The organism is Olivibacter sp. CPCC 100613 (genome assembly GCF_036959255.1).
Taxonomy (GTDB): domain Bacteria; phylum Bacteroidota; class Bacteroidia; order Sphingobacteriales; family Sphingobacteriaceae; genus Olivibacter.
On record NZ_JAWMTI010000004.1, the window covers coordinates 115344 to 346029 of the forward strand.

A 230686-nucleotide genomic window follows, 5' to 3' on the forward strand; every position below is an offset into this window, starting at 1 on the left:
AAAATTTTGTGCTCACCTTGTACGGTGGTGGGATGAACCAAGTGACCGACGATTTATACGCCGAATTTGAGGAGGGGGATCCAAGAAGAGAACAAACCGTATCATTGGGGTACACGAATAAAGAAGGAACATTTATTCCCATTAAATTTCAGAATAAATGGGTTGATAAAGAGGCTCCTGCTCCCTCAGGTGAAGAATTGAGTAATAATAATTTTATGGTTTTACGCTATGCCGATGTGTTACTCATGTTGACGGAGGCAACCGATGACCCGCGCTATTTAAACGAAGTACGGGCCAGAGTCAATCTGCCGAGTTATGGCAGTGATGGCTATCCAGCTGATTACAACAGCTTAGCTTTGGCTATTGAGCATGAAAGAAGGGTGGAGTTTGCCTTGGAATTTCATCGATTCTTTGATTTAAAACGTACAAATAGAGCGGTAACAGTTGTGAGTAAGACGAAACCCATTAAGAACGAAAACCAAACGGTATTTCCAATTCCGCAAATAGTTATTCAGCAAAATCCGGCGATTACACAAAATCCCGCTTATCAGGGATTGTAAAAAAAATAGTTATGAAATATATAGGATTCGTGTTGTGTTTTTTTTGTATCTCCTTGTGTGTGCCTTCTTGGGCAAGTATGCCGGCAACAAAAAAAGAGCTGGTTGTTGTTATACCGAAAAAATCATCACCACGTTTTAGATACGGGGTAGACAGTCTGACGAGAACCTTGCGTTTAGCGGGTTATAAGGTGGATGTAGATTCCAGCGGTTTTGACAAGAAGCATAAACACCGATCTCTATTGATCGGAAAATCCACTGATTTTCCTAATCAGCGACGACCAGTCAGTGTTGAAGTCAAAGAAGGGTTTCATATTGACCTGAATGGAACTACCGGATCTATCCAAGCGTTAGATGACAGTGGCATTTTATACGGGACCTTGAAATTAATAGAGGTTATTCAAGAAAATGACGGAACACTGCCAACAACATTCCAGTTGGAAGACCAACCGGAAATGGTTTTACGAGGTACCGCCATTGGTATTCAGAAAACACATTACCTACCTGGAAGAACGGTCTATGAATACCCTTATACACCCCAAGAATTTCCGTGGTTATATGATAAAAAGCAATGGATCCGGTATTTGGATATGCTGTTGGAAAATCGGTACAATTCACTTTACTTGTGGAATGGGCACCCATTTGCTTCTTTGGTGCGTTTATCCGACTATCCCTATGCCGTAGAAGTAGACGATGAAACCTTTAAGAAAAACGAAGCTATTTTCAGGTTCATTACAGAAGAAGCCGATAAAAGAGGAATCTGGATTATTCAAATGTTTTATAACATTATTATACCAAAACCCTTTGCTGAAAAGCATCAGTTAAAAACACAAGACCGAAATAGACCCATTATACCGATTATTGCGGATTATACCCGCAAGTCGATTGCCGCTTTCGTAAAAAAATATCCGAATGTAGGCTTGCTGGTTACCTTAGGAGAGGCCATGGAAGGTGTTGGACAAGATGATGTCGACTGGTTCACCAAGACAATTATCCCCGGTGTGCAGGATGGCCTGAAGCATTTAGGCTTGTATGAAGAGCCTCCCATTGTCTTAAGAGCACACGATACGGATGCGCCGCGGGTGATGGCAGCGGCTCTTCCGCTTTACAAGAATCTCTATACAATGGCCAAATATAACGGTGAGGCCTTAACAACCTATACGCCGAGAGGGAAGTGGGCGGACTTGCATCGCACGCTGAGCAAGGCTGCACCAGTACACATAGAAAATGTACACATCCTTGCCAATTTAGAACCGTTTCGTTATGGTTCACCGGATTTTATCCAGAAGAGTGTACAGGCGATGCACAAGGTTTACCATGCGAATGGATTACACCTATATCCGCAGGCTTCTTATTGGGATTGGCCCTACACTGCTGATAAGATCGATAGTACCGGAACGCAGCGCCTACGGCAGATTGACCGCGACGGGCTGTGGTATAAAGCGTGGGCGCGTTATGCTTGGAAAGCGGATCGGGAGAAAGGAATCGAGAACGATTACTGGTCAGGTATATTTGCTCAACAATTCGGCCTCAGCAAAGAAGCCGGGCTCGCCGTGCTGAAGAGTTATGAAGAAATGGGAGAAATTGCTCCCAAGCTTTTACGACGCTATGGTATAACAGACGGTAATCGACAAACGCTCAGCCTCGGTATGTTTATGACACAATTAATTAACCCCTACCGTTACGGGCTTTTTACTTTACTCTATGAATCAGAAGCACCTGAAGGGGAGATGATCATAGATTACGCCAGGAAAGAATGGAACAAAGAATCGCATAAGGGAGAAACACCGGTACAGGTGGCAAATGAAGTAGAAGAACACGGTCGCAAGGCCGTACAGTGGATCGATGCAATAGCAGCTAAGGTGCAGAACCATCGAGAAGAATTTGAACGGATCCGCAATGATATGCATTGTTATCAAGCATTAGCCAATTTTTATGCCGCGAAAGCACGAGCTGCCATTTCAGTATTGCGTTATAAATACTCGAATGACATCGCAGACCTGCAGCAAGCTTTGCCCCATCTAGAAGAGAGTGTAGAACATTATCGTAAATTGGCCGATCGCACGCGTAATAGCTATTGGTATGCGAACAGTATGCAGACTACGCAGCGAAAGATCCCAATTCGCGGTGTCGATGGAAAATACAAAAGTTGGGACGAGTTATTGCCACTTTATGAAGCAGAATTATTTCATTTCAGACAACAACTTGATTCATTGAAACAGGCACCCAGAAGAACGGACGGGATGCATAATCAACTTCATGCCGTGGAGGTGAAACTCGAAAACAACGATTTAACGTATTACCCGCTCGAGAAAGAAGCGTTACCTTATAGCGATGAAGGCGATGCGATCCTCGATTTAGCACCTGATTTAATAGGCCTAAAAGGTATTCGCACGAATCGAAATCAACAGCGTGATACCCTGACAACGCTTCATTTTAGTACAAAAAGACCTGTTAAATTGTTGGTTGGTTATTTCAAGCAAAAAGACCTTGCTTTTGGGACCGAACGGAAAAAAAATGGGTATGCCCCTGCACCGGATTTGGAACACGATGCTTCCGCTAATGATTATGGACAGTCCGAAGTGTTTATAGCGAATGCGATGGAAATACAGCACCACCCAGCTGTTGATATTCATAGCTACTCCTTTGATGCAGGTACACATAGCCTGAGTTTGCCTAAAGGCCTTCTCTTGTTGTTGGGATTTATTGACGGGAACGAAGAGTTGAAAAACTACGATGCTAATGTCGGCGTGTCGTTGGATGAACGAAATATCGACTGGTTATTTGAGTAATATGAAGCATATTGTTTATGGGCTTGTATGGATACTTTTATCATCGGCCTGCACGCCTTTTAAAACGCATGACAAGTCGAGCAATCAACTGGTACAGCTCGTGGTCGATGATGAAGATGACTTATCTGCTGATCTATTAGCCGATATTCGGAAAACCTCTGAAGGCGAAACCAACCTTTATCAGTGGAAGAACCGTCTACTATTTTATGGAGCAAAAAAGGAAGCCGATAGGTTCTATCAGCGATGTAAAACACAGTTTCCAAAGGGAACGATAACAAGGACCTCTACGCCTTTTTATGCGTTTGACCGAGCACGATGCGCTGACGGAGAAAAAATGGAACAAGCAAGTGATCATATCGTGCTATCGGCCAATTTGGTTGCCGATAGCGCTATGCAAAAAGCATATTTAAGCTATCATCATCGGCAATTTGAGGAATGGCCGGAAGTATCCGAGGGCTTTTGCAGGGCGGAATTTCAGCAAGTGCTGCTGTATAAAATAGGTCGACAATTGCTATTGGTGATCGATATTCCAAAAGGCGCGGATTTCGAAGCACTAAATAAACGAACAGTAGAAAACAATCCACGGGTAGATAAATGGAACCATTTAATGGCCGCTTATCAAGAAGGCCTGCCCGATACGAAAGCAGGTGAGGTGTGGGTGCGGTTTGAAGTGATGAATGTTGAGTGATGAATGATGAACATTGAATGATGAGTGAATGTTGAATGATCAATGAGCTGAGAGTTGTGCGGTTTGAGAAAAGCTTTAGGCTCTAAGGTTTAAGGAATACGAAGCAGCATCCAATATCGATTTGCCGTTTTCTACCAACGAATAGTTAATAACTAACAACAAACAACGAACAACCAATAACAAACAACCAATAACGAATATGTTAAAACTAGGAATTTTAGGTTTAGGTGAAGGCCGCAGTACAATTTCTGCGGCCTTGAACAGTTCAAAAATTGAACTTATAAAAATGTGTGATCTTAACGAAACCCTATGTAAACAACGGGCGAAAGAATTTGATTTTCATGCTTACACGACAAAATATGGTGATTTGCTAGCAGATCAATCCATCGATGCCATCGCTATTTATACACCGGATAAGTTCCATGCAGAACACGTTCGATTAGCACTGACGCACGGGAAGCATGTAATTTGTACAAAGCCCTTTATCGATAATCTAGCAGATGCAAGGCCTTTGTTAGACTTGGCGCGATCGAGCGGGAAAAAAATTTTTATCGGACAGAGTTCTCGATTTTTTGAACCGATGAAAAGACAACGTGCCGACTTTGAGGCAGGGTTTCTAGGGGAATTGATTACAATAGAAGCATACTACCACGCAGATCACCGGTGGTTTTTGGAAAAACCCTGGTCCTTAGAAAGTAATTTCAAATGGTTATACGGAGGCTTAAGTCATCCGGTAGATTTTATCCGTTGGTACTTGCCTAATATAGAAGAAGTGATGGGCTATGGTATGCTGAGTAGTAATGGTAAACAAGGTGGATTAAAGAACGAAGATACCATGCACTTTATTTTTAAAGCTACGGATGGTCGGATTGCTCGTGTAAGCGGCGCCTATACGGGGCCCATTCAGCCGGTAACACGCGACAGCGAAATGAGTTGTATTCTACGTGGCACTACCGGTTGCAGTCAAGCTGATTATATGGATTTACGTTATGCGATTACGACCTCCGATGGAGAAGAAAAGATAATTACCTGGGAACATAAATTAAAGCATTATTTTCGATTTGAAGGTAAGAGTCATCATGCTGGTGAGTACCAGAATTACCTGGAATATTTTGCCGATAATTTAGCGGCCGGGACAACTGCGTTCCCGAATATAGCCGAAGGAATAGGAACAGTCATCCTATTACAGGCGATGGATCGCTCCTTACGTCAGGGAACTCCTATCAAGCTACAGCAGTTATATGATGAATTTGGTTTAGAAAACCCAATTAGCCTATAAGGATTTATGGAAAGTATTGCCTCAAAGCTGACCTTGATTGATTATGCAATTATTATTGGATACATCGCATTATTATTGATTATCGGACTTCGATCCAGCTTATTGAGTAAAGCAAAGCAAGACGAGTCCTTATTCCTCGCAAATAAGTCGCTCGGCTGGGCCAGCATTGGTTTTAATATGTGGGCGACTAATGTGGGGCCTTCCATGTTGTTAGCTTTTGCCAGTATTGGTTATACCACCGGTATTGTAGCCGTGAATTTCGATTGGTACGCCTTTGTTTTTTTATGGTTATTGGCATTAGTTTTTGCTCCCCGCTACTTGGCAGCCAATGTGATGACCTTACCTGAGTTTATGGGGAAAAAATATGGCGATACGACACGCAATATATTAGCTTGGTACTCCCTTGTTAAAATGTTGATCTCTTGGTTATCATTGGGATTATTTGCAGGTGGTTTTCTCATTCGTCAGGTATTGGGTATTCCCATGTGGATGTCCGTTATTGTACTCGTTTTTTTTGCTGCTTTTTTTACGTATATCGGTGGATTGAAAACCATTGCCCGTATTAATATCTTTCAGATGTTATTGCTCATTGCCGTATCCTGCTTGCTAACGATACTTGGCTTGCATCAAGTGGGTGGCTTTTCTGCATTATATCAAGGTGTACCCAGTGGATTCTGGAACCTTATACGACCTACTTCTGATCCTGACTATCCTTGGCATGCCATTCTCTTAGGATATCCCGTTGCAGCGATTGCCTTTTTTTGCACAGATCAAGCAATGGTGCAATCTGTCTTAGGAGCGAAGAGCTTGGAACAAGGGCAATTAGGTGTCAATTTCATTGCTTGGTTAAAGATATTGTCTTTGCCTCTTTTTATCCTTACGGGCGTACTATGTGCTGTATTATACCCCAATTTGACCGATCCAACACAGGCCTACATGACCATGGTGACCAACCTTTTTCCAACAGGGCTCAACGGGTTGGTCATTGTGGTATTGATCGCTGTGTTAGTGGGTACCATCGGTTCTTCCTTAAATTCATTGAGTACCGTGTTTACGATGGATATTTATGTTAAACGGTTAAATCCGACGGCTAGGAAAGAGCAGATTGTCCAAGTTGGGCGATTAACGATTCTTGTTGGTTGTTTTTTTGCTATTATGATGGCCCTGGCAATCGATCAGATCAAAGGACTCAATCTCTTCGATGTTTTTCAATCGGTACTCGGCTTTATTGCGCCCCCCTTATCCGTTGTGTTCCTTTTAACCGTATTTTGGAAAAGAGCGAGCCGTTTAGCAGTTAATTTCGTACTTTCTTTAGGCTCTGCGTTTAGCCTTGGTGTCGGTGCCTGTTATCTATGGGTATTTACGCCGGATAAATATGCCTTTTGGCCGCATTATCTGTTGCTGTCATTTTACATTTTTGTTATCCTGATGGTAGCGGCGATATTGCTTTCGTTGGCTGGCAGAAAAGAGGAATTACCGGCTATACCTTATTTGGCCGTAAAAACAACGAAAACCGTGAAATGGGCATGGGGGAGTTTAATTATGATGATGTTGTTGCTTTATGTCCTTTTCAGTGGGCATTAACATATCACCTGTTTCATGTGTCGAAAGCATTACGAGTAAGCGCCTTTACTGTGGAATAATGCTTATATTAAAAGAACGTTTCTTTTAATCAACTTTTCTTGATAAAAGTTGAGCAAAATCAAGGCTGGTGTAGGCTACCTTGCAACTGATTGCAAAGCATCATTGGCGCGTATTGGAGCCGTTTCACTTCTTCAATCCGCTTGGGTACTGCAATATGGGCAAACGTGCAAATGCTTTGTTGCTCGTTGCTTCGGTATCCTCCAAGGCCGTTTAAGCACTTCGGAACGGCTTTGCAAGAGGACTTCTGTGTGTAGGGAAGAACGGCCTCACAGCGTGAGCGTTAAGAAGATTTAGGATAGCCAAGGCAAAAAAATCATGTGATAAGCGGTACAGATAGCTAATATACTACAAAAGCTGGTTAACATCTTACAGTCGTAGAAGCTTGGATAATTTTATCTTTGAAGCTACTAACGCTTATAAATCATGTCCATATATCGTCCGAAAAACAGCGTCCAAGTACTTGGTTGGCTCATTCCTGTACTTCTTTTGATCCATGTTACTTCATTTGCGCAGAACAAAGCCACCTGGATCTGGTATCCGGGAGATTTTGAAATCGGCTTAAGTAATCAAATGCAGAATAGGCGAACGGAACGAGCCACTTTCTTTCCACCCTTTTGGCGAATGGATAACCCTTATGTGTTGGTCGATTTTCATAAAGTTTTTGATTTAAAAGAACCGGAAGATGTGCAGTTGTATGCCGAAGGACAATATAACGTCAAACTGGATGGTAAGATGCTGGAAGGTTACCCCACCACTATTCATGTACCTGCCGGTAAACATAAAATCAATTTAAAAGTATATGCGCGAGATAAGGTGCCATCAATCTACGTTCAGGGGCGGACGATTGTTTCGGATAGCAGTTGGTTGGTTACCAATGAAGATAAAGAGTGGATTGATGAAACAGGAAAAGCTTCAGATCAATCCGGCACCACATGGCTACCTGCTGGTTCCTGGAATTTCGATCGTCCGGAAAACCGCCCTTCGGAATTTCGTTTAGCCACCAGGCCTAAGCAGGCAGTATCACAGGCAACCAAGGCAAAAGGTTTTTTAGTCGACTTTGGACAGGAAACATTTGGTTTTGTTAAACTTCATGGACTCAAAGGGCAAGGCACGGTATCACTTTACTATGGCGAATCCGAAGAGGAGGCCTTGTCAACCGAAAGCTGTGAGACCCTGGATCGGGTACAGGTGAATAGCACGCAATCCACTGACTCTGTTTTGCCTTTGTCAAAAGCATTTCGCTATGTATATGTCGAACCAGCGGCAGAAACAAAAGTTGATTCGATTTCCATGCATTATGAATATTTACCACTTGAAGTGAAGGGAAGTTTTCGCTCCTCCGATGAGGAATTGAATCGTATCTGGGATATCGGTAAATACACCATGGAATTAACCACCCGGGAATTTTTTATTGATGGTATTAAACGCGATCGATGGATTTGGTCGGGCGATGCTTATCAGAGCTACCTCATGAACTATTACCTCTTCTTTGATAATTCTTCCGTTCGGCGAACCACGCTTGCACTTCGCGGTAAAGAACCTGTTAGTAGCCATATTAACACCATTATGGACTATACTTTCTATTGGTTTTTAGGTATTTATGATTATTACCTATATACAGGTGACAAGGAATTTATCCAGTTAGTTTATCCCAGAATGCAAAGCATGATGGATTTTTGCTTGAATCGAAGAAATAAGGAAGGGTTTATGGAGGGAATGGCGGGCGATTGGGTTTTTATTGATTGGGCAGAAAATCTGAGTAAAAAAGGGGCGCTTAGCTTTGAACAGCTTTTGTTCTGTCGTAGTTTAGAAACCATGGCCTTATGTGCGGACATATTGGGTGATAATGGTGCTTCCAAGTACCGGACAGAAGCAGAACAGCTAAAAACTAAAATTTTCGCACAATATTGGAATTCAAACAAGAACGCTTTTGTGCATAGTAGCATAGACGGTATAGCGGGTGATCATGTTACGCGTTATACCAATATGTTTGCTATATTCTTCGACTACCTTACACCAGAACAAAAAGAAGGTGTTAAAACACATGTACTATTAAATCGATCCGTACCGAAGATCACGACCCCTTATATGCGTTTTTATGAATTGGAGGCACTCTGTGCTATGGGCGAACAAGATTATGTGCTAAAGGAGATGAAGAATTATTGGGGCGGAATGTTGCGTTTAGGGGCCACCTCCTTTTGGGAAGAATTCAATCCCGAAAAGAAAGGAGCGGAGCATTATGCCATGTATGGTCGTCCTTTTGGAAAAAGCCTTTGCCACGCTTGGGGAGCCAGTCCAATTTATCTACTTGGGAAATACTATTTAGGTGTGAAACCAACGGCGCCCGGCTATGCAAGTTTTCTGATTGAACCCAATTTAGGAGGCTTGGATTGGATGGAGGGAAAAGTACCAACGCCAAACGGTCATATCGCCCTTTATTGTAGTAAAAAGGAAATAAAAGTAAAAGCGGCTACAGGAAAGGGTATCTTAAGAATAAGAAGCAAGATAATGCCTTCCGGGAAGGGAGTAAAAGCGGTTGAGAAAAATAAAGGCCTATATGAAATTGAAATTCTAACGAATACGGATTATACCATAAGTTATCAGATGCAATAAAGACCGCTTTAGGCCGTAAGTCGATAAATACAGATTATGGCTTCGTTCAGTTAAAGGCACGAACCGTTGATTTTTGAAAATGTCGCCTCCAAAATTTATAGCTAGCACTGGGAAGCACTGCCGTTCCTATAAATTTTGAAGCGACGAGCTTTTTTTTTCTTTTTTGCGGGAAAAAAGAAAATATCAGATGATAATATCCTATAATAGCTAGCCAATTTCTTATAGGAAAAGTAAGCTCCCTACTTTTATTTTTGATATTCACTAGCCAGTAAACTAGAACTAACAGTGATTATAAGCAATCGTCATTTAAAAAGGAGTTTAGGAATTTTGATCTGGGGGATGCTTTCGACAAGCCTAAATGCCCAAACCGTGGACGGTCTACCAGCCAGTATACCACCTGTTCCGACTGTATATCAAGCTGAACCTTGGGAAGATCCATTGGTTACCAGTATCAATCGGGAGCCTGCACGTGCAACAGCCTATTCTTATGCCAGTGAAGCAGAGGCCTTAAAGGACGATCGGGAAAAATCGGGTAGAATGTTATCATTGAACGGCAAATGGGACTTTGCCTTTGCGATGAAACCATCAGATGCTCCGGAGACCTTTTATCAGTCAAAAGTCAGCGGATGGGACACCATTCCGGTGCCTTCGAATTGGGAAATGAAGGGCTATGATATTCCTATTTACAAAAGTGCGGTTTATCCTTTTCGCCCCGTGGACCCACCAAGGATTCCAAAAGACTATAACGCGATTGGTTCTTATCAACGGACTTTTACAATCCCCCATGATTGGAATAATTTAAATGTAACCCTTCATTTTGGTGGTGTGAGCTCCGCGTTTAACGTTTGGCTGAACGGGAAGTTTTTAGGCTACGGGGAGGACAGTTGTTTACCCTCTGAATTCAATATAACGCCTTACCTTCAAGCGGGTGAGAACGTATTGTCGGTTCAGGTAATCCGCTGGAGTGACGGCTCTTATTTAGAAGATCAGGACCATTGGCGGATGAGTGGTATTCAGCGGGAAGTGATGCTTTTGGCTGAACCAAACGTGCGTATAGCCGATTTTCATTGGCAAGCCAAACTCGATAAGCACTATCAAGACGCGGTATTGAGTATCCGACCGCGTATAGAGAATTTAACGGGTGACTCGATCAATGGATATAGCCTACGCGCACAACTTTATGACGCAGAAGGGAACCCTGTATTTGAAAAGGCATTGCAGCGTTCCGCAAACGAAATTGTTAACGAAATTTATCCAAGACTCGATAATGTAAAATTTGGTTTATTGGAGACCACCGTTCGTCAACCTAAGAAATGGTCAGATGAAGAACCTAATCTATATCGCTTATTATTGACTTTATTAGATGATAAGGGAAATATACTCGAAGTGAAAACGTGTCGTGTAGGCTTCAGAAGCATTGAATTTGATCAGGATAGTGGAAAATTACGGATCAATGGTAAAGTTACTTACCTGTATGGCGTCAACCGTCATGATGCACATCCTGAAAAAGGGAAGGCCTTATCAAGAGCGGATATTAAAAAGGATCTTCAATTAATTAAACAATTTAATTTTAATGCGATCCGAACCAGCCATTATCCCAATGATCCCTATCTATATGATCTCTGCGATGAATATGGCATCTTCGTGATGGACGAAGCAAATTATGAAACCCACGGCCTTGGTGGGAAGTTAAGCAATGATCCACAATGGACACACGCATTTATGGAACGTACCAGCCGCATGGTCATGCGTGATAAAAATCATCCTTCCATTATTATTTGGAGCTTAGGGAATGAGGCAGGCCGAGGGCCAAATAATGCCGCAATGGCCGCATGGATTCATGATTTCGATATCACCCGTCCAATACATTACGAACCCGCCATGGGGAGTCCGAAAGAGGAAGGATATATCGATCCATCAGATCCGAGGTATTTAAAACCAAATGACCATGCACATCGCATCGGTAATCCAAAGGATCAATATTATGTCGATATCATCAGTCGATTTTATCCGGGGATTTTTACGCCCGAACTATTGTTAAATCAGCAGAATGGCGATAAAAGACCCATTCTATTTGTCGAATACGCCCATTCAATGGGTAATTCGACGGGTAATATGAAAGAGTTTTGGGATATTTTTAGAAGTCATCCTCGATTGATAGGTGGATTTATCTGGGAATTTAAAGACCACGGGTTAATCAAAAGAGATGAACTAGGGAAGCCTTACTTTGCTTATGGAGGGGATTTTGGCGAAAAAAGGCACGATGGTAACTTTTGCATAGATGGTATCGTTGCCTCCGATGGCCGACCGAAAGCGGCTATGTACGAATGTAAGCATGTATACCAAGGCCTTGAGACAAGGCTTATCGATACCAACAACGTGCGTATACAAATTACCAATCGCCATGCGGTACGTAATTTGAATGCGTATGATATTGTCCTCACTTTGTTAGGTGATGGTGAGACGCTCCTGACAAAAAAATTAGGGCGGTACTCATTGATAGCTGGAGCCGATACGATAGTCTCCCTTCAACCTTTTTTACCGAAGTTAAAAAGCAATGTAGAATATCTGCTCAATATCAGCTATCAATTACCGGAGGAGAGGCCATGGGCAGCCAAAGGTTATGAGCTAGCAGCTGATCAATTACCGCTGACAGGTTTAAATAAGACGCCGACAACTTCTAGGCAGTTTGAACAAGTAAAAAGTCGATTAGATGAGGAACAGCTTGTCCTGCAAAATAAGCAGGGTATCGAGGTCCGGATCAGCAAGAAAAACGGGGCGCTTATTTCTTATAAAAACAAGGGGAAAGAACAGATCGCTCAAGCTTTTTTACCCCATTTCACCCGGCCGCAAACTGACAACGACCGAAAAGGCTGGAAGCCTTCCAAACTTCTAAAGGTGTGGTACGAGGCAAAGCCCACTTTAACAGCATTATCAATAGATAGCACGCAAAAAGGACAGGTTGCGGTTACGAGCACCTATCAATTGGTTAAGGATAGCGCTTCGGTACAGGTTAGCTATGTATTTAATGGAGATGGGGTATTAAAGGTAAATTATCAATTACAGGCATCGGATCAGCTTCCCAATTTACCCAAGATAGGAATGCAGGGCGGGATAAAACGAAACCTTGATCAGTTGACTTGGTACGGGAGAGGACCTCTTGAAAATTACGTAGATCGGCGATCCGGTTTTGCCGTCGGTCTTTACCATGCGCCGCTCGAAACCTTTATGGAACCTTACGTATATCCACAGGAAAACGCGAATCGTAGCGACGTTCGTTGGATGCGTCTGGCAAATGTGCAAAATGAAGGCTTGCTGGTGGTTGCAGATAGTTTACTCAGCATGAGCGCGTGGCCCTATACGGAAGAAGAAATAATCACCGCCAAGCACCATCATTTATTAAAAGATGCAGGTTATATTACGCTGAATATCGACCTGATACAAATGGGCGTTGGCGGTAACGACTCCTGGTCGACCGTTTCACAACCTCTACCACAATATCAAGTACCTGCAAAAAATTACCGTTACAGTTTTTATCTCCTGCCAATCAACGAGGATATAACCAAAAAGGCAGATGCGATCAAAGCGATTAGATTCTAGCTTAATACAAAGGGGCGTTTAAATTAAATTAAGAATGAAACAAATCGAACTGAAAGGAATCACGTGGAACCACAGTAGAGGAATCACACCCATGGCTGCTACAGCACAGCGATTTAGCGAAATGCATCCGGGTATCGAAATAAAATGGGAAAAACGCTCCCTACAGGCCTTTGCCGACTTCTCGGTTCAGGAGCTGGCAGAACGATACGATCTACTGGTCATTGATCACCCTTGGGCAGGTTTCGCCGCCAAAACGAAGAGTATTTTACCTTTGGACGACTATTTGCCCGCTCCATTCCTGAAAGATCTGGAAGAAAATAGTGTGGGCCATTCCCATAGAAGTTATCAATTTGATGGTCACCAATGGGCTTTAGCCATTGATGCGGCGACACCCGTTGCATCCAGTCGACCCGATTTATTAAGAAAACATAATTTCCTGCTCCCGTCTACCTACGCGCAATTATTGGATATTGCCGATCGTGGCCTGGTAGCTTTTGCCCTGATACCGATTGACACGCTCATGAGTTTTTACATGTTTTGCTGTTCTTTGGGAGAAGCACCCTGTCAGACGGAAGAACATGTCGTTAGTGAGGCCGTAGGGATCCACGCCTTGCAACTTTTTAAACAGTTGGTAAATAAAGTACACGAACGGTTTCATCATTTCAATCCCATTCAGGTATATGAGTACATGACGAATACGGATGAGATCGCCTATTGCCCCTTTGCCTATGGATACTCCAACTATGCCCGTCACGGCTACGCTCACCGTGTATTAGATTTTCACGACCTGGTTAGCTTGGACGGAACGGAAAACATGCAGAGCACCCTAGGTGGTACAGGCTTGGCAATATCTGCTAAGTGTGCCCACTTAGAAGAGGCCATGAGTTATGCGCGTTATGTGGCATCTCCGGCCTGTCAACTGGGTTTGTACTTCGATAATGGCGGACAACCCGGACATTTAAAAGCATGGCAAGCGGTGCATACCAACAAGTTGAGCGGCAACTACTTTTATAACACACTACCGGCACTGCAACGAGCCTTTCTCCGTCCGCGTTACCACGGACATATGTTCTTTCAAGATCACGCAGGGGATGTAGTGCGGGATTTCATGATAAAAGGTGGAAGAGAACAGGTCGTATTGCAAAAACTGAATGAACTTTATCAAGCGTCTAAAGAATTGGTATAAATGAAACCATTAGAAGGAATACTCGTATTGGAGTTCGCCCAATTTATGGCAGGGCCAACTGCTGGATTAAAATTAGCGGATTTAGGCGCACGCGTTATTAAGATTGAAAGACCTGATAAAGGGGAAGCAGGGCGACAGATAGCGATCAAGAATTTATTTATTGACGGAGATAGTTTGGTTTTTCATACGATAAATCGAAACAAGGAATCATATGCTGCTGATTTAAAAAAAACGGAGGATCTTCAAAAGGTAAAACAGCTGATTGCTAAAGCAGATGTCATGACGCATAATTTTCGGCCAGGCGTAATGGAGAAAATAGGACTAACTTATGAAGATGTCTGTAAGATTAACCCCCGAATTGTTTATGGCCTAGTAACGGGCTATGGAAACAAGGGCCCTTGGGCCCATAAACCCGGTCAGGATTTGCTGATACAGGCTATTTCGGGCCTCAGTTGGTTATCTGGCACAAAAAATGATGGTCCGGTGCCTTTTGGCTTAGCGGTGGCAGACATGGCCTGCGGAGCTCATTTAACACAAGGTATCTTGGCGGCCTTATTAAAACGCAATAAAACAGGGAAGAGTGTGTTGGTAGAAGTAAGCCTATTAGAATCGATTTTGGACTTGCAGTTTGAATTATTGACTACTTTCCTGAATGATGGGAAGCAGTTACCGAAGCGTAGTACGGTACGTGGTAGCGGACATGCCTATTTAAGCGCTCCCTATGGTATTTACCAAACAAGTGATGGCTACCTGACACTCGCCATGGGAGATTTAATGAAAATAGGAAAGAGTATCGGTTGCGACTTAACGCTGTATCAAGATAAAGCTACCTGGTTTGAAAAACGAGACGAAATAATCAAGAAACTAGGTGCATATTTTCTCCAAAATAGTACAGCATATTGGTGTGTCCGTCTCGAAAAGGAAGGGATTTGGTGTTCCTCAGTTCTGAATTACCGTCAGGCATTAGATCACGAGGCTTTCCGCGTTTTAAAGATGACCCAAGCAGTCACATTGTCCAATGGAAGACAGCTGATCACGACAAGGAGCCCTATAGAGATCAATAAGCAAAAATTATATGCGACGAAAGCCGCACCGAAAGTTGGAGAGGATACACATCGAATTGAATACGAATTTAACATAACACGATGATGAAACCGCTGACAGATTATTTAGTGCTTGATTTCAGTCAATTTTTATCGGGTCCATCGGCGAGTTTGCGTTTAGCCGATTTGGGTGCGCGTGTTATCAAGGTTGAAAAGCCGGTAAGCGGTGATATTTGCAGAAGCCTTTATACATCGGACCTGATAATGAATGGCGAATCTTCAGTTTTTCATGCGATTAATCGCAATAAGGAGAGTTTGTCTGCTGATTTAAAAAATCCGAACGACGTCAGCCTATTAAAAAAAATACTAAAGAAAGCGGATGTTATGATTCACAACTTCCGTCCAGGTGTGATGGAACGATTAGGTTTTGGTTTTGACGAAGTTATCAAGATCAATCCACAAATTGTATATGGAGAAATATCAGGTTACGGAAATGAAGGACCTTGGAAAGACAGACCAGGACAAGATTTACTGTTACAGTCGCTCACCGGATTAACGTGGTTAAATGGAAATGCCGATGATGGCCCTGTACCCATGGGTTTGTCTATTGTTGATATGCTAGCTGGAGCGAATTTGGTTCAGGGCTTGCTGGCCTGTTTAATTCAGCGATCACGGACAAGACAAGCAGCTCTTGTGCAGGTCAGCATGATCGATTCCGCCTATGATTTTCAGTTTGAGGCCATCACCACTTTTTACCGAGATGGGGGTGCATTACCGCAGCGGACCAACGTGAATAATGCACATGCTTATTTGGGGGCACCCTATGGGGTTTATCAAACCGCTGACGGTTATATAGCCTTGGCGATGGGCTTAATACCTACTTTGGGCAAGTTGTTAAAATGCCCTAATCTGGAAAACTATCCGCTGGTATCTGACGCATTCGATAAACGCGACGAAATAAAGCAGGTGATTGCTGAACATCTAAAAAAAGGTACCACCCAACAATGGTTGGATATATTGGAACCTGCGGATATATGGTGTGCCGATGTATTGACCTGGGATCGGCTTGTAGCGCACGCCGGTTTTCAGGCCTTAAATATGATACAAAATGTCACGATGCGTGACGGCTATACCTATCAAACCACGCGGTGTCCGATCCGAATTGACGGTGAATATTTGACTGCTTCTAGTGGCTCACCTATGCTTGGTCAGGATAATGAGGCCATTTGGAAAGAATTTGAAAAGGAGACAGGCGATGAAGAATAGAACCTTACGCATAGCCGTCAGAAAGTTCGAACCTTTTGAAAAAGCAATGAAACATGCTTGGGAGGTCTTCTGTAAAAGTATGAATTGCCCCATAACCGTCGAACTGGTGGCAATGGATTTGCATGAGCTTTACGAAGAAACCATTCGTAAACAAGGCTTGAAAAAAGGGATTTGGGATATTGCGCATATCAATACAGATTGGATATGTGAGGCTTACGAACGTGAAGCTTTATATGATTTGACTCCATGGCTTGAGGAAAATCCACCTGAAGATTATCCTAAAGGATGGAGCCCGTCCCTTCTTGCGATGCAAAATTTTGATCATCGGATAATGGGGTTACCTTTTCACGACGGACCTGAATGCCTAATTTATCGGAAAGACCTATTTGAATTGGAAGCAAATAAATTGGCTTTCTATAGTCAGTTTAGAAGAGAATTGACCGTCCCGCAGACATGGGATGAATATGTCGAGGTCGCTCGGTTTTTTCATCGACCGGCTGAGAAATTATTTGGAACCGTGATGGGGATATATGCTGATGGACATAATGCCGTGTTTGATTTTTGCCTACAATTGTGGAGTAGGCAGGGGAATTTAGTGGATGAAGATGGAAGAATCCAATTAAATACATCCGAGGCGAAAGACGCCTTACATTTTTATAAAACACTGGTCAAACAGTCGGGATGTATTCATCCCAATTCCTTCCAATACGAATCGGTACAAGCCGGTGAAGCCTTTGCACGTGGGGAAGCGGCCATGATGGTTAATTGGTTTGGTTTTGCCACAGTTTGTGAAGTAGAAGAAGCGAGTAAGTTAAAAGGGAAAATTGACATCGCACCCGTACCCGCAGGAAATAATGGGCAGGGGACTTCCTTGAATGTTTACTGGCTCTATACCGTTGGGTCGGGTAGTCAGCACGCATCCCTGGCCTATGATTTTATTCGTTTTGCGATGAGTAAGGAAATGGATAAGCAGCTTACACTAACAGGTGGGATAGGATGCCGTTTATCAACCTGGAACGATCCCCTTATTAATCACCTCATTCCCTATTACCATAAGCTTGAGAAATTGCATGAACGCTCCCATACCTTGCCCCGGAAAAAGAACTGGGCCACTATTGCAACCAGAATTGATCAGTTGATACAGGACGTTCTTGCGGAAAAAGGCACGATCACGGAATTATTGATGCAAGCGCAAGTGGATATTAATCAATTAGATAATGAATAAAAAGATAAACATACCTTATCAACCCGTTTTACCAAAACGTTCTTTACCGATTATTGTGATAGGGGCTGGGGGCATTGTAGGAGATGCCCATTTACCTGCCTATAAAAAGGCCGGATTTGACGTGCTCGGGATTACGAATCGAACCAAAGAAAAGGCGCGTAAATTAGCCAGCCAATTTGCGATACCCCATGTATACAATTCGGTGGAAGCTGCAGTGGCCCAAGCTACTCCCAATGCCGTCTATGATATCACCATCATGCCTGATCAGTTTGTGGAGACCTTAAAAAAATTACCGGATGAGAGTGCTGTGCTTATTCAAAAGCCAATGGGCGATTATTTTAAGCAAAGTCAGGAAATTTTAACTGTTTGCAGAGACAAAAATTTATCAGCGGCTATTAATTGTCAACTACGCGTAGCACCTTATATAAATGCTGCCCGCTATTTAATTGAAGAGGGATTCATCGGTGAGGTATATGACATGGAAGTTAAAGTCACTGTACAAACTCCCTGGGAGCTTTTTCCGCTGGTGAAAGTTCATCCACGTTTGGAGATACAGTATCATAGTATCCATTATATCGATTTAATTCGTTCCTTCCTTGGTGATCCGATAAGTGTTTTAGCGAAAACGTCAAAACATCCGACAAAAAGCTTATCCTCTTCCCGATCTACTATTATGTTGGATTACGGAGATACGTTGCGTGCCGTTATTAATACAAACCATGATCACGATTTTGGGCCACAGCATCAAGAAAGCTATATTAAATGGGAGGGAACGAAAGGAGCCATAAAAGTGAAAATGGGTTTGCTGATGAATTATCCATGCGGTGTGCCGGATGCTTTTGAGTATTGCTTACTTGCCGAGGGCCGAGCCCCCCAATGGGAGTCCCTAGCTATTGAAGGGTCTTGGTTTCCTGACGCGTTTATCGGAAGTATGGCCGCCTTAATGCGCTATAAAAACGGAGAAAGCAAGGCGTTAAGTGCCCATGTTGAAGATGTGATTAAGACAATGGCGGTGGTAGAGGCCGCTTATGAAAGTAGCGACCGAGGAGGGATTCCTGTGCAAAAGAATTTTTAACATAAACCGATCATCTTATGTACTTTAGATCTATTTTCTTTGAAGACTATCAGTTAGCCGATAAACGTATTACCTTGGGCAGAACATTGACGGAGACGGACTTTGTTGTTCACGCAGGGCATACGGGTGACTTTTTCCCCCATCATTTGGATGCCGAATGGTGTAAAACGCAGGCTTTCGGTCAACGCATTGCCCATGGAACCATGGTATTTAGTATCGGTATTGGTTTAACGGCCTCTGAAATAAATCCCGAAGCTTTCTCGAAAGGATATGATCGTTTGCGATTTATTAAACCTGTTTTTATTGGGGATACCATCCACGCGGAAGTTACCATTAGCGACAAAAGCGACGCGAAAAATCCGGCATACGGTACGATAACCGAGCATGTGGAGATCATCAATCAGCAGGGAGAGGTGGTTTTAGTTGCCGATCATATTTTATTGGCGAAAAAGAAATCTTAAAATCAAATCAACCGATGGAAATAGCCGTAACAAAATCTCAATCAGTAGCAAGCCGGGCAACAAAGACACACGTATTACCATTTGTACTGGTAACGGGTCTGTTTTTTCTTTGGGGAATGGCCCATAATTTGGATTCTATTCTGATCCCCCATCTAAAAAAGGCCTGTAATTTAACCAATAGTCAATCTGCACTGGTAGATACGTCGGTGTTCTTCGCTTATTTTATCATGGCGATTCCAGCTGGCTTGCTTCTTAAACGCTTGGGGTATAAACGCTGTATTATCATTGGTTTGCTTGTTTTCGCCTGCGGAGCCTATCTGTTTGTACCGGCAGCAAATAACCTGAGCTATGTGATTTTTTTAGTAGCACTCTTTATTATTGGCTGTGGTTTGGCTATTTTGGAGACCACGGCCAACCCTTATGCCGCTGTTTTGGGAAGCTCCGAAACAGCCGGCAGTCGGTTAAATTTGGCAGCCTCCTTTAACGGCTTGGCTGCTATGGTAGCCCCTATCGTAGGTGCTAATTTTATTTTATCAGGAAAAGAATATAGCAAAGAAACGCTGGCAGCGATGCAGGAGACCACGCGTTTACGCTATTTTATGGAAGAGGCAGCTTCTGTAAAATTACCCTATATTATCTTGGGGACTGTCTTGCTTTTAATTGCTGTCGTATTCATTTTTATAAAATTTCCGGAGTTTAAGCAGCAAGAGCATGTTGAAAAAGATAGCTTTTTTTCGGTTTTGAAGTATAAAAACCTAAGTTTCGGTGTCGTAGCTCAATTTTTTTATGTAGGAGCCCAAGTCTGTATCACGAGTTTTTTTATCCGAATGGCCCAGCAGGGAGCCAGTGTAGATGAAAAAACTGCCGGCTATTATTTAGGCATATATGGTTTTTTATTTATGGTAGGCCGATTCGTGGGGACCTTCTTACTCCGTTTTCTATCGTCACGGAAGCTGTTGATCGTTTTCGCTTCATTTGCCGTTTTTCTCTGTTTGGTAGCTATTTTAGGAGAAGGAATGGTGGTTATATATGCCCTGGGATCTATTGGTTTTTTTATGTCTATTATGTTTCCTACCATTTTTGCCCTTGGGATTGAGGGTTTAGGAGCGCAGACAAAGGTAGCTTCATCTTGGCTTATTATGTCCGTAGTAGGTGGTGCCATTTTGCCTTACGCTATGGGGAGCCTGATCGATTATACCGGAGATCGTACGCAGATTGGTTATATCGTACCTTTCACTTGCTTTTTAGTGGTATTGGTATATGGATGGAGGGGCGGGAGTGAGTGATGAGTGATGAGTGATGAGTGATGAGTGATGAGTGATGAATGATGAATGATGAGTGATGAGTGATGAATGATGAGTGATGAGTGATGAGTGATGAGTGATGAGTGATGAGTGATGAGTGATGAGTGATGAGTGATGAATGATGAGTGATGAATGATGAGTGATGAATGATGAGTGATGAGTGATGAGTGATGAGTGATGAATGATGAGTGATGAGTGATGAATGATGAGTGATGAATGATGAATGATGAATGATGAATGATGAGTGATGAATGATGAATGATGAATGATGAATGATGAATGATGAGTGATGAATGATGAGTGCGTCCTGTGTCATGATACTTATGTCTTAATAAGTTTTGAGTAGCAGCGGCACCAATTAAAGCCGAAGGCTGTTAGCTGAAAGTTGATATTAAACAAAGATTAAATGAAAAAAATAGGGAGCTGTTTTTTGTTTTTATTCATGCTGTGTTTGCAAGTTGTTTTTGCGCAGTATGAAAAGCTGTCCTCCCATATGGAATATGTAAACGGGCAGGGGCTTGAACAAGCGAAGCCTTGGGTCTTTTGGTATTGGATGCATTCTGCTTATTCCAAAGAAGGGATTACAGCTGATTTGGAAGCGATGAAAGAAATTGGGATTTCGGGCGCTTATTTAGCACCTATTAAAGGTAAAACAAACCCACCTTTGTATGAGCCCGTAATAGAGACGATGACACCTGCTTGGTGGGATTTAATTCGCTTTACATTAGAAGAAGCCCGTCGTATCGGAATAAAAATTGCGCTATTACCGGGAGATGGCTTTGCGACCGCTGGAGGCAATTGGATAAGTCCGGACCTATCAATGCAGAAGGTTGTGTGGGCGGATACGCTTATTAATGGCGGAAAAGGCAATACGATTAAATTACCTCAACCAGAAGCCTATGGCGGCTATTATCGTGATATCGCTACTTTTGCGATGCCTGTTAAAGCAGATCATAAAGATAATACACCTACCGTAAGTACCAGTACCGGTGCCGAAGCCCAATTCTTAACAAATAAGGAAAATAAGAAAAACTTTAGTAGTAAAGAACCCTGCTGGATTCAATATGTTTATAAAGAGCCTTTTACTTGTCGTGCTATCCAGGTAAACGTCGACGGTTTTAACTACCAGTCCGGAAGGCTTATTATTCAGACAAGTGATGACGGAGTTCATTTTCGCAAAGTTAGTCGTCTGAAAGCACCACGTGCAGGTTGGCTCGATTGGGATATAGGGCTTACGCACGCGATAGAACCGATTACAGCGAAATACTTCCGTTTTGTGTACGATCCAATAGGCAGCGAGCCGGGTGGTGAAGATCTGGATGCAGCCAAGTGGAAACCAAGCTTGAAATTATCGGGTATCCATTTATTGTCAGCACCTCGTATTCATCAATACGAAGGTAAATCCGGTATGGTTTGGCGAATTAGTGAGCCGAGTACTTCAATGCAAATAGCCGATACCGATTGCCTAAAAAAAGACCAGCTAATCAATGTGTCCTCTTTTGTACAGGCTGACGGTATGTTAAACTGGAAAGCACCAGCGGGATCATGGAAGATTTTACGCATGGGGCATACATCAACGGGACATATGAACGAAACCGCGGGAAATGGAAAGGGGTTAGAATGCGATAAAATGAATCGGAAAGCTGTTGAAGTACAATTGAACAATTGGTTGCAAAAGGCGATTGATGTGGCGGGAGACAGTTTAGCCCATGAGGTGCTCAAGATTTTTCATGTGGATAGTTGGGAATGTGGTAGCCAAAACTGGTCGCCCGTTTTTCGTGATGAATTTAAAAGAAGGCGTGGTTACGATCCTGTGGATTATTTACCTGCTATGGCGGGTTATCCGATTGAAAGCGCTGATTTTTCAGAACGCTATCTGTACGACATTCGTAAAACAATCGCTGAGCTGATAAATATCAATTTCTTTGAGCCGATAAGAACGTTTACACACAAGCACGAAGCCGTGTTCAGTGCGGAAACAACCGCTCCTGTTATGCTGACCGATGGCTTGGCCCATTTTAAAGAGGTGGATATCCCCATGGGCGAATTTTGGTTAAGGAGTCCCTCACATGACAAATTTAATGATGTCCTAGATGCGGTATCAGGGGCACACATCTATGATAAACGATTGGTTCAGGCCGAAGCCTTTACCCAGATACGAATGCAATGGGATGAACATCCGGGCAATCTTAAAACGTTGCAAGATCGAAATTATGCCCTTGGGATCAACCGACTGGTATATCATATTTACGTACATAATCCATGGGTGAATAGAAAACCGGGAATGACACTTGATGGTATTGGATTATATTTTCAACGCGATCAGACTTGGTGGAAACAGGGAAGAGCTTGGGTCGACTATGCAACACGTGTACAAGCGTTATTACAAGAAGGAGCGCCGGTTACAGATTTGGCTGTTTTTACCGGTGAAGAGCTACCTCGAAGAGCCATTTTACCGGATCGCATTGTGCCAACGCTCCCCGGTATTTTTGGAGAAAAGCGTGTGCAAGACGAGCAAATTCGATTGATGAATAAAGACCTGCCTATACAGAAAATAGCCGGGGTGAGTACGGGTGCTAATATGGTACAACCCGAGAATTGGGTAAATGCACTGCACGGCTATGCTTATGATTCTTTTAATCCAGAGGTTCTACTACAAGCAGTAGTGAAAGAGGGGCGTATTATACTTCCCAATGGAGCAAGCTATGGCGTATTGGTGTTGCCAGGCAAGCATGTGATGCAACCGAATTACCGTGCCATGAGTTTGGAAGTGGCGGATAAGCTGAAACAGCTCATTACAGCGGGGGCTACCATTGTTGTGAGCGATAAACCGGTATACACACTCGGTTTATCAAATTATCCTATCGCAGATACCGCGTTGACTGGAATTACACAATTTATCTGGGAGGGGCCTTTTGAAAGAATGGAGGAAGAAGGCAAACGGGTGTTCTTTAAGAAATTGGGAAAGGGGCGGGTAATCAAGGCCCCTTATATGCTTTCAACGTTTGATCAATTTGGAATCCAACAAGATGTGCGATTTAGCGAATTGAATGGTGCTGAGGCTACAGGTTTAGGGTTTAATCATCGACGCGACCAAGAAAAGGATATTTATTTTTTAACCAATCAACAGGATGAAGATCGGAAGTTGTTGGTTTCATTCCGTGTGACTGGAAGAGTACCTTACTTATATGATGCCGTAACGAATGTAACACAGCGCATAGGGGAATGGCGTATGATTGGCGAACGAACAGAAATCCCGCTTCGTTTAGCTCCGAATGCTTCCGTATTTATTCTTTTCAAAGAAGAAACAAGTTTAAAGGAAGCCAAATTGACAGTCAACTGGCCTTTATTACAAGAAAAAAAAATATTGGCAGGGACGTGGAAGGTTCAATTCAATCCCGATTACGGTGGCCCTAAAGAGGTTATTACCATGGAGACACTGCAAAGTTGGAGCGAATTTGAGGATCCGGCCATACGCCATTATTCCGGTACAGCATCTTATCAAACAACATTTCACTGGGATGATGGACCTAAGCAATCGAAAATATGGTTACAATTGGAAGAATTGGCTAACATAGCTACGATAAAAGTAAATGGAATAGATTGTGCAACATTATGGACCGCCCCCTATCGCGTTGATATCGGCAAAGCTCTAAGGAAAGGAGAAAACAAATTAGAGATAGCGGTGACCAATACCTGGGCGAATCGGCTTATCGGTGATCAAGCGTTGCCAAGGGCGAAACGTATAACCCAAACAACAGCTCCCTTCCGTTTAGAAGGACAGCCTTTGTTGAAGGCCGGCCTTATTGGGACGGTGCGTTTGATGGAAGAAGAAGTTAATGGGCCAATTACTCAATTAGCTGATTAGCTAATGTGATAATGAAATAATGAACGATGAGCTATAAGTGATGAATGATAGGTGATGATGAATGAGAAGCAGGTGTCTTACAACGAGAGTCTAGCAGCCTACCTAGGTAAGCTGAGGGATTTCGCTTTTAACAGACAGATGAAGGTGTTTATATTAAAAGAACGTTTTTCCTAATCAGATTTTTTAATTTGTGTTACTTTCTTCCGCAGAAAGTAACCAAAGACTCATCGCTTGGAACTTTGCTACGATGGTAGTGCTTCAACCTGCAAGCCGCAAACTTCCTAGGCGATATTTCAGCTGAACGAAGAGCTTTTGCGGGCAGCCATAAGGCCCCGAGCGTCGGATAAACGGCCTTGGAGGATACCGATGCAACGGGCAGCAAAGCATTTGCACGTCTGCTCATATTGCACTATCCAAGCGGATTGAGGAAGTGAAACGGCTCCAATACGCGCCAGCGATGCTTTGCAATCAGGTGCAAGGTAGCCTACACCAGCCTTGATTTTGCTCAACTTTTATCAAGAAAAGTTGAATAAAAAAAAACGTTCTTTTTTTAAAAGCGAAACCGACCAACGGGAATTCACCGAAGGTAATCCAGGCAGGTGAGATGAGGAGCTGCCTTTGATCAATTAATTATGTATGATGATATATAAAAACGCTATAAAAAGTCTTATTTTGTTAGGAGTATGTGCTACTCTTAATTTAAAAGCGCAGGAAGCCGGCTTGGTAAACACTTCCTTCAGCCCCTATGCGAAGTTAAAACCGGTAGGCATGAACCAAGTACATTGGACGGAAGGTTTCTGGGCAAATCGATTTGAGGTATGCAAGGAACATATGGTACCGCAATTGTGGAATATTTATAACGATGAACATATTAGTCATGCTTATAAGAATTTTGAAATAGCGGCAGGTTTGGACACGGGTAGTCATAGTGGACCTTCTTTTCATGACGGCGATTACTACAAAATGATAGAGGCGGTTGCGAGTATGTATGCCGTTACAAAAGACCCCAAGCTTGATAAAAAAATGGACGAAGTGATCAAGACAATCGCTTTATCACAACGAGAAGATGGTTACATCTATACCCTATCGATGATTGAACAACGCAAAACAGGTGTCAAAAATCAGTTTGAAGATCGCTTAAGCTTTGAGGCTTATAATATAGGGCATTTGATGACAGCCGCTTGCGTACACTATCGGGCGACTGGAAAGCGCAACCTGTTGGATGTTGCCGTGAAGGCTACCGACTATCTGTATCGTTTTTATAAATCAGCCTCACCAACTTTGGCGCGAAATGCGATTTGTCCTTCTCATTACATGGGCGTCGTGGAAATGTATCGTACATTAGGCGACAAGCGGTATCTTGACCTGGCGAAGCATTTAATCGATATAAAAGGTCAGATTGAAGACGGAACAGACGATAATCAAGATCGAGTTCCTTTCCGTCAACAGCAGAAAGTAATGGGACACGCTGTGCGTGCGAACTACCTTTATGCAGGTGTTGCCGATGTTTATGCAGAAACAGGGGATACGAGTCTGTTCAACCAGCTCGATAAAATGTGGCAAGACGTTGTATCGCACAAAATGTATATAACCGGCGGTTGTGGCTCATTGTACGATGGTGTGTCTCCTGACGGTACATCGTATGATCCGAAAGAAGTACAGAAAATACATCAGGCTTATGGTCGCGATTATCAATTGCCAAATTTTACTGCGCACAACGAAACTTGTGCGAATATCGGGAATATGCTTTGGAACTGGCGGATGCTGCTTCTGACCGGCGATGCCAAATTTGCGGATATTTTAGAGTTGGCACTTTACAACAGTGTGTTGTCCGGTATTAGTTTGGATGGCGAAAGATTTCTATATACGAATCCATTAGCATACTCGGATAAATTACCTTTCAAACAACGGTGGTCCAAAGATAGAGTGCCTTATATTGCGCTTTCCAATTGCTGTCCCCCCAATGTGGTGCGGACCTTGGCTGAAGTACACAATTATTTTTACAATATCTCCGAGGAGGGGATTTGGGTTAACCTATATGGTGGAAGTGAGTTAAATACATCATTGCCAAATGGGAACAAAGTGAAGTTAAGACAGGAAACGGCTTATCCTTGGGATGGGGCGATTAAAATTGTGGTGGAAGAAACGGATAAAGACGGCTTTTCTTTGTTTTTACGTATTCCGTCCTGGACAGACAAGGTCGTTCTTCAGGTGAACGGAAAGGAGATCAAGGAAGTGCCGAAATCCGGTACTTATACTAAAATCCACCGAAAGTGGAAAAAGGGAGACGTTGTATCGCTGGCTATGCCTATGGAAACCCATCTCATGCAAGCGAACCCACTTGTTGAAGAAAATAGAAATCAAGTTGCTATAAAACGAGGACCACTTGTTTATTGTTTGGAGTCTTTAGATCTACCGAAAGATAAAAGTATTTTTGATGTAGCGATTCCTTTAAATACAAATTTTCAAACCGAGCATAAAGTAATTGATGGTTGTCCTTCGATCTGTTTAACAGCAGAGGCTAAACTGGTTGACCAGCAACAAAATTGGGAAGAAGTTCTTTACAAAAAAATAGACAAAAGCGACAAGGAAACGATTCGCCTTCGCTTTGTCCCTTATTTCGCTTGGGGTAATAGAGGACATACCGATATGGCTGTTTGGATGCCGGTTAGTTATTAGTTGTTGGTAGCTGGTTATTAGTTGTTGGTTGGAATTATAAACAATAAGGTTAATGAAACGATTCGTTTTTATATTCTTTTTCTGGTGTTCTAACATGGTGCCTTTGCCGAAATTAAATTGGAGGCAATTTTTACCGATGAGATGGTCTTACAACAGCATTCAACTGTTTCTATCTGGGGATGGGCGGCTGCAGGCGTATGGGTGAATGTAGTGTAGATACGTTCATAAATTATCGAGGGAATAAAAATTATTAAATGAAGCAAATATATTCCATCATATTACTTGTTTTTCTTTGGAAGTTTTCCGCTGCTCAGGAAGTAGATCTAAGTTCATATAATGTTATATGGAACGGTCAAAGTAACAATTCGAGTGAATCCATGCCTTGCGGGGGAGGGGATGTGGGATTGAATGTATGGACAGAGAAGGACGACGTACTGTTTTATATGGCGCGCAGCGGAACCTTTGACGAAAACAATACGTTATTGAAATTAGGGCGCGTTAGGTTGCGCTTATCACCTAATCCATTTCATGGTGGTGCGTTTAAACAGGAGTTAAAGCTTCAGGAGGGAGCCGTATACATTGAAGCGAAGAATGAAGCGGTTTCGGCAAAGATCAAACTGTGGGTGGACGTGTTTGCACCGGTCGTGCACGTAGACATTGCGGCGAATAAACCTTTACAGATAACAGCTACCTATGAAAACTGGCGATATCGAGATCGGATTACCAAGGGAAAGGAGAATAATGCGAATGCCTATAAATGGGCTCCGCCAGGTGATGTTGTTACCAAAAAGGATATCGTTGACTATGAAACTCCAAACGGGATCTTGTTTTATCATCAAAATGGGGACAGCACCGTTTTTGATGTGACTGTAAAACAGCAGGGTTTAGATGGGGTTAAAAAACAGTTATTTAATCCTTTATCCCATCTAACTTTTGGTGGATTGATGACGGGCGAGCACATGAAACCATCAGGAGAAACCTCTGGGAGCTATTTGGATACGGACTATAAAGGATGGGGGTTAACGACCGAAAAAGCAACAAAAAATCAGTCCATCAAGATTTATCTCTATACCAAACAGGAGAAATCCATCGATATTTGGAAGGAAGAATTATTTCGCACGGTAGAAAAGAAGGATAAGGAAGCTGCCGAAAAAAGTAGAGAATGGTGGGCGAACTTTTGGAAGCGGAGCTATGTCTGCATAAAACCAACCAATCAGGATACCAGTGATCTTGATTGGCAGATGGGTAGAAATTATCAGTTATTCAGGTATATGCTTGCTTGCAATGCTTTCGGGGAATATCCGACGAAATTTAATGGTGGCCTTTTTACCTTTGATCCTTCTAGGATCGATGAGACGATGTCTTATACGCCGGATTTTAGGAATTGGGGAGGAGGTACCCACACGGCTCAAAATCAACGGTTGGTATATTGGCCTCTGTTAAAGAGCGGAGATGGAGATTTAATGAAGCCTGCATTTGATTTTTATCAACGGATATTAAGGAATGCGGAGTTAAGAACACAGGTCTATTGGTGCCATCGTGGCGCGAGCTTTACCGAACAGATTGAGAACTTTGGTTTGCCAAATCCTGCAGAATATGGATGGAAGCGGCCGACTGACTTTGATAAAGGAATGGAGTACAATGCCTGGCTGGAATATCAATGGGATACGGTATTGGAATTCTGCGAAATGATCTTGGCAAGCCATCGATATCATGATAGAAATATTCGTCAATATCTACCTTTAGTAGAAAGCTGTTTGCAATTTTTCGATGAACATTATCAGTATTTGGCAAAAAAAAGAGGACGGAAAGCGTTGGACGAAAACGGGCATCTTGTACTTTATCCTGGTTCCGCTGCTGAAACGTATAAAATGGCTTACAATGCCAACTCCACTGTAGCGGCGTTGAAGATTGTTACAGAAGGGTTGTTAGCGCTTCCTGACACCCTTCTACCTCCTTCCAAAAAAATCGAATGGCGCGAAATGCATTCTCGTATTCCTCCTTTAAACTTTAGAACGATAGAAAACCATACGCTGTTGGCGCCTGCCAAGCTCTGGGAACGTATAAACAATGTCGAATCGCCGCAGCTTTATCCTGTATTCCCTTGGGGAATCTATGGGATTGGAAAACCTGGCTTAGACACTGCTCGTAATACTTATTGGTTTGACCCTGATGCACGGAAATTCAGAAGTCATGTTGGATGGAAGCAGGATAATATATTTGCCGCTCGTTTAGGTTTGACCGATGAGGCTTTGCAATTAAATAGGCTAAAGTTGAAAAACGCGCCGCGTAGATTTCCCACTTTTTGGGGACCTGGTTTTGATTGGGTTCCTGATCATAATTGGGGTGGTACCGGTATGATTGGCTTGCAGGAAATGCTCTTGCAGACGGTTGGTGATAAGATTTATGTATTACCGGCCTGGCCAATGGATGTCGATGTGGAATTCAAACTACACGCACCGGATCAAACCAGCGTACACGTGAAAGTGGCCGGCGGGAAAATTAAAAAACTCATCGTTAGCCCGCAAAACCGAATGAATGATATTGTACTGCCGACAGAATAACCAGGTGAATTTTAGTGTCAATCAATCTCGATTTTTAGGGTGTTAGTAGTGAATTTCGGAATTTTTGGTGTTAAAAAAATGCTCAAAAAAAAGAGCCCCGCTTCATGCAGGGCTCTTTTTTTTTATTTTACAGAAAATGTTATTCTGCCACAACTGCAAAAGGAACTTGAACTTTAACTTCCTTGTGTAAATTTAAGTTAGCAGTATATTCACCAAGTTCTTTTGGCTCTACTTCAAATGTGATGCGACGACGGTCAACTTCAAAGCCTTCTTTTTTCAAAGCATCAGCAATTTGAATAGTATTTACCGAACCGAATATCTTACCGCTTTCTCCAGCCTTAGCGCCTATTGTCAATTTAACAGACTCTAACTTAGCGGCTAGATCAGTAGCATCCTTTTTAATTTTTTCTTGCTTGAATTGTGCTTGCTTAATGTTTTCTGCAAGTACTTTCTTGGCTGAAGGAGTAGCTAAAATTGCCAAACCTTGAGGAATTAAGTAATTACGACCATAACCGTTTTTTACCGTTACGATATCATCTTTCTCGCCAAGTTTCTTAATATCTTGTTTTAAAATAATTTCCATGTCGTTCTTACCTCCAGATTATTTTAATGAATCAGTTACATAAGGTAATAAACCAATATGGCGTGCGCGTTTCACAGCCTGTGCCACTTTACGTTGGAATTTTAAAGAAGTTCCTGTTAGGCGGCGAGGTAAGATCTTACCTTGATCATTTACAAACTTCAACAAAAAGTTTGCATCTTTATAATCGATATACTTAATACCATTCTTTTTGAAGCGGCAGTACTTTTTACGGTTATCCTCTACTTTAGGGGCAGTAACGTATTGAATTTGCTCTTTTGCCATTATTTTGCTACCTCCTCAGTTTTAGTTTCAGGTTTCTTGTTGAAAGCACCGCTGCGTTTTTTCTCGTTGTAAGCAATTGCGTGCTTATCCAAAGAAATGGTAAGGAACCGCATTATACGTTCGTCACGTTTGTATTCAAGTTCCAGCTTGCTGATTATTTCACCTGGAGCCTTAAATTCTGTTAGGTGATAGAACCCTGTTGTTTTTTTCTCAATAGGGTACGCTAATTTTTTCAAACCCCAATTATCCTCTTGGATAATTTCGGCTCCGTTTTCAGTAAGGATGTTTTTGAATTTGGTAATCACCTCTTTCGCAACTTCTTCTGATAACAACGGGGTAAGAATTACTACGGTTTCGTATTGTTGCATTTCGTTAAAAAATTATTATTTTGTATTGTCCGCACAAAGCGGAGCGCAAAGATAGGTATATGTTTTTATAATTGCAAACGTCTATTAATTAGCCAATATGTCAATTAGCCAATTAGCTAATCACCACATTGGCTAATTAATTCAAAAATACGTACCTTCGTGCCGATGGATAATTTTATTGTTTCTGCGCGTAAGTATCGGCCTTCAACCTTTGAAACGGTCGTTGGGCAGCAACACATTACCGGAACGCTTAAGAACGCCATTAAGAATAGTCAATTAGCACAAGCCTTTCTTTTTTGCGGTCCAAGGGGGGTGGGGAAAACTACCTGTGCCCGCATTTTAGCAAAAACAATTAATTGCCAGCAATTAAGTCCTGAGGTAGAAGCTTGCGGAAACTGCGATTCCTGTAAATCATTCCAGCATGGTAATTCTTTTAGTATTCACGAATTGGACGCTGCCTCTAACAACTCTGTTGATGATATCAGAAGTCTTATTGAGCAGGTGCGGATCCCTCCCCAGACAGGTAAGTATAAAATTTACATCATTGATGAGGTGCACATGCTTTCGACACAAGCCTTCAACGCGTTTCTGAAAACATTGGAGGAGCCACCGTCGTATGCTATTTTTATTTTGGCGACCACCGAGAAACATAAGATATTACCAACGATTTTATCGCGGTGTCAGATTTTTGATTTCAATCGGATCAAAGTTGAGCATATTGCCGGTCATTTAGCGAACATAGCCAATAAAGAAGAGGTTACTTACGATCAGGATGGTTTGCACTTGATCGCGCAGAAAGCAGATGGGGGGCTTCGAGATGCTTTATCCATGTTCGATCAGATTGTAAGTTTTTCCAATAAAAATGTTAGTTATCAGGCTGTTATCGATAATTTAAATATTTTAGATTACGATTATTACTTTAAGCTAACGGATGCTATTCTTGCTGAAGATGCAGTGAACGCATTATTGGTATTTGATGAAGTGCTTTCCAATGGCTTTGATGGTAGTCATTTCATTTCGGGATTAGCATCACACTTTAGAAATTTATTGGTAGGTAAAGATAGCGCAACACTTAAGCTGTTGGAGGTGAGTGAAAATATTCGCCAGCGTTACATAGAGCAAGCGCAGCAAACTGAAGTAGGTCTTTTACTCTCTACCCTAAATATAGCTAATCAATGCGAAATTAACTATCGAACAAGTAAAAATCAGCGCCTTCAGGTAGAGCTTGCCTTATTAAAAATGTGCCACGTCCGATCAGCCATTCAGGTTAACAAACAGCCGATAGAAATGAATAACCGACCCGAGTCGGTAAAAAAAAAACCTGATACATTCGTAGCGAACGCTTTGGAAAATGCTTCTTCAGTGGCCGAAACGAAACCGAAGGAGACGATAAAGCAAGCACAAGTACAAACAGTAGTGGAGTCGAATATCCCTCCTGAGTCGCAGGAAACTCGTACGTCGGGGAAATTGAAAATCCCGAGCTTTAAAGATATGAAGCTCTCTTCGTCAGTCCCCAGTTTGAGTGATGTCTTCAAAGATAAAAAGGAGGTTGACCCCGATGCCGATCCTGAATATATTATGGGATCAGATCAGCAGCACTTCACCTATGAAGATTTTCTAAAGATTTGGCATGCCCTTGCAGATAAAGCAAAGGCCGAAAGCAAAATTACCCTTTTCACCTTAATGACTGCGAATCCGCCAAAACTCCGCGACGATTTTAAAGTGGAGATCATGGTGGAGAATGCTATTCAGGAAAATTTATTATCAATATCTAAAATTGATATTCTGAACGAATTGCGTGTCAAATTGAAAAACTTTGCAATCGATCTTATTCCTGTACAAGCGGAATCTAATGTGATTCGTAAACCCTATACCAATCAAGAGAAGTACCAGGCGATGCTTGCGAAAAATCCGCTGGTAGATAAACTGAGACAAGAGTTTAATTTAGGGTTCGATTAAGCTTATCGAGTAGCAATTTTAGAAGCCAGCCATTCTATTGTCAATAGTCAAATCAAGAACTAATCCCGCTTCGGATAACCCTCCTCGTCTAGATCGTCTCTTTCATCTTCCGGTGTTTCCGCTAATTTTTTATCTTTTTTATTTAAGCGGGTGATCTTTCCATTGTCGATATGCATTCCTAGATTTTCAGCATCGGTTTCCAGCGATTTATTCGGATCGTATTCATCCCCTACATATTGATTCGCTTCATCCCAATCTGAATTATCGTCTTCACCTTGTCGTGCTGCTGTGTCATAGGGGTCTTCATGCTGATAGGCTCTTTCTTCATCAGGATAATCCTTTGTATCGGGATCGATATCATATTCAAAACTATCTTCCTTTTCGTTATAACGCAGATTCGCAATATTCCCCCTATCGGCTTGATCATTTTGAATCTTTTCGTTTTTCTTCATGTTCGGTTTGTCCCTGTTCATAACTGTTTTCTAAATTACTACATATTACAACAGTCGATTGAACAATAGGTTTGTTAAACGGTGTTTAAGAGCCTGTTTAAAATTTATCTAATTATTTTCTTATGCCTCTTTTTGGCTGCACCTGCGTTAAATTTATCGGGATCAGCTTCCTGCTGTCCCTGCGAAATTTGCCCTGGTTCACTCAAAAATAGCCTACAACAAATTTTATAATACAAATTTAAACAGGTTCTAAGAAGTTCTATCTTTGTTTATGTTTAATCGATCGGCGTTTTTTGTCAACCTGATTCTTTTTATAGGCTTCCTCCTTGATTCATCTGTTATGCAGGCACAGCAAACCGTCATGCTGAAGGATAGTTTGCGCGAACATATGTTCACTTTCGCAGAGCTGGGATCCTTGATAGATACAACGGGGCGGTTAACATTCAATCAAATTCGCCGTTTAGATAGATCCTCGTCTTTTTCAACGAATCGGGCCAGTACACCACAGAATACACAGATTAATCAATATTATTGGTATAAATTACGAATCGATCACCAGGATACACAGCGGAAGTTATTCGTTTTGGAGTTTTTTGATCAAACTATCGATCATATTGACGCGTATATACCGACCAAGAATGGCGAATATGCACAGATCATATTGGGCGATCAATCGAATTTCTCCGCTCGCCCCTTTAAACACAAGAATTTTGTTGTCCCCTTGTACGATGAATTACAAGGAACCCACGCCTATTATTTCCGTATCAAATCGTCCCAATTAGCGGATATTATCATCGTTCTCCGTTCCATTGACTATTTTGTCGGTTATGCCTTGGGTGAGTATTTCAGCTTTGGCATTTTCTATGGCATGATCGTCATATTTTGTTTTTACAACATGGTGATGCTTTTTGCCGTCAAACAACGAGCCTATCTATACTATGTCTGTTACCTAATATGTGTTGGGCTCTTTGAAATGTGCACAGATGGTATTGCTTACCATTATTTATGGCCAAATTCGTCTAGTTGGAATCAGTTCGCCTTTGGCGTTGTTTTATGCTTGATGAGTATATTTGCCCTGTTGTTTACACAGCGCTTGTTGTTACTACATAGAAAAGCGCCTCGTTTACATTTTTTTATCTCCATTATAATCGCCCTTCGATTACTGTTTTTTGCCTATTGTTTACTCTTGGATAAAAGTCTTTTCAATTATAAATTCCTGGAAGCAATCCCGCTTTTTGTGGCATTTGGCTCAGGAATCTATATATGGTTAACAGGTTATCGGCCCGCTCGCTATTTTGTCATAGGTTATGGTTTCCTATTCTTTGGTTACCTCGTAAAGTTTCTCATTATGTTAGGATTTACTTGGTTGAATTTCGGAATCCTCTCCTATTATATCTTAAGTTTCTGTTTTATCATGGAAATGACCTTCCTCTCTTTAGCAATCGGTGATCGTGTACGTGTGCTTAAATACAGTCGCGATCGGGCACAACAGCGTACCATCAAGCAAATGAAGATTAATCAGGAACTGAAAGACAATATCAATCGAGCGCTTGAAGCGAAAGTAAAAGTGCGCACCAAAGAGCTCGTCGAAAAATCTACCATTATTGCGCAACAAAATGAGGCACTCTTCACGGCGAATCGAACACTTCAAGAGCAGCGAGATGAGATAGCCCGCATCAATGCCCTGCTTAATAAAGATAATGAAGAATTAAAAGAAAATGTTCAACAGGTTACCCGTGCTCGCGTATTGTCTACCGATGTTCGTTTTGATGAATTCAGCAAGCTATACCCCGATCAGGAAAGCTGTTTGAAATTTTTGGCCGAGCTCAAATGGAAAGAAGGGTATCAATGTAAGAAATGTAATAGCAACAGCTACTATCCAGGACATTTACCTTACAGTAGACGTTGCTCAAGTTGTGGATATGAGGAATCTGCTACCGCCCATACTTTATTGCAGAACGTACGTATACCCATTAACAAATCTTTCTATCTTATTTATCTCATCTATTCCACCAAAGGAAAAATATCTTCACATAAGTTATCCGACATCTTATCGATAAGGCAGAGTACTTGTTGGGCATATAGTAAAAAGATCAAGCAACAAATAGAAGATAAGAAGTTCTCTTTCCGGAAATCGAACGAGAAAGGGTGGAGTGAATTACTCTTCTAAACTGAATTTGATTATTATTTTCTGCCCAGAACATCTTGTAGTGGTCAGGCTCCATCGTATAAAAATAATCGAATTCGGGTTTCGGGTATGGTGGATATTATTGTAATAAAATCAAAAAAAGATAACGGTACTCAAGCGTATCATAGTGTATATGTTACACATATATGTATTTAATCATCAAGGTGCTGAAACACAGCTTTTGCTAATCAATTTATATTTCGGTATTGAAACGTATCAATTGTTTTGTAATAATCTAATTATCAACATATTACGTAATAAAACATTTGTTTTTTCACTATTTTCCTATCTATATTTGTCTCGGCATAGATCGCCAGCTAACAATAAACAATTTTAATTATACCAATCTTATTAAACTATGTTGAGGAAGTTTTTACTAATGATTTCCCTGTTTTTTGCCTACATCTCCAGCTATGCGCAGGAAGCCACATTACAAGGTGTTGTGAGGGATGTGTCAGGGAATGCCCTGCCAGGTGTTTCGGTTAGGGTTAAGGGTGGAACGAGTGGTACCACCACGGATGGAAATGGGCAATTCAGCCTTACAACTACCGGTAATGCGATATTAACCTTCTCTTACATCGGCTATCAGCTGAAAGAAGAGCCCGTTGCGGGGCAGCGCACACTGGAAGTTACCTTGCTACCTTCAAACCAAGAACTGGATGAAGTGGTTGTAGTCGGTTACGGAACACAACGTAAAGGCGATATTACGGGCGCGGTAGGCGTTGTTTCACAAGAAGCTTTCGAGTCGAGACCCAATACGCAGTTTGGAAACATACTGCAAGGTAAAACAGCGGGGGTGCAGGTATCTTCACCGGGAGGTAAACCGAATGCAGGGCTAAATATTCGAATCAGGGGAACGAGTTCCATTACCTCGAGCAGTGAGCCCTTATATGTAGTGGACGGAGTACCTATTGCAGATACCCGCTCGATTAATCCGGCAGATATCGAGAGCCTGTCTATCTTGAAAGATGCTGCTTCTGCGGCTATTTATGGCGCGCAAGGAGCAAATGGTGTCGTGTTGATTACCACGAAACAGGGAAAGGAAGGAAAAACGCGTGTTGACTTAAATGCTTATGTAGGTTTTTCTTCCGTATGGCGTAAATTGGATGTGTTAAACGCAGGCCAATATCGTGAATTGATGACCGAATTGGGAAGGAATACCGATTGGGATCGATATACAGCCAACACCAATTGGCAAGATGAAGTTTTTCAACAAGGAGCATCGCAGAATTATCAACTGGCATTTTCGGGAAAAAGTAATAATACAACTTATTACATTTCCGGAGGCTGGATGAAGCAAAAAGGTGCCGTTCGAAGTTCCGAAATGGATCGTTACAATTTTAAGGTAAACCTACAACAAGAGGTGAATAGCTGGTTGACTTTAGGAACGAACCTCGGCTACACCCGTTACCATGACGTTGATGTGGCCGACAACCAAGCAGTCAATCAAGGTGGCGTTATCATGGGGATTCTATCTACTCCACCCAATATTGGAATCTATAATCCGAACGGCACATTTACCAGCAACCCCTTCCAAGATTGGGAAAATCCAATTGCTTTTACCGATGGTTCCGAGCGGGGTTATAGAAATCAGCGTGTGATCGGGAATGCCTATGCTGAAATTACCTTTCTGCCAGGGCTGAAATTTCGGAGTAATTTTGGTATCGATGCGGGCAATGGCGTTTACGAGTATTTCCTAGATCCGATTCGTACGAGTTATGGCCGTGCCCAAGAAGGGATTGGTCGTTATAACACAGATCAGCGGAACTATTGGATTGCAGACAATACCTTGACCTACAACAAACAGATCGAAAAGCATAACTTTGGCGCCTTGTTTGGCATGGTGGCACAGAAAACCCAATGGGAAAATAGCGAAACCGAGCGCACGGGTTTTTCCGGTACTTCGATCACCACACCTAATGCGGGGTCGGTGATACGAATCGCCAATGTAGCAAAACGGGAAAAAGCGAACGTTTCCATTATTGGTCGTGTAAACTACGATTTCGACGGTAAATATTTATTTACAGCCAATTTCCGGGCAGATAACAGTTCCAATTTTGGCTCAGAAAATAAATGGGGATATTTTCCATCCTTCTCGGCCGGATGGCGCTTATCAAAAGAAAATTTTCTGAGCGAAGTTGCGTGGTTAGATGATCTGAAGTTACGTGCCGGTTGGGGAATTGTTGGGAACGATAATGTAGGCGAGTATGCTTACTGGGGTCGTGTGGTCAGTGATGCCAATTATCCTTTCGGAGGTATTATATCTCCAGGAACCAGGCCATCAACTTTGCAAAATGATAATCTAAAATGGGAGGAGACAAAGCAAACCAATATTGGTCTTGATTTAAGTGTCTTTCATGCTCGTCTGAATTTTAGTGTGGATGCCTACCTAAAAAAGACAAGCGATCTATTGCTCAATGTTCCGGTACCTCGTGCAACAGGTTTTGATTATGTTTTGCAAAATGCAGGTGCATTAGAAAACAAAGGGTTGGAATTTCAGGTGAATTCGCGGAACTTGACAGGTGAATTTAAATGGGAAACGGACTTAAATATCTCTTTCAATCGTAATAAAGTCACCGATTTGGCGGGTACTACTATTTTTGGTGCCAACATTTCAGGTAGGGGTGATTTAAGTTATACGACGGTGGGTAATCCCATCGGGATGTTTTATGGCTATGTCTTCACCGGTGTAGATTCACAGACAGGTGACGCGTTGTACCTAAGAAATGACGGAACGAGTTCTAACGAGCCATCACCGGATGATCGCCGAATCATTGGGAACCCCAATCCTGATTTTATTTATGGACTCACAAATAGCTTTAATTATAAAGACGTTGGTTTAAGCATTTTTCTACAAGGAAGCCAGGGCAATGATATTTATAATGGTACCCGGGTAGAAACTGAAGGAATGATTGATGCAAAGAACCAGACCGCGGCTGTGCTCGATCGCTGGACCAGTCCAGGTCAAATTACCGACGTGCCCCGAGCCGTACCGGATAATACCAACAATTCACGAAATTCTACCCGTTTTGTTGAAAATGGTTCCTATTTGCGTGTTAAATCTGCCACATTAAGTTATAAGCTGCCGGAGACATTGTTGAGTAAGTTAAAACTCAGTAATGTAAAAGTTTATGTAACCGGTGAAAACTTATTTACAATTACAAATTATAAAGGCTTTGATCCTGAGGTGAACGCGTTCACCAATACCAATGACGCTACGCAAAATAAAAACACGTTCGTTGGAATTGATTACGGTACTTATCCGCAAACGCGGAACGTAATCTTTGGATTGAATGTTTCATTTTAAAAATAATTCAAATGACAGCACGATATATAATAACAGGGATGGCAATAGTCCTTTTTGCCACAACCATGGTTTCCTGCAATAAATTTACCGATTTGACACCGATTTCCGAGGCTACCAATGAAAACGCTTATACTACAGCAAAGGAAGCGGAAGCCGCATTGACAGGAGCATACGATGCTTTACAACAGGAATATTATGTTTGGGATAATGTGATATTCAGTGATGTGCTATCCGATAATTATTATGCAGGAGGAGATAACCCGGAGATTTTTGCAGTTGATAAATTGCAGATTGTCCCTACTAATGCTCGTTTGTTTACTAATTGGGGGCAAATATATGGTGGGATCGCAAGAGCAAACACCGTATTGGAAAAGGTGCCCGCTATTGCAGATCCGCAACTGGATGAAAATGGAAGAAGAAACGAAATTTTGGGAGAGGCCTATTTTCTAAGAGCCTTTCATTATTTTAATTTAGTGAAACTTTTTGGAGGTGTACCCTTGATCTTAGTACCCGTGGAGGCAAGTAAAACAGAAGAGTATATTATCCCCAAGTCGACCGAAGTTCAAGTATATGATCAAATCATAGCCGATCTAGAGCAAGCGGAATCTCTATTGCCGGATTCTTTTTCAGAGGAAAGCGGCATTAATAAATCACGCGCTACCAAAGGGGCTGCTAATGCATTACTTGCAAAAGTACATGCGCAAAGACCAGATCGCGATTATAATCGGGTATTATCGTATTGCGATGCTGTCATTAATAGCCCCGCTAATTATCGTTTGTTGGAAAATTTTTCAGAATTATTCGATGGTGCGCATTACAATAATGCAGAGTCTATTATGGAGGTGCAATATGTTGGAGCACCTGAAGGTAATTTTGGTCCGCAAATGCTATTACCCCCATCATTAAGTGGAGATACGTGGCGGAAGTTTGTAACACCTTCGCACGATTTAGTGAACGCGTTCGATAGTGAAGCAGATGTGATCCGGAAAAACAGTAGTATCCTGTTCGAAAAAGTTAGTTGGTTGGACGAGTTCTGGGGAAATCAATCGGGCAGCGAGGTTCCCTTTGCATACAAATGGAAAAATGCCAGTGGTTGGGCCAGCTCTAATAGACAATATATAATCCGGTTAGGTGATATCATACTGCTTAAAGCGGAGGCATTAAATGAATTAGGTAGAATAGCCGAAGCGAGGGAGTCTTTAAATCAAATTCGGCAAAGAGCGAAGATCAGCCCGTCCCAAGCTGCTAATCAGACCGATCTCCGGGCTGCCATTCTGAAAGAAAGAAGATTGGAGCTTTGCCAAGAAGCGCAAAGATGGGATGATTTAAAACGTGTAGGTACCACGGTAGCGGTTATGAATGAACTAAACGAAGTGGATTTGCGTACGAATCAACGTGTAGATTATAATATGACAGCTGATAAATTGGTGTTGCCGATTCCTCAACAGGAATTGGATCGAAATGCACAGTTGACACAAAACCCGGGATATTAATATGAAGAAAATGCAGTTTAGAAAATTATATACAGGACTATTGATTTTGGCTGTCTTCTGTTCATGTAAGCAGCATGCATCCAACGATACGAATCAAAAAAATAGCGACGAAAACAAAGCGAATGATGAAATCGCCTATTATTTAACCAAAGGAGATCGTTCTGCTTTATTGCAAAAATCATCTTTCTCTTTTAAAGGGAGTAAAGCCGCACAAAATATCACTGTAAATCCCTCCAAATCATTCCAGGAGATCGATGGGTTTGGATATACGCTAACGGGAGGGAGTGCTGATCTCATTGCTGCTTTGCCAACTGCAAAGCAAGATAGCTTGTTGGAGGAGCTATTTGCTGATAAAGAACAGTCGATTCGATTAAATTACTTACGTATCAGTATTGGAGCTTCTGATTTAAGCGCCGGAACCTTTACTTATGACGAAATGCCTTCAGGTCAAACCGATCCTAATTTGGAACATTTCTCGATCGCCCAAGAAAAGAAAACCCTTATTCCGATTCTGAAGAAGATACTGGCTATCAATCCAGATCTTAAGATCTTGGGATCGCCCTGGACGGCGCCCACTTGGATGAAGACAAATGGGGTATTTAAGGGAGGTAGCTTGAAAAAAGAATATTATTCGAATTATGCACGGTACTTTGTTAAGTATATCGAGGCGATGAAAGATGAAGGCATTACCCTGGATGCAATTACCATTCAAAATGAGCCTTTGCACCCAGGTAATACACCCAGTATGTATATGGAGGCGAAAGACCAAGCCTTTTTCATTAAAACAGCTTTGGGACCTGCATTTAAAGCTGCCGGAATAAAAACCAAAATAATCGTTTATGATCATAATGCAGATCGACCAGACTATCCGATGGAGATTTATGCAGATAAAGAAGCGTCAAAATACGTAGATGGTGCCGCATTTCATTTGTACGGTGGTCAAATCGAGGCTTTATCAAAAGTGCATGATGCCTTCCCTGATAAAAACCTTTACTTCACCGAACAATGGGTAGGGGGACCCGGCAACTTTTCTGAAGATTTAAAATGGCATGTGTCTACCCTTATTATTGGCGCTACTCGAAATTGGAGTCGAAATGTTCTTGAATGGAACTTGGCTGCAGACGCGTCCTATAATCCACATACACCGGACGGAGGTTGTACAAGTTGTTTAGGGGCTTTAACAATCGATGGAAATAGGGTGACCCGGAATGTTGCTTATTATATTATAGGACATGCTTCTAAATTTGTTCCCACCGGCTCTAAACGCATTGCTTCTGCATTGATTGATGGTTTACCCAACGTAGCCTTCCTCACACCACAAGGCAATAAGGTTTTAATTGTTGTAAATACCGAATCCGGAGCGCAAACTTTTACGATCGAAGAGGCCGGGCGATATGCGCCAGTTAATTTACCGGGGGGATCTGCAGCAACTTTTGTTTGGTAATTCGATATTTGGTTTAGTTTTATTGAAAAGTTTGTTTTTCATGCTTCTTTTGAGTTATTTTACCGTTTGTTAGACTGGAATTGAAACGACTCGACGCGATCGCGTTTAGAAAGCTTCGTCAAACAAAGAGTAAATAATTAGAGAGGTATTGGCGCGAGCTGTTAAGCCTTATACTTCTGTTTAGTCATCATTGCTAAAACAACTAAATATCGATGAAAATTAACAAAATTGCTTTTATTATCACATTGGGTGCAGCTACATTTTTCGTAAGTTGCAAAAGTAAGAAGCTGATTGTGAACGATGGTGCCGAGGTAGTTAATACGGAGGCCACGGATCATATTGAAGGCGGTACCGTTTCTAGGACAGACCAGGGAGTGGTTCTTACTTTTGAATCAGATGTATTGTTTGCTACAAACTCTTCCTACCTGTCGGAGAAGGCGAAAGTAACGATGAAGAACATGGTGGCTTACGTTAATAAGAATTATCCGAACGCTCAGATTCAGATCAACGGCCATACAGATTCAACTGGTGAGGCAGATTATAATCAATGGTTGTCAGAAAAAAGAGCAACCTCCGTTATGAATTATGCAGTCTCTTTAGGACTTAACGAAAGCAATATTAAAACAAAAGGTTACGGTAAAAGCAAACCGATTGCTACCAATAGTACTGCGGAAGGAAGGCAGAAGAATAGACGAGTAGAAGTGATTATATTGAAGTAGCTTTTTAGCTTTTGGCGATAGCTATTAGTCTTTGAAATGAAATACTAATAGCTATTGCTGACAGCTTATAGTCCGTTCGCTCTGGCAGTTATTTCTGCTATATCCAATACTTGCACTTCCTGTTCCTTATCGTAATTTTTTACACCATCTTTAAGCATTGTCATACAGAAGGGACATGCTGCGGCTATGATCGCTGGATTCATTTGCAAGGCTTCATCTATCCGCTCCATATTAATATCCTTCTTCCCTTTTTCAGGTTCTTTGAACATTTGTGCGCCGCCGGCCCCGCAACATAAGCCATTGCTCTTGCATCTTTTCATTTCTATAAGCTGCGCGTCCAATACTTCCAAAGCCCGTCGAGGTGCTTCATATACTTTATTTCCTCGTCCTAAATAGCAAGGATCGTGAAAAGTGATGCGTTTACCTTTAAAAGGTGCTCCATCTGTTTGTTTGAGCTTTCCTTCATCAATGAGCTGTTGAATTAACTGGCTGTGATGAATAACCTCATACTGTCCCCCTAATATAGGGTATTCATTTTTTAAGGTGTTGAAGCAATGCGGGCAAGCAGTAACAATTTTTTTTATTTCGTAGGTATTTAATGTCTGAATATTCATTTGTGCTTGCATCTGAAAGAGAAATTCATTTCCGGCGCGTTTAGCGGGATCTCCCGTACAGCCCTCTTCGGGGCCTAGTATGGCAAATGTTAAACCAACATGATGTAAGATTTTGCAGATATCGCGCGTGACCCTTTGCGCGCGCTCATCAAAACTGCCCGCACAACCTACCCAAAACAATATTTCAGGATGCTCACTTTTTGCTGACATTTCGGCCATTGTGGGGATATATAATGTTTTTCCGTTCATTTTCTCGGTTTTTGTATTAAAAAATAGTTCCTCATTGTCATTGTTTTGCCGAAGGCAACGCATGATCAACGACTAAATCCCTTCCCTCCAATTCGCGCGGTCTGCTTGTGCATATTTCCAAGGGGCTCCGTTATTCTCTACATTGCCAAACATCATATTTAGGCTTGATGGAGCTTGTGATTCTTCCATGACAATATATCGTCTCATATCAACAATAATTTCCAATGGATTGATGTTAACAGGGCATGCTTCTGTACAGGCATTGCAGCTGGTACAGGCCCAGAGTTCCTCTCTCGTAATGTAATTGTCTAACAAGGAGTTCCCGTCGTCTGTAAAGGTTCCGTTTTTATCGATTAAATTTCCAACCTCTACCATACGATCGCGGGTATCCATCATGATTTTTCTAGGTGAGAGTAATTTTCCCGTTATGTTTGCGGGACATACGGCAGTGCAGCGGCCGCATTCTGTACAGGTATATGCGTCTAGTAAATTTTTCCAGTTTAAATCCATGATGTCTTTCACGCCAAATCGAATGGGTTGATCACTAACCGGTGGTGTATAAGATGGGTCAAGCATTGCCTTGACTTCTTGTGTTACAGTGTCCATATTGGTGAATTGGCCTTTCGGTTTCAGATTAGAAAAATAGGTGTTAGGAAAGGCCATGATGATATGCAGATGTTTGGAATAAGGAAGATAATTCAAGAAAATCAAAACACCTACAATATGAAACCACCAACAAAAGCGTTCAATGATATGTAATGAATCCGCATCTTGCGGCAATAAGGGGAACAATAGACTGCTGATTGGAAAAGAACCGATGACAGCAGCGGTTTGATGTTGTATTTGCGATTTATAATCTGCAGCATTCATCAATAGAAAGGCCGTCATCAATGCTATTTCCGCTAGTAAAATCAAATTGGCATCCGTTTTTGGCCAGGTCGTCATCTCCACACCAAAGAAACGTTTAACGTGTATAATATTTCTTCGAATAAGGAATATCACGCAGCCAATCAATACAGAAAGGGCTAGCCATTCGAAGCTGGCAATAAGGAAATTATAAAAACCACCTAATGTAGCAAATACGCGATGGGTGCCTGCCAAGCCATCGATAACAATCTCCAACATCTCGATATTAATAATAACGAAGCCTAGGTAAACAAATAGATGTAGGATAAAGGCTACAGGACGTTTTGTCATTTTGCTTTGACCAAAGGCGACGCGAAGCATGGTTCTTAACCGAATGCTTAGTTGATCACTTCTGTCTATAGGCTTCCCCAGCTTTATATTTCGAATAATCTTGCGTCCGTTATAGGCTACCAAAGTTATTGCCGATAATAAAATGAGCGCAAAGATGATTTGGCTTATCATAATAATATGGGTTTTTTACGAAGTTACGTAAAACTATTTATTATGCTTGCATAATAAAATAAATTTAGAAAAGATTTAAATTATCAATAGGCGGATGAAAAAATCAACTTCAAATTTGTAAAAAACAAGGTACATGTCTGTGTTTTTTATCTTTTTTGTTTACTTTCCTGATATAATTGATTCTTTTTATGATAAAAAAAGTACTTTTCTTCAAGATTTCGGTTTTTATTTGCTTTACGACTCTTGCCCAAGAACGGAGTGCAAGTATTCAAGTAACAGATATGCTTCAAATACAGCGTATTAATCAGCTTGATATTTCACTGGATAAAAAGCGTATTTTATTTAATGTCCAAAAAATTAAGGTAAGAGATGACGATGCCAGTGATTACACGTATGATAATCAGTTATGGATAGCTAGTAAAGAGCAGCAATACGCATTAAAACAACTTACTTATAGCGAAGAGAATCCCAGCCATCCTTCTTTTAGTCCGGACGGTAAAGATATTCTCTTTGTAAGGGCTGTAAAAGGCAAGCCGCAATTATTCGTGATGTCTTTGTCTGGAGGCGAGCCGATGCAACTTACCGATTTTAAATATGGAGTTAGCGGCCCGAAATGGAGCCCAAGCGGTAATAAGATCGTTTTTAGTGCAACGATAAAAATGGATGAATTGATACAGGACTCCTTATTAAACCCGACCAAGCAGTTACCTTTATGGCTGAGTGAAAAACCTGGTTTCACCGATAATACATACCTCGGAAAGCCAGAGGAGAAAGGGAATCCAAACGGAAATCTTGCCGAAATCAGAGCCTATTTAGCACAAAATGAGCGAGTGCATAAAGCGAAGGTAATTAACAAAGTGCAATTTCAAGGGGAGGCTTCCGCGTCAGGAGAAATGCATTTCACGCATCTATTTGTGGTTGATGTTTTGGACAGTGTTCTATCAGCAAAGCCGAAACCGATAACCACCGGCTTCAATAGCTATAGTGATCCGTATTTTTATAATGATAACGAAGTAGTCGCAAACGCTAAGCTTAGCGATACCATATTTCCGGATCGTGTATTGGAAAGTGCGATCTATAAAATAAACCTACTTGATCAGGCCAAACAAAAACTACTGGGAGAAAAAGAGCATTCTTATAGAATTGGCTCGGTATCTCCTTCGGGAAAATACTTGATATACAGTGAATCGAATATTGCTAGCCCTAAAGTGCCCAAAATACGTTTAATGGATCTCCTGAAGATTGAAGATTTGCATTCAATCGATTTGGATAGAAATATGGATAATTTTAAATGGGTATCGAGCGAAGATCAGGTTTATTTTACTGCCCAGTGTAATGGAGGTGTCCCTCTTTTTCGGTTTTCTTTGCGTGGTGCGAAGTTAGAAAAGTTGTCGACAGAAAATATGGGTGTCGAGGATTACGTGATTGGTGAAAAAAACTTGATTTACGCTAAGACGAGCGTAGAGAATCCCAGTGAATTAGAGATGGCCGATATGGATATGAAGCAAGCCAAAGTTATCAGTATTTTCAATAGCAGTTGGCTACAGGGAAAAGAACTAAGTTTGCCTGAAAAACATGTTTTCAAAAACGAGGAAGGCATGGATATAGAATATTGGGTGATGAAGCCCTTAGGTTTTCAAAAGGGTAAAAAGTACCCTTTATTGTTGGAAATACACGGTGGGCCCAGTGCAATGTGGGGACCTGGTGAAAGTAGCATGTGGCATGAATATCAATTTTTCTGTGCAAGGGGTTATGGTGTTGTTTACTGTAATCCTAGAGGATCGGGAGGTTATGGGGAAAATTTTCTACGCGCAAATATGGATAACTGGGGAAAGGGGCCTGCAAGCGACGTTTTGGAGGCACTCGATAGAACGGTGGCGGAAGGATGGGCTGATACCAGTCGACTGGTCCTTACGGGCGGATCATATGCCGGTTATTTAGTGAGCTGGATTATTGGGCATGACCAACGCTTTAAAGCTGCATGTAGTCAGCGCGGTGTCTATGACCTTAAGACGTTTTTTGGTGAAGGGAATGCCTGGCGATTGGTACCTAATTATTTTGGTGGATATCCTTGGGAAGAGAAAACATTGGCGATTATTGAACGGGAATCCCCTATTAATTATGTGTCAAATATAAAAACACCTTATATTATTTTTCATGGCGAGAATGACTTACGTACTGGCGTCATACAGAGCGAAATGTTATATAAGAGTCTGAAAGTATTGGGGAGGCCTGTGGAATATGTGAGGCATCCCGGCGCTACACACGAAATTACACGCAGCGGTGATAATCGGCAACGGATCGATCAAATGCTGCGGACATACGAATTTTTTGAACGTTTTATTCATTAACCTTAGATCAACCTTAATATGAACCTGACAAAGAATGTGTGGAAGGTCTTTCTCGTTGCTTCACTATTTACATGGAGCATATCCCTTGGAAAGGCCAAACAAGAGAAGCCTATTGATAGCCTCGCACAGGAAAAGTATGTTAAAGAAATCGCTAAATTAGTAGATAATAAAAAAGTTAAACAAGCTTTTGAGTGCATTAACTCCTTAGAGCCTGAGACGAAATCGAACCATATTTTATTAACGGAAATACCAGCGCCTCCATTTAAGGAAAAATTAAGAGGCGAGAAATTTGCAAAAATGTTGAAGGCCGCAGGGGCCGACTCTGTTTGGGTAGATGCAGAAGGCAATGTTATTGCCAAACGGAATGGAACCAACGGAAAGAGAACGATTCTGATAGAAGGTCATTTGGATACGGTTTTTCCTGAAGGAACGGATGTAAAAGTTGTGACACGTGGAGATACTTTAGCTGCACCTGGAATCGGAGATGATACAAGAGCTTTAGCCGTATTGTTGACGCTGCTGAAAGCCATGAATAAAGCGAACATTCAAACGAGTGCTGATGTGCTTATCGCGGGGACGGTTGGAGAGGAAGGACAAGGAGACTTGCGTGGAATGAAGCGATTATTTGGAAAAGATGGGTTAAAGATCGACACACATATAGCACTTGACGGTACATCTACAGATCGCATTGTAAATAGGGGCGTTGGCTCCCATCGATACCATATTCGTTATAAAAGTGACGGTGGACATTCCTACGGCAGCTTTGGCATGGTGAATACCCATGTAGCTCTTGGTAAGGCCATTGCCTATTGGAGTGAGGATGCGGATGCCTATATTGCCCAACCAGGACCGAAAACTACTTACAGTGTGAGTGTGATTGGTGGAGGGACGTCCGTTAATTCTATTCCTTTCGAAGCTTGGATGGAAGTAGATATGCGTTCGGAAAGTGATGAACGTTTACAAAAAGTAGATGATTATCTTCAAACGGCTTTACAAAAGGCATTGAAAGAAGTAAATAGCACAAAAAAGTTCGGGAAGGACCTAACGTTAGAAGTCAAGATGATGGGGGATCGACCATCGGGCACAAGTGAATTAACGCAGCCGCTTACACAGCGTATGATGTCCATTATTCAACGAAGCGGGCAAAAGCCAAAACTTGGTGCCAGTTCAACCAATGCCAATGTGCCGCTGTCTTTAAAGATTCCCTCTATTACTATTGGCAGTGGGGGTGCGGCTGGCGGCGCGCACTCGCTGGGAGAATGGTTCGTGAACAGCAATGGGCAAGTGGGTATCCAAAATGCATTGCTTATCTTGTTGGCGGAGGCTGGCCTGGAGTAGCATATAGGTTAACACCTTCGACTCCTCAGCCTTACCGCCCCCGGACGACATAGTAAAAAAGAGGGCGGTGTGCTAAGGATTTTTTTTACGTAGGCCCTAAACTTGGGTTTACGGAATGTCTTTTTAAAAGGAGTAGGGTCTGTGGTTTTTCTATAGCAGCGAATAAAATCAAATTATCAACAAAAATACGCTTAAAAATTATGATAGAAAATCCCGGATTTCCGGGACTTTCCAAAAGTATAGTCAGGTTGTATATTCCTTTCCTTTTTTATTTCAATATTCGGGTATTAGGACTAAACAGAAAAAAATATTCGACCAAGTAGCTGTTTCATACGATGAAATTAATAAGATAGAAGATTTGGAACTTGATATTGTTCTTAGGTATAATGAAAAAAGGCCCTAGGTAAATCCGGGCCTTTTCGTGGTACCAACTGGATTCGAACCAGTGACACAAGGATTTTCAGGCATCCTCAATGATAAATATATGATGAAAAAACAGCCTTCTAAGGAACTACAAGCCCAAATTTATGCAAAAATACTCAGACCCACAACTGTCACTGTGCTATAAGTGTGGATTTTTTTGAGTGAAGTTTGACAGGTTTTGTTGTTAAACCCACAGCCATTTATTGAAACCATCCTAGTTTTTATGATTAAGAAATCTACCTCCATGCGACCTATACTGATGGAGATAAAAAACATCGCTCGGTTGGTTTCCTGCTGCATCATTTCGCGGATCGTCTCAAACTTGTCGCCTACGCTACTTTAGCTGTCACCTGCCGCGGTATCGCTTGCAGAAGCTATGGCCTGCCGGGCACGGACTATCCCTTGGCTTAGATATAGTCGGCAAGCGTCAAATAGGGACTCTTTGCGTCAATCATAAGTAAGTGCCAAAGGTACGTGTTATGAGATACCCCGGCGTACGGTTTTATGCCTTGGGCTGCGTATAATGCAGCAAGACCACCCCACTGGGGAATGCCCTGCATTGCTGGAGATCCAGCTTCAGATAGCGTTGCAGGTCTTGCTGTATCCGTTGCCCCCGGCCCATCATCAGGGGATGCACGAGCAGGTAGTAGTTGTCGACGAGCCGGTTGCGGATCAGGGCGGAGACAAACGAATAGCCGCCATAGACGATCATATCCCCTCCGGCCTCGTTTTTCAGCTGCTCTATTTCCGTCACAATGTCTCTAGCCACCACGGTGGTTTTGCTCCAACTCTTGTCCGGTGACCTGGTGGAAAAGACGGTCTTAGGGATATCCGCCAGCGGCCGTCCAAGCGAGTATTCCTTGCGCCCCGGGTCTTCGGCCACCTTCATCCAATAGGGGATGAAATCATCCGCCGTTTTGCGGCCCAGCACAATGCGATCCACGTTTTTGAGGTTTTCCACAGAAAATACCTCCATTTCATCGTCTCAGACAAAGGCTTGTCCGTCTCTGTCGGGAGGTTCGATGCCGAATCTGTCAAGCGTGATCAACATTTGCAGTTTCAATGTTCCCATGTCTTTTAATTTTGATATATAACAAAGTTAGGGGCATGAGTGCTCCGGCAAGCTGTACAATAATGACATTATTGCAGGGTATTTGCGACACGACGCTACAAGCCTAAAACACATAGGTTTTGCCCGCCCGGAAACATCAGCCGAAAAGAAATAATAGTCCTTGAAAAAGAAGGATTGTTGTTAAAATATTTTGGGTATAACAATATAGGATATATCCTCAGAATTGGCTTGCTAGAGTTATGAGCTTGACCCTAAAACGGGGGTTCATCGTTTTTATCCCTCTCTTCATTGATTGTCATAAGATCATTGTACAGTTGTTCAACCTGCCGTCCTATGAACCCCGGTTCCTCGCGTATATCGCGTTGCTGTGTCGGAAATATTTCTTCCACGGGTTTGAATTGAAGGTTGATTGATCCGTCGGTTAATTCCCATCCGCCATATAGGTATTTAACGCCGGCTTTGATCACGACATCTTGTTTAAGCACAAATGTGCCGGAATACTCAGGCTGCTTGGGCTTGGTTTTGTTGGTATTTCGGGCCAATGAAAACTTAAGGGTAGTTGAAGGAGGTATCTGGTTTAACCCTTTTTGTTGAAGCTGCTGCTTGGTCTCCCGCTGTCGGAGTCCACGATTCCTTGCTTCCACTTGGTCCAACCATTTTTGTCGCTCTAGCTCCCGGCATTCTTCACACTGTGATTTTTTTTTCAACGAGTTGAAGCTGGTACGATTGGAAGCAGTTTGCCATATTTCCTCCTGACAGATAGAACAGACACCAACGAATTTGCTGCAGGTGGCATTGCGTTGGACTATTCCGGTGAGGGCCATATGGCTCACCCCATATTTTTGGGCAATCTCAACTATCGTGTGGACGAAACGGCTTTCTTCTATTTTCCAATAATCAATAGCGATTAAACGATAATTTTCTTCAATACCTTCTTTAAAATTAATACGAAATTTATACATGGGTGCATTGTTGATTTTACAATCTATGAATTTTTTGGAAAATGTCAAACTTTCTACCTTGGTCAGACTCGTTTCTGAAATAACTAAGCCCGACAATTTTGTGCGTAGATCATTGGGTAATTATTAGAAATGAATGCTTGGTTTTGTCCAATTTGATAATAACTGCTGACTGACACCTTATTACAAGTTTGATTTTCCCCTGCCACCGTTATGCTAAATTTCGGCGTATCTCCGCTAGTAAGCATGTTTCAGGACTAGTGTCATTTTTTTTGCAGAACATAGAGTTCCTGCTGTAGAAATAGATGGTATGATTAAAGTTAACATTTTTGTATTCACTAATTTGATTAAATATATCCATTCATATGAAAATGAAAAAACTTCAAGAAAATAATGAAGAATCAGGCATTCGTGTACGGTAATGGCCATTTCGTGTAGGGAATAAGCCTTTATGTGTAAACATTTCGAAAAATTAAATTCACATAATATATTTGGGAATCATTAATACTTAAATCTTTATCACATGAAAACAGAAGTGAAAAAAAAGGAATCATCAAGATTATCATTGGATGATTTTAAAGCAAAGAAAATGGATTCGCAAAATGACATCGATTCTTTTCTAGGTGGTATTAAAATGTATCAAGCTAACTGTCATTCAGTCACTGTAGAAGGTCTTGACTGGGTAATCAATAAAGCTGAATTTGACTAGTTTTATTTAGTTAGGAGCTTTATTTGTCATTAAAAACTGAATAAATTCTTATTCAGTTTTTCTAATTTAAAGACTATGGTACTTCTGGTAACAGAATCGGGTGATGATTCAACTAATTCTGTAATAGATTGGCTTTCATATTATAGGAAGGAATTTAAACGGCTTAATTTGGATTTATTCCTATCCAATGAAATTGAAAATATGTCGATTGAATTCGGAAATTCCACAGACGATAGTGCGGCAAGTTTTGATAACAGAAATGTAAGCATGGAGCAAATTGATTCAGTTTGGTTCAGACGTTCTGTAAGGCCATTTCTAGAAGAATCGTTTTTAAACGTGTATGAACAGGATTTTTATCGTAAAGTAAAGAATAATTTCTATTATGAGTATTCTCACAGTATTCTTTTTCTCTTATCAAAATTAAGCCACGATAAAAAAAAACTTGGTAATTATAACATCCTCAGATTTAATAAACTGGAAATGCTATCCCAGGTTAAGGAAGTGGGAATCGAAATTCCCCCTACCTTAGTGACGAATGATAAGACGTGTCTGGTTGCTTTCAAACAAAAGCACCGTTCAATTATCACCAAGGCGATTAGCGAGGTGTTTGATTTAAAGATTGACAGCTCGAGCGGGAAGAAGGTTTTTTTAAATTATACAGAAGAAGTCACTGACAAAACAGTCGAATCGTTACCCGTTAAATTTGGAATGTCGCTTTTTCAGAAAAATTTAGAAAAAGAGATTGAGATAAGAGTTTTCTACCTGAATGGGGAGCTTTATTCAATGGCAATATTCTCTCAGTTGGATACGCAAACAAGTACAGACTATAGAAAATACACTAACAACAGAAATGTTCCCTATAAATTACCGCATGAACTGGAGAATAAGATCAGGCAACTCATGGCAAAAATAAATTTAGATACCGCATCTATTGACTTCGTTAAAACGAAGGATAGAAGATTCGTGTTACTTGATATCAACCCAAGAGGACAATATGGAATGACTTCTTATCCTTGCAATTATCACTTAGATAAGAAAATTGCAGATTATCTGACCAACCATGAGTGAGAACAGTTCGAATTTTGAAAATCAGCCTATTTCAGACAGTTTCAGGGATACATTGCCCGTGAATTATTTTTTATTCTCCGTTGTTAGAACAAAATTCGAGGATGCGGTCGTGTTGAACCTAACCACTAGAAGCGAGTTCCATAATTCGGACTATTATGCTACCCCATTTCATAAAGAAATATCAAATATCTTTTAATGCGCGTATCTTCTAATTTATGGTTTAAAATGTTCGCCTGCTGCGTGCTGGTTCGTGGATATGCAAGCAGTTTGATTTACGATGTTCAAAGAAAACTTTTTTATACAATTTCAAATGAAGCATTTAATCTTTTAAAATCAGCAGAAGATCAGGATATGGAAGCATTGAGAAGTAATATACGTTATGATCATAGCTTCCTTGATTCGTTTTACAAACAATTTGTTGATGCTGAACTGGGATTTTATACTGACGAACCCTGGTCATATCCTTCCATTGATTTCACCTGGCATTCGCCTCACACGATTACAAATTCCATAATCGAAATCAGTAAACAGAGCGATTTCAGTTTCGGTGACATCATTGATCAACTTAATGAATTGTCATGTAAGGCTGTTCAAGTGAGGTTTCTTGATAATTTGTCGAGTTCTGAACTGAATAAATATTTAGATGCTTTTAGGTTATCCCGGATTAAACATCTCGAAATATATTTACCGTATCAAACCATTCAACCTCACAAAATTTTATATAAAAAATTAGAAGAAGAACCCAGATTGTTCAGAATTATCATTTATGGATGTCTAGAGGATAAATTAATTTTTAGCCAGGCGACTTTAGGGAAAGCGATAATTGAAGTTAAAAGAAATATACAAATAAACAATAAAGAAACTATAAAACCGGAACGGTTTTCGACCAACATAGAATCCTTTACCGAAGCACAGCATTATAATTTAGGACTTAACAGAAAAGTTTGCATAGATAGATATGGAAACATTAAAAATTACATACGTCACGAAAAATCGTTCGGAAGCATTAAAAACATAAAGATCAAAGATGTTATTCTGACTTCAGGTTTTAGTGAAAAATGGGATGTATCAAATGACAAGATAGAAAAATGTAGAGATTGCCAGTATAGGTATACCTGTGTCAGCAATTCGGATGTCGTGGAGAAAAATGGAAAGTATTACAAAACAGAAACCTGCGATTTTGATCCGTATAACAATAAATGGAACAATGTTAAATAGAACTATATGGGGCTGTTCAATTTGAAGAAATTTCCGACGTATTTACAGATTGATCAATTTGATTGTGGGCCTGCATGCCTGAAGATATTATCAAAGTTTTATGGTAAAAACCTGAGTATGGAACATCTTAGGGATGTTTGCCATATAACTCCAGATGGAATCACAATAAAAACACTGATAGCCGGTTCAGAAAAGATAGGATATCATTGCGTACCTGCCTCAATAGATTTCCCAACATTAAGCGAGCATGCTCCTTTACCTTGTATTTCTTATTGGCGTAATAGACATTTTCTGATTATATACAAAATTAAAGGCGATGTTATTTACGTGTCTGATCCAGCTCATGGGCTGTTAAAATATAATAAGTCTGAATTTTTAGAGGCTTGGATAGGATCTGGAAATGTAACTGAAAAAGATAAAGGGATTGTATTATTGTTAGAACCGACTAACGAATTTTACTCCATGGATAATACAGATAAGACTTCCGGGTTGAAGGGAGCTTTACCTTATCTTAAAAATTATTCCCAATATCTCGTACAAATCTTTATCGGGTTAATAGTTGGAGGATTCATCCAGCTTGTTCTGCCATTTCTCACTCAAAAACTTGTTGATAAAGGAATAAATCTTGGTAATCTCAATTTCGTTTATGTGTTATTGGCCGCACAATTAATGCTGTTTTTTAGCGCGTCCTTTATCTCGGTTATACGGAGTTGGCTGCTGTTGTATATCGGCGCAAGGGTTAATATGCTTATAGCATCAGACTACCTAAAAAAGCTTTTGGGCAAAACGCTGTCGTTTTTTGACTCCAAAACTTCCGGAGATATTACCCAGCGTATCAATGAATCGGCCAGGTTGGAGACTTTTTTGGTAAATGCGCCGGACACAATTTTTTCATTGATTAACTCATTCATTTTCCTGCTGATTCTTATTTACTACAGTCTTGAGATTTTTCTCATATTCACCACCGGTATTGTCCTGTATGTGGTATGGGTTTGGGTCTTCATGAAAAAGAGAGCGGATTTGGATTTCAAGCGGTTTGATTCTTCTTCTGCAATGAACTCGAGAATCATTCAATTGGTAGGTGGAATCCAGGAAGTAAAGGTTAATAATTCGGAAAGGAAACACATCAGAAGTTGGGAAAGGGTGAGAGTTCAATATTTCAACACATCTGTTGCAAATTTGAGGCTGTCACAATTTCAGTCAATCGGTGGCAATATTATAAATGAGATAAAGAACATTTTAATCACTTTCACATCGGCCATACTGGTGATGAACGGTGAAATTACGCTGGGCGCCATGCTTGCCATACAGTATATTGTTGGTCAGGTTAATGGACCGTTATTGGGTGTCGTAGGCTTGTTAAGATCCATACAGGATGCTAAATTGAGTATGGAAAGATTTCAGGATATAGACCATGAAACAGAAGACCAAAAGCTTTTAAACGACAACACCCTTATTCAATTGCCGAAACAGAACTGGGATATTGAAATCAGAAATTTGAGCTTTTCTTATACGGGAGACGTAACAGATTTAGTATTAAGGAATATAAGTCTGTTGATTCCCAAAGGAAAGGTTACGGCAATAGTTGGAAACAGCGGTAGCGGTAAAACAACCTTAATGAAGCTGCTTTTGAAATTATACCTGCCAACTCAGGGTGATATTTTCATTGATGGTTATAATTTGAAGCATATCAACACCTCAGAGTGGAGAGACCAGTGCGGAACCGTAATGCAGGATGGTTTCATTTTTTCTGCCAGCATAGCGGAAAATATAACCGAATCATTAAGTGAAACTGCGGTCAAGGTACCAAAATTGCTTGAAGCGGTAAAACTTTCAAATTTGGAGGAATTGGTTAATTCATTGCCCGGCGGATTCAATTCAGTTATCGGCGCAGCCGGTTCAACAGGAAGAACCTTAAGCGGCGGGCAACGGCAAAGAGTTTTAATTGCCCGTGCAATTTATAAAGATCCTACAGTGTTACTTTTTGATGAAGCTACCAGCGCGCTTGATGCAAACAATGAGCGGGAAATTGTTGATAATCTCCAGGAATTTTTTGTGGATAAAACGGTTATCATCATAGCACATAGACTCAGTACAGTAAAAAATGCTGATCAAATCGTTGTTATGGACAATGGAGAGATTAAAGAAATCGGTTGCCATAATGATTTGGTCGAAAAGAAAGGATATTATTTTAAACTTGTAAAAAACCAGTTGGAACTTGCCAGTTGATAAGAAGAAAATAGAACAGATTTCTGATCGAAGTGAATTTTTCGAGGATATTTTAGACAGAGTGCCGCCTCAACTTGTTACATGGGGAAGCAGCGGCATACTTGTCATTTTCCTGATAGTCGGATTGGGATTAAGAATGATAAAATATCCTGAAGTTATCACTTCTGAAACTATTATTACAAATGATAGCCCTCCTATTGAAGTTTATAGCAGAAGTAATGGGAGGATATCTCATTTGCTAAAAAAAGATAAAGAAACGGTAAAGAAGGGCGACTGGATAATGATAATAAATAACAACAGTAACCATGAGGATGTTCTCGAAGTAATGGGGCTTGTCGATAGTTTAAAAGGTAGGGATTTCTGGGCATATTGGAAGGATGCCGAATTAACACGTCCCTATGTACTCGGGGATGTACAAAGTAGTTTTTCGGAATTTTCAAGAAGCTTGATAGAATTTTATGCATACAATAATACGAGATTCAAGGAATCGTTATACAAGATTAATAGAAAAAGGCAGGAGGAATTGCTTTCAAAAAAAGCGTTCCTTGAGAATCAACTCCAACTTGCAAATAAAGAGCTGGAAATAAAGAAGAGGGACTTTGACCGGACTAATCTGCTCTATGAAAGAAAAGTAATTTCTCTAGCTGAACTTGAAGAAAAACAACTATTACTCATCAACTCGCAAAGTAGGGTAGATGGCGTTAAAGAAAGTTTGGTCAATATCAGTCTGGAAGATCAGGTATTAGAAAAAGAAATACACTCCTCTGATCTGGAAAATGATGACAGATATCTCAAACTTAGAAATGATATTTTACAGAACTTTGCCAATTTGGAATTCAGTCTATCGGAATGGAAGAATAAGTATGTCATCACAGCTCCCGTAAACGGTAGAATAGATCTAAGCGATTTTAGAAACGAAAATAAATATGTGACAGGTGAAAAAAGAGTATTAACCATCACCCCTGTTAATGCAACGAAGTATTTTAGCCTGGTTAAATTACCAACAGAGAATTCCGGAAAAGTGAGAAAAGGGCAGGACTGTGTAATAAAGTTAAAAAATTATCCATATGAACAATTCGGTATGCTTAAAGGCCGGGTTACTTCTATTTCCTTGAACGCCAATGATGGCTTCTATACAGCGGTTGTAGATTTGCCTAGACAGCTATTAACGACCCAGAAAAAAAATTTATCAATTGGGGGAGATGTCTCCGGGACAGCCGAAATTATTATAGAAGATCTGTCTCTTTTTGACAGACTGTTTTATTCTCTGATTCGAAGAAATTATTGATATGAACTATTTTGAAAATTTCACCGGTTTACAACAAAATCTTATAGATTCCATAAAAAAGGTCCTATTTAGAAGAGTTGGAAATATTTTTGATCGTTTGGATTTTTATGACGACGAAATTTACATGGAACCGCTGTTGTATGCATTTTTAGCTCAACCCGATGATAAATGGCTTGATTCCATCATAATTGGTTATGAGAGTGATAAAAAGAAAGAAATTGATGTATTCTCCAATTCTTCCGGTATTATATACATTCCTAATGTTGGATATTTTAAAACGGATCTTATGGAGTCATCTTTTAAGTTTCACTATTCCTCTGGGTCTGAACATGGATTATTCCAGGATGGGCTGCCCGTTAATTACGAGTTTGAGCCGATTTATAAACTAAAGAATGGTGTCGAAGTACAGATACATCCTCATCCTTTACTGGAACCTTTGTTTCCCTTTAAAATTGACAAAAAGGTTCAAAACGATCTTAAGGATGCCCACATGGACCATCTCGAAAACAGTTTTTTATTTCTTCAGTTGGGACGTCCAGAATTTTATGATACGCTATTAAGTACTTTAAAGAGAGTTATGTTATTCAATGGTACGGAACCTAATAGTTTTGCTGTTTTTGGCGCGCATAATATGGTATTTCTAAATGTTAATCATTGGGATAATGAGATGTTTTTCATTGATCATCTTTCTCACGAAGGGTCGCACGTAATATTTAATACGCTCACTTATTACTCTAAGCAATCTGAACTCTTCAACGTATCTTATGACACCAGCTTTGCCGAAATTACGGGAAGAAAAGAAGAGCATAGTGATCTTTATTCCAGATTTCACGGGCTATTTACGTTTGTTGAAATCTTAAAAAGCTTGAAATCAACATTGACAATGCAGCAGATAGATCATAAGCTGGTTCATGAAACATATGGGCGGATAGCTTTTCAGCTCAATCGGTTTGATAATTCACTGAAAAGTTTTAAGGGGCTTGGTATATTCAAAGAAGAAGGATTATTATGGTTCAGGTATTTTGAGAATGAATTTGAAGAGCTGAATAATGAATTTGGACATTTAAGAACTAAATATAAGTTGTCCAGTCCGACGTACGACTTTAACGGTCAAGTTTTTTTAGAGCGAAACCCCATTAGTAACTAACTTTTAACAAATAATTTAAATACTTACATGCCTCTTGCCATGAATTTCTCCGAGATACGCTATTTACTTCTTTTGATCTCTCTATTTTTTTGTTCATGCGGTGAGTCCGTAACTGAAAAAAAATCGAGCAGAACTGTACTGACCGAAGAATCGAAACAGGAACTAATTAAAGAGCTGGAGCAGATTTTCGATGATGACCAAAATGACAGAGTAAAGGTTATGTCCATTATTAACGATGAAGGAATGGAATCTCCGCGCGTAAAAGAATTGGGACAAAAAATTGCTAAAACAGATTCCGTAAACATTCTGAGGGTAAAAGAAATTATTAAACAATACGGCTGGTTGGGGCAAAACACTGTAGGAGAAAAGGCTAGCGATGCTCTTTTTCTGGTCATACAGCACTCTGACGTGAAAACTCGAACAAAATTTCTGCCTGAATTGAGAAAGGCCGTAAAAGAAAAGAATGCAAACCCGATGAATTTGGCAAAGTTGGAGGACAGGGTCGCACTTGAGGGGGGTGGAAAACAGAAATATGGAACTCAGTTAGGTCGAAATGACGACAATGGATATTATTTACTTCCGCTTGAAGATCCGGATAGTGTTGACATATACAGAAGTGAAATTGGATTGGAGCCTATTTCCCAATACCTCATAAATTGGCAAATCAATTGGGAAAAAGAGAAAGTGAGATTAAAACAAACAAGTGGATCTTCCAACTAAAACTATACTGGCAAATGATTGAATTGAACGAACTTAGCAAGGTGGGTTTCGGTGGATATCGGATCAGCTCAACATCAAAAGAAAATTTTGACGCCCTGAATGCTGCTATTCAAAGCGGTTGTAATCTGATCGATACAGCTTCCAATTACACAGATGGTGAATCTGAGAAGTTAGTCGGAGAAATTTTTAACTCATTTCCAAGGGAGAAAATTTTCGTCATTACGAAAGCAGGGTACATTTCAGGAAAAAATTTAGCACATTTTAAAAGTTTAAATAAAAAGGGGGCCGCTTTAAATGATGTGGTTAAGATTTCGGAATCTTTTGAGCACTCCATTCATCCGGATTATCTTAAAATTCAGATTGAGATTTCTCTCAAAAGACTAAACACAAGTTTTTTAGATGGGTTCCTACTGCATTCTCCGGAATATTTTTTTGACGATCAGTTTCAAAAAGAGCCGCATGAGGAATATTACAGGCGGATAAAAAAAGCCTTTGAATTTCTGGAGGAAATGGTAGAAATCGGAAAAATCCGCTGTTATGGTGTCAGTTCAAACACTTTTACGATAGACAGTTCGTCAAAAAAAGCAACAGATTTAAGAAAAGTTATAGCTATTTCGAACCTGGTGAGGGCAAACTCTAATTTTAAGCTGATCCAACTTCCGTATAATTTGATTGAAAATAAACCAAGCTCATATTACGTTGACAACCAGAACCTGATTAACGTTGCAAAAACATCTGATTTAACAATAATTAGTAATCGACCTTTAAATGCTATGACAGACAGTGGGTTACTGAGGTTGGGATCATACAGGGTATTGGAGAAGGGCTATGATACAGAAAATGATGATGCGTATTCTGACTTTGTTAAATCAATAGAAGGTACAATCACTGAAAAGTACGGGGATATAACCCTGGAAGAAATAGAGATTTTATCGTATACCAAAAGGAACTGGAAAAGTATTGACAACCTGGATGTATTTAATGCCGTATTCGATGGGATTTTATGGCAATTTTTAACAACCATTTTTGACGAGGAGATACCAAAACAAACGTCTCACTTATTTACAAAGTTAAAATCTTCTGCATGGGATCATTATTTGCAGACCGTTTCATCCCAAATAACTCCTTATCTTGAATCTCAGGGGATATCTTTACCGAAATCAAATGAATCTTTACCGCAAATTTTAATGCGGCGGTATCTTGATAACGGCATAGATCATGTTTTATGCGGTATAACGAAACCAAAATACGTTCAGGATTATGTGGGTTTTTTTTAAGTTAACCGCAATTTGTGTTAACGCAATAGGTTCGCAAATTTTACTGAAGATGAATGCACTTAATGCCTCTTTAATCTGAAAATTGCTTCATCTATATCCTTTTCATAAATTCTCCAGGGCATTTCTACATACGGGTCATTTATAGAATATCCCTCGTTCTTTAATAGACTTTTTGCTCTTAAAAGCCAAGTTAGTGCCTCATTTTTTCTGCTCATATTTATTAAGGTTTTAGCCCTATAATAATAGGCATCTATCAGGTTCGGAGATAGTTTAAGCTGGTTGTCAAAATCTTTCAGCGCGTCATTAAATTTTCCAAGCGCAATATTGATGTTGCCTCTATAAAAAAAATCATACATACCTACCCATTCTGTCCCATGTTCCGTTATAGCGGAATTGATGCTTTTTTCAATATACATTAATGCGGTTTCCATTTCGCCAAGGCCAGCTTTGCACAGAGCCATCCAAGAATAGATATTATTATCAGCCACTATGATGGTCGAATTCCGGTTGATGCTTTCTAATTTTTTAAAATCATCAAATGAGTTATTGTAATCATGTAAAAATTTAACCCTGCACCAGGCACGTATCCCAAGGAACCTCTCAGGTTCTTTCTCAATAGCTTTGTTGAGATATACCAACCATGTAAAGTAGTCCCCCCTTTTAAGATAGGGGACACTGATTTCATGGTATGCATCTGTCATGTCCGGGCACAGATTGATCGCGCTGTCTAATAATACCTGCGATTCATGAGTACCTTGAATTCCACTGTTTTCATATATTTCTTTTGCTATATCGCATTTTGATACGCCACTGTTGTCATTAATATTATCATCAGATGACCAACATGCCGAAATCAAAGCGCTAAGGTAAAATATCAACAATCTTTTTGTCACGGATTACAAATGTTAAATATTGATAATAATCGGTCTTTACACCCTTTAATTCAGCGACCTTCCAACATTTCAGTTGTTTTGTGAAGCTGAGAAGTCTCTCGACAAGAAAAAAATTGAATAGATGTTGATTGTAATTCGAACCTATTTCAAACACTCGGAGCCTTCCGGTTTTCCCATCTTTATTTACGATGAATCTTATTGTAATAAATCCATCACTGTCTGCCGGGATTTGTTTTCCAATTAACCTGTTGAACTCGGTTAAAATCTGCGTCCGGCCGCCCTTGTATCCACCGTCGACCTGATAATATTGAGGTAAACTGCTTTTATTATAAACTTTGAATAACGGATCGTCGAGAAATGGTATATAAAAAATATCCCCGACATTCACGTTGGGTAAAGCCGTTTTAATATTTCTAATTTGGGAAGATGCCGAAAAGCACCCTAAAATAAGGCCTAAACCAATAAGATGTTTTTTTAAACCCATTAATAACGAACAATCATGTATAAAAAGCAACTACATTAATCTTGTTTTTATCACAAAAACATAAATATGCTAAATACGCCAATTGAGAATATAAGTCGACTAACCTTATAAATGATTGTCGATCTAAAGTGATTACATCGACAGACGTATTTGGCTTGAAACAAAATAATTCTAGCTCGATTCCTTCTTTTTTAAATTTGCTTTCCAAAGCGGACAATTTAAAACTATTGTGAGTGACGACATTACGACACAATCTTAGGTTGTTCATAATAGTTATCATCGGCGTTTTGATCTGTTTTAACGAATCAATATTCTCAATCTCCTGCTTAAACGTTTCCCCAAATAATTTAATGACGGCCTCGCTCGTACCATTTTGTTTTTTGTTTAGCACCTTTAAAAATTCAATCAAATTCTCAAAAATCGCCACACTTAGGAGACTGTAAATTTTTGACGCGACTTCGATTGCTATCTCTTCCTTATTATCAGCGGTTATATCCACAATGCTTGTCGAATCAATTTTTTTTACCCATTGAATTGATTTTGAGGATGTGCCAAATAGCTTATTAAAATATTCGACTTGCTGTTCATCAGTTTGGAGTTCGACATTTATAGGGTCGGTAAAAATATGTCTATGTATGCTTCTTATTATGTCTTTGGCCCAATTGTCGTTTATTGCCTTCACGGACTGCGCTATAAGTACTGTTTTAAAGAAAAATTCTTTAATTGCGCTCGTTTCGATATTCTCTGATTTCATATATACTTACAGTAGTGTCCCATTAAAATTGGGACATTGTTAAAAATATCATAAAATCCTGATAGGAACAAAAGTTTTACGCCCAATGCAGTGACCTTTGTTCACTTTGTCCATTCCAAGAATGTGATCACAGCAACCCCCTTTAAAAGATTCTTGTTGACGGACACTACCCAGACTTTCGAGCGCCCGTCTTCGTGAAAAACTTTTCCCTGATCGCCTCCAACTCGATCTTCAGGTCTACCTTATCTTTCTCCAGTGAACTGACATATTTCTTCAGTACTTCGATGGTCTCATCTTTTGCCCCGACAATCTGGTCGCGGTGCACCAGTTCCGTTTCCAATTCGGCTACCTTTTTGGTCAGGACTTCCAATTCATTTTCCAGTTCGGAAATACGCTCGGATTTCAATACCGTGGATGCTTTGTCTTTCGATTTGAACTTTGCCGCTTTAGCCACCGCCTCTTCTTCGGCCTTCTCCTCCCAGCCAAATTTCCGGCATATCTGCTCCATTCCCTTGGCAAGTGCATGATCAAGGTTCTCAAACGTTGAATAGCGATCCCTCAGGACGTTCAGGTATTTATCAAGGAGGGGTTTGACTTCATCCACGATCTTTATACTGATAAAGGCATCGTCATCGCGCCTTCCCGTTGTTTTGCTCCGGTTGTATTCAACCCTTCCATTGATGATATCCTCATCCCGCAGATCATGGATATCCTTTGCATTCATACCGCACATGTAGAAGCTGAGCTTGAAGAGGTCCCGTGACAGTTCCATCCGGCTGCCGGGAGAGGCCAGACAGCTGATGATTGCCAGTAACTGTCCGCGGTCAAGCTTCTTTTTCTTGCGTGCGCTCTTCTTAGGTTTGACGATTATGTCCTGGTGATGCCGAGACTTTTGTTATTGTATTTTTTGGCCGCGAGGTTGAACAGAGCACGCAGGTCACGCATGTGATTGTGCAGGCCGATGTCGGTCATACCCTTGACCTTCCTTGTTTTGGGGATGCCGAACTGGTCGGGTCTCGTGATTGTCCTTTCGGTACGGAGGTACGCTTCATATTCCCGCAGCATGTCCGAATGGATTTCCATCACGGAAACGCTTTCCCTGCCGAAATAATCTATGAGGCTGAATCGAACGCTCCTGAACGTTCTGGCACTCCCTTTCTGTTTGTTGGCCATGCGGAAGTCGATGACCTCCTTACAAAAAGCCGCGAAATCGATGGGTTTGTCCTTGTCGCGGAGGTAATCGCGCAGGCGCTCCGCCGAGTACAGCTCAATCCGGTCACCGAGCCGGCTGATCGTTTCGCGGTAGTCATCGAGCTGGTGGTTGAGCAGCGAAAGGATGAATGTGTCCTTGATTGTACCATCGGGGCGGAGCTGCCTGTCTGTAATGTAATGCTCCGTTTCGATGTACTTTTTCTCGTGGTGGAAAACCCTGATCTTAACGTTGTAGCTACCATCGGATTTCCTGTGGTGCCGGTGCACCAATGCGTTTACGGTTGCCATAAACCTTTACTTTCTATGGCGCGGGATTTCTGTGACATATTTGTGCCACTCCACGCACCGAGTTCAACAAAAAAACCTGTAGAACCTCTCTAGAAGCGTTTTTTCAGATTTTAGGATTTTAGGTGATTTTTACGCGTAAGTGCATAAAAAAAGCCCTTTTTGATAAAAAAAAGGGCTTTTTTTATGTGGTACCAACTGGATTCGAACCAGTGACACAAGGATTTTCAGTCCTTTGCTCTACCAACTGAGCTATGGTACCTTTTCCAAACATCGGTTTTTTAAATTTCCGTTCGTTTGTTTTGGGACTGCAAATGTAGTGTCTTTTTTGAATTCACCAAAGTTTTCTTAAAAAAAATATGGCTTTTTTTTAAGAACATATTGCATGGGCTTGATTCACAGTCATAAAATTTTTGATGTCGTCTGGGCTATCTTAATAATCCTTTTTCTTTCAGATCATCAAATATAAGCTTGTCAACTTCAGAAACCCTCGGTTTATCATTATATGCAAGCCAGGCAATCTCTTCAATTTCAGCGGCGGCTTGCAAAGAACCTCGAAAAGTGGCTGTGTAGCAACGCATATTGACGATAACACCTTCAGGATGGCCATGAGCTTGCGCTGAAAATTCACCGTAAAATTTAATGGTGTCGGGATCTATATTGATGGTCAGCTCTTCAGTTATTTCTCTAATTAATGCCTCCATATCGGATTCTCCTAACTCGCGTTTTCCACCCGGGAGATAATAAATGTCTTAACCTCTACTTCTTGTGGATAAGACTTTATGATTTTTAATTTCAATGAGTGCTAGCTTGTCTATCATGTTGTTGAGCTGCCTTTAATCTTACTGTTAAGAATATTATCTTTTAGTTTTTGTGCTTTATTCAATTTCAGCTAATGTTAATTCTGCCCTCCTTTGAATCCAAAAACCAATGATTATCAAAACCATTCCTGTCATAATCGACACATCGGCCATATTGAAAATACCCGTCTTGATAAAAAGATAATCAATGTGCATAAAATCGGTTACTGATCCATATAATATCCTGTCATAGAGATTACCAATTCCGCCACCTAGCGCAAAGGCAATACCGATGGATAACCACGGCGAAGTTTTGCGTTGCTGTATCAGGTAATAAAGACCGAATAATAGGATACATGCAGGAAGCACAGAAAGAAATATAATTTTTACAAATCCAGGTAAGTTGTTTCCAAGACTTAAAAAAGCACCGCTATTTTCTACTTTAGTTAGCACAAAGTATTGGTCGATAATTTTAATCTCTTCATAATAATCGATCTTTTCACGTACAATGTGTTTTGATACCTGGTCGCAGCTCACATTGATTAACACTAAAAGTAGTAATAATATCGTTCTCATTTTTCCGAATAATATGCACAACGCATTTTTTAGAATGATCGCGCGATATCGATTCGCAAGATAATGTTAAAACTTTCATTTAGCAAGCCCATGAAGCCGGAAGAAGGGGGGGATGAAATCCGGCAGCTTTGGCTGCCGGATGTGTTACACGTTGTTTAGGCATTTAAACCACCGTCGATGGTAAGTGAAGTGCCGGTAATATATTTGCCTTCATCGCTCGCTAGGAATGCTACTAAACCGGCAATATCGTCTCCGGTACCGTAATCTGACAAGGCCATTCTGCTTCGTAAAAAATCGGCTAGTTCTGTATTGGCCGGGTTCATATCCGTGTCAATCGGCCCAGGTTGCACGACATTTACCGTGATTTTTCTTTGTCCCAGATCTCGCGCTAAGCCTCTCGTGAAGCCGGTTAATGCAGATTTACTCATTGTGTAAAGGGTCGTCTGAGCGCTTAACGCATTTTCTGCCATGTTACTGCCGATATTAATGATACGGCCACCATTTGGCATATTTTTTACAACTTCCAACGAAGCTACATAAAGCGCTCGGACATTAACATTCATAATTTGCTCGTAATCTTCCAAGGTATGTTCTTCGAAAGGTCGACCTATATAAATACCGGCATTATTAACGAGAATATCAATACGACCAAAGGAGGATATGACCTGTTGAACAGCTTTTGTTACTGCTTGCGGATCAGCACTGTCTGCATGAATGGCATTCACTTGTTTGCCTGCTTCTTGAAGCGTATCGCTGAGCAGCGCTGCTTTTTCCGGTGATTTTGCATAGGTAAATGAAACATGGGCTCCTTCTGAAGCCAATTTCTTTACAATGGCGGCACCAATTCCTCTGCTACCACCTGTAACTAGGGCTATTTTATTTTTTAATTTTTCCATTGATACTTTTTTTATCAAAAATAGGTTCTTAGTTTTATATTTGTAAGTACAGATATAATTGTTAGGTACTAACAAAAATGTAAGAAATGAGAAAAGAAACATCTACAAACGCTTTGAACGAGAAGCAAATTAATGATACCTGTGGGATGGCTTATTCATTGTCTATTTTAGGAGGCCGGTGGAAACCCGCTATACTTTGTCGACTCGCTTATGGGAAGATGCGTTACAGCGACCTGAAGAAATCGATCGACGGCATTTCAGAACGAATGTTGGTTGCCCAGCTTAGGGAGTTAGAAAAAGATCTTATCATCAGGCGGATAGTCTATGCGGTGGTGCCGCCCCGTGTTGAATACGAATTGACCGAACTAGGCATAACCATGAGACCCGTGCTACAAGCAATGTCAGATTGGGGGAATATGCATCGGAAGACGACGGTTAAAATGCAGGAAGAGGAAAGCATCGGCTAACGTATGGAAATTTATTGGATGAATGTGTAACTTACTGCGCAATAAAAACCGGGATGTTTACACGATGCCTGAGCTTATTGACGGTTTCTCCGTAAATGAAATCTTTTAGACCCCTGTGTCCGTGGCTACCTACAATTAAGAGGTCGGCTTGATAATAATTGCATATCTTGGCAATAAATTTCACTCGGTTTTTATGCCCTACTTCAAAGCTGGTTTCAAATCCTTGTTCCTTGAAAAGTCGAATATATCGAGACATTCTTTCTTCGTCGTGACGTTTCTCGTAATCATCCGTATCTTCTTCCATCATTCTCGAAGATGCACTTTCTGTTACATGGATCAGGATAAATTGTGTGCCGGGCTTGGCTAATTTGAGCGCATAAGATACAACCAACGGGTCGGATGAAGAGTAATCTAAAGCGAGTGCGATGCGACTGAAAGAGGGGGGCTCCAACAGTGAGTCCTGAAAGGGTGCATGGACTTCCATATTTACTTTTTTTCTCAGTTTGGTAATGGGGTAAAGCACCGTAAGGAGCAGAAGTACAAATAATCCTACCCCACCTGCAATTAATAGCATAGTTAACCAAGGATTGTTGAAGATCTTAATCCAATTTGTTATTTCCTCATATACAAGTTGAAAGTTTAGAAAAGAGATGATAGCAGCGATTGTCCAGGCAATTATTTTAAGCCGTAGAGAGATTGTGAAAACGCCCATTCGCTTGCGATCACTGACAAAGTGGATGAGCGGAATTACAGCAAAGGCTAATTGCATGCTCAGTAGAACCTGACTGAAGACAAGCAACGGCCCCACTTCATCATCACCTGCAATATAAATTACTAGAATAGCAGGAACAATGGCTAATAAGCGTGTTAACATGCGTCTTAATGCCGGACTGATGCGCAAACGAAGGTAACCTTCCATCACGATTTGACCGGCAAGCGTTCCAGTAACTGTTGAACTCTGCCCTGCTAAAATCAATGCAACGGCAAATAATCGTGGTGCCCATTCACTGCCTAAAGTAGGTGCCAGTAATTTATGTGCATCTTGGAGTTCGGCCACATTGTTCATTCCATTTTTATGAAAGACAGCAGCGGCTAGGATTAAGATTGCAGCATTGACGAAAAAGGCTAGATTTAGCGCAATTGCGCTATCCCAGAAATTATACTTTAGTGCTTTCCGAATAGAGGACTCGTCTCTGTTGATCTTACGCGTTTGAACGAGGGCCGAGTGAAGGTAAAGATTGTGAGGCATAACCGTTGCACCTATAATACCTATACTAATATAAAGAGCTGCAGTATTCGGTATGGAGGGAATGAAACCAGTAGCGAGTGCGGCCATATCAGGTTGTGCTAAGGCCATTTCCACTAGAAAACACATCCCAATCATAAAGATAAGCCCGATAATAAACATTTCCATTTTGCGCATCCCTAAACGCTGAAGATAGAGCAATAGAAAGGTATCTAGAAAGCTGATACCAACCCCCCATAAGAGATCAAGACCAAACAAGAGGTTAAGTCCTATCGCCATACCCAATACTTCTGCCAAATCGCAGGCGGCAATAGCTATTTCAGCAAGAATATACAAGATGAAATTCATCTTTTTTGGATAGGTTTCTCGATTGCATTGTGCTAAATCTTTCCCCCAAACGATACCGAGCCTAGCCGCTAGACTTTGTAATACCAAAGCCATCATATTACTCATTAATAAGACCCAGATAAGCGTGTAACCAAATTGACTTCCCCCTGCCAGGTCGGTAGCCCAGTTTCCTGGGTCCATATATCCAACGCTTATTAAATACGCTGGCCCGAAGAAACTCAATATTTTTTTAAACCTCGACCCTTTTATATCGGTCTCAACGCTTTGATGTACTTCTTCTAATGACTTGTGTTGGTTGTTCAATGCTTTTGTCTAATAAAAATATAACCCTTATCCTGAAACACGCAACGTGTTTGGAATGTTTTTTTAGTGCTGTCTTTGTTTTAAAGTTTTGCTCGGCTAACTTATGAATTTTGTAGTAAAAAATCAATAGCTATGGTGACATGGTATATATTTTAGAGGTCATTGTAACTATAACCTGTTCCAATTAAAATTTAAATTATTGCAATCAATTTATGCTAGTTGCTGTTTCATTAGATAAAGAAAGGAGTTTTTCTATGACTATTACTGTGAGAGAACCAGGTACCAAGGCTTTTATTAATATTAATGCCTACCCGGAAGAATATAAGAATTCCCCTGCTTGGCGGATACAGTATCCGGGGATTCAACCCATCCTGATGATAAAGCAGGGCGGTAAGTGGATAGTAACAGATAACACAACGATTAATATTGAGGTGGCAGAAGCTGTAGTGGAGGCAATGAAACAACTAGAAGACTAATTGCGCTGATTTGGTATTGCTTTTGCTGAATAGAATTAAAAAATCTTGCTATGATTAAAAAAATATTGATTGGCACATTTGTGTGCGGCCTAGTTTGGAGTTGTAACAACGGGACAAAGAGTTCAGCGGATGGAAATGTCACTGATACGACGGAAGAATATGTTCCCATTGATGCTACCTCTGACGATCCCGATATGCATAATGCGCAAAATTCATTAGATATTATCGGCACCTATAAGGGGGTATTACCCTGTGCGGATTGTGAAGGAATCCGCACGGAATTAACCTTGAAGACAGATAGCACCTACACGCTAAAAAATAATTATTTAGGTAAAGGAGATGGTAAAGAATTTGAAGAAGAGGGGCGTTACGTTTGGCTTGATGGAAGCACCATTGAGTTAAAGGGAACCGAAGAAGAATCGTATAAATATTTCGTGGGCGAAAATACGCTAACGCAGTTGGATATGAGTGGCGAGAAAATAACGGGAGAATTGGCGGACAAATATATCTTAAGAAAGTAAAAGTTTTACATATAAATGAAAGCAAGGTCTCGTCCTTGCTTTTTTTGTTTCCGTTTTTTACGCAAACGATTGATCGATTTTTTCGCTTCCTATCTTCTTTTATTTCACGTAGCTTGCTGTCAAAATTCATTATGATATGCGATTAAAACGTGTAATAATTTTTTTAGGCGCACTGTTAATAACTACTTATCAAAGTAAAGGTCAAATAGAAACGAGCACTGAGGGTATCGTAAAAGTGCCGATAGGAGGGAACTCCTGGCAAATAGGCAATGTTTCAGAAGGGGATGACCTGATATCGAAAACGGGAATTGACCGATGGAATGACGCCAATAAATGGTTCAAAACCTTTATTCGTGTAGGAAGGGCCGGTACATTATCTGTTTGGTTGAACGCGAAGGTTAATAAGCCAAGCGTTTTACAGGTTACGGTTGCGGGAAAAACTAAAATCGTAGAATGTAAGGTTCAACCCAAAGCAATGTCTTACTTAGGTAGTTGGAATATCCGTGATACAGGCTATGTGGCGATCTCTATAAAAGGGCAATCAATTGATTTGAGTAATATAGATTATTTGGGGATCAGTGGAACGGTGGTCGATGAACATATTCATTTTGTGAAAAAAGATGAGGGGAATTTTTTCTACTGGGGTAGACGGGGGGCCTCGACTCATTTGAACTACCAAACACCCGAAGAAAAGGATATCATGTATTATTATAATGAAGTAATGGTGCCGGAGGGAAATGATGTTGTTGGATCGTATTTTATGGCCAACGGATTTAGCGGAGGCTATTTTGGTATACAAGTTAATTCGCAAAGCGAGCGGCGAGTTCTTTTTTCCGTATGGAGCCCCTTTCAAACAGATGATCCGAAAGCCATTCCGCCGGACCATCAAATAAAACTACTAAAAAAGGGAGACGGTGTACATACGGGTGAATTTGGAAATGAAGGGGCGGGAGGTCAGAGTTATTTTAAATTTAACTGGAAAGCTGGAAATACGTATAAATTTTTATTGAAGGGAGAGCCTGTTGCTGGAAATTATACGACGTATACTGCTTGGTTCTTTGCGCCCGAGGTAGGTCAATGGAAATTGATTGCCAGCTTCAGTCGACCACAAACCTCAAGTTGGTTAAAAGGATTCCATTCCTTTCTGGAAAATTTTTCACCCATACAAGGAATTTACGAAAGGAAGGTGTACTTTGGAAATCAGTGGGTAGTAGATCGAGAAGAAAATTGGTTTGAAATTAATCATGCTAAATTTTCTGCCGACAATACTGCTCGGGTAGGGTACCGGTTGGATTATAGTGGTGGAAGTGAAAGGGGACAGTTTTTTCTACGAAACTTCGGTTTTTTTAACCGTTATACGCCCATAGGGACTCTGCTGAATAGGCCGATGAAAAATCGGCAGCCTAACATTAGTTTGAATGAACTGCCTTAGTTACAGTGGGGTTTATTCAAATAATACCCCACTGTTGACTTTAATACCCTGGATTTTGCGTTAACTCACCGTTTAGCACAATTTGGCTACTTGGTATCGGGTAAAGATAGTAATTAGGATCTTTTTTGACGAGCATTCGATCCAACGCAAGACCTGTTCTACAGAAATCAAACCAGGCTTCACCTTCAAACATCAGCTCTCGTTCTTTTTCTTCTTGAACAGCTATGATAAAATTTTCAACACTTCCGAAGCTGTTTATGGGCGCAGATGTCAAGCCAGCACGGCCTTGTACCGCTTTATAAGAATTATAGGCAGCGTCGCTAATCATTCCATCAGTCCTAGCTTGTGCTTCGGCATGTATCAGGTAAATTTCAGCAATTCTAATAACGGGTAAATTTTGTGTAGGAGGACTCGCTTTAGGAAACTTGCCGATATAAAAGCGATCTCGTGATCCGGATTTTACCGTGAAGTCTCTTCTTTTGTCTTCTGCAGTATATTTTTCATAAACCGTATTTCCCCTTGCATAAAATAGCATACTTGGATTGTCGTTGCTAACCGAAGCTAAGGGATTGGTCGCTTGATTATCGAACTGTAATTCAAAAATAGATTCCTGCGTGTTTTCTGTAGTCCAAATGGAGGCGAAATCGGAAATTAATACGAAGCGTTGGCTATTGATGATTTCTTGCGACAGGCTTGCCGCTTGCGAATAATCTCCTGTAATCTGGCCATCGTATAATTGCACTTTCGCTAATAAAGCTTTAGCGGCAAAACTGGTTGCTCTGCCTTTTGACGTGGCATCATCGCCGTAATTATCTGGAAGTGTTGATGCATCTTGTAAATCCGTAATAATCTGCTGATAAACTTGATCAACAGGACTGCGCGGAATCGCTATGTTTTCTTCCTCTGTGGTGGCGGTTGTTTTTAAGGGAATGGCACCAAAAGCGCGTACGAGAAAAAAGTAATTGAGTGCACGGACAAATTTGGCTTCACCTACAAACTGCTGTTTCTTTTCAGGGGAGATGGTGCTTTCCGGCATTTCAGGAACCCTGGTTATGATATTGTTAGCTGCATTGATTGTAGCGTAGGTGGCCTGCCACATATTATTAGTCCAAGGGTTGTTAACTTGAATATTATTTGTTCTAAAATTCTCATATTCAGGGTATACGGAAGCATGGCTTACGTGGCCAGCGGAAAATTCGGGAACAATAATGATGGATTGCCCGAAAGAGAAAGAATTTAGCATGCTTCTGTACATGCCGATGACGGCTGAATTAGCGTTTGTTTCCGAGTTGAAATATTCATCAGGAGTGATCTGGCTAATTGGTTCTTTATCTAGAAAATCATTACAGGCAGATAAAGATGAGATCATGAACGCTACGATAACGATATAAAAGGGAGTCTTCATTGTTTTCATCCATTTAATGCTATTAAAAAGTTAAGTTTACACCCGCTGTAAAAATGCGTGGTTGTGGATAGCTGCCATAATCGTAGCCGTAAATGAGACCCGTATTTGCGCCACCGTGACTTGAACCTACTTCTGGGTCATAGCCTCTGTAATTGGTAAAGACATAGGCATTCTGAACCGTTACATAAACTCGAAGACGATTCAGATTGATGTTCTCTATCATTTTTGAAGGGAACGTATAGCCAAGAGTGATGTTTCTTAACCGGAAGAAAGATCCATTTTGCACGAAACGATCTGAAATCGCGCCATTATTGAGATCGCCCGGACTCGGTCTCGGAACATCTGTAATATCTCCCGGATTTCTCCATCGACGTGTCCAGTCGATAAAGCCATTGCTACTTGCATTATACCCTTCTAATCCCGTTGCCAAATTATAATTGAACACATCGTTTCCGTAGGAGAATTGTCCCATGATGCTCAAATCAAAATTCTTATACTGGAAAGTATTGGTTATACCACCAAAAAAATCGGGGTTGGGATCACCAATGATTTGCCGATCATCTGGATTAGTGGGGGTAGTAGGGTTCCCGTTTTGATCTTCAAAATCAATTAACCCGGTTTCCGGGTTAACGCCGATCATTTTCCATCCATAAAATGTTCCCAAAGGAAGTCCCGGTTGGGCAATATTTAATTCACCGACTCCGCCAAGAATGCGGTCAACGGGCAAAGAAACTACCTTATTCCGGTTGAATGTCATGTTAAGTGTAGTGTTCCACTTAAATTCACCTATTAAATTTTGTGTTGTGAGTTCAAATTCAAAACCTTTGTTCTGAATTTCTCCGAAATTGGTGAATCTGTTTTGAAAACCTGAATTTGTAAGAATAGGTATTCCGATTAGCAAGTCAGACGTGTTCTTTAGATAGTAGTCGGCCAATAGTGAAATCCTGTTACTAAAGAGACCTAAATCCAAACCGATATCCCATTGTTTAGTTGTTTCCCATTTTAAGTTTTTATCTCCCAAAACATTGGGGATGAATCCAGGGAGACCTAAATAGTTCTGTCCGCCAGTATAGAGCGAATAACTGGCGTAATTGCCAATATTTTGGTTCCCTGTAATCCCCCAGCTAGCTCTCAATTTTAAATTGCTAATTGCTTTGATTTCTTTGACGAAATCTTCATCCGATAACCGCCAAGCAGCAGCAAAAGAGGGAAAGTATCCCCATCGATTATTTTCTCCGAACCGGGAGGAACCATCAGCCCTGAAATTTGCGGTAAATAAATACTTTCCTTTAAAACCATAATTTACCCGGGCAAATCCGGAGGCAATCGCCCATTCTTCAGGATACGAATTTGCGCCGGTGATTACACCACCAGAGGAGATGTATTCAATGTCGTTAGAGGGGAAATTCGATCGTTGTGCATCAACAAACTCTAACCGGGATTCCTGAACAGAAAATCCGGCGAGTGCATTAATACTATGGTCGCCAAAAGACTTGTCAAAACTCAGTGTCGTTTCATTGATCCATAATTGATCACGTGTATTACGTCTGGCTCCGATTCCTCCCTGGCTAGCAAAAGAACGAAGACCTTGTGGCGGCATAAAGAAGGTTTCGTCAATAAAGCTCAAATCCGTGCCGAAACTAGTTTTAAGTGCCAATTCAGGGATGAAACGATATTCGGCTGATGCATTTGCCAATACTCTAAATGTCTGGGCGTTATTGGTTGGAAGTTCTAGCATGGCCACGGGGTTCTCCCGTGAGGTACTTACCTCATCAAAAGCAAAGCTGCCATCTGGGTTGTAAACCGGAACATTAGGAGGTGCAACGATACCGTTTTTTGTCGCGCCTTCTTTCGAGTTTTCTTCCTGAACCCGATCATTAATAGCTCTGGTTAAATTAATAGATGTGGAAAAGCGTAATTTTTCACTGTGTTGATGATCAAGATTAAGACGAGCACTTAAACGATTGAAATTGGAATTTAATAGTACGCCACCCTGTTTCATATAACCAATGGAAGTATAATACTGCGTTTTTTCGCTTCCTCCACTAGCCGACAACTCATAATTACGTGTAGCTGCCGTTCGAAAAATAGCATCTTGCCAGTCGGTGTTAATATTGGGATTGGCTAGAATTTGATCCGGGATCGCGGTGATAGTAGAATCCATTTCCATCCGGTACTTGTAATAATCTCGCATGTAATCTTGATATTGCGCTGTGTTCATCATATCATACCAACGTTCCTTTGGAACTTCGGAGAAGCCTTCGTACATGTTAAAGTTGAAGGTGCTGGTACCAGGTTGGCCTTTTTTGGTCGTTATCAATACAACTCCATTCGCTGCACGCGCACCGTATATTGATGAGGATGCAGCATCTTTAAGTACCTCTACAGATTGTACATCCGAAGGGTTAATGGAAGAAAGAATGTTGATGCCCTGTGTACCACCGCCAAAGTTGAAGTTTGTACCTCCTGTAAAGTTGGTTGTGCTATTTACGGGTATTCCATCCACGACATACAGCGGATCGGAGCTTGCGTTTATGGATGTAGTTCCACGCACGCGAATGTTGAGTCCACCTCCCGGAGATCCAGACTTTTGTGTAACCTGCACACCACCAGCCTTTCCCTGAATCGCTTGTGTAACGCTTGGCAGAACATCATTCTCGATTTGATCACTTCCAATACTTGATACGGAGCTCGTTAGCTTTGAACGGTCCATGGTACCATAGCCGACCGCAACAACCTCCACTTCTTTTAAAGCTTGTGCCTCTTGGTTGAGGGTCGTGTTGATTACCGTTCTATTATTGACAAATTCTTCTTTAGCATCATAACCTAGCGAACTAAATACGAGTACGACATTCCCTGGCGCAGCTATACTGAATTTGCCCTGTTCGTCGGTAATTACACCTTCCTTTTTACCTTTAATTGTTACGCTGACACCTGGGATTGGGCCGTTCGCATCGCTTACAAGACCAGTGATTTTTCCTTGTGCGCTGTCTGTTTCAGTGGTATCGGATTTCATTTGTACACTGTCGCGGTCGAGCGAATCATTGACGGTATCGGATTTGGCATCATTAGCGACTCGAGGTACATTTGATATGATTTTTTCTGCGGGCCGCATCTCCATATTAATCTCCTGCCTCTCATTTATTGGTTCTTCTTTTGTTTGATAACCCGGAAAAGTGAAAATTAACACACCTATTGTTGGACTGTTGACCACGTATTTTCCATCCTGACCAGTGAATACACTGTCAGCTGAACCCTTTGGTTTTACGGAAACCTTTGATAAGGGTTTGCCTGACGAATCCGTCACGAGACCTTGTATCTGGACGGTGTCGGCAATTGCTGGTTTTGTTGTGTCTTGCAAAGAAGTGAGTAGGTCTGATTTACTGCTAGCATTTGCAATTTTAGCGGTAACATCTTGCACATAACCGCTTAGCATAAGGCTTAAGATAAATACAATTTGGGAGTAACGACTTCGTTTCATTTTTTACTTTTTTACTATAATTGATTATCTTATCAGTAGATGAAGGCCCATCATAACCGACAATCAAAAAGCTTAACAATAAATTGTTTAATAAAGTTTGCGTAGTTGTGCTATAGGTTTTGTAACTATTGTATTGATAATCAGGTGATTGGTGTGTCAAAAATCCACTTTTTGTGGATATTGATACACAGATTGTTGAATAAATTAAAAAAGTAAGGCTGTTCGATGGGCGAACAGCCTTCACTTAACCAATTATAAACCTAAATTATGAGAAGGATCTTTATATAAAAACCAAGCCGATTGGTCTGTCTATTTTCTGTTTACAAAGATAACTAAGTGTCCAAAATTTTGCTAAAATACAACGTTAAATTTATGTTAATATAACGTCAAAATTAATGTAATTGTACTATATACCACTTGGGTATATAGTTAAAACGCGATAAGGATAAAAATATTGTCTACTACTGATTTTTATTTATTTTGGCCCAGATGAAAACACCTTCTGCAACGTGGTTCATAACTTTCTTTTTCTCCAATCAGCACTTTCGTTTCGGTTACCGAGGTTCGGTAAGAATAGTTGGCTGGAGCTCCGCAGCACACGCATACAGCGTGAACTTTGGTAACATGTTCTGCTATGGCCATTAAATTTGGAATAGGACCGAAGGGCCTCCCTTTAAAGTCCATGTCCAATCCCGCAACAATAACCCTGATGCCTTTATTTGCTAATATATTACATACATCAGGTAAGTTATCGTCAAAGAACTGTGCTTCATCAATGCCCACTACCTGCGTCTGCATTCCGAGTAGCAAGATTGCCGAGGACATTTCGACAGCAGTTGATTGTATACTATTTTTATCGTGTGAAACAAGTTCGGTTACGGCATAACGGGTATCAACTACTGGTTTAAAAATCTCAACCTCTAACTTGGCTATTTGGGCTCGTCTCAGTCTTCTAATCAATTCCTCCGTTTTTCCAGAGAACATAGACCCACATATTACTTCTATACTGCCTGTTGGGTCTGTTTTGTTAATAAAATTATGTTCGCTGAACAGCATTTGTTATTGTTTTTATTCTGTATTATTTGACCGTCACCTAAGAAAAAGGGATGCTAATATCGGCATTTATTTTTGGTTTCGTAACTATTCTTTCATACAAGGACGGTTAATAATCAATAGCAAAAGATAGCTCTTGTCAATCCATGCTATTTTATCTAAGTTTGGCTAATATTCTTCAACATTTAGGGAAAATAAGCGTTAATATATTATGGTAACACAGAAAAGCATTTTTGAAAAGATTGGAGGGCTGTTACAGGATTTAACTGAACAGTATGAATTTCTACAAGAAAATCCGAACGAACAACAAGGGATTCATTTGGAACTTTTTGAAGCGAATATGACTTATCTAATGGGGCATGTAACAATATTAAAAAAAATGACCTCATTGGATCGTGCAGAAAGTTATGTTGGTAACAAAGAACAAGAGGCGCGTGTAGAGAGAGAAAAAAGCGAAGGATCGTCAGAAAATTCGGAATCTGCAACAAATTTCGAGCAAAAAGAAGATAAAAAGGCTCCCTTAAAAGAGGAAGATGAGGGATCCGCATTAAATTATGTGGATCAGCAAGAGGTAAAAGAAACTTATTTTACACCAGCTACTGTAAGTGAAGAGGACAAAGCAGAAGAATTCAAACTGGAGGATAAACGGGATAAAAAAGAAGCAGCGGTGGAAGAAAGAGAGCAGGAAGAAGTAGAAGACAGTGCTGATTATCCTGTAATTGATGGGGAACAAGAAGAAGAGGACGTTGAGAGCGAAAAGGTAGAAACGACAGAGCCAGAAAAAGACGAGGATAGAGTAGCCGTTGATAAGGCTAATTTTTCGGACCATGAAGCGGAAAAAGAGGAGGAAGATAATAAGGAGCTACATACCTTGAAAGAAAATGAGAAGGAAGAAGATGAAATCTCAGAAGAAGTAACGGCGATCAAGGGAGAAGAGCCGGTGTCCAAGCAAATAGTAGAAGAAGCGAAATCAATCGTCATACCTGCCGACGAAGAAAAGGAAGTACCAAAGCAAGAGGAACCGAAGCGCCCTATGACCTTAAACGAACTATTTTCTGCACAACGAAAGCAAGAACAAAACGCATTCAATGAGCAAAAAAAATTAACCTCCGATTTAAATAAGCAAGACCCTTCTGTTGGAACTAAACGAATTACTGATATAAAATCGGCCGTTAGTTTAAATGATAAATTGTTGTTTATCAAAGATTTGTTCAATGGCTATAGTCTAGCATACACCGAGGCTATCGAGCTGTTGAGTCGATATGATAATTTTGCTGATGCAGATGCTTTCTTGCAAAGCAATTATGCCCAAAAGAACAATTGGGCAAATAAACAGGCCACTGTGGATAAACTCTATGCGATTTTGCGACAGCGATTTGCCTAACAGTTTTGACAGCTGTATAGTTTAACACGGAAATCCGAGTGTGTTTTTCTTTAAGAAAACGGCTCGGATTTTTTTAGACTACTCCTTTTCTGTTCGAGTCGAACTTGAGTAAGATAAATAATAATAAAGTAAAACTCAGGAGGGAAGAACCCCCGTAGCTAAGAAAAGGTAATGGAATACCTATAACGGGTACTATGCCGATGGTCATCCCAATGTTAATAAAAAAATGGAAAAAGAAAATAGAAGCAACACCGTAACCATATATTCGAGCAAATGCAGATCGCTGTCGTTCTGCTAGTTGCGTTATTCTTAATAGCAATGCAACATAAAATAGCACTACGATTATTGATCCTACAAAACCCCATTCTTCCCCTACCGTGCAGAAAATAAAATCTGTGCTTTGTTCAGGCACAAAGTTGTACTTTGTTTGCGTGCCCTGCAGGTATCCCTTTCCAAATAATTGTCCAGATCCAATGGCAATTTTGGATTGATTTAAATTGTAACCCTGTCCTCTGGGATCATCCACTTTTCCGAGAATTACATCAATCCGGTTACGTTGGTGTGATTGCAAAACATGTTCATAAACAAAGTCAACCAGCAACACGAAAATACCGGATGCGATAAAGGCTATAGCAATAGATTGGATCACCCTCCGACTCCTTTTGAACATATAAATTCCTAGTGCTGCGAGGGCCGCTAGTACCCCAATAATGTACCATTGGGAAAAAAGAAGTGTGAGAATAAAGAGAATAATACAGATAAATGCGAATGCGAGAAATTGACCGGAAACATAACCTTCTCTATAGAAAACAAGCGTTAGTGCAAAAAAGGTAAGCGCGGAACCTGTATCTGGTTGAAGCATGATGAGAATGATGGGAACAAAAAGGATCAATGCTCCAAATAACAAGGTTTTAAGGTTCGGCATTTTGTTGCTGTGCGAGCTTAAATACTTTGCTAACAATAAGCAGGAGCCTAATTTAGCAAACTCAGACGGCTGCAATCTAAAGGTACCGATTGGAATCCATGCCTGGTTACCACCGACGTTACGACCAACGATCAAAACGATGACTAACAGGAGAAGTGTAATACCATATAGAATCGGGGATATATAGTTGTAAAATTTACCGTCAATAATCATGACTGCGCAGGCAACGAGCAAACATACTACAATGTAAATGAATTGTTTCCCATAGTTAGTGCTCAGGCTTACCAAGCTTGCATGCTGTGGATCAAAAACGGCAGCACGGATATTAAACCAACCAATAACACAAAGGGCCAGCCAGATGAATACCGTTATCCAGTCAATCGAGCCACCGTATATTTTTTTTGTTTGATTCATGTGCGCTATCTTTCCGCTATGTTTTTGTGTTCAACCTGTTTTCTTGATTCGTTTACAATCGCAATCTCGTTATGCCTAATATAAGTGATACGTTTTTTCGGTTGTGGTTTGTCGCTATTCGTTTTGCCGATGATGGGGTCAACGGCTTTTTTAGGTGGTTCAGGAACGATCAAGTTACTTTCCTTCAATACCCTTTCTTGTACAGCCTTAGACATGCTGATGGTGTCTTTTAGGTATTTTTCGACCATCATACTCGCTATTGGTGCTGCATAGGTTGCTCCATAGCCAACATTTTCAACAAAAACTGCAATTGCTATTTTTGGATTTACACGTGGAGCAAAAGCAAAGAAAACAGAATGGTGTTTACCATGAGGGTTTTGTGCTGTACCCGTTTTTCCGCACATTTCTATACCGGGAATGCGGATATTGGCATTGTATTTAACGACACGACTCATTCCTTCGATCACCGGTTCAAAGTATTGCTGATCAATACCAACGGGTATTTTTTCAATAAATTCTTTTTTTACTACTTTCTTTTCTCCAATGGATTTTATTAAATGAGGACGGAAATAGTAACCTCGATTGGCCACAATAGCCATAATATTAGCCATTTGCAAAGTAGTAATTTCAACCTCACCTTGTCCGATTGAATTGGAAATATTATAGCCAGAGCCCCATTTATCATTTCCATAACGTTTGGAATAGAAATCAGCCGTAGGAAGAAGTCCCCTTTTCTCATTTGGAAGATCGACCCCTAATTCCTGAGCGATCCCAAATTTCATGATCGCGTCTCGCCAAAGCGAATAGGCATTGGTCGATTTCATTTTTCGTTGATCAATCATCCTTGCGTATACGTGACCGAAATACGTATTGCAAGATCCTTGGATAGCTGCAGGAAGATCGATTGTGCCATGGACGTGTGTACAGCGCATAAACCCTCGACCTCCCCCGTAACTATAACCACCGGGACAATTCCATCTCGTATGTTCATCGATCATGCCTGCCTGTTGAGCAACAAGTGCACTCACTACTTTAAACACTGACCCGGGAGGATATTGAGCTTGGATAGGGCGAATAAACATGGGTTTATTAGGATCGTTTAATAACTTCATATAATTATTGCCACGTTCTCTACCAACCATCATATTTGGATCGTAACTAGGTGTGCTGGCGAAGGCCAAGATTTCGCCTGTTGAAGGTTCGATGGCGACCACCGAGCCACGTTTATTCTTCATGAACTTTTCGGCAAGCTTTTGCAGTTCTAAATCAAGAGATGATACAAGCCCATCTCCTGCAACAGCTAAAGTGTCATATTTCCCATCCATAAAGTGTCCTTTCGGACGATTGAAGGCATCAACCATCAAGTTCTGCACACCGCGTTGGCCCCGCAAGAGCTCTTCATAAGCGCGTTCTACTCCGCTTACGCCAATATAATCTCCCGGGCGATAAAAATTATTAGATCGTTCAATATCTTTATCGGTAACTTCGTTGATATAGCCTAAAAATTGGGCCGCAACAGAATCCGGATAACTTCGCACGGTTCTGTTTTGGACATAAAACCCCCTAAATTGAAATAATTTTTCCTGTAATCCGGCATAAGTTTGCGCTGAAAGCTGCTTTTCAAATATGGATGCGCGATAAGGCGAAAAGTTCACCGCTTTTTGATAACGTTTATCAAAGCCTTCTTTATCAATGCCGATTAATTCGCATAAAGCCAAGGTATCAAAAGGCTTAACCTCCCGAGGAGTAACCATTAAATCGTAAACGGGCTCATTTTGGACAAGTATCTTACCTTTTCGATCTAAAATGACACCCCGAGCAGGGTAGACAACAACCTTTCTCAGGACATTGTTGTTAGCGGAGAGTATATAGGAATCGTCAATGATTTGCAGGTAAAAAAGTCGACAAGCCAATAAAAAGGCAGCTATTATAAAGATTCCTTGAACGACGTACTTTCTTTCAAAAAAGCTATTATTCATGTGCTAATCGGATGTTGGCTTTTCAATGAAATATAACACTCTTGTTGTTTAGCGTCTATTCCTTTGATAGAAAAGTAAAGAAAAAAGTAAAATTAATAGTACCGTAAATATACAACTTAAAACCGTACGAATAATCGTATAATGGAAGTTGCTGAAAGTGAAGGCTTCCAATAAGGATAAAACAAAATGATGTGAAAGGGACAATACAAGGCTATATATAAAAAACCATCTAAAGGACATTTCGCTAATACTTGGCGTAGCAAATGTTTCGTGATTTTCTAATTGCACAGTAAGACTGATAAAGGTTGTACGTAAGAAAGCGAGCGTAACGCAAGCTGCCGCATTTACACCTAAGGTGTCATAAAAGCCATCAACTATAAGTCCTGTAAAAAAGCAGATAACAAATAATAACCATTTCGGCATACCTAAAGGAAGCATGAGCAGGAAGAGGATATAAGGATAAGGCGTAGCGAGATTATAATATCCCATATTTTTAAAAAGGAATACCTGCATAGTTATGAGAACTATAAAACGGATGATGTTCAATAATAAAATCCTACTCATTTGTTACTATGGTGTCTCGCTCCAATTGTTGTTTTTCACTTGCAAACTGATCGTTAATAACGTAAACGTATTGAAGTGTATTGAAGTCATTATTTAGCTTTACCTCGATATCCAGAAAACTATCGCCGCTTTTACCGGTCTTTATCACCCTTCCGATAGAAATACCCGGAGGAAACAACGAATAGCCGGAAGTTACTACTTCTTCGCCAGTACGTACTTTTACGTGATTTGGGATATCTTTTAATATAGCTTTGCGGGAATCGGCATTTTCTGTGCCCCAAACCAAAGAACCGAATGCATTACTATTCGTTAAACTTGCACTTACTCTTGTATCTGCATGTAATAAGGATTGGATCGTAGCAAAATGTTGGGAAACATTCAGAACAATGCCAACAATGCCATGAGAAGAAATTACACCCATTCCTTTGGATATCCCTTCTTCGCTACCCCGATTGATCGTTAAATAATTGTTCTTCTGATGAATGCTATTATTGATAACTCTCGCCACAATATACGTGTATTGCGTCTGACCTAGGGTATCCAGCACAGAGTCCTGTTCGATCAGTTTGCTATATACCGAGCTTTTTAGCTGACTCCGTAAGTAAGCATTTTCTTCAGAAAGATCCTTATTGGTCTGTTTTAAGTTTAAATATTGCGTAAAATTATCGATTTTCTGATAAATTCCACCGATAACGGTGTTAGAGGAGTTTAACGCACTAGCTTGTTGAAAACCATTGTTTTTTACAATAAGCGCAACAGAAGTGCTAAAAAAAAGGATAAACAAAAAGAAGTTGTTATACTTACTAATGAATATCCAAAGGTTACGCATATGTTTTTTTGGAATTTATGGTAGGATGGCATACCGATAAATGGATGTACGCCATCTCTGATTGATGCTTTTATTGCATTAAAAATTTATATCCACCGATATTTTTAAGCGCAATGCCTGTGCCCCGTACGACTGCTCTAAGTGGATCTTCTGCTACGTGTACCGGTAATTTGGTTTTGGCCTGTACCCGTTTGTCTAAACCTCGTAGCAAGGCACCGCCACCTGTTAAATAAATACCGGTTTGGTAAATATCCGCAGATAACTCCGGTGGAGTAATCTCGAGTGCCTTTAAAATAGCCTCTTCGATTTTAGAAATAGATTTGTCTAAACAGTGAGCAATTTCCGTGTATGATACTGTTATTTGCTTCGGGACACCTGTCATCAAATCGCGACCTTGAACCGCAAAATCGGGTGGGGGGTCCTGTAATTCAGGGAGTGCTGCGCCTACCTCAATTTTGATTTTTTCGGCGGTTCGTTCACCAATCATAATATTATGTTGCCTACGGATATATTGCACAATATCCGAGTCAAAGTTATCACCTGCAACCCGGATGGATTGATCGCAAACGATTCCTGAAAGGGCTATCACGGCTATTTCTGTTGTACCACCACCTATATCAATAATCATATTTCCCATTGGTTCTTCCACATCGATACCAATGCCAACGGCTGCGGCCATCGGTTCATGTATCAGATACACCTCTTTGGCTCCGGCAATCTCAGCAGAGTCTCTTACCGCTCGTTTCTCCACTTCCGTAATCCCTGAAGGAATACAAATTACCATTCTCAACGATGGAAAAAACCATCCCTTTCCATTGTTGATCATTTTAATCATGCCCCTGATCATATATTCAGCAGCATTGAAGTCGGCTATTACACCATCTTTTAATGGTCTTACCGTTCTTATATTATCGTGGGTTTTACCCTCCATTTGCATGGCTTGTCTGCCAATAGCAATCACCTTGTTTGTGGTACGGTCAAAAGCCACAATACTAGGCTCATCCACCACTACCTTATCATTGTGTATTATTAGGGTGTTTGCTGTACCTAAATCTATAGCAACTTCTTGAGTAAACCAATTAAATAGCCCCATTCGCTAATCTTTTAAATGTTCTTTGAATATAGTCCGCAAAATTAAAACAAAAATATCACAATATGAACCCGATATGCTACAATAGGAAGAAAAAAAAACAAGGATACGGAAAGCCTTATTGAGGGTCGGAGAAGGAACAATGGGGGAATACAGTAATGGGTTATTGTAAGCCCTTACAACTTTTTTGTTATTTTGCTATATTTACTTCATTAACGATCTAAACCCTATTTCATGACCAGATTTTTTTTGATGATCTGCCTTTTGTTTCAGATTTTTTCAGTAGCAGCAGCGGATTTTTCATTTGGACTAATAAGCGATACAGAAATGGCTGTAAAGAAATATCAGCTTGATAGTGTATCGAATGCGGTTGTTCTTAACGAATATGGAACAGCTCGGTTTGTGTTTGACGATCAGCGGGGTGAGTTGAATATCGCTTTCACATACCATGTTAGGTTAAAAATATTTAATAAAGAGGATCCTCGTCAGGCAAATATCCAGATTCCCTTACGTATAAGTGATGAAAAAGTAGAATATCTGGAAAATCTTAAAGCGGTAACCTATAATTTTCGCGATGGTAGAAAAACAGAAACTTGGTTGGATCCTAAAAATACCTATCAAGAAGCATTAAGCAAATATGTCAAATTAACCAAGTTTAGCATGCCCGATATTCAAGATGGTAGCATTATTGAATACAGTTACCAGATTACGTCTCCTTTGATTTATAACTTTAGAACCTGGCGATTTCAAGCGGACATTCCTAAAATCCGAAGTGAATTTGAAGCGATTATACCAGCTACATATACATATAACGTTATCATGAGAGGGCCCTATAAACTGAAAGAACAAAAGTCCTCCATACTTAGGGAAGGTTTCCGCCTTCCCGGTTGGCCGATTGACTGTTCGCGGATGATCTATATCATGGAGAATATCCCCGCTTTTATTGAAGAAGATTATATGACGGCAGCGTCTAATTTTAAATCGGCCATTTATTTTGAACTGGCCACTGTTTATTTACGAAATGGTTCTAAACATCATTACACTAAGGAGTGGAAAAATGTGGATAGGGAGCTGTTGACCGATAGAAGTTTGGGGGGGCAGATAAAGCAAGAAGGGATATTCGAAAAAATGCTGGCAAATATAATAACAGCCGACCTAAATGATCTTGAAAAAGCAAGAGCTATTTATACGTACATAAAAAATCAAATTAAATGGAATGCCTACTATGGTGTTTTCAGTGAATTTGGAATTAAAAAGGCTTTAGAGCGACATGAGGGAAATATAGCAGATGTAAATCTTGCTCTGGTTGCTGCCCTGTCGGCTGCTAGGTTGGACGCCAATGCAGTTATCCTTTCTACCAGAGAACATGGAATAGTGAATAAGTTAAACCCGGTGATTTCTGAATTCAATTATGTTATTTGTCAATTGAACATCGGGGGAGAAAGCTATTTGTTAGATGCTTCAGATCCCTTTTTACCTTTCGGTATGCTACCTCTACGCTGCCTAAACGATCAAGGGCGAGTGTTACCCATAGGTAAACCCTCATACTGGATCGATATTAAGTCGAGTATGAAACATCATACAAATTATGTGCTAACTGGCGAGCTATCAAATGACGGAATTTTGAGAGGAAAAATAAAAATAACAAGTTTCAATTATGCAGCCTATCTCAAAAGAAAAGAGATCGCTAGCTATCCAAATATCGATCAGTTTATTGAGAAGAAAAAAGAAGAAAGTGTAGGAACGGAAATCGTTGAAGCAAACGTAGTAGGAGTTGATTCTGTGGATGTTGGAGTGATAGAAAATTACCAAGTAACCATTAAATTGTTTGATAGTTTGCCATCTGAAGACGCTTACTTCAATCCTTTCATTTTAAATAAGATAGGCAAAAACCCGTTTACTCTTTCTGAAAGGACTTATCCCGTGGATTTTGGAAATTTATCAGAAGAGAGTTTTGAAATGGATATCACCTTGCCTTCAGGTTATGATTTGGTCTCGAAGCCTGCAGATGTCAATATGGTGCTTGCTGAAAGAGGGGGACAGTTTATTAATCGCATTAAATTGGAAAATAATCATTTGCGATGCGACCAAGTACTGAGATTTAACAAAATGATTTTCGCACCTGATGAATATCTTAGCTTAAAGGAGTTTTTCAGCCGGATTATTCAACTAGAAAAGGCAGATATCGTTCTGAGAAAGCACATTTAATAACAATATCTTTAAGAAGCCTCATTTATGTTAAATAGATATCACGTCTGCATACTGTTTTTTCTTTCAGTTGTAGAAGGCATTGCGCAGGATCGTTTTCCGGTTGATAAGATTCCTCAAAAGTTGAAGGAACGGGCAAATGCCGTTGTAAGGGATCAACAATGGACGATCAATATTCGATCGTCCGATGATGTAATTTTACATGTCAAGCAGGTAGTAACGATCTTCAATAGAGCTGGTTTGGAACACGCAAGGCTAGTTCTACTATACGATAAAAGCACACAGATTAAATCGATTAGTGGCATACTTCAGGATCACAGCGGTGAAATACTAAAAAAAATTAGCGTAAAAGACTTCGTAGATGAGAGCGCGGTCAGTCATTTCTCCTTATTTGAAGATAATCGTATTAAACATTTTCTTCCAAATGTAATGCAGTATCCTTTTACAGTGAGCTATGAGTATGAACTGAAATTAAAACAAAACCTTGTTATTCCCGATTGGGTCCCTAAACCTAGCAGGGATTTATCCGTTGAGCTGAGTAGTTACACATTACGCTGTGGGCTAGCGGATAGAATCAATATAAAGGAAATCAATTTCGAAGGACAGAAACTGGAAGCGAAGAATGATAAGCAAAGAATCTATACATGGACAGTTCGAGATATTTTAGCAAGTAAAAATGAGCCTTTCTCACCACCGAAAGAAAAGTACCAAATACGAGTAAAGGTTGCGCCTGAACAATTCTATTATTATGGTAAGAAAGGTACATATAATAATTGGGGAGAGTTGGGGAGATGGGTTTTTACCGATCTGTTAGCTGAACGGCAAAAACCTACAGCCCAGATGGTTGGAAAAGTTCATGCGCTAACAACGAATATTCACGATGATGTTGACAAGGTGAGGGTGTTATATCAGTATCTTCAAGAAAAGATGAGGTATGTAAGTGTCCAGATCGGTATAGGAGGATTTCAACCGATGGCAGCCAGTCAGGTGGAACAGCTTGGGTATGGCGATTGTAAGGCACTGGTCAATTATATGCAATCTCTTTTATCCATTGTTAATATACCGTCTTACTATTGCGTTGTTAATGCGGGCGATATAAAGCGCGATATGGATGAAAATTTTGCCAGCATGGATCAGGGGAATCATGTGGTTTTAGCAGTGCCTTTAAAAAAGGACACAATATGGTTGGAATGTACAAGCCAAAAAGCGCCCTTTGGTTTTCTCGGTAGTTTTACAGACGATAGGGTCGTTTTCGCCTGCGCCAAAGAGGGTGGGAAACTGCTGCATACACCAAAAGTGCCTGCGGAAGAAAGTTTGCAAAAAAGACAGGGTCGGTTTCGTTTAAGCGAAAGTGGGGATGTCGACGGTTTATTGTCTACCTCTTTCTATGGTAATCAATTCGATAATCAGCTAGCTATGTTAGGGCTTCCCTTGCCGGAGCAGGACAAAAGACTGAAGGAAATGTATACAGTGGATAATATTGTTTTTAAAAATATAAGCTATGATGAAGACGATGGGCCTAGTCCGACGCTAACCGAACAGCTAAGTATTGTAATCCAAAAGTATGCCCCTAAAAGTGGAACGAGAATATACTTAATTCCAAATGTTTTTAACCGTAAGCCACCTGTTCCGATAACTCATGAACGAAAGATGCCATTTTTTATAAATCGCGGGTATAGAGATATCGATTCGTTGGTCTTTACTCTGCCTGAAAATTATGTCATTGATCTAAAGCCAGCCGATGTGCAACTTGAGACAGAATTTGGTTCGTTTACAATGAAACTACAGTTAAAGGAAAACAACTTGGTGTTCTATAGGCAGCTAATACTAAGGGAGGGGCTATTTGCACCTGAAAAGTATGCTACATTTGTACAATTCGTAAATAGCATCTACCAGACGGATTTAGGCAAAGTGGTATTTCTGGAGCGTTATAAAAAAGACTAGCAATTATTAAGTGCTAGTCTTTTTATTTTTAGCGTATTAATGCTTTAATGTTTAAAGTGTCGGATACCGGTTGTCACCATTGATATGCCTTTTTTATTGGCCATATCAACTGAGTCTTTATCCTTAATGGAGCCTCCTGGTTGAAGTACCGTTACGATACCTGCATCAGCGGCAATTTCTACACAATCAGGGAATGGAAAAAAGGCATCAGATGCCATGGCTGCCCCATGCAAATCAAATCCAAAGGATTTGGCTTTTTCGATCGCCTGTTTTAAGGCGTCTACACGAGATGTTTGCCCAACACCGCTTGCCAAAAGTTGATTGTTTTTTGCAAATACAATGGTGTTCGATTTGGTATGCTTTACGATTTTATTGGCAAAAAATAAATTTGCATAATCTTCCTCCGTAGGTATCCGATCGGTTACTGTTGTCATCCCCTCTTTGTTTTCAATAACCAAGTCTTTGTCTTGTTCAATAATACCATTTAAAAGACTTTTGAATTGATTTTTTGGCAATGTAATGTCATTTCTCTGGAGTAGAATCCTATTCTTGCGGCTTACTAACACGCGAAGAGCTTCTTCCGTGAAGGAAGGTGCAATCAATACTTCAAAAAATAACTTATTGATTTCTTCGGCAGCATCCTGTTCAATTGGACGATTACAAATCAGCACCCCACCGAAAGCGGAAATTGGATCGCATGCTAAAGCATCTTTCCAAGCCGCCAGTATATTGTTTCTACTTGCTACACCGCAAGCATTTGTATGCTTTAAAATGGCAAAAGTTGGCTCTTCAAATTCATCTATCAAAGATACGGCGGCATCGATGTCTACCAAATTGTTATACGAAAGCTCTTTCCCGTTTAATTTCTTGAACAGTGCATCGATGTCTCCGTAGAAGGCACCTTTCTGATGTGGATTTTCTCCGTAGCGTAGTGCTGTCTTTTTTTGCTCACTATATTTGAATACTTCTAAAGGTTCTTCTTCATTGAAATAGTTAAAAATTGCTGTGTCATAATGAGAAGAGACATTGAAAGCCTTTTTAGCAAATGATCTTCTTTGGGCCAATGAAGTATAACCCTCATTTTCTTTCAGTATTTCGGCCAGCTCTTGGTAATCATCTTTCGATGATATAATGACAACATCATTGTAGTTTTTTGCAGCAGCACGAATTAAGGAGATACCACCAATATCTATTTTTTCTATGATTTCTTCTTCCGATGCACCGGAAGCAACGGTTTCTTCAAAAGGATATAAATCAACAATTACCAAATCAATTTCAGGAATCTCATAAGTTTCAAGTGCTTCCTTGTCGTCTTTTAGCGATCTCCGACTTAAGATTCCCCCGAAAACCTTGGGATGAAGGGTTTTTACACGTCCACCCAGGATTGAAGGGTATCCGGTCAAATCTTCTACCGGTGTGACTGGAATTTGAAGGTCACGAATAAATTTTTCAGTCCCTCCGGTTGAGTAAAAATGTACTCCGTAATCATGTAATAATTTAACTAGTGGCGCTAGGTTGTCCTTGTAATATACAGAAATTAATGCGTTTTTTATTTTAACGGGATGACTCATTATTGATGCTTTAAAAAATGCAAAGTTAGCATTTTATATTGTTAGTTGCCACTGTCGCTGCGGATCGTTGTGAACAAATGTAAGGAAGACTTGGTACTATAAATTTAACGCCTGAATGATTTCCTCGACCTTTTTTTCACCATCCCAATATTTTTTAAGTTTTTTGTCGCCACCATAAACGAAAGTGGCGGGATATTGGGTTGGTTTAAATCTACCAATAAATTCATAATTCTTGTCGTGCAAAAGTGTTACATTCTTTTTATTTCGCAACTGCCCTCCATACATTGACATAAAAGCATTGATTAGATTTTTCTCCTGCATAGCTACCATATATAGATTGATATTCTTCACATTGTTATAATTCTTACCAAGTGCTAAAACTTCTTGCTGACAATGGCTACAACCAGGATCAAAAAAGAGAATAACGATATTTTTACCATTTGAAGCAAGATGATTGCGCGTAAATGGAGCATCCTTATCGACCGTATAGAAGGTGAATTCAGGAATTTCATTGGGTACCTGGTTTGTTTTTTGAGCACAGGCACTTGTTGCACAAAAAATGAAAGCTGCGATCGCGTTAACGGTGTAAGAGTATATATTGCTTTTCATATATAAAAATTGTTCTTAACAAATCTGGTAAAACGGCTCTGATTATTTGCATTCGTATAACATTGCCCTTTTTGAATCCCCTTGATGCTGCTTATCTATATGACTTGATATAGTCCACTCATAGCTAACCGTGATGGATTCGATGGTAAAAATAGGTATTATCACGGGAATCAATCGAATATCGAACCAATTTTACGTTGAGATGTTAACAGGCGATGAATAAATGCTGTATAATAATTAACTTTGCGCCAAAGTTATTTTATAGCATTTAGTGATCTTTAGGACAACGAAATAAAATCGGTGAGGCCATTCGATAAGACTCATTGTATAAAAATGAATACTGTATGAAAAAACGCATAGCTATTTTTGCGTCTGGCTCAGGCTCAAATGCTCAAAAAATTATGGAGCACTTTAAGTATAGCCCAGACGCAGAAGTTTCATTAATACTGACTAATAACCCGGAAGCTTACGTACTACAACGAGCTGATAATTTTGAAGTTCCTTCTCATGTGTTTGATCGTCATGAATTCTATCATACTGATCATATCGTTGAATTGTTAAATCGGATGCAAATAGATTTAATTGTTCTCGCTGGTTTTCTATGGCTAGTACCTGAAAACCTACTTAAAGCGTTTCCCAATAAGATCGTTAATATACATCCAGCCTTATTGCCGTCCTATGGGGGGAAGGGAATGTACGGAGATCGTGTACACAGAGCGATTTTGGAAAACAAAGAAGAGGAATCGGGTATCACCATTCATTATGTAAATGAACACTTTGATGAAGGTGAGATTATTTATCAGGCGCGTTTTAAAATCGAGACAGGTGATAATTTGGAAATGGTGAAATTTAAAGGACAGCAACTAGAGCATCAATATTTTCCAAAAGTTATCGAAAACCTTTTAAAAAAAGTTGAAGGATCTAAGGTTGACTAATCTTTTTAATGTGTTCTAGATGGCTCGTCAGCGATTTGCTATCAAGTTATTTATTATAGAAAAACCAATGCTGTCTACAGATTTTGCAGCATTCGCTAATACAACGACGGCTAATTTTTTGCTCGGGACGAATGCTAAAAAGCTGCTACTGCCAAAAGTCCCGCCATTATGCCAGAAAATTTCTTGAAAATTTTCTATATTGATATTCCATGCAAGACCTAAATCTTGAGTTTCCGAAACCAGCCATGAAGGCTTATGAGTTAGCGCAATCGCTTTGCCTAAAACGGTATTTGGGATATTTATATTGTTTTCCGCAAATTTAAGCAAGTCTCGTATGGTCGATTTTAACGATGCTGCTCCACTTAACGCTAAAAAATGCCAATGCGGAGTGAGCTCCCCTTTTGTATTATAGGTCGGAATAAATTTAGGTAACTTATCGCCACTAGGAAATTCAGTGGTATTTTTTAACTCCAGCGGAACACAGATTGTTTTTTCTACCAATTCATTGTACGAAGAGTTCTTTTTATAGGCTAACAAATCAGCAATGACGCCATATCCGAGATTGCTATATTCGTAAGTAGAATCAGGTTTATGGGTCTGTTTATAATTTTTCAGATAAGAAAATAATGCGTTACGATCATAATCTTTATAAGGGTCTAATGCCTCGCTGGAAACGATGTTACTTGGCAAACGAGGTAAGCCCGATGTATGGGTGGCTAGATTTTGAAACGTGATGTTGACTAGCTCATTATTATGAGCTACGCTATCAGGTAAATATTTGATAATGGGATCAGTTAGATTGATACTGTCGGTTAACGTTGTATTGGCAAGAAGAATTGCAGTAAAAGTTTTACTTATCGAGCCTATTTCAAATAAAGTTTCCTGATCTGGAAGTGTTTTATTTCCCCGTGTAGTTTCTCCGTAATAATAATACCCGGCCTGACCATTGTGAATAATACCGATTGCGAGGCCGCACGTGTTGGGGTCGTTTGTATATTGAAGAGCAAGAGAATCAACTAGGTTATCTATATCCTTTTCCATCGTTTTTGATTCCTCTATCTTTGCGTGATCTGTCGTATCCTTGATCACCTTATTTTTTTTTACGGATTCGTTTATTGTATCCGCTTCGTGGGTCGATTCTTCAAATGGTTGAAAAAGGAAGGTTTCTATTTTTTTATTTGAATCGACGTTTAAGACGAGTTTTAGAGTCTCTTTAGAAAAAATAAGTTTAAAATGTTCAAGACCATCTTCTTTCTTTATGAATATGGAAGAATCTAAATTACCTAGCGGGTAAAGCTGTTTAATCAATAACGTGTCAAGCTGAGTTTTTGACACCGTTTGTTTTGCATGCTGATTCCATTGTTGGTAAATAGAGTCGGATTGTTGTTTATTGAAATAATCTTTGAATTTGTTTACTATCTTAACACTATTTTCTTCTTGGGCTGAACATGGAAAATAAGTAAGGAAAACGAAAACGGCTATGAACGGATATCGAAGCATTAATAGTTGAATTTGAAAATGTTTTTAAATGTCTAAAACTTGTTTAAGTTTTGAATAGCCTGATTTACTTACATTGACCTTCATGTTGTTGTTTAGTATAGCGATATGGCTTTCCTTTTCAAAGGGTTCGAGTCTTACAATACTATCCACACGTACTATATAAGAACGATGAATTCTTACAAATATGTTAGGGTCCAACTCTTTTTCAAAAAAAGCCATGGTTTTATTTTTCAAATAGGCGCCGGTAGCCGTATGCAAACGAACATAATCGTCGTCCGCTTCTAGACAAATTAAGCTATCAGTAGCAATTACATTAATTTTACTGCCTGTTTTTACGACAATACGTTCCAAAGAAGGGGATGGGTTTATGGTGTCCAGCATCTTCTTCGTTTGTTCCTGCTCGGTTGTAGTCTTCAAATTACGCTGCTGGAGAAATTTATGCATTGCCTGATCAAAACGAGACTTACTAATCGGTTTAAGTAGGTAGTCTATGGCATATTTTTCAAAAGCTTTAATCGCGTACTCATCAAAAGCTGTTGTAAAAATGACAGGTGGCTGCTGATCGATAAGCTCTAGCATCTCAAAGCCGGTAATCTTTGGCATTTGAATGTCTAAAAAAACTAGATCGGGCTGGTGTTGCATAATTGCTTTTGCCCCTTCAAATCCATCATTACATTCCGCTACAATCTGCACTTCCTTATAACCCGCTAAATATTCGCTTATGATGCTTCGAGCAAGAGGTTCATCGTCTATCAAAACAGCTTTAATCATTGTTGTGGTATTTTTATATTGCTTGTAAAGATATGTGCTGTATGGTGAGTTTGCAACAAATCTGTTCGTCCAAACAATAAAAATAATCTTCGCTGTACCCCTCGCAGTCCAAAACCGGTCCCCTTATGGGGCTTGCTACTTTCTTTATCGAAAGGATTTTGAATGGCAACGAGCAGGTGATTTTCGTCCCTTTTTGCCCAAATGGCAATTTTCACTTGCCCCGTAGTGTCATACAAGCCATATTTAATAGCGTTTTCAACGAGCGGTTGCAATATCATAGCGGGTAGGAGTGCGTCTTCGCAGTTTTCCAGCAGAATATCCGTATCTAGTCGATGGCCAAAACGGACCTTTTCTATTTCTAAATACAGTTTTAAATGTTCAATCTCATCTTGCAACGGGATAAGTTGCTGATCATCTTTTCTGAGTGTTCCGCGTAAAAAGTCAGATAACTGAAAAGTCATATTTCTTGCTTCCTCAGGTTTTCGTCCGATAAGTGCAATGATGGAATTCAAACTATTAAAAAGAAAATGGGGTTGAAGTTGTTGGCGAAGGTTGTACAACTCCGCTTCTCTAGCGAGTTTTTCTGCATCTGCTTTTCGCTGTTCGTTCTCTTTTTGATCGTGTAATGTATTCCAAAGAACTTGCATAATAGCTACCCATGCGATTATCAAACTGTTGGTACAATACCGTATAGGAAGTGATAAATCAAGGAATGCTAGATAAGATTTGTCACTTATAATATATTGCATTCCATAACGATTAATGGTTAAACTGATAGCCGCTAACGATAAACCCCAAATAATGATATAAAAATACCGTTCCTTCCGAGGTTGATAATAATTTAAATTGTTGGCAATGATGTAGCAGGCTGCTGCTATGGTGGTCGCACTGATTAAACTGTCTAGTAGTGTTAACTCAAAATTAAAATCAAACCACAACAATAAACCGGTTTGTATAATGAGCGTACCTACCCAAACAGAAACACAGCTAACAGCAATGAGCTTTTGCTTAGAAGTAATAAGCGGGGTTGACGCCATCGAACGAATGATTAGATACTTTTGATCGTAATACCACCAAAAATTGAGGTGCCTTTTATAATTAAATTCTTGCGATTATCGACCGCTACATTATTAATAAAGCGTTTATCTTCTACACCGCCAAAGATCGCTGTCATTTCCGGGTTTACCTTCCAGTGCGAGGGAACGAGAATGGTCGTACCGCCGAAAATTTGTACTACTTCCAGAATAACAGGATGTTGAATGTCGGCTTGAATTAAATTGATATCGGCTCCTCCCATAATGTTGACAATATCGCCGCCCTTGAAATCCTTCGAATAGATATTCTTTTTCACTTGTCCGAAGATGGAAACGGAGTCGATATAGTCTTCGTTCACTTTGCTTGAAGATTGTTCCGTTTGCTCATGAAACGTGTTAGGTTCGGCCTTTGGGGCCGAACCTTCTTGTGTTTCGTCTTCAGTTGGAATGTCCGTTTCATTGTTCACCCTTCGATCCCAGTCGAGATCTGACTGATAGGGGGGGCTATATTGTGAAAAAGGGCCTGTCTCTTTTGGCGGTTCCCCTGGGCCTTTCTGAGGGTCCGATGGAGATGGCGACGAAAAACGCCCCCTGTTTCTTCCAGCAATTAACCAACAACCAAGGAGTATGATAAATGCAGGCCAGAAAAATCTGCCAAGACTTACATCAAACATCCGTTCCGTTAAGAAAAAACAGCCGATCAGGATCAATATAAAAGACGAAGGTTTTTTGAAATTATTTCGGGCTCCGAGTACCAAACCAATAACGATTAGCCACATGGGCCAAGAGAATAACCAATTAGGAAAATCGAATATAAAGCCTAGTGTCTTTGATAACATCGAAAAACCAATGATAATAATAATAAGTCCTACCCATACCCTACCCGAGTTTGACCTGTGTTGAGGAGCTTTATAGTTATCCATATGTATATTATTTGCTTTCTACGATTGTATGAGGATTCATTCTTCGTTATTCTTTTCAAGAGCTGAATACTTCATATATCTTTTTTTTGTAAAGATAAATGAATATTTCACTTTACTTTCATCAGAATTAGGCAGGTGTGCATACTTTGTCGGTAAAAGGCCTAATTTTATCGGTAAATAGGAGAGCGCATCCTTCAATGACTACTACAGGATGCCATGGCTTGGTTTTTGCTTCAAACTTTGACTGTTAAGATACGCTAATATGAACAAAATATACTTTTTTCTGCTTGCTTTTTTGTTAAGTATTCAGGCTGAGGCATCTAACTATCCCGAAGTGCTTTTTGAGAACAGCTTAATGCCGAAGAGTTATTACTACTCACAATCTTCTTTTCAAGGCAACAGCTGGATTAACCACATGAATGGTCATTTACCAGTGGCAGATAGTGTTTTTTTTACGCCTGGAAATTCACTTATGTTAAACTATATTTCCGGGAACTCGGGCGAATGGCAATCAGCCATTCATTACAGTGACGATTATGGTCATTTGCCAAAAAATAACGATCTATTAATTTTTAAGATTTTTGTTTCGAGTGCAACTGCAAAGGCCGAATTGCCTAGTATACAGCTTGCGCAGGGCGAAAATATATCCGAGGAAATTAAAGTAGAGGCCTTTGTGAAAAATTATCAGGATAACGCCTGGTTATCGATCGAAATTCCTTTGAAAGACATTGGGAATTTAGATAATCAGGCACCTATTAGTAGTATAATTTTTAAGCAAGGAGCAAATCGAGACGGCAAAGAGCATCGATTGTTTATTGATCAGATTGAGTTTCTGCCTAATAAAACACCTGATATGAAGCTTACGGGAAAAGCGGTGCTTTCTTCGGTAGAAGCACATGAAAGGCATGTGGATATCGTATGGCAATTACCGCTGACGCCGAGCATTCGTTATATAAAGATATATCGTTCAGAAGATAACCGGAATTTTTCTCCGGTTGCTGTCAGACCGATTTCATTTAATAAGTATACCGACTTTGTTCCGCGCACGAATGTGAGTTACTATTACAAAATTGCTTGGGTTGATTATCGCTATAGGGAATCTCCATTTTCGGACGTTAAAACGGCCGAAACCAAACTGGCGAATGATGATGATCTCTTAAATTCAATCGAAAAATCGCATATCGCATATTTTACAAATGAAACAGAATTTAATAGCGGTATGCATAAAATTTCACCTTTAGTTAGTGAAGCCAGCGTTTCCGTGAAAGGCACTGGTATTGGTATACTGGCTCAAGTAATCGGTGTGGAACGAAAATTTATTCCACGACAACTCCTGTTAGATCGTTTAAAAAAGATTGTTAGATTTTTAGGAAAAGCGACTACTTATCACGGTGCTTTTCCGGAATTACTTGACGGGAGATCTGGTAAACCTATAATGACTGATTCCTGTGAAATTGCTGCCAACATAGAATCGACCGCTTATTTAATGCAAGGTTTGTTGGTTGCTCGGAATTATTTTGATAAAGAGGAATCTGACGAAAGCGAGTTGAGAGAAGCTATTACTAGTCTTTGGAAAAATGTAGATTGGAAAAAATTTGTAAAGGATGAAAGTGGCTATCATTTGTATAACGCATGGTCGCCAGCTTGCTCGTATACCCGATCGTCGCCAATAGGCGGTTACAATAGTAGTTTAATAGCTTATTTATTAGCAATTGCTTCACCAAGTCATGCCATCAGTCAAGAATCCTATAACTTCGGGTTTAAACAACCCCTGAAGTATATTGGACCAGCTATTGGTAGGTTATCAACCTCCCTTAATGATACACTTATTGTGGGTGATAGTGGTCAAAAACCCGAACTTTACAGTAGGGAACCCTTTATGATCGACAGTACCTATTATGGGGTTCGCTTGATGGCAGGATCTGTTCAAAACTCGCTTATAGAACAACAGCAACCCTTTTTGGCTTTCAATCCAAAGAACCTTGTGGATAGTTCTATTAATTATTTTGATAATCAACGCGATTTATCGAATGTTTATTACCGCGCAGCTTTAGACAGAAGCGAACAGTTTGTAAGTATCACAAATTTGTTATGGCCGTACGTTGGACGGGACTCAGCATCAGTCAATCGCTTTAATCCTTCAGCGGCTATTGCAACGTATCCATACACGCCAACGATTGCCTTGGAGGCACTCAAAAATTATTATAGAAATCTGGGTAATCTGCTATGGACAGAATACGGGTTCAGAGATGAATTTAACTTTAAAGATAATTGGGTGTCCGGAAAATTTGATCCCGTGCATCAAGGCATTGTTCCCATTATGTTAGAGAATGCTCGTACGGGTTTAATATGGAATCTTTTCATGAAAGATCCAGATATCAAATCACTCGTAGACAAAATGAAATAGATGAGGGTATGTAGGATGGTGTTATAGTCGTGTATAGAAAGCGATCTGTACAATATGGTTTAATAGATTTGCCTGCGTGTTTCTTTTTGAGAATTGATTCATATAACCCAGCTCGACATCATATTTTGAAGAAAAGCGATAGCCAAATGCTGCATAGGCTCTGTTTTGATCAAATAGGCTTCCGTTAACATTGTTTTTGTTCTGGATATTAAAGAACAATTCATTTTGAAGCGCAAAAAAACAGCCTTTACTAAAGGCTTGTTTCAAAGGGCTATTTACTGGGATGATTCCCCTTATGAAATATCTAGCTCTTTGGGTGAAAACGGTTTCATCGGGACGTTTCAAGAAACGCTGTTCAAGTCTAAAACGATGTTGAACGGGGATATTGAAGACTTCGCCGGTAATGATATATTGCTCCCAAATTCGGTGCTCGGTTAACCTCTGTTGTCCCCCTGTTAATTGGTGTGTAATAATGGTGGTGGCATAACCTGCCGAGGCGGTTTGGTTCGCTTTAACGTAATAATTTACGCCAGGTCTGATTAAGAAAAGTGAATTTTCTCCCCAGTCTTTTCCTGCTCGGAATTGGATATCATTATTCAGCCCCCATTTGGTGTTGAATTTAATATTATTAAACCACGCGTACCAGTTTCCGAATTGATGATCCTGTGCTTTAATTGAGGTCTCGGGGATTAAAAAACAGATCATAACCGTTAGGCCAAAGGATGATCCAAAAAATCTATATACGAAGTGTTTCATTGAATAGTCAGTGTCACAGAATATTTAAAGGGTTTAAAATAAGAAAAAATCAATAAAATTTATAATTTGCCACTTAACGTAGCGGCTATTGCCAATTAGGATCTATGGCAGACAAAATTTCAAAAAGACGTTTAAAAGCAATTATTGGAGGATCGGTTGGTAATTTGGTTGAGTGGTACGATTGGTATGCATATTCAGCTTTTACTATCTATTTCTCAGGATCTTTCTTTCCGGGAAATGATCGCACGCTTCAATTATTAAATACAGCAGCCATCTTTGCCGTCGGGTTTCTAATGAGGCCTTTGGGAGGATATGTGTTTGGCGTTATAGGCGACCGATTCGGAAGAAAAAAGTCAATGACTTTATCCGTACTGTTGATGTCTTTTGGCTCATTGATCATCGCATGCTCCCCGACCTACCGTCAAGTCGGCATGATAGCACCTGCCGTATTATTAATGGCAAGACTGCTGCAGGGGTTGAGTGTAGGCGGGGAATATGGCGTGTCGGCTACCTATCTTTCTGAGATGGCAACACCTAATAGACGAGGTTTCTATTCGAGCTTTCAATATGTAACACTCATCGGAGGACAGTTGATCGCATTAGGAATTCAGTTGCTCTTACAAAAACTTATATTAAGCGAAGAGGAGCTTGTTGCATGGGGGTGGCGAATACCCTTCGTCATTGGTGCAATTTTGGCGGTGATAGCTTTGTATTTGAGGCAACATTTGGATGAAACACGGGCTTTTAAAGAACAAGGTCAATTACGGGAGAAAAAGGGCTCCTTACAATTATTGATACAGTACCCGAAAGAAATATTGACAGTAGTTGGCTTGACATTGGGAGGGACTTTGGCTTTCTATACTTATTCCACATACATACAGAAATTTCTTGTTAATACCGTTGGGTTTGCCAATACCGATGCAACGTTGATTACATTTCTCGCTTTACTGATTTTCGCCATGCTGCAACCAGCTTTCGGTTTACTCTCTGATAAAATAGGAAGAAAGCCTTTACTGCTTGCTTTTGGTGTATTGGGGACCCTTTTCACGGTGCCACTTTTAAATGCTTTACAACAGGTCGGCGATAAATGGCAGGCTTTTTGGTTGATACTATTCGCGTTGATAATCGTTAGTGGTTACACAAGTATAAATGCTATTGTAAAAGCAGAGCTTTTTCCTGCAAAGATCAGAGCTTTGGGCGTTGGCTTACCTTATGCATTAACCGTGGCCATCTTTGGCGGGTCTGCGGAGTACGTTGCCCTATGGTTTAAAGATATCGGGCACGAAAGTTACTTTTATTGGTATATTACCGTGTGTATTGCTTGCTCTCTATTTGTGTATTTGAGAATGCAAGACACAAAACATAAGTCGCAGCTGAACAAAGAGCCCAATGGGTAATGCGGCTTGAATAGTGAAATGTAATATCAGTTCTATAACTAAAGTCGGATCAGATTTATTAATAAATTTTTAGCTATGCATAAAGCTTTTACAATATTGTTTGTTGGTCTACTATTTATGAGCTGTGAGCGAGACAAAGTATGCAGTTTGATGGATTATATTTACACTTTTCCAGAACAGACTGCCGGAGAAGTTGCTTATCGTAAGATCTATGCCAATGAAAATGACTTCACGAAAGGAGAGCATGGGATTAAATCCGATAGTTTATCGGAGAATCAAATTGTCTTACCGGCCGGACGAGAATCTATTCCCTTTATCGATATTCGATATCCTGATGGAACGAATAGCTGGTCAAACCAAGCCGAATTAGGACGTTTAGCGCAAAAGATGATTGAAAGTACGGGTTGTAAAGCCACTTTTTCCTATACGGACTATGCAGTCCTAAAGAGCACGATTAACAGCTCACCGACTTATCTACATTTAACACTTCATGATCAAGATCAAGATGGAGGAGAGAAAATGTGGTTAATTGATCGCATATATGATGAAGATAAAGTTGATGTAACTGAAAGACCGGAGTGGCAGTGCGTAAGAGCGTTGACTTTTACTTTTTATAAAGGGGGGAAGGGGGCAAGAGTAAAAATGAATGCACCGACAGATGGAAACGCATGTGGGTTTTTTGAGGAGCTGTTTGGAGAAAAATCTGAAGTATTTGCTACCTATTCCTTAGAGGGGCAAGACCAAAAAGAGTTGCGCATTACCGTTCCTGCGGTATCAGATGCCCTGAAAGAACAGTTAACTTTTCAAGTGTTGGCGTCAGATTACGATCAAATCAGTATAAGTTTAACGAATAGTAGTTCACAAATAGGATACGCTACCCTCATTCCTTCCAATCATGATTAAATTAACCGTGTTTTATGTTCGTAAGTTGATTCAGTATAGCTGGCTCATCTTGATGCTGTTGATCAACCATTTGGTGGTGCAAGCCCAGACACGCCAAGACTATGAAATGCAAGTGCGGGATATAGAGCGTTTCGGCAATAGTTATTTTGCCGCTTATACTAATTTGTTTTCTTCGAATTTCGGGTTTTCGCTCAATCAAGGATGGCAGGGAGGGACTATACCAAAAAAAGCAGGTCATTTGTCTTTTAGTTTGGTTGGATCATCCGCTATTATTCCTATTAATGAAGGAAATCGCTATATACGTACCGATCAATTATATCAAAGTGCTAATATAGCTGCTGCTCCTTTAACACCTGGCATGTTTACCGATGCAAAGGGAGGTGCGATCAGTTTTTTTTTACTGGATCCTTCTACAAACAATCGGCTGGTTAATCCTGCTACAGGGGATTATCTAAGTGCCAATTTTAATATGATTGATGGTATTGGTACAAATGTAGGAGTTACTCCCTTCGTTATGCCCCAAGTGAGTGTAGGTCTTGGAAAGAGCACGGAGCTATCTTTAAGAGTAATGCCGTTTGCAGTGGGCTTAAATGAAGGTAAAGTGGATGTGTCGGCATGGGGTGGAGCGATCCGGCATAATCTTTCACAATGGTTCAGCGTTGACGAAGATCCGAGTTTCACGGTTAACTTGTTGCTCTCGTATATGCGAAACAAAACAAGTTTTACACCAAATGGTGAACGTTTTCTAACCTTTAATAACGACTACTTTAGCACGGCAGGAACCTCTTTGAAATTGTCTCATCACACGAAAACACAACAAGCCCTCCTATTTTTTAATTATCGGGTAAATTCTTTTATAGAGCTATACGGACATGGCGGTTTGGTGCATCAGACAAGTGATTTGGGAAGTAATGGTGTTTTTAAATTGAAGATAAATGATGCATATATTCGAGATGTTGTAGACGATACAAGTTTCGAGTATAATGATTTGTTTAAATCAAGTATTAATGAAACAGTAGCAGCTGGTGGTTTTGGATTGTTGTTAGGCAGTGGTTTTGTTAAAGCAGAGGTTCAATATACCTACGCTAACACACATATCGCATCGTTAGCATTGCGAGCCACTATACTAAAGGGTGATGATTAATGAGAACGAATAACTTTTTTACGGTTTGGTTTAAGCTTCAGTGATAGGCAGTGAAAACTTTTAAGCAAAGAAATGTTAGCAATGGATTTTTAATTTTCCGGATTTATACTTACCTTTGTTGTCCCAAATTTTGACAATAGAAAGGGGGTATAAGAGTATGATTATCGTAAATGTAAAAGATGGCGAATCGTTAGATAAAGCCTTAAAACGTTTTAAGAAAAAATTTGAAAAGACTGGAGTGTTAAGAGAGCTTCGTGCGCGCCAAGCATACGAGAAAAAATCTGTTACCCGCCGTACTCAAATTAAAAAAGCGATCTACAAACAATCGTTAAATCAAGATACGGTTTAATAGTAGATCTTGATCATAAAAAAGGCCATTCGTGACTTAATCACGGATGGCCCTTTTTTATGCTTTACCGGAAACAAGGGGCTTTTGATGAAACCATTAAAGTGTCATGATTTCCGTACCTTGATCGATGATCGATTCAGTCTTCTTCGTTTCCTATACGACTCTGTTGTTTCCAATGTGCAGTTTCTTCATCTGCCAATTCCAAAAGCTCAAAAAATGTGTCCATGTGAGCGGTAAAGGCACTTAGTTCATCATAGTAGTAGGGTGTGCCCGTTGTAAATAAATGTTCCAAGTATCCCATATAAACTCGCCGAAAATTTCGGCCAAGAAACTTCGGGTGAAAAGATTCAAAATAAGAAAGTAGCTCTCTTTCAAATTTTTCAGTAAACATGACGGGGCCGTATGAATAGTTCCCGCTCTTCCCGTCTAAATGATTCCAATATTTTTCGAGATATTGTATAAGGCTGTCTGTAAAATTGTCATCCTCCAAAGGAGGTGCTTCGTTAATCTGATCGTATAAGCTTTCGTCGATATGTTCAGTAGTGTTTGACTTCGCCTCTTGATTGCTTTTCGTTTGAGTATGGTTGACTGACTCATTGTGTTCGAAGCTTAGGCTCGCTATTAAGAAAATTGCCTCGACTGTTTTTTCCAAGTATTCGCGAATCGCGACAGATTCATACAACAATGTCGTACCCTCAAAAATACTTTCGTCGGTATGTGCATAAGTTAACAGATCATCCAAAATTTTTCGCCATTCATTGAGGTCACGATATAAAAAGAACTCTTCCAAAAAAATCCTAATGTCATTTATCTCTCGATTTTCCAGCTTTCTAAAATTTGCGGCGCCGCTATTTATTCTTTTCTCGACATCAATGCCGTCTCTTACCCAAGATGATTTTTGATAAAGCGGATGAGTATCCGGGATGCTTAATGCTGGTATGGGTTGATGGTATAATACCCATAATGCTTCGATCACCGTTATCATTTGCCGATGGTTGTAGGCGTAATCTTCAGCATTAATATAAAACCTTCCATTGAAATCTGATTTTCTTGTTGTGGCGGCATTGAAGAAAAAAAGGATGTCTTCTCTGAAAATTTCAACTTCCGTTTCAAAATGGCAGAAATTTTTGATAAAAGATAGGGGGGCTTGGATCGCATCTTCCGTTAGGTGGCGAAAGTTGTTTGTTCGGATTGCTTCGTGGAGATTTTTCATAAATTAAAAGTTTAAAATATTTGTGTTGATGGTTGTTTGTAACTTGCGTATCTTAGCTGTATTCAAAGATAGTATATTTTTATATTAAAAAAATATTTTTTGATATTATGATTGATCACTTAGATAGAGCGGAATTAGGTCCTTTATTTAAAGAAGCTCGGTTATTGAAAAACATGACTTTAGAGCAGTTTTATGGTGGAATTGCCAAACATGTCAATAATTTCTCGTCAATTGAAAACGGAGGTAGAGTTGTAGGGAGACGTTTAGCAAAAGATATTATTTACTATCATAATATAAGTTTGAAATGGCTTGAAAAGAAAGAAGGAGCGCCATTTTTGTCTAATATACCTTATAAACACAAGCAAGAAAGGAAAGGTATTCGTTTCGCAAATGAACCGTTGGAAGGAGAGGTGCCGTTTTATAATATCCAACCGGATACGATGTTTAACGGGCTGGATGTCTTTCGGGAAAGCCCGGAATTTTATGTGAATTTTCGTCCTTTCAATGATTGTACAGCCTATTTATCCGTATATGGGGATAATATGAATCCGAAATTTGCCAGCGGAGAAATTATCGCGGTCAAAGAAGTATTTAATTTCGACGTGATCTTGTGGGGTGAAGCTTATTTGATAGTTGCCAATGAGCAGGCAAACAATTTGGTAACTGTAAAATTGCTGTTCTCCCATGCAGATGAAGATAAGTTAATATTGCGATCCGCTAATCCTGATTATGGGGGAGATATTATCATTGATAAAAAAGCGATAATGAAATTATTCATTGTGAAGGGAAAGGTGACAAGGTATCAGTTATAGGTGCTTGATTAAAGGCGCTTGGGATTAAGCTTTGTCGGTACAGTCGGTAAATAGGTTGATAAAAAGCATATGTTATGTATTTGGAACGATTTATATCTTTTCTTCGATTCGAGAAGCACTATTCTGATCATACGATAAAGGCGTATGAAAAAGATATCAAAAACTACTTGTTTTTTTGGCAAACTGAGTCTGTGATGTTTGAAGAAATAGCGCATAGACAATTGAGGTATTATTTATCCACATTGATGGAGGATGGTTTAGCGGTCTCGTCCATTAATCGGGTTCTATCTTCACTGCGTACCTATTATAAATTTTTACAACGGGAGGGGGTGTATAAAGCGAATCCGACTCTGCTTGTAAAGGCAATCAAAGCACCAAAGAGATTGCCTACGGTTATTCAGGAAGATAAACTGATTCAATTGCTCGATCACAACGAGGTCTTTTCGGAAAATTTTGAAGGACAACGAGATAGGCTTATTATTGAATTGCTTTTTGGAACAGGAATGCGCTTGGCCGAATTAATACAATTAAAAGAAGGCGACATTGATCATTACAATCAATCGATCCGAATTTTAGGTAAGCGGAACAAAGAAAGAATTGTGCCTATGTTGCCTCATTTAAAGCTTTTAATTGAGCGATATTTAAAGTTGAAAAAAGTTGAAAATTTAGATAACAATTCCTTAACTTTAATCGTTACTATAAAAGGTAAGCAGGCTTATCAAAAGCTTATTTACCAAGTAGTAACTCGTTATTTGTCACTAATAACTTCTCAGCAAAAAAAGAGCCCACATGTGCTAAGGCATAGTTTCGCGACGGCGTTATTAAATAAGGGGGCAGATTTGAATGCTATTAAAGAGTTGTTAGGTCATGCAAATCTAGTCGCAACGCAGGTGTATACACATAACTCTGTGGAACGATTAAAATCTATTTACAAACAGGCTCATCCCAAAGCTTAAAAAAGGAGGATTTATGAACATTACCACGCAATCTATTCAATTCAAAGCAGACAAAAAATTGATAGACTTTATTCAACGTCGCGTAGACAAACTGGATCAGTTTTTCGATCAGATTATAGCAGGTGAATGTTATCTGAAGCTAGAAAATGTGGAGGACGAAGCAAATAAAATTACGGAGTTTAAGTTGAATATTCCGGGAAATCAACTTTTTGCTAAAGGGCAAGCCAAAAGTTTTGAAGAAGCGACGGATTTGGCCGTAGAGTCATTGCGTAGGCAAATAAGTAAACACAAAACCAAGACAAGAGCTAAAGTGACACATCATAAAGAAGTGCTGGCAGAAGTACAGGAAGAAGAGCTTCGCTAAAGCGTATTTAATTTTTTACAGGAATCCCTTAAGGAAAAAATCCTTAAGGGGTTTTTAGTTCAAAGATAATTGAATACGTGCTGAAAAAAGCGAGAATGCCTCGGAAAAATATTTCCCTGATAATTAAGCTATTTGATCAAGGGGGCTCTTTTTTGTGATAAATATTTTCACTTTTTTTTTGAATTAATACTTTCTTGTCTATCTTTGCAGTCCCAAAGGGAACACAGGGGGGTAAGATGATAGAAACAAGGTTCCGGATTGGGTAGAAGTTCTTAAAAAGTATTGCCTCCTTAGCTCAGCTGGTAGAGCAACTGACTTGTAATCAGTAGGTCGCTGGTTCGATCCCGGCAGGGGGCTCTAAGTTGGGGGGATTCCAGAGCGGTCAAATGGGACGGACTGTAAATCCGTTGCTTCGGCTTCGAAGGTTCGAATCCTTCTCCCCCCACCATTAGATGTTGTTTGGTGCTGTGTACTCATTGATCGGGTTTTTCTGATAGTTTGATGTTATAAACATGCGCCCGATAAAAATCATCATTAATAAGCGGAAGTAGCTCAATTGGTAGAGCGATAGCCTTCCAAGCTATAGGTTGCGGGTTCGAGACCCGTCTTCCGCTCTTGAATCAAAGAGTTAAAACCGGTATCGGCTTTAGCTTTTTGTTGTTCAAACAAGCCGATGTAGCTCAGCGGTAGAGCACTTCCTTGGTAAGGAAGAGGTCATGGGTTCAAGTCCCATCATTGGCTCGTAAGTGTAAATAAAAAAGAACCAAAATAAAAATTAACTTACTAATACGCATAAAAAATGGCAAAAGAGAAATTTGACCGCAGTAAACCACACTTAAATATTGGTACAATCGGTCACGTTGACCACGGTAAAACCACTACGACTGCTGCTATTACAAAAGTTTTGGCAGATAAAGGTTTGTCAGAAGCTCGTTCATTTGATTCAATTGACTCGGCTCCTGAAGAAAAAGAGCGTGGTATTACAATCAATACCGCACACGTTGAATACTCAACTGCTACCCGTCACTATGCACACGTTGACTGTCCGGGCCACGCTGACTATGTAAAGAACATGGTTACAGGTGCTGCACAAATGGACGGTGCAATTATTGTTGTTGCTGCAACTGACGGTCCAATGCCTCAAACTCGCGAGCACATTCTATTGGCTCGTCAGGTAGGTGTTCCTGCTCTTGTAGTGTTTATGAATAAAACTGACTTAGTAGACGATCCAGAGTTATTAGACTTAGTAGAAATGGAAGTACGCGAGCTATTGTCATTCTATGAATATCCAGGTGATGATATCCCTGTAATCAAAGGTTCTGCATTAGGTGCATTGAACGGTGAAGCTCAGTGGGTTGACAAAATTATGGAATTGATGGATGCGGTAGATAACCATATTCCTATTCCTCCACGTTTGACTGATTTACCTTTCTTGATGCCGATTGAGGACGTGTTCTCAATTACAGGTCGTGGAACGGTTGCAACTGGTCGTATTGAACGCGGTGTCATCAACTCGGGTGATGCAGTTGAAATTCTAGGTATGGGTGCTGAGAATTTGAAGTCTACAGTAACTGGTGTGGAAATGTTCCGCAAAATCCTTGATTATGGCGAGGCTGGTGATAACGTAGGTTTATTATTACGTGGTATTGAGAAAACAGATATTCGTCGTGGTATGGTTATCTGTAAGCCAGGTAGTGTAACTCCGCATACTGAATTTAAGGCTGAAGTTTACGTATTATCGAAAGCAGAAGGTGGACGTCACACACCATTCTTTAACAAATACCGTCCTCAGTTCTACTTCCGTACGACAGATGTTACTGGAGAGATTACACTTCAAGAAGGTGTAGAGATGGTTATGCCAGGTGATAACGTAACTATCAACGTAAAATTGATTAACGCGATTGCGATGGAAAAAGGTCTACGTTTTGCTATCCGTGAAGGTGGTAGAACAGTAGGTGCTGGTCAGGTAACTGAAATCATCGCTTAATAAGCAATATGAACATTAGCTAATTGGGTGCATTAGTCAAGCCAATTAGCTAATTGTTTTACGGGCATAGTTCAATGGTAGAATAGAGGTCTCCAAAACCTTTGATCAGGGTTCGAATCCTTGTGCCCGTGCTAAATAATAATCGGTTTCCGTTGGCTTAAAATATTAACAGTAGGCCGTTAACGAAGTCTTAAAGAATATATCTCTATATCATACAATGGCAAACGTACTTGATTTTATAAAAGATTCCTATCATGAGATGACTCAAAAGGTGTCTTGGCCAACATGGTCGGAGTTGCAGAATTCAGCAGTGGTGGTGCTTGTTGCATCAATCATCATTGCACTGATTGTACTGGCAATGGATCAATCATCAAGTGCAATATTGAAACTTTTTTACGGTACAACGGCCTAAATCAAGGAGGATTACAGAATGGCAGATCAGCAATTGAAATGGTATGTTGTACGCGCAGTAAGCGGTAAAGAGAAGAAAGTAAAACAATATATTGAGGCTGAGATTAATCGCTTAGGAATAAATCATTTGGTTCCTCAAGTCTTAATTCCGATGGAAAAATATTTTCAGATGCGGGAAGGGAAGAAGATTGCAAAGGAACGAAATTATTATCCTGGTTATGTTTTGTTAGAGGCGGCTTTAGATGGAGAGTTAGAACATGTTATAAAGAACATTAATAGTGTCATTGGTTTTTTAGGTGACAAAGCGGGAAACGCGATTCCTCTACGCCAGGCTGAAGTTAACCGTATATTAGGAACGGTTGACGAGATGAGCGAGCAGGGTGAAATGATGAACGTGCCTTATTACGTGGGCGAATCTGTTAAGGTAACAGATGGTCCTTTCAATGGATTCTCGGGTGAGATAGAAGAAGTGAATGAAGAAAAGAAAAAATTGAAGGTGATGGTAAAAGTCTTTGGTAGAAAGACCCCACTGGAACTAAATTATATGCAAGTTGAAAAAGAGTAATAGTCAATTGCTCTATCCTAACAAATAGATTTTAGCTTAATACAACAAAATTCAGATTTTACAAAAAAACATTTTGTTATTCTCTGAATTTTGTTGTATTTTTGCGCACTCTAAAAATAAGTAAGGGCGTCGAAAGCTAGTCCACTTGAATTAGAAAAAATAAATGTTACGTTATATTGCTTCCAACTTACTAACAAACATTTAGTAATTAAAATTAAATCGAAAATGGCAAAAGAAGTCAGTGCGTTAGTGAAATTACAAGTGAAGGGTGGCGCAGCCAATCCGTCGCCTCCGGTAGGACCTGCTTTAGGTGCAAAAGGGGTGAATATCATGGAATTTTGCAAGCAGTTTAATGCACGTACCCAAGACAAGCCAGGCAAAGTATTACCGGTTGTAATTACTGTGTATGCTGATAAGTCTTTCGATTTTATCATCAAGACCCCACCGGTAGCTGTCCAACTTATTGAAGTAGCAGGAATCAAAGGAGGGTCGGGCGAACCTAACCGTAAAAAGGTAGGTAAAATTACTTGGGAACAAGTAGAAACCATCGCTAAAGATAAAATGAGCGACTTAAATGCTTTTACAGTAGAGTCGGCCATGAAAATGGTGGCAGGTACGGCGCGTAGTATGGGTATCACGGTAAGCGGTGATGCACCCTGGAACAATTAATTAACAGAAATCAGTTTAAGAAAGTGGCTAGATTAACAAAAAATCAAAAAGCGGCACTATCCAAAATTGAAGCTGGTAAAGCGTATACTTTGCAGGAAGCATCAGCACTTGTGAAGGAGATTACCACTACTAAGTTTGATGCATCTGTGGATATCGATGTTCGTTTGGGCGTAGATCCACGTAAGGCAAATCAAATGGTTCGTGGTATAGCTACCTTGCCTCATGGAACCGGTAAGACCGTACGCGTTTTAGTTTTATGTACTCCTGACAAGGAGGAAGAGGCTAAAGCAGCAGGTGCGGATTACGTAGGTTTAGATGAGTATATCAGCAAAATTGAAGGTGGATGGACTGACGTTGATATCATTATTACCATGCCTAGTGTGATGGCTAAAGTAGGTAGGTTAGGTCGTATTTTAGGACCTCGAAACCTAATGCCTAATCCTAAATCAGGAACGGTTACTCAAGATGTGGGTAAGGCTGTTACCGAGGTGAAGGGTGGTAAGATTGATTTCAAGGTTGACAAAACCGGTATCATTCATGCTTCAGTTGGTAAAGTGTCATTCGATGCAGATAAGATTTATGATAACGCGTTGGAGGTGATCCAAACGATTTCAAAATTAAAGCCTTCTGCAGCGAAAGGAACATATTTTAAGAGTATCCACCTCTCTTCAACGATGAGTCCGGGTATTCAAGTGGAAACTAAATCAGTAGCGGGGATTTAATCATGAGAAAAGAAGAAAAACAAGAAATTGTTCAAGCTTTAACTGATCAGATCAAATCTTACGGTAATTTTTATATTACTGATACTGCTGATTTGACTGTTGCAAAAATTAACAATATCCGTCGTAAATGCTTCGAAAAGGGTATCAAAATTCAAGTTGCTAAGAATTCTTTAATTGTTAAAGCTTTAGAAGCTGCTGGTGTTGATTCAGAGGAATTAAAAAGTGTGCTAAAAGGTGCATCCACAATTCTTTTTTCTGAAACAGGCAGCGCCCCTGCTAAATTAATTAAGGAACTTCGTAAAGAGGGTGATAAACCTGTCTTAAAAGGTGCTTATATTGATGCTTCGGTATTTGTTGGTGATGCTCAATTGGATTCACTAGTGGCTCTTAAATCGAAAGATGAGCTTATCGGAGATATCATTGGCTTGCTTCAATCACCTGCTAAGAATGTTGTGTCTGCTCTTAAATCGAGTGGAAGTACAATTGCAGGTCTGGTTAAAACTTTACAAGAACGAGGTTAGCGGAACCTTATAAACCGTTTAAAGTAGATAGTTAATAGAAAAAGTAAATTCAAAAATTTAAAATAAAATGGCAGATTTAAAAGCGTTTGCTGAGCAGTTAGTAAACTTAACAGTAAAAGAAGTTAACGAGTTAGCTCAAATCTTAAAAGATGAGTATGGTATTGAGCCAGCTGCTGCAGCTGTAGCTGTTGCTGGTCCTGCTGCGGGTGGTGATGCCCCTGCCGCTGCTGAAGAGAAAACATCTTTTGATGTAATCTTGAAAGAAGCTGGTGGTCAGAAATTGGCTGTTGTTAAATTAGTGAAAGATTTAACTGGTTTAGGCCTTAAAGAAGCTAAAGATTTAGTTGATGGTGCTCCTAAAGAATTAAAAGCAGGTATTGCTAAAGACGAAGCTGAAGCTTTGAAAAAACAATTAGAAGAAGCAGGAGCTGTTGTTGAGATTAAATAATTCTCATCTAAAGAGATCCTAAATGGTTTTAGACTCCGGTATTTCTACTGGGGTCTATTGCCGTTTATATCATCCCAAATTACTGTTAGGCTGTACAGAACCTATTTTTCGGTTGAAACAGGTCGCGTGAAGTTTAATTTAAACTAAAATATAATTCCCTTGGCAAACAAAGATATTCGTAACGAAAGAGTAAACTTTGCAACCAGCAAAAGAGTCATTGACTATCCCGACTTTCTGGATGTGCAATTGCAGTCTTTCAAGGAGTTTTTCCAATTGGAAACGACTTCTGATAACCGCCACCAGGAAGGGCTGTTCAAAGTTTTTTCGGAAAACTTCCCTATTTCTGATTCAAGAAACATTTTTGTACTTGAATTTTTGGATTATTTCATCGATCCGCCACGTTATGATATTCAGGAATGTATCGAACGCGGCTTAACTTATAGCGTTCCGCTAAAAGCTAAGCTACGTTTGTCATGTAATGATGAAGAACACGAAGATTTCGAAACCATAGTACAGGACGTATATTTGGGTACTATCCCTTACATGACTCCAAAAGGTACTTTCGTTATCAATGGCGCAGAGCGGGTAATCGTATCGCAACTTCACCGTTCGCCCGGTGTATTCTTTGGCCAAAGCCGCCATACCAATGGCACCAAACTATACTCTGCGAGGGTGATTCCTTTCAAAGGGTCCTGGATCGAATTTGCTACTGACGTTAATAATGTCATGTATGCTTATATCGATCGTAAAAAGAAATTTCCCGTCACTACTCTTTTACGTGCTATTGGTTATGACTCGGATAAAGACATCCTCGAGTTATTCGAATTGGCCGACGAAGTCAAAGTTAGTAAATCCGGTCTGAAGAAATTAGTTGGTCGTAAGTTAGCTGCCAGAGTTCTAAAGAGATGGGTTGAAGACTTTGTAGACGAAGATACGGGAGAAGTTGTATCGATTGATCGAAACGAAATTATTCTGGAACGTGAGACGATTCTGGAAGACGATCATATCGATATGATCATAGATGCAGGCGTTAAATCCATCATTCTTACTAAGGAAGATGGCGCGAATAACGCCGATTATTCTATCATCTATAATACTTTACAAAAAGATACTTCCAATTCAGAGAAAGAGGCGGTAGAACATATTTATCGTCAACTAAGAAATGCAGAACCACCTGATGAAGAAACAGCTCGTGGTATTATTGAACGTTTGTTCTTCTCTGATAAAAGATATGACCTCGGTGATGTGGGACGTTACCGCATTAACCGTAAACTCCAGTTAGATACGCCCGATGAAATAAAAGTATTAACAAAGCAAGATATCATTGCCATTGTTAAGTATTTGATCAATTTGATCAACTCGAAGGCGGAGGTTGATGATATAGACCATTTGTCTAACCGGCGGGTACGTACTGTAGGTGAGCAGTTATATGCACAATTTGGGGTGGGGCTCTCTCGTATGGCTCGCACTATCCGCGAACGGATGAATATTCGTGACAATGAGGTGTTTACACCAACTGATTTGATCAATGCGCGTACTTTGTCGTCTGTGATCAACTCTTTCTTTGGAACCAACCAATTGTCACAGTTTATGGATCAAACGAATCCATTGGCCGAAATTACACATAAGCGCCGCCTTTCAGCCCTTGGGCCTGGTGGGTTGTCGCGTGAGCGTGCCGGCTTTGAAGTCCGTGACGTTCATTATACGCATTATGGTCGTTTATGTACGATTGAAACACCCGAGGGTCCGAATATCGGTTTGATTTCGTCTTTGTGTGTGCATGCGAAGATTAATAACCTGGGATTTATCGAGACGCCTTACCGAAAGGTTCAAGAGGGCCGGGTGGTAGTCGAAGAGCCGGTTGTATATCTATCAGCAGAAGATGAGGATGGTAAAACGATCGCACAGGCGAATGCTGAATATGATGAGAAAGGTATTTTCACTACGCCGAAAGTAAAGGCTCGTTTTGAAGGTGACTTTCCGATTATTGAACCGGAGCGTTTGGACTTAATGGATGTTGCACCGAATCAAATTACTTCCATAGCGGCTTCATTGATTCCATTCTTGGAACACGATGATGCAAACCGTGCGTTGATGGGGTCAAACATGCAGCGTCAGGCCGTTCCATTATTGCGGCCACAGGCGCCTATCGTAGGTACCGGATTGGAAGGCCGTGTAGCCAGTGATTCTCGTACGCTCATTAATGCAGAGGGTAATGGTGTAGTTGAGTATGTGGATGCAAATGAGATAAAGATTCGTTACGACAGAACCGAAGATGATAAATTGGTTTCTTTTGACGATGATATCAAAACGTATCGCTTAATTAAGTTCAAGAAAACGAACCAAAGTACCTGTATCAACTTAAAGCCGATTGTTCGTAAAGGACAGCGTGTGGTGGAAGGTCAAGTGCTATGCGAAGGGTACGCTACAGAAAATGGGGAGTTAGCCTTAGGACGTAACTTAAAAGTTGCCTTCATGCCATGGCAAGGATACAACTTCGAAGATGCGATCGTTATCTCCGAGCGTGTCGTGAGTCAAGATATATTCACTTCCCTGCACATTGAAGAATTTGAATTAGAAGTGCGTGATACAAAACGTGGAGAGGAAGAACTGACATCTGATATTCCTAATGTTTCTGAAGAAGCAACGAAAGATTTGGATGAAAATGGTATTATCCGTATCGGCGCAGAAGTACGTGAAGGAGATATTCTGATTGGTAAGATTACCCCCAAAGGGGAATCCGATCCATCTCCTGAAGAAAAGCTTTTACGTGCCATTTTTGGTGACAAGGCAGGAGATGTGAAAGATGCTTCTTTAAAAACACCTCCATCGATTCGCGGTGTGGTGATTGATACGAAGCTTTTCTCTCGTGCAAAAAAGGCTGATAAAAAAGAAGAGAAGGCTGCCTTAGAGCGATTGGATCTTAACCATGAACGGGCAGTTCGTCAGTTGAGAGAACGTTTGCTTGATAAATTGTTCGCTATTGTAAATGGCAAAACATCGCAAGGAGTATATAATGTGTACAAAGAGTTGTTGATTCCTAAAGGAGCGAAATTTACACAGAAGATGCTGGCTGAGCTTGATTTTGCGAATATCAATCCTTCTAAGTGGACAACAGACGACGACAAGAACGAGCTGGTAAAGCAGGCTCTACACTTCTATAATATCAAATTGAATGAAGAGCTTGGAGCTTACCGTCGTGATAAGTTTGCTATTACTGTAGGAGATGAACTTCCATCTGGTATTGTACAGATGGCTAAAGTTTATGTCGCTAAGAAACGCAAACTTAAAGTCGGTGATAAAATGGCAGGTCGTCACGGAAACAAAGGTATTGTTGCGCGTATTGTACGCGATGAAGATATGCCTTTCCTAGAAGATGGAACTCCTGTTGACATTGTACTTAACCCACTTGGTGTTCCTTCCCGTATGAACCTTGGACAGATTTATGAAACGGTGCTTGGTTGGGCAGGACAAAAGTTAGGTATGAAGTTTGCGACACCGATATTCGATGGGGCGTCAACCGAAGAGGTAGAAGAATGGGTAGCTAAAGCTAGTTTACCTGCTTCCGGAAGAACTTATTTATACAATGGGTTAACCGGTGAGCGTTTTGATCAGCCAACTACTGTTGGTGTGATCTACATGCTTAAGCTAGGCCATATGGTGGACGATAAAATGCATGCCCGTTCTATTGGACCATACTCACTTATTACACAGCAACCATTGGGTGGTAAAGCTCAGTTTGGGGGTCAACGTTTTGGTGAGATGGAGGTGTGGGCCTTGGAAGCTTTTGGCGCATCCAATATCCTACAGGAGATTCTTACTGTTAAGTCGGATGATGTTATCGGTAGAGCTAAAACCTACGAAGCAATTGTTAAAGGCGATAATTTGCCAACACCGTCTGTACCTGAATCATTCAATGTATTGGTGCACGAGCTTCGCGGCTTAGGTTTAGATATCACATTAGAATAGAGTTTTAAGTTTTAAGTTGTACGTGCTAAGTATTTGTACGTGCAACTTATTACGTATAACTCATAACTAAAAAGAGCTATGTCTTACAAGAAAGATAATAAAATAAAAAGCAACTTCACCTCCATTACCATTAGTCTGTCGTCTCCAGAAGCGATTTTGGAGCGTTCCAGCGGTGAAGTATTGAAACCGGAAACCATTAACTACCGTACCTATAAGCCGGAGCGTGATGGTTTATTCTGTGAGCGTATCTTCGGTCCCGTAAAGGATTACGAATGCCATTGTGGTAAGTATAAACGCATTCGTTATAAAGGTATCGTCTGCGATCGATGTGGTGTAGAAGTTACCGAAAAGAAGGTGCGTAGAGAGCGTATGGGGCATATCAATTTGGTTGTTCCTGTTGCCCATATCTGGTATTTCCGTTCACTTCCCAACAAGATCGGTTACTTATTGGGTTTGCCAACAAAGAAGTTGGATATGATTATCTACTATGAACGATATGTAGTTATTCAACCTGGTATAAAAGAAGAGGACGGAATTCAGTACATGGACTTTTTAACGGAGGAGGAGTATCTTGATATATTGGATACCTTACCGAAGGAAAACCAATATCTTGACGATAAAGATCCACAGAAGTTTGTGGCTAAGATGGGTGCTGAAGCCTTAGAGGAGTTGTTACAACGAATCGATTTAGATCAATTATCATATGATTTACGTCATCAGGCGGCTAATGAAACTTCACAACAACGTAAAAATGAAGCTTTAAAACGTCTTCAAGTAGTAGAAGCATTCCGTGGATCACGCGAGCGTATTGAAAATCGTCCGGAATGGATGATTGTTAAAATTGTTCCCGTTATCCCACCGGAATTACGTCCCTTAGTTCCGTTGGAAGGAGGGCGTTTTGCTACTTCGGATTTGAACGACTTATACCGTCGGGTTATTATTAGAAATAACCGTTTAAAACGTTTGATAGAGATTAAGGCTCCCGAAGTCATTTTGCGTAACGAAAAGCGTATGCTTCAGGAAGCGGTGGATTCTTTATTTGATAACTCTCGTAAAGTAAACGCTGTTAAAACCGAAGGTAATCGTGCGTTAAAATCACTTTCCGATATCTTAAAAGGTAAGCAAGGTCGTTTCCGCCAAAACTTATTGGGTAAACGTGTCGACTATTCTGCGCGTTCCGTCATCGTGGTTGGGCCAAACCTGAAATTACATGAGTGCGGACTTCCTAAAGATATGGCCGCAGAATTGTATAAACCGTTTATCATTCGGAAGATGATAGAGCGAGGTGTTGTAAAAACGGTCAAGTCAGCCAAAAAAATCGTTGATCGTAAGGATCCGATTGTTTGGGATATCTTAGAAAATGTATTGAAGGGGCACCCTGTTCTTCTAAATCGTGCTCCTACGCTGCACAGGTTAGGTATACAGTCTTTCCAACCAAAATTGGTGGAAGGAAAAGCGATCCAACTTCACCCTTTAGTGTGTACGGCTTTCAACGCCGACTTTGACGGTGACCAGATGGCGGTGCACTTGCCTTTAGGTAATGCTGCTATTTTGGAAGCACAGATCTTAATGCTAGCGGCTCATAATATTTTGAACCCTGCCAACGGTACGCCGATTACGGTACCATCTCAGGACATGGTATTGGGGCTTTACTACATTACAAAAGGTCGTAGAACAGATGAATCGCGCATAGTAAATGGTCAGGATATGACTTTCTATTCACCGGAAGAAGTTATTATCGCCTATAATGAGAAGAAAATCGACCTACATGCTTTTATTAAGGTTAAAACCAATGTAAAGGATAAGGATGGTAATATCGTTAGACAATTAATCGATACCACCGTTGGTCGTGTCTTGTTTAACCAGGTGGTTCCGGAAGAGGTAGGTTATATCAATGAGCTGCTTACTAAGAAATCTTTACGTGATATCATCGGTGAGGTGGTGAAAACAACGGGTATGGCTAGGGCAGCAAAGTTCTTGGATGATATTAAAGAACTTGGTTTCCAAATGGCATTCCGTGGTGGTTTATCATTTAACTTGCAAGACCTTAATATTCCTGATGCGAAAGCCGGTTTAATTGAACAGGCTACAAGGGAAGTTGAGGAAGTAATGAATAACTATAATATGGGATTCATTACAAATAACGAACGTTATAATCAGATCATCGATATTTGGACCCGTATCAACAACCGTTTGACAGCCAATGTGATGGATATTTTGTCTAACGATAACCAAGGCTTTAACTCGGTTTACATGATGCTGGATTCAGGAGCACGTGGTTCTAAAGAGCAGATCCGTCAATTATGCGGTATGCGGGGTCTGATGGCGAAACCGCAAAAATCCGGCTCTTCCGGAGGAGAGATTATCGAAAACCCGATTTTGTCTAACTTTAAGGAAGGACTATCGGTACTCGAGTACTTTATCTCAACACACGGTGCGCGTAAAGGTCTTGCGGATACGGCTTTGAAAACAGCTGATGCGGGTTATTTGACTCGCCGTTTGCACGATGTGGCCCAAGATATGATTGTTACGGAAGAAGATTGTGGTACGTTAAGAGGTATTTTCACCACTGCTTTAAAAGATAATGAAGATATTGTAGAGCCTTTATACGATCGTATTTTAGGGCGTACATCGCTTCATGATGTGTATGATCCGGTAAGCAATGAACTATTAGTAGGTGCTGACCAAGATATCACCGAAGAGATTGCAGAAAAGATTGAACATTCTTCGGTAGAAGGTATTGAAATTCGTTCTGTATTAACTTGCGAAAGCAAGCGAGGAGTTTGTGCATTATGTTATGGACGTAACCTTGCATCAGGTAAACGCGTGCAAATGGGTGAAGCGGTTGGTGTGATTGCAGCTCAATCAATTGGTGAACCTGGTACACAGCTTACCCTTCGTACATTCCACGTCGGTGGTACGGCTTCTAACATTGCAGCTGAATCGCAAATTGTTGCTAAGTTCGATGGTATTGTTGAATTTGAGAACATGCGTTCAGTAGAGCGCGAAACTGAGGAAGGTAAATTGCATATTGTATTGGGACGTTCAGGTGAATTCCGTATCCTTGATCCGGAATCTAAGAAAGTGCTAATGACCAATAATATACCTTATGGTTCGTTCTTATATATTGCGGATGGAGACAAGGTGAGCAAGGGAGACAGAATCTGTTCTTGGGATCCTTATAACGCCGTTATTATTTCCGAATTTGCAGGTAAAGTTGAGTTCGATGCGATCATCGAGGGTGTTACCTATCGTGAAGAGTCTGACGAACAAACGGGACACCGTGAGAAAGTAATTATCGATACACGCGATAAAACGAAGAACCCTGCCATTAGAATATTAGATAATGCAGGAGATGTTATTCGGACATACAACTTACCGGTAGGTGCTCACATCGCGGTAGATAACGCGGGTAAAGCGAAAGTTGGAGAAATTATTGCGAAGATTCCTCGTTCAGCTGGAAAAACTCGAGATATTACAGGAGGTCTACCTCGTGTGACCGAGTTATTTGAGGCAAGAAATCCTTCAAATCCAGCTGTTGTAACGGAGATTGATGGGGTAGTGACATTAGGAGGTGTTAAGCGTGGTAATCGTGAAATTCAGATCGAATCACGCGATGGCCAAGTGAAGAAGTACTTGGTGCCGCTTTCTAAGCATATTCTTGTGCAAGATAATGACTTTGTAAAGGCTGGTATGCCACTTTCTGATGGTTCTATTTCTCCTTCTGATATCTTAGCAATTAAAGGACCTGCTGCTGTACAAGAATATCTGGTAAATGGTATTCAAGAGGTTTATCGTCTTCAAGGTGTAAAAATTAATGATAAACACTTTGAAACGATTGTTCACCAGATGATGCAGAAAGTGATGATTGAGGATCCAGGTGATACACGTTTCTTGGAAAAAGATGCAGTTAACAAATGGGATTTTACCGAAGAGAACGACAGCATGTATGACAAGAAGGTTGTAACAGATTCAGGTGACTCAAATCTACTGAAGGCAGGGCAGATAGTATCACTACGTAAGTTGCGTGAAGAGAACTCTAGCTTAAAACGTCGTGACTTAAAACTGGTGCAAGTACGTGACGCAATTGCAGCTACGTCAAGTCCAATGTTACAAGGTATCACACGTGCGTCTTTAGGAACCAAATCGTTTATATCGGCGGCTTCCTTCCAAGAAACTACGAAGGTATTAAACGAGGCAGCTATTAGTGGAAAACGAGATGATCTTTTAGGTTTGAAAGAGAACGTCATTGTTGGACACTTAATACCATCCGGTACCGGTTTGCGTAATTACGATCGTATTATTGTCGGATCGAAAGAGGAATATGATCAATTGTTGGCTTCCAAAGAAGAAGTTTAATACATATTACTTTTTAACTATTTTATACAATAAAACCCCGAAGATATAACGCTTCGGGGTTTTTGTTTCTATTTACTATCTTTACAGCTAGATTTTATTAAAAGTATACAAGCTTACTCATTGATCAATATGGAAGAACAGAACAATCAATTGAACATCGAACTTACGGAAGAGGTAGCCGAAGGCACATATTCTAATCTAGCTATTATAACGCATTCCCATACAGAATTTGTAATAGACTTCATTCGCGTAATGCCAGGTATTCCCAAAGCAAAGGTAAAATCTCGAATTGTCCTAACCCCTGAACATGCGAAGCGATTAATGAAAGCTTTTCAAGATAATATAGCGAAATACGAAGCTAACAATGGAAAAATTGATACGCATGAGGAACCTCCGTTTCCTATGAACTTTGGAGGTCCAACAGCGCAGGCGTAGCCTTGTTATTCGTTATTTGTTGTTAGTTATTGGAGCTATTTATTTGCCAACGACCAGTAACTGACAACTTACAATCAGTAAATGAAAAATTTAAACTTTAAGGATAAATGGGTGTTGGTTACCGGGGCTTCCTCTGGCTTAGGGGCTGAAATGGCGAGACAATTAGCCGTACAGCACGGTGCCAACTTAATTTTGTTGGCACGGCGTAAAGAGCGCTTAGAGTCACTGAAAACCCTTATTGAAGGTGAGACTAACTCAAAGGTAAAGGTTTTCGCTATCGATTTGTCCATACCGGAGCAAGTTGAAAAACTTCTGCAAACCATTTTATCTGAATACGACTTGTATGCAGCTGTTTTAAACGCTGGTATTACTTATTTAGGCAAACATTTGGCACTGCCGAAGGAGCAATTTAACCAAATGATACAAACCAATATAGTTAGTGTGACGTATATGACAAGTCAATTAGCTGCGTATTTTGAAAGAAAACAATCCATTGGTGGTATCATGATTGTATCCAGTATGGCGGCTATTTTTCCTACGCCATTTCAAGCCGCCTATGCAGGCACGAAGGGTTTCCTTCTTAATTTTGCATCTGCTCTTTCGCAAGAATTAGAAAATAGAGCGTTATCTATTACCGTGTTTTTACCAGGAGGTATTGCCACAGAAATGACCGCAGGAGACGGTTTTAACGAACTTCGTGGTTACCTAATGCCTGTGCAACAGGTTGCAAAAGAAGGACTGGTAGCTTTCAAAAAAAGAAAATCAACTTATATTCCCGGATTTCTCAATCGCTTAAGTAGCAAACTGGCTTTCTTACTTAGAAAAGATTTCATTATCAAACAAACCGGGAGGACTTATAAGAAGTCGTTGGATAGACATTCGGAGTTGTGAGTTGCCCGTTGTGGGTTATGAGCTTTTTAATTTACAAAACTCACAACTCGTAACCAACAACTCACAACTTTTATTTAAACCATTCCATTACCTCGTCTTTGCTAGGCATGGGGGCTTCAATTTTCATTTTTTTCCGTAAACCACCGAGATCGTTAAAAACCTTATTTGGATTGGCTGTCTTTAATAATTCGATAGTAGTTAGACCCATTTTTTGCAACACCGGAACCCAAACTGCCGGGACACCTTGTGATTCATAATCGCCGGTAGATGCAGCTTTTACGACTTTTTCAGGCCGCATTTGTGGGAAGAACAATACATCCTGTATACTAGCTTGGTTGGTCATTAACATGGCTAAGCGATCTATACCGATGCCAATCCCTGAGGTAGGAGGCATACCGTATTCCAAGGCCCTTAAAAAGTCATAGTCTATAAACATCGCTTCATCATCCCCCCGTTCCATTAATTTCAATTGATCTTCAAAGCGTTTAAGCTGATCTATTGGATCATTAAGTTCGGAATAAGCATTCGCCAGCTCTTTCCCGTTTACCATGAGTTCAAACCGTTCGACGAGGCCTTCCTTACTGCGATGCTTCTTCGTTAAAGGACTCATTTCTACTGGATAGTCGATAATAAAAGTTGGTTGGATATAATGATGCTCACATTTTTCACCAAATATCTCATCTATTAACTTTCCTTTACCCATGCTTTCATCAACCGGAATATGAAGTTCTTTACATACAGCTCTTAAGCCAACTTCATCCAAAGCGGAAACATCAAAACCGGTGTGTTCTTTTATGGCATCATATATGCTGATCCTTTTATAAGGAGCAGCGAAGTTAATTTCCTTATCACCAACTTGTACAGCTGTTTTACCGTTTGTAGCAAGCGCTACTTTCTCGAAAAGCTGCTCTGTGATATCCATCATCCATAGATAGTCTTTATATGCCACATAGAATTCCAGTACCGTAAATTCCGGATTATGGGTTCTATCCATTCCCTCATTGCGAAAGTTTCTACTGAATTCATACACCCAATCGTAACCACCAACGATTAAGCGTTTTAAATACAGCTCATTGGCAATTCTTAAATATAGCGGGATATCGAGTGCATTATGATGCGTAATAAACGGTCTTGCAGCAGCACCGCCAGGTATACTTTGTAAAACAGGTGTATCGACTTCAATAGCCCCCTGTTCATCCAAGAAATGCCGTATGGCGGATTTGACTTTAGTTACCTTCGCGAAAGTTTCGCGAACATGTGGATTCACCACTAAATCAACATAACGCTGTCTATAGCGAAATTCAGGATCTGTTACAGCATCAAAAATTTTACCATCTGCTTCCTTTACTATAGGTAGTGGTTTCAGTGATTTTGCCAATAATGTCAACTCAGTTGCATGGATCGAAATAGTTCCTGTTTGTGTCGTAAAAACATGACCTTTTACGCCTACAAAATCACCGATATCCAATAGCTTCTTAAAAACAGTATTATATAAAGTCTTATCCTCTGTCGGGCAAAGCTCATCTCGCGTCAGATAAACTTGAATGCGGCCCGTTGTATCTTGAAGCTCAAAGAAAGAAGCACTTCCCATCACGCGCCTGCTCATCATACGACCTGCAATGCTAATATTTTTATAATTCAGCTTATCGCGATCATAGTTCTCATGGATATCGCGTGCACTCGCATTAATGGCAAATGCTTCTGCCGGGTAAGGTTCTATTCCTAATTGGATCAATTGATCTAAAGCCTGTCGGCGTAATACTTCCTGTTCTGATAAAATGCTACTCATTTAGTTAAAAAATATATACTCACTTGAAGGAGAGAGAACGTGGGTTTCTGTATACAGATTTACGAAATAACCTTGGTTCCGATTTCTCGCAAACTTAGATAAAATTGCCCTGATATGCAAAGGCGTAAACAGCAAAAGCAGTGTATTTTAGCAGTTTCACTTATTTGCTAAAATGTGTTCTGTAGCGTTTTGTTCTTCCCCGTCGTTAGACAGGTGTATGGATAAAAAGAACGACGAAACGGGTTTTATAGAAGCTACCAGCTAATTTGAAAAGAAAGATTTGTTAAAGGAATCCTTCGTGAACCAAGAAATAAGAACTCTTTTTTAACAGGTTTGCGTATTTTTGAATAAGCTTTGATTATTGGTTAAGGGGACGAGGTGCTTTCCAAATTAGTTGTATTGCTGTAGTGAATTACCGTTTAGGATTTTTAAGTAAGAAGAAAACATTAACACTCGATAGTGCATTGGATGCTTGTGTCCAAAAAGATGAGGAGCGAGCTAAAGAATTTATCTACAAAAAGTACTATGGATACGTGTTAGCGGTAGTAACTAGGTATGTTAAGAATGAGTATGATGCTGAAGAGTTGGTGAATGAAACATTTATCAAAGCCTTTAAAAATTTACCTCGATTTAATCGTGTAGGAGAGGGACCCATTCTGGAAAAATCGTTTAGAGGTTGGCTGGCAAGAATAGCAGCAAATCTATCCATCGACTTACTGCGGTCTCAAAAAAATATGGTAGCGATGGAAGAAGTTGGCGAGCAGGATATTAAGCCAGTTTTAATTAATGCCTCTGACAAGCTCTTTGCTGAAGATATCCTAAAGCTGTTAGAAAGATTACCCGAAATTCAAAGGATCATTTTCAACCTATACGAAGTCGAAGGATACGCACATGAAGAGATTGGAAAAATGTTGAACATACCGGACAGCACTTCCAGAACTTACCTTACCCGTGCAAAACAGCGGTTGAGGAAACTTTATCTTGATGAGTTTGCCATCGGGAAACAATAAAAGTGTAAAAATTTGCTATGAAAGAAAAAGATAATAAGGAACTGATCGATCGCATGGCTGACGTCTTGCGAGGGCATTCAGCACCTTATAGAGAAGGGGCATGGGAGCGGTTTGCGGGTTTACAGAAGCGAGCGCGGAAAGTTATACCTCTTTGGTATCTCGGCGGCGCAGCAGCAGCTGTTTTATTGGGAGTGGTATTTTTTGTAAATAGAAATACCATTGACAAACCAATTACTCCTTCGATAGACTATACACAAAATAATAAACTAGAAGATCATCGGAGAGATACGATGTCTGAGCAGACTGCTCCTGCTATAACTGAACAGAACAACAGGGATAGAGATAAACCACGTCAACAAAATAATGACAATTTGCTGGCGCAGCTATCCACAGATGAAACAGAAATTAAGAAAGATGGTCCCTTAACGAAAGTATTTAATGGGGAACAATTAAGAAAGACGGATAATCACACAGAGCAATTTAAAGATAGAGAAAACGAAGCTTTATCGGCTAACCGACGTGTTAAAGAAGAACAAGCATCCGATTTACCACAAGAAGAGCAAACACCAAAAGCTGCAAATAAGACTACCAAAGACAGGGAAGAAGCGTTGATTAGCATGTTGAGCGAGAACAATTCTTCGTCAAATTCTTCCGAGCGTGCATTGATGAATCACACAGATTATTCGGGTGATAAGCGTTGGAATGTCGGGGTTATGTTTGCTCCCTCTTTAACCGATGAACGTTTTAATATGGGTGGTGGCGTAACAGTAGCTTATAAGATTTCAAAAAAGGTATCTATAGGCTCCGGTGTTTCTTTAGTGGATTTAGGATTTCGGCAATCATCACCTGGCGCATCCAGTGATGGTCCTATGAATTCACCCGCTTCAGCCTCGCTCAGCGATGCGTCCCCTACGCTAAATGCAAAATCGCTCGAAACAAAAGAGCTAACATCGGTCAATACAAATTTGCTTGCGTTGGATATACCAATTGATATTAAATATCAAGTAAGTAAACAATTTTATGCCAGTGCGGGTATTTCCTTTTTTGCTGTATTGAATGAGGATAGGACTAACAATTTCCTAACACGTACACCAACAAACAGAACGATTCAAAATACAGAAGGCTATGCCTTCAGTCAACCGGAGTTTCAAATAAATAATGTTAGCGAGAAGGCAGAGGAAACACCCCTTCAAGGGAATGGTTATTCTGGATTCCTCAACTTTTCCGTAGGAAGAAAAATGCCTATTTCAAGAAAAGTCGGTATAGCAGTAGAACCTTTTTTCAAGATACCCATTGGCAGCTTATCGAACCAAAATATGAACCTTCGTTATGGCGGTGTGCGCGTAATTACTAGTTTTTAGTAACTTAGTTGCGTTCATCGTATACGAGACAAATGAAGGTTTACTATATTATCCCTGCAAGTAGTAGAATTCAGGCAATGGCTTTATGGCCCTTTGTTATTGCAAATATAGCATTGAAAGATCGGGGCGTATCAACGCAACTCCTAAGACATGAAAAAATACATTTAAGGCAGCAATTGGAGTTGTTGATTTTGCCATTCTACGTGTGGTATCTTAGTGAGTGGTTGGTGAGATGGTGCATTTATAGAGACAGAACTCGAGCATATCGGACTATCTGTTTTGAGCAAGAGGCTTATACCCACGATGTACAAAAAAATTACTTGAAAGTAAGAAGAGGGTGGAGTTTTCTGAGGTATTTAAAATAAATGAAAGGGCATCGATTAATCGATGCCCTTTCTATGAAGAATAAAAAGCTGACTAATAAAGAGTGAATTCCACTCGACGATTGGCTTGTCTTCCTTCAGCAGTTGCATTCGTTGCTATCGGTTGAGTTGGCCCGTAACCTGTGGCTTCTATACGAGACGGATTAGCTCCTTTACTTACTAAATACGCCTTAACAGCTTCCGCACGTTCTTTTGACAATCTCATATTCAATTTCATTGAACCCGTATTGTCGGTGTGTCCCGCTAATTTCAGACTGAAATTCTTTTCTACTAATAGCCCCGCCACTTTGTCTAGACTTGGATAAGATGTTGGGCGAATGGTTGCTTTACTTAAGTCGAACTCCAAGTTTTTAATAGCTTCATCTACTACCCGACGATCTTCTTCTGTTACCGTGATTTGTTGCACGACCTTTTTAGCTTCTGGCAATGGGCAACCTGATCCATCTACTTTTGCATCAGCTGCAGTACCAGGACACTTATCAAATTTATTAGCAACACCATCGCCATCATCATCCGCCAAATCAGTTGCCAATTGAGCTTTTAGCGCTTCATTTTCTTCTTTTTGAGCTTTTAACGCCGTTGCTAGCTCATCGTAACTGGCCTGATATTCCTTGCGCATATCTACTACCGGATTTCGGCTGCCCAAGAAAGGTTTGGTCGCATCTCCCAAGGCAAATTCAAGACCGGCATGTACATATGAGAACATATCCTTTTTACCTGTATTCCACCCATCAAGTGATCCGGTATTAGCCAAATTCAACTGGTAACCTAAATCAATGTTAATTCCGTTAGCAACACCAAATTTAAAGCCCAAACCTGCTGGAATAAACGCCTTCGTTGTTGAGCCAATTTCATGTTCAGCACCGCCTGTCGTAATTGTTGGGTTGTAATTCAGTGCCCCTATACCGAGCGATAAATATGGTTTGATTACGCCTTGTTGATGTCTCCAGCTGATGTTTGCCAACGTTACATCTGCGCTTAAAGCTGCCGACCAAGGTAATTTAGTTGAGAATTTGTCATTACTTCCCTCGGCGCTACCATTTAATTTTCCTCCTAAATATTCTGCTTTAAGTCCGAAGGCAGGCGTTATTTGCTTCTTCACATAAAAGTTGTAACCCAACTGGCTCTCCACTCCACCGTAATCTCTCCTAAATCCCATGACATTCCATTGGTTAATAATTCCGGCACCGACCCCGATTGACCAGGTTCTAAATTCGCTCTCAGGCGCAAAAGGTTTGACATCGTTCACCTGTGTGGTTTGAGCAAATACGGGCGCCGACGCCAATAGTGCTAAAGCAATCAGAGAGTTGGTTTTTTTTAGTCTAAAGTTCTTGATCATAAAATTTAATTTCGGTTGTAAATTGTTTTCTGAAATTTGTTACTGTATGACCAAAAACTAGACCATTTCTACAATATTCTGTATAAGAAATTGATTATTAGGTGCTTTTATTCAAGTTTAGATGAGGGGGGTGTGCTAAAAAAAGGACGATTTTCTCGTCCTTTTTACCTGTTTTGTCAAAAAAATACAGATTATCGCAAACGGTCTGCTGATTTAATAAGCTTCGTGTCGCGATTTATTCCTTTGATGGCTAAGAGTAGAAAAAGAATGTAAGGAGGGATAAGCAGGGAACCAATACCAATATTATTTAATTCGATATTTTTGTGAACGGCTTCAAGAGCACTGTTGGCAGAAAAAAATAACCAGCATGCGAAAAGAACGGTCAGCAAAAGCGTAATTAAAATCATACTTACCTGTTTCTTTCTGTTTTTATACTTTAAGATCGCAATTAACGGTAATATGGCCAATAAAATTGTCGCAATTGCCTGAAGGATAAAAATGAAGGAAGTACTCAATTGATTCTGTCCACCGGCATTATTGAGAACACCGGTTACTTTTAGTGCCATAGCAATACCTTCGTTGTCAGAAAATTGCGCGTAAGGAAATAAAAATAAAACTAAAATGGTTATTGAAGCTAATAATAGCCAAACAGTTTGTATGCGCTGTATCATGTCAAAAAGTTATATCTTGCCACAAAGATAATATATTCGTGCCTTGCTTATACAATAGAAGGGTGTTTCTTTTTTTATAGTCAAAAATCCACCTACTTTTAGCTAAGTTTGCAATAGTGGAATCAGTAGCGAAAAGATATTTTGTAGAACTAGCCTTCAATGGTGGGGCTTATCATGGTTGGCAAATACAGAAAAATGCCATTAGCGTTCAGGAGGTATTTAATAACGTATTAAGCATCGTACTACGAGGGCCGATTGAAACGGTTGGCTGCGGAAGAACAGATGCCGGCGTGCACGCAAAACAACTCTTTGCGCATTTTGACGATCCCTACGGAATAATAGCGAAAGATGAGAAACGTATTGTAACGGGATTGAATGCACTACTGCCAACGGATATTGCAGTAAAACGACTTTTTGCCGTAGCTTCTGATGCACATGCCCGATTTGATGCTGTTAAACGATCTTATGAATACCATGTACATTTCAATAAAGATCCGTTCCTTCATAGTTTTTCTTGGCAAGCGAAAGATCGACCTGACGTGGCGGCTATGAACGAGGCGGCGAAGCAAATGATGGCATATCGAGATTTTAGTTGTTTCAGTAAATCGCATACACAAGTATTTACGAATAATTGTCAACTTTCCAGGGCGGAGTGGCATTGGCTTGATGCGCAACGGCTGGTCTTTTATATATCAGCTGATCGATTTTTGAGAAATATGGTGCGAGCAATAGTTGGTACTTTACTGGAAATAGGAAACGGAAAACGTGATGTAAATTATATTCATGAAGTTATTAATAGCAAAAATAGAAGTATTGCAGGTGTTTCTGTGCCTGCGTGTGGATTATATTTGACGGAAGTTACGTATCCTTGGGATGCAAAATAAAGTAAAAATTCAAAAGTAAAAAATCCCTTAAAAACGGGCGATGTATCAATGATTAAAAAGCTGCAGACCGATACTTGAGAGCCGAAAGCAGTGGATGTAAAAATGAGTGAAGGAAAGATAACAGGTAAAACGTACGATACCCAACTTTTGCGTAGATTGGGGAAATATCTGAAACCCTATCGGACTTATTTTGTCTGGTCCGTTATTTTAACACTGGTTGTAGCGGGTATTTCCCCACTTTTACCCATGTTAGTAGAATATACCCTGGATCAGTTTATTTTAAAAAACAATTACGCGGGGCTAAACCTAATGACCCTTTCAATGTTTGGTTTGCTCATCTTCCAAACCGTCATCCGGTATTATCATACGTTGCTAACTAATTCGTTGGGACAATCTGTTATTAGGGATCTTCGGATAGAGACGTTTAATCATATCACCGATCTCCGACTCAAGTATTTTGACAAAACACCTATTGGAAGACTAATAACACGTACCATTTCCGATTTAGAGACTATTGCCGATATATTTTCTGAAGGACTCATACAGATTATTGGCGATATCCTTCAATTAGTTGTCATCATTGGTGTTATGTTTTATACAGATTGGGAACTGACGCTTATTGTGTTGATCCCGATGCCACTGATGGTTATTGCTACCCATTTCTTTCAAGAAGCCATGAAGTCTGCTTTCCAGGACGTAAGGCATTGGGTATCCAATTTAAATACGTTTTTACAAGAACACATATCAGGGGTAAGTATTATCCAATACTTTGCACGTGAGAAACAGGAAATGGATAAGTTTGAAGCCATTAATGCCGAACATCGAAATGCACATATTCGCTCGAACTGGTATTTTTCCATTTTTTTTCCGGTAATCGAAATTATCATGGCCATTGCGTTGGGCCTGCTTGTATGGTATGGCTCTAAATCTATATTGGGAGGCCGGATCTCACCGGGAGTTGTTGTAGCCTTTATTATGTATATTAATATGATTTTTCGACCTATTCGGGAGTTGGTTGATAAGTTTAATACACTACAGATGGGCATGGTAGGAGCTGAGCGCATCTTTGCAATTTTGGACACGGATGAAAAAACACCCAATAAGGGAACTTTAAAGCCGGACAAAATAAAAGGAGATATCACTTTTAATCAGGTATGGTTTACGTATGATGATTATGTCGAAGGGAATGACGATGTGATCTTGTTCGATCAACATGCCATTAATCACGAAAATCGGTCGGCGGTAAAATGGGTGCTCAAAGATGTAAGTTTCAGCGTGAAGGCCGGCGAGACACTGGCTTTGGTTGGAGCCACGGGCGCGGGTAAGTCTTCTACGATTAACATTCTTAGTCGTTTCTACGAAATCAGCAAGGGTACGATTCAGTTGGATGGTCTTGATATTCGTTCGTATGATATTAACTATTTGCGTAGAACAATCGCAACCGTTTTACAAGATGTTTTTCTTTTTTCTGACTCCGTTGCTAACAATATAAGTCTTTACGATCCCAGCATCTCCCGAGAGGAAATGATAGAAGCGGCCAAGCAAGTAGGTGCGCATGCTTTTATTGAACGACTTCCGGGGGGGTATGATTATCAAGTAAGGGAACGTGGATCCACATTATCGGCTGGACAAGCCCAGCTCATATCCTTTATAAGAGCCTTGGTTCATGATCCCAAGATCCTGGTGCTTGATGAAGCGACCTCTTCTGTAGATACAGAAACAGAGCTATTGATCCAAAGTGCTATCGACAAGTTAATGAAAAATCGTACCTCTATTGTCATCGCACATCGTTTGTCTACGATTCAAAAAGCCGATAAGATCATTGTTTTAGATCATGGAGAAATCAAGGAAGTGGGGAACCATCAGGAGCTTCTTCATATGAATGGTTATTATAAACGTTTATACGATTTGCAGTTTCACTCTGCAGGAATTTAGATTAGCCAATGCGATAATTAGTTGATTAGCCAATTAGCTAATTAATATCCATTTTCTTCAATCTCTTTCCCTTATTTTCAAATGAATTTAGTAAGTTTGCCATACAAAAATTCGACCAATGAGTGTACTTGTCAATAAAGATTCAAAAGTTATAGTTCAGGGCTTTACGGGCACTGAAGGTTCGTTCCATGCGTCACAAATGATCGAGTATGGTACCAATGTAGTTGGTGGCGTAACTCCTGGAAAAGGAGGGCAAACCCATTTAGATCGTCCCGTTTTCAATACGGTCCAAGATGCGGTAGATACTACAGGTGCTAACGTATCCATCATTTTCGTTCCTCCGGCATTTGCTGCAGATGCGATCATGGAAGCCGCCAGTGCAGGAGTAGAAGTTATCGTTTGTATTACAGAAGGTATTCCTACCAAGGATATGATTCAAGTAAAGGAATATCTAAAAGATAAAAAGTCTCGTTTAATTGGGCCAAATTGCCCAGGTATTATCACCGCTGATGAAGCTAAAATTGGTATTATGCCTGGATTTATCTTCAAAAAGGGTAATGTGGGGGTTGTGTCCAAATCGGGTACATTAACTTATGAGGCGGTAGATCAGACAGTTAAAGCCGGTTTAGGAATTACAACCGCGATTGGAATTGGTGGAGACCCCATTATCGGTACTACTACCAAAGAGGCGGTGGAATTGTTAATGAACGACCCCGAGACTGAAGGTATTATTATGATTGGTGAAATCGGCGGCGGAATGGAGGCAGAAGCTGCGCGTTGGATTAAAGAGTATGGTAGCAAGCCTGTTGTTGGCTTTATCGCTGGACAAACTGCGCCTCCGGGACGTAGGATGGGGCACGCAGGAGCTATCGTTGGTGGAGCAGACGATACAGCTGCCGCGAAGATGAAAATTATGCGTGAGTGCGGTATTCGCGTAGTGGAGTCCCCGGCAGAAATTGGTGTTGCTATCGCCGAAGAGTTGGCGAAAGTGCAAGCCTAAGCTTCTCTTAATTGATTACATGGAAGTTGACTGATAAATTACGATCAGCTGACAACATAAATGACAAAGCCCGAAATTTTTTACGGGCTTTTTTCGTATATTGTATTATAGCTGAATAAGATGAGAAACATAAGTCTTTTATTGATGTGCTTAGGTTTGATTTTTCAAGCTTGCGCACAAGTGGCTTCAAATGAAAATAAATCAATTCAAAAAAAAGTACAAATGGAACCAAAAGAGCAAATAGATACAGCCATTAAATCAACCGGAAACTATAATAAACTAAGTGAAGAGGAAGCATGGGTTATTGAAAAAAAAGGTACCGAAAGACCCTTCACAGGTGCTTTATTGGATAATAAAGCTAAAGGTGTCTATATCTGCCGCAAATGCAATGCGCCTCTTTATCGTTCGGAAGATAAATTTGAATCCCATTGTGGATGGCCAAGTTTTGACGATGAAATAGAAGGAGCAGTTAAACGAATTCCTGATCCGGATGGTATGAGAACCGAAATTGTCTGTACAAATTGTGGTGGGCATCTTGGACATGTGTTTTTAGGAGAAGGATTTACAACTAAAAACACCAGACATTGTGTAAACTCGGTCTCCATGAAGTTTGTTCCGTTGGAGAAATAAAGGAATGCGAATCGTCTAAAGTAGGTGCGCAAGGGGCAGAGGTGGTTATTAAACCGTTTTAGTAACACAATTTCAAATATATTCTTTATTTTAGCTTTCTTAACATCAAGCTAACATAAATAATTAAAATGAATAAGAACATTTCTCGGTTTGTATGCGGTGCATTGTTGAGTTTGCCTTTGCTGGCAGGCGCACAAGAGAGAAAACTGGTTGATTATGTAGATCCCTTTATTGGTACAGGAGGACATGGGCACACTTTTCCTGGTGCAACGGTTCCTTTCGGTATGGTGCAATTAAGTCCTGACAATGGTCAGGCGGGCTGGGATTGGTGCAGTGGTTATCATTATAGCGAGAACCATATAGCTGGTTTCAGTCATACACATTTAAGTGGAACAGGTATAGGTGATTGGCTAGATATATCCGTAATGCCTTTATTATATCCGCTGAACGATGAAACAGCAGATATCAGAGCAACATTCAGTCATAGTAATGAAAAGGCATCCCCTGGGTATTACGAGGTTGAATTCGATAATAAAATCAAAGCAGAATTGACGGCAACGGAAAGAGTAGGATATCATCGCTATCAATTCCCGAATCAAAGTGTACCTGTTTTACGATTGGATCTTGGTTTTCACCTCAATTGGGATTCACCTACCGAGACTTATGTGAAGGTGCTGGATGATAGCACCCTGATTGGCTACCGATATTCTACCGGTTGGGCTAAGGTACAACGCGTTTATTTCGCACTCAGAACTTCCAAACCATTTAAAGAAGCCGTCTTAGCAGGTCATGGAGTACAATCAGCACAAATTAAAGCTGCTAAAACCGAAGAAAAAGGAAAAGGAATCAGTGCTCAGTTGGTGTTTGATGAACAGCAGAAAAATATAGAAATTAAGGTCGCCCTGTCTATGACAGACGAAAATAGGGCATTGCAAGCTCTTCAAGAAATAAAGGACTGGAATTTTGAGCGGGTAAAGACAGATGCTGCCAACAAATGGGAACATGAACTACAAAAAGTGCAAGTTTCTTCGTCAGACGAAAAGCTAAAACGTGTGTTTTATACAGCCCTTTATCATACCTCGATCGCCCCTTCTTTATTTTCAGATGCAGACGGAACTTACAAAAATGTAAGTGGCAAAGTGCTCAAAATGGCGAATAACGATCAACGTTATACCGTTTACTCGCTATGGGATACATTTCGGGCACTTAATCCCTTATTTACCGTTACACAACCGGAGAAATATACCGGCCTGCTTAATAGTATGCTAGCGTTCTATGATGAAAATGGGTTATTGCCTGTGTGGGATTTAAGTACTTGGGAAACCAATACAATGACCGGCTACCATGCAATACCTGTGATAGCAGATGCCATTTTGAAGGACTGGCCCGGTATTGATAAAGAGAAAGCATATAAAGCGATGCTCGCTTCTGCATTTCAAACGGGTAGGGGTGTGCCTGAATATATTAAGTATGGATATATGCCTCAGGATAAGATGGGGCATAGTGCCAGTGTAACCTTGGAGTATGGTTATGACGATTGGTGCATTGCGCAAGTGGCCAAAAAATTAGGAAAGGAAGACGATTATTTAAAATTCAGTAAACGAGCACAAGCTTATCAGCATATTTTTGATAAGAAAACAGGGTTTATGAGGGCAAAGAACAGCGATGGAAATTTTGTCCTTCCATTCGATCCTTATTTATCCGAGCATGATGAGGTGAAAGCGCAATATGTGGAAGGAAATGCTTGGCAACACTCTTTCTTTGTGCCACACGATGTAAGAGGTTTAGCGAATTTGTATGGTGGTTCCGATAAGTTAAGTCAAAAGCTTGATTCTTTGTTTTCTGTAAACTCCGAGTTAACCGGAGGGAATACATCACCTGATGTAAGTGGTATGATCGGGCAATATGCTCACGGCAATGAACCGAGTCATCACATCGCGTATATGTACAGCTTTTTGGGGGAGCCATGGAAAACACAAGAGCGTGTACGGCAGATTGTCGATTCCATGTACCATGATCAACCAGATGGTTATGCAGGAAACGAAGATTGCGGACAAATGAGCGCTTGGGCTGTATGGAGCATTGCAGGTATTTATCCTGCTAATCCAGCAAGTAGCCAATATGTCATAGGAAGTCCAGCCGCTGATGAAGTTGTCTTTAGACCGGGCGGAGGGAAAGAGTTGCGCTTTAAAGCGATAAACAACAGCAAAGAAAATATATATGTACAAGAAGTAAGGTTTAATGGTAAAAAGTACGATAAAACTTATTTTAGCCATGCAGATATAATAAATGGGGGAGAAATTGAGTTTATAATGGGAGCAAAGCCGAATAAGAAGTGGGGAAAGAAGAAAGGGACATGGCCACAATCAGCAATAGATAGCGAATAATGAGAAATTTTTGCAACATAGTTAAACAGGCACTGATTTTCAGTGCCTGTTTATTTTTACTGGCTTCGTGTGCTCCTCGTTTGCATGAACGCGGAGGAGCTTCTTATTATGCAGATAAGTTTAAAGGGAGACGCACAGCGAGTGGAGAGAAATTTAGGCAATACAAGTTGACAGCAGCTCATAAAACCTTGCCATTCGGTACAAAGGTTAAAGTTAAAAATCTCAATAATGGACATACCGTAACGGTGCGTATTAACGATCGGGGACCATTTGTTTCCGGAAGGATCATCGATTTGTCGAAAAAGGCAGCTCGTCGACTAGGTATCGTACAGTCAGGAACGGCCCAAGTCGAGATAAGTTATAAGAAAAGGAAGAGGTGATTTAATTAGCTAATTGACCAATAAGCCAATTAGCTAATTAGGATTGATTACGTGAGGTAGCTGTTAATTTCCAAAAGGAATCTTAATTCCTAGGTTAACACCCAACCCTCCAATATTGATATAGGATCGTAATTCATCGGCGGGTTTACTTGAATCAAATCCCTCCCAACCGGCAACGTTATCCCCACTTGTTATAGTTTTATGATAATTCACCAATTTACTGCTTTCGCTGGCGGCGTCTTTACTGAGTGAGCCATTGGCTACGGGTTGCCCATTATATACGACCGTATATTCACCACTTAAATCATGAAGTTCCTTTTTCTTCCCCCCGACAGAAATGTTTCTATATTCCAATTCAGCATAGATACTGATGCGATCATTTAACATCCAATCGAACCCTATAGCGCTCTGGAAACCTACTGTAGGGTTTGCTTTAATCCGGTCTACGCGTTCTACATTAGCGAGTATCATGGTTGAGCCTGGAGGAACATTGGCTGGAACCATATGCATGCTTTCCGCAATACTACCTGTTCGGTCATTTGCAGTCGTTGTAATTTCTAAATAGCCCCCAATAGGAATAATTACACCCGCTTTCACATAAGGTTTTACATTACTACTGGTTGGAATGTGTGCCACGAGTGCAGGTGCAACGTCAAATGCCTTTACTTTGCCGCTGTTGTGCAAATTCAGTACTTCATTTCCACCAAGGCTACCACGCTGGCGCATCATATCTTGAGAGCGACTGTTGTAGTAGTTAAGTCCGATTTCCACGCCTAATATTCTGCTAAAGCGATAACCAGGAGTTAAACCGACTCGCCACCCTTCACCGAAAGACCCGGTAATCGTACTTTCTGATACCGTTTGCTGGGTAGGAGGGTCGCCGGGAATGATGTTAAAGATTCTGTCCCTTGCCGGTTGGCCGCCTATAGCGGGAAATTCGACAGGGGTCACTTTTAAGAAATAGGCTCCGCCTGCTTTGATATAGAAACCTTTATTGTAGTCATCTTGAGCTTTTGCAGAGTAGAAAAACGAACCGACAAGTATACCTGCCATTAAAATCATCTTCTTCATAATGTAAAGTTTAAATAGGAGTTCTCAAAATTGGTTTATCGTTTTTATTATGCTTGCATAATAAATACAAACGAAAGTAATAAAGGTTTGTAGTAATTGCAAATTTTTAGTAATAAAGAAAATACGTTAATACTTTATTTTTAGAAAAACAGCAATTGGAGGGGAAAGTGTATCGTAGTGAATTTTTTATACTTTCAAGGAAGCAATTTTATACGCTTCCTTGAAAGTTATAAGTTTATAATGTGTTAGCTTTACTTTTACAAAGTGTTCCAAATGTAAAATTTTTATTTCTTCTATGCAACAAAAAAGTAATAAAAAAATGGCTTAAAATGATAAGTGTAATGAATTCAAAATTCAAAACCCCGAAGGGCTCATTCATACCTTAAAAAAACTAACAAAGTATCAATAATTCAAAAAGATATAGCGAGTGTTTGTATGATTAGATAGCATCAAAATTTTACCTTATTTCAGTTTATCCTCAATGAAGGTAATGATCTCGGCTGTTTGTCCTGGCTCAAACCAATATGTATTGCTGTCTTTTTTAAACCAAGTGATTTGTCGCTTAGCAAATTGCCGTGTATGTTGTTTTATCTTATCCACGGCCTCCTCCAAGGTGTATTTACCGTCCAAGTGATCGAAGAGTTCTGCATAACCGACGGTAAGCAGGGGAGGTTGTGTTCTATACGGAATAAGCCGTTGAACCTCTTCCATTAATCCCTGCCGCATCATTAAATCTACACGCTTATTAATGCGATTGTATAAGATATTCCTTTCGGTATTAAGTCCGATTTTTATCAGCTGAAAGGGCCTTGGAGCAGATTGTTCCTTTCTAAAGGAAGAAAAAGGTTGACCCGTACTTTCATATACCTCAAGTGCGCGAATGATTCGTTGCGGGTTATAAATATCTACCGCTTTATAATAATCGGGATCCACGTGCTTCAATTTTTCCTGTATGGAAGTTAGTCCCTCATTTCGGTACAGCTGATTCAGATGTTCCCGCACACCCGGTAGCGGACGAGGAAGTTCATCCAATCCTTCACATACAGCATTTACAAACAAGCCACTTCCCCCTGCCATGATCACCACATTTTTTTCCAAGAAAAGTTCTGCTAATTTTGCTAAGGCGTCCTTCTCAAAATCACCGGCACTATAGGTATCCTTTATACTAAGCGAGTTTATGAAAAAATGGGGCGCAGCCTGAAGTTCCTCATCATTTGGCTTTGCCGTACCAATGGTCATTTCACGATAAAATTGTCTAGAGTCAGCTGAGATAATTGCTGTACGGAAAGCCTGAGCTACCTCAATAGCTAAGGCAGTTTTGCCAATTGCCGTAGGGCCTACTATGGTAATGAGTGTCTTGATAATATTTTTAATTAGCCAATGAGCTAATCGGAAAATTAGCCAATAAAGAGTTATGAAAATATTGGCTAATTAGCTAATTGGAAAATTAGCTAATTAGTAGTCATCCTCGTAATTTTCGTTATCAGAAAATTCACCGGAAAAATCGTCTTTTTCTTCCGAATCATCCTGCGTTTCTTCGCCATCCATTAAATCCAAATCCATATCTTCGGCTTCATCGATACCATACTCGGTTTCATTGAGGAAATCATAATCTTCCTTATCCTCTTTTTTTGAGGCAGAAGCATCTGTAGGAACAACAGCAGCACCGAATGGTTTTGGAGCAATTCCAACGGTTTTAACAGTGAGCGGATATACTTTTCCACTTTCTTCTTTTAATATCTTAATGAGTTGAACGTGAAAATCAAAGGGTCTATCAAAGTTATAGGTATAGTAAAATTTCTGGTGGGGATCGTCGATAAATTTGTTCAATTTAGAACGTTCCATCAGTATTATTCCTCGTTCTTCTTTTCGCTTAGTTGGCAAGTAGGCAATTTCTTCACCCTTCATCCATTGATCGTTACTAATAAAAAAGGAAGAGGAGACCTCTGGATTATAACCGGTTGATTGATGGATGGCATGATGCAAATCTAAAAAAGTATGCGTTGAAAGCACATCAATTTCGCGGATAATATCGTCGTAATCTTCAAAAGTAACTCGAAACCTATAAATAGCCATGACAGAAAACCCTGTTTTTATTTTAAAACGCTAATATCACTAAAAAAGTAAAAATTAAAAAGTAAAAATTAAAAAGCCTGCCTCCCGGACGGACGGCCTACCCCCCGTGGGGAAGGTAAAAAAATGAAAAATCTGCTGTCGGCTTATGGGCGAAAGATTGTATTGCAACACACCCGTAGCAATGTCCTATTTATGACCGTTGTTTGATAAGACCCAGTTCCTTTCCTTTCTTCTCCATATAGGCAAGCGCCTCTTCCCGGTTATTTTTTATGTCGCCTTCTAAAATTGCTTCTCGTATTGCTTTTTTAATAATACCCACTTCCGGGCCCGGGCGCAGGTTAAATGACTTCATAATATCTTCACCACTCACAGGAGGCTGCCAATTTCTTATCTGATCGCGTTCTTCCACATCTTTGATCCGTTGTTTTACCAGCTCAAAGTTTTCTCTATACTTTTTACGTTTGTATTCATTTTTTGTTGTTACGTCTGCATGGCAAAGTTTCATTAAGCTGTCGATATCATCGCCGGCTTCAAAAAGTAAACGCCTCACAGCAGAGTCCGTCACGATATCGTTTGCCAGCACAATGGGGCGAAGATGGAGAAGCACCAACTTTTGTACAAACTTCATTTTATCGTTGAGCGGGAGTTTAAAATCGGCAAATATCTTTGGAACCATTCGTGCTCCTCGGTCCTCATGCCCGTGAAATGTCCATCCCTGTTTTTTATCGAAACGTTTCGTAGCGGGTTTTGCAATATCATGTAGAATAGCAGCCCATCGCAACCATAAATCGTCCGTAGCCTCGGCTATATTATCCAATACCTCTAGGGTATGGTAAAAATTGTCTTTGTGTCCTTTGCCATCGATAATCTCAACGCCATATAATTGGGTCATCAGTGGAAAAATGAGCTCTAGCAACCCGGTATCGAAAAGGTAATTGAACCCAATACTAGGTTTTTTTGAACAAATGATTTTGTTGAGCTCGTCGGTGATGCGTTCCTTCGATATAATCTTGATACGTTCACGTTGTGATTTAATCGCATTAAAGGTTGGCGAACTGATTTTGAACTGTAACTGACTGGCAAACCGTATAGCACGCATCATTCGCAATGGGTCATCAGAGAAAGTAGTTGCCGGTTCCAATGGTGTACGGATGGTTCTGATTTGAATGTCTTTTACACCGTTGAAAGGATCTAGCAATTCACCGAAATTATGTTTATTCAGGCTTAGTGCCATCGCATTAACCGTGAAGTCACGTCGCTTTTGGTCATCTTCCAACGTGCCATTTTCAACGATTGGTTTGCGCGAATCCCTTCGATAAGATTCTTTTCTTGCACCCACAAATTCAATATCAATCTGGCCGTGGCGCAACATAGCCGTTCCAAAATTTTTGAAAACGGACACCTTAACGTTGAGATAATGACCTACCTTTTCCGCAAAGTCAATACCACTTCCAATAACCAAAATATCGATATCCTCTTTGAAAGGTCTTTTCATCAATCGATCGCGTACATATCCGCCAATTACATAAATTTCTGTATCGTATTGATGGGCTAAATCGCTCAGCGTGTCAAAAATAGGAAGTTGCAAGTACTCTTTCATCAGTGGGGCAAAAATAGGGAAAATTTTGTGAGTTACCAGTTGCGAACTGTAAGTAGATCCTACCATTGACCACTGACTTCATGGCTTTCGAGATCGCTTTAAGTGATCATGAAGAGACACAAACTCATTGCCTTCGGTTGATGGCTCATTACCTTACGAGGCTACTTTCGGATAAAAGAAAAGGCCCCACTCGGATCCAACTTCATGATTGTTGAAGCCTGCTTGGGTGTTAAATCTGTTTGGCCAAATTCCACTACATAGTCAACGCCGTTCTTAATCTCATCACTTATTTCAAGAAAATTTTTAGGGGAAGGCTCGCCACTCCTATTGGCAGAAGTAGAAACAATAGGTTTTCGGAAACGTTGGATCAGCTGTTCGCAAAAGCGATGCCTTACGATTCGGATACCAATACTGCCATCTTCGGCCACTAAATTAGACGCCAGATTTTTCGCGCCTTCATATACGATTGTGAGCGGCTTTTCTGTGTATTCGATCAATTGATAAGCAACTTCCGGAATTTCTTGCACATAGCCCATTAATTTATTTTCATTTTCAAGAAGAATAATCAGGCTTTTATCTTTCGAGCGACCTTTTAATTGATATACCTTGTTGACGGCCTCCGGGTTAGTGGCATCGCAACCAATGCCCCAGATGGTGTCTGTGGGGTATAGAATGATACCGCCGGATTTTAATACTTCGAGTGCGTGGTTAATATCACTGTTCATTGTATGTTTTTATAGAAGTTAAAGAGATCGTTGGCCAGATTTTTAGGCTCAAAGCGCTGTGCATAATCTTTACCCTGCGCAATCATCGATGTTCGTAGTTCTTTATCTTTACTGATTCGATTAATTGCAGAGGATAGCGCTGCATCATCATCAGGGTCTACATACAAACTGTTCGGTCCTCCGGCTTCCTCCAGACAAGAACCCTTTGCTGCAATTACGGGTACCCCACTATTTAATGCTTCAATAATTGGGATACCAAAACCTTCGAAGCGAGAAGGATAAACTAAGATATGTGCTAATTGATAGATAGTAGGCAAGTCATCGAAGGGTACGGAATGAAGTAGTATAACACGTTTCTGCAACTTCCTTTTGGCTATTTCGGCTTGAACAAGTTGTAAATAAGGGGTTGCTTTGCCGATTACAACCAAATATATATGAGCAGCAATATGCTCCAAGGCCCTGATGGTAAGCAATAAATTCTTTCTGGTTTCAATCGTGCCTACTTGTAATAAATATGTAGGAGGCAACTGATATTTCTTTTGAACCTGCTCTTTTTTAAAGGTGTTTACGGGAAGCTTAAAATGCGGGTGGCAACTCTGGTAAATAACCTCAATTTTTTGTGCTTCAACACCTAGGAAATCTACTAAATCCCGTTTCGTTTGTTCGCTAATGGCGACAATTTTATCAGCCTTTCGGCAAGCCTTTTTGATTTTATAACGATAAATAGTTCGATCAATTGGTTTAAAGTACTGAGGGTAACGAATAAAAATAAGATCATGTACCGTTAGAACCCATTTGGTTTTTCCTTTCTTTGGCCCAAAAGGTAACTCATGACTTAAACCATGATAAATATCCAAGTCGTAGTTACATGCAAGTGAATTCAAAGAAAAACTGCGCCATAAAGAAGAGAACTTCTGCGTTAGTCTATTTGAAGGAAGAACCTCCAGAACATGTAAGCCTTCAGCTTTATACAAAGCTGAAGGCTTACTGTTAAATAAGAAGTAATGATTTTCAGGATGGAAATGGCACATGCCATCAATCAAGGACCGACTGTAGTTGCCTAATCCCGTTTTGTTATGAAAAGCACGTTTCGCGTCATATCCGATCTTCATTTAATTATTTCTCATAAGGGTTGATGGCCGCTCAATATAGATAATTGTTACCGTGTGTCCAGATTATTTTATAGGTGTTTATGTTCAGCAATGATGGATGTTTCCTATTGGCAAAAATCGGTCTGCCCAATTAAACCGCTACATTATGATCTCTTAAGGCATTATTTAACGAAGTCTTTTTATCAGTTGACTCCTTACGTTGGCCAATAATCAAGGCGCAAGGTACTTGGTATTCTCCGGCAGGGAATTTTTTGGTATACGAACCTGGGATCACAACTGAACGTGCAGGCACTACTCCTTTATATTCTTTTGGAATATCACTCGTGACATCGATAATCTTGGTAGATGCTGTAAGCACAACATTGGCCCCCAACACGGCTTCTTCTTCCACACGGACACCTTCGACTACAATAGCTCGCGACCCGACAAAGCAATTATCTTCGATAATCACGGGAGCGGCCTGTACAGGTTCCAACACACCGCCAATACCAACACCACCACTTAAGTGTACATTTTTCCCGATCTGTGCACAAGACCCTACCGTCGCCCACGTATCTACCATAGTACCTTCATCTACGTAAGCGCCGATATTAACATAAGATGGCATCATAATTACCCCTTTGGCTAAAAAGGCTCCATAACGCGCTAAACCATGTGGTACCACGCGAACACCCGCCTCTTTGTAGTTCGTTTTTAGTTTCATTTTATCATGAAAAACAAAAGGACCTACATGTATTTCGTTCATTTGACGGATCGGGAAATATAAAATAACCGCTTTTTTGATCCAGTCGTTAATATGCCACCGTCCAGCAACTTTTTCTGCGACACGTAAGGTTCCTTCATCTAAGTGAAGAACAGTGGTTTCAATTGCTTCTCTATATTCTTTAAATTCTATTAGGTGCCTTTCTTCCCAGGCTTCTTCAATCAGTTTTTTTAATTCTGCAGTCATTTCAATAAAAAAGTTTAACAAAGAAAGTAAAATTTATTGATATAGTGATAGCAGGCCTTAGGCGATCAGGGAATTCGTCTTTTACCTATTTGAAGCGATTTCCCTGTTTAGGTGATAGACTATAGGCAATAAGGTGAATCTGTTGACTGCATTACTAGAAGATTGAATGCAGGATGGGACAATAAACACCTACTTCAACTTTATTAACCAAATTTAAATCGTTTACCCTCCAATTCTGACTGGATTTTTTAATTTTGAATGTAGCTAATTGGGGAAGACTACAAATAGATGTAACACCGGACAACGATGAAAAAAACGAATGCTGTTAGAAGAACTGTAATGAGAAATCTTACCAAAGATATTGGAAAATCCCATGCTGTGGTAGATAAAAAAAAGGATGTTGTCATAAAAAAAATATTAATTACGAGACCTAATCACCGGTTAGGAAATCTTTTGATAATTACAGCACTAGTTCAGGAAGTTATCAATGTTTTTCCGGATAGTAAAGTAGACCTTTTTGTGAAAGGCGGAGTGTCACCTTCAATTTTTAAGAACTATAAAAATATTGATAGAATAATCCAGCTTCCTAAAAAACCGTTCAGTAATTTATTTAAATACCTAAAAGGTTGGGGACTCTTGAAAGCCAGAAAATATGATCTTGTGATCAATTCAACTACCGGTTCTTCATCGGGCAGATTATCAACACTGTTTGCTCGTTCACGCTATAAGTTTTTTGGTGACTTTAATGAAGAAATACAAGTTAAATATTCCGATTATAGACACTTGGCTAAAAATTCAATTTATAACCTAAGAGACTATTTATCAAAGTTAGGCTATAGCGAAAATTCCACCACCATTCCTAAGCTCGATCTCAAATTAGACCAAATTGAAGTTGCTCAGGGAAAGGAAAAATTGGATAATTTAACTCATAACCACAGGGATACTATTTGTCTTTTTACCAATGCAACGGGTGAAAAATGTTATCCTGAAGAGTGGTGGACCAAATTTTATGAGATATTACAGCAAAATTTTCCGAGTTACAATATTATTGAGTTGTTACCCGTTGAAAATATATCGAAGCTAAATTTTAAGATTCCTCATTTTTACAGTACGGATATTCGTGAAATGGGAGGCTTTATTGCAAATGTTGCACTCTTCATTGCAGCTGATAGCGGGGTAATGCATTTAGCAAGTGCTTCAGGCATACCTACGATTGGCTTGTTTTCTGTTAGTGATGAAGACGTCTATGCGCCCTATAATGACAAGAGTTTTGCAGTTAATACCAATCATGTTGATAATGAAAAAATTATGCAGTTAATCTACAACGCTTTGAACAAAGATTAAACGGTGAAATAAGTGAAATGAAGGTGTTTTTTGCAGAAGATTTTTCTCAGTATAATGAGGAAATCATCCTTACTTTAAAAAAAATTAAAACAAGCGGAACAATCATTGGTAACGGAGATAGAAACGTTGTTAAAATTTTTGAGATTAAGGGGGTACTATTCAACTTTAAATCCTTCAAACAGCATAATATTATCAACCGACACGTTTATAAATTTTACCGGAGGTCTAAAGCAAGAAGGTCTTTTGAATACGCACAATTACTTTTGGATAAAAATTTTTACACACCTAAACCTGTAGCCTATATTGAAAATCATGATTTCATTGGTTTAACTTCAAGTTATTATATAAGTGAACACCTCGAAAATACTTTTACTTTGGCGGACGTTCTTTTTAACCGCGATTTTCCCGGACGAATGGAGATTATTAAGGCTTATACTGTGCATTAATCTATAATCTGCATGAAAACGGTATTCAGTTTATTGATAATACGGCCGGGAATTTTCTGATCAGACAAGAATATGGTGTCTATCGTTTTTATATGGTTGATTTGAATAGAATAAACGTTTATGCTCGTATCAAGATACATAAAAGACTTGAAAATTTCGGAAAACTCACCCTTGATCTCACCTTTGATAAAGAAATTCTGAGGATTATCAGTGAGGAATATGCATCTTTGTCGGGACTGTCTTCAGCATACTGTCTCAAGAAAATAAGCGGAGCATCACGTAAAATGTTGATCAAACGCAAAGTGAAGAAAGTCCTGAAATTGTATAAATATCTCATCAGGATTTAATGTTTAACGGCTATTCTGAATACCATTGTCACCTAATGTTAATATAGCATTCAGTTATTGAAATAAAAAAACCATTTGTACATTAACCTAAAAACTTGATTAGATGGAATCAATGCTTGAAGATTTAAAACAGTTTGATACAGAATTATTTCTAGCAATCAACGGAAAACACAATGCTTTCTTTGATACGGTAATGTATTGGGCAAGTGATAAACTGTTCTGGTTTCCGTTTTATGCTGTGTTATTGTTTTTCTTATTTAGAGTTTATAAGAAATTCGCTATTTATATTCTACTCGCCATTGCTGTAACTATTACTTTGTGTGATCAGACTGCTTCCGGACTTTTGAAAAATCTGGTGAAGCGTTTTCGACCTTCTCATGAACCAACTTTAGCTGGCTTAGTTCATTTAAGCGAAGCCGGTCCCGGTGGTAATTATGGTTTTGTGTCATCTCACAGTGCCAATGCATTTGGGCTTGTAACATTTCTCTTCTTCTTGTTGCCTGCAAAATATAATTGGTTGAAGATCATTTTATTGTTCTGGGCTTTGTTGGTTTCCTACAGTAGAATTTACAATGGCGTTCATTATCCGTTTGATATTCTTGGTGGTGCGGTAGTAGGTGTGCTTTCAGGTAGTCTTATCTGGATTATATTTAGAGCTATTTTTAAAAACAGCGCTTTTAATAAGGAGTAAGGTGATTAGCGTATCAAATGCCTTGCTTCTGAACAAGCTTTAACATATAGATGCAAGGTGTTTATATTATAAGAACATTTATTTTAACTTCTTTCTTTCTCCGCGAAAGAAAAGAAGCAAAGAAAGCTCGCCGCTTCAAAATTTACAGGAATGGTAGTGCCTCCTAGTGCTGACTGTAAATTTTGGAGGCGGCATTTTAGTAGAACGATGGACTTTTACTTTTAACCAAGCGTATTATATCTTCAGCCCTAAATATAGCCCTGTGCGTGGGTAAAACTGCCTTGGAGGATACCGAGGCAACGAGCCGCAAAGCATTTGCATGTCTGTTCATATGGCAATATCTAAGCGGATTGAGGAAGTGAAACGGCTCCAATACGCGCCAGCGATGCTTTGCAATCAGTTGCAAGGTAGCCTGCACAGCCTTGGGTTTATTCACCCTTTTGCCAAGAAACCTTCCCGTTAGGGAAAGCTTGAATGCCTTTAAAACTAACTAATGATGAAAGAAGTTGATTAAGAAAAACGTTCTTTTTAAAAGCAACAAAAAAGCTTCATTTTGCGATTTCCACCCAAAAAGTTACATTTGCTAATTATGGCTACAGCATTAGAAAAACTCCGTATCGATAAATATTTATGGGCGATCCGCCTTTTTAAGACACGAAGTTTGGCAACAGAAGCTTGTAAAGCTGGGCGAGTTAAGCTGAATGGGCAAAATATTAAGCCTTCATATGTCGTAAAAGTAGGAGAGACCTTTCATATCCAAAAAGGTATTGAAAAAAAAGTGATTAAAGTAGTTGATTTACTTGAAAGGCGTGTAGATGCAAAGACTGCTGCTGCTTTTTACGAAGATTTAACCCCGGTAGAAGAAACTTATGGTTACAAATCCATGTTCCACGCCCCTGTTTTAAAGCGAGACCGAGGGACAGGGCGCCCTACTAAAAAAGATCGGCGAGAGATTGACGATTTAAAGGATGAATGGTTTGCTGAGGAAGACTAAAACTTTCCGAATAAAATGTACAGAGATAGAATGCAACATGGCAGGATTTTTGTATAGTAATATCGGTTTTGAGAAGGCGAATGCTTTGCTTAAGTAATGGTTGAGTTACCTGTTCAATTAGCAAAAATAAGCGTGTTAAACGGAGTATTTATCGTTTATAAAAAAGCTTTTGATACCAGTGTAGCAAATTGGCAGCATTTTCGTTTAGTACTTTAGCAAGAGCGTTATACTTTAGATTATGGAGCAAAAAAGACCGACATCATCCCTAATAATATCAACATACAATTGGCCTGAAGCCTTGAGTTTATCGCTTAAAAGCGTACTGGCGCAAAAGATATTACCAAATGAAGTCATTATCGCGGATGACGGCTCTACAGAAGAAACTAAATTTATTATCGACTCATTCAGAAGTATATTTCCGGTTCCGTTGAAGCATGTTTGGCATGAGGATAAGGGGTTTAGGAAAACGATTATTTTAAATAAAGCAGTCGCAGAAGCATCAAGCGAGTATATAATACAAATTGATGGTGATGTTATATTAGATATAAATTTTGTGGAAGATCACTTAAGGGCTGCGGAGAATAAGACCTTTATAAGAGGGACGAGAGCACATTTAAAAAAAGAAATTCTCCCTTCCGTTTTTGAAGACAAGAGAATAGACTTTTCTTTTTTTAGTAAAGGTGTTAAACACAGATTCAATGCTTTCAGGTTGCCAAGTATGGCATGGCTTTTTACTTCTAGAAAGAAAAAATGTTCTAAGAGTGTGCGTGGTTGTAATTTAGCATATTGGAAACGCGATTTTGTGAGGATAAATGGATATAACAATATGTTAGAAGGTTGGGGACATGAAGATGAAGAAATGGCTTCAAGGCTGATCAATATCGGCGTTAAGAAAAAGAGGTTGAAATTTATGGCTATTCAGTACCATATTTTTCATTCTGTTGCATCGAGAAAACATGAAAATCGTCATCTTAGCCTGTTAAATCAATCGATGTTCGAAAAGTTAAAGAGGTGCGAGAACGGTTATTTTGAATCTTTACAGCACGAAAAAGTGTCTGTCTTAGAGTTTTCTCAATATTAAGGAGTTGATCTACCGATTTTAAATGAATTGCACCATTTCTTTAATAATATCAACCTACAATTGGCCATCGGCTTTAAGGTTATGTCTACAGAGCGTACTTAACCAATCAAAGCTTCCTAATGAAGTTATCGTTGCTGATGATGGCTCAACAGAGGAAACCAAAAGTGTTATTGATTCCTTTCGTAAGCTATTCTATGTTCCATTAATACATGTTTGGCAAGAGGACAATGGTTTTCAGCTTGCGCAAATCAGAAATAAAGCAATAGCAAAAGCTAGCATGGATTATATCATCCAGATAGATGGTGACCTTATATTGGGAAAAAAATTTATTTATGACCATTTCAAATTTCGTAAAAAAGGTACCTTTGTAAGCGGGAGTCGTGTTATGCTTGGAGAAACCATTTCTAACGAGCTTTTAATAGGGGAAAAAAAGACCTTATCTATTCTTAGTAGAGGTGTCAAAAATCGATCTAATGGTCTTCGGCTCCCTTTTTTAAGTCCCTTGCTTAGCAATTATAAGAATCATGATATCTATTATCTAAGAGGGTGTAACATGGCGTTTTATCGTTCGGATTTGTTGTCAGTAAATGGCTATTCGGAAGATTTTATTGGCTGGGGACGAGAAGACAATGAAATAGCTGCCAAGCTGATCAATTTAGGAGTCAAAAAGCGGATTATCAAATTTTCAGGAATTGTATATCACATCTATCACAAGGAACAACCAAGAAATAACTTAAGTGATAAGGATGAACTTATAAAAAAAATAATTTCAGAGAAACTTGTGAATTTTGGAAGTGGTGTAGATAAATATTTATAATATGGTGCTTGTGTCCGTAGCGTTGTGTACCTACAATGGAGAAAAATTTATTCGGAAACAGATAAACAGTATATTATCTCAAACCTATAAAAATATTGAAGTAGTAATTGTCGATGACGCCTCTTCTGATTCAACATTAAATATTATTGAAGAGTTTACGAAGCGAGACGCAAGGATAAAATGCTTCCGAAATCCAGCAAATATCGGATTTAACGCAAATTTTGAAAAGGCCATCAGATTATGTTCAGGAGATTACATAGCAATATCTGACCAAGATGATATTTGGTTGCCAAATAAGATTCAAGTATTGTTGGAAGCCATAGGAGAGAATTTATTAGTCCATTCTAATTCGGTCTTTATTGATGAAAATGATAATGTGCTGCAAAAATATTTAATTGATCCTTCTAAGGATATTGTATTCCACAATTATAAAGGTGTTTTATTTACAAATTACGTGACAGGCCATACTTGTTTAATGCGTAAAGAACTAGCGAATAAAATACTTCCCTTTCCTAAGCAATGTTTTTACGACTGGTGGATTGGTTTTGTCGCTGCGTATGAACAAAAAATCGTTTTTAAAAACGCTGTTCTAACTAAATATAGAGAACATTCTTCATCAGTAATTACTCAATATCGTGAAAAAATCTCAAATAACCGGTATCTGCATTATCGAATAGAGATGGAAACTGTAAACTCGCATCTTGAGGCGTTCTCGATGTATAAAAATCTTTATGCTCAAGATAAGAGTTTTTTGGTGGATTTATACCGTAGCCACAAAAAAAGACAAAATTCTTTTTTCGCATTTAGCTTGTTTAGCATCACCTATAAAAATTTTAAACAGCTTTTTCCTAGTAACGATCGTTCGGGTTTAAGAAAATTATCATTTTTATTTCGATATTGCCGAGGAAAGAAAATGCTACCTAAGTCAAAACTAAAATTTTAAACTATAATAAGCAAGCTTAATGTAGTTTTTTAAAGAAAATTTTCCTGACTTCCAATAGAAATAAAGAAGTTGTAACAACTGCCCTTTTGTAAGGCTTAGCTTTTTTGAAGATTGAATGAGCCATTTGAATGATCTTTTATCAATTAATTGCTTTTCAACGGATGGGATCACTTCAGAACTCATAGGTAAATATTTTTTCCATTTCTCATGTAGTTTATGTGCTTCTTCGAACCAATGAGCGTTATAAGTCCCTTCCGAAAAATGCTCTAGTAGAACTTCATAAGTTACGATTACATTGTATTTGTTGTAAAGTGAAAGACAAAAATCAATATCATAACCATGAAAGTGCTTGAAGGTCTCGTCGTCGAAAGGGTTTTCAAAAACTATTTTTTTTGTTGTACAGAACCACATGCCGTCTATGCACAAAACTTGTTTAAAAGATTCCTTTCTTCTATTAACCTGTATGTATTCCTTTTTTTTTGCAACGCTTTTAAAACCTTGGATATAACATCCGAAATTGGTGCTATTAGAATCGTTCATTACACCCCAGCCGGAAGGAACAAAGGTTTTATAAGTGCTTCCAAATATTCCAATAATGCCAAGGTCCTTGATTTCATCGAAATAAGATACAATTTTTTTACCCCAGTTCGATGTTTTCATCTCTATATCTTCATGCATGTAACATAGTATATCGTATTTTGCAACAGCAGCTGCATTATTATATATTTGGCAAATACCGTTATTGTTTATAGCAGTATTCTTAGTAACAATGATTTCGTGAACAACTCCGATTGTATTGGAAATATTAGATTTGACCTTAGTTAATAAGTCTTCGTTTAGAGATGCAATTACTACAGAAATCATCGGTGGCTTCGTTCTTATACTACGATGTGAGTACAAATATAGAAAACTTCTGTTCCTTTAGACAGACTCTTGTAGCAATTTTATGGTCTCTTCGTTTTAAGTATATCTTTTGTTTTTCAAAAGATTTAATAGGTAAAAACAATGAAAGATTATCCTCTTATTTCCATTGCACTATGCACTTATAATGGTGAAGAGTTTTTAGAGAAGCAAATTAACAGTATATGCTGTCAATCATATTCTAATCTGGAAATCATTATTGTTGACGATAATTCTAGCGACGGGACATGGGATATCCTCCAAACAATGTCTAATAATAGGTCTAACATAAAAATTCACAAAAATAATTCGAATATCGGATTCATAAAGAATTTTGAAAAGGCTCTCAGGCTCTGCACGGGAGATTATATCGCGATGTCCGACCAAGACGATATATGGAATCCTAATAAAATAGAAGTTTTAATGGAACAAATTAAGATGCATATGTTGGTTTATCATGATTCTTCTTTTATTAATGAAGAGGATAAACTAATTTCAGAAAAGACAGAATCAGAAATTTACGACAAGTTTAATGATCAATCCAATCTATTTTTCTTAAAGCATAATAGTATACCAGGGCATTCAAGTATGTTTCGCAAGGAACTACTAACTTATGCACTGCCATTTCATCATAACTTCTATCACGATTGGTGGCTTGCCTTTGTGGCCCAAAGTATCGGAAGTATCGGGTTCGTTCCTCAAGTACTTGCCAAGCACAGGCAGCATGCTCATAATGTTACCGATCCTTTAACGTTAAGAGCACAGCAAAAGAAATCAAAAAAATCTTTTGAATTTAATTTGGAATGGGTGAAACACTTGGCTGAATTTAATTGTCCTAATCAAAATGAAATTAGGTGTATTTATGATATACTAAGTAATAGGCAAAGAGGGAAAAAAGGTCTTCGCTACTGGTCTTTCCTACTTAGATATTATGAAGTGCTGGAAGGAATTGATCTAAGCAGTAAATCAACGCTCAGTAGATTGAACTTATTGAGAAAAATCTACTTTAATAGTTAAATGCTAAAGCAAAAAATATGAATCCAGTTTTGTATCAACCGACCAATTCTTCGATAACCTGATTAAAGCGAGCTATTTGTTTTGATTTGTACGATGATATATTTTGGTTTAGTTCCTTTTTTGCCCCAATTTTCTGTATTTGCATAATCTTTTTCATAGCCTGAATAAAACAATTAATATCGAACGAATCAATTATTTGAGCTGATGTGTTCGCTAGTATTTCCTGCGCAGCGCCGTATTCAAAAGATACAATTGGAAGGTTAAAATAAGTGGCTTCCAAGGCAACCAGAGAAAACGATTCTTGAAGAGACAATATTAAGAATCCGTCAGAAATTGCGAAATATTTATAATAATTGTCAGTTTGCGAACCAGCAAATATGACTTTCCCTGGGTACTTTTCGTCTAGTAAAAGTTTTATGTAATAGCAAAATGCATTGTCCAGCTCACGACCGACCCATATAATTCGCATTTTTTCTGTGCCAATCTGCTTAAGGATTTCCGGCAGATATTGAATACCCTTCCAATAATTTGTATGGCCAGATATAAGCCATATAAATTCATCTCGTTGTATACCTAGCCCTTCTCTGCTTATGGGTTGATCTTTCAGCGAATTTTTGATTTTATCAGTGTCAATAAAGTTGTGAACTACTGATGTGTTGCTAAACCCAATGTCTCCGAAACTGTTTTGTACAGCTTTTGAGCACACGACGCAATGATTGCTGTAAGTTAAAATGTTCTTTAGGTACTGTTTAGGAAACCATGTGTAAGCATAAGGCAGCTCGTGTACATGGGTTACGATTTTGACGTTCAGATAGTTTGCTATTTCATAAACTTTTGGATTGATCGCAATAGTGTTAAGATACCATAAACACGGGCCGATTTTTTTTTGAATACTTTTAAGTTGATGGATTAAATGGTTCTCATTTTTCTTACGTATAGATTTTCTAATCACCCAATCTTTTATTGTATTTGTTTTTTTGTAGGGTAAAAAGTAGGTTATATCCGAAGGTAATTCCTGAATTAAGCTACCCTTTTCAAACAGATATAGATAGGGCACAAATTTGCTTCGATCTAGCCCCTTTAAAAATTCAAAAAGCATGATTTCAGAGCCTGAATAGCCAAAAAAGGGAAAGAAGAATAATATAGCTTTAGGCTTTTTGTTGTGAAATTCCATTATAAATTACTTGTTTACCTTTAAGAAATGATTTTATATGTTGACAAAATAGATTTTATTCTTTCATGGTATGTATGATGTTCCATGATTGTTTGTGACATTCTGCCTATCATGCCAACCCTTTCATTTGGGTGTTTCAAATAGTAAAGACATAAATCTATTAATTCTTGTGGAGTTTTAGCTATCAATAACTCGTCGTCGGTGAAATATTTTTTTGCTATTGGATTGTCACAGATTTGAAAAGCTCCGTTAAGAGTTGATGTGAAGACGCGTTCATTGAGTAGGATTTTATGTTTCACTTGCGCAGAAGTATGTATATTAGGAGATATTAAACTTTTAGCATAATATTGACCTTTGTAAATATCTTTTGGATCACACATCGAATGTTCGTTGAATTCTAAAAAATTTGGAAGAACTTTCTTTAAAGGAGTTATCCATTTTTCGTATCGAACTTTCCTATGGGAGGTATTGCCTATCCAAATAAAATCATATTCGATATCTACGATCGGCTTTTTATATATCGATTTGTCTGCCGCGTGAATCAACTGTATGAATTTAAGACCAAGTTCTTTATGGTAGCCTGAAAAAAAATATTCATTAATCTCTTCTTCATGTTGCGACCATATGAGTATGTCATGTTTATCCCGGTACTTATTCAATAGTAGTTTTGTTTCTGTATTAATACAGTGAATCTGTTCCTCATAATCACAAGAGGTATAGAATTGTCCCCAAAGTACTAGTTTCTTTTGTTTTAAGTAATCTAATGGTAGTAGATTTATATTTTCAACTGATGTGAATATCATATCAGGATTAAAGAGGCACATCTTCAACTTTTCTGTACTCATTCCTCTGAGTTTATTAGTATTGAAAAATCGAAAGGGATATCCCATATCGCGAAATGCATTCGCAAAACCCAGTGCAATGGTATCTCCAGCATAAGTGTGTTTGTTGTTTTTATGATAACAATAGGCAACTTTCATATGTAACGTAACGGTCTCAATCTCAGTTTTGCAACAATATGTTGATTTTTTTATAATTTGTAGCAAAAACAAAGATAAATGAGTTTATTTTGTTAAATATCTTGAACTTGAGAAATAATAAAGAAACAGATAACCCAGCAATTACAGTTTTCATGGCCGCGTACAATAGCGGTCGTTTTATTAAAGCCTCCATTCAGAGTGTTATAGCGCAGGGTTTCGATGATTTTGAGTTACTTATCATAAACGACGGATCAACGGATGATACTTTGGCTATTATCGAAAAATTTGATGACCCTCGGATTCGTGTATTAAATAATAATACGAATAAAGGACTAACTTATACAAGAAATAGAGGGTGGCAAGAAGCAAAAGGAAAGTACTTAGCTATTCTCGATAGCGATGATATTGCGCTTCCTGACAGATTGCATGTGCAGTATACCTTTATGGAAACTAATCCAGATGTAGCGATATGTGGAGGACAAGCGATTATAGTTGATGAGAATGATCGCGAGATTGGTATGTATCCAGTTCCGATCAATAATGAATACCTAAAGGAACAGACAATCTTTCGCAATGTGTTTGTTAACCCTAGTTGCATAATCCGAATCGACATTATCAGAAAATTAGGAGGTTATTTTGACTATGCACCAGCTGAAGATTTCGAATTGTCTCTTAGAATACTCATGACGTATAGGGGAGCTAATCTTGGTGTACCGTTAATTAAATATAGAGAACACATGGGGAATGCTTCAATTCGAAGCGGTAAGGTAATAGAACAAGAAAAGCGAATTATTTCTAATATTCACAAAAATTTAGGTGTTCCTATAACGGACAGGTTGGTTAAAATCCATCATGCAATTTTTTTATGGAGAACGGAAGAGTGTTCGCTTTATGACATTAGGGAACTTTTTTTATCGTTGATATTGACTAATAGGAAAAGAAATATATACGATCATTCTTATTTAGAAGCACTGATCTTTGATAGATGGATGATGCTTTTAAGAAATCACAAAAAATTAATATCTGCTTTACCCCTCTATTTTGATAAAATACTTTTTCAATGGCGCTTCTTTTCTTGGCGAGATTTTCGTAAAATGACAAAGTCGTCAATTAAAGGGGTCGTTACGGGGAAGAAAGTCTAAATAATAAGAGTGTGAATTCGGCTAAAAGCTTGATTAGAGCGTTAGCTTAATTGGAAAGGGCATGTACTTGTTCCCAGTGTAAATAAGAGATAGTCAAATGAAAATAGTTCGATTTTTAGGAGGGCTAGGAAATCAAATGTTTCAGTACGCCTTCTATAAAGCGCTTGAAAAACAATTTGATACTGTTAAAGCAGACATAAGAGAATTTAAAACATATAAATTGCATAATGGTTTTGAACTAGAAAATGTGTTTGATATCAGGCTAAGGCGTGCTTCTGCATTGGAGGTCAATTTGCTTGATCATCGTAATCGGCAATGGAAATATCGTAAATTGCGGAGACTGCTATTATTGAAGGGCGAATATTACGAAGAGCAAACGCTGTTTTCCTATAACGCTTCTTTGTTTGATGATTCCAGCTCAAAAATTTATTGGGGTTATTGGCAAAACCATTTATATGTAGAACGTGTTGCGGACCAACTGAGAAAGGACTTTACTTTTTCGGATTTAAAACCATCCAAAAATTTTGATTTATTAAATGAGCTCGAGCAAAGCGAACAGAGTGTGGCAATACACATTAGAAGGGGCGACTATCTAAAAGACCCTTATTTAGGGGGGCTTGTGAATCTTGACTACTTTGAAAAAGCTATCTCTTTAATAAGGGGTCAAGTTGAAAAACCTATTTTTTATATATTCTCAGATGATATACTTTGGTGCAAGGAAAACCTGCCGCTTAATGATAATGAAGCAAACTTTATAGATTGGAATAAGGGTGCGGAGAGCTATCTGGATATGCAATTAATGAGTAATTGTAAGCATGCCATCATCTCTAATAGCAGTTTTAGCTGGTGGGCGGCGTGGTTGAATACTAATCCTGACAGGCTGATTGTTGTGCCTAAAGTATGGTATCGATTACCAGAGAAATCCGACTTCCGTCAAATGCATCCTTCAAGTTGGGTGCTTCTGTAGAATTTATGTTTTCCAAACAATTGTTGAGTCGTGTTTCAACTTTCTGATTGAGTTATAGGTTGGTGAGGATAGAAATGTGTTATTGTACGGAGGATGTATACCTCCGTACAATAGCTTTGAACCTTAATTTAGATTAGGAAAAGCATAAAAAGCCACACCATAATTTACCCATCCTGGCCATTGCGATTGTGCATTTGGATTTGTTGAATAAACGTGATCTTTTATTGACTCCGCATAGAACACGTAAACAGGAACTGAACCAGCCACTTGGGTGGTATAAGCATAAAAGGCTGGACCGTGATTCACCCAACCGGGCCACTGCGATTGCGCATTCGGATCTGGTGAATATACGTGATCTTTGATCGATTCTGCATAGAACATATAAATTGGTATTGAACCTGCCTCTTGGGTATAATATGCTCTGAATACTGCTCCATGATTTAGCCATCCTGGCCACTGCGACTGTGCGTCTGGATCTGGCGAATAAACATGATCATATACTGATTGTGCATACAACTCATATATTGGAACTCTTCCGTCTGGCCCCGGTATAATTCCGGAATATAAAACAGTTTGATACGTCTTACTAGCATAATAATACGATGACCATTTTGGCGTTGTTCCGCTATAAGTATCCCAATAACGCCATTTGAGCTTCACTACTCCGGCCTTGTTGTTTGGTTGCAACTTTGCTGTTTTAGCAAACTCCTTACTCCAATAAGTGCCGGTGCTTTGCGTGAAATCAGAGGTAGTTACAAAAATACTATCAGAAATTGCCGTTTCGGAACCGTTAGCGGCTAAAACATAGATCGCTTGCGCTTTAACTTGTGTGGAACCATCGTATCGTTTAAACTTTACGCTCGTGTTGAAAACTGTCTCCCCACTATTTGATTCGTATTTAATTTTTCCGTCATGTAGATAGGTATTTGGAACTCCCCAATTCTCTATACTAACATAAACCGATTGAGCATTCACTGAATTGCATATCGCAATAATTGTGAGTATGGTGAATATTACTTTTTTCATTTTCAAACTTTACTATTTTGGTTGATTTTTATCACGGGTATATACGTCAAGAACGCTCTCGTAGTCAAATTCAAAGGTATAATCTCCTGATTCTGCAGGTAATAAAAATTTTCTGGTTTCCTGATCAAACCCAATTGAGGAAGGCTCCAAATGCATTTTCTCTGCCAAAAACTCCTTTAAGGTCTCAATTTGGGCTTTTTCTTTTGTCTCTTGTTGAACTGCATTGTCCTTGTTGCAGGCTGTGAAGGATAGGCTGAGCAGTAGCATGGGCACCGCTAATGCTTTTTTGAAATAATTTTTAAACATAAATATAAGTTTAGGAGGCAGGGCCTCGGTGAACGGTCACGAAATAAATTATTAAAATTGATTAAATCAAGAAAATTACACCAAATGCGGTTTTATGAGGATGAAAATAGTATTTGGTTGTATAAAATAAAGTTTGTATTTCTAGTGTATAAACTTAAACTTTATTTTATAAGTTATATTAACGTTGAATCGCGATCGACTTAAGGTGCTATCTGCTTTCCTGTTCAATATCCATCGCTTCAAGTATCCAGTCTTCCAACAGCTCGCTCTTCTTCTTTGATAGTTAAGTTCATCACGCTTACTGATCGATAAATCGAAAATAGATAAATTACCATTAATCCAGAGAAACCTACAATAAAGACAGTTGGCTTTGTCACAAACTGTAACAAAGAAGTTGGTATTCAACTTGATGCTGGTTGTCTTTATCGTATTTCCATACGACTTGGTGTTAATTCCAATCGGGATTGTGTCAGTTCCAATCAGAATTGCATTAATAACGTATAGAATTATGGCAAACCCGTATGACTTTGTTTCTAAGTCATACGGATTTATAATAACGTCAGTTAAGATTGTGTTGATGTCCGTTGCATTTATTGTAAAATCAGACGAGTTTATAGTAAAGCCATTTGTGTTTACTATAAAAGCAGTTGGAATTAAGCTACTCCTAGTTGGAGTCAAGGCAATTCCATACATGTTTAATGTAAGTTTGTTTGGAATTGTGTCAAAGTTGATCACTTTTATAGTTAAGACAACTTATTTTGTTTTAAATGCAGTTGGATTTATTATACTTCCGGTCGGATTTGCAACAATGCTGTTCATGTTTGTTTCAATGTCAGTTGGAATTGGTTTAAAGTTGGTTTTATTTGCTGTGATGCTATTGAAAATAATACAAAAATATTACGAAGATATTTAGATTTTGCTTGCCAGTAAAATAGCACTGAGTGATTCCGTCGGTGTTAAAATCGGTAAGGTGCTTTTCCTAAAATCTTTTGTGTTGCGGGTAATTATCCCATTTATCTTCGGAATACTATTTGTTGTCATGATACGTGTTTTTCGTTTATCAAAGATACGTGTATTCGGTGACAGGAAAAAGTTTGAAACTTTATTTTTGGGCCATACATAAAACAAAAATGTTTATTAACCGGATGATTTTGGCAGTCACGGTACTCGATTTATTGCTGTTTCTGCTAATTAAAACGTTCAAACTATCTAGCCGCCAGCTTTAACATATTTTAACAGCTATGTCATTTCCCGATGATTCGTAACCCATTCATAGAATACCCGAGTCCGATAGTAGTCCGATAGGTATTGCTTAAAAGGCCGTGTTTTGGGCCTTTTTACGTACTATACAGGGATATCACTAGGATATAGCGGGAATGGGACACGGATGGGACACGGATGAAGGTTGGATCTAAGTAGTCTTTTGCCTATGAATCTGACGGGTTTTGCCTAAAGGACGCATGCTCTTTACTTTTTTGGCACGATATTTACTTGGTAAGAAATTGCTTATTGATAAATGAAAACAATTATGTACAAGAAAGTATTTAGTTTGCCCCTTGCAGTTTTAGCTGTTGCACTACTGGCAAGTGGTTGCGTGGGCAACAAAAAGTATACAGCTTTGCAAACCAGTTATAGTGAGTTGCAAACGAAGTATAAGGACTTAGACTTAAAGTTCTTGAATAGTCAGCACGAATTGACAAATGCGACGTCGCGTGTGCAAGACTTGGAAGAGCAAATTGCTCAATATAAGTCGAATGTAAATTCACTACAGGCAGCATTAGACAAATGTTTGACAAATAGTGGTCAGGGTAATGCCAATATTTCGAAATTAGTGGATGAAATCAATGCTTCGAATAAGTACATTCAGCATTTGGTGAACACAAAAGCAAAGAGCGATTCCTTGAATATGGTGTTAACCAATAACCTGACACGTTCCTTAAGTAGAGAAGAAATGCAGGATGTGGATGTGCAAGTGTTGAAAGGCGTGGTGTATATCTCGCTTTCAGACAACATGCTCTACAAATCGGGTAGCTATGAAATCTCACCTGCAGCGGGAGAAACACTGGGTAAAATTGCCAAGATTATCATGGATTACAAAGAGTACGAGGTGTTAATTGAAGGTAATACGGATAATGTGCCAATTTCGCAGAAAAATATCCGTAATAACTGGGATTTAAGTGCCCTTCGTGCTTCGTCCGTGGTACAAGCTTTACAAAACGATTATGGCGTAGATCCGAAGAGACTTACTGCGGGTGGACGCGGCGAATACAATCCAATTGCCAGCAACGATAACGAAGCGGGAAAAACGCGCAACAGACGCACGCAAATTATTATCACACCCAAATTGGATCAGTTTATGGAGCTGATTGATAAGGCACCGGAAAGCTCGCAAGAAGGGGATACCACCGTAACTGAACAAGATACGACAGCCTATTAAATTCAGGTGTTAAAATTAAAAAACCCGGAACTGAATACAGTCCGGGTTTTTTTGTTTTGGTGGTAGGTCCTACAACGCCATTTTTTCTGCTGAGCCACGCCATTGGCAGCCCCCGGGGAGGAAGCTGCCGGCGTGTGCCAAACAAACACAGAACTAGACTTTTGAACGTGTAAAGCCTTAAGCTATACACTTGGTAAATCTTTTTTTAACACAGTTTAACCTGTACCTTGATATGTTTAAGAACAATAAATTTCGTTTTCCTTCCTCATTCTATTCATCATACGGATAAATACCTCAAGGGCATTTAATCGTAAATGCAAAATAGAAGAAGCCAATTGTGATTTTTTTTGATTGCTGAGCCCTGCATTTAGGAACAGGTTTAAGAAAAATTTAGGCTTCTTTATCAGTACATCGCAAGATAATAATTTTTTTTGTTAAGAAGAAATTATAGTGAAACTTTTGTGTAATCCATTGTGAAATCTGTCGCAATGCAAATATTAAACAATGGGATCTGACCAAGCAATATCAATGTCTGAATAGTTAAACTATTCAGACATTGATACAAGTTAATTATTGAAATTTTTATCAACTACATCCCACCATAATCGTGTGCCCCCATTGTCTTGTCCGCCTAGCATCTCTACAGCTTCTGCTACCGCGGCACTGTTGCTGTTATACTCACGTTGCGGATAGGGCATCCTCCGCACCCCAGGATCTGTAGGGATTGTTCCGCCGCTATAATTAACGACTACCGGAAATAAAAGAGGATAGCCGGTGCGACGGTATTCGGCCCAAGCTTCATCACCATCTGGAAATAGCGCGATCCACTTCTGCGTGATAATTCGTTCCAACTTAACACTGTTGCTGGCTGCTTCATCCCATTTGATGGTTATTTTACTTAGATAAGGAGAGGAGGCGGCGATATCGTTTTCCCCACTTTTTATCGCCTTTGGATCGACGTAAGGCATGGCTGTGCTTGTCGCGTCATTTTTATAGGCACTTGCTTGCGCCGTTAAGCCGTACATCTCAAAAGATCGGTCGATACCGGTCTCGTAATTGGTCTTTGCATCTCCTGCATTGCTCCAACCTCTCAATGCTGCTTCTGCCTTTAAAAACCAACTTTCAGATGCTACCATTAATTGCATCTTCATCGCTTGGGGTTGTAGCTTGGAGTAATTGTCATAACGGCTTTTGGCGTCAATGTTAATACCGGAACGGATCCCTTTATATTGTCCGGCGACTGCGGGATCCGTTGCGGTAAGGAAAAGTTTGGGTAGACGAGGGTCGCTGTAACCGCGTAAAATAGATTCAAATGGAGCACCCAGACGTGTGTCGCTCCAGCTGCTTGTGATGATATTTAATGGATGATCGACACTTAAGGTGATAAAGCAGTTGTCGGCTACATTTTCCAACAAACCGCCGCTTGTTGGGTCGAGGGCTTTTTCTCCTTCGGTTTTGGCTAATGAAGGATTGACATAAGCGATGCGCAAGGCAAGTCGCAAACGTAAGGTATTCGCGAATTTAAGCCAATGTTGGTAACGATTGGCCGTATAGGCAAGATCAGCTTTCTGCATGGCGGGAGAATCTCCCTGATTCTGAAGCGTCTTGAGGATATCGATTGCTTGATTTAAATCTTCAAAAAAAAGTGTGTAGGCTTGTTCCTGTGAATCATAGGAGATTCCACCATCATCATTGATGACATTATATTTACTGTAGATAATCGGTCCGACCTTATCGCTCGTACGATGCATGGCAGCGACCTTCAGTACAAGTGCAAAAGCGTAAATATCCCGTAAATTTTCGTCTTCTTTTGTCAGTTCGATCACGCGATAGAGCGGATTCATCGCTCTTATGTATCGCTGTACCCAAATAGCCTGATACCAAGTTTGTACTAAGCTATAGGTTAAATTGTTGGCATTGCCTACAAAGGGAGCTTGTGCGCCAAAATAGCCACCATAAGCATCGCTGCATAAGTTGTTGGCCAGTTGGTATTCACCTACATCCTCTGGAATAATATCGCGTTGTGCTTGTGCCAAAAAAGATGCTATTAGGGCATAATCGGCATTTGCCTGATCGTCGGTAACCCCTACCGGGTTTGTGTTAATCTCTTCAAATTTGTCCGTACAACTTTGGTGAATTGCCAGGCCAATGAGTGTGATTAAAAGGATGCTGTATGTTTTAAATTTATTGATCGTATTCATAATGTGGTCGATTAGAAAGATGCTTTTAACGTTAAACCGAAACTTCTGGTGGTAGGTAAACCGAAAATGTCATAACCTTGGCCACCTACGCCGGTTGTGGTATTGAGCTCTGGATCGTAGGGAGCATCGTTTTTAAAGAAGAACAGATTTCTGCCGGACAGGCTGAGTGAGGCTTGCTGAACAGCGCTCCATTTGATCGGTAACTTGTAACTGATGGACAGCTCACGTAAACGGATATTGGTGGCGTCATAAATTTGTCCTTCAATGATCCCATCTCGGTTACCGATGGCACTATAGTATGCCTGTGCAGGTAATAGACCTTCCCATGCTGTTCCATCAGCTTGGACTGCTGCCACATCTACACCACCGCGATCACGTGCCTCGGCACTTTCCTGACTGACACCAAAAGAATTCAGATAGCCTTGCGTAATGCTGATGACTTGTCCGCCGAAACGGCCATCGATCGTTAGACTCAACGAAAAATCACGGTAGCTAACCGTATTGTTCCATCCGATGATTGATTTGGGATTGTTGTTTCCGAGATATCCATCGGGTCCGCCCTGAGGCCTTCCGTTCTCGTCTACAATGAGGGTGCCATTTGCATCCCGCAGGAAGGTCTTTCCCCAGAAATCACCAAAAGATCCACCCAGGCGGAGTACATTGAAATTACCTCCAATACTATAGCGCTCGCCAAGCCCCGGCGCTAGCTCCAGTATCTTATTGCGATTCGCCGTGAAATTCAAACCGGTATTCCAGGTGAAGTGTTCGGTTTTAATCGCATCTACACCTAAGGCAACCTCAATCCCCTTATTTTCTACATTCCCGGCGTTCAAGAAAACGGTTGTATATACCGCTCCGACAGGGCCATCATAAGAAAAGTATTGATTTTTTGTGTTGGTTTTATAAAGTGCTAAATCTAAGTTTACCCGATCATCAAAAAAGCGCCCCTCGTAGCCGAGTTCAAAACTTCTACTGATTTCGGGTTTCAAAGGCAGGCCTTTATAAGGGCCCGATACATTAGCAGTTAAGGTCCCCGTAGCTAGCGTGTTTACAGGGAAAGTCGAAAATGCGGCCACGTCGTTACCCACCTGCGCATAGGAGAAACGTAGCTTGCTATAGCTAATGAAACTTGGGAGTGTCACAAGTTCAGATAGAACGCTGGTTAATCCGGCCGACCAATAGAAATAACCTTTACTTTTGTTGGGGGTGAAAGCTAGTGTTGAAGACCAATCGTTTCGCGCCGTGAGATCAACGTAGATTTTCTCCTGATATCCAATATTAGCTGAGCCGAATAAGGACTGAACCTGCCTTTTGTTTGCTGTTTCCGTTAAACTGGTAATAGGCGAGTTGCGGTAAATATTGCTCAATAAAAACACATTGGCAATGGCCAATCTACGTTGATCGAACACCCAACCGCTTTCGCGCACATCATTGATGGATGTACCCGCCGTGAATGTTAAATTCCAATCGTTAAATTGTTTATTTCCGTTCACTAGTAAATCTCCATATAAGGCGGTGCTTTCACCTTCTTCACGTTGATAGCGACCATTATCTTCGAGTACGCCTGCGATGGTTTCTCCGGAAATAACCCCCTGCGTACCGGCATATGTTCGGCGCTGCCATTTATCCCAACGTTTATTAATGGTTCCGCGCGCGGTAACATTCAGCCAATCGGTTATGTTGTAACGCAATTGCGCTTGGCCTATGATATTGTTACGGTTCTGATCGGTTGGGTTTCGCTGCAATACCCAAAACGGATTCTGCTGATGGTGCGTGCCCGTGAGCCCTGCATCAGCGTTGATATTCCACCAATCTTGCAAATAGAGGTTTCTGGTAGACGAGAAGTACTCAAAAGTCTTGTATTTCTCGAAATCCTGACCTCGGGGGAACATGTATAGCCCGCTCAAAGGACTGAAATATAAGCCGGATGCAGGGCGGTTATGTATCTTTTGATAAGAATACATTAAACTTCCATCGAAAGCTAGCTTATTGTCAAAGAAATTGGAGGTATTACGAAGCGATACGGTGTGCTGGTCGAAAGTATTTGTGGGAAGCACACCCTTATTTGTCGTATTACCATACGAGAAATAATTCTGCATCTTCTCAGTGCCACCGCTAAAGCTTACTGAATTGATAAAGGTGGTGCCGGTATCGAAGAAGTCTTTAACCGGATCCGAAAAATTTCCGGCTTCCCCCCAACTTTCCTCACTGTCGGGTGTAGACTGGCCATATTTATATTGTAATTTGGGGAGGTAAAAAGGTTTATCGATGGTTACACCGGACGAGATATCCAGTCGCATACGTCCCGCGGCTCCTTTTTTGGTGGTGATCATGATCGCTCCGTTAGCCCCCTGGCTACCATAAAGAGCGGAAGCAGAGGCACCCTTCAGTACGTTAATGCTGGCGATATCATCCGCATTCAGTGTGCTCAGAATGTCTCCTTTATCCGTTCCGCCACCGAATGGCCCGTCTGATCCGCTACCGGCCGTATTTGTGATCGGTAAACCGTCTACCACATAGAGCGGTTGATTACTGCGATTGGATTTCATACCCCTTAAGACGATATTTACCGAACCACCCATACCGGAAGAACTGCGATTAATCTGCAGTCCTGAAACTCTACCGGTGAGGTTATTCATCGGATTCACATCTTTTACTCGAGTGAGCTCATCACCTTTTACAACTTGGGTCGAATAGGTTAAACTTTTCGCCTTACGCTCAATCCCTAATGCCGTAACCACTACTTCATTCAGCTTATTATCTGATGCAAGCAATGCGATGTTGAGCGGTGTGTTGGCGTTAGGAGGGACACTGACGGTTTGCGATTCATAGCCCAGAAATGAGATTTCGAGCGATACCTTGTTCAAGCTGGTTTGCAAACTGAAACGACCTTCTCCATCGGTGGACGTGCCCGTGTTTGTTCCTTTAACTTTGATGGATACACCGGGCAGCGGCTGGCCATCTGTCTGATCGGATACTTTTCCGGTGATACTCCTTGTCTGAGCTCCCAGGAAGAGCCATTGACAAAAGAACAGTAAGCATAGCAAAACTTTCTTCATGTTACGTGATTTTGGTTATAAATAATTGTTTAAGAACGGGTGTACTTTATTGGGTCGGTCTGCTGGTGTTTTTTGTTGCTTGTTCTTTGCAAAAAGGACACAATAATTCCTCAGGTCACATTTTCATTTCTGAAATGTGAGCACCTGCTTCACAGCATAGCGTCCGTAAATAAATTGATCGGGTAAATGCTTTAAATTCGACGATACGAATTGTACTATTGGAAACAACGAACGACCTCTGAGGATCTATTGCACAAATATGTTTTACAAGCGAGGCTTAAGCTGGTTGATGGCTTAAAATTCTGTTCTTTGTTATTCAATAAACGTATTGTCTGGTAATGTCTTGTGTTTGTTGTTAGTCTGATCGGGTTGTTGATTTTAATCTCTCATAATTGTAACATTTCTGTGAATTTAGAGATAATTTTTAATAAAACAATAGTTTGTAAAAAAAAAATTTTTTTGATCGATTCTTATTTATATCGAGTATAAAAATAGATCTACTTTTATGAAATAAAATAAAAGATTAGATGATTTAGCTTCTACTGGATGGTTGACATTCCGGTCGGAATGTATCGATGATTTTTGTCTTAATCGAAAATAGCTGATTTCAGGGGCAGGTAGAAGCGGTAAATTCCTTAGTTTTGCCCATATCCTATAAGAAACATGACAAACGAAGAATTAAGAGCGATCGAATCTGCCGCAAGAGCTAAGGATTTGGAACAGCTTAAAACAGTAGCTGAGCAAGCTACAGCGGCAAAAGACTTTCAGGATTATACACTGACATCAACAATTAGCCAATTAATTAAGTCGGAGCAGTATGATGTACTTGATCTGTTTATTAAGAAAGGCTTTATTGAAACTGACCTCTATCTGTATGACCGGTTCGACACAACTGTCATCAATACGCTGTTAAGACTTCATGTATTGCAGGTTCCGGATTTAGATGCTTACTTAACGTGGTTTGAAACGTTTGTTGCTCGGATTGACGACATGAATGAAGAAGTGGCCGGGATTACCCTGCTCAATTATGCGATGGAAGTTGATGCACCCCTTGCCTTGTTAAAAATATTGGTGAAACAAGGTGCCGACCTTCATCGGAAGGATAAATATGATCAGACACTTTTATATAAGGTCTGTAATTTTGGAAGAAAACCAGAAGTGTATAGAAGGGAATTGGTGCTGTGGCTGTTAGACGAAGGGGTAGCGATTGAGGCCGCCAACGTAGAAGGTAATACACCGCTTCATGTTGCCGTCCGCTTACGGGATGCAACGCTTATTAAAATATTGTTGGACGCCGGTGCCAATCCGACTACCGAAAATAAACAAGGGGAGACTGCCTTTTTCCACGCAGCCGTTTTTCAGTTTGATGCAGAACTGGTGGCACTCTTCTTTCAGTACCAAACACCTGATTTTTTTGCACTGACAAAACAGCGGGAAAATCTGTTAAATGGCTTTCTTAGGGCAATGGTATATGAAAATGAAGAAAACTATAAAATACTGGATCTCTTGCTGGATCATGGTGCTGATTTGAAAGACCCTTCTGATTACTATCACGCACCAAAAACGGGCGTTGACTGGGTAGTGGAGAAATCTTTTCGTCTATTGGAACATTTGGTACATCGGGGAGCAATCGATGTGGAGCATCGAGACAATGAGGGTAATACCTTGCTGCATAAGGTATGTATGCTTGATTTGAATTACGATGAACCCAAAGCCAAAGAATTGTATCGCAAGGTAAAGTTTTTGCTTCAACAAGGAGTAGATTCTCAAGTAGAAAATACCGCCGATAAAAAGGCCGTAGATTATGCGATGGGTGATAATCTGAAGGCAAAAACAGTAGAATTATTATTAGCACAAGAATAGATTGTTATTATGTCGCAATCATTTATCATTGCCTGCGAAGGCGGGAAACGGAAAATAGCTGAAATCCTCCTGGAAAAGCAGCAGGTTGATGTGCGCTATACAGACGAAAAAGGGCGTACCGCATTACATTATGCCGCACATCGTGGTTACCTTGATTTGGTGAAGCAATTAGTAGAATCGGGTGCCGATCTGAACTATGAAGATCACCGTGGAGAAACGCCGTTATATTTTGCATTATTGCAAAAGCAGAAACAAACTGCCTTGTTTCTAATGGATCAGGGCGCCAATGTGCAAATCAATGACTTTTTAGGAAACAGCTTATTGCATATTGCTGCGAGAACGGGACAACAAGAGGTAGCGGAGAAGCTGATTGCAGAAGGACTTGACATAAATGCACTGAATAATGAAGCGGAATCACCCTTATTAATCGCCGTGCAGTACAAGTATCCACCAATGGTGCAGCTTTTATTGGCTAATGGCGCAGAGGCAAATATCACTGATAAGCAAGGGAATACCGCCTTGAACCTAGCCGTTGAACAAAACTCGGTGCCTATTGTGAATAAGCTTTTGGATAACGGAGCCGCGGTTAATATTTTGAATGACCACAGTGAGGGACCTCTACTTTTAGCAACGAAATTAGGGAATCGGCTGATTGCGCAACGCTTGGTGGAACAAGGGGCGGATATTTTTGCTGAATCGGCGGAGGGTATATCTCCGGTATGGTATGTTTGCGGCAGTAATCAGAAAGAATTGCTGGGGCTATTTCTTTCGAAAGGACTTTCTCCTGATTATGCAAGACCGGTTGATTCCTTTGATGGAAGAGATGGCGATTATATACAGAAATTAATTGCTAGAACCGGAACCCGTACTTTTATATTGGGTTTTGAACCCCATTATGCAGGTGAAACTTTGCTTCAGGCTGCCGCTAAATTTGGTTATTTATCATTGGTAAAGCAATTATTGGAGGCGGGTGCAGCTATCGATAAGCAGGATGCTACCGGGAATACGGCTTTACATTATGCCGCCGCTTATGGGAAAAAAGATGTTCTTCGATTTCTATTGACGCATGGGGCGGCCACCGATGTAGCAAATGCCTTGGAACAAAAACCGATCGATTATTCGAATATGCAGGGCTTTAATGAGATTACCGCTTTGCTGATCGATTTTGGCGCCAAATCGAACGACATCCCTGATGGACCTGTTAAAGCGGAAGCAACGAAGGTGGTTGTACAGACAGGAATGGATATGGCACAGAAGAAACAAGCGCTTTTTGATCTGAAAGAGTTATTGGATGCCGGTATCATCAATCAGGAAGAATTTGATACGGAAAAGAATAAAATCCTGCAATCCTAATCGTCTATTGGAAGCTTATGTTGATTTATCGAGGCTGGGGCGTGTTGGCCCTATTAATACCTATCCTGTGCGTAATCGTTGATATAGCTTTTTTTGGAGAAGCGGGAAACTCAACCTTACGTGGTTTTCTTTATAGTCTTCTGGTATCGGGTATCCTTATCGTTCCGTTGGGGCTTTATCTGAAACGCCGGGGACGAAAGCACGATTTATATTTCATACCCTTGTTTTTCTGGGGAATCGTGTGGATTGTGGTAGCGTTGGGATTTTTATTCGCGAAGGGACTCTTATAAACGTTTTCAGAGCGTTTGGCGTTGCATTGTTCGTCACAAAAATGGCTTGACCTTAAGGCTTCATGGAGCCTGTTATTCACTTATGGTATGGCTTTTGAGCGATACTTCTGAGCGTTTGACGGTTTGTTTGGACCGTTCAGACAAAAGAAAGTATAAATCTAGCGCGTTAAAGCTTGCGATCATGAAAAAAGCAGTTCTATTTGGTGCCAATGGTTTTATCGGCTCCTATCTTTTAACTTATTTGCTCGATAGTGCGGACTATGAGGTTGTAACCGTAGTTGTACGTAAAAAATTAACGATCCATCATCCGAAGCTAAAAGTTCTAATCGGCGACTATCATAGCCTATCAGGTCTAAAAGAAGATATTCAAGCGGATGAAATTTTTATTACACTGGGTACTACCAAGAGAAAGACGCCCGATTTGAAAGCTTATTATGAGATCGATCATGATTATCCGGTATTGGCTGCGAAAATTGCTCAGGAACAGGGAGCCAAAGCTGCTTTCTTGGTAACAGCTGTCGGAGCCAACGCTAAATCGGGGGTGTTCTATTTGAGAACTAAAGGTGATGTGGAACGCGATTTAATCGCATTGGATTTCGAGCGTGTGAGCATTTTTAGACCCTCTATGCTTATGGGCAATCGAGAAGAAAACAGACCGTTGGAGCGATTTTTTATGGCGATATGGTGGTTTATCGGTCCGTTACTCATTGGGAAGGGGCTCGGGAAGTATCGGGGAATTAGTGGGCAAGAGGTGGCCAAGGCGATGATGAAAGCAGCAAAGAAACAAAGGGAGAAGCTAAAAATTTACCACTGGCGCGATATGCGTAATCTATGGATACTTTAGAAAAGCAAGTATAGCCAGCCATAAATTATGGAATTAATGTAGGAAGTAGCACTCTTACACTTCTTATCGTTAAACAGTGGCCGATACATTTTGAAATGCGTTTTTATTCGGTTTGTTTACAAATACAAATATTAGAAAAAATTAATTTCATATTATCAAAATGTTAAGCCAAATTTGCAAATGTTTTTTTGAGAGGAGATGGAACCGTTAATTCAAATGGAATACCCGGCAACCATTACCTGGAAACAGGCAATGCAAAGCTGGGCTTTTAAAAGTTGGCTGATTGCCGGTCATCTTTTATTTATTGTGCTTTTATTTGTGCTGCCCCGTTTTTTCGATCATATCGAGCTTCGGGATGGCCTGCCCTTATATGATCCCTTATTAAATCTTTTACCCGCAGTGGATTTATCTACACCCATATTTGTCTGCATATGGGGCATGACGGCCTTGCTCTTATATCGCTGCCTTTCCAGTCCAGCCATTATGATCACGGCTTTATACGGCTTTTTATTCGTTGTATTGATGCGGATGTTGACGATTTCTATGATTGCGTTGGACCCACCGGGTGGATTGATCCCTTTGATAGACCCATTAAGTAATATTGCTTACGGAAAAGCAGGCTTTATCACAAAAGATCTCTTTTTCTCTGGTCATACCTCCACCATGTTTCTCGTGTTTTTGTGTTTACCTAACAGATGGGATAAGCTGATCGCATTATTGGCCACCTTCCTGGTCGGGAGCATGGTACTGATTCAACATGTGCATTACAGCATAGACGTGCTGGCGGCCCCTCTCTTTACGTGGTGTTGTTTTTGGTTAGGGCGTGAGATTGCACTAAGTGGTTGGTATAAGGCGGCCTATTTGGCTTTGGCAAAAGAAAAAATAGGCGTTCCCATGGCTACGACTGAGCTTCGTAAGCTATAATTTCTTTGCCAATGGCGTTGATTTCGTCATCAGCCTCAAAGCGAGGTAGTTCGGTCTCCGGGTCTAACTTAATCCAACTATTTGCTGTGTCCTTCATCACTTTCATGTATTCGATACCATCTTTGTATACGGTATAGATATCCTCTTCTTCAGGAAAGATCGCGTAATCAATGTGATTAAGGGTGATATCAAAAGGTTCTTTCGTTTGCATGATAATCTTTTGTTACAAAGTTAAGAAATTCCCTTATAACTATTTTTATGGAAGCCTTGTACAGAAATACAATACAAACTTTTTATACCTAAACCTGTTATGCAGAAAATGGTCTTATCTCAATAAACAATTATTACATGAAGAAAACTTTTATGCTAATGATGGTGCTCGCCGTAGTCCTCGCGGCTTGTACCGCAAAAAAAAATGTAACAAAAGGAAAGGATGCACTGAACGGGACCTGGGAGTTAGGTTACATAAGTGGTCCACGGATTGCTTTTGAAGGTTTGTATCCTAATAAAAAGCCATTTATAAAAATTGAAGTAGACAGCAACCGAATAAGTGGCAATACGAGCTGTAATAACTTTTTTGGAAAACTGAATCGCGAGGGTCATAATATAAGCTTTAAAGAAGGTTTGGGAATGACTAAAATGTTGTGCGAAGGACAGGGCGAGCCTACATTTATAAGCACGCTTGAGAAAATAAATCGCTATGATATTACGGACGAAGGAAAAACACTCCACTTTATTGTGGGAGATATAGCCATGATGCGATTTAAGCGAGTGAACTAGTTTGTCTAGAAAATGAAGTCTTTGCCACGGGTGCTTGTTTCTTCCGTTAAAAATTTCGTACCTTGGGCTTATCACTTTTTATTAACTAGGTTTTATTAAAAAAATAAACAATTCAGTATGGGAAAAGGAGATAAAAAAACAAGACGAGGGAAGATCACGATGGGTTCATTCGGAAAAACTAGACCTCATAAGCGAAAGAAAACAGTTGCTCTAACAGCAGCAGAGGAAAAGGCTCCAAGAGCTAAAAATAAAAAGGGTTGATCATATGATCAACCCTTTCCTATTAAAACCTGACTGGTCATTATTTCTTTTCCTTTTTGTATTCAGTATTTAGGCCATCTACCACTTCCTTTGTGATTTCCAAGCTTTCATCTGCAAATAACACTCCCGGATTTCCTTTGGAGTATGTCAATACAAATTTATAACCCTTATCTTTAGCGTGCGATTTAAGATAGTCAGCTACCTTGTTGTAGAGCTTTTCTTGTTCTTGCGCTTCATCGTTAGCGAATGATTGATTCGCATTCTGATTAAATTTGCCAAGCTCCTCTTGTTTACGTGCTAAACGTTCCTCCGTGCTTTGACGCTGTTCTGCGCTCATAGTTGCAGCACCCTTTTGATACTCGGCTACCTCACGTTGAAAAGCATTTCCTTTCGCTTGCAACTCTCCTTGCGTCTTCTTTGCTTTTTCCTGTAGTTTCGCTTGCATATCTTTAAAATACTCATAATTTGCCAATAGCGAGTCAGAGTTTACATATACAATTTGTCCACTGGTGGAAGTAGCAGCCGTACTATCGTTACCAGCCTTTGTCGTTGCTTTTTGATTGCCGGCATTATTGCAGCTAGCCATTGCCGTTGTTAATATAAGGCCAAAAGCGATCTTAGCCAAAGGTGAGAATCGTTTATTCATCATAAAATTGTTTAACATTCTTTTTTAATAAAACGCAAATATAGAACTAATCGTTTATTAACCAATAAAAAACTGTCATGTGAAATTTTTTACACCGCATTCATAACAAGATCACACGATTGACGTATCTATTGGATAAAAGTATCCATTTTCATATGTTTGTCGCAATTTATAAACTTTATTATTCCTATGTTTCTGTTCTCGAATAAGCAATGCAAGAAATTGCTTCACGTTGCACTGAATAAACGTTTTGTATTTATTCTTTTCATTTTGATAGCCGTTGCGACTGCGTGGAAACAATATGTACATGGCACTTATAATAATTATTTAATATTTAAATACGTATTTGAGCATAGCTTGAGAGGAGTGGATTTATATGCAGAATACCCAGATGAATACTTTGATAGTAATCATTACGGCCCCATCTTCGCTTTAATTGTTGCACCTTTTGCGCTATTGCCTAATGCCATTGGCATGGTATTATGGAATATTGTTAATGTCATTGTGCTATGGTTGGGCATTTATAGCTTGCCTCTTCATGATAAAAACAAGGCATTGGTTGCATTAACTTGTTCGCACGAGATATTAACGTCGCTCCTTAGCTTTCAGTTTAATGTAGGCCTTACCGGTTTAATTCTGCTCAGTTTTTCTTGGATAGAGAAACAGCAGGAGTTTAAATCGGCTCTGATGATTGTTGTGGGTACCTTGGTAAAGCTTTATGGCATTGTGGGACTAGCATTCTTTTTCTTTTGTAAGAACAAGGTACGATTTATTGTCAGCGGTCTTTTTCTTTTGCTTGTATTGCCACTTACATCCGCACTGATTACAGATATGAAATATACTGTTTTTGCTTATCAAGATTGGTATCATTCGTTGGTGTTCAAGAATAGCCAGAACGTTACACTGGGTTCCATGCAAGATATATCGCTGATGGGAATAGTAAGAAGAATAAGCAGAAATCCCACCCTCCCGAATACTCCTTTTTTGCTGGGTGGTCTGATTTTGTTCGTTTTGCCATATTTAAGAGTACAGCAATATAAGTTTAAAGCATTTAAGCTGATGCTGTTGTCATCTGTTCTTATTTTTACTGTCATTTTTAGTAGTGGATCAGAATCCCCAACGTATATTATCGCCATGATCGGAGTAGCTCTTTGGTTCTTTATACAGCCTTCGTCAAGAAAAGCCTGGGTCCCATCTCTTTTTGTTTTTGCCCTGCTCTTGACAAGCTTTTCCCCTTCTGATCTCTTTCCAAGATATTTGAGAGAGAATTATATTATTCCCTACTCGTTAAAAGCACTCCCCTGCGTGCTTATTTGGTTTGTTATCACCTATCAGATGATGACTGTCAATTTTGAAGATTACAGCGATTAATTATGAATAAAAAGAAAACGATATCTATTGTTATACCAGCTTATAACGAAGCAGAGAATATACCTGTAATTGCGCAACGAATACAAGAGGTGTTTCAGTCGTTGCCAGGGTACGATTACGAAATTATTTTTGTGGCAGATGGATGCACTGATAATTCGCTTGAAATAATAAAAGGTTTAGGCAAAGAGGCAAGTGTCTTTTACCTGGAATTTTCGCGTAATTTTGGGCATCAGTTAGCGATTAAAGCGGGATTGGATTATGCAAAAGGTGACGGGATCATAAGCATGGACTGCGACTTGCAGCACCCGCCTGAACTGATTCCTCAATTGATCGGTAAATGGGAAGAGGGTTATGAGGTTGTCTACACCATTCGAAAAGAAGATAAACTTCTACCCTATGAAAAACGTATTACTTCGAAACTTTATTATAGGGTGCTAAATAAATTGTCTTCCGTTGAATTGGAGGCAGGATCAGCAGATTTTAGATTGCTTGATCGGAAAGTTGTAAATGTGCTTAAACGTTTTGAAGAGAATGAACCGTTTTTGCGTGGTTTAGTAAAATGGCTGGGTTTTTCCCAGTATGCCATTTGTTACGAACCTGCCCAGCGTTTTGCAGGAAAAACGAAATATAGTATAAAAATAATGATGCGATTGGCGCTTCAAGGTGTGACATCCTTTTCGATAAAGCCCTTGTATATGATGGTTTATCTCGGATTCCTCTTTTCCAGTCTGTCTGTTTTATACATACCTTATGTGATTTATGCTATTTGCTCTGGGCATGGTGTTTCCGGTTGGGCATCATTGATAATGACAGTCGTTTTTTTTGGTGGTTTACAACTTATTATTTTAGGTATTATTGGCGTATATATAGGAAAAATGTTTATGCAAACTAAAACGAGGCCAAATTACATTGTTCGTTCAACAAACATTAAAGATTAATTGTTTTGATACTGTTGAGTTTTGACATCGAAGAATTCGATATGCCTTTTGAATATGGCAGAGATATTACATTTGAAGATCAAATTGCCATATCCGTTACGGGTAGCAATAAGATACTGGATTTATTAGCTGAACATAGCATAAGGGCAACTTTTTTTAGCACAGTCGTGTTTGCACAGCATGCTGCCCAAGTTATAAAGCGTATCATTGATGAAGGGCATGAATTAGCCTCTCATGGGTATTATCACACTAGCTTTGATAACACCCATTTGGCTTTATCCAAGACTGAATTGGAATACCTAAGTGGTAAATCTATCAACGGTTATCGGATGGCCAGAATGCAGCCTGTTGAAGAATCGGCCATCGAAAAAGCGGGCTATAAATATAACAGTTCAATTAATCCAACTTGGCTGCCTGGAAGATATAACAATTTAAATAAGCCACGAGCTTGTTTTAGGCAAGGTAGTGTGTGGCAAATTCCAGCCTCGGTAAGCCCGCTATTAAGATTTCCACTTTTTTGGCTGGCATTTCATAATTTACCACTCGGTTTATATTATTTTCTAGCAAAGAGAACGATCCGTAAAGATAAGTATCTTAATGTCTATTTTCATCCATGGGAATTTACTGATCTGGATGATTATAAACGTTTTGGCTTCCCTGGTTATGTCAGAAAGAACACAGGCGATTTAATGATCCGGAGGATGAATGATTTTGTTAATCGATTGCTGAAAGACAATTTTAGTTTTGGCACATTCAGTGAATTTGTAAATACACTTCCATCAGGCAATCTATGAGTATACAAATTATACGCTTCTTAAAGTTAACGTTGAAAATACTATTAACAGGCATTGCTTTATATTGGGTACAGTCTAAGGTTGATCTTGGTGAATTAAAAAAAACGCTATTGAAAAGCGACTTTTTTTTGTTAGCTGGGGCTTTTTTATTCTTTCTTGTTTCGCAAATTTTTGCTTCCTTAAGAGTGAGAAGTTTTTTTTCAAGCGCAGGGCTAACCTTGTCCGAATGGAGTAATTATAAATTGTATTTATTAGGGATGTTCTATAATATGTTTTTTCCGGGTGGAGTTGGTGGCGATGGCTATAAAGTTTTTTTACTGCGAAAAAAATTCATGGTAGACACCCGTAAGTTAATTGGTTCTATTTTCTTTGATAAGTTAAGCGGATTATGGGCCTTGGGTGTTTTAACGCTCCTCTTAACGGCCTCGATACAAGTATTGAGTTTCTCTCCTCACTTCTTTCTTCTTATTATTACATCGGGCACATTGATCTATTTTACAATCCAACACGTCTTTTTTAAAAACTATAATCAATCTCTTCCGCTAACACATGTAATGGCTTTAGGAGTACAAATTTTTCAATTACTGTGCGTGTTCTGTATTATTCAAGCGGTACATGCAGAACCACCTTTTGTGCCTTACCTACTCATGTTCATGACCTCGTCGCTATTAGCCATTGTACCATTTACCATTGGAGGCTTAGGGGCAAGGGAATTGGTGTTTTTGTATGGTGCAGAATTTTTCAGCCTAGATACGCAGCTTGCTGTAACCATTAGCCTATTGTTTTATATTATATCTGCGCTATCGTCACTACCGGGAGTTTATTTCGTCTTTAATTCACGCAAACTAGGTTTATAGAAACCCTGATAGACACGGCGTAAAACTTGTGATGTTTATTCGCTTAATTCGTAAACTGTCGCTAAAATTTCGTATTTTTGTATTTTTGGAACTAAACGATACATGAGCGAAGAAAACAAAAACAAATCCAATTATTCCGCAGATAATATACAGGTATTAGAAGGCTTGGAAGCCGTAAGGAAAAGACCTTCAATGTATATCGGAGATGTTGGTGTGAAAGGTTTGCACCACTTGGTGTATGAAGTAGTTGATAACTCCATTGATGAAGCACTAGCCGGTTATTGTACGGACATTCATGTCATCATTCACAAAGATAACTCCATTACAGTTGACGATAATGGTCGTGGTATCCCGACCGGTATCAATAAAAAAGAGAATAAATCCGCCTTGGAAATGGTAATGACCATGCTTCATGCAGGGGGTAAGTTCGATAAGGATACCTATAAGGTTTCAGGTGGACTGCATGGTGTGGGGGTTTCCTGTGTGAATGCGCTTTCAACCTTATTGGTTGCCGAAGTGCATCGAGAAGGTAAGGTGTTTAAACAGGAGTATACACAAGGAAAACCTTTGTACGACGTAAAAGTAATTGGCGAAACAGACCGTACCGGGACGAAGATTACTTTCCACCCGGATTCGAGCATTTTCACCATGACTACCGTCTATAGTTATGATACCTTAGCGGGAAGATTGCGTGAACTTGCCTATTTAAATAAGGGGATCAAACTTACCTTGCTTGACGAGCGGGAAGAACAAGAGGACGGTGCTTTACGTCACGAAGAGTTCTATTCGGAAGGTGGATTAAGTGAGTTTGTGAAGTTTTTGGACGGTAATCGTCAACCCTTAATACCCGATCCAATTCATGTAGAAGGCGTAAAACAGGGGATACCTGTTGAGTTGGCTTTACAGTACAACGATACTTATTCTGAAAATGTCCACTCCTATGTGAACAACATCAATACCATCGAAGGTGGAACCCACGTTGCGGGATTCCGACGAGGATTGACCCGTACGTTGAAGGCTTATGCTGATAAGTCGGGCTTATTGAAAAACCTGAAAGTGGAAATTACCGGGGATGACTTTAGAGAAGGGTTAACTGCTGTAATTTCAGTGAAGGTTGCTGAACCGCAATTTGAAGGGCAAACGAAAACCAAGTTGGGTAATAACGAGGTAATGGGAGCGGTTGATGTAGCTGTTGGTGAAATTTTGGGAACTTATCTAGAAGAAAACCCACGTGAAGCGAAAGCAATTGTGCAGAAAGTTATCATTGCCGCTCAGGCCCGTGCTGCTGCACGCAAAGCTCGGGATATGGTGCAACGGAAGACGGTAATGGGAGGCAGCGGTTTGCCCGGTAAATTGGCCGATTGTGCTAACAACGATCCTGCTAAATGTGAAATATACCTTGTGGAGGGAGATTCCGCGGGGGGAACCGCGAAGCAAGGGCGGAATAGAGAGTTTCAGGCTATCTTGCCTTTACGTGGTAAAATCCTGAACGTGGAAAAAGCGATGGAGCATAAGATTTACGAAAATGAGGAAATCAAGAATATGTTTACCGCATTGGGAGTAAGTATAGGCACTGCTGAAGATGCTAAGGCCTTGAATCTAGAAAAGCTCCGCTACCACCGCATTATTATCATGACGGATGCCGATGTGGATGGTTCGCACATCACCACCTTAATCCTCACCTTCTATTTCCGTTATATGAAGGAGTTGATAGAACGAGGTTATGTGTATATCGCCACCCCTCCCTTATACTTAGTGAAAAAAGGAAAAGAGCATGAATATGCCTGGAACGAAAACCAACGATTGGCGGCCATTCAACGATTAAAAGGAGCCGGTAAGGAAGATAGCGTGCATGTACAGCGATATAAGGGTTTGGGAGAAATGAATGCAGAGCAATTATGGGATACTACCATGAATCCTGACAGCCGTACCTTACGCCAAGTGAGTATAGAAAATGCAGCAGAATGCGATCGCGTATTCTCCATGTTAATGGGCGATGAAGTGGCTCCTCGCAGAGAGTTTATTGAGCGGAATGCTAAGTACGCAAAGATAGATGTATAATATTATAAGGTATAAGGTGCTAGGATTACGGCATAAGCCCTTCCTTAAACCTTATACCTTCCTACTTTCTCCCTCAACGAAGGAAATTAACCAAGCCTATTACCAAATCACTGTTTAAAGGAAGATTGGGGTTCTCATACGTTTTAATGTTTTCTGCCTTATTGGCAGGTGCTGTTTTTAGTGTATGATTCATATTCTTAATAAGTAAAAGGGTGGCTTTCGGGTTGGCCGCCTTTAGTCTTTCTGCCTGAATGGGGGGAACTTGCAAATCAGTAGTACCGCCAACAATCAATACCGGTATGCTAAGCCTTTTAATTTCTTCTTCCGGATTGACTTTGAACGATGAAATAAGGAAGGGTTGGATGGCCGGAGCAAACAGACTATTAAGCTCCGTGGGTACGTTGCTGGTTGTTTTTCCTTGCTTTAACAGATTGATGATGGCTGTAGCTTCTTTGATTAAGGAAGGCTGGGTTAATAATTGATTCTCAAGTACGTCGGAAAGGTTTTCGCCCGGGCCGCATAAGGAAACAAAAGCTGCAGGATTTAGTTGCTCTGATGCTTTCATACCAATATTCGAGCCTTCACTATGTCCGATAATAAAAAGCTTTCCAAATTCGTTGCGTGCTTTTAAGAATGTTGCCAAAACCACGGCATCATCTACAAAATCGTCAAATACAACGTTGTTTTGACTTGTCTGAAAATTAACGCTTTCTCCGATTAAGCGTTTGTCATATCGGAAACTCGCTATACCATTGTCTGCCAAAGCCTCGGCAAGGAAGAGATAACTGTTCGCATGGACACCATAGGGATTATTGCCATCTCGATCTGTCGGGCCGCTACCCGCAATAATTAATGCAATTGGCATACCTTTTTGTGCTTGCTTAGGTCGCATAAGTGTTCCGCTAATAATGCCTCCATTTACTTTGACTTTTACGTCTTCTTCCGGGAAATTGGCAGGGCTCCTGCTTACATCTGCTCTTATTTTAGGTTGCTGCTGTATAAAAAAACCAACAATCTCTCCTTGGCCGTTAAAATTAAAAGTAATCGGAACTACATAGTTCTTAAAGATGCTCTGAAGAATGACCGGGCTTTTGTTTGTTGCAGTACTGTCCGTTAATTCAGCCCGTTCAAACGGGCCAAGTTGTCTGTTCAAATTCATCCAAAGCTTCGCCAAGGCTGTTGGAGCAAGCTTTGCTTTAAAATCGACGGAAGCAAGATTCAGCGCCTCGCTATAATTCGAATCCGCCATGAACGAAATGAATTGTAACGCATTCTTGCTATTTGTACTTTGTGCTCTTACGCTGTAAGAACCGAAGGATAATAAAATAAAGAGAATAAAAAGGCGACGCATAAAAATGATTTTTTTCTTAAGATACAAAATTATATCGTATTAAGGAAGGAATGATAAATTGAAAAACAATATCACTAAGGGCTAAGCAATAACTTCCAAATAAGCGAATTTTGTAGTAGGTTTGCACCTCCTTATACGTATACTATAGTGTACTAAACGTTATTAAATACAATGAGCATAGCGAAGACATACAACCCCAAAGAAACCGAAGATAAATGGTATGCCTACTGGCTGGAAAAAAAGTTTTTCCGTTCTACACCCGATGATAGAGAGCCTTATACAATTGTCATGCCTCCTCCTAATGTTACGGGAGTGCTTCATATGGGGCATATGTTAAACAACACGATTCAGGACGTATTGATTCGTCGCGCCCGGATGCAGGGTAAAAATGCTTGTTGGGTACCAGGTACTGATCATGCTTCTATCGCAACGGAAGCAAAGGTAGTTGCTATGCTAAAAGAGCGCGGAATCAATAAAAAGGACATTACACGTGAGGAGTTCTTAAAATATGCTTGGGAATGGAAGGAAAAATACGGAGGCATCATTTTAGATCAATTGCGAAAGCTAGGAGCTTCCTGTGATTGGGATCGGACGCGTTTTACCATGGAGTCGGACTTAAGCGATGCGGTAATTGATACCTTTATTCACTTATATAAAAAAGGTTATATCTACCGCGGTGTTCGGATGATAAACTGGGACCCACAAGGTAAAACCGCTGTTTCGGACGAAGAGGTGATCCGCAAAGAAGTAAACCAAAAGCTTTATTATGTCCAGTATCAAATTGTAGATACCAACGACCAACGAATAACGAATAACACACAACGATCGTATATCACGATCGCAACTACCAGACCGGAAACGATTATGGCGGATACCGCTATTTGTATCAATCCGAATGACGAGCGCTACCGGTATTTGAAAGGCAAAAATGTGCTGGTTCCTTTGATAAACAGAGAAATACCTGTTATTGAGGATGAATATGTAGAGATGGCGTTCGGAACGGGTTGTTTAAAGGTGACACCTGCACATGATTTGAACGATTATGAGTTAGGTCAAAAGCATAAATTAGAAGTTATTGATATCTTAAATGATGACGGAACGCTTAATGAAAAAGCGCAAATATTAGTTGGTGAGGATCGATTCATTGCCCGTAAGAAAGTCGCTAAGTTATTGGAAGAAGCGGGGCAGTTGGAAAAAGTGGAAGATTACAAGTCGCAAGTTGGATTTTCGGAGCGGACGGACGCCGCTATTGAACCGAAGCTATCAATGCAATGGTTCTGCAAAATGGAGCATCTCGCGAAACCCGCCCTTGATTATGTGTTAGGCGGCGAAGTAAAACTTATTCCTGACAAATTCATCAATAGCTATCGCCATTGGATGGAGAACATTAAGGATTGGAATATATCACGCCAGCTCTGGTGGGGGCAACGCATTCCTGCTTGGTATAATGAAAACCAGGAGTGGGTTGTAGCTAAAACAGCAGCGGAAGCAGTACTTGAATTTGAACAACAAGGGAAAAGCACCGTGGGTATTTACCAAGAAGAAGATGTACTGGATACGTGGTTTTCTTCCGGTCTATGGCCCATATCGGTATTTGATGGATTTAAAGAACCAAACGGAGCCGATATCAATTATTATTATCCAACAAATGACTTGGTAACAGCTCCTGAAATATTATTTTTCTGGGTGGCTCGTATGCTGATTGCAGGACATGAGTTTCGGGGTGAGGCACCGTTTAAAAATGTTTACCTTACCGGTATTGTACGAGATAAACTCGGGCGTAAGATGTCCAAATCGCTCGGTAATTCTCCGGATCCAATTGAGTTGATGGATCAGTACGGTACGGATGGGGTGCGTGTGGGGATGTTGTTGTCATCTCCTGCCGGTAACGATTTAATGTTTGACGTTGCTTATTGCGAGCAGGGTCGGAATTTTGCAAATAAAATTTGGAATGCTTTCCGTTTGGTTAAGGGATGGGAGGCCGTTAATAAACCTGCAACAAAAGCAGAGCTAAAGGCCGTAGAATGGTTTGAGAGTCGATTTAGTGAAGCTGTGCTGGAGGTAGAGGAACATTTTGCAGCCTATAGGTTGTCTGATGCACTCATGACCATTTACAAACTCATATGGGATGATTTTTGTTCCTGGTATCTTGAATTAATAAAGCCGGCCTATCAACAGCCCATCGCTCGAGATCTCTTAACCTTTACCATCGATTTCTTTGAGCAGGTATTGGCACTTGCTCATCCTTTCATGCCTTTTCTTACCGAAGAGCTGTGGCATGATGAGCTGTTTGGCAGTCGAAGTGAACAGGATTGCTGTATTGTGGCCGCTTATCCGAAAGCATCAAAGATCGATAAGCAGCTTTTGAACGATTTCCTGGTTGTTCAGCAAATAGTTTCGGAAATACGTAATGTAAGAAATACCAAGCAAATTTCTCCTAAAGATGCGCTTCCATTGGCGATCAAGGTGAATACCGATATCACTTACGAAAACTATTTAGATAGCATTAAGAAATTAGCAAATATCAACGAAGTAAGTTTTGTTGCTGAACAACAAGTAGGAGCAGCGGTATTTTTGGCGGGGAAAGATGAGTTTTTTGTAAGTATAGCACAAAACATAGATGTAGAGGCCGAACGTGAAAGGATAACGAACGAGATTGCTTATTTGCAAGGTTTTCTGAAATCGGTAAATGCAAAACTGTCAAACGAGCGATTTGTACAAAACGCGAAGCCCGAGATCGTGCAGAATGAGCGTAATAAGCAGGCAGACGCACTTGCGAAGATAAAGATTTTAGAAGAAAGCTTGGCATCACTTTAATATTGTATTCCTTTTTCGATAGCTCAAAGCTTTTATTATCTTCGTGAGGATATTAAATTATAAAAACTTAAAGTTATTAACATGAAAAGAATTCTAAGTCTGGCACTGATTGGCTTTGTTCTAGCATCTTGCGGCGGTGCTTCCAAAAAGGAAGAGAAAACGGCCGATCAGGACCCGAATTTAATCACTTGCGAGGGTATTGGTAAAGTAAAGTTAAGCTATAGCCATGCCGATCTCGAAAAAGAATTTGGTGCGGATAAATTGGCCGATACAACCAAAGACGTTGACGGTAAACAGGTAAGCATTACCAAAGTGTTCAAAGATACACCTGAAGAGGTGACCGTATTTTGGGCTGAAACAGCTGCTCCTTTTGCTAAAGCTGTAAAACTGAGTGTCTCAGATGAAACAGGGCCATATCAATTGGAGGAAGGTATTCGAGTAGGCTCTGCGTTAAAAGACATGGTTAAAGCAAACAACTTTTTACCAGTTACTTTTACGAATTTTTATGCCAATCCAGATGGTTTTGCGCAGATACAAAGCTTCAATGATGGTGATCTAGGCCAAAAATATCCTTGTTTAGGAGGGACCTTAGATATCGATCGAACCGATAATCTGGAAGTTACGTTGCTGGATGAATTCAAAAAAGAAAATCCTGCTAAATCGAATCACAAAGCAATGAACTTTATTTATGCTAATGTGGTCGAGTTGAGCATTTCTGCCAAATAAGTAGGTAGCGATTATATATAGACTTTCATTATTAAGCCGCTTGTTCATGGAAACAGCGGCTTATTTTATTTCCTGATAATAAGGTACATCCTCTAAAAATCGATAACTTTCTGTTTCATGATCAATAAAGCAATAATAGTGTTCTAAACCGTTGCTTACAATTAAGTAGGGCACCTTATGCACCATGTTGTAGCGTGCTATCTGTTCAAAAACAGCCTGCGTGATTTTTATGGAGGGAGCCTTGAGCTCTGCTATCAATATGCGCTTACCCAACGGATTAAAAACAACAATGTCGGTTCGTTTCCGGAGTGAGTTTAATTTTAACCCCCCTTCGCTTTGTATCAGCGTTTTGGGGAAACCCTTCGATTGTATAAGGTGTTGAATCCAATGTTGCCTTACCCATTCCTCGGGGGTTAATAGGAGATGTTTTTTCCTTAACTCGTCATAGACGAATAAACGATGTTCATCTTTGCGGATCTTCAACGAATAGGATGGTAAATTAAGTGGAATGGGGCTTAACATAAGTTGCAATACTAATAAGTTTTGTAAGCATACAAACCTACGTAGATTTTTCTGAAATGGGTAAATTTTATATAGCGCTGCTCATTTTAAAATAGTATAAAATTTTCACACTTGTCCAAAATAAATTTTGGGGACAAAAACGAGGAGGTTCACGGCTATAAGAAGCGCTATTTTTATTGGGAAAGCAAAAGTATCCCTGGGTGTTGGTATAAATTTAATAGGACTATCGGCTTTCTGACCTAAAACAGGGATCGGTTTAACACATAGATGAATTGTTTATATTAAAGGAACCTTTATTTTGTCACTTTCTTCCGAAGACCACGAAGTAGCTTGAATGCTATTGAAAACTAACAAATGATGAAAAAAGTAACCAAAGACTCGTCGCTTGGAACTTTGCTTTAAACGGTAATGCATCAACGTGCAAACCGCAAATTTCCTAGGCGACATTGCAGCAGAACGGGGACTTTTACTTTTAACCGGACGTATTATGATCTTCAGCCCTAATATAGCCCTGCGCGTGGGTAAAATGGCCTTGGAGGATACCGAAGCAACGAGCAGTAAAGCATTTGCACGTCTGTTCATATGGCAATATGCAAGCGGATTGAGGAAGTGAAACGGCTCCGATACGCGCCATGAATGCTTTGCCATCAGGTGCAAGGTAGCCTACACGGCCTTGATGTTTATTCGCTAATGTTTGTTTTCGAAGGAGCTCATGAGCTCGTCGTAAACTCCTCGGTTGCCTCACTTTGCATCGAAGGTAAAGTGAGATGAAATTAAAGAAAAAATGAAATCCCTGCCTTACAAAATATGGTTATTGCCAAACGTTAAAATTTATTGTTATTTTGCAATGATAACCTTTGTTATAAACAGGTTATCGTTGTTACCCCAGATAATTTAGGCGCTGCGAGCAAAAAGAGACTATGAGTGCATCCAATATTTTAAGTGATATCAATAAAAGGAAGTTGAAGCCAATTTATCTCTTGCATGGAGAAGAGGCATACTATATTGACTTAATTGTTCATACCCTCGAAAATAAAGTGTTGAGTGAAGCGGAAAAAGGATTTAATCAAACGATTCTATATGGGAAAGACACTGATTGGGTTACGATCCTGAATACCGCTAAACGGTATCCGATGATGAGCGACTATCAGGTTGTTATTGTGAAGGAGGCGCAGAATTTAAAATGGGATAAGGCCGATGAATTCTTCCAGGCTTATGTCGAGCGACCTTTATCGACCACTGTTTTGGCCTTCGCTTACAAATACGGTAAGTTCGATAAGCGGAAAAAAGTATACAAGGCCATTGAAAAAAGTGGTGTTGTATTGGAGTCAGCGAAGATTTACGATAACAAATTAACTCCGTGGATTGACGAATATGTGAAGGAGCGCGGTATGAAAATTCAACCGCAGGCTGCAGCCATGATGGGTGAATATTTGGGAACGGAGCTGTCAAAAGTGGCGAACGAGCTTGACAAGATGATGCTTAATGTGCCCAAGGAACGGGAAATAAACGTTACCGATGTTCAGAACAACATAGGAATTAGCAAGGATTTCAACGTCTTTGAACTGAATACCGCTTTAGGAAAGCGAGATATTTTTAAAGTGAACCAAATCATTGATTATTTTTCTGCGAATCCAAAATCCAACCCGATTCCGGTGGTGATGGGCTCTTTATATGGCTATTTTTCAAAAATCTTAAAATTTCACTATTTGCCTGATAAAAGCCAGCAAATAGCGGCTAAAGAATTAGGTGTTCATCCCTTTTTTGTGAAAGATTATGAGTTGGCCGCCAGAAACTATCCGATTATGAAACTATTTCATATTATCAGCTACCTTCGAGAATACGATTTAAAGTCGAAAGGAGTAGATGCCTTTAATCTCGAAGCCGAAGATTTGCTAAAGGAAATGATGTTTAAGGTTTTACATTAATAAGGCTCCATCAAGAAAAAAATAGATGAAAAAAGAAAGAAAGCGACCGCAAGGAGAAATTAGGGATAGAGAGCGAACTAAATTAAAGCTCCTAAGTGCAGTGGGTCAAATAATACGGACGGAAGGCTACCAGGGTTTGGGCGTTAATAAGATCGCTCAAATAGCCGGTGTAAACAAAAAATTGATTTATAGGTATTTTGATAGTGTCGACAATTTGGTGGAGAAATATGTTCGGGAAAAAGATTATTGGGTCAGTTTTGTGGATAAAATAAATGTTGCAGATTCGTTTCAGAAAGATTTTGGGCAAGTGGCTTTGCCAAATTTGCTGACACAACAACTCGACTATTTTTTCGGAGCAGACGAACTACAAAATATTGTGCTTTGGGAAATCAGTAAGCAAAGTGCGTTAATGCGGGAGATCGCGAATGCCAGAGAAGAATTGGGAAGCGAGCTTTTCCGATTTACCGATCCTTTATTTAAGGACACAGCGGTAGATTTAAGAGGGATTGTTGCTTTACAAGTAGCTGGTATATATTACCTGGTGCTACATGCTAAAAACAATGGGAGTACTTTCTGCGAGATTGATGTGAATACGGCGGAAGGACGGGAACGTATAAAGCAGGCGGTGATCAAGATAAGCGGTTGGGCTTTTGATGAAGCGAAGAAGTGTAAAAACAGAAAATAATAACTGAATTCAGGTTAAAAAGTGTAAAGAAATCCCGAAGGGCTCCCTACACTTTTTTTGATTATTTCAACATGCCTTCGCGTTGTTTCTTTATTTCTTCGCTGTTGATATACTCATCGTACGACATAAGTTTGTCAATAATGCCTTTCGGAGTTAATTCAATAATTCTATTGGCTACCGTTTGAGTTAACTCATGGTCACGTGAAGTAAAGAGTATCGGTCCTCTGAAATCTTTCATACCATTATTTAAAGCGGTGATTGATTCGAGGTCGAGGTGGTTTGTTGGCTCGTCAAAAAGTAAAAAGTTTGCCTTTTGTAACATCATCCGCGAAAACATACAGCGCATTTTTTCTCCCCCGGATAGCACACTGCACTTTTTTAATACCTCTTCACCACTAAATAACATTTTTCCAAGAAAACCCCGCACAAATTGATCATCTTGATCGGTTGATGCGTATTCCCTTAACCAATCAATAAGATTTTCATTTTTTCCTTCAAAATAAGAGGCATTATCCATTGGAATGTCAGCTGTACTAATGGTAACACCCCATTTAAATTCTCCTTTAAAATCTTTATCCCTTCCTGTCAGTATTTCATAAAAGGCAGTAGTTGCTAGACTGTTTTCCGATAATACAACAATTTTATCGCCCTTATTCATCATAAACGATACCTTGTCGAATAATACTTCACCATTTGATACCTTACCTAGATTCTCCACCTGAAGAATTTGATCACCGGGTTCTCTGTTCATTTCATTGAACATAATGGCAGGATATTTTCTACTCGAAGGCTTGATTTCATCTAAATTGATTTTATCCAGCGCTTTTTTTCTACTTGTTGCTTGTTTAGACTTGGATGCATTTGCACTAAATCTGCGGATAAACTCTTGGAGTTCTTTGACTTTATCTTCCAGTTTTTTATTTTGTTCTGCGCGTTGTTTTAATGCCAATTGACTTGATTCATACCAGAAAGTATAATTTCCTGTATAGATCGTCATCTTACTAAAGTCGATATCAACGATGTGTGTACACACCGCATCTAGAAAGTGACGATCGTGTGATACAACTAAAACTAAACCCTGATAATCTGCCAAGAAGTTTTCTAACCAAGCGATTGTATCGATATCCAAATCGTTCGTAGGCTCATCCAATACCAATATGTCCGGATTTCCAAATAATGCCTGTGCCAATAATACCCTTACCTTTTGGTTACCGTCCAGCTCTTTTACGAATTTATAATGTACATCTTCTGAAATACCTAAATTACTAAGCAGGGTGGCGGCATTGTTTTCAGCACTCCAGCCGTCCATTTCAGCGAATAAGTTTTCCAATTCGCCTGCTCTTTCCCCATCAGCATCGGTAAAATCTTCTTTTGCATAAATGGCATCTTTCTCTTTCATGATGTTATAGAGCTCTTTATGTCCCATCATGACGGTTTCTATTACAGAAAATTCATCAAAGGCATAGTGATTTTGGCTGAGAACGGCCATACGCTCTCCGGGAGTGATACTTACCGACCCGGTAGTCGGGTCGACATCCCCTGTAACGATTTTCAAAAAGGTCGATTTTCCTGCGCCATTGGCGCCAATTATACCGTAGCAGTTGCCTTGTGTAAATTTTAAATTAACTTCGTCAAATAAAACACGTTTACCAAAGCGCAACGAAAGATTTGAAACACTGATCATAGCGGGCAAAGATAGCGAATTGAAAGCGTAATGTGAAGGGCCTAAGGCTGAAAAGGTACCTTTTTGATAAGATGATAATTGCAGAAATGACGAAAGAACAACTTCTATTGGAGATCGCTAAAAATGTAACCAAGGTGAAGGCGATCGCACTTGCGCAACGTGTGCTGACAACGGACGGTTTTATGGCTGATCTCTTATCATTATGCTATTATTCGCAAAAAACGATTGCTTTTCGCGCCGCTTGGATATTGGAGTTTGCTGAAGGTAAGTCGCCCGAGCGATTTGCTCCTCTGTTGGTCGGATTTATTGAACAACTTCCACAACAGCACCATACAGGTTGCCAGCGGATTTTTACAAAGATTTTAATGGATTACACCCATAAAAGGGCAAAAATTGTACGTGAAGAGGCATTCAATGAACTAACGATCGGGCATAAAGAGCGATTGGTAGAACTTATATTTGAGTGGTTGATTAAGCCCGAAACACCGGTAGCAGTGCGCGTTAATTGTATCGACATCCTATACAACCTGATTCCTTTATTTTCCTGGATTAGAGAAGAGTTGATCGCGCAGATTAATTTCTATTTAAAAGACGGAAGTGCTGCCATGCAGAGTAGGGGGAAGCGATTGTTGGCGAAGCTGCAAAGGGCACCGGGAAAAGCCTGATATACCCTTGTTTGATGTTATTTCAGTACATTCACTTTGTATAAATCCTTCCTTCGATCTTTCATGGTTTTTACCGTTCCATATTCGTGCAATTCTTTTAATGCATACAGATCCACGTCGGTTAATAAAACCATTTCTGCATTTGGTGTTGCCTCGGCTTTAACCCCATTCGTCGGGAAAGCGAAATCCGAAGGGGTGAATACGGCCGATTGCGCATATTGTATATCCATATTATTGACCTTGGGAAGGTTGCCAACAGAACCGGCAATCGCTACATAGCATTCGTTCTCAATTGCTCGTGCTTGCGCACAGTTCCTAACCCGTGTGTAGCCATTTTGCGTATCTGTAAGAAAAGGGACAAACAGAATTTTCATTCCTTGATCAGCCATAATCCGACTTAGCTCAGGAAATTCAACGTCATAACATATCTGGATGCCGATTTTGCCGCAATCTGTGTCAAATACCTGTACATTATCGCCACCGTACATACCATAATATTTGAGTTCGTTTGGCGTAATATGAACCTTGCTGTAAGCATCGACATTGCCACTACGGTGACATAAATAAGTCGTATTATAGAGACGATCATCAGCAGAAAGAAAGGGCATCGAACCGGTAATGATGTTTACATTGTAGGAGACGGCCAGACGCTGGATTTTTTCTTTAATTTCTTCCGTATGCTTGGCCAGCATGCGCATGGCCTCACGTTCCGGCAAATGATTATAGGGCTCCATCAGAGGTGTGTTGAAAAACTCGGGAAAGAGAGCAAAGTCTGCACCGTAGCCACTGACAACATCTACAAAAAACTCAACCTGATCATAAAATGCGTCGATATTGCTAAAAAGACGCATTTGCCACTGGATAAGACCTAAACGGATGGTTTGTTTGGTGGGGGAAATAGAACTGGTTTTGGGCTCGTAATAGATATTATTCCATTCTAATAAGGTAGCGTATTCCAATGATTCACGATCCTCCGGCAGGTAGTTTTTCAGAATTTTTTTTACGTGAAAATCATTGGATAGCTGGAACGTTAAAGTTGGATCGTATAGCTCCTTTTGTTTCACCTTTTCAATATACTGTTTAGGTGTGAGCGTATCAGCATGCTCGTGATACTTAGGAATCCGCCCACCTGCGATAATACTTCTCAAATTAAGTTGCTCGCAAAGTTCTTTCCTTGCATCATACAGTCGTCGACCTAAGCGCAGATCTCGATAGTCGGGATGAACAAATAATTCGATACCGTATAAGACATCTCCTTCAGGATCGTGGGTATCAAAGGTATATTTACCAGTTATCTCTTCATAAGAATGGGTTCTATCCGTTTTTTTAGAATCGACAATGATTGATAAGGCACATGCAACTACATGTTCGTCTACTTCAACACACAATTGCCCTTCGGGAAAAATACTTAATAGATGTTTTATGCTCGATTTGGGCCAGATGCCGCCGGCGGTGCCGTGATAGGCTTGAGTCATCGAAGTTTTTAGATCACTGTAGTCTGAAAGCCCAAGGGGCCTAATGATGATGTTCATTAGAAAAGTAAAAATTAAAAAGTAAAAAAACCTAAAGGTTCATTTAAAATAACGTATTTCCTTTTGGATAGTTTGCTCGTCCTAAATGTCTGTAAGCAAGCTCTGTGCACTCACGTCCTCTAGATGTTCGCATAATATAACCTTCTTGAATAAGAAAAGGTTCATAAACTTCCTCGATCGTACCTTCATCTTCACCAACTGCCGTCGCTATCGTTTTCAGTCCGACCGGCCCCCCTTTAAATTTATCAATAATCGTGACCAAGATGCGATTGTCCATTTCGTCCAATCCATGTTCGTCGACGTTAAGCGCGTTAAGGGCATACTTTGCAATTTCCGTATCGATATTGCCATTGCCTTTGATTTGTGCGAAGTCGCGCGTTCTTCGCAACAGGGCGTTAGCGATCCGTGGTGTTCCGCGACTTCTTCTGGCAATTTCATAAGCACCCTCTTCACTAATCGGTGTCCGCAATATTCCCGCAGAGCGCAATACAATGGTCGTTAATAACTTCGCATCATAATACTGTAAGCGCGCATTAATACCAAAGCGAGCTCGAAGTGGTGCTGTTAACAGGCCTGAACGAGTTGTGGCACCCACTAAAGTGAAAGAGCTGAGCGACAATTGTACGGATCGGGCGTTCGGTCCGGTCTCCAACATAATGTCAATTTTGAAGTCCTCCATGGCAGAATAAAGATATTCCTCTACCAAAGGGCTTAAACGATGAATTTCATCGATGAATAGAATGTCACCCTCTTCCAGATTGGTCAGTAAACCGGCAAGATCACCCGGTTTATCCAGTACCGGACCAGACGTAATCTTGATACCTACACCCATTTCATTCGCAATAATATGCGAGAGCGTTGTTTTCCCTAACCCGGGAGGACCATGGAGCAATACATGATCGAGGGCCTCCCCCCGAAGCTTGGCCGCTTGAACGAAGATTCGAAGATTCTCCAATATTTTGTGCTGACCCGTGAAATCCTCAAACGCCTGAGGTCGCAGTACCTTCTCTACTTCTTTCTCTGCTTTGCTGAGGTGTTCTGCATGGGGGTTTAAATGTTCGTTCATGTTTAAGCTTTTAGCCGTCAGTTTTTGGCTATCAGTAGTCTGCTTTAAGCCAGTGGCCGATAGCTGAAACAAAAATACTAAAAAAATTAGAGATGTTTATTGCTTATATTTTCTAAACCAACTGTTCACTTTCATCTGTATGACCCCGAAAAAAGCTTCACGGAAAATTTTAGTGCTCATTTTGGAGGTACCTTCCGTTCTATCGGTAAAAATTATAGGAACTTCTACTACTTTGAAACCATATTTCAAGGTGGTAAATTTCATTTCTATTTGAAAAGCATAGCCTACAAATTTAATTTTATCCAATGGGATGGTTTCCAGTACTTTGCGTTTGTAGCAGACAAAGCCTGCAGTTGCGTCACGAATATCGGTTCCCGTAATTAGTCGCACATAGCCGGAAGCAAAGTATGACATGAGGACCCTTTTCATTGGCCAATTTACCACATTTACCCCTTTAATGTACCGGGATCCAATCGCTAGATCAGCTCCTTCCACACAAGCTTGACGTAATTGAGTAAGATCTTTCGGATTATGTGAAAAATCGGCATCCATCTCAAATATATATAAATAGTCCCGTTCAAGGCACCATTTAAATCCATGGATATAAGCTGTACCCAATCCCAGCTTTCCTTTGCGTTCTTCCAAATATAGACGGTTGTTAAACTCCCCTTGTAGACGCTTTACAATATCAGCTGTTCCATCAGGTGATCCGTCATCAATGATTAAAATGTGATAAGGAAAAGAAAGTGAAAGCACTTTGCGGATAATCTTTTCTATATTCTCCTTTTCGTTGTACGTAGGTATGATAACGATACTGTCTGACACGGTTCTTTTCCGATTTGTTTTGAATTACGAAAATAGGAAATATTGTTTAGCTATCGGCTACGGATTTCAGAGATTAGCCGAAATCTGTAGCCGATAGCTAACTTTGATTATTTTACGCCATGCATCATCTTTTTCAAAATCCCCGAAATAAGGAGTAACACGAGTGCCGCGGTGCCTGACAGGGTCACAAAAACCATGAAAAACTCATATAAATTATGAATCGTAAAGCCGACAAAAGTTGGATAAACCACATCAATTTTCTCCTGTGCTAAAGTCGCTATTTGTTCGGCTGTTGGTTTTATGGTGCCGTCTAATATGCCTTGTAGATCAATTCCTTGGGACGTTGCAAATTCAAACTTATCGCCAGTAGGGGGGATAAGAGCTCCCAAGGTACCTGCTAGTGCGTAACCGGCCGCATTGCCGATAAACCATACCCCCATCAGTAGCGAAGAAAAACGTTTTGGTGCTAATTTAGAAACCAGCGAAAGGCCAATTGGCGAAAGGCATAATTCACCAAGCGTGTGGAATAAATACATAATAAATAACCAGTGGACGGCCAATTTACCGGTTAGTCCGATTTTAGCAACTTGCACGGCGATAATATAGTAGCCGATCGCCAACAATAAAAGTCCGATGGCCTGTTTTACCGGAGAAATTGGTTCCAAGTTCCGCTTTTGCAATTTTAGCCAAAGCCAGCTGAATGGTAGGGCGAATATAATAATGAACATGGAGTTCGCATTTTGAATAAAGCTGGGCGGGAGTTGATAGCCCAGAAAATTCAGATCTGTTTGTTTATCGGCGACAAAGGTAAGCGACGAGCCAGCCTGTTCAAAAGCTGACCAAAAGAAAATAACAAAAAATGCGATGATATACATAACGACAATACGGTCACGTTCTATTTTCGTAATGGTTTTATCCGTTAATATCAGGAAAGCTAAACTTAAGGCCGAAGCGTAAATAAAGGGGTATACCCAGCTTTTAATGGGATTTGGATCGAGCGAAAGGAAGTGAAAGATAACGTAAAGCACCACCAGAACCAGCAGAGAAGCGACGATGGAACCTGTGGTGAATTTTGCCTTTTCTGATTCTTCTTCGGATTGCTTCCGATCTGGGTGAAAGGTTGGTTTGGCTCCAACAGGTTGCCCATCGGGCGACTTAACATATTTATTCTTTAAGAAAAAGAATAAGATCGTCCCTAAAAACATGGCTAAACCTGCGGCTAAAAATCCCCATCTAAAAGCCTCTACAACCCGAACTTCGCCTACTTTAACATCGCCTAAGAAAGGACATACCGACATGCCTAAGAAGGCACCTACATTGATGCCCATATAGAAGATAGTAAAAGCAGAGTCCAACCTATTGTCGCCTTTGTTATAAAGTTGGCCTACCATAGAGGAGATGTTCGGCTTAAAAAAGCCATTTCCGACAATAATGATAGCGAGGGCGGTCCACATCGCGAATTTGGCTAAATCGAGATTCGAGGCATAGACTGATCCACTAAAAAACAAGCATAATTGACCAATCCCCATGATAGCCCCGCCTAAAAGAATACAATTCCTGTTTCCCAAGTAACGATCGGCAATGTAACCGCCAATCATAGGCGTTAAATAACTTAAGCCCAGAAAACCGCCATAAACAATGGAAGCATCCTTGTCTGAAAAAGCAAGTGCATTCACCAGGAAGAGTGTCAGTAATGCACGCATCCCGTAAAAATTGAAGCGTTCCCACATTTCAGTGGTGAACAAGACATAAAGTCCTTTGGGATGGCCTTGCTGGTTTGCTTGTGGTTCTTGTGATAATGTTTTCGTTTGATTCATGTTGTTGATTTGTTTAAAGGTTGATTTTAAACTTATTACAATGTTGGTTTTTTGTTTTTTGTGTGACCTTAGTGTATTTAATAAATGGCGCAAGATAGTTAGACCGCCCCATTATAGCAAAATTTATTAGCTAATAATCGAAAAAAATCGGTGCTAAGATTGCTCCTGTGTTTCTATATATTTGCCGGGCACTTACAAGTTTTTCGTAATAAAATCAGTCATTTTTCCATATAAGTGAATACGGGTGTTACCTCCATAAATTCCATGGTTTTTGTTAGGATAGTATGCTTGCTCGAACGGCTTATTGGCCTGTATCAAAGCCTCTGAAAACATGACACTGTTTTGGAAATGCACATTGTCATCACCTGTCCCATGAATGAGCAGAAATTTACCTTTTAACCGGTCGGCGTAATTGATAGGAGAATTATCATCATAACCCTGCTGATTTTCTTGAGGAGTGCGTAAATACCGTTCCGTATAAATGCTATCGTAATAACGCCAGGTTGTAACAGGTGCAACGGCAATTGCAAGCTTGAAAATATCGGCACCTTTGGTGATACAAAGCGAAGCCATATAGCCACCGTAACTCCAGCCCCAAATACCAATTCTTTCTGAATCGACAAAAGACTGTTTGGCTAGCCATTTAGCACCTTCAATCTGATCCTCGGTTTCAAGTTTGCCTAAGTTGAGATAAGTGGATTTTTGGAATTCTTCACCCCTGAAGCCGGTTCCTCGATTGTCTATACAAGCAACGATATAACCTTTTTGCGCTAAATAATGGAACCATAAATTTCGGGATCCCGTCCACGAATCAGCTACATTTTGGCTGCCGGGTCCGCCATAAACATACATGAGAACGGGGTATTTTTTGCTGTCATCAAAATTAGCAGGTTTGATCAGATAACCATTCAGGCTTACGCCGGTCGTCGTTTTAAATTGGAAGAATTCCGAACCTGTGATGCTGAATTGATCAGCAATCTGTTTGGCTTTTTTATTATCCTCCAGCACGCGCACAAGTCGACCATCATTGTCATTTAGTGTAATATAGGCAGGTGAATGGGTGCTTGAATGATCGAGAATATAGTAACTAAAGTCCGTACTAAAGGTTGCCGTGTTTGTGCCGGGTGAGTTACTGAGCATTTTCTTATTTTTACCGGTCAAATCGATGGCATAAACATCCCGTTGAAGTGGCGATTTTTCCGTCGATTGGTAATAAACGGTTCCCGTCTTTTCGTTTACACCGTATAATTTTGTAACCAGCCATTCCCCTGAAGTTATTTGTCGAATTTGTCTTCCATCCATATTGTAAAGATAGAGATGGTTATATCCGTCCTGTTCACTTGTTAGCAAAAACTGCTCGCCATTTTGTAAAAAAGTTAAGTCGTCATTAACATCAATATAGTACTTGTTTTCTTCCGTTAATATCGTGTTGGAGACACCTGTAGCCACGTTCGCAAATAAATAATCCAATTTGTTTTGGTGTCGATTCATGCGTAACACGCAAAGTAGATCCGGGTTTTGTGTCCACTTGATGCGAGGAATATATTGATCTTGTTCACTTCCGAGATCAATCTGTGTTGTCTTCTTTTCCTCCGTGTGGTAGCAGTGTATGCTGACCACCGAATTTTTCTCTCCCGCTTTTGGGTATTTATATTGATATTCGCGCGGATACAATTGTTCAAATAGTGTCATGGAGTACACCGGTACTTCTGCTTCATTGAACTTATAATAAGCAATTTTTTTGCTGTCAGAACTCCAGAAAAAAGCCTTTGCAAAAGCAAACTCCTCTTCGTATACCCAATCGGTTCCGCCATTTATTATCTTATTGGACACACCATCATGGGTGATTTGCGTTTCTTCTGCAAGGAGTAAGTCTTTAATGAAAATATTATTATCCCTTACGAAAGCTACTTTGGTGCCATCAGGCGAAAGCGTGGCGAACAATTGTTTCCCTTTTGAAGACACTTCCGTGATTTTCTTTGATGCTATTTCAAAAACATAATGGTTAGCTTTGGATGAACGGCGATAAATGGGCTCGCTGTCTGCTGCAATTAGTATTTTCGTTTCATCCCAATTGAAATCTGTACTTAAGGGAAGCTTTTTGCCTTTATATATGATATCCTTTTCTGTATAGATTGCCTCAACAACTTTACCATCTCGATAGTTACTCTTGGCAACATAGCCAAGCTTCGTCTCGGGATTGCTTTCTATGGATACATAGGTCTTTCCATCTTTCAGTGAACGTAAGCCACTGACCGTTTTGGTATCAAAGGTGCCTTTTTGGAAGATATCCTCAAGCGTAATGGTATGAGGAGATTGGGCAAGAGCGGTTCCTCCCATAAGCATTAACATGATTAAAGGTTGTTTCATTTATGATATTATAAATATGTAGTTTTGGTTTTGCAAGCGTTGGTGTGCTATTCTAAATTCCTCCCTTTTCGCAGTGTCGATGTAAAAAATGTATTTTTTGATGAGGCCTTAAACATGGCGTCTAAATTACAAAATATCATATTAAATCTAATTATTGTAATAGTTTTGTTGAAATTACGCCCTTGAAAGCCCAAACTCAGGTTAATAACCTGAATTCGATTATTCTTTATGCGCTCCTAAATTCAATAGCCTGGTTAATCCTCATTTTTCAAAGGTAGGTCTTCTTCCAATACGAGATGATCCGCTTTGATTTTCCACGCATCATAGCTCATGTCGGGACCATAATGCTCAAATTGGCCTTCCAGTGAAGGGGTGCTTGGTGCTAAGTGATCCATTATGATACGATGCTGGTCCTTTTCATATTTCATCAGCATACTTGTCTGAGCATTGTAGCGATATATTAATCGCGAAACGGCAGTAAAGGCTTGGTTTTTGAAAATTTTCTTTCCAAATGTGATTGACGATTCGCCTAGGTGAATCACATCAATAATTTTCTGTGTTACCTTTGGTGTTGTTCCACGCCAGCCCAATAGTAAATAATGCTGTGGTAGATGCTGTAGGGGAATAATATCATAATATTGAGCTCCGTACCAATTATCAGGATCTAAAATGGCTTCTTCCGGTTTATCTATAAAAGGAGACTTGTCTATTAAGGCCTTTAAATGCAGTGACCCATCCTTTGTTCTCAATTGGATGGCTCCGTAATAGCGATAAGAACCGTCATTTAATTGAATATGCCATGAAAAAATGCGAAAGTTGTTTTCAGGTGCTCTTCGAATGACAATCATCTTTAGGGTATCCAGCGTGTTATCGTCGATCGAATGCGGAATTTTTAAGTATTGAACCAATGTTTTAATAAACAAGTAATTGGCTTGCAGGCGTTCCGGTTCATTCGGTTCATTGTACATTTTGTAACCTAAGTGACTTAAACTATCCGGCAAATCTTGATCAGCGTCCACATTTTGAGCGTATAATCTTGGTGTACAAGTGAATAATATGAGAAATAAAGATAACAGTGCTCCTTTAGAACCTAATTGCATATTTTCAATTTTCAAGCTTTTCCCACCTTACAATCGTTCAATTACCAATGCGCTTGCCCCCCCTCCGCCATTGCAGATTCCGGCAACACCGTACTTTCCATTCTCCTGTTGAAGAACGGATAACAGGGTTACTACAATACGAGCACCTGACGCACCAAGCGGATGTCCGAGCGACACAGCACCGCCATAAATGTTTACTTTTTCGGGATCCAATTGAAGAAGCCGATTATTAGCGATAGAGACGACGGAAAAGGCTTCATTAATTTCATAATAGTCAACTTCCTTTGCGGATAGCCCTGCCTGTTGTAAAGCTAAGGGAATCGCTTGAGCTGGAGCCGTTGTAAACCATTCAGGTTCTTGCTGCGCATCCGCATAACCTAGAATACGGGCGAGTGGTTTTACACCGAGTTGTTGAGCCCTTGTTTTGCTCATTAATATCAATGCTGCTGCACCATCGTTTAAGGTCGACGCATTAGCGGCGGTAACGGTTCCATCTCTTTGAAAAACGGGTTTTAGAGAAGGGATTTTATCAAAAATAACATTGTTTATCTCTTCATCTAATTCTATTGTTTGCGTATTTCCTCGCTTATCGCTTAGCGTAAGCGGTACGATTTCCTCCTTAAACTTTCCATTTTCTTGTGCCCGTTGTGCCCGCCTATAAGAGTTAATCGCATACTGATCTTGTTCTTCTCGAGTGACTTTACAAGCGGATGCACATAATTCAGCCGCTGATCCCATATGGTAATCGTTATAGACATCCCATAAACCGTCCCTTATAAGACCATCGATTAGTTGTTGATGCCCCAGTCGGTAACCGGTACGCACCTTATCTAAATAATAAGGGACATTACTCATGCTTTCAGTGCCGCCCGCTACTATAACTTCGTAATGGTTCAAAGCAATACTTTGAGCAGCCAGCATGATGGCTTTTGCTCCCGAAGCACAAACTTTGTTGATGGTCGTTGCCGGAATATTACCCAACCCGGCATGCCTTACCACTTGCGTAGCCGGAGCCTGCCCCAGGTTAGCCGACAGGACATTGCCGATATAGGCCGCCTGTATGTCCTCAGCGGTGAGTGTAGCCCTACTTACGGCCTCTTTCACTGCAAAACCTCCCAATTGCGTAGCGGTGAAATCGGAAAGGCTACCTCCGAAACTACCGATGGGCGTGCGAACGGCAGAAACAATATATACTTCGTTTATCATGTGGAATGTTATTGGTCATGAAGACAAGATAATCAAAATCTTAATTTTTCGCTAATCGTCCGAATTTTTATCTACATCGTCAGTTTTCGATCGTTTTCTTTTCCGGGCGCGAAGCGCTTCATGCAATATATACTCGATTTGGCCATTTGTGCTCCGGAACTCGTCGGCTGCCCAGGTTTCCAACTCTTTGAGCATATCCGAATTAATTCGTAAAGCAAATGCCTTTTTTTCTCCCATATTACTTCGTATCAAATGTTGGTGCCAGTCTGCTGCTGGTTAATAACGCTTGCTGATTTTTAATTGTAAAGTGTTCCGGTATTAACTACCGGAGAAACGCTTTTCTCTCCGCATAATACAACTAATAAATTACTGACCATGGCCGCTTTACGTTCTTCGTCTAGCTGTACAATATCTTTGGCAGACAATCGCTCCAATGCCATTTCTACCATGCCGACCGCACCTTCAACAATTTGCTTTCTAGCGGCAACCACTGCCGTAGCTTGCTGCCTTTGTAGCATGGCACTGGCGATTTCAGGTGCATATGCTAAATGTGTTATTCTTGCTTCGATCACATCGATACCAGCCCTTTCAAGTCGTTCGTTGAGCTCTTGCTCGAGCATTTGACTAACTTGTTGGGCACCATCTTTCAATGTAATAGCTGCTTCTTCGTCTTCAAAGTTATCATAAGCAAATAAATTGGCCAAATGTCGTACCGCAGCCTCACTTTGTACTTGTACATACTGAATGTAGTCGTCAACCGCAAATAATGCTTTTGCAGTATCTTTTACCATCCATACAGTAACTGCTGCTATTTCTATCGGATTCCCCAGCTTGTCATTTACTTTCATTTTATGGCCATTTAGATTACGGGCTTTGAGCGATACCCTCTTTTTGACCGCAAATGGATTAACCCAAAAGAAACCATCCTTTTTCACCGTTCCAATATAATTTCCGAAGAGGGTCAACACTTTTGACTCATTCGGATTGATAACGGTAAGGCCTTTAATAATCACTAGCCAGACAATAATGCTTAGGGTAATAATTAAGGGATTATTATATATAAAACCCATATATCCAAGCAAAACGGCAATCAAAAGTACAGCAATAGCCGCATAGCCCGATACGGCTGTAGTAGATTTTTCTTCTTTCATGATTTTTATATTTTATATTGATATCACAATGATATCAAAAATAAATCATAAAATCAAAATAAATAGCCATCTACCGATCGTAATCAGAGGAGAAGGCCATTGTAATTCGGTTGCATATAAAACAATTTTCTATAAGTTTGTATTAGGTTTAAAGAAATCAAAGCAAAAGTGTCGAAAAATAAAAGGACTCCATCTGTCTATTCAAGTAATCCGGCCGTGTTCAAATATGGGATGATGGTGCTCAGCGTTATTATCATCTGTATATTTCTACCTAAGCAGCCACGGTTTAGGTTTGAGTACGAAAAAGGTAAAATATGGATGCATGAAGATTTGATTGCCCCTTATAACTTTGCCATCCTAAAAACGTCGAGTGAGATTAAAGCGGATCGTGATCAAGTGCTTGAATCGGTATATCCGGTTTATGATAATCACACAGAAATCAAAGGGGAGGAGAACGAACGTTTTTTAAACGAATTTGAAGGGAAATGGAAAGGCAGTGGTCAAGAGGATCGGGAGATGGGGAATTATAGTCAGGCCATTACCCAGATTTTAGCACATATTTATGACCGAGGTGTTATTGGGCTGACTAAAAAATTCCAAACAAAAGGAGAGCATTATAATTTCAATCTGGTAACTAATAATATAGCAGAGAGAAAAAATACAGCAGAAGTGTATACTAGAGAGATGGCTTTAGCCTATGCTAATAGTATCATTGATTCAAAAAATAGTATTAGTGAAAAAGAGTGGTTAAAGAGCTTGGTGGGAGATTATATACAACCGAATTATGTATATAACGAACGACTTACCGATAAATTGATTGCGGAGGCTATTAATAATATTTCTACCACACGTGGAATGGTGCAACGAGGAGAACTGATTGTTGCGAATGGTAGTATGGTAAATAATGAAGTTTTCCAGAAAGTTGAATCCCTTCGGATGGCTTATGAAGAAGAAGCAAGAATAGGAGGAGATCGGAATGTCGTGGTGATCGGACAATTCTTGGTTGTTGGTTTAGTGGTTACGTTGCTCATGGTTTTTCTCTACCTGTTCAGGATTGATGTGTTTTCCAACAACCGTCTCTTATCTTTGATTTTACTAGTCGTTACCGGGATGTTAATCGTTCTGTCCTGGTCACTCAAATTAAAATTGTCCAGTTTATACTATATTCCCTTCTGCATTGTGCCGATTATCGTTCGTATTTTGTTTGACACACGTCTGGCACTGAATATTCATCTCCTTATGGTGCTTGTTTCCGGTTTTTTTGTGCCCAATAGTTTTGAATTTGCCTTTTTGCAGGTGACGGCCGGTATGGTCAGTATATATAGTATAAAGACGTTAATCAAAAGAGAGCAATTTCTCATCTCTTCGGTTATTATCCTGCTTACCTATTTTGTAGCGTATCTTGGCATCATCTTAATTCGTGACGGTTCGATTGCCGATGTTGGGTATGCTTCTTTTGTTCCATTTATTGTCAGTGTGGGCTTAACCTTGTTGGCCTATCCATTTATTTATGCGTTTGAGCGGCTATTTGGTATTACCTCGGATGTAACGCTTATGGAACTCACCAATACCAATTCTTCCTTGTTGAGAGAATTATCTTATAAAGCACCGGGTACTTTCCAACATTCGTTACAAGTGGCCAATTTAGCGGAAGCCGCCATTTATAAAATTGGTGGAAATGCCTTATTGGTAAGAGCAGGAGCCCTTTATCACGATATTGGGAAAATGCAAAACCCACAATACTTCATTGAAAATCAAACAAAAGGCTATAATCCACATGATGGTTTAACTTATGAGCAAAGTGCGCAGATTATTATTTCACATGTCAGTAAAGGGATTGACATGGCCCATAAACATCAATTACCGGAGTCGATCATTAGCTTTATCCGGACCCATCATGGAACTACACGCACGGATTATTTCTATAATGCTTTTATTAAAGCACATCCCGATAAAATTGTAGATGAGCACGTGTTCCGTTATCCTGGCCCCATTCCCTTTTCAAAAGAAACTGCAGTTTTAATGATGGCTGATTCCGTAGAGGCCGCTTCTCGGAGTATTAAGGAACCTGATGCCGAAAATATAAGTAATTTGGTCGATAAGATTATTGACGGTAAACTGGCACAAGGTCAATTGCGGAATAGTAACATAACGTTACAAGAAGTAGAAGCTATTCGTGCCATATTTAAACGAATGCTTATGAGCATCTATCACGTCAGGGTAGATTACGATGTGAAAAAGACACGGGAAGTGGAATAAAGAAGATTATCACCTTGAGCTCCAAAATGATAGCGATTTAATTATAAAAATCTGTGGTTTTGCCATGGAGAAAATTTGAAATAATAATTTTTTGTATTAGGTTTGCAGTCCCAAAAGGGAGGTGAGGTGCCTGAGAGGCCGAAAGGAACAGTTTGCTAAACTGTCGTACTGGAAACGGTACCGCGGGTTCGAATCCCGCCCTCACCGCCGATCGTGATAACAAACAACAATAAAAGCCTGTATTTACAGGCTTTTGTGTTCTTAGACATTACACACAAAGTTTAAGGTTTTTTCCCCTTTTAATCTTAAATCTATAACTCGCTTTTATTACTTTTGCTAATTAACTTACTTTAGATGTACGCACAAATTCCGCCTAAGGTAGAGTACGTTCTGATCCCACTTGGAGTAGGCCTTATTACGCCGCTGATACACCATTACGATTGGGCCAATACCGGTATGCCCGAGATGAAAGCTTCACGTGAACTTTATGAAAAGCCGGTGACCGTATGAACACCTATTATTTACCTGATGATATTTTGGATGGCGCTGCTACCGGTGCAGATGAGGTAATCATCCGTTCCTACAGCTCCGTGCATGATTCTGTTAAGAACAGGATCGTTTTAAATCAAAATATGATCAATCTGTTGGTTAGTGGTACAAAAACCGTTGTTTACCCAGATGCTACTGCCGTAGTGAACGCTGGCGAACTGGTGGTATTATCCACAGGAAATGTGCTCACTTCCGAACTTTTAACGGAAGGCCGGCAGTTCAGCAGCATCCTGTTTTACTTCAGTAACGAGTTGTTTAACAGGTTTCTCATCAAGTATGACCATTTGCTGCAAAGTGTCACTCCCCTAAGCGGTAAACAATCTTTCCTCATTTTTAAGCAGGATAATTTTGTGAAACAATTTATCTCTTCGGTACAGGCATTAATAAATACGGAAAGTCAGTTACCGGCTGCGATAAGACAGATCAAACTCGAAGAACTGCTTTTGTATCTTTTACATTCCGATCCTGTACGTTTCCGGGCTATTCAGATCATTACAAAAGATAAGGAGCAATTGCAGGTAAAGAAAGTGGTGGAAAGCCACATCGGCCAGCAGATAACGGTAGATGAACTGGCATTCCTTTGCCATATGAGCACTTCCACTTTTAAAAGGCGGTTTAGCGAGATCTATCATACCACTCCTCAAAAATGGTTGCTCACCAGAAAAATGGAACTGGCTGCCAAACTGCTTAGATCGGCAGATGAGAGTCCCTCGGGTGTTTATCTGAAGGTTGGTTACCAAAATCACTCCAGCTTTTCGAAGGCTTTTCGTAACCACTTCGGTAATACACCAAGCGATTATCATTTACAACATTTGAACGTTGCGCCTTAATACCTGAACGTTTGGCGCTAACTTGCAACCGCCGCGCACCAGTACATTTGTATTATCAAAACAATAAAAATTGAAACAATGATAGTAAACAATAAAGCCGTAGTGCGTCGCTTTAACAAAGAAGTAATTGAGCAGGGAAATGTCGACAGTTTCAACGCGCTTATAGACGATAAGTTTGTAAACCGGTCGGCTCCAGCTGGTATGGATAACGGGCCGCAAGGCATGATCTGCTTTTTTAATGAGGTCTTACGTCCGGCCATACCGGATATAAGCGTGACCATACATGACCAGGTAGCGGAAGGCGAAATGGTCACCACCCGCAAAACCATCAGTGGTACACAAACAGGTCCGATATTAGGTGTTCCCGCGACTGGAAAGAAAGTAAGCATTGAGGTGATCGACATGGTAAGGGTAAAAGACGGCAAATACGTTGAACACTGGGGCATTACAACATTACCTGAACTTCTTGCTACTTTATCGAAAGCCTAAGCAAAAACCTATGCTAAGTTCCGAGTGTGAAGTGATCGTTGACGTTCAGCAGGAAACTTGAACAGAGACGTCTATTTTCGGTTGCAACGTGGAAGATCGTAACGGAAGGAACTGTTTGGACGAAAAGCCAGGATATCCTAGAAAGTTCCCAACCGCCAAACTAATTAAGGGTGAGCAGACGTTGATCTTTTCTTACTGAACGGTAATTTAATCACTAAATATTTTTTAAAATGATTTGGTGTCATTACTAAAAAAACTATTTTTGTGGCACAAATAGGGAAATTAGCTCAGTTGGTTCAGAGCACTGCCTCGACAAGGCAGGGGTCACAGGTTCGAGCCCTGTATTTCCCACTTATTATTCCTAATCTTTCCCTTTATATACTCCATTTTACGACGGGTCTTTGTTGCTTTTAACCGAAAAAATTTCTGCTGTGTCATGTATATTTTTTTAAAAATGATACAGATCTCGGTCTCGAATAAATTAAATGTTAAATAGACATCAAAAATAGTCGTTTCTATAAATTTAGCCTACCTTTGTGGCAACTAATCAAGAGAATATATATGCACCCGAGCCTTTCATCCATTTATAGAAGTCTTTCATTTGTTTCATTATGGCTAGTATCCTTCGCCGCTTTTCCTCAACATCAAGCCACTGATCTTTTCCCGGATGGAACAAGTATTCCCGAATGGTTTTTTGATACTTCCAAGGTCGATTTTAGGAAATTGGGTAAAGCATATGTGATCACTGATTTTGGCGTTTCCAGTGATAGCACGAAGGTGCAAACCAAGGCTATTCAACAGATAATTGACAAAGCGGCTGCAAATGGTGGAGGTGTTCTTGTTATTCCCAAGGGAACCTTTTTGAGTGGAGCGCTATTCTTTAAGCCGAATACCCATTTATATTTGGCAGAACATGCTGTATTAAAAGGTTCCGATAATATTGCAGACTATCCGATGATTCCTTCTCGAATGGAAGGGCAAAGCCTCGATTATTTTGCCGCGTTAATCAATGTTTACGGTGTAGATGGTTTCACCATATCCGGAAAGGGTCTTATTGATGGGAATGGATTGGAGTACTGGAAAGCATTCTGGAAAAGAAGGGCAGAAAATCCGAAGTGCACGAATTTGGAAGTATCACGTCCACGACTGGTATTCATTTGGAAGTGCAATGATGTGCAGATACAAGATGTGGAATTGCGAAATGCCGGTTTTTGGAGTAGTCATTATTACCAATGCAATAATGTTAAAATTCTGAATGTACGCATTACCTCACCCCATAGTCCCGTAAAGGCGCCAAGTACAGATGCAATTGATCTGGATGTTTGTCATAATGTTTTGATAAAGGGATGTTATTTATCAGTTAATGATGATGCGATCGCTTTGAAAGGAGGGAAGGGACCTTGGGCGGACCGCGCACCTGACAATGGTGCAAATAGTAATATCCTCATCGAAGACTGTGAATTCGGTTTTTGCCATGCTGCTTTAACTTGTGGAAGTGAGGCTATTCATAATAAGAATATCTTGATGCGGAATTGCAACGTTCAAGATGCTAAAAGACTGTTATGGTTGAAAATGCGACCGGATACGCCGCAAAAATACGAATTTGTAACTGTCGAAAATATAAAGGGCAATGCTTATAGTCTTATTTACGTAAAACCTTGGACGCAGTTCTTTGATCTACAAGGGCGAAAGGATGTGCCGTTATCTTACTCAGAAAATATAACGCTAAGGAATATCGAATTGACTTGCGAAGTTTTTTTTGACGTAGATGGTAGTAAGTATGATAGATTAGCTAAGTTTACCTTTGAAAACCTCGATATCAAAGCCCAAAACACCGACATCAAGAAAAGTATTGTAAAAGACTTTTCGTTAAACAATGTAAAAGTGAATGATCATCTGCTTCGTTAAGTAACCTGTTTAGCAACTAGTTTCTATTTTATTATTGGAAATTTCAAAGACTTTTATAACTTTGTAATTCAAAGTACTTTTATGAAGGAAAAAGAACTCATGTCAGAATTAAGTTCCATTCGTAATTTGATGGAACGTTCTGCCAAATTTATATCACTCCACGGATTATCAGGCGTATTAGCAGGTATTTATGCACTTGTTGGTGCATATATCGGATATCGCCTCGTTTATCAGGTAGGTGGCGGGTTGATCTATCGTGATTATTACGTGAATGATCAAGAAATTATTGCTAAACTCATTGTAGTTGCGCTCTCCGTGCTCATACTGTCAATTATAACAGCAGTGGTGTTAAGCATGCAGAAGGCGCGAAGAGGGCACCAGAAAATCTGGAACGCAGCAAGTAAGGGCTTATTACTCCACGCCGGTATACCACTATTAACGGGAGGCCTATTGATTGTGGTATTATTGTTTCGGGGTTATTTTGGTATAATTGCTCCTGCGTGCCTTATCTTCTATGGTTTAGCTCTAGTTGCCGGTAGTCATTATACATTCAATGATGTCAAATGGTTAGGTATATCCGAAGTTGTCTTAGGACTTTTGGCTGCCATGATGCCGGGATATGGCTTGCTGTTCTGGGCGGGTGGTTTCGGGATTCTTCATATAATTTACGGTTCAGTTATGTACGTTAAATACGATAGAGCAAAGTAGTGTTAGAGCAGTTTGATAAAGCGTTTGAAAGTCGGATACGCTTGCAGATCATGAGCGTGTTAGCAGCAAATGAAAGTTATGACTTCAGTTCGCTCAAGGATTTATTAGAAGTAACGGATGGTAATCTTGCTTCGCATTTAAAGGCTTTGGAAAAGGAAGAATACATATCCGTTAATAAGAGCTTTATTGGGCGTAAACCAAATACCCGATACGAGGCAACACAAAAAGGGCTGATGGCATTCAAAAAGCATCTTGAATCACTGGAAAAACTAATTAAACAGCAGAAATAAAATTTTTTTACCTATTAACTTTGAAATACAAAGTACTTTACAATTAATAAAATGGAAACTCAAAAAGAAAAGAATGGCCTGTTAACTTGGTTAAAACGGTCTGCGACCGTAAAATTGGCAATGGTCGGCTTCCTCAGCTTACTACTGCTCATTCCCTCATCTTGGGTGATTGAGCTTATTCAGGAACGGCAGGGTAGACAGCGAGAAGTAATCGATGAAATAGCAAAAAGCTGGTCTGGGAACCAGAACGTCATTGGGCCTGTTCTGGCGGTACCTTATACCGCCTTTCAACGTATTAAAGATGATAAGGGTAATATTACAACAGAAGAAGTTAAGCAGTATATTTTTCTGATGCCTGATCGCCTCGATGTCCACACAGATGCGTCACCACAGCTTTTACATCGCGGAATATTTGATGCAGTTGTTTACAATGCCCAGGTTTCTATTAAAGGCAATTTCGAAGCGTTGGATTTAAAGAAATTAGGTGTAGAGGGTAAACAACTGCTGTGGGATAAGGCGCAGCTTCTGGTGAGTGTTAGCGACGTGAAAGGACTCAGGGAAATTCCTCGGATTAATATAGGAGATACGACGGTTGCTATGGAGCCAAGTTTCTCGGATTTACAGGCGTTTAAAAATAGCCTAAGCAGTCCCCTCGATTTAAGTCGTAAACAAAGTACAGAAATGTCCTTTAGTTTTGAACTTCTGCTGCGCGGAAGCGAAGGATTCTCCTTGACGCCTATAGGCAAGAATACGCTTTTTGAACTGGTGGGAAAATGGAAAGATCCTAGTTTTACTGGTAGTTATTTGCCGGAAACCCGTGCAGTTTCTGCTACGTCTTTTACGTCCCGTTGGAAAATACCCCATTTTAACCGGCCTGTTCCCCAACAGTGGACGGATAAAGACGGTAGTCGGCTCCATGAGGCTGAATTAGGTCATAGTTGCGGTGTTAATTTCCTCTTACCGGTGGATCAATATCAAAAAACAATGCGTTCGGCAAAATATGCCATGTTAATCATCCTGCTCACTTTTGTTTCTTTGTTATTTACAGAGTTCATTACGAAAAAGCTTGTCAATATCGTACAGTATGTTCTGATCGGTTTGGCAATGGTCGTCTATTACACTTTGTTGTTATCCTTTAGTGAACAGGTTGGTTTTATGTGGGCTTATATAATTGCTTCTTGTGCGACGATTGTCCTCATCGGTGTTTTTATCGCTACGATCCTCAAAAAGAAAAAATCATCGCTATTATTGACAGGTATTTTGTCCATTTTTTACCTCTTTGTTTATGTTATTATCCAACTTCAGGAGATGGCTTTGCTGGTAGGTAGTATCGGTTTGTTTGTCGTCATAGCGATGCTTATGTACGCCTCTTCCAAAATTTCTTGGGAAAATGATTAATACCTGAACTGGAACCAGGGTGTACTGTTAATTAAATGTCTATGTCATCAAAGCATAGACATTTAACTAGCGAGACCATGCGATTTATATTTGACGACAGACTACGAATGGCTGTGGTTTTGCATAAAGAGCTGATGATTTTTCCCCCACTTTTCTAACTGTTGCAGAATGGGTTTCAACTGTCGCCCGCTTTCGGTTAACTCATATTCGACCCGAGGAGGAATCTCGGCATATACAGTACGTTTCACCAATTTATTTTCTTCTAGTTTCCGTAGTTGCAGTGTCAGCATACGCTCCGTGATATTCGGGAGCTTATTCTTCAATTCTCCGAAGCGGAGTTTTCCGTTAATTAAATAGCAACCTATTGCTAAAGTCCATTGTCCGCCGATAAGGTTTGCTGCATATACCTCCATGCACTCATTGCTGAGTGTTTGTTTATTTTCAAAATTAGTTGAGCTTTGCTTTACTTTCGTCATACTTACTTTTTTGTTTGTAGCATACAATGGGTTGCTAATATACCAAATTGACGATGGCTGTTCTATTTTTGTGCGAAAGATAGGATAATATGAAAGCATTAATAATCGTAATTCATTCAGATTTAAAAAAGTCAGTTATCAATAAACGATGGTTGGAAGAATTAGAAAAATACCCCGATAAGTATACCGTTCACGATTTACATGACATGTATCCCGATGAAAAACTGGATATCGCACGAGAGCAACAATTAGTGGAAGCACATGATAAAATCATATTTCAATTTCCATTTTACTGGTTTAATTGCCCACCATTTTTTAAAAAATGGTTAGATGAAGTATTGACGTACGGGTGGGCTTATGGTAAAAACAGCGGTTATAAATTGCAAGGAAAAAAGATGGCACTCGGTATTACGGCCGGTATTGATAAGGAGGATTATCATCCATCAAAAAAGTATAAGTATACCTTAGAACAACTTGTCGCCCCCTTTCAGCTAACTTTTGAATATATAAAAGCTGATTATCACTCTTTTTTCGCTTTTTACGGAGCAGAGCATCGAGCACATTCAGAACGAGTAGAACAAAGTGCCAGCGATTATATCGCATTTATTGATGCGTTATAAAGAATTATGGTTATGAAACAAGACGAGGTGAAAATACTCGTCTTGTTTAAAAAATGAGAGGTCATGTTAATGTTCCTTGTCCAGTAATCCCGGATAGAGTATACCATCGGCAGAAGGAAAATCGAAATGAAGCAGATGGGCAATTAAGGGAGCGATATCCTCAAGTCCCATTTGAGGTATGACCACTCTTGGCCGAATACCTTTTCCGAAAGCAACAAATCCAGTCTCTATCTCTTTAAAATCAGGATAATATCCATGCGTACCGCCTTTTACCGGACGGGTAAGTTCACCATCCGTATCATTACCGAATGTAACACCCTGAATAGGAGCTAAAGCCAGCACCGCGTTCGGATCGGAACCTACTTTATCCAGCGCTTGACGGTCTACGATTCTAAATAGCTTTTGTTGTCCGGAAGGCAGCTGATTCAAGATTGCCTTTATCCTTGTAAGGCTTTGTTCATCCTTTTTATCCCTCAAGTGTAAGAAGGTTGATCCACCGCTGCTATGAAAAAAGGCTTTCCAATTGGCTTTGTTTTCATTATCTATTAGACCTGCTTTTGCCAATAATACATTTGGATTTAATTGGGTATGAATGTCAACGAAACCATGGTCGCCTGTTACAATAATAGTCGTTTGTTCTTTTAAACCCGCTTTGTCCACCGCATCTAAAATCGTTTTGATTGCTTGGTCTGCGGAGGCAACTGCTGAACGGACTTTATCTCCATCCCTTCCCTGCTCATGCTCAAAATGATCAACATCTGCTATATGTACAGCGGTAAAAGCAGGTTTATATTTCATAATCAGATAGGTGGTCATCCGCGCGTTATTTATGTCCGATGGAAAATAATCGTAAGCCATCTTTCCACCGACATTTTCCTGTATCTCTTCAAATAAACCGGCAGGATTCGCTTCCTTTGACATACCGCCTACATTATCCTTTTGTTCACCCTTCGTTTTCGGTAAGAACCAATATTCAGGAATACGCCAAGTTATCGGTGCATGTACCGTAACAGGCCACATAACACAGGCCGTAGTCAGACCGGCCTTCTTCGCCGCGCTCCATAAAGTAGGTACTTTCAACGAATCGTATTCCCAGTACCACTTACCGGTAGCTCCTTGTGGCTCTAAGGGCGTATTGTAGTAGATGCCATGTTTTATTGGTTTTACCCCCGTGACAATAGTCGTATGAGATGGATAGGTAACGGAAGGGAATACACCGCGGACGCCATCGCTGTAAGCCCCGGAGGCCATTGCTTGACGAAGGTGTACCATTCCCCAAGAAGGATCTTTGTAAAATTCAGGTCTAAACCCATCCACCGTGATAACTACTACATGTGCTTGTTGAGCGTGTATAATGAGGGTGGTGACAAGACTCAACGAAATCAGCAAAGCTATTTTTTTCATGATCGTTATTTTTTATTAGAAGGCATATCGTAAACCTAATTGTACCTGGAATGGATTGCCGTTGAGATTCGATACACCCGTAGTGGCATTCATGTTATACACGTATTGTAGTGCATCCGGGTCAAAACTTTTAATGCTATAAATATTCTGTTTACCGAGGTTGTGCCCTACACCCCAGTTTTTATTGAACATGTTGGCAAGATTAAATATATCGACAGACACTTCTAATCCATGTGTCTTATAAAAGCGGAACATTTTAGCAAGACGCAGATCGAAAACGCCATAAAAACTATTGACACCGCCATTACGTTCCGCTATTTTGCCGAGGTTTTTATTGATATAATCTTTTACGCTTTGCTCTGCTTCCGGATTATTTAAGATGGCATTGATCCCATCTCGGATGTATTCAGGTGTACTCGGACTATTTGGATCATAAATGTAGGCAAGGTCGTTCGAAGAAACGAAATCCCCATTCATATTACCTGCTACAGCAAGTGAATAGCGTGTTCCCGCTATACCACTGAAACGTAGACCAACCGTTATTCCGCAAATACTTGGAGCTGTGCCGTAGAAGACAACTTTGTGGCGGAATTGATTGTCAGAATAGGTCATGCGACTTAAATCGCGCGGGTCATCACGCACCATTAAGGATAGGGTGGCGGTATTGGCAACATTACCGTTATAAGAAGTATTATCCTTGGTATCGTTCCAAGTGTACGAAAAGTTAATTTGACCGTCTTTGTAATAACGATAGGTACCGTCTACTACGAACGTATATGAGTTTACTTTGCCATCGCTATTCATTTCCAACACGCGACCTACTTTATCGGTTTTGCGACTATTCACCCAGTTAGCAGTTCCGTTGTCTTTCTGAATACTTTCGGCTGGGACATACACGCCACGGTTATCCTCCGCTGCAATCCTGAAAAGAGGTTGATCCACCATATTGCGATCTACGTACATATAATTATTTCGGGCCCAAGTTCCATAGGCACTGATACCCAGGCGGAGGGTTGGACTGAAGAAGTGATTGATGGAAAGATTCGCCTTATAAACGGTCGGCACTTTGACATCGGCACTGTTGGTGTTAATGGTGACCAGCTTTTCAACACCAGGTTTATTCACGAGGTCACGCCCTGGTGCGGTATTTGGATCGTTACGATAGCTGGGAAAGTCTATCGGGGGCATCAATCTGGGGTCCGTAATATCCACCCCCGCGATACGCGTACCATCAAATAACATATTGTTCAACATGGAATAGGGATTTAGACTGGAGCCAAAAATACCCGCACCAAAGCGAATGATATCCTTTCCTTTATCGTCAATATTCCAATTAAATTGAATACGTGGCTGAATTTGAAAGGTATTAATACCATTATCGGTCGCAATACCCAATTCATCATAAACCACCTGATTAAAATTTGCTTTTCGCAGGTAACGGGTATTGTCAAACCGGATACCGGCCACCATGTCCAATCCATGGGCAAGACGCGTTTCCATTTGTCCGTATAGTCCTGTCGCCAAATTATTCACTTTTGTATTTTCGTGATCGGTCATATATACATCGCGTGCATAACGATACGGTGTCATGGCATTAAAGTTGTCCAATCCGGTAAAATAAAATCGACCATTCATTTCACTTCCATATCGAAAATTCATATCTGTATACATAATGTCGGCACCGAAAGTGTATTTTATCTTTTCAGTGTTGTAGTACAGATTATTTACGAGTTGAAGAACATTTCCTTTGAACCATTCAGGTGCAAAACGTTGTCCACCCATTTGAATGGAGTTGTAATATTTCTTTTCCCCATCAATCGATTCTACATTCTCAACGATTACGCGTGGGATACTTTGATCTTTGCCGATACCATCCACATTGTGCATAACTTCTGTACTTTCATAGAAGTGTTGTACTTTCAGATCGTTCGTAAGCCTAGAATTAATAGAACTACGGAGAGAGGCCATTAAACTATTATTCACATTTTTACGATTTACATATGACTCGAACGCATTGATTCCCGAATTATCACCCTCCTGTTGATTATCCATGTCATAGATGAAATTATTACGGATGGTCAGTAAGTTCTTTGCATTCAACTGCCAATCGATACGTGCGAAAGCTGCATCCGTTCTTTTGCTTTTATCAAAGGCACCAAAAAGTGCGTCGGAATTGAATCCATACTGCTCTCTGGCAATGCGTGTGAAATCATCTAAACTTTCTTGTGTGACCATATAGCGTCCTATATCTGCCGGATTTTGGATATCTGCAATATAGAGCGGACGTGAATCTGCTTGGTGATCCCAGGCAACAAAGAAATGGGCTTTATCTTTGATGATAGGTCCTCCCAGGGAAAAACCATACTGATAGGTCGAAAATTTTTGAGAACGAGGAGTTCCATTTAAGTTGTACTTACTCGACAACCAGTCAGTACGCGCAAAAGTAAATGCGCTCCCCGAGAGCGTATTGGTACCTGATTTTGTAACCGTTGTAATACTCCCTCCGCCGCTTCTTCCATTTGTCACATCGTATTCATTGGTAACAACCTTAAATTCCCTGATGGCCTCCATAGAAATCGAATAAGCACCACCACTGTTACCTCCTGCAATCGTACTTCGCGAAGTCATCCCGTCTACCGTATAATTGGTAGAGGAGGCAAGCTGGCCCGCCAATGTGCTTCCGTTACTTACCGGAGAGAGGTCAATTAAAGAAGAGAAATTACGGCCATTAACGGGTAGCTTGGTCAGTTCTGTAGCCGTAACTGCAGTTGAAGCCCCTAAAGTTTTGATGGCATTTCTCATATCATTACCTTGTACAACGACCTCATCCAGCTGATTGGAACTAGCCGTGAGTTTGAAGTTTACTGCCAATTCATCTCCATAATTGAGTGTATAGCCGGTTTTCTTTTGTTCCGTATAACCAATATAAGTTGCTGTGACGGTGTAAGGAGAACCTAAAGGTAATTGTTGAAAAGTGTAATTACCCTTTTCGTTGGTCATTGTGGTGGCCTTAAAACCGGTGGATTCATTTCTTACGGTAATGGATACACCCGCTACGGGGCCCTCAGTTTCTGATACGTTCCCCAGAATAGTAGCCTCCGTTCCCTGCGACCATGCATACATCGCAGGTAATAGAAATAAAGCTAACCAGGTAAAAAACGGGATAGATTTTGTGCTCATTTGTCTGTTGTTTCGAGTTTACGTGATATGATTGAATGGAAAGTTGAAAGATGAATCATAAACAGAGCAATGCTTGCCGTTGGTATTGGCGGCAAAACTAGCATGTTAATGTTTTGACTTTGTTAAGAAAAGATTAACCTTTATTAATGCGGGGGAAGATAGGTGTAAGTAGCAGGATTGTACCACTACCTGCCAAGCATAAAGTATGCAAATAGAAGAATAAATCAATCATGATGAATGAGTCCCGTTACAGTCCACTACTGTTCAGGAACTAATATATCCTTGAGTAAAGATAGTACATGTTCATTGGAAGTGTAAAAATACCGATAATTAACAATGAGGTAAAGAAAGCCCGTAGAGCTGTATTTAATTCGAATCGGTTTCCAAAAAACACCAAAGTTCTTTACAGAAGCTGGCGTATAATATTCGTCGAAACCATAATATAGCTCTTCAATAGCGCTTAGCGGGATCCGTTCGTATTCACTGCCATCCAAAATGATCTCGGTTTCTGTTAAGAGTATATGTCCTTGATGTTTGGCAAGTGGAGGGGCAAGCGAAAGATGTCGAATTGTAAATCGTTCCGTATGGCCTAATTGTTGAATCTCAAAATCGTGTATCCATAAGGCATTACCTTCAAAAAGTAATCGTTGCTTCATGTCGGTAAAATTATAAATCAATATAAAAGCCGCTCCATCATATTTTCCGGCTGGGTCAATGGTTTAAACCCATATTTCTTATACAAATCATGTGCATCTTTCGTGCCCAAACCCCATCGTCTTATTTGCTGAAGATCTGGATGCTCCATTATTGTAGAAATAAGCTTTTTACCTAAACCATGGCCCCGATATTCGTTAAGAACAAAAACATCCAATAACCAGGCAAATACCGCATAATCTGTTATGACACGTGCAAAACCTATCTGCTCGTTCCGCCAATTAAACAGTGAAAAGCAAAGCGAATTACTGATAGATCGCTCGAGCGTTTCCTGGGATCTGCCCTGTGCCCAATAAGAGTCGTGATGTAAAAAATGAAAAACAACTTCCATATTTATAAGCGATTGATCGGTGGATATATAAAAATCTTTTTCCATTTTTTAAGAACTGCAACCACTTTAAAGATAGTAACTTTTGCCTACTCCTTTAGCATCAAATTGTAAAACTTAAAGTCACTTTGTTTAAAACCAATAGCCTCATATAAATGTTGGGCTGGATTATCCTTCGCGGTGCTTAGGGATAAGCGAACACAACCCCGTTGCGTTGCATAAGCACGAACAGCTTCTATTAATGCAGTCCCGTAGCCTTGTCCGCGTTCGGATTCCGTTACAAAGAGATCGTTTAAAATACATGTTTCTGCCAAGCTTAAAGACGAGTAGGAAAAATATGCTTGGGCAAAACCGCGTGCAATATGATCTTTGTAAAATAAGAATATTTTAGAATCCGCTGTTTTCAAACGCATTTTAATAAATTGTCGCGCGCTGTTAACATCCGACTTCGCTTTATAAAAGATGCGATAGCTGTCAAATAAAGAAACACAGTCTTCTACATCCACTAAAGTGGCGTGTTTTATATAATAATTTTCCATTTTGTCGGTTTGAATTTAAGATGGTCGCTACGAAGATGTTAAAATAATCGCTTGAATTAAAGTGGATTGATTTAAATTTTGTATTCAATGCATGTCAATCCAAAATGGCTTACTATCTTGCTCGGCATAAGTTGTTCTATCGATTATGTTAAGGTTTACACACATGCTTATTATTTTCTTTTTAAACTTATTTCCATTAGCGGGGATAGCGCAAACAGAAAAGTGGGTAGGTACTTGGGAAATGCATTACAAACCTTGGCCGCACATTGCTGCTATCGATATGGAGTTACAGGTTGCAGCTCCGATAGAAAATATGTTGTATCCCGCTAAGTTAACAATTAGTGATGAGGGTTTTAAAGGAGAATATGAACTCTTGTTAGTGAAAAAAAATAATGAAGAACTTGGTATTGGGAGGAATAAATATCCGCTGAAGGAAGAACCTTTTAGTCTCGGACCTTGGATGATGTATCTTAATGGTACTTTTCGTTACTCGACAGGTGCCAACGGAGATTCCCTCGTACTTCGACGGCTTTGGATTGATAATTTTGGCATTTTTATGAAAGGAATATATGATAATGAATTGTACACAAATCATAAATCCTCTATACGTAATTTTTTATACCAGGAACCAATAACCTTGTCGAAGAAGAATCATGTGCCCTGGACCGATCCACATGTAAACCGTATCGTACATACAGATACTATTTTTTATGGCGTTTATGATTCAGTGGAGGTTCATGCTCCGCACATGTCACTTGCGGTGCAAGATGAGGAACGTTACGATCGAGATACAGTAACCATCGTACATAATGGTAAGCTTCTAGCGCAAGGATTGGCACTTAAGGAAGCAACAAAATTAAATGAAGTAGTATTGGATTCCGGAGAAAATTATATCGCTTTTTTTGCGGAAAATTATGGGGACGTCCCTCCCAACACAGCAAATTTCCTGTTATCAACAAAAAGTAACGGTGGAAACATTTATTCCTTTAATTTTGCCAATAGTGCAAATGTGTTTTCTACGTTAATGGTGGGTCGATTTATATACAAGCCACTTGAATCTAGCGAGCAAGAAGATACGGCTATACAAGTAAATAAGGAAGAATCTCGAACAGCAGGTAGACGCGATATCCCAATTGGTACATTAGAGGTGCACGATGAAAAACTGACCATTGAATTGTGGGATGAGCAGGTCGAAGACGGTGATGTAATTTCTCTTTATGTAAATGACGTTAAGGTCATCAAAAACGTATCCGTAAAGAAGCGGGTAAAAAAATTCGATATCGCTTTGGAACCAGGAATTAATCGCATTTTGTTCTTTGCAGAAAATCTAGGGTTAATTGCTCCGAATACAGCCGCACTTAGGGTACGTGCAGGGGAAATCGAAAAATCGCTGTACCTTCATACGGATTTGCAGCAAAATAATTTGCTTGAAGTTGTACGGATCGAAGAAAAGATACCCTAGTGATAGCAAAGGACCAAACACGATTTTGCTTGGCCCTTTCACTGAGGTTTATAGCATCATGCCTCCGGAAACTTCAATGCGTTGTCCATTGATCCATTTCGCATCTTCCGTACAAAGAAAAGCAACGACACCGCCGATATCATCGGGTAAACCGACACGTCCTAAAGCCGTTACGCTGGCAACATGGTCATTGATTTCCTTATTGTCTCGCACATGTCCTCCACCAAAATCGGTCTCGATAGCCCCTGGAGCTACTACATTTGCTGCAATACCGCGAGCGCCGAGTTCTTTTGCCAAATATCTTGTCAATACTTCAATTGCACCTTTCATGGAGCCGTAGGTTGAGGAGCCCGGAAATGCGAAGCGTGCAAGGCCGGAGGAAATATTGATAATTCGACCGCCATTATTGATAAGTGGCAGGGCTTTCTGTGTTAAGAAAAATACGCCTTTATAGTGTATGTTCAGAACTTCATCAAATTGCTCTTCCGTGGTTTCAGCAAATGGAGCATAAAGAGCCGTACCCGCATTGTTGATGAGGAAGTCGAAGTTGGGCGCACCCGTTTGTTCTTTTAAGTAGGTACTTATTTTGTCAACGAATTCATCGAAAGATTTGACGTTACCTGCGTTCAATTGAAAAGCCGCTGCCTTTTGTCCAAGCGATTGGATTTCTGCGACTACTTTATCTGCTTCAATACGGTTGCTGTTATAGGTTAATACAACATCGATTCCCTTTTTGGCCAATGCAATAGCCATATTCCTTCCCAAGCCACGGCTTCCACCGGTTACTAAGGCGATTTTACTTTTTGTTGCCATTTGTTTTTAATCTTGTTTAATTTGATAAACAAAGATCAAACAAAAAAGATGTATTGATTTGCGAACATCAATCGGTTACTTGCAAAATTCAAATCACTACAACTATGATCGAAATGCCAACGGCGCGAAAGAGGTTTGTTTTTTGAAGAAGTTGGAAAAATGCGCCACTTCTTCAAAACCTAAACTGTAGGCAATTTCTGAAACGTTCCAATCGGTCTGCTTCAATAGAATCTTCGCTTCTTGCGCTATTCGTTTACTGATAATAGCGGTAGTGGTATTACCGGTGTTTTCTTTAAGCACCTTGTTCAAATGGTTGACGTGGACTGCCAATCTTTCTGCATATTCCTTTGCCGTTCGTAACATCAATCGCTGGTTAGTAGAGTCAATTGGGAATTGACGTTCCAATAACTCGATAAACAAAGCTATAATACGCGCGGCTGCATTTTGATTCGTATGCACTACGCTTGCTGGTTGCAGCTTCTGTCCATAATGAATAAGTTCTAGCACATAGTTTCGTAGTAGATCGTACTTGTATTCATAATCAGATGAAATTTCTTTTTGCATTTTTTTAAATATGTAATTGATCTCGTTCGCTTCTTCATCTGTAATTTCAAAAACAGGATAACCCCCTGATTGAAAAATGGGTAGTTCATCTAATGCAATGCCTGTTTTGTTTTTTATTAAAAATTCATCCGTAAATACACAAAAAGATCCACCTTGATTTTCATCCAATGGAAACCAGTGGTAAGGCACCTTTGGCGTAGCAAATAATAACGCATTTTTCTTGACATCAATGATCTTATCGGCATATTCTGCCCGATTTCTTCCTCTAATGAAGCTGATTTTATAATAGGTTCGACGATTGTAGGGCATCACTTGTTTTTGTTTCGACTGTTTAATGGTTTCCGCAATATCGAACACGTTAAAGTGCCCTATTTCTTTGTTAATTCCCCGAGGTAAAAGCGTCTGTATGTCTTTCCCCGTGAACTTGGCGGCCTCCTGATAGAACTGATCGAGTGATGTACTCTTAATATTCGTTGCCATAACATGAGATTTGCAAAATTCAAAGATAGTAAAGATGAAGTAAACAGCCTATTGTATGATGGAAATAAAAATCATTCGCTTTATTGGTAAGAACAAATGCAATAAATTAATATAAACTTAATATCTATTACGTCAGCCAAAGCGTGGTTATTTTTTAGTTTTGGTGTTCGATTGCAATACAGCTATCAATACCATGATCAACCCACCGTCTCAGGAGGAGCAGCTTAAGATTTCAGAGGACAACTATACGTCCATTTTCAATACATATTGGAAAAAACTCTATGTTATTGCTTATCGCAGGTTACAAGATGCGGAGCTGGCAAAGGATATGGTGCAGGAAGTGTTCGTTTATTGTTGGCAGCAACGGGCAAATATTCAAATAAATACAGCTATCGAGGCCTATTTAAGAACTGCGTTACAATACCAACTCATTGCCCATTTCAGAAAGCTAGATGTGAAAGGTCGAGCCTTTACCTACCTTTATCAACGAATGGTACAGGTTCATAGTCACATGAAGGATGTGCTGGCACAACAAGACTTAGAAAAGACCCTGAATCACGAACTGCAACAAATGCCCGATACAATGCGGGAAATTTTTGAACTCCGTATCCGCGATTATAGCGTCGATGAAATAGCATGTTCATTGAACCTTGCCGAAAAAACAGTTCGCAATAATATCAGTAAGGGGCTGCACCAATTACGAAAAGCATTGGCGAAAGATTTTCCAGATGACTTCTCAGCCATCTGCTTGCTGTTTTACATTTTATTAACCTAAATCTAAAAATTTCTTAATCGATTTTTTCGGGACGGAAGCATGCTCAGTGCTACTTCTTTATAGCAGCACGTCGTATTTGCGTGTTGCCGTTCAGGAATGAATAAAAATGAATTTAAACAATTAATGGATGCCTATCTTCAAGGGACTGCATCATCACAGGAACGCGAATTGTTGAGGCGGTGGTATAATTCTTTTGGAGAAAGTGCTAGCAATGTTCCCGGCCTTGAGAATGAAGCGCAGACAGAAGCGCTTCAAGAGGAGCTTCATCAGCGTATCCGACAGGCTGTTCAAACAGAAGGTAAAAAAAGGGGAAAGGTTCGACGGCTACCTGTACTAGGGTGGGCCGTTGCGGCTATTTTGTTTACAATCGCTTTCGGTGCTATGTTTTGGCTTTCTATGCAAACACCGAGTCGACATAAAAGCAAACAAGCTGCAATAGAAAAACCAACGTATCACCAAGTAAAGACAGGAATAAAGCAGATTAAGAAACTTGTCTTACCTGATGGGACGAACCTATATGTAAATGCTAATTCAACAATACGGATTCGTGAACCACTGGAGCGCCATCATCGCGAAGTCTTTTTAGACGAAGGAGAGGCCTATTTTGAAGTGGCGAGGGACAGTCTCAGACCTTTTATTGTTCGGACGCCTGCAGTGAAGGTGGAGGTACTTGGTACTGCATTTAATGTGAAATCATACAGCCGCTTAGAGGATGTAACAATAGCCGTGCAACAGGGAAGGGTACGTGTAAGTGATTCCAAACGCGTTCTGGACGAGCTTCGTGCAAATAACAGCCTTAGCTATCGCAAAATAGACGGTCGTATTCATCACATGCATTTGAAAGGTGATCAAGCTAATACCTGGATAAAGGGGGTAGTCCCTTTACAGAAAGCCACCTTTAAGGAATTGGCCGTCGTGCTCTATAATCTATATGGAATTCGCCTGGAGAGTGTCGATCAGAAAATAGCGCAATACCACCACTATAATCTAACGATACATGCTGATCGACCGCTTGAAGAAACCATGGCTATCATATGCAGTATACATAAAACAAAATATAGGAGGAAGGGGCATGCAGTAACCATATACCGATAAAAAGAACAGGCGCCAAAGTGACGCCTGTTTAAGAGATTTAACGCTATGCTCTAGCTTGCGACCCTGATGCATAGCTCCTTAGCAATTTTTTAACTAAGAATACAAATTTATGAATAAAAACGCACTGTTCATACGGGAAGTTATGCGCATTTCCATTTTAATTTATACGGCCGTCATCTCGTTTTCGCAACTTCTGTTTGCCGAAATCTCAAACGGGCAGGCGCTGGAGAAATCGGTAAACGTTAGGTTTGCGAACACCACCTTATACGAGGCCGTTCAACAATTGCAAGTACAAAGCCAAGTTGAATTCGCTTTTGATGAATCTTTATTACAACTCGGTCGTATCGTTGTTAAACCCGAACATTTTCGATCTACCTCTGTAGCCTCAATTTTGGATGTTTTACTGGCGGGTACAGGCATTACTTATGAAGAGCAAGGCGCACACACCATCGTATTGCACGAAAAACAGCAAAGCAGTAAAATCGTCGGGCGTGTATTTGATAGTCAGGGACTTCCTTTGGGCGGGGCGACTATTCATATTATCGAATTGAATAAGCGTACCAATACCAATGAAGAGGGTCAATTTTCATTCACGGTGGCTTCGGGAACCTATACGATTGAAGCTTCTTATATTGCCTATCGGCCCGAGCAAAAAACAGAAACAGTTGCAACAGGTACGAGCGTTTCGGTAAATTTTACCTTACTCGAAGATATAGCTGCTTTGAATGAAGTTGTGGTGGTAGGTTACGGTGAGCAGAAGAAGGCAAATCTGACTGGATCGGTATCGTCGATTGGAAGTGAGCAATTGGAAAGAAGACCTATTGTTTCCACGTCAACCGCACTGCAAGGGCTGGCCCCTGGTGTTACTGTTACTTCCCAAACAGGATCTCCGGGAGGAGATGGCGGGCAGATACGTATCCGAGGTGTTAATTCTTTTGGCGGATCAGATAGCTCTCCTTTGGTGTTAATCGATGGGATAGCGGGCACTATGGATATGGTCGATGTCAATTTAATCGAATCAATATCGGTATTGAAAGACGCGGCCTCTGCTGCAATTTATGGATCCCGGGCGGCGAATGGTGTTATCTTGATCACCACCAAAAGAGCCCAAGAAGGTCAATTTGCTGTTAACTATAAGGGATATGCGGGTTGGCAAAGGGCTACCCGAATTCCAGAAGTTACAGATGGTCTTACCTTTATGAATGTTTTCAATGAAGCGAACATGAACGATAATGGATATGAATTATACAGTGATGAGGCGATCGAGGAATTCAAGGAAAGGTATGCTGCTAATCCTGATAATTTTGATTGGCAAAAAGCGATACTTAGCGGAACCGGATTTACAAACAATCATTTTGTATCCTTAATGGCCAATGCCGGTAAAGTTCGCGTGATACCCTCTGTTGCTTATGTTAGCCAGGACGGCATTATCAAGAATACAGGCTATAAACGATACGTGCTACGGAACAATATGGACATTGAGCCCACCGAAAAACTATCCATAAAGTTTGATGTATCCTTGACGAATAGTAATAGACTGCAGGTGGCGGATGAAGGAGATGTTTGGAATTATCTTGGGCGCATGCCTACGAATATTCCGATCCGAAGAAACGGGCTTTGGTCTGAAGGATGGGTAAATAAAAACCCGGTTGCTTTCATCGAAGACGGTGGTAATAGAAAAACCAATACCTTAGAGCTTCTCGGAAATTTTAGTATCAATTATCGACCACTAAAATGGTTGTCGTTAACAGGTATCATGGCACCACGCTATCGGACGCGGAACGCACATGAATTTGTAAAGAGCGTAATGACATATAATGACGATGGCACCGAGGCTGGGGCATCAAATACATTCACCTATTTAACAGAAACAGCTTATCGTTATTACTTTGGGAATTATCAATTCCTTGCCTCGACAAATCATGCTTGGGGAAATCATCACGTTAAGTTTTTAGCAGGAACTTCGCGCGAAACTTATGACGAAAAGTACCTGATGGGGTACCGACGCAATTTTACCTACGACACCTATGAAGTGCTTACCGCAGGAGCCAACGATGAAACAAAAGATAATAACGGTACGCAGGATCAATGGCTATTGGTTTCAGCTTTCGGAAGATTCAATTATGATTATAAAGATCGTTACCTTTTTGAAGCGAATTTTCGTTATGACGGTACTTCCCGTTTTATCAGAAGTAATCGTTGGGCTTTTTTTCCATCTTTTTCTGCAGGATGGCGGATATCCGAAGAGTCCTTTATGGTCAATACCAAAAATATTCTCGACCAGTTAAAGTTACGTGCTTCTTGGGGAAAGCTGGGGAACCAAAATATAGGTAATTCATACTATCCTTTTACGGAAACACTGGAAGTGGGAAGTATATCGATGGCTGATAAAATATATCAACTTGTGACCTTGAATACCATGTCAAACCCTGATCTAAAATGGGAAGAAACCACCATGACAGGTATTGGTTTAGATGCTACCTTATGGAAACGCTTTTCGTTTACCGCGGATTGGTATAAGAAAAATACAGATGGTATTCTGCTCACCTTGTATACTTCGCAATTAACCGGACTAAATGCGCCTTATCAAAATGCAGCGGAGGTTCGTAACACCGGTTGGGAGTTTAGTGCCCGATACGATAATAACTGGGGAAACTTTAAGTTGGGGCTTGGATTAAACTTATCCGACGTAAGGAACGAGATCATGGATATGAAAGGCCAAACATCTGGAACGCTTTTACGTCAACAGGAAGGTTACGCCGTTAACTCCATCTATGGTTATGTTGCCGATGGGCTCTATCAGTCGCAAGAAGAAATTGACGCAGGACCTACTCAATTTGGTACTTTACATCCTGGCGACATCAGGTATAAAGATTTAGCAGGTGCGTTTGATGCAAATGGAAAACCCGTACCGGATGGCAAAATTACCGATGAGGATAAGGTAATTATCGGTAGTACGATTCCGCGCTACACCTACGGATTTACTATGGACTTAGGTTGGAAAGGCTTTCGGTTGAATACCTTTTTTCAAGGTGTGGCCAAAGTGGACGGATACTTGAACTCGCATTATGTGATACCGGCAGTTAATTCAAGTGCCATTAAACCTTGGCAGTTAGATTATTGGACTGAAGATAATCGGGATGCTGTTTTCCCTCGATTATCGATCACGTCGGCCAATAATACGCAAAATTCAACCTTTTGGATGCGAAGTGCTGCTTATTTACGCTTAAAAAATATACAATTAGGATATGCCTTGCCTAAACATTTATTAAAAGGCCTTGGCATAGGCGATTTATATATATATGTAAATGGACAGAATCTTTTTACTGCTACTGATTTTTGGCAAGGCTACGACCCTGAGGTTGCTTATGATGCGGGTGCCACAGATGGGGTATCCTTAGGAGGAGCGGCTTATTATCCACAAGTTAAAGTTTACTCGTTAGGTATCGATGTCAAATTCTAAAAATATGATTGCTATTAAAAAAACATTCTTAACAATAAGCCTTATCAGTATTACACTTTTTTCAGGGTGTGAACTCGATAAATTTCCATTAAATGGCCCAACAGCGGGTACTTTTCCTGCTACCGAAGAAGAGGCAACTATGGGCTTGTATGGAGCCTATAAGGGGTTGACCCTACTGGATGCCGCAAGTACACCTATTTGGCATGTAATGGATAACATAACCGACATAGGTTATGCGCGTCCAGGTAATAATTATACTTCACCTATAACAAGTTCATTAACCACCGATAATGCCTTGGCCATCAAACCTTGGTCCGTACATTATAAGACGATTGCCCGTTGCCATTCAGTGCTGGATAACCTGGGAGGGATAAAAGCGGAAATGGCCGAAGATGCATACAATCAGCTTGACGCCGAATTACGCGTTATCCGTGCTTACTGTTATTCACAACTGATTGAGCTATATGGTGATGTTCCGCTCGTATTACACGCACTTGGTTTAAATGATACGGAAGTCCCCCGTACACCCAAAGCGGAGATTCAACAATGGATCATCAATGAAATGACGGCAGTGGCAGATCAGCTTCCAATAGCACAAACGCAATATGGCAATGTACGGGTAGGACGTGTCGCAGCCTATATGCTGAAAGCGCGCGCAGCGCTGTATAGTACACAATTTGAAGTAGCGGCTGAAGCGGCCGCAAAAGCATTGGAGCTTTCGGAAGGAGTGTATGAATTGACCTCTTTTGACGCTTCATTGAATTACTGCAATCAGACGCATGAGGCGGGCGAACCCACGTGCGCTAATATTTTTGGTTATGCGGGTTATCAGTCCAGTAAAGAATGGATCTGGGTAGCTGAATACAATCAAACGATTAATGGAAATACACACAATCAAGGCTATTACATGGCCTCTCGTTTAGGAAAAGGAGCCAGTTACTGGGGGCCCACGCAGAATTTTATCGACTCCTTTCAGTCAATTGACGGGTTGCCAATTGACGAATCGCCCTTGTATGATCCTGCCAAACCATTTTCAAATCGAGATCCTCGGCTTGATATGTACTGTGCGCGTCCACATGCGCGTTTAATGGGGATACAGTATGAACCGAACGCCAGCTTCACGAGGGTAAATAATTATTGGCCAATTATCGAAGGACAAAGTAATACGCCTGCAAGCGTAAGCAATACAGATGCTACCAATGCCTATCGTTCTTTCAGCGGCTATTTATGGCGAAAACATACAGATAATGCTGATTATGCAATAAACTCAGCATCTGGTGTGTCAGACCTGAATGTTGGTATTTTTCGCTATGCTGAGTTACTGCTCATTTATGCAGAAGCCAAGATCGAGGCAAATGATATAGATGCTTCCGTATACGAAGCCATCAATAAAATTCGTTCGCGGGCTCATATGCCACCTATTGAGGCCAATCTTTCACAGTCGCAACTACGTACGGCACTTCGCTATGAGCGTAAAATAGAGTTGTGTAACGATGGGTTAAGATGGTACGATATCCGTCGCTGGAATTTAGCTTCCCAGATTATGAATGGCTATCTTTATTTAAATCGATCGGCTAATGTGTGGACAAAAGACGTCTTGATGGATATTGATGAGAATTACTCACCCATATACAATCAGGCCAAGGCTAGTCAATATTTCAACACGCAGGAAGTTGTTTATCGAGAAAATAAGGATGAACGATGGCCTATTCCACAGGCAGAAAGGGATGCGAATAAAAGTTTAACACAAAATCCAGGCTATTAACTATTGCGAATTAATAACAATAAATAAAATGAAAAAGATTTTTTCTATACTGTTGATGATAAAGGTGTGTTTTATCTTTCAGCACGTTTCGGCACAAGAAGCTTATAAGAAACCTACATTGGATCATCAAGATTCCTGGTCATTGATTATGCTACCTGATCCACAAAATTATGTGAAATGGGGAAGAAATCAACCGATACTCGATTTGATGATGGCTTGGATTGAGGAGAATATCGATACATTAAACGTTAAAATGGTGATGTGCGTTGGAGACCTGGTAGAGCAGAATGATATTATCAATAAGGGAGAAGATGGTAATCAGTCTGCTCAGCGTCAATGGGAGGTGATCGCGCAGTCATTCGCTAAGCTAAATGGTAAAGTCCCCTATATAACAGCAACCGGAAATCATGATTACAGTATAGATAGAGCAGGGAAGCGTTCGTCACGATTCAATGAATTCTTTAAAATTGATAACAATTGGATGAACGGAAAAATCATTACTCAAAACAGTACAAATGAAGCTGGAGAACCAACATTGGAGAATTCAGCCTATGAAATGAAATCCTTAAACGGAAAGGATTACCTGTTTCTAACAGTAGAATTCGCACCTCGGGATACGGTGATTAGCTGGGCCAAGACCATTGCCGATATGGAACAGTATAAAAATCATCGGATCGTATTGATGACACACGCCTATTTGAATAACAAGGATGAACGTACTTCAGGTAAGCCAAAATGGTTCGTTTACGAACCGTACGCGATTCACAACCGCATACAAAAATCACCCACCATTGAACTTCCCTATGCAAACAACGGACAGCAAATATGGGAAAAGCTTATTCAGCCGGCCACCAATATTGAAATGGTTCTATGCGGTCATATTTCGGGTGAGGGATACCGAAACGATAAAAATAAGGCGGGTAAGAAGGTTCATCAGATGCTTTTTGATGCACAATCGATGGGCGGCGGTCATCGAAATGGAAACGGTGGGGATGGTTGGTTGCGAATGCTCGAATTTTATCCGGATAACAAAACAGTGAAGGTAAGGACATTTTCTCCTTTCTTTGCTGCTTCGCCCACTACACAGCCATTTGCATGGAAAAAAGACAGCAGAAATGAATTTGTTATGGAGTTTGATTAAATGATAGATGAAGCTAGATCAATACCACCTATAAATAGGATGGGTGGTATTGTTTACGCAGTTTATATCCAAGCTATTTTAGCAGTAGAAGATTTAACAATAGCTTAACCTTGTAAATATACCTTTGTTTAGTCAATCTTAAACTATGGTGTATCAGACGCTCGAACTTCTTTGGTGGGAGGCGGTTCAAAAACAGGACGACCGCTTCATGTTCAATAGGTTATACTTGAGACACTGGGAAAAACTATATTCAATTGCTTGGAATCGTACAAAGGATGAAGCGGTAGCTAAAGATATTGTGCAAGAAGTATTTATTAGTTTTTGGGAGCGACGCAAGCAAATTGTAATTCGTACGAGTGTAGGACAATACCTTACAGGGGTTCTTAAAAATCGTTTAATAGATTACTTCCAGTCTGAACAGGTTAAATCGCGCGTTTTGGATTATGTCCTTCAACATATGGGTAATATCATACAGGAATCTGATTCATCTTCCTATCTGGAAGTAGAGGAGGCCTTCGATGATGAGTTAAATAAAATGCCCGAAAATATGCGCAAATCGCTTTTGCTTCGCTTGGAGAACCATAGTGTTCCCGAAATTGCCAAACAATTGAATCTAGCCGAGCAAACCGTCAATAATCTACATTCTGAGGCTAGCAAGCGTCTGAGGAAAAAGATGTTACATCGGTTGCGTGGTGCTGCGGTACCAATGACTATTTTTCTTCTTCATGCACTTAATGATTTGTTAATAAACAAATAACAATTTATTGAAGTAGTTTGAGCCTTTCCTCAAGACGTATCCGTAAAAGACGAATACGTGCAAGCAGATCAATTCAGAAAACTATTACAGCGATATCGTACAAAAAAGGGTACATCGAAAGAGGATCAATTAGTAGATGATTGGTATAATTCTTTTGATGATACTTTTGCACCGGATAGCCAACAACGAAAAACACTTCGAAACGAGTTGCATACTCGTATTCAACAACAACTATTTCCAAGCGAAAGCAGTGCTACTCAAAAAATAAACCGAATCCTTTTTCAAAGACTGGCCATAGCGGCATTGGTTTTGGTTTTCATCGGTATTGGTTTTTGGCAGTTTACAAATAGAAGAACTGAGAAGGCTTTAATGGCCGAAAATCAGTGGGTAGAAATCGTCGCTGAACAAGGCAGGTTGAAGCAGATTAAGTTACCGGATAGCTCTGAGTTATGGTTGAACGCCGGTACCAAAATACGCTTCACTAAACCTTTTACGGGTAAAAGTAAACGGGAAGTAACCGTGGTGGAGGGCGAAGTTTTCTTTACGATCACTCCCAATCCTGCTAAACCCTTTATCGTTCATACCCATCATATCGATACCCGTGTTTTGGGAACTTCATTCACCGTACATGCTTATAACGAATTAAATGAATTGCGTGTATCCGTTGCGACAGGGATGGTTCAGGTACAGCATGCTGACGGACGTTTGCTCGGAACATTAGGCAAAGGGGAAGAGGTGATATATAATAAAGCTGGCGACACAAGCTTGGTACAGAAGGTCGATCCTGAAATTCGATCTGCTTGGAAATCGGGTACCACTTACCTCAGTGAAGTAACTTTTGCCGAGCTGGCGCTTGTGTTCCATAATACCTACGGTCTGCATTTGAAAACCGGTAGCTCGATGATAGCCAATCAACATTACAGTATTCAATTAGATCGGCGTACCCGGCATGACGACTTTGTAAAGGCACTTTGTGCGATTCATAAAAATCGATATAGAAAGGAGGGGGATGCAATCGTAATTTATTAAGCAAAATAGAGCGGTTGACGAACACTTTCGCCAACCGCGAAGGTTAAAAGACGGCGTTGCCTCGGAAACATTGCCGTCTGCAACATAGCCATGATAGTCACACCAAGCTAGATCGTAAACAAAAATAGGAATTAGCAAACAGTTTGCACCCAATTTTCGCGCTTTGATCTAGTGAAACAGCAATTTAATAGAATCTGCAGACAAGCAGATTGGGAAATAAATGTATAAGGGGCTCACAACACCTATACTCGATATAGCTTCCTTGTCATTTAAGAACAATTATTTAGATGAAAATTGATAACTGGTACTTTAAATATACAATGAGATTATTTACCCTAATCGTATCCTATACGTTGCTGATTATGCAACTGCTGCGGGCTGAGGGAGTGGTTGGCCAACAGCTTGCCAAAGAAGTAAATATTCGCCTGACAAATGATAATGCATGGACGGCGATACAAAAGCTGGAAAAACAGTCGGTCCGATTTGCTTACCATGCAGAACAGCTAGGTTTGAGCCAAATACAGGTGTCCAATCATACTTTTGAAGGTGAAACAGTAGCACATATTTTGCAATATCTCTTTCAAAATTCGCCTATTAAGTATACGGAAACCAACGGCTATATCATATTAAATAAAAAGCAACAAGCGCTAAGAATTGTTGGGCAGGTAAGCGACAAAGAAGGGATACCTTTAGCAGATGCAACTGTGCGTGCAATGGAAGCTAATCGTAGCGTTCTTACCGATAGGGAGGGTCATTTTAGTTTATCCTTAGCGCCCGGGAATTATCGTTTGGAAATAAGTCATTTAGCCTTTGAAACAGCACATCAAAATATTGCCGTCGAGCCTGGGACCAATGCACCGATAAGCATTACACTGACAGCAAAAGTCGGTGAGTTGAACGAAGTCGTTGTGACCGCCTTGGGTATTAAGCGCGAAGAAAAAGCCTTGGGCTATTCAACTACAACAGTTAAAGGCCAGCAACTAACAGATGCCTTGTCGAGCAATTGGATGGATGCCCTATCAGGTAAAGTTGCCGGCTTAAATTTGATGCGGTCGAACGCTGGCCCGGTAGGATCCACGAAAATCATTCTACGTGGCGAAAACAATCTTACCGGTGAAAATGAAGCCCTTATTGTGGTTGATGGAATTGTCATTAACAATGGGTCCGGCCGTCGTTCAGGAAATAGCTCAGATGCTATCTACGGAACGGGAAGTGATAATATGCCGGCAGACTATGGTTCCGGATTGGATGATATTAATCCAGAGGACATTGAAAATATTACCGTCCTTAAAGGACCGGGGGCGGCTGCCTTATACGGACAAAGAGCAGCGAATGGTGCTGTCATCATCACGACCAAGTCGGGGAGGCGTAAATCAAAGGGTTTGGGTGTTACACTTAATTCCAATTTTTCAATGGAAAGTGTAAATCGTTGGCCAGACCTCCAGTATGAATATGGACAAGGCCTAGCCGGGGCCGCTCATTATTCCTATGGAGCTTCAGTAGACGGGGGGAGTACCAGCGGAACCAGTTCTGCGTATGGGCCCAAGTTTGATGGGCAATCCTTTTTTCAATACGATCCTGTTAAGCAGGCGGTGGGAGATCAACGGACCCCCTGGGTGCCATATAATAACATCACCGATTTCTTTGAAACAGGTACTACATTCACAAACAGCGTTACCATAGACGGTGGTACAGATAATACAACGGCACGCTTTTCTGCAACCAATGTAAACAATTCATGGATTACACCGAACACGGGTTATAAGCGGAACACTTTTGCCCTATCAGTGAATTCTAAAGTGAGTGAAAAATTAAGCATCAGCTCAAAAATTAACTATAATAATCGTTGGAGCGATAATTTACCTGGAGCTGGTTATGGCAATCAATCACTTATGTACTGGTTTATCTTCTGGCAACCGAGCGCCGATTTAAATTGGTTGAAAAACTATTGGGTAAACGGTCAAGAAGGATTGGCGATCAGGTATCCTTTTAGCACCTATCCTGAAAATCCTTATGCGATATCGTATGAGTTTATTAACAGCAATAATCGGCATACATTTACCGGCAATGCACAAGCATCCTATCAATTTGACAAGCGTTTTAGTGTACAGTTACGCACAACGCTGGATTTTTCAAATGAAAATCGAACCCAAAATCGTCCTTATGATGCGGGTTCGAAGTTGCCGGAAGGAAGTCATCGCACGCAGCATATCTTTTCGAAAGAGTCGTCAGCCGATTTCTTGTTACGCTACAACACCGTTTCTAGGGGCCCGGTGGATTTTGGTGCTACGCTTGGTGGAAGTACCTTGCAAAACGAATATCGTCGTGAATCACTTGCTTCAGATGGGTTGAGTTATCCCGGGGTTTATAATCATAACAATTCAAAATATGGGGTAGCTACCAATCAGATAATCGATCGTTTTGAGATTAATAGCTTCTATGGATTACTAACCAGTGGGTATCGTGATTATTTGTTTTTGGACGTTACAGGACGTATCGATTGGACGAGCACGCTGGCGACTCCGTTATATCCCAATAAAAGTAAAGGCTTCTTTTATCCATCTATCAATGGAAGTTTCATCCTCTCGGAGTTCTTTCGTTTACCATCTGTTATCAGCTTTGCCAAACTTCGCGCATCTTATGCGGAAGTAGGATCCGGTGTACAACGGCCTTATCAGACGCAGTTTGTTTATACATCACCTAATAGTCTTATTGGTGGTTCTTTGGCAAACCCCACAACTTTAACCAATCCCTTTATCGAGCCATTGCGCACGCGTTCTATTGAGTTTG

191 protein-coding genes and 8 tRNA genes (2 of these 199 only partly in view) are annotated in these 230686 nt (G+C 40.1%); 124 read left to right on the forward strand and 75 right to left on the reverse strand.

Going from position 1 to position 230686, the window contains the following annotated elements:
* The 15 genes from RYH73_RS14680 to RYH73_RS14750 form a co-directional block, all read left to right on the forward strand.
* A protein-coding gene (locus tag RYH73_RS14680) for a RagB/SusD family nutrient uptake outer membrane protein (protein ID WP_335314198.1) crosses the window boundary here: on the forward strand, positions 1-560 show its final stretch. Its footprint begins 865 nt before the window's first position; the window shows 560 of its 1425 coding nt (coding positions 866-1425); its start codon lies off the left edge, out of view; it ends in the stop codon at positions 558-560.
* An 11-nt stretch (positions 561-571) separates the two neighbouring features.
* A complete protein-coding gene (locus tag RYH73_RS14685; protein ID WP_335314199.1) occupies positions 572-3349 on the forward strand; it encodes an alpha-d-galacturonidase in 2778 nt (925 codons plus the stop codon).
* A 1-nt stretch (position 3350) separates the two neighbouring features.
* Positions 3351-4037, forward strand: a complete 687-nt coding sequence (locus tag RYH73_RS14690; RefSeq protein ID WP_335314200.1) for an L-rhamnose mutarotase — start codon at positions 3351-3353, stop codon at positions 4035-4037.
* 199 nt (positions 4038-4236) lie between these two features.
* Positions 4237-5316 (forward strand): Gfo/Idh/MocA family protein, encoded by a 1080-nt coding sequence (locus RYH73_RS14695; protein WP_335314201.1) that lies wholly within the window; start codon positions 4237-4239, stop codon positions 5314-5316.
* Between the two features lie 6 nt (positions 5317-5322).
* On the forward strand, positions 5323-6900 hold the full coding sequence (locus RYH73_RS14700) for a sodium:solute symporter family transporter (RefSeq protein ID WP_335314202.1): 1578 nt from the start codon (positions 5323-5325) through the stop codon (positions 6898-6900).
* Between the two features lie 483 nt (positions 6901-7383).
* Positions 7384-9573 carry an alpha-L-rhamnosidase-related protein gene (locus tag RYH73_RS14705; protein ID WP_335314203.1) on the forward strand — a complete coding sequence of 730 codons (2190 nt, stop codon included), beginning with the start codon at positions 7384-7386 and terminating at the stop codon, positions 9571-9573.
* 285 nt (positions 9574-9858) lie between these two features.
* Positions 9859-13173 carry a glycoside hydrolase family 2 TIM barrel-domain containing protein gene (locus RYH73_RS14710; RefSeq protein WP_335314204.1) on the forward strand — a complete coding sequence of 1105 codons (3315 nt, stop codon included), beginning with the start codon at positions 9859-9861 and terminating at the stop codon, positions 13171-13173.
* 34 nt (positions 13174-13207) lie between these two features.
* Positions 13208-14359, forward strand: a complete 1152-nt coding sequence (locus RYH73_RS14715; RefSeq protein ID WP_335314205.1) for an ABC transporter substrate-binding protein — start codon at positions 13208-13210, stop codon at positions 14357-14359.
* Complete coding sequence (locus tag RYH73_RS14720) at positions 14360-15508, forward strand: CaiB/BaiF CoA transferase family protein (RefSeq protein WP_335314206.1); 1149 nt, start codon at positions 14360-14362, stop codon at positions 15506-15508. It abuts the gene before it with no gap.
* Positions 15508-16668, forward strand: a complete 1161-nt coding sequence (locus tag RYH73_RS14725; protein ID WP_335314517.1) for a CaiB/BaiF CoA transferase family protein — start codon at positions 15508-15510, stop codon at positions 16666-16668. The genes RYH73_RS14720 and RYH73_RS14725 overlap by 1 nt, the downstream gene beginning before the upstream one ends.
* Positions 16658-17893, forward strand: a complete 1236-nt coding sequence (locus RYH73_RS14730) for an extracellular solute-binding protein (RefSeq protein ID WP_335314207.1) — start codon at positions 16658-16660, stop codon at positions 17891-17893. The genes RYH73_RS14725 and RYH73_RS14730 overlap by 11 nt, the downstream gene beginning before the upstream one ends.
* Positions 17886-18968, forward strand: a complete 1083-nt coding sequence (locus RYH73_RS14735) for a Gfo/Idh/MocA family protein (protein WP_335314208.1) — start codon at positions 17886-17888, stop codon at positions 18966-18968. Before RYH73_RS14730 ends, RYH73_RS14735 begins: the two co-directional genes overlap by 8 nt.
* A 17-nt stretch (positions 18969-18985) precedes the next feature.
* Positions 18986-19429, forward strand: coding sequence for a MaoC/PaaZ C-terminal domain-containing protein (locus RYH73_RS14740; protein WP_335314209.1), 444 nt, complete (start codon positions 18986-18988; stop codon positions 19427-19429).
* Between the two features lie 14 nt (positions 19430-19443).
* A complete protein-coding gene (fucP, locus tag RYH73_RS14745) occupies positions 19444-20715 on the forward strand; it encodes an L-fucose:H+ symporter permease (RefSeq protein ID WP_335314210.1) in 1272 nt (423 codons plus the stop codon).
* Positions 20716-21139: 424 nt separating this feature from the next.
* Positions 21140-24601, forward strand: a complete 3462-nt coding sequence (locus RYH73_RS14750; protein ID WP_335314211.1) for a glycosyl hydrolase — start codon at positions 21140-21142, stop codon at positions 24599-24601.
* Between the two features lie 293 nt (positions 24602-24894).
* On the opposite strand, the gene RYH73_RS14755 is transcribed toward RYH73_RS14750, so the two are convergent.
* Positions 24895-25110 carry a hypothetical protein gene (locus RYH73_RS14755; protein ID WP_335314212.1) on the reverse strand — a complete coding sequence of 72 codons (216 nt, stop codon included), beginning with the start codon at positions 25108-25110 and terminating at the stop codon, positions 24895-24897.
* Between the two features lie 127 nt (positions 25111-25237).
* Between RYH73_RS14755 and RYH73_RS14760 the strand changes: the two genes are divergently transcribed.
* Both RYH73_RS14760 and RYH73_RS14765 read left to right on the forward strand, forming a co-directional pair.
* Positions 25238-27280, forward strand: coding sequence for an aceric acid hydrolase (locus RYH73_RS14760; RefSeq protein ID WP_335314213.1), 2043 nt, complete (start codon positions 25238-25240; stop codon positions 27278-27280).
* 254 nt (positions 27281-27534) lie between these two features.
* Entirely contained in the window at positions 27535-29844 is a 2310-nt protein-coding gene (locus tag RYH73_RS14765; RefSeq protein WP_335314214.1) for a DUF5703 domain-containing protein, read from the forward strand.
* 139 nt (positions 29845-29983) lie between these two features.
* Here RYH73_RS14765 and rplI read toward each other — a convergent pair whose 3' ends face one another.
* From rplI to rpsF, 3 genes are read right to left on the reverse strand one after another with little or no spacing between them, the layout of a single operon-like run.
* Positions 29984-30427, reverse strand: a complete 444-nt coding sequence (rplI, locus tag RYH73_RS14770; RefSeq protein WP_335314215.1) for a 50S ribosomal protein L9 — start codon at positions 30425-30427, stop codon at positions 29984-29986.
* An 18-nt stretch (positions 30428-30445) separates the two neighbouring features.
* Positions 30446-30709, reverse strand: a complete 264-nt coding sequence (gene rpsR / locus RYH73_RS14775; protein WP_013665626.1) for a 30S ribosomal protein S18 — start codon at positions 30707-30709, stop codon at positions 30446-30448.
* Complete coding sequence (rpsF, locus tag RYH73_RS14780; protein WP_335314216.1) at positions 30709-31077, reverse strand: 30S ribosomal protein S6; 369 nt, start codon at positions 31075-31077, stop codon at positions 30709-30711. The genes rpsR and rpsF overlap by 1 nt, the downstream gene beginning before the upstream one ends.
* A gap of 165 nt (positions 31078-31242) precedes the next feature.
* Between rpsF and RYH73_RS14785 the strand changes: the two genes are divergently transcribed.
* Entirely contained in the window at positions 31243-33036 is a 1794-nt protein-coding gene (locus RYH73_RS14785) for a DNA polymerase III subunit gamma/tau (RefSeq protein ID WP_335314217.1), read from the forward strand.
* Between the two features lie 59 nt (positions 33037-33095).
* Here RYH73_RS14785 and RYH73_RS14790 read toward each other — a convergent pair whose 3' ends face one another.
* Positions 33096-33509, reverse strand: a complete 414-nt coding sequence (locus tag RYH73_RS14790) for a hypothetical protein (protein WP_335314218.1) — start codon at positions 33507-33509, stop codon at positions 33096-33098.
* Positions 33510-33828: 319 nt separating this feature from the next.
* Between RYH73_RS14790 and RYH73_RS14795 the strand changes: the two genes are divergently transcribed.
* The 5 genes from RYH73_RS14795 to RYH73_RS14815 all read left to right on the forward strand — a co-directional run bounded on the left by RYH73_RS14795 (position 33829) and on the right by RYH73_RS14815 (position 42639).
* A complete protein-coding gene (locus RYH73_RS14795) occupies positions 33829-35658 on the forward strand; it encodes a 7TM diverse intracellular signaling domain-containing protein (RefSeq protein ID WP_335314219.1) in 1830 nt (609 codons plus the stop codon).
* A 376-nt stretch (positions 35659-36034) separates the two neighbouring features.
* The gene (locus RYH73_RS14800) at positions 36035-38983 is read left to right on the forward strand and encodes a SusC/RagA family TonB-linked outer membrane protein (RefSeq protein WP_335314220.1); all 2949 of its coding nucleotides are present in this window, start codon (positions 36035-36037) and stop codon (positions 38981-38983) included.
* 11 nt (positions 38984-38994) lie between these two features.
* Complete coding sequence (locus RYH73_RS14805) at positions 38995-40476, forward strand: RagB/SusD family nutrient uptake outer membrane protein (protein ID WP_335314221.1); 1482 nt, start codon at positions 38995-38997, stop codon at positions 40474-40476.
* Between the two features lies 1 nt (position 40477).
* The gene (locus tag RYH73_RS14810; RefSeq protein ID WP_335314222.1) at positions 40478-41920 is read left to right on the forward strand and encodes a glycoside hydrolase family 30 protein; all 1443 of its coding nucleotides are present in this window, start codon (positions 40478-40480) and stop codon (positions 41918-41920) included.
* A gap of 212 nt (positions 41921-42132) precedes the next feature.
* Positions 42133-42639 carry an OmpA family protein gene (locus RYH73_RS14815; protein WP_335314223.1) on the forward strand — a complete coding sequence of 169 codons (507 nt, stop codon included), beginning with the start codon at positions 42133-42135 and terminating at the stop codon, positions 42637-42639.
* Positions 42640-42704: 65 nt separating this feature from the next.
* On the opposite strand, the gene RYH73_RS14820 is transcribed toward RYH73_RS14815, so the two are convergent.
* Together RYH73_RS14820 and RYH73_RS14825 are read right to left on the reverse strand one after the other, a co-directional pair.
* The gene (locus RYH73_RS14820) at positions 42705-43502 is read right to left on the reverse strand and encodes a (Fe-S)-binding protein (protein WP_335314224.1); all 798 of its coding nucleotides are present in this window, start codon (positions 43500-43502) and stop codon (positions 42705-42707) included.
* Between the two features lie 72 nt (positions 43503-43574).
* The gene (locus RYH73_RS14825; RefSeq protein WP_335314225.1) at positions 43575-44870 is read right to left on the reverse strand and encodes a (Fe-S)-binding protein; all 1296 of its coding nucleotides are present in this window, start codon (positions 44868-44870) and stop codon (positions 43575-43577) included.
* Positions 44871-45058: 188 nt separating this feature from the next.
* Between RYH73_RS14825 and RYH73_RS14830 the strand changes: the two genes are divergently transcribed.
* Complete coding sequence (locus RYH73_RS14830; protein WP_335314226.1) at positions 45059-47221, forward strand: S9 family peptidase; 2163 nt, start codon at positions 45059-45061, stop codon at positions 47219-47221.
* Positions 47222-47239: 18 nt separating this feature from the next.
* A complete protein-coding gene (locus RYH73_RS14835) occupies positions 47240-48559 on the forward strand; it encodes a M20/M25/M40 family metallo-hydrolase (protein WP_335314227.1) in 1320 nt (439 codons plus the stop codon).
* Positions 48560-49484: 925 nt separating this feature from the next.
* Here the strand turns inward: RYH73_RS14835 and RYH73_RS14840 are convergent.
* Both RYH73_RS14840 and RYH73_RS14845 read right to left on the reverse strand, forming a co-directional pair.
* Entirely contained in the window at positions 49485-49958 is a 474-nt protein-coding gene (locus tag RYH73_RS14840) for a dihydrofolate reductase family protein (RefSeq protein ID WP_335314228.1), read from the reverse strand.
* A gap of 347 nt (positions 49959-50305) precedes the next feature.
* Positions 50306-51016, reverse strand: coding sequence for a hypothetical protein (locus tag RYH73_RS14845; protein WP_335314229.1), 711 nt, complete (start codon positions 51014-51016; stop codon positions 50306-50308).
* A 520-nt stretch (positions 51017-51536) separates the two neighbouring features.
* Here RYH73_RS14845 and RYH73_RS14850 point away from each other — a divergent pair.
* From RYH73_RS14850 to RYH73_RS14885, 8 genes are all read left to right on the forward strand, one after another.
* Complete coding sequence (locus RYH73_RS14850) at positions 51537-51722, forward strand: hypothetical protein (RefSeq protein WP_335314230.1); 186 nt, start codon at positions 51537-51539, stop codon at positions 51720-51722.
* A 75-nt stretch (positions 51723-51797) separates the two neighbouring features.
* Positions 51798-52790 (forward strand): grasp-with-spasm system ATP-grasp peptide maturase, encoded by a 993-nt coding sequence (gwsG, locus tag RYH73_RS14855; protein WP_335314231.1) that lies wholly within the window; start codon positions 51798-51800, stop codon positions 52788-52790.
* 195 nt (positions 52791-52985) lie between these two features.
* Entirely contained in the window at positions 52986-54008 is a 1023-nt protein-coding gene (gwsS, locus tag RYH73_RS14860; protein WP_335314232.1) for a grasp-with-spasm system SPASM domain peptide maturase, read from the forward strand.
* Positions 54009-54014: 6 nt separating this feature from the next.
* Positions 54015-56237, forward strand: a complete 2223-nt coding sequence (locus tag RYH73_RS14865) for a peptidase domain-containing ABC transporter (protein WP_335314233.1) — start codon at positions 54015-54017, stop codon at positions 56235-56237.
* On the forward strand, positions 56227-57525 hold the full coding sequence (locus tag RYH73_RS14870; protein ID WP_335314234.1) for an HlyD family secretion protein: 1299 nt from the start codon (positions 56227-56229) through the stop codon (positions 57523-57525). Before RYH73_RS14865 ends, RYH73_RS14870 begins: the two co-directional genes overlap by 11 nt.
* Position 57526: 1 nt before the next feature.
* A complete protein-coding gene (locus RYH73_RS14875) occupies positions 57527-58672 on the forward strand; it encodes a hypothetical protein (protein ID WP_335314235.1) in 1146 nt (381 codons plus the stop codon).
* A 39-nt stretch (positions 58673-58711) separates the two neighbouring features.
* A complete protein-coding gene (locus RYH73_RS14880) occupies positions 58712-59392 on the forward strand; it encodes a DUF6624 domain-containing protein (RefSeq protein WP_335314236.1) in 681 nt (226 codons plus the stop codon).
* A complete protein-coding gene (locus RYH73_RS14885) occupies positions 59341-60669 on the forward strand; it encodes an aldo/keto reductase (RefSeq protein ID WP_335314237.1) in 1329 nt (442 codons plus the stop codon). Before RYH73_RS14880 ends, RYH73_RS14885 begins: the two co-directional genes overlap by 52 nt.
* Positions 60670-60728: 59 nt before the next feature.
* Here the strand turns inward: RYH73_RS14885 and RYH73_RS14890 are convergent, their stop codons facing one another.
* The 9 genes from RYH73_RS14890 to RYH73_RS14930 all read right to left on the reverse strand — a co-directional run bounded on the left by RYH73_RS14890 (position 60729) and on the right by RYH73_RS14930 (position 66569).
* Positions 60729-61562 carry a tetratricopeptide repeat protein gene (locus tag RYH73_RS14890; RefSeq protein ID WP_335314238.1) on the reverse strand — a complete coding sequence of 278 codons (834 nt, stop codon included), beginning with the start codon at positions 61560-61562 and terminating at the stop codon, positions 60729-60731.
* Positions 61531-62046, reverse strand: a complete 516-nt coding sequence (locus tag RYH73_RS14895) for a hypothetical protein (protein WP_335314239.1) — start codon at positions 62044-62046, stop codon at positions 61531-61533. Before RYH73_RS14895 ends, RYH73_RS14890 begins: the two co-directional genes overlap by 32 nt.
* A gap of 13 nt (positions 62047-62059) precedes the next feature.
* The gene (locus tag RYH73_RS14900; protein WP_335314240.1) at positions 62060-62800 is read right to left on the reverse strand and encodes a hypothetical protein; all 741 of its coding nucleotides are present in this window, start codon (positions 62798-62800) and stop codon (positions 62060-62062) included.
* Between the two features lie 166 nt (positions 62801-62966).
* Complete coding sequence (locus RYH73_RS14905) at positions 62967-63533, reverse strand: hypothetical protein (protein ID WP_335314241.1); 567 nt, start codon at positions 63531-63533, stop codon at positions 62967-62969.
* Positions 63534-63667: 134 nt separating this feature from the next.
* Positions 63668-64300 carry a phage integrase SAM-like domain-containing protein gene (locus tag RYH73_RS14910; protein ID WP_335314242.1) on the reverse strand — a complete coding sequence of 211 codons (633 nt, stop codon included), beginning with the start codon at positions 64298-64300 and terminating at the stop codon, positions 63668-63670.
* A gap of 186 nt (positions 64301-64486) precedes the next feature.
* Positions 64487-64559, reverse strand: a tRNA-Phe gene (locus RYH73_RS14915).
* 166 nt (positions 64560-64725) lie between these two features.
* Positions 64726-65046: an NUDIX hydrolase gene (locus RYH73_RS14920; RefSeq protein WP_335314518.1), complete on the reverse strand. Its 321-nt coding sequence runs from the start codon at positions 65044-65046 to the stop codon at positions 64726-64728.
* A gap of 129 nt (positions 65047-65175) precedes the next feature.
* Positions 65176-65673 carry a signal peptidase II gene (gene lspA / locus RYH73_RS14925; RefSeq protein ID WP_335314243.1) on the reverse strand — a complete coding sequence of 166 codons (498 nt, stop codon included), beginning with the start codon at positions 65671-65673 and terminating at the stop codon, positions 65176-65178.
* Positions 65674-65828: 155 nt separating this feature from the next.
* A complete protein-coding gene (locus RYH73_RS14930; RefSeq protein ID WP_335314244.1) occupies positions 65829-66569 on the reverse strand; it encodes an SDR family NAD(P)-dependent oxidoreductase in 741 nt (246 codons plus the stop codon).
* 86 nt (positions 66570-66655) lie between these two features.
* Between RYH73_RS14930 and RYH73_RS14935 the strand changes: the two genes are divergently transcribed.
* Complete coding sequence (locus RYH73_RS14935) at positions 66656-67036, forward strand: winged helix-turn-helix transcriptional regulator (protein ID WP_335314245.1); 381 nt, start codon at positions 66656-66658, stop codon at positions 67034-67036.
* Between the two features lie 31 nt (positions 67037-67067).
* Here RYH73_RS14935 and RYH73_RS14940 read toward each other — a convergent pair whose 3' ends face one another.
* The gene (locus RYH73_RS14940) at positions 67068-68933 is read right to left on the reverse strand and encodes an Nramp family divalent metal transporter (protein WP_335314246.1); all 1866 of its coding nucleotides are present in this window, start codon (positions 68931-68933) and stop codon (positions 67068-67070) included.
* Between the two features lie 254 nt (positions 68934-69187).
* Between RYH73_RS14940 and RYH73_RS14945 the strand changes: the two genes are divergently transcribed.
* The 3 genes from RYH73_RS14945 to RYH73_RS14955 all read left to right on the forward strand — a co-directional run bounded on the left by RYH73_RS14945 (position 69188) and on the right by RYH73_RS14955 (position 71362).
* On the forward strand, positions 69188-69409 hold the full coding sequence (locus RYH73_RS14945) for a hypothetical protein (protein ID WP_335314247.1): 222 nt from the start codon (positions 69188-69190) through the stop codon (positions 69407-69409).
* A gap of 50 nt (positions 69410-69459) precedes the next feature.
* The gene (locus tag RYH73_RS14950) at positions 69460-69930 is read left to right on the forward strand and encodes a copper resistance protein NlpE (RefSeq protein WP_335314248.1); all 471 of its coding nucleotides are present in this window, start codon (positions 69460-69462) and stop codon (positions 69928-69930) included.
* A gap of 136 nt (positions 69931-70066) precedes the next feature.
* Entirely contained in the window at positions 70067-71362 is a 1296-nt protein-coding gene (locus tag RYH73_RS14955) for a DUF3472 domain-containing protein (protein WP_335314249.1), read from the forward strand.
* Positions 71363-71402: 40 nt separating this feature from the next.
* Here RYH73_RS14955 and RYH73_RS14960 read toward each other — a convergent pair whose 3' ends face one another.
* The 3 genes from RYH73_RS14960 to RYH73_RS14970 form a co-directional block, all read right to left on the reverse strand.
* Positions 71403-72776, reverse strand: a complete 1374-nt coding sequence (locus tag RYH73_RS14960) for a RagB/SusD family nutrient uptake outer membrane protein (RefSeq protein WP_335314250.1) — start codon at positions 72774-72776, stop codon at positions 71403-71405.
* 13 nt (positions 72777-72789) lie between these two features.
* Complete coding sequence (locus tag RYH73_RS14965) at positions 72790-76248, reverse strand: SusC/RagA family TonB-linked outer membrane protein (protein WP_335314251.1); 3459 nt, start codon at positions 76246-76248, stop codon at positions 72790-72792.
* 471 nt (positions 76249-76719) lie between these two features.
* A complete protein-coding gene (locus RYH73_RS14970; RefSeq protein WP_335314252.1) occupies positions 76720-77304 on the reverse strand; it encodes a thymidine kinase in 585 nt (194 codons plus the stop codon).
* A 208-nt stretch (positions 77305-77512) separates the two neighbouring features.
* Between RYH73_RS14970 and RYH73_RS14975 the strand changes: the two genes are divergently transcribed.
* Positions 77513-78685 (forward strand): hypothetical protein, encoded by a 1173-nt coding sequence (locus tag RYH73_RS14975; protein WP_335314253.1) that lies wholly within the window; start codon positions 77513-77515, stop codon positions 78683-78685.
* 73 nt (positions 78686-78758) lie between these two features.
* Here the strand turns inward: RYH73_RS14975 and rodA are convergent, their stop codons facing one another.
* The 5 genes from rodA to RYH73_RS15000 all read right to left on the reverse strand — a co-directional run bounded on the left by rodA (position 78759) and on the right by RYH73_RS15000 (position 84489).
* Positions 78759-80024: a rod shape-determining protein RodA gene (gene rodA / locus RYH73_RS14980; protein ID WP_335314254.1), complete on the reverse strand. Its 1266-nt coding sequence runs from the start codon at positions 80022-80024 to the stop codon at positions 78759-78761.
* 5 nt (positions 80025-80029) lie between these two features.
* A complete protein-coding gene (gene mrdA, locus RYH73_RS14985; RefSeq protein WP_335314255.1) occupies positions 80030-82003 on the reverse strand; it encodes a penicillin-binding protein 2 in 1974 nt (657 codons plus the stop codon).
* A gap of 48 nt (positions 82004-82051) precedes the next feature.
* Positions 82052-82492 carry a rod shape-determining protein MreD gene (locus tag RYH73_RS14990; protein ID WP_335314256.1) on the reverse strand — a complete coding sequence of 147 codons (441 nt, stop codon included), beginning with the start codon at positions 82490-82492 and terminating at the stop codon, positions 82052-82054.
* 67 nt (positions 82493-82559) lie between these two features.
* Positions 82560-83396, reverse strand: coding sequence for a rod shape-determining protein MreC (mreC, locus tag RYH73_RS14995; RefSeq protein ID WP_335314257.1), 837 nt, complete (start codon positions 83394-83396; stop codon positions 82560-82562).
* A gap of 70 nt (positions 83397-83466) precedes the next feature.
* Entirely contained in the window at positions 83467-84489 is a 1023-nt protein-coding gene (locus RYH73_RS15000; protein WP_013665654.1) for a rod shape-determining protein, read from the reverse strand.
* 231 nt (positions 84490-84720) lie between these two features.
* Between RYH73_RS15000 and RYH73_RS15005 the strand changes: the two genes are divergently transcribed.
* Both RYH73_RS15005 and RYH73_RS15010 read left to right on the forward strand, forming a co-directional pair.
* On the forward strand, positions 84721-86694 hold the full coding sequence (locus RYH73_RS15005) for a DUF3857 domain-containing protein (protein WP_335314258.1): 1974 nt from the start codon (positions 84721-84723) through the stop codon (positions 86692-86694).
* Positions 86695-86721: 27 nt separating this feature from the next.
* A complete protein-coding gene (locus tag RYH73_RS15010; protein ID WP_335314259.1) occupies positions 86722-88638 on the forward strand; it encodes a DUF3857 domain-containing protein in 1917 nt (638 codons plus the stop codon).
* A 44-nt stretch (positions 88639-88682) separates the two neighbouring features.
* Here the strand turns inward: RYH73_RS15010 and purH are convergent, their stop codons facing one another.
* Positions 88683-90209 carry a bifunctional phosphoribosylaminoimidazolecarboxamide formyltransferase/IMP cyclohydrolase gene (gene purH / locus RYH73_RS15015; protein ID WP_335314260.1) on the reverse strand — a complete coding sequence of 509 codons (1527 nt, stop codon included), beginning with the start codon at positions 90207-90209 and terminating at the stop codon, positions 88683-88685.
* Between the two features lie 96 nt (positions 90210-90305).
* The gene (locus tag RYH73_RS15020; protein ID WP_335314261.1) at positions 90306-90818 is read right to left on the reverse strand and encodes a peroxiredoxin family protein; all 513 of its coding nucleotides are present in this window, start codon (positions 90816-90818) and stop codon (positions 90306-90308) included.
* Positions 90819-91162: 344 nt separating this feature from the next.
* Between RYH73_RS15020 and purN the strand changes: the two genes are divergently transcribed.
* Positions 91163-91753 (forward strand): phosphoribosylglycinamide formyltransferase, encoded by a 591-nt coding sequence (gene purN, locus RYH73_RS15025; protein ID WP_335314262.1) that lies wholly within the window; start codon positions 91163-91165, stop codon positions 91751-91753.
* A 27-nt stretch (positions 91754-91780) separates the two neighbouring features.
* Here purN and RYH73_RS15030 read toward each other — a convergent pair whose 3' ends face one another.
* The 4 genes from RYH73_RS15030 to RYH73_RS15045 are packed head-to-tail and all read right to left on the reverse strand — an operon-like array spanning position 91781 to position 95981.
* Positions 91781-93253 carry a serine hydrolase domain-containing protein gene (locus tag RYH73_RS15030; RefSeq protein WP_335314263.1) on the reverse strand — a complete coding sequence of 491 codons (1473 nt, stop codon included), beginning with the start codon at positions 93251-93253 and terminating at the stop codon, positions 91781-91783.
* Between the two features lie 24 nt (positions 93254-93277).
* Positions 93278-94024 (reverse strand): LytR/AlgR family response regulator transcription factor, encoded by a 747-nt coding sequence (locus tag RYH73_RS15035; RefSeq protein ID WP_335314264.1) that lies wholly within the window; start codon positions 94022-94024, stop codon positions 93278-93280.
* On the reverse strand, positions 94021-95061 hold the full coding sequence (locus RYH73_RS15040; RefSeq protein ID WP_335314265.1) for a sensor histidine kinase: 1041 nt from the start codon (positions 95059-95061) through the stop codon (positions 94021-94023). The genes RYH73_RS15035 and RYH73_RS15040 overlap by 4 nt, the downstream gene beginning before the upstream one ends.
* 11 nt (positions 95062-95072) lie before the next feature.
* Complete coding sequence (locus RYH73_RS15045) at positions 95073-95981, reverse strand: LiaF transmembrane domain-containing protein (RefSeq protein WP_335314266.1); 909 nt, start codon at positions 95979-95981, stop codon at positions 95073-95075.
* A gap of 262 nt (positions 95982-96243) precedes the next feature.
* Here RYH73_RS15045 and RYH73_RS15050 point away from each other — a divergent pair, with 262 nt between their 5' ends.
* On the forward strand, positions 96244-98388 hold the full coding sequence (locus tag RYH73_RS15050; protein ID WP_335314267.1) for a glucoamylase family protein: 2145 nt from the start codon (positions 96244-96246) through the stop codon (positions 98386-98388).
* A 21-nt stretch (positions 98389-98409) separates the two neighbouring features.
* Here RYH73_RS15050 and RYH73_RS15055 read toward each other — a convergent pair whose 3' ends face one another.
* Positions 98410-99093 carry a DUF2490 domain-containing protein gene (locus RYH73_RS15055; RefSeq protein ID WP_335314268.1) on the reverse strand — a complete coding sequence of 228 codons (684 nt, stop codon included), beginning with the start codon at positions 99091-99093 and terminating at the stop codon, positions 98410-98412.
* A 155-nt stretch (positions 99094-99248) separates the two neighbouring features.
* Between RYH73_RS15055 and RYH73_RS15060 the strand changes: the two genes are divergently transcribed.
* The 4 genes from RYH73_RS15060 (at position 99249) to rpsU (ending at position 102937) form a co-directional block, all read left to right on the forward strand.
* A complete protein-coding gene (locus RYH73_RS15060; RefSeq protein WP_335314269.1) occupies positions 99249-100541 on the forward strand; it encodes an MFS transporter in 1293 nt (430 codons plus the stop codon).
* 75 nt (positions 100542-100616) lie between these two features.
* Entirely contained in the window at positions 100617-101444 is an 828-nt protein-coding gene (locus RYH73_RS15065) for a hypothetical protein (protein WP_335314270.1), read from the forward strand.
* Positions 101437-102588: a DUF6588 family protein gene (locus RYH73_RS15070; RefSeq protein WP_335314271.1), complete on the forward strand. Its 1152-nt coding sequence runs from the start codon at positions 101437-101439 to the stop codon at positions 102586-102588. Before RYH73_RS15065 ends, RYH73_RS15070 begins: the two co-directional genes overlap by 8 nt.
* Positions 102589-102745: 157 nt before the next feature.
* A complete protein-coding gene (gene rpsU, locus RYH73_RS15075) occupies positions 102746-102937 on the forward strand; it encodes a 30S ribosomal protein S21 (protein WP_013665669.1) in 192 nt (63 codons plus the stop codon).
* Positions 102938-103073: 136 nt separating this feature from the next.
* Here the strand turns inward: rpsU and RYH73_RS15080 are convergent, their stop codons facing one another.
* Complete coding sequence (locus RYH73_RS15080) at positions 103074-104150, reverse strand: hypothetical protein (RefSeq protein WP_335314272.1); 1077 nt, start codon at positions 104148-104150, stop codon at positions 103074-103076.
* A gap of 107 nt (positions 104151-104257) precedes the next feature.
* Here RYH73_RS15080 and RYH73_RS15085 point away from each other — a divergent pair, with 107 nt between their 5' ends.
* From RYH73_RS15085 to RYH73_RS15175, 19 genes are all read left to right on the forward strand, one after another.
* Complete coding sequence (locus RYH73_RS15085) at positions 104258-104962, forward strand: LexA family transcriptional regulator (RefSeq protein ID WP_335314273.1); 705 nt, start codon at positions 104258-104260, stop codon at positions 104960-104962.
* A 74-nt stretch (positions 104963-105036) separates the two neighbouring features.
* Positions 105037-105918: a tyrosine-type recombinase/integrase gene (locus RYH73_RS15090; RefSeq protein ID WP_335314274.1), complete on the forward strand. Its 882-nt coding sequence runs from the start codon at positions 105037-105039 to the stop codon at positions 105916-105918.
* A 13-nt stretch (positions 105919-105931) separates the two neighbouring features.
* Positions 105932-106282, forward strand: coding sequence for a ribosome hibernation-promoting factor, HPF/YfiA family (gene hpf, locus RYH73_RS15095; RefSeq protein WP_335314275.1), 351 nt, complete (start codon positions 105932-105934; stop codon positions 106280-106282).
* 284 nt (positions 106283-106566) lie between these two features.
* Positions 106567-106639, forward strand: a tRNA-Thr gene (locus tag RYH73_RS15100).
* 7 nt (positions 106640-106646) lie between these two features.
* Positions 106647-106730 (forward strand) — tRNA-Tyr (locus RYH73_RS15105).
* A 93-nt stretch (positions 106731-106823) separates the two neighbouring features.
* Positions 106824-106896, forward strand: a tRNA-Gly gene (locus tag RYH73_RS15110).
* Between the two features lie 55 nt (positions 106897-106951).
* Positions 106952-107023, forward strand: a tRNA-Thr gene (locus RYH73_RS15115).
* Between the two features lie 58 nt (positions 107024-107081).
* Positions 107082-108269, forward strand: coding sequence for an elongation factor Tu (gene tuf / locus RYH73_RS15120; RefSeq protein WP_335314276.1), 1188 nt, complete (start codon positions 107082-107084; stop codon positions 108267-108269).
* A 60-nt stretch (positions 108270-108329) separates the two neighbouring features.
* A tRNA-Trp gene (locus RYH73_RS15125) sits at positions 108330-108400 on the forward strand.
* A gap of 86 nt (positions 108401-108486) precedes the next feature.
* Positions 108487-108681 (forward strand): preprotein translocase subunit SecE, encoded by a 195-nt coding sequence (secE, locus tag RYH73_RS15130; protein ID WP_013665675.1) that lies wholly within the window; start codon positions 108487-108489, stop codon positions 108679-108681.
* Between the two features lie 18 nt (positions 108682-108699).
* On the forward strand, positions 108700-109245 hold the full coding sequence (nusG, locus tag RYH73_RS15135) for a transcription termination/antitermination protein NusG (RefSeq protein WP_013665676.1): 546 nt from the start codon (positions 108700-108702) through the stop codon (positions 109243-109245).
* A 225-nt stretch (positions 109246-109470) separates the two neighbouring features.
* A complete protein-coding gene (gene rplK / locus RYH73_RS15140; RefSeq protein ID WP_335314277.1) occupies positions 109471-109914 on the forward strand; it encodes a 50S ribosomal protein L11 in 444 nt (147 codons plus the stop codon).
* Between the two features lie 23 nt (positions 109915-109937).
* Entirely contained in the window at positions 109938-110636 is a 699-nt protein-coding gene (rplA, locus tag RYH73_RS15145; protein ID WP_335314278.1) for a 50S ribosomal protein L1, read from the forward strand.
* A gap of 2 nt (positions 110637-110638) precedes the next feature.
* On the forward strand, positions 110639-111157 hold the full coding sequence (gene rplJ, locus RYH73_RS15150; RefSeq protein WP_335314279.1) for a 50S ribosomal protein L10: 519 nt from the start codon (positions 110639-110641) through the stop codon (positions 111155-111157).
* Between the two features lie 67 nt (positions 111158-111224).
* Complete coding sequence (gene rplL / locus RYH73_RS15155) at positions 111225-111605, forward strand: 50S ribosomal protein L7/L12 (protein WP_335314280.1); 381 nt, start codon at positions 111225-111227, stop codon at positions 111603-111605.
* Positions 111606-111764: 159 nt separating this feature from the next.
* Positions 111765-115574 (forward strand): DNA-directed RNA polymerase subunit beta, encoded by a 3810-nt coding sequence (gene rpoB / locus RYH73_RS15160; RefSeq protein WP_335314281.1) that lies wholly within the window; start codon positions 111765-111767, stop codon positions 115572-115574.
* 78 nt (positions 115575-115652) lie between these two features.
* Positions 115653-119933, forward strand: coding sequence for a DNA-directed RNA polymerase subunit beta' (gene rpoC, locus RYH73_RS15165; RefSeq protein ID WP_335314282.1), 4281 nt, complete (start codon positions 115653-115655; stop codon positions 119931-119933).
* A gap of 129 nt (positions 119934-120062) precedes the next feature.
* Complete coding sequence (locus tag RYH73_RS15170) at positions 120063-120368, forward strand: DUF3467 domain-containing protein (RefSeq protein WP_335314283.1); 306 nt, start codon at positions 120063-120065, stop codon at positions 120366-120368.
* A gap of 81 nt (positions 120369-120449) precedes the next feature.
* On the forward strand, positions 120450-121259 hold the full coding sequence (locus RYH73_RS15175) for an SDR family NAD(P)-dependent oxidoreductase (RefSeq protein ID WP_335314284.1): 810 nt from the start codon (positions 120450-120452) through the stop codon (positions 121257-121259).
* A 70-nt stretch (positions 121260-121329) separates the two neighbouring features.
* Here RYH73_RS15175 and lysS read toward each other — a convergent pair whose 3' ends face one another.
* Positions 121330-123048: a lysine--tRNA ligase gene (gene lysS, locus RYH73_RS15180; RefSeq protein WP_335314285.1), complete on the reverse strand. Its 1719-nt coding sequence runs from the start codon at positions 123046-123048 to the stop codon at positions 121330-121332.
* Between the two features lie 407 nt (positions 123049-123455).
* Here lysS and RYH73_RS15185 point away from each other — a divergent pair, with 407 nt between their 5' ends.
* From RYH73_RS15185 to RYH73_RS15195, 3 genes are read left to right on the forward strand one after another with little or no spacing between them, the layout of a single operon-like run.
* Positions 123456-124058, forward strand: coding sequence for an RNA polymerase sigma factor (locus RYH73_RS15185; protein WP_335314286.1), 603 nt, complete (start codon positions 123456-123458; stop codon positions 124056-124058).
* A 17-nt stretch (positions 124059-124075) separates the two neighbouring features.
* The gene (locus RYH73_RS15190; protein ID WP_335314287.1) at positions 124076-125419 is read left to right on the forward strand and encodes a hypothetical protein; all 1344 of its coding nucleotides are present in this window, start codon (positions 124076-124078) and stop codon (positions 125417-125419) included.
* 32 nt (positions 125420-125451) lie between these two features.
* The gene (locus tag RYH73_RS15195) at positions 125452-125784 is read left to right on the forward strand and encodes a hypothetical protein (RefSeq protein WP_335314288.1); all 333 of its coding nucleotides are present in this window, start codon (positions 125452-125454) and stop codon (positions 125782-125784) included.
* Between the two features lie 52 nt (positions 125785-125836).
* Here RYH73_RS15195 and RYH73_RS15200 read toward each other — a convergent pair whose 3' ends face one another.
* Together RYH73_RS15200 and RYH73_RS15205 are read right to left on the reverse strand one after the other, a co-directional pair.
* A complete protein-coding gene (locus RYH73_RS15200; protein ID WP_335314289.1) occupies positions 125837-127141 on the reverse strand; it encodes an OmpA family protein in 1305 nt (434 codons plus the stop codon).
* 191 nt (positions 127142-127332) lie between these two features.
* A complete protein-coding gene (locus RYH73_RS15205; RefSeq protein WP_335314290.1) occupies positions 127333-127812 on the reverse strand; it encodes a DUF4293 domain-containing protein in 480 nt (159 codons plus the stop codon).
* A gap of 116 nt (positions 127813-127928) precedes the next feature.
* On the opposite strand from RYH73_RS15205, the gene truA reads away from it, so the two are divergent.
* The 6 genes from truA to RYH73_RS15235 all read left to right on the forward strand — a co-directional run bounded on the left by truA (position 127929) and on the right by RYH73_RS15235 (position 135028).
* The gene (truA, locus tag RYH73_RS15210) at positions 127929-128696 is read left to right on the forward strand and encodes a tRNA pseudouridine(38-40) synthase TruA (protein WP_335314291.1); all 768 of its coding nucleotides are present in this window, start codon (positions 127929-127931) and stop codon (positions 128694-128696) included.
* A gap of 102 nt (positions 128697-128798) precedes the next feature.
* On the forward strand, positions 128799-130631 hold the full coding sequence (locus RYH73_RS15215) for an ABC transporter ATP-binding protein (protein WP_335314292.1): 1833 nt from the start codon (positions 128799-128801) through the stop codon (positions 130629-130631).
* A 118-nt stretch (positions 130632-130749) separates the two neighbouring features.
* Positions 130750-131631: a succinate--CoA ligase subunit alpha gene (sucD, locus tag RYH73_RS15220; RefSeq protein WP_335314293.1), complete on the forward strand. Its 882-nt coding sequence runs from the start codon at positions 130750-130752 to the stop codon at positions 131629-131631.
* Positions 131632-131751: 120 nt separating this feature from the next.
* A complete protein-coding gene (locus RYH73_RS15225) occupies positions 131752-132261 on the forward strand; it encodes a methionine-R-sulfoxide reductase (RefSeq protein ID WP_442946097.1) in 510 nt (169 codons plus the stop codon).
* A 128-nt stretch (positions 132262-132389) separates the two neighbouring features.
* On the forward strand, positions 132390-134648 hold the full coding sequence (locus RYH73_RS15230) for a GH92 family glycosyl hydrolase (protein WP_335314295.1): 2259 nt from the start codon (positions 132390-132392) through the stop codon (positions 134646-134648).
* The gene (locus tag RYH73_RS15235; RefSeq protein ID WP_335314296.1) at positions 134648-135028 is read left to right on the forward strand and encodes a septal ring lytic transglycosylase RlpA family protein; all 381 of its coding nucleotides are present in this window, start codon (positions 134648-134650) and stop codon (positions 135026-135028) included. The genes RYH73_RS15230 and RYH73_RS15235 overlap by 1 nt, the downstream gene beginning before the upstream one ends.
* A 63-nt stretch (positions 135029-135091) precedes the next feature.
* Here the strand turns inward: RYH73_RS15235 and RYH73_RS15240 are convergent, their stop codons facing one another.
* The 7 genes from RYH73_RS15240 to RYH73_RS15270 form a co-directional block, all read right to left on the reverse strand.
* Positions 135092-136099 carry an outer membrane beta-barrel protein gene (locus tag RYH73_RS15240; protein ID WP_335314297.1) on the reverse strand — a complete coding sequence of 336 codons (1008 nt, stop codon included), beginning with the start codon at positions 136097-136099 and terminating at the stop codon, positions 135092-135094.
* Between the two features lie 462 nt (positions 136100-136561).
* Complete coding sequence (gene miaA, locus RYH73_RS15245; RefSeq protein ID WP_442946105.1) at positions 136562-137515, reverse strand: tRNA (adenosine(37)-N6)-dimethylallyltransferase MiaA; 954 nt, start codon at positions 137513-137515, stop codon at positions 136562-136564.
* Between the two features lie 39 nt (positions 137516-137554).
* Positions 137555-138175 carry an IS1096 element passenger TnpR family protein gene (locus RYH73_RS15250; protein WP_335314298.1) on the reverse strand — a complete coding sequence of 207 codons (621 nt, stop codon included), beginning with the start codon at positions 138173-138175 and terminating at the stop codon, positions 137555-137557.
* 190 nt (positions 138176-138365) lie between these two features.
* Positions 138366-139775: a CCA tRNA nucleotidyltransferase gene (locus RYH73_RS15255; RefSeq protein WP_335314299.1), complete on the reverse strand. Its 1410-nt coding sequence runs from the start codon at positions 139773-139775 to the stop codon at positions 138366-138368.
* A gap of 161 nt (positions 139776-139936) precedes the next feature.
* Positions 139937-140500, reverse strand: a complete 564-nt coding sequence (locus RYH73_RS15260; protein ID WP_335314300.1) for an L-threonylcarbamoyladenylate synthase — start codon at positions 140498-140500, stop codon at positions 139937-139939.
* Positions 140497-141612: a glycosyltransferase family 4 protein gene (locus RYH73_RS15265; protein WP_335314301.1), complete on the reverse strand. Its 1116-nt coding sequence runs from the start codon at positions 141610-141612 to the stop codon at positions 140497-140499. Before RYH73_RS15265 ends, RYH73_RS15260 begins: the two co-directional genes overlap by 4 nt.
* 130 nt (positions 141613-141742) lie before the next feature.
* Positions 141743-142561, reverse strand: a complete 819-nt coding sequence (locus RYH73_RS15270) for a 2,3,4,5-tetrahydropyridine-2,6-dicarboxylate N-succinyltransferase (protein ID WP_335314302.1) — start codon at positions 142559-142561, stop codon at positions 141743-141745.
* A gap of 306 nt (positions 142562-142867) precedes the next feature.
* On the opposite strand from RYH73_RS15270, the gene RYH73_RS15275 reads away from it, so the two are divergent.
* The 7 genes from RYH73_RS15275 to RYH73_RS15305 all read left to right on the forward strand — a co-directional run bounded on the left by RYH73_RS15275 (position 142868) and on the right by RYH73_RS15305 (position 149224).
* Positions 142868-143905 (forward strand): glycosyltransferase family 9 protein, encoded by a 1038-nt coding sequence (locus RYH73_RS15275; protein WP_335314303.1) that lies wholly within the window; start codon positions 142868-142870, stop codon positions 143903-143905.
* A 17-nt stretch (positions 143906-143922) separates the two neighbouring features.
* Entirely contained in the window at positions 143923-144351 is a 429-nt protein-coding gene (locus RYH73_RS15280) for a hypothetical protein (protein ID WP_335314304.1), read from the forward strand.
* Positions 144352-144801: 450 nt separating this feature from the next.
* Positions 144802-145389 carry a phosphatase PAP2 family protein gene (locus RYH73_RS15285; RefSeq protein WP_335314305.1) on the forward strand — a complete coding sequence of 196 codons (588 nt, stop codon included), beginning with the start codon at positions 144802-144804 and terminating at the stop codon, positions 145387-145389.
* A gap of 589 nt (positions 145390-145978) precedes the next feature.
* Complete coding sequence (locus RYH73_RS15290) at positions 145979-146383, forward strand: RNA-binding S4 domain-containing protein (RefSeq protein WP_335314306.1); 405 nt, start codon at positions 145979-145981, stop codon at positions 146381-146383.
* Between the two features lie 238 nt (positions 146384-146621).
* Complete coding sequence (locus RYH73_RS15295; RefSeq protein ID WP_335314307.1) at positions 146622-147464, forward strand: glycosyltransferase family 2 protein; 843 nt, start codon at positions 146622-146624, stop codon at positions 147462-147464.
* Between the two features lie 22 nt (positions 147465-147486).
* Positions 147487-148281 carry a glycosyltransferase family 2 protein gene (locus RYH73_RS15300; RefSeq protein WP_335314308.1) on the forward strand — a complete coding sequence of 265 codons (795 nt, stop codon included), beginning with the start codon at positions 147487-147489 and terminating at the stop codon, positions 148279-148281.
* Between the two features lies 1 nt (position 148282).
* A complete protein-coding gene (locus tag RYH73_RS15305) occupies positions 148283-149224 on the forward strand; it encodes a glycosyltransferase family 2 protein (protein ID WP_335314309.1) in 942 nt (313 codons plus the stop codon).
* On the opposite strand, the gene RYH73_RS15310 is transcribed toward RYH73_RS15305, so the two are convergent.
* Positions 149213-150088 carry a glycosyltransferase gene (locus RYH73_RS15310; RefSeq protein ID WP_335314310.1) on the reverse strand — a complete coding sequence of 292 codons (876 nt, stop codon included), beginning with the start codon at positions 150086-150088 and terminating at the stop codon, positions 149213-149215. The two genes, RYH73_RS15305 and RYH73_RS15310, sit on opposite strands and share 12 nt — an antisense overlap.
* A gap of 141 nt (positions 150089-150229) precedes the next feature.
* Between RYH73_RS15310 and RYH73_RS15315 the strand changes: the two genes are divergently transcribed.
* Complete coding sequence (locus RYH73_RS15315; protein WP_335314311.1) at positions 150230-151141, forward strand: glycosyltransferase family 2 protein; 912 nt, start codon at positions 150230-150232, stop codon at positions 151139-151141.
* Positions 151142-151175: 34 nt separating this feature from the next.
* Here the strand turns inward: RYH73_RS15315 and RYH73_RS15320 are convergent, their stop codons facing one another.
* Both RYH73_RS15320 and RYH73_RS15325 read right to left on the reverse strand, forming a co-directional pair.
* Entirely contained in the window at positions 151176-152315 is a 1140-nt protein-coding gene (locus RYH73_RS15320; protein WP_335314312.1) for a glycosyltransferase family 4 protein, read from the reverse strand.
* 20 nt (positions 152316-152335) lie between these two features.
* Positions 152336-153295 (reverse strand): glycosyltransferase family protein, encoded by a 960-nt coding sequence (locus tag RYH73_RS15325; RefSeq protein ID WP_335314313.1) that lies wholly within the window; start codon positions 153293-153295, stop codon positions 152336-152338.
* 107 nt (positions 153296-153402) lie between these two features.
* Between RYH73_RS15325 and RYH73_RS15330 the strand changes: the two genes are divergently transcribed.
* Positions 153403-154437, forward strand: a complete 1035-nt coding sequence (locus tag RYH73_RS15330; protein ID WP_335314314.1) for a glycosyltransferase family 2 protein — start codon at positions 153403-153405, stop codon at positions 154435-154437.
* 97 nt (positions 154438-154534) lie between these two features.
* Positions 154535-155404, forward strand: a complete 870-nt coding sequence (locus RYH73_RS15335) for an alpha-1,2-fucosyltransferase (protein WP_335314315.1) — start codon at positions 154535-154537, stop codon at positions 155402-155404.
* A gap of 123 nt (positions 155405-155527) precedes the next feature.
* Here the strand turns inward: RYH73_RS15335 and RYH73_RS15340 are convergent, their stop codons facing one another.
* Together RYH73_RS15340 and RYH73_RS15345 are read right to left on the reverse strand one after the other, a co-directional pair.
* Positions 155528-156430 (reverse strand): hypothetical protein, encoded by a 903-nt coding sequence (locus RYH73_RS15340; protein WP_335314316.1) that lies wholly within the window; start codon positions 156428-156430, stop codon positions 155528-155530.
* Positions 156431-156442: 12 nt separating this feature from the next.
* Positions 156443-156736 carry a hypothetical protein gene (locus RYH73_RS15345; RefSeq protein WP_335314317.1) on the reverse strand — a complete coding sequence of 98 codons (294 nt, stop codon included), beginning with the start codon at positions 156734-156736 and terminating at the stop codon, positions 156443-156445.
* A 508-nt stretch (positions 156737-157244) separates the two neighbouring features.
* Between RYH73_RS15345 and RYH73_RS15350 the strand changes: the two genes are divergently transcribed.
* Positions 157245-157649: a hypothetical protein gene (locus RYH73_RS15350; RefSeq protein ID WP_335314318.1), complete on the forward strand. Its 405-nt coding sequence runs from the start codon at positions 157245-157247 to the stop codon at positions 157647-157649.
* On the opposite strand, the gene RYH73_RS15355 is transcribed toward RYH73_RS15350, so the two are convergent.
* Entirely contained in the window at positions 157646-157777 is a 132-nt protein-coding gene (locus RYH73_RS15355; protein ID WP_335314319.1) for a hypothetical protein, read from the reverse strand. The genes RYH73_RS15350 and RYH73_RS15355 overlap by 4 nt on opposite strands.
* Positions 157778-158264: 487 nt before the next feature.
* Here RYH73_RS15355 and RYH73_RS15360 point away from each other — a divergent pair, with 487 nt between their 5' ends.
* Positions 158265-159173 (forward strand): OmpA/MotB family protein, encoded by a 909-nt coding sequence (locus tag RYH73_RS15360; RefSeq protein WP_335314320.1) that lies wholly within the window; start codon positions 158265-158267, stop codon positions 159171-159173.
* 566 nt (positions 159174-159739) lie between these two features.
* Here RYH73_RS15360 and RYH73_RS15365 read toward each other — a convergent pair.
* Positions 159740-161374, reverse strand: a complete 1635-nt coding sequence (locus tag RYH73_RS15365; protein ID WP_335314321.1) for a SusD/RagB family nutrient-binding outer membrane lipoprotein — start codon at positions 161372-161374, stop codon at positions 159740-159742.
* A gap of 11 nt (positions 161375-161385) precedes the next feature.
* On the reverse strand, positions 161386-164433 hold the full coding sequence (locus RYH73_RS15370) for a SusC/RagA family TonB-linked outer membrane protein (RefSeq protein WP_335314323.1): 3048 nt from the start codon (positions 164431-164433) through the stop codon (positions 161386-161388).
* A gap of 663 nt (positions 164434-165096) precedes the next feature.
* Between RYH73_RS15370 and RYH73_RS15375 the strand changes: the two genes are divergently transcribed.
* The 5 genes from RYH73_RS15375 (at position 165097) to RYH73_RS15395 (ending at position 169707) form a co-directional block, all read left to right on the forward strand.
* Positions 165097-166296 (forward strand): ankyrin repeat domain-containing protein, encoded by a 1200-nt coding sequence (locus RYH73_RS15375; RefSeq protein WP_335314324.1) that lies wholly within the window; start codon positions 165097-165099, stop codon positions 166294-166296.
* A gap of 9 nt (positions 166297-166305) precedes the next feature.
* Positions 166306-167649 (forward strand): ankyrin repeat domain-containing protein, encoded by a 1344-nt coding sequence (locus RYH73_RS15380; protein WP_335314325.1) that lies wholly within the window; start codon positions 166306-166308, stop codon positions 167647-167649.
* Between the two features lie 17 nt (positions 167650-167666).
* Complete coding sequence (locus RYH73_RS15385) at positions 167667-167939, forward strand: hypothetical protein (protein WP_335314326.1); 273 nt, start codon at positions 167667-167669, stop codon at positions 167937-167939.
* A 181-nt stretch (positions 167940-168120) separates the two neighbouring features.
* On the forward strand, positions 168121-168783 hold the full coding sequence (locus RYH73_RS15390; RefSeq protein ID WP_335314327.1) for an NAD(P)H-binding protein: 663 nt from the start codon (positions 168121-168123) through the stop codon (positions 168781-168783).
* A gap of 198 nt (positions 168784-168981) precedes the next feature.
* Positions 168982-169707, forward strand: a complete 726-nt coding sequence (locus RYH73_RS15395) for a phosphatase PAP2-related protein (RefSeq protein WP_335314328.1) — start codon at positions 168982-168984, stop codon at positions 169705-169707.
* Here RYH73_RS15395 and RYH73_RS15400 read toward each other — a convergent pair.
* Positions 169682-169918, reverse strand: a complete 237-nt coding sequence (locus RYH73_RS15400) for a hypothetical protein (RefSeq protein ID WP_335314329.1) — start codon at positions 169916-169918, stop codon at positions 169682-169684. The two genes, RYH73_RS15395 and RYH73_RS15400, sit on opposite strands and share 26 nt — an antisense overlap.
* 137 nt (positions 169919-170055) lie before the next feature.
* Here RYH73_RS15400 and RYH73_RS15405 point away from each other — a divergent pair, with 137 nt between their 5' ends.
* Together RYH73_RS15405 and RYH73_RS15410 are read left to right on the forward strand one after the other, a co-directional pair.
* A complete protein-coding gene (locus RYH73_RS15405) occupies positions 170056-170487 on the forward strand; it encodes an META domain-containing protein (RefSeq protein ID WP_335314330.1) in 432 nt (143 codons plus the stop codon).
* A 117-nt stretch (positions 170488-170604) separates the two neighbouring features.
* Positions 170605-170748 carry a 30S ribosomal protein THX gene (locus RYH73_RS15410; RefSeq protein ID WP_335314331.1) on the forward strand — a complete coding sequence of 48 codons (144 nt, stop codon included), beginning with the start codon at positions 170605-170607 and terminating at the stop codon, positions 170746-170748.
* A gap of 40 nt (positions 170749-170788) precedes the next feature.
* On the opposite strand, the gene RYH73_RS15415 is transcribed toward RYH73_RS15410, so the two are convergent.
* Positions 170789-171397 carry an OmpH family outer membrane protein gene (locus tag RYH73_RS15415; RefSeq protein ID WP_442946098.1) on the reverse strand — a complete coding sequence of 203 codons (609 nt, stop codon included), beginning with the start codon at positions 171395-171397 and terminating at the stop codon, positions 170789-170791.
* A gap of 186 nt (positions 171398-171583) precedes the next feature.
* On the opposite strand from RYH73_RS15415, the gene RYH73_RS15420 reads away from it, so the two are divergent.
* The 5 genes from RYH73_RS15420 to gyrB all read left to right on the forward strand — a co-directional run bounded on the left by RYH73_RS15420 (position 171584) and on the right by gyrB (position 177415).
* Complete coding sequence (locus tag RYH73_RS15420) at positions 171584-172765, forward strand: glycosyltransferase family 87 protein (protein ID WP_335314332.1); 1182 nt, start codon at positions 171584-171586, stop codon at positions 172763-172765.
* A 2-nt stretch (positions 172766-172767) separates the two neighbouring features.
* A complete protein-coding gene (locus tag RYH73_RS15425; protein WP_335314333.1) occupies positions 172768-173703 on the forward strand; it encodes a glycosyltransferase family 2 protein in 936 nt (311 codons plus the stop codon).
* Between the two features lie 5 nt (positions 173704-173708).
* Positions 173709-174497, forward strand: coding sequence for a polysaccharide deacetylase family protein (locus tag RYH73_RS15430; protein WP_335314334.1), 789 nt, complete (start codon positions 173709-173711; stop codon positions 174495-174497).
* Positions 174494-175354 (forward strand): lysylphosphatidylglycerol synthase transmembrane domain-containing protein, encoded by an 861-nt coding sequence (locus RYH73_RS15435; RefSeq protein ID WP_335314335.1) that lies wholly within the window; start codon positions 174494-174496, stop codon positions 175352-175354. Before RYH73_RS15430 ends, RYH73_RS15435 begins: the two co-directional genes overlap by 4 nt.
* Before the next feature lie 102 nt (positions 175355-175456).
* Positions 175457-177415 (forward strand): DNA topoisomerase (ATP-hydrolyzing) subunit B, encoded by a 1959-nt coding sequence (gene gyrB, locus RYH73_RS15440; RefSeq protein ID WP_335314336.1) that lies wholly within the window; start codon positions 175457-175459, stop codon positions 177413-177415.
* A gap of 73 nt (positions 177416-177488) precedes the next feature.
* Here gyrB and RYH73_RS15445 read toward each other — a convergent pair whose 3' ends face one another.
* Positions 177489-178766 (reverse strand): serine aminopeptidase domain-containing protein, encoded by a 1278-nt coding sequence (locus tag RYH73_RS15445; protein ID WP_335314337.1) that lies wholly within the window; start codon positions 178764-178766, stop codon positions 177489-177491.
* Positions 178767-178937: 171 nt separating this feature from the next.
* On the opposite strand from RYH73_RS15445, the gene RYH73_RS15450 reads away from it, so the two are divergent.
* Entirely contained in the window at positions 178938-181583 is a 2646-nt protein-coding gene (locus RYH73_RS15450) for a valine--tRNA ligase (RefSeq protein ID WP_335314338.1), read from the forward strand.
* 81 nt (positions 181584-181664) lie between these two features.
* Positions 181665-182309 carry a hypothetical protein gene (locus RYH73_RS15455; RefSeq protein ID WP_335314339.1) on the forward strand — a complete coding sequence of 215 codons (645 nt, stop codon included), beginning with the start codon at positions 181665-181667 and terminating at the stop codon, positions 182307-182309.
* A gap of 60 nt (positions 182310-182369) precedes the next feature.
* On the opposite strand, the gene RYH73_RS15460 is transcribed toward RYH73_RS15455, so the two are convergent.
* Complete coding sequence (locus RYH73_RS15460; RefSeq protein WP_335314340.1) at positions 182370-182831, reverse strand: type I restriction enzyme HsdR N-terminal domain-containing protein; 462 nt, start codon at positions 182829-182831, stop codon at positions 182370-182372.
* A 418-nt stretch (positions 182832-183249) separates the two neighbouring features.
* Between RYH73_RS15460 and RYH73_RS15465 the strand changes: the two genes are divergently transcribed.
* The 3 genes from RYH73_RS15465 to RYH73_RS15475 all read left to right on the forward strand — a co-directional run bounded on the left by RYH73_RS15465 (position 183250) and on the right by RYH73_RS15475 (position 185444).
* Positions 183250-183444 carry a hypothetical protein gene (locus RYH73_RS15465; RefSeq protein ID WP_335314341.1) on the forward strand — a complete coding sequence of 65 codons (195 nt, stop codon included), beginning with the start codon at positions 183250-183252 and terminating at the stop codon, positions 183442-183444.
* A 307-nt stretch (positions 183445-183751) separates the two neighbouring features.
* Positions 183752-184759: a DNA polymerase III subunit delta gene (gene holA, locus RYH73_RS15470; protein WP_335314342.1), complete on the forward strand. Its 1008-nt coding sequence runs from the start codon at positions 183752-183754 to the stop codon at positions 184757-184759.
* Between the two features lie 25 nt (positions 184760-184784).
* The gene (locus RYH73_RS15475; RefSeq protein ID WP_335314343.1) at positions 184785-185444 is read left to right on the forward strand and encodes a TetR/AcrR family transcriptional regulator; all 660 of its coding nucleotides are present in this window, start codon (positions 184785-184787) and stop codon (positions 185442-185444) included.
* Between the two features lie 61 nt (positions 185445-185505).
* Here the strand turns inward: RYH73_RS15475 and RYH73_RS15480 are convergent, their stop codons facing one another.
* On the reverse strand, positions 185506-187128 hold the full coding sequence (locus tag RYH73_RS15480) for an ABC-F family ATP-binding cassette domain-containing protein (protein ID WP_335314344.1): 1623 nt from the start codon (positions 187126-187128) through the stop codon (positions 185506-185508).
* Positions 187129-187214: 86 nt separating this feature from the next.
* On the opposite strand from RYH73_RS15480, the gene RYH73_RS15485 reads away from it, so the two are divergent.
* On the forward strand, positions 187215-187793 hold the full coding sequence (locus tag RYH73_RS15485; protein ID WP_335314345.1) for a hypothetical protein: 579 nt from the start codon (positions 187215-187217) through the stop codon (positions 187791-187793).
* Positions 187794-187810: 17 nt separating this feature from the next.
* On the opposite strand, the gene RYH73_RS15490 is transcribed toward RYH73_RS15485, so the two are convergent.
* The 9 genes from RYH73_RS15490 to RYH73_RS15530 form a co-directional block, all read right to left on the reverse strand.
* A complete protein-coding gene (locus RYH73_RS15490; protein ID WP_335314346.1) occupies positions 187811-189325 on the reverse strand; it encodes a carbon-nitrogen hydrolase family protein in 1515 nt (504 codons plus the stop codon).
* A gap of 43 nt (positions 189326-189368) precedes the next feature.
* On the reverse strand, positions 189369-190391 hold the full coding sequence (gene ruvB, locus RYH73_RS15495) for a Holliday junction branch migration DNA helicase RuvB (protein ID WP_335314347.1): 1023 nt from the start codon (positions 190389-190391) through the stop codon (positions 189369-189371).
* A 96-nt stretch (positions 190392-190487) separates the two neighbouring features.
* On the reverse strand, positions 190488-191216 hold the full coding sequence (locus RYH73_RS15500; RefSeq protein ID WP_335314348.1) for a polyprenol monophosphomannose synthase: 729 nt from the start codon (positions 191214-191216) through the stop codon (positions 190488-190490).
* Positions 191217-191323: 107 nt separating this feature from the next.
* A complete protein-coding gene (locus RYH73_RS15505; protein WP_335314349.1) occupies positions 191324-193033 on the reverse strand; it encodes a peptide MFS transporter in 1710 nt (569 codons plus the stop codon).
* A 192-nt stretch (positions 193034-193225) separates the two neighbouring features.
* Positions 193226-195403 carry a S9 family peptidase gene (locus RYH73_RS15510; protein WP_335314350.1) on the reverse strand — a complete coding sequence of 726 codons (2178 nt, stop codon included), beginning with the start codon at positions 195401-195403 and terminating at the stop codon, positions 193226-193228.
* 254 nt (positions 195404-195657) lie between these two features.
* A complete protein-coding gene (locus RYH73_RS15515; RefSeq protein ID WP_335314351.1) occupies positions 195658-196503 on the reverse strand; it encodes a hypothetical protein in 846 nt (281 codons plus the stop codon).
* A 27-nt stretch (positions 196504-196530) separates the two neighbouring features.
* Positions 196531-197709, reverse strand: coding sequence for an acetyl-CoA C-acyltransferase (locus tag RYH73_RS15520; RefSeq protein ID WP_335314352.1), 1179 nt, complete (start codon positions 197707-197709; stop codon positions 196531-196533).
* A gap of 51 nt (positions 197710-197760) precedes the next feature.
* Positions 197761-197946, reverse strand: coding sequence for an Arc family DNA binding domain-containing protein (locus tag RYH73_RS15525; RefSeq protein WP_335314353.1), 186 nt, complete (start codon positions 197944-197946; stop codon positions 197761-197763).
* A gap of 59 nt (positions 197947-198005) precedes the next feature.
* On the reverse strand, positions 198006-198860 hold the full coding sequence (locus RYH73_RS15530) for an SPFH domain-containing protein (RefSeq protein WP_335314354.1): 855 nt from the start codon (positions 198858-198860) through the stop codon (positions 198006-198008).
* A 168-nt stretch (positions 198861-199028) separates the two neighbouring features.
* On the opposite strand from RYH73_RS15530, the gene RYH73_RS15535 reads away from it, so the two are divergent.
* The 10 genes from RYH73_RS15535 to creD all read left to right on the forward strand — a co-directional run bounded on the left by RYH73_RS15535 (position 199029) and on the right by creD (position 207291).
* Positions 199029-201119, forward strand: coding sequence for an HD family phosphohydrolase (locus tag RYH73_RS15535; RefSeq protein WP_442946100.1), 2091 nt, complete (start codon positions 199029-199031; stop codon positions 201117-201119).
* Positions 201120-201239: 120 nt separating this feature from the next.
* Positions 201240-201326: transfer RNA gene (locus RYH73_RS15540), tRNA-Ser, on the forward strand.
* Positions 201327-201473: 147 nt separating this feature from the next.
* Complete coding sequence (locus RYH73_RS15545) at positions 201474-201629, forward strand: hypothetical protein (RefSeq protein WP_335314355.1); 156 nt, start codon at positions 201474-201476, stop codon at positions 201627-201629.
* On the forward strand, positions 201626-202498 hold the full coding sequence (locus tag RYH73_RS15550) for a helix-turn-helix domain-containing protein (RefSeq protein WP_335314356.1): 873 nt from the start codon (positions 201626-201628) through the stop codon (positions 202496-202498). Before RYH73_RS15545 ends, RYH73_RS15550 begins: the two co-directional genes overlap by 4 nt.
* A 78-nt stretch (positions 202499-202576) precedes the next feature.
* Positions 202577-202987, forward strand: a complete 411-nt coding sequence (locus tag RYH73_RS15555) for an ester cyclase (protein WP_335314357.1) — start codon at positions 202577-202579, stop codon at positions 202985-202987.
* A 276-nt stretch (positions 202988-203263) separates the two neighbouring features.
* Positions 203264-203338: transfer RNA gene (locus RYH73_RS15560), tRNA-Val, on the forward strand.
* Between the two features lie 210 nt (positions 203339-203548).
* On the forward strand, positions 203549-204895 hold the full coding sequence (locus RYH73_RS15565) for a rhamnogalacturonidase (RefSeq protein ID WP_335314358.1): 1347 nt from the start codon (positions 203549-203551) through the stop codon (positions 204893-204895).
* Positions 204896-204976: 81 nt separating this feature from the next.
* The gene (locus tag RYH73_RS15570; RefSeq protein ID WP_335314359.1) at positions 204977-205603 is read left to right on the forward strand and encodes a hypothetical protein; all 627 of its coding nucleotides are present in this window, start codon (positions 204977-204979) and stop codon (positions 205601-205603) included.
* Positions 205603-205893: a winged helix-turn-helix domain-containing protein gene (locus RYH73_RS15575; protein WP_335314360.1), complete on the forward strand. Its 291-nt coding sequence runs from the start codon at positions 205603-205605 to the stop codon at positions 205891-205893. Before RYH73_RS15570 ends, RYH73_RS15575 begins: the two co-directional genes overlap by 1 nt.
* 51 nt (positions 205894-205944) lie before the next feature.
* Positions 205945-207291 (forward strand): cell envelope integrity protein CreD, encoded by a 1347-nt coding sequence (creD, locus tag RYH73_RS15580; RefSeq protein ID WP_335314361.1) that lies wholly within the window; start codon positions 205945-205947, stop codon positions 207289-207291.
* A 101-nt stretch (positions 207292-207392) separates the two neighbouring features.
* Here the strand turns inward: creD and RYH73_RS15585 are convergent, their stop codons facing one another.
* The gene (locus RYH73_RS15585; protein WP_335314362.1) at positions 207393-207767 is read right to left on the reverse strand and encodes a winged helix-turn-helix transcriptional regulator; all 375 of its coding nucleotides are present in this window, start codon (positions 207765-207767) and stop codon (positions 207393-207395) included.
* Positions 207768-207856: 89 nt separating this feature from the next.
* Here RYH73_RS15585 and RYH73_RS15590 point away from each other — a divergent pair, with 89 nt between their 5' ends.
* Positions 207857-208387, forward strand: a complete 531-nt coding sequence (locus RYH73_RS15590) for an NAD(P)H-dependent oxidoreductase (protein ID WP_335314363.1) — start codon at positions 207857-207859, stop codon at positions 208385-208387.
* A 66-nt stretch (positions 208388-208453) separates the two neighbouring features.
* Here RYH73_RS15590 and RYH73_RS15595 read toward each other — a convergent pair whose 3' ends face one another.
* The 5 genes from RYH73_RS15595 to RYH73_RS15615 all read right to left on the reverse strand — a co-directional run bounded on the left by RYH73_RS15595 (position 208454) and on the right by RYH73_RS15615 (position 214552).
* Entirely contained in the window at positions 208454-209791 is a 1338-nt protein-coding gene (locus RYH73_RS15595) for an alkaline phosphatase family protein (protein ID WP_335314364.1), read from the reverse strand.
* 15 nt (positions 209792-209806) lie between these two features.
* Positions 209807-212971, reverse strand: a complete 3165-nt coding sequence (locus RYH73_RS15600; protein WP_335314365.1) for a TonB-dependent receptor — start codon at positions 212969-212971, stop codon at positions 209807-209809.
* Positions 212972-213228: 257 nt separating this feature from the next.
* Positions 213229-213627, reverse strand: a complete 399-nt coding sequence (locus tag RYH73_RS15605) for a hypothetical protein (RefSeq protein WP_335314366.1) — start codon at positions 213625-213627, stop codon at positions 213229-213231.
* A 17-nt stretch (positions 213628-213644) separates the two neighbouring features.
* Positions 213645-214061, reverse strand: a complete 417-nt coding sequence (locus RYH73_RS15610) for a GNAT family N-acetyltransferase (protein WP_335314367.1) — start codon at positions 214059-214061, stop codon at positions 213645-213647.
* A gap of 41 nt (positions 214062-214102) precedes the next feature.
* Positions 214103-214552 (reverse strand): GNAT family N-acetyltransferase, encoded by a 450-nt coding sequence (locus RYH73_RS15615; RefSeq protein WP_335314368.1) that lies wholly within the window; start codon positions 214550-214552, stop codon positions 214103-214105.
* A 145-nt stretch (positions 214553-214697) separates the two neighbouring features.
* Between RYH73_RS15615 and RYH73_RS15620 the strand changes: the two genes are divergently transcribed.
* Entirely contained in the window at positions 214698-216014 is a 1317-nt protein-coding gene (locus RYH73_RS15620; protein WP_335314369.1) for a hypothetical protein, read from the forward strand.
* 48 nt (positions 216015-216062) lie between these two features.
* Here RYH73_RS15620 and RYH73_RS15625 read toward each other — a convergent pair whose 3' ends face one another.
* Together RYH73_RS15625 and RYH73_RS15630 are read right to left on the reverse strand one after the other, a co-directional pair.
* On the reverse strand, positions 216063-216827 hold the full coding sequence (locus RYH73_RS15625; RefSeq protein WP_335314370.1) for an SDR family NAD(P)-dependent oxidoreductase: 765 nt from the start codon (positions 216825-216827) through the stop codon (positions 216063-216065).
* A gap of 102 nt (positions 216828-216929) precedes the next feature.
* Positions 216930-217871, reverse strand: a complete 942-nt coding sequence (locus RYH73_RS15630) for a helix-turn-helix domain-containing protein (RefSeq protein WP_335314371.1) — start codon at positions 217869-217871, stop codon at positions 216930-216932.
* A gap of 193 nt (positions 217872-218064) precedes the next feature.
* On the opposite strand from RYH73_RS15630, the gene RYH73_RS15635 reads away from it, so the two are divergent.
* From RYH73_RS15635 to RYH73_RS15670, 8 genes are all read left to right on the forward strand, one after another.
* Positions 218065-218646 (forward strand): RNA polymerase sigma factor, encoded by a 582-nt coding sequence (locus RYH73_RS15635; RefSeq protein WP_335314372.1) that lies wholly within the window; start codon positions 218065-218067, stop codon positions 218644-218646.
* A gap of 96 nt (positions 218647-218742) precedes the next feature.
* Positions 218743-219741: a FecR family protein gene (locus RYH73_RS15640; RefSeq protein WP_335314373.1), complete on the forward strand. Its 999-nt coding sequence runs from the start codon at positions 218743-218745 to the stop codon at positions 219739-219741.
* 109 nt (positions 219742-219850) lie between these two features.
* Entirely contained in the window at positions 219851-223204 is a 3354-nt protein-coding gene (locus RYH73_RS15645; protein ID WP_335314374.1) for a SusC/RagA family TonB-linked outer membrane protein, read from the forward strand.
* A gap of 4 nt (positions 223205-223208) precedes the next feature.
* Entirely contained in the window at positions 223209-224969 is a 1761-nt protein-coding gene (locus RYH73_RS15650; protein WP_335314375.1) for a RagB/SusD family nutrient uptake outer membrane protein, read from the forward strand.
* A 28-nt stretch (positions 224970-224997) separates the two neighbouring features.
* Positions 224998-226110 (forward strand): metallophosphoesterase, encoded by a 1113-nt coding sequence (locus RYH73_RS15655; protein WP_335314376.1) that lies wholly within the window; start codon positions 224998-225000, stop codon positions 226108-226110.
* A 145-nt stretch (positions 226111-226255) separates the two neighbouring features.
* Positions 226256-226867, forward strand: a complete 612-nt coding sequence (locus tag RYH73_RS15660; protein WP_335314377.1) for a sigma-70 family RNA polymerase sigma factor — start codon at positions 226256-226258, stop codon at positions 226865-226867.
* A 57-nt stretch (positions 226868-226924) separates the two neighbouring features.
* Complete coding sequence (locus tag RYH73_RS15665; protein ID WP_335314378.1) at positions 226925-227896, forward strand: FecR family protein; 972 nt, start codon at positions 226925-226927, stop codon at positions 227894-227896.
* Positions 227897-228216: 320 nt separating this feature from the next.
* Positions 228217-230686 carry the 5' portion of a SusC/RagA family TonB-linked outer membrane protein gene (locus RYH73_RS15670; RefSeq protein ID WP_335314379.1) on the forward strand. Its footprint extends 980 nt past the window's final position, so the window shows 2470 of its 3450 coding nt (coding positions 1-2470); its start codon is at positions 228217-228219; the stop codon falls past the right edge of the window.

Excerpts from the sequence above, each read along its gene's own strand:
- RYH73_RS15070 (WP_335314271.1), top strand. The coding sequence starts at position 101,437 with ATGATTAAATTAACCGTGTTTTATGTTCGTAAGTTGATTCAGTATAGC.
- RYH73_RS15020 (WP_335314261.1), bottom strand. The coding sequence starts at position 90,818 with ATGAAAAGCAATATATACTCTTACACCGTTAACGCGATCGCAGCTTTC.
- RYH73_RS15355 (WP_335314319.1), bottom strand. The coding sequence starts at position 157,777 with ATGACAACAAATAGTATTCCGAAGATAAATGGGATAATTACCCGCAAC.
- RYH73_RS15280 (WP_335314304.1), top strand. The coding sequence starts at position 143,923 with ATGAAGGTGTTTTTTGCAGAAGATTTTTCTCAGTATAATGAGGAAATC.
- RYH73_RS15635 (WP_335314372.1), top strand. The coding sequence starts at position 218,065 with ATGATCAACCCACCGTCTCAGGAGGAGCAGCTTAAGATTTCAGAGGAC.
- RYH73_RS15630 (WP_335314371.1), bottom strand. The coding sequence starts at position 217,871 with ATGGCAACGAATATTAAGAGTACATCACTCGATCAGTTCTATCAGGAG.
- RYH73_RS14825 (WP_335314225.1), bottom strand. The coding sequence starts at position 44,870 with ATGATAAGCCAAATCATCTTTGCGCTCATTTTATTATCGGCAATAACT.
- RYH73_RS14930 (WP_335314244.1), bottom strand. The coding sequence starts at position 66,569 with ATGGAAAAATTAAAAAATAAAATAGCCCTAGTTACAGGTGGTAGCAGA.
- tuf (WP_335314276.1), top strand. The coding sequence starts at position 107,082 with ATGGCAAAAGAGAAATTTGACCGCAGTAAACCACACTTAAATATTGGT.
- RYH73_RS15090 (WP_335314274.1), top strand. The coding sequence starts at position 105,037 with ATGTATTTGGAACGATTTATATCTTTTCTTCGATTCGAGAAGCACTAT.
- rplK (WP_335314277.1), top strand. The coding sequence starts at position 109,471 with ATGGCAAAAGAAGTCAGTGCGTTAGTGAAATTACAAGTGAAGGGTGGC.
- RYH73_RS15515 (WP_335314351.1), bottom strand. The coding sequence starts at position 196,503 with ATGCAATTAGGTTCTAAAGGAGCACTGTTATCTTTATTTCTCATATTA.
- gwsS (WP_335314232.1), top strand. The coding sequence starts at position 52,986 with ATGCGCGTATCTTCTAATTTATGGTTTAAAATGTTCGCCTGCTGCGTG.
- fucP (WP_335314210.1), top strand. The coding sequence starts at position 19,444 with ATGGAAATAGCCGTAACAAAATCTCAATCAGTAGCAAGCCGGGCAACA.
- RYH73_RS14735 (WP_335314208.1), top strand. The coding sequence starts at position 17,886 with ATGAATAAAAAGATAAACATACCTTATCAACCCGTTTTACCAAAACGT.
- nusG (WP_013665676.1), top strand. The coding sequence starts at position 108,700 with ATGGCAGATCAGCAATTGAAATGGTATGTTGTACGCGCAGTAAGCGGT.
- RYH73_RS15460 (WP_335314340.1), bottom strand. The coding sequence starts at position 182,831 with ATGTTAAGCCCCATTCCACTTAATTTACCATCCTATTCGTTGAAGATC.
- RYH73_RS15365 (WP_335314321.1), bottom strand. The coding sequence starts at position 161,374 with ATGAATACGATCAATAAATTTAAAACATACAGCATCCTTTTAATCACA.
- RYH73_RS15080 (WP_335314272.1), bottom strand. The coding sequence starts at position 104,150 with ATGAAAAATCTCCACGAAGCAATCCGAACAAACAACTTTCGCCACCTA.
- RYH73_RS15565 (WP_335314358.1), top strand. The coding sequence starts at position 203,549 with ATGCACCCGAGCCTTTCATCCATTTATAGAAGTCTTTCATTTGTTTCA.
- RYH73_RS14715 (WP_335314205.1), top strand. The coding sequence starts at position 13,208 with ATGAAACAAATCGAACTGAAAGGAATCACGTGGAACCACAGTAGAGGA.
- RYH73_RS15045 (WP_335314266.1), bottom strand. The coding sequence starts at position 95,981 with ATGGATAACTATAAAGCTCCTCAACACAGGTCAAACTCGGGTAGGGTA.
- RYH73_RS14695 (WP_335314201.1), top strand. The coding sequence starts at position 4,237 with ATGTTAAAACTAGGAATTTTAGGTTTAGGTGAAGGCCGCAGTACAATT.
- RYH73_RS15610 (WP_335314367.1), bottom strand. The coding sequence starts at position 214,061 with ATGGAAAAAGATTTTTATATATCCACCGATCAATCGCTTATAAATATG.
- RYH73_RS15585 (WP_335314362.1), bottom strand. The coding sequence starts at position 207,767 with ATGACGAAAGTAAAGCAAAGCTCAACTAATTTTGAAAATAAACAAACA.
- RYH73_RS15240 (WP_335314297.1), bottom strand. The coding sequence starts at position 136,099 with ATGAAGAAGATGATTTTAATGGCAGGTATACTTGTCGGTTCGTTTTTC.
- RYH73_RS15595 (WP_335314364.1), bottom strand. The coding sequence starts at position 209,791 with ATGAAAAAAATAGCTTTGCTGATTTCGTTGAGTCTTGTCACCACCCTC.
- rpsU (WP_013665669.1), top strand. The coding sequence starts at position 102,746 with ATGATTATCGTAAATGTAAAAGATGGCGAATCGTTAGATAAAGCCTTA.
- RYH73_RS14960 (WP_335314250.1), bottom strand. The coding sequence starts at position 72,776 with ATGAAAACAATGAAGACTCCCTTTTATATCGTTATCGTAGCGTTCATG.
- RYH73_RS14795 (WP_335314219.1), top strand. The coding sequence starts at position 33,829 with ATGCAGGCACAGCAAACCGTCATGCTGAAGGATAGTTTGCGCGAACAT.
- RYH73_RS15000 (WP_013665654.1), bottom strand. The coding sequence starts at position 84,489 with ATGGGGCTATTTAATTGGTTTACTCAAGAAGTTGCTATAGATTTAGGT.
- rplL (WP_335314280.1), top strand. The coding sequence starts at position 111,225 with ATGGCAGATTTAAAAGCGTTTGCTGAGCAGTTAGTAAACTTAACAGTA.
- RYH73_RS15660 (WP_335314377.1), top strand. The coding sequence starts at position 226,256 with ATGGTGTATCAGACGCTCGAACTTCTTTGGTGGGAGGCGGTTCAAAAA.
- RYH73_RS14740 (WP_335314209.1), top strand. The coding sequence starts at position 18,986 with ATGTACTTTAGATCTATTTTCTTTGAAGACTATCAGTTAGCCGATAAA.
- RYH73_RS15350 (WP_335314318.1), top strand. The coding sequence starts at position 157,245 with ATGGCAAACCCGTATGACTTTGTTTCTAAGTCATACGGATTTATAATA.
- purN (WP_335314262.1), top strand. The coding sequence starts at position 91,163 with ATGAAAAAACGCATAGCTATTTTTGCGTCTGGCTCAGGCTCAAATGCT.
- RYH73_RS15225 (WP_442946097.1), top strand. The coding sequence starts at position 131,752 with ATGAGAAACATAAGTCTTTTATTGATGTGCTTAGGTTTGATTTTTCAA.
- RYH73_RS15530 (WP_335314354.1), bottom strand. The coding sequence starts at position 198,860 with ATGAAAGAAGAAAAATCTACTACAGCCGTATCGGGCTATGCGGCTATT.
- RYH73_RS14850 (WP_335314230.1), top strand. The coding sequence starts at position 51,537 with ATGAAAACAGAAGTGAAAAAAAAGGAATCATCAAGATTATCATTGGAT.
- RYH73_RS15415 (WP_442946098.1), bottom strand. The coding sequence starts at position 171,397 with ATGATGAATAAACGATTCTCACCTTTGGCTAAGATCGCTTTTGGCCTT.
- RYH73_RS15325 (WP_335314313.1), bottom strand. The coding sequence starts at position 153,295 with ATGAAAGTTGCCTATTGTTATCATAAAAACAACAAACACACTTATGCT.
- RYH73_RS15385 (WP_335314326.1), top strand. The coding sequence starts at position 167,667 with ATGTTGATTTATCGAGGCTGGGGCGTGTTGGCCCTATTAATACCTATC.
- RYH73_RS14725 (WP_335314517.1), top strand. The coding sequence starts at position 15,508 with ATGAAACCGCTGACAGATTATTTAGTGCTTGATTTCAGTCAATTTTTA.
- RYH73_RS15605 (WP_335314366.1), bottom strand. The coding sequence starts at position 213,627 with ATGAAGCAACGATTACTTTTTGAAGGTAATGCCTTATGGATACACGAT.
- RYH73_RS14705 (WP_335314203.1), top strand. The coding sequence starts at position 7,384 with ATGTCCATATATCGTCCGAAAAACAGCGTCCAAGTACTTGGTTGGCTC.
- RYH73_RS15050 (WP_335314267.1), top strand. The coding sequence starts at position 96,244 with ATGAACAAAATATACTTTTTTCTGCTTGCTTTTTTGTTAAGTATTCAG.
- RYH73_RS14720 (WP_335314206.1), top strand. The coding sequence starts at position 14,360 with ATGAAACCATTAGAAGGAATACTCGTATTGGAGTTCGCCCAATTTATG.
- RYH73_RS14845 (WP_335314229.1), bottom strand. The coding sequence starts at position 51,016 with ATGTATAAATTTCGTATTAATTTTAAAGAAGGTATTGAAGAAAATTAT.
- secE (WP_013665675.1), top strand. The coding sequence starts at position 108,487 with ATGGCAAACGTACTTGATTTTATAAAAGATTCCTATCATGAGATGACT.
- RYH73_RS14950 (WP_335314248.1), top strand. The coding sequence starts at position 69,460 with ATGATTAAAAAAATATTGATTGGCACATTTGTGTGCGGCCTAGTTTGG.
- RYH73_RS14830 (WP_335314226.1), top strand. The coding sequence starts at position 45,059 with ATGATAAAAAAAGTACTTTTCTTCAAGATTTCGGTTTTTATTTGCTTT.
- RYH73_RS15265 (WP_335314301.1), bottom strand. The coding sequence starts at position 141,612 with ATGAAGATCGGATATGACGCGAAACGTGCTTTTCATAACAAAACGGGA.
- RYH73_RS15600 (WP_335314365.1), bottom strand. The coding sequence starts at position 212,971 with ATGAGCACAAAATCTATCCCGTTTTTTACCTGGTTAGCTTTATTTCTA.
- RYH73_RS15215 (WP_335314292.1), top strand. The coding sequence starts at position 128,799 with ATGAGTGAAGGAAAGATAACAGGTAAAACGTACGATACCCAACTTTTG.
- RYH73_RS15545 (WP_335314355.1), top strand. The coding sequence starts at position 201,474 with ATGTACGCACAAATTCCGCCTAAGGTAGAGTACGTTCTGATCCCACTT.
- RYH73_RS15435 (WP_335314335.1), top strand. The coding sequence starts at position 174,494 with ATGAGTATACAAATTATACGCTTCTTAAAGTTAACGTTGAAAATACTA.
- RYH73_RS15645 (WP_335314374.1), top strand. The coding sequence starts at position 219,851 with ATGAATAAAAACGCACTGTTCATACGGGAAGTTATGCGCATTTCCATT.
- RYH73_RS14970 (WP_335314252.1), bottom strand. The coding sequence starts at position 77,304 with ATGCTGTTCAGCGAACATAATTTTATTAACAAAACAGACCCAACAGGC.
- RYH73_RS15340 (WP_335314316.1), bottom strand. The coding sequence starts at position 156,430 with ATGAAAAAAGTAATATTCACCATACTCACAATTATTGCGATATGCAAT.
- RYH73_RS14750 (WP_335314211.1), top strand. The coding sequence starts at position 21,140 with ATGAAAAAAATAGGGAGCTGTTTTTTGTTTTTATTCATGCTGTGTTTG.
- RYH73_RS15490 (WP_335314346.1), bottom strand. The coding sequence starts at position 189,325 with ATGAACATCATCATTAGGCCCCTTGGGCTTTCAGACTACAGTGATCTA.
- RYH73_RS15505 (WP_335314349.1), bottom strand. The coding sequence starts at position 193,033 with ATGAATCAAACGAAAACATTATCACAAGAACCACAAGCAAACCAGCAA.
- RYH73_RS15040 (WP_335314265.1), bottom strand. The coding sequence starts at position 95,061 with ATGGCGTCAACCCCGCTTATTACTTCTAAGCAAAAGCTCATTGCTGTT.
- RYH73_RS15395 (WP_335314328.1), top strand. The coding sequence starts at position 168,982 with ATGGAACCGTTAATTCAAATGGAATACCCGGCAACCATTACCTGGAAA.
- RYH73_RS15485 (WP_335314345.1), top strand. The coding sequence starts at position 187,215 with ATGACGAAAGAACAACTTCTATTGGAGATCGCTAAAAATGTAACCAAG.
- RYH73_RS14990 (WP_335314256.1), bottom strand. The coding sequence starts at position 82,492 with ATGGGATATTATAATCTCGCTACGCCTTATCCTTATATCCTCTTCCTG.
- RYH73_RS15295 (WP_335314307.1), top strand. The coding sequence starts at position 146,622 with ATGGAGCAAAAAAGACCGACATCATCCCTAATAATATCAACATACAAT.
- RYH73_RS15570 (WP_335314359.1), top strand. The coding sequence starts at position 204,977 with ATGAAGGAAAAAGAACTCATGTCAGAATTAAGTTCCATTCGTAATTTG.
- RYH73_RS15235 (WP_335314296.1), top strand. The coding sequence starts at position 134,648 with ATGAGAAATTTTTGCAACATAGTTAAACAGGCACTGATTTTCAGTGCC.
- RYH73_RS15200 (WP_335314289.1), bottom strand. The coding sequence starts at position 127,141 with ATGATCAAGAACTTTAGACTAAAAAAAACCAACTCTCTGATTGCTTTA.
- RYH73_RS14760 (WP_335314213.1), top strand. The coding sequence starts at position 25,238 with ATGATGATATATAAAAACGCTATAAAAAGTCTTATTTTGTTAGGAGTA.
- RYH73_RS14835 (WP_335314227.1), top strand. The coding sequence starts at position 47,240 with ATGAACCTGACAAAGAATGTGTGGAAGGTCTTTCTCGTTGCTTCACTA.
- RYH73_RS15275 (WP_335314303.1), top strand. The coding sequence starts at position 142,868 with ATGAAAAAAACGAATGCTGTTAGAAGAACTGTAATGAGAAATCTTACC.
- RYH73_RS14805 (WP_335314221.1), top strand. The coding sequence starts at position 38,995 with ATGACAGCACGATATATAATAACAGGGATGGCAATAGTCCTTTTTGCC.
- RYH73_RS15250 (WP_335314298.1), bottom strand. The coding sequence starts at position 138,175 with ATGGCTATTTATAGGTTTCGAGTTACTTTTGAAGATTACGACGATATT.
- RYH73_RS15005 (WP_335314258.1), top strand. The coding sequence starts at position 84,721 with ATGACCAGATTTTTTTTGATGATCTGCCTTTTGTTTCAGATTTTTTCA.
- lysS (WP_335314285.1), bottom strand. The coding sequence starts at position 123,048 with ATGAGTAGCATTTTATCAGAACAGGAAGTATTACGCCGACAGGCTTTA.
- purH (WP_335314260.1), bottom strand. The coding sequence starts at position 90,209 with ATGAGTCATCCCGTTAAAATAAAAAACGCATTAATTTCTGTATATTAC.
- rpsF (WP_335314216.1), bottom strand. The coding sequence starts at position 31,077 with ATGCAACAATACGAAACCGTAGTAATTCTTACCCCGTTGTTATCAGAA.
- RYH73_RS15260 (WP_335314300.1), bottom strand. The coding sequence starts at position 140,500 with ATGAACAGTGATATTAACCACGCACTCGAAGTATTAAAATCCGGCGGT.
- RYH73_RS15270 (WP_335314302.1), bottom strand. The coding sequence starts at position 142,561 with ATGACTGCAGAATTAAAAAAACTGATTGAAGAAGCCTGGGAAGAAAGG.
- RYH73_RS15480 (WP_335314344.1), bottom strand. The coding sequence starts at position 187,128 with ATGATCAGTGTTTCAAATCTTTCGTTGCGCTTTGGTAAACGTGTTTTA.
- RYH73_RS15195 (WP_335314288.1), top strand. The coding sequence starts at position 125,452 with ATGAAGGTTTACTATATTATCCCTGCAAGTAGTAGAATTCAGGCAATG.
- RYH73_RS15290 (WP_335314306.1), top strand. The coding sequence starts at position 145,979 with ATGGCTACAGCATTAGAAAAACTCCGTATCGATAAATATTTATGGGCG.
- RYH73_RS15010 (WP_335314259.1), top strand. The coding sequence starts at position 86,722 with ATGTTAAATAGATATCACGTCTGCATACTGTTTTTTCTTTCAGTTGTA.
- RYH73_RS15360 (WP_335314320.1), top strand. The coding sequence starts at position 158,265 with ATGTACAAGAAAGTATTTAGTTTGCCCCTTGCAGTTTTAGCTGTTGCA.
- RYH73_RS15425 (WP_335314333.1), top strand. The coding sequence starts at position 172,768 with ATGAATAAAAAGAAAACGATATCTATTGTTATACCAGCTTATAACGAA.
- RYH73_RS14895 (WP_335314239.1), bottom strand. The coding sequence starts at position 62,046 with ATGGGTTTAAAAAAACATCTTATTGGTTTAGGCCTTATTTTAGGGTGC.
- rplI (WP_335314215.1), bottom strand. The coding sequence starts at position 30,427 with ATGGAAATTATTTTAAAACAAGATATTAAGAAACTTGGCGAGAAAGAT.
- RYH73_RS14875 (WP_335314235.1), top strand. The coding sequence starts at position 57,527 with ATGAACTATTTTGAAAATTTCACCGGTTTACAACAAAATCTTATAGAT.
- RYH73_RS15345 (WP_335314317.1), bottom strand. The coding sequence starts at position 156,736 with ATGTTTAAAAATTATTTCAAAAAAGCATTAGCGGTGCCCATGCTACTG.
- RYH73_RS15060 (WP_335314269.1), top strand. The coding sequence starts at position 99,249 with ATGGCAGACAAAATTTCAAAAAGACGTTTAAAAGCAATTATTGGAGGA.
- ruvB (WP_335314347.1), bottom strand. The coding sequence starts at position 190,391 with ATGAACGAACATTTAAACCCCCATGCAGAACACCTCAGCAAAGCAGAG.
- gwsG (WP_335314231.1), top strand. The coding sequence starts at position 51,798 with ATGGTACTTCTGGTAACAGAATCGGGTGATGATTCAACTAATTCTGTA.
- RYH73_RS15320 (WP_335314312.1), bottom strand. The coding sequence starts at position 152,315 with ATGGAATTTCACAACAAAAAGCCTAAAGCTATATTATTCTTCTTTCCC.
- RYH73_RS14700 (WP_335314202.1), top strand. The coding sequence starts at position 5,323 with ATGGAAAGTATTGCCTCAAAGCTGACCTTGATTGATTATGCAATTATT.
- RYH73_RS14840 (WP_335314228.1), bottom strand. The coding sequence starts at position 49,958 with ATGGAGGTATTTTCTGTGGAAAACCTCAAAAACGTGGATCGCATTGTG.
- creD (WP_335314361.1), top strand. The coding sequence starts at position 205,945 with ATGGAAACTCAAAAAGAAAAGAATGGCCTGTTAACTTGGTTAAAACGG.
- RYH73_RS15055 (WP_335314268.1), bottom strand. The coding sequence starts at position 99,093 with ATGATCTGTTTTTTAATCCCCGAGACCTCAATTAAAGCACAGGATCAT.
- RYH73_RS15205 (WP_335314290.1), bottom strand. The coding sequence starts at position 127,812 with ATGATACAGCGCATACAAACTGTTTGGCTATTATTAGCTTCAATAACC.
- RYH73_RS14910 (WP_335314242.1), bottom strand. The coding sequence starts at position 64,300 with ATGGCAACCGTAAACGCATTGGTGCACCGGCACCACAGGAAATCCGAT.
- RYH73_RS14880 (WP_335314236.1), top strand. The coding sequence starts at position 58,712 with ATGAATTTCTCCGAGATACGCTATTTACTTCTTTTGATCTCTCTATTT.
- RYH73_RS15230 (WP_335314295.1), top strand. The coding sequence starts at position 132,390 with ATGAATAAGAACATTTCTCGGTTTGTATGCGGTGCATTGTTGAGTTTG.
- RYH73_RS15650 (WP_335314375.1), top strand. The coding sequence starts at position 223,209 with ATGATTGCTATTAAAAAAACATTCTTAACAATAAGCCTTATCAGTATT.
- RYH73_RS15410 (WP_335314331.1), top strand. The coding sequence starts at position 170,605 with ATGGGAAAAGGAGATAAAAAAACAAGACGAGGGAAGATCACGATGGGT.
- RYH73_RS15520 (WP_335314352.1), bottom strand. The coding sequence starts at position 197,709 with ATGATAAACGAAGTATATATTGTTTCTGCCGTTCGCACGCCCATCGGT.
- RYH73_RS15065 (WP_335314270.1), top strand. The coding sequence starts at position 100,617 with ATGCATAAAGCTTTTACAATATTGTTTGTTGGTCTACTATTTATGAGC.
- RYH73_RS15030 (WP_335314263.1), bottom strand. The coding sequence starts at position 93,253 with ATGCTTCGATATCCGTTCATAGCCGTTTTCGTTTTCCTTACTTATTTT.
- hpf (WP_335314275.1), top strand. The coding sequence starts at position 105,932 with ATGAACATTACCACGCAATCTATTCAATTCAAAGCAGACAAAAAATTG.
- RYH73_RS15310 (WP_335314310.1), bottom strand. The coding sequence starts at position 150,088 with ATGATTTCTGTAGTAATTGCATCTCTAAACGAAGACTTATTAACTAAG.
- RYH73_RS15175 (WP_335314284.1), top strand. The coding sequence starts at position 120,450 with ATGAAAAATTTAAACTTTAAGGATAAATGGGTGTTGGTTACCGGGGCT.
- RYH73_RS15525 (WP_335314353.1), bottom strand. The coding sequence starts at position 197,946 with ATGGGAGAAAAAAAGGCATTTGCTTTACGAATTAATTCGGATATGCTC.
- rplJ (WP_335314279.1), top strand. The coding sequence starts at position 110,639 with ATGAGAAAAGAAGAAAAACAAGAAATTGTTCAAGCTTTAACTGATCAG.
- RYH73_RS15375 (WP_335314324.1), top strand. The coding sequence starts at position 165,097 with ATGACAAACGAAGAATTAAGAGCGATCGAATCTGCCGCAAGAGCTAAG.
- RYH73_RS15370 (WP_335314323.1), bottom strand. The coding sequence starts at position 164,433 with ATGAAGAAAGTTTTGCTATGCTTACTGTTCTTTTGTCAATGGCTCTTC.
- holA (WP_335314342.1), top strand. The coding sequence starts at position 183,752 with ATGAGTGCATCCAATATTTTAAGTGATATCAATAAAAGGAAGTTGAAG.
- RYH73_RS15550 (WP_335314356.1), top strand. The coding sequence starts at position 201,626 with ATGAACACCTATTATTTACCTGATGATATTTTGGATGGCGCTGCTACC.
- RYH73_RS15590 (WP_335314363.1), top strand. The coding sequence starts at position 207,857 with ATGAAAGCATTAATAATCGTAATTCATTCAGATTTAAAAAAGTCAGTT.
- RYH73_RS15335 (WP_335314315.1), top strand. The coding sequence starts at position 154,535 with ATGAAAATAGTTCGATTTTTAGGAGGGCTAGGAAATCAAATGTTTCAG.
- RYH73_RS15035 (WP_335314264.1), bottom strand. The coding sequence starts at position 94,024 with ATGATTAAAGCTGTTTTGATAGACGATGAACCTCTTGCTCGAAGCATC.
- RYH73_RS15625 (WP_335314370.1), bottom strand. The coding sequence starts at position 216,827 with ATGGCAACAAAAAGTAAAATCGCCTTAGTAACCGGTGGAAGCCGTGGC.
- RYH73_RS15640 (WP_335314373.1), top strand. The coding sequence starts at position 218,743 with ATGAATAAAAATGAATTTAAACAATTAATGGATGCCTATCTTCAAGGG.
- RYH73_RS15455 (WP_335314339.1), top strand. The coding sequence starts at position 181,665 with ATGAAAAGAATTCTAAGTCTGGCACTGATTGGCTTTGTTCTAGCATCT.
- mreC (WP_335314257.1), bottom strand. The coding sequence starts at position 83,396 with ATGCGTAACCTTTGGATATTCATTAGTAAGTATAACAACTTCTTTTTG.
- RYH73_RS15420 (WP_335314332.1), top strand. The coding sequence starts at position 171,584 with ATGTTTCTGTTCTCGAATAAGCAATGCAAGAAATTGCTTCACGTTGCA.
- RYH73_RS15510 (WP_335314350.1), bottom strand. The coding sequence starts at position 195,403 with ATGAAACAACCTTTAATCATGTTAATGCTTATGGGAGGAACCGCTCTT.
- RYH73_RS15390 (WP_335314327.1), top strand. The coding sequence starts at position 168,121 with ATGAAAAAAGCAGTTCTATTTGGTGCCAATGGTTTTATCGGCTCCTAT.
- RYH73_RS14785 (WP_335314217.1), top strand. The coding sequence starts at position 31,243 with ATGGATAATTTTATTGTTTCTGCGCGTAAGTATCGGCCTTCAACCTTT.
- RYH73_RS15255 (WP_335314299.1), bottom strand. The coding sequence starts at position 139,775 with ATGAAAGAGTACTTGCAACTTCCTATTTTTGACACGCTGAGCGATTTA.
- RYH73_RS14765 (WP_335314214.1), top strand. The coding sequence starts at position 27,535 with ATGAAGCAAATATATTCCATCATATTACTTGTTTTTCTTTGGAAGTTT.
- RYH73_RS15620 (WP_335314369.1), top strand. The coding sequence starts at position 214,698 with ATGTTAAGGTTTACACACATGCTTATTATTTTCTTTTTAAACTTATTT.
- RYH73_RS14965 (WP_335314251.1), bottom strand. The coding sequence starts at position 76,248 with ATGAAACGAAGTCGTTACTCCCAAATTGTATTTATCTTAAGCCTTATG.
- RYH73_RS15475 (WP_335314343.1), top strand. The coding sequence starts at position 184,785 with ATGAAAAAAGAAAGAAAGCGACCGCAAGGAGAAATTAGGGATAGAGAG.
- RYH73_RS15315 (WP_335314311.1), top strand. The coding sequence starts at position 150,230 with ATGAAAGATTATCCTCTTATTTCCATTGCACTATGCACTTATAATGGT.
- RYH73_RS14790 (WP_335314218.1), bottom strand. The coding sequence starts at position 33,509 with ATGAACAGGGACAAACCGAACATGAAGAAAAACGAAAAGATTCAAAAT.
- RYH73_RS15085 (WP_335314273.1), top strand. The coding sequence starts at position 104,258 with ATGATTGATCACTTAGATAGAGCGGAATTAGGTCCTTTATTTAAAGAA.
- RYH73_RS15400 (WP_335314329.1), bottom strand. The coding sequence starts at position 169,918 with ATGCAAACGAAAGAACCTTTTGATATCACCCTTAATCACATTGATTAC.
- RYH73_RS14810 (WP_335314222.1), top strand. The coding sequence starts at position 40,478 with ATGAAGAAAATGCAGTTTAGAAAATTATATACAGGACTATTGATTTTG.
- RYH73_RS14935 (WP_335314245.1), top strand. The coding sequence starts at position 66,656 with ATGAGAAAAGAAACATCTACAAACGCTTTGAACGAGAAGCAAATTAAT.
- RYH73_RS14900 (WP_335314240.1), bottom strand. The coding sequence starts at position 62,800 with ATGAAATCAGAGAATATCGAAACGAGCGCAATTAAAGAATTTTTCTTT.
- RYH73_RS15615 (WP_335314368.1), bottom strand. The coding sequence starts at position 214,552 with ATGGAAAATTATTATATAAAACACGCCACTTTAGTGGATGTAGAAGAC.
- RYH73_RS15305 (WP_335314309.1), top strand. The coding sequence starts at position 148,283 with ATGGTGCTTGTGTCCGTAGCGTTGTGTACCTACAATGGAGAAAAATTT.
- RYH73_RS15300 (WP_335314308.1), top strand. The coding sequence starts at position 147,487 with ATGAATTGCACCATTTCTTTAATAATATCAACCTACAATTGGCCATCG.
- RYH73_RS15555 (WP_335314357.1), top strand. The coding sequence starts at position 202,577 with ATGATAGTAAACAATAAAGCCGTAGTGCGTCGCTTTAACAAAGAAGTA.
- mrdA (WP_335314255.1), bottom strand. The coding sequence starts at position 82,003 with ATGAATAATAGCTTTTTTGAAAGAAAGTACGTCGTTCAAGGAATCTTT.
- RYH73_RS14975 (WP_335314253.1), top strand. The coding sequence starts at position 77,513 with ATGGTAACACAGAAAAGCATTTTTGAAAAGATTGGAGGGCTGTTACAG.
- RYH73_RS15450 (WP_335314338.1), top strand. The coding sequence starts at position 178,938 with ATGAGCATAGCGAAGACATACAACCCCAAAGAAACCGAAGATAAATGG.
- rpoC (WP_335314282.1), top strand. The coding sequence starts at position 115,653 with ATGTCTTACAAGAAAGATAATAAAATAAAAAGCAACTTCACCTCCATT.
- lspA (WP_335314243.1), bottom strand. The coding sequence starts at position 65,673 with ATGAGAACGATATTATTACTACTTTTAGTGTTAATCAATGTGAGCTGC.
- RYH73_RS15190 (WP_335314287.1), top strand. The coding sequence starts at position 124,076 with ATGAAAGAAAAAGATAATAAGGAACTGATCGATCGCATGGCTGACGTC.
- RYH73_RS14865 (WP_335314233.1), top strand. The coding sequence starts at position 54,015 with ATGGGGCTGTTCAATTTGAAGAAATTTCCGACGTATTTACAGATTGAT.
- sucD (WP_335314293.1), top strand. The coding sequence starts at position 130,750 with ATGAGTGTACTTGTCAATAAAGATTCAAAAGTTATAGTTCAGGGCTTT.
- RYH73_RS14955 (WP_335314249.1), top strand. The coding sequence starts at position 70,067 with ATGCGATTAAAACGTGTAATAATTTTTTTAGGCGCACTGTTAATAACT.
- RYH73_RS14905 (WP_335314241.1), bottom strand. The coding sequence starts at position 63,533 with ATGTGCGGTATGAATGCAAAGGATATCCATGATCTGCGGGATGAGGAT.
- RYH73_RS15445 (WP_335314337.1), bottom strand. The coding sequence starts at position 178,766 with ATGCGTCGCCTTTTTATTCTCTTTATTTTATTATCCTTCGGTTCTTAC.
- gyrB (WP_335314336.1), top strand. The coding sequence starts at position 175,457 with ATGAGCGAAGAAAACAAAAACAAATCCAATTATTCCGCAGATAATATA.
- RYH73_RS14730 (WP_335314207.1), top strand. The coding sequence starts at position 16,658 with ATGAAGAATAGAACCTTACGCATAGCCGTCAGAAAGTTCGAACCTTTT.
- RYH73_RS15170 (WP_335314283.1), top strand. The coding sequence starts at position 120,063 with ATGGAAGAACAGAACAATCAATTGAACATCGAACTTACGGAAGAGGTA.
- RYH73_RS14690 (WP_335314200.1), top strand. The coding sequence starts at position 3,351 with ATGAAGCATATTGTTTATGGGCTTGTATGGATACTTTTATCATCGGCC.
- rodA (WP_335314254.1), bottom strand. The coding sequence starts at position 80,024 with ATGAATCAAACAAAAAAAATATACGGTGGCTCGATTGACTGGATAACG.
- RYH73_RS14815 (WP_335314223.1), top strand. The coding sequence starts at position 42,133 with ATGAAAATTAACAAAATTGCTTTTATTATCACATTGGGTGCAGCTACA.
- RYH73_RS15285 (WP_335314305.1), top strand. The coding sequence starts at position 144,802 with ATGGAATCAATGCTTGAAGATTTAAAACAGTTTGATACAGAATTATTT.
- RYH73_RS14820 (WP_335314224.1), bottom strand. The coding sequence starts at position 43,502 with ATGAACGGAAAAACATTATATATCCCCACAATGGCCGAAATGTCAGCA.
- RYH73_RS15405 (WP_335314330.1), top strand. The coding sequence starts at position 170,056 with ATGAAGAAAACTTTTATGCTAATGATGGTGCTCGCCGTAGTCCTCGCG.
- RYH73_RS15655 (WP_335314376.1), top strand. The coding sequence starts at position 224,998 with ATGAAAAAGATTTTTTCTATACTGTTGATGATAAAGGTGTGTTTTATC.
- RYH73_RS14800 (WP_335314220.1), top strand. The coding sequence starts at position 36,035 with ATGTTGAGGAAGTTTTTACTAATGATTTCCCTGTTTTTTGCCTACATC.
- rpsR (WP_013665626.1), bottom strand. The coding sequence starts at position 30,709 with ATGGCAAAAGAGCAAATTCAATACGTTACTGCCCCTAAAGTAGAGGAT.
- RYH73_RS14685 (WP_335314199.1), top strand. The coding sequence starts at position 572 with ATGAAATATATAGGATTCGTGTTGTGTTTTTTTTGTATCTCCTTGTGT.
- RYH73_RS14945 (WP_335314247.1), top strand. The coding sequence starts at position 69,188 with ATGACTATTACTGTGAGAGAACCAGGTACCAAGGCTTTTATTAATATT.
- RYH73_RS15380 (WP_335314325.1), top strand. The coding sequence starts at position 166,306 with ATGTCGCAATCATTTATCATTGCCTGCGAAGGCGGGAAACGGAAAATA.